The sequence below is a fragment of the Rhizobium sp. RHZ01 genome (genome assembly GCF_014851595.1).
GTDB lineage: Bacteria > Pseudomonadota > Alphaproteobacteria > Rhizobiales > Rhizobiaceae > Rhizobium > Rhizobium altiplani.
On the sequence record NZ_JACUZZ010000004.1, the window covers coordinates 114,074 to 292,132 of the forward strand.

169 protein-coding genes and 2 riboswitches (1 of these 171 running past the window's edge) are annotated in these 178,059 nt (G+C 60.4%); of the genes, 85 read left to right on the top strand and 84 right to left on the bottom strand.

Going from position 1 to position 178,059, the window contains the following annotated elements; translation table 11 throughout:
• A protein-coding gene (locus IB248_RS06685; protein WP_169680198.1) for an aspartate aminotransferase family protein crosses the window boundary here: on the top strand, positions 1-343 show its final stretch. 1,067 nt of this gene lie to the left of the window's left edge; 343 of the gene's 1,410 nt are visible here — the last part of the coding sequence; the start codon falls outside the window, past its left edge; it ends in the stop codon at positions 341-343.
• Positions 344-424: 81 nt separating this feature from the next.
• Here IB248_RS06685 and IB248_RS06690 read toward each other — a convergent pair whose 3' ends face one another.
• On the bottom strand, positions 425-844 hold the full coding sequence (locus IB248_RS06690; protein ID WP_112647841.1) for a DoxX family protein: 420 nt from the start codon (positions 842-844) through the stop codon (positions 425-427).
• A gap of 117 nt (positions 845-961) precedes the next feature.
• Positions 962-1,969: a diguanylate cyclase gene (locus IB248_RS06695; RefSeq protein WP_246779219.1), complete on the bottom strand. Its 1,008-nt coding sequence runs from the start codon at positions 1,967-1,969 to the stop codon at positions 962-964.
• 325 nt (positions 1,970-2,294) lie between these two features.
• Here IB248_RS06695 and IB248_RS06700 point away from each other — a divergent pair, with 325 nt between their 5' ends.
• The 3 genes from IB248_RS06700 (at position 2,295) to IB248_RS06710 (ending at position 5,693) form a co-directional block, all read left to right on the top strand.
• Complete coding sequence (locus IB248_RS06700) at positions 2,295-3,611, top strand: extensin family protein (protein ID WP_192240573.1); 1,317 nt, start codon at positions 2,295-2,297, stop codon at positions 3,609-3,611.
• A gap of 397 nt (positions 3,612-4,008) precedes the next feature.
• Positions 4,009-4,935, top strand: coding sequence for an ABC transporter ATP-binding protein (locus tag IB248_RS06705; protein WP_192240574.1), 927 nt, complete (start codon positions 4,009-4,011; stop codon positions 4,933-4,935).
• Positions 4,932-5,693 carry an ABC transporter permease gene (locus IB248_RS06710; protein ID WP_018854778.1) on the top strand — a complete coding sequence of 254 codons (762 nt, stop codon included), beginning with the start codon at positions 4,932-4,934 and terminating at the stop codon, positions 5,691-5,693. The genes IB248_RS06705 and IB248_RS06710 overlap by 4 nt, the downstream gene beginning before the upstream one ends.
• A gap of 10 nt (positions 5,694-5,703) precedes the next feature.
• On the opposite strand, the gene IB248_RS06715 is transcribed toward IB248_RS06710, so the two are convergent.
• From IB248_RS06715 to IB248_RS06725, 3 genes are read right to left on the bottom strand one after another with little or no spacing between them, the layout of a single operon-like run.
• Positions 5,704-6,405 carry a TIGR02281 family clan AA aspartic protease gene (locus IB248_RS06715; RefSeq protein WP_018854779.1) on the bottom strand — a complete coding sequence of 234 codons (702 nt, stop codon included), beginning with the start codon at positions 6,403-6,405 and terminating at the stop codon, positions 5,704-5,706.
• Positions 6,402-6,617: a DUF1289 domain-containing protein gene (locus IB248_RS06720; protein ID WP_192240575.1), complete on the bottom strand. Its 216-nt coding sequence runs from the start codon at positions 6,615-6,617 to the stop codon at positions 6,402-6,404. Before IB248_RS06720 ends, IB248_RS06715 begins: the two co-directional genes overlap by 4 nt.
• Positions 6,618-6,635: 18 nt before the next feature.
• Positions 6,636-7,418, bottom strand: a complete 783-nt coding sequence (locus IB248_RS06725; protein WP_018854781.1) for an adenosylcobinamide-GDP ribazoletransferase — start codon at positions 7,416-7,418, stop codon at positions 6,636-6,638.
• A gap of 138 nt (positions 7,419-7,556) precedes the next feature.
• Here IB248_RS06725 and cobT point away from each other — a divergent pair, with 138 nt between their 5' ends.
• Positions 7,557-8,573, top strand: coding sequence for a nicotinate-nucleotide--dimethylbenzimidazole phosphoribosyltransferase (gene cobT, locus IB248_RS06730; protein WP_018854782.1), 1,017 nt, complete (start codon positions 7,557-7,559; stop codon positions 8,571-8,573).
• Between the two features lie 117 nt (positions 8,574-8,690).
• A complete protein-coding gene (locus IB248_RS06735; protein ID WP_018854783.1) occupies positions 8,691-9,071 on the top strand; it encodes a diacylglycerol kinase in 381 nt (126 codons plus the stop codon).
• A gap of 24 nt (positions 9,072-9,095) precedes the next feature.
• On the opposite strand, the gene IB248_RS06740 is transcribed toward IB248_RS06735, so the two are convergent.
• Positions 9,096-10,631 (bottom strand): HAMP domain-containing sensor histidine kinase, encoded by a 1,536-nt coding sequence (locus IB248_RS06740; RefSeq protein WP_192240576.1) that lies wholly within the window; start codon positions 10,629-10,631, stop codon positions 9,096-9,098.
• Between the two features lie 106 nt (positions 10,632-10,737).
• On the opposite strand from IB248_RS06740, the gene IB248_RS06745 reads away from it, so the two are divergent.
• The 3 genes from IB248_RS06745 (at position 10,738) to IB248_RS06755 (ending at position 12,475) form a co-directional block, all read left to right on the top strand.
• Positions 10,738-11,274, top strand: a complete 537-nt coding sequence (locus IB248_RS06745; protein WP_192240577.1) for a thermonuclease family protein — start codon at positions 10,738-10,740, stop codon at positions 11,272-11,274.
• Positions 11,268-11,918, top strand: coding sequence for a uracil-DNA glycosylase family protein (locus tag IB248_RS06750; protein WP_192240578.1), 651 nt, complete (start codon positions 11,268-11,270; stop codon positions 11,916-11,918). The genes IB248_RS06745 and IB248_RS06750 overlap by 7 nt, the downstream gene beginning before the upstream one ends.
• Positions 11,919-11,986: 68 nt before the next feature.
• Positions 11,987-12,475, top strand: coding sequence for an Lrp/AsnC family transcriptional regulator (locus IB248_RS06755; RefSeq protein ID WP_007533095.1), 489 nt, complete (start codon positions 11,987-11,989; stop codon positions 12,473-12,475).
• A gap of 20 nt (positions 12,476-12,495) precedes the next feature.
• On the opposite strand, the gene IB248_RS06760 is transcribed toward IB248_RS06755, so the two are convergent.
• Positions 12,496-13,491 carry an ABC transporter permease gene (locus tag IB248_RS06760; protein ID WP_018854787.1) on the bottom strand — a complete coding sequence of 332 codons (996 nt, stop codon included), beginning with the start codon at positions 13,489-13,491 and terminating at the stop codon, positions 12,496-12,498.
• A 36-nt stretch (positions 13,492-13,527) separates the two neighbouring features.
• Positions 13,528-14,271: an ATP-binding cassette domain-containing protein gene (locus IB248_RS06765; RefSeq protein ID WP_062371073.1), complete on the bottom strand. Its 744-nt coding sequence runs from the start codon at positions 14,269-14,271 to the stop codon at positions 13,528-13,530.
• A 213-nt stretch (positions 14,272-14,484) separates the two neighbouring features.
• Between IB248_RS06765 and IB248_RS06770 the strand changes: the two genes are divergently transcribed.
• Positions 14,485-15,465 (top strand): NAD(P)-dependent oxidoreductase, encoded by a 981-nt coding sequence (locus IB248_RS06770; RefSeq protein ID WP_192240579.1) that lies wholly within the window; start codon positions 14,485-14,487, stop codon positions 15,463-15,465.
• Positions 15,466-15,513: 48 nt separating this feature from the next.
• The gene (locus IB248_RS06775) at positions 15,514-16,503 is read left to right on the top strand and encodes a sugar-binding protein (protein WP_018854790.1); all 990 of its coding nucleotides are present in this window, start codon (positions 15,514-15,516) and stop codon (positions 16,501-16,503) included.
• A gap of 56 nt (positions 16,504-16,559) precedes the next feature.
• Here IB248_RS06775 and IB248_RS06780 read toward each other — a convergent pair whose 3' ends face one another.
• Positions 16,560-17,261 (bottom strand): DNA alkylation repair protein, encoded by a 702-nt coding sequence (locus IB248_RS06780; protein WP_192240580.1) that lies wholly within the window; start codon positions 17,259-17,261, stop codon positions 16,560-16,562.
• Entirely contained in the window at positions 17,261-18,175 is a 915-nt protein-coding gene (locus tag IB248_RS06785) for an NAD(P)-dependent oxidoreductase (RefSeq protein ID WP_348648569.1), read from the bottom strand. The genes IB248_RS06780 and IB248_RS06785 overlap by 1 nt, the downstream gene beginning before the upstream one ends.
• Before the next feature lie 317 nt (positions 18,176-18,492).
• On the opposite strand from IB248_RS06785, the gene ssuD reads away from it, so the two are divergent.
• Positions 18,493-19,668 carry an FMNH2-dependent alkanesulfonate monooxygenase gene (gene ssuD / locus IB248_RS06790; protein ID WP_192240582.1) on the top strand — a complete coding sequence of 392 codons (1,176 nt, stop codon included), beginning with the start codon at positions 18,493-18,495 and terminating at the stop codon, positions 19,666-19,668.
• 371 nt (positions 19,669-20,039) lie between these two features.
• On the opposite strand, the gene IB248_RS06795 is transcribed toward ssuD, so the two are convergent.
• The 4 genes from IB248_RS06795 to IB248_RS06810 form a co-directional block, all read right to left on the bottom strand.
• On the bottom strand, positions 20,040-20,516 hold the full coding sequence (locus IB248_RS06795; protein ID WP_192240583.1) for an SRPBCC family protein: 477 nt from the start codon (positions 20,514-20,516) through the stop codon (positions 20,040-20,042).
• Between the two features lie 8 nt (positions 20,517-20,524).
• Positions 20,525-20,857, bottom strand: coding sequence for a metalloregulator ArsR/SmtB family transcription factor (locus tag IB248_RS06800; RefSeq protein WP_192240584.1), 333 nt, complete (start codon positions 20,855-20,857; stop codon positions 20,525-20,527).
• Positions 20,854-21,537, bottom strand: a complete 684-nt coding sequence (locus tag IB248_RS06805) for a glutathione S-transferase family protein (protein ID WP_192240585.1) — start codon at positions 21,535-21,537, stop codon at positions 20,854-20,856. The genes IB248_RS06800 and IB248_RS06805 overlap by 4 nt, the downstream gene beginning before the upstream one ends.
• Positions 21,538-21,635: 98 nt before the next feature.
• On the bottom strand, positions 21,636-22,451 hold the full coding sequence (locus IB248_RS06810; RefSeq protein ID WP_192240586.1) for a class I SAM-dependent methyltransferase: 816 nt from the start codon (positions 22,449-22,451) through the stop codon (positions 21,636-21,638).
• Between the two features lie 125 nt (positions 22,452-22,576).
• Here IB248_RS06810 and IB248_RS06815 point away from each other — a divergent pair, with 125 nt between their 5' ends.
• Positions 22,577-23,299, top strand: coding sequence for a DUF2270 domain-containing protein (locus tag IB248_RS06815; protein ID WP_018854798.1), 723 nt, complete (start codon positions 22,577-22,579; stop codon positions 23,297-23,299).
• 18 nt (positions 23,300-23,317) lie between these two features.
• Here the strand turns inward: IB248_RS06815 and IB248_RS06820 are convergent, their stop codons facing one another.
• The 4 genes from IB248_RS06820 to IB248_RS06835 all read right to left on the bottom strand — a co-directional run bounded on the left by IB248_RS06820 (position 23,318) and on the right by IB248_RS06835 (position 26,264).
• Positions 23,318-23,584: a USG protein gene (locus IB248_RS06820; RefSeq protein WP_018854799.1), complete on the bottom strand. Its 267-nt coding sequence runs from the start codon at positions 23,582-23,584 to the stop codon at positions 23,318-23,320.
• Positions 23,585-23,743: 159 nt separating this feature from the next.
• Entirely contained in the window at positions 23,744-24,574 is an 831-nt protein-coding gene (locus IB248_RS06825; protein WP_018854800.1) for an ABC transporter permease, read from the bottom strand.
• Positions 24,571-25,374 carry an ABC transporter permease gene (locus IB248_RS06830; RefSeq protein ID WP_192240587.1) on the bottom strand — a complete coding sequence of 268 codons (804 nt, stop codon included), beginning with the start codon at positions 25,372-25,374 and terminating at the stop codon, positions 24,571-24,573. The genes IB248_RS06825 and IB248_RS06830 overlap by 4 nt, the downstream gene beginning before the upstream one ends.
• A gap of 113 nt (positions 25,375-25,487) precedes the next feature.
• Positions 25,488-26,264, bottom strand: a complete 777-nt coding sequence (locus tag IB248_RS06835; RefSeq protein WP_018854802.1) for an ABC transporter substrate-binding protein — start codon at positions 26,262-26,264, stop codon at positions 25,488-25,490.
• A gap of 324 nt (positions 26,265-26,588) precedes the next feature.
• Here IB248_RS06835 and IB248_RS06840 point away from each other — a divergent pair, with 324 nt between their 5' ends.
• Positions 26,589-28,838 carry an OmpA family protein gene (locus tag IB248_RS06840; protein ID WP_018854803.1) on the top strand — a complete coding sequence of 750 codons (2,250 nt, stop codon included), beginning with the start codon at positions 26,589-26,591 and terminating at the stop codon, positions 28,836-28,838.
• 97 nt (positions 28,839-28,935) lie between these two features.
• Here the strand turns inward: IB248_RS06840 and mobB are convergent, their stop codons facing one another.
• Genes mobB through IB248_RS06855 form a run of 3 tightly spaced genes read right to left on the bottom strand, consistent with a single transcriptional unit; the run spans position 28,936 to position 30,999 of the window.
• Positions 28,936-29,451 (bottom strand): molybdopterin-guanine dinucleotide biosynthesis protein B, encoded by a 516-nt coding sequence (gene mobB / locus IB248_RS06845; RefSeq protein ID WP_018854804.1) that lies wholly within the window; start codon positions 29,449-29,451, stop codon positions 28,936-28,938.
• Complete coding sequence (mobA, locus tag IB248_RS06850; protein ID WP_192240588.1) at positions 29,451-30,083, bottom strand: molybdenum cofactor guanylyltransferase MobA; 633 nt, start codon at positions 30,081-30,083, stop codon at positions 29,451-29,453. The genes mobB and mobA overlap by 1 nt, the downstream gene beginning before the upstream one ends.
• Before the next feature lie 7 nt (positions 30,084-30,090).
• Positions 30,091-30,999: a DMT family transporter gene (locus IB248_RS06855; protein WP_192240589.1), complete on the bottom strand. Its 909-nt coding sequence runs from the start codon at positions 30,997-30,999 to the stop codon at positions 30,091-30,093.
• A 194-nt stretch (positions 31,000-31,193) separates the two neighbouring features.
• Between IB248_RS06855 and IB248_RS06860 the strand changes: the two genes are divergently transcribed.
• Complete coding sequence (locus tag IB248_RS06860) at positions 31,194-31,964, top strand: SDR family oxidoreductase (RefSeq protein WP_192240590.1); 771 nt, start codon at positions 31,194-31,196, stop codon at positions 31,962-31,964.
• 21 nt (positions 31,965-31,985) lie between these two features.
• Here the strand turns inward: IB248_RS06860 and moaA are convergent, their stop codons facing one another.
• On the bottom strand, positions 31,986-33,032 hold the full coding sequence (moaA, locus tag IB248_RS06865; RefSeq protein WP_018854808.1) for a GTP 3',8-cyclase MoaA: 1,047 nt from the start codon (positions 33,030-33,032) through the stop codon (positions 31,986-31,988).
• A gap of 134 nt (positions 33,033-33,166) precedes the next feature.
• On the opposite strand from moaA, the gene IB248_RS06870 reads away from it, so the two are divergent.
• Both IB248_RS06870 and IB248_RS06875 read left to right on the top strand, forming a co-directional pair.
• The gene (locus IB248_RS06870) at positions 33,167-33,541 is read left to right on the top strand and encodes a DUF971 domain-containing protein (RefSeq protein WP_018854809.1); all 375 of its coding nucleotides are present in this window, start codon (positions 33,167-33,169) and stop codon (positions 33,539-33,541) included.
• Between the two features lie 27 nt (positions 33,542-33,568).
• A complete protein-coding gene (locus IB248_RS06875; protein ID WP_018854810.1) occupies positions 33,569-34,756 on the top strand; it encodes a low temperature requirement protein A in 1,188 nt (395 codons plus the stop codon).
• 2 nt (positions 34,757-34,758) lie between these two features.
• On the opposite strand, the gene IB248_RS06880 is transcribed toward IB248_RS06875, so the two are convergent.
• On the bottom strand, positions 34,759-35,226 hold the full coding sequence (locus tag IB248_RS06880; protein ID WP_018854811.1) for a MarR family transcriptional regulator: 468 nt from the start codon (positions 35,224-35,226) through the stop codon (positions 34,759-34,761).
• A gap of 45 nt (positions 35,227-35,271) precedes the next feature.
• Between IB248_RS06880 and IB248_RS06885 the strand changes: the two genes are divergently transcribed.
• Positions 35,272-36,225 (top strand): alpha/beta fold hydrolase, encoded by a 954-nt coding sequence (locus IB248_RS06885; protein WP_169680232.1) that lies wholly within the window; start codon positions 35,272-35,274, stop codon positions 36,223-36,225.
• Between the two features lie 51 nt (positions 36,226-36,276).
• Positions 36,277-36,888: a pyridoxamine 5'-phosphate oxidase family protein gene (locus IB248_RS06890; protein WP_192240591.1), complete on the top strand. Its 612-nt coding sequence runs from the start codon at positions 36,277-36,279 to the stop codon at positions 36,886-36,888.
• Between the two features lie 133 nt (positions 36,889-37,021).
• Here the strand turns inward: IB248_RS06890 and IB248_RS06895 are convergent, their stop codons facing one another.
• Positions 37,022-38,092 (bottom strand): GGDEF domain-containing protein, encoded by a 1,071-nt coding sequence (locus IB248_RS06895; protein WP_025662762.1) that lies wholly within the window; start codon positions 38,090-38,092, stop codon positions 37,022-37,024.
• 352 nt (positions 38,093-38,444) lie between these two features.
• On the opposite strand from IB248_RS06895, the gene IB248_RS06900 reads away from it, so the two are divergent.
• Positions 38,445-38,660 carry a hypothetical protein gene (locus IB248_RS06900; RefSeq protein ID WP_037089056.1) on the top strand — a complete coding sequence of 72 codons (216 nt, stop codon included), beginning with the start codon at positions 38,445-38,447 and terminating at the stop codon, positions 38,658-38,660.
• 6 nt (positions 38,661-38,666) lie between these two features.
• On the opposite strand, the gene IB248_RS06905 is transcribed toward IB248_RS06900, so the two are convergent.
• Both IB248_RS06905 and fumC read right to left on the bottom strand, forming a co-directional pair.
• The gene (locus IB248_RS06905; RefSeq protein WP_169680236.1) at positions 38,667-40,274 is read right to left on the bottom strand and encodes a fumarate hydratase; all 1,608 of its coding nucleotides are present in this window, start codon (positions 40,272-40,274) and stop codon (positions 38,667-38,669) included.
• 159 nt (positions 40,275-40,433) lie between these two features.
• Entirely contained in the window at positions 40,434-41,825 is a 1,392-nt protein-coding gene (gene fumC / locus IB248_RS06910) for a class II fumarate hydratase (protein ID WP_018854817.1), read from the bottom strand.
• A 399-nt stretch (positions 41,826-42,224) separates the two neighbouring features.
• On the opposite strand from fumC, the gene IB248_RS06915 reads away from it, so the two are divergent.
• A complete protein-coding gene (locus tag IB248_RS06915) occupies positions 42,225-44,099 on the top strand; it encodes a murein L,D-transpeptidase (RefSeq protein WP_192240592.1) in 1,875 nt (624 codons plus the stop codon).
• 178 nt (positions 44,100-44,277) lie between these two features.
• Here IB248_RS06915 and IB248_RS06920 read toward each other — a convergent pair whose 3' ends face one another.
• Both IB248_RS06920 and IB248_RS06925 read right to left on the bottom strand, forming a co-directional pair.
• The gene (locus tag IB248_RS06920) at positions 44,278-45,381 is read right to left on the bottom strand and encodes an ABC transporter substrate-binding protein (protein ID WP_246779223.1); all 1,104 of its coding nucleotides are present in this window, start codon (positions 45,379-45,381) and stop codon (positions 44,278-44,280) included.
• A gap of 375 nt (positions 45,382-45,756) precedes the next feature.
• On the bottom strand, positions 45,757-46,464 hold the full coding sequence (locus tag IB248_RS06925) for an HAD family hydrolase (RefSeq protein ID WP_018854820.1): 708 nt from the start codon (positions 46,462-46,464) through the stop codon (positions 45,757-45,759).
• Between the two features lie 191 nt (positions 46,465-46,655).
• Between IB248_RS06925 and rpiA the strand changes: the two genes are divergently transcribed.
• The 4 genes from rpiA (at position 46,656) to IB248_RS06945 (ending at position 51,152) form a co-directional block, all read left to right on the top strand.
• Positions 46,656-47,354 (top strand): ribose-5-phosphate isomerase RpiA, encoded by a 699-nt coding sequence (gene rpiA / locus IB248_RS06930; RefSeq protein ID WP_018854821.1) that lies wholly within the window; start codon positions 46,656-46,658, stop codon positions 47,352-47,354.
• Between the two features lie 17 nt (positions 47,355-47,371).
• Complete coding sequence (locus IB248_RS06935) at positions 47,372-47,962, top strand: DUF2059 domain-containing protein (RefSeq protein WP_192240594.1); 591 nt, start codon at positions 47,372-47,374, stop codon at positions 47,960-47,962.
• Between the two features lie 110 nt (positions 47,963-48,072).
• Positions 48,073-49,458 carry a glutathione-disulfide reductase gene (gene gor, locus IB248_RS06940; protein ID WP_018854823.1) on the top strand — a complete coding sequence of 462 codons (1,386 nt, stop codon included), beginning with the start codon at positions 48,073-48,075 and terminating at the stop codon, positions 49,456-49,458.
• A gap of 320 nt (positions 49,459-49,778) precedes the next feature.
• Positions 49,779-51,152, top strand: coding sequence for a 3-deoxy-7-phosphoheptulonate synthase class II (locus IB248_RS06945; protein WP_018854824.1), 1,374 nt, complete (start codon positions 49,779-49,781; stop codon positions 51,150-51,152).
• 124 nt (positions 51,153-51,276) lie between these two features.
• Here the strand turns inward: IB248_RS06945 and IB248_RS06950 are convergent, their stop codons facing one another.
• From IB248_RS06950 to IB248_RS06960, 3 genes are all read right to left on the bottom strand, one after another.
• Positions 51,277-52,152, bottom strand: coding sequence for a hypothetical protein (locus IB248_RS06950; protein WP_192240595.1), 876 nt, complete (start codon positions 52,150-52,152; stop codon positions 51,277-51,279).
• 133 nt (positions 52,153-52,285) lie between these two features.
• On the bottom strand, positions 52,286-52,810 hold the full coding sequence (locus IB248_RS06955; RefSeq protein WP_113471032.1) for a DUF1003 domain-containing protein: 525 nt from the start codon (positions 52,808-52,810) through the stop codon (positions 52,286-52,288).
• An 81-nt stretch (positions 52,811-52,891) separates the two neighbouring features.
• Positions 52,892-54,820, bottom strand: a complete 1,929-nt coding sequence (locus IB248_RS06960) for an LTA synthase family protein (protein WP_192240596.1) — start codon at positions 54,818-54,820, stop codon at positions 52,892-52,894.
• 217 nt (positions 54,821-55,037) lie between these two features.
• Between IB248_RS06960 and IB248_RS06965 the strand changes: the two genes are divergently transcribed.
• Both IB248_RS06965 and bluB read left to right on the top strand, forming a co-directional pair.
• Complete coding sequence (locus IB248_RS06965; RefSeq protein WP_192240597.1) at positions 55,038-55,871, top strand: PD40 domain-containing protein; 834 nt, start codon at positions 55,038-55,040, stop codon at positions 55,869-55,871.
• Positions 55,872-55,897: 26 nt separating this feature from the next.
• A riboswitch (cobalamin riboswitch) is annotated at positions 55,898-56,080 on the top strand.
• A gap of 39 nt (positions 56,081-56,119) precedes the next feature.
• Positions 56,120-56,809: a 5,6-dimethylbenzimidazole synthase gene (gene bluB / locus IB248_RS06970; RefSeq protein ID WP_192240598.1), complete on the top strand. Its 690-nt coding sequence runs from the start codon at positions 56,120-56,122 to the stop codon at positions 56,807-56,809.
• Positions 56,810-56,815: 6 nt separating this feature from the next.
• Here the strand turns inward: bluB and IB248_RS06975 are convergent, their stop codons facing one another.
• Both IB248_RS06975 and IB248_RS06980 read right to left on the bottom strand, forming a co-directional pair.
• Positions 56,816-57,901 (bottom strand): DUF2865 domain-containing protein, encoded by a 1,086-nt coding sequence (locus IB248_RS06975; protein ID WP_192240599.1) that lies wholly within the window; start codon positions 57,899-57,901, stop codon positions 56,816-56,818.
• Positions 57,902-58,023: 122 nt separating this feature from the next.
• A complete protein-coding gene (locus IB248_RS06980; RefSeq protein WP_192240600.1) occupies positions 58,024-60,336 on the bottom strand; it encodes an NADP-dependent malic enzyme in 2,313 nt (770 codons plus the stop codon).
• A gap of 227 nt (positions 60,337-60,563) precedes the next feature.
• Between IB248_RS06980 and IB248_RS06985 the strand changes: the two genes are divergently transcribed.
• On the top strand, positions 60,564-61,388 hold the full coding sequence (locus IB248_RS06985; protein ID WP_169680249.1) for a UDP-2,3-diacylglucosamine diphosphatase: 825 nt from the start codon (positions 60,564-60,566) through the stop codon (positions 61,386-61,388).
• 163 nt (positions 61,389-61,551) lie between these two features.
• Positions 61,552-62,772 carry an MFS transporter gene (locus IB248_RS06990; RefSeq protein WP_018854833.1) on the top strand — a complete coding sequence of 407 codons (1,221 nt, stop codon included), beginning with the start codon at positions 61,552-61,554 and terminating at the stop codon, positions 62,770-62,772.
• Here the strand turns inward: IB248_RS06990 and dgcA are convergent.
• Positions 62,724-63,707: an N-acetyl-D-Glu racemase DgcA gene (gene dgcA, locus IB248_RS06995; protein WP_192240601.1), complete on the bottom strand. Its 984-nt coding sequence runs from the start codon at positions 63,705-63,707 to the stop codon at positions 62,724-62,726. The genes IB248_RS06990 and dgcA overlap by 49 nt on opposite strands.
• A gap of 99 nt (positions 63,708-63,806) precedes the next feature.
• Here dgcA and IB248_RS07000 point away from each other — a divergent pair, with 99 nt between their 5' ends.
• From IB248_RS07000 to IB248_RS07015, 4 genes are read left to right on the top strand one after another with little or no spacing between them, the layout of a single operon-like run.
• Positions 63,807-64,976, top strand: coding sequence for an MlaE family lipid ABC transporter permease subunit (locus tag IB248_RS07000; protein ID WP_026371471.1), 1,170 nt, complete (start codon positions 63,807-63,809; stop codon positions 64,974-64,976).
• A gap of 9 nt (positions 64,977-64,985) precedes the next feature.
• Entirely contained in the window at positions 64,986-65,831 is an 846-nt protein-coding gene (locus IB248_RS07005; protein WP_037089011.1) for an ABC transporter ATP-binding protein, read from the top strand.
• Between the two features lie 9 nt (positions 65,832-65,840).
• Positions 65,841-67,211, top strand: a complete 1,371-nt coding sequence (locus tag IB248_RS07010) for an MlaD family protein (protein WP_192240602.1) — start codon at positions 65,841-65,843, stop codon at positions 67,209-67,211.
• A gap of 22 nt (positions 67,212-67,233) precedes the next feature.
• A complete protein-coding gene (locus IB248_RS07015) occupies positions 67,234-67,842 on the top strand; it encodes an ABC-type transport auxiliary lipoprotein family protein (RefSeq protein WP_192240603.1) in 609 nt (202 codons plus the stop codon).
• Positions 67,843-68,025: 183 nt separating this feature from the next.
• Here IB248_RS07015 and IB248_RS07020 read toward each other — a convergent pair whose 3' ends face one another.
• Positions 68,026-74,235 (bottom strand): hypothetical protein, encoded by a 6,210-nt coding sequence (locus tag IB248_RS07020; RefSeq protein ID WP_192240604.1) that lies wholly within the window; start codon positions 74,233-74,235, stop codon positions 68,026-68,028.
• A 464-nt stretch (positions 74,236-74,699) separates the two neighbouring features.
• On the opposite strand from IB248_RS07020, the gene IB248_RS07025 reads away from it, so the two are divergent.
• Both IB248_RS07025 and IB248_RS07030 read left to right on the top strand, forming a co-directional pair.
• A complete protein-coding gene (locus IB248_RS07025; protein WP_018854840.1) occupies positions 74,700-75,068 on the top strand; it encodes an Hpt domain-containing protein in 369 nt (122 codons plus the stop codon).
• Positions 75,069-75,272: 204 nt separating this feature from the next.
• Positions 75,273-75,593, top strand: coding sequence for a 2Fe-2S iron-sulfur cluster-binding protein (locus tag IB248_RS07030; RefSeq protein ID WP_169680255.1), 321 nt, complete (start codon positions 75,273-75,275; stop codon positions 75,591-75,593).
• A 290-nt stretch (positions 75,594-75,883) separates the two neighbouring features.
• Here the strand turns inward: IB248_RS07030 and IB248_RS07035 are convergent, their stop codons facing one another.
• A complete protein-coding gene (locus IB248_RS07035) occupies positions 75,884-76,510 on the bottom strand; it encodes a DUF922 domain-containing protein (protein ID WP_018854843.1) in 627 nt (208 codons plus the stop codon).
• A gap of 98 nt (positions 76,511-76,608) precedes the next feature.
• On the opposite strand from IB248_RS07035, the gene folP reads away from it, so the two are divergent.
• From folP to folK, 3 genes are read left to right on the top strand one after another with little or no spacing between them, the layout of a single operon-like run.
• Positions 76,609-77,475, top strand: a complete 867-nt coding sequence (gene folP, locus IB248_RS07040; RefSeq protein ID WP_025661681.1) for a dihydropteroate synthase — start codon at positions 76,609-76,611, stop codon at positions 77,473-77,475.
• Entirely contained in the window at positions 77,472-77,840 is a 369-nt protein-coding gene (folB, locus tag IB248_RS07045) for a dihydroneopterin aldolase (RefSeq protein ID WP_007792223.1), read from the top strand. The genes folP and folB overlap by 4 nt, the downstream gene beginning before the upstream one ends.
• Entirely contained in the window at positions 77,833-78,351 is a 519-nt protein-coding gene (gene folK / locus IB248_RS07050) for a 2-amino-4-hydroxy-6-hydroxymethyldihydropteridine diphosphokinase (protein WP_018854845.1), read from the top strand. Before folB ends, folK begins: the two co-directional genes overlap by 8 nt.
• Positions 78,352-78,416: 65 nt before the next feature.
• Here the strand turns inward: folK and IB248_RS07055 are convergent, their stop codons facing one another.
• The 4 genes from IB248_RS07055 to IB248_RS07070 all read right to left on the bottom strand — a co-directional run bounded on the left by IB248_RS07055 (position 78,417) and on the right by IB248_RS07070 (position 82,300).
• Positions 78,417-78,968: a hypothetical protein gene (locus tag IB248_RS07055; RefSeq protein ID WP_192240605.1), complete on the bottom strand. Its 552-nt coding sequence runs from the start codon at positions 78,966-78,968 to the stop codon at positions 78,417-78,419.
• A gap of 209 nt (positions 78,969-79,177) precedes the next feature.
• A complete protein-coding gene (locus tag IB248_RS07060; protein WP_018854847.1) occupies positions 79,178-80,254 on the bottom strand; it encodes a TIGR01620 family protein in 1,077 nt (358 codons plus the stop codon).
• Positions 80,251-81,723: a YcjX family protein gene (locus IB248_RS07065; protein WP_018854848.1), complete on the bottom strand. Its 1,473-nt coding sequence runs from the start codon at positions 81,721-81,723 to the stop codon at positions 80,251-80,253. The genes IB248_RS07060 and IB248_RS07065 overlap by 4 nt, the downstream gene beginning before the upstream one ends.
• Positions 81,724-81,802: 79 nt before the next feature.
• Positions 81,803-82,300, bottom strand: coding sequence for a histidine phosphatase family protein (locus IB248_RS07070; RefSeq protein ID WP_018854849.1), 498 nt, complete (start codon positions 82,298-82,300; stop codon positions 81,803-81,805).
• A 272-nt stretch (positions 82,301-82,572) separates the two neighbouring features.
• On the opposite strand from IB248_RS07070, the gene dksA reads away from it, so the two are divergent.
• Positions 82,573-82,992: an RNA polymerase-binding protein DksA gene (dksA, locus tag IB248_RS07075; protein WP_007532954.1), complete on the top strand. Its 420-nt coding sequence runs from the start codon at positions 82,573-82,575 to the stop codon at positions 82,990-82,992.
• A 76-nt stretch (positions 82,993-83,068) separates the two neighbouring features.
• On the opposite strand, the gene IB248_RS07080 is transcribed toward dksA, so the two are convergent.
• Positions 83,069-84,085 (bottom strand): flagellar biosynthetic protein FliO, encoded by a 1,017-nt coding sequence (locus tag IB248_RS07080; protein WP_018854850.1) that lies wholly within the window; start codon positions 84,083-84,085, stop codon positions 83,069-83,071.
• Between the two features lie 288 nt (positions 84,086-84,373).
• Between IB248_RS07080 and IB248_RS07085 the strand changes: the two genes are divergently transcribed.
• Positions 84,374-86,974, top strand: coding sequence for a PAS domain-containing sensor histidine kinase (locus IB248_RS07085; RefSeq protein ID WP_018854851.1), 2,601 nt, complete (start codon positions 84,374-84,376; stop codon positions 86,972-86,974).
• 28 nt (positions 86,975-87,002) lie between these two features.
• On the opposite strand, the gene IB248_RS07090 is transcribed toward IB248_RS07085, so the two are convergent.
• Positions 87,003-87,929 carry a pseudouridine-5'-phosphate glycosidase gene (locus IB248_RS07090; protein WP_025661688.1) on the bottom strand — a complete coding sequence of 309 codons (927 nt, stop codon included), beginning with the start codon at positions 87,927-87,929 and terminating at the stop codon, positions 87,003-87,005.
• 28 nt (positions 87,930-87,957) lie between these two features.
• Positions 87,958-88,902 (bottom strand): carbohydrate kinase family protein, encoded by a 945-nt coding sequence (locus IB248_RS07095; protein WP_192240606.1) that lies wholly within the window; start codon positions 88,900-88,902, stop codon positions 87,958-87,960.
• A 240-nt stretch (positions 88,903-89,142) separates the two neighbouring features.
• On the opposite strand from IB248_RS07095, the gene recA reads away from it, so the two are divergent.
• The 3 genes from recA to IB248_RS07110 all read left to right on the top strand — a co-directional run bounded on the left by recA (position 89,143) and on the right by IB248_RS07110 (position 94,037).
• Positions 89,143-90,231, top strand: a complete 1,089-nt coding sequence (gene recA / locus IB248_RS07100; protein WP_016554154.1) for a recombinase RecA — start codon at positions 89,143-89,145, stop codon at positions 90,229-90,231.
• Positions 90,232-90,385: 154 nt separating this feature from the next.
• Complete coding sequence (gene alaS, locus IB248_RS07105; RefSeq protein WP_169680260.1) at positions 90,386-93,046, top strand: alanine--tRNA ligase; 2,661 nt, start codon at positions 90,386-90,388, stop codon at positions 93,044-93,046.
• Between the two features lie 139 nt (positions 93,047-93,185).
• Positions 93,186-94,037: an AraC family transcriptional regulator gene (locus tag IB248_RS07110; protein WP_169680261.1), complete on the top strand. Its 852-nt coding sequence runs from the start codon at positions 93,186-93,188 to the stop codon at positions 94,035-94,037.
• Between the two features lie 11 nt (positions 94,038-94,048).
• On the opposite strand, the gene IB248_RS07115 is transcribed toward IB248_RS07110, so the two are convergent.
• The 3 genes from IB248_RS07115 to IB248_RS07125 all read right to left on the bottom strand — a co-directional run bounded on the left by IB248_RS07115 (position 94,049) and on the right by IB248_RS07125 (position 96,494).
• Entirely contained in the window at positions 94,049-94,669 is a 621-nt protein-coding gene (locus IB248_RS07115; RefSeq protein ID WP_169680263.1) for a glutathione S-transferase family protein, read from the bottom strand.
• A gap of 88 nt (positions 94,670-94,757) precedes the next feature.
• The gene (locus IB248_RS07120) at positions 94,758-95,204 is read right to left on the bottom strand and encodes a GNAT family N-acetyltransferase (protein ID WP_169680265.1); all 447 of its coding nucleotides are present in this window, start codon (positions 95,202-95,204) and stop codon (positions 94,758-94,760) included.
• Between the two features lie 78 nt (positions 95,205-95,282).
• Positions 95,283-96,494, bottom strand: coding sequence for an NADP-dependent isocitrate dehydrogenase (locus IB248_RS07125; RefSeq protein WP_018854858.1), 1,212 nt, complete (start codon positions 96,492-96,494; stop codon positions 95,283-95,285).
• Positions 96,495-96,681: 187 nt separating this feature from the next.
• Between IB248_RS07125 and IB248_RS07130 the strand changes: the two genes are divergently transcribed.
• From IB248_RS07130 to IB248_RS07185, 12 genes are all read left to right on the top strand, one after another.
• The gene (locus IB248_RS07130) at positions 96,682-97,212 is read left to right on the top strand and encodes a hypothetical protein (RefSeq protein ID WP_169680267.1); all 531 of its coding nucleotides are present in this window, start codon (positions 96,682-96,684) and stop codon (positions 97,210-97,212) included.
• Between the two features lie 130 nt (positions 97,213-97,342).
• Positions 97,343-99,325, top strand: a complete 1,983-nt coding sequence (locus tag IB248_RS07135) for an FUSC family protein (RefSeq protein ID WP_192240607.1) — start codon at positions 97,343-97,345, stop codon at positions 99,323-99,325.
• A 57-nt stretch (positions 99,326-99,382) separates the two neighbouring features.
• Positions 99,383-100,213 carry an RNA methyltransferase gene (locus IB248_RS07140; protein ID WP_018854861.1) on the top strand — a complete coding sequence of 277 codons (831 nt, stop codon included), beginning with the start codon at positions 99,383-99,385 and terminating at the stop codon, positions 100,211-100,213.
• Positions 100,194-100,994, top strand: a complete 801-nt coding sequence (gene murI / locus IB248_RS07145) for a glutamate racemase (RefSeq protein WP_018854862.1) — start codon at positions 100,194-100,196, stop codon at positions 100,992-100,994. The genes IB248_RS07140 and murI overlap by 20 nt, the downstream gene beginning before the upstream one ends.
• A 141-nt stretch (positions 100,995-101,135) precedes the next feature.
• Positions 101,136-102,263 carry an MFS transporter gene (locus tag IB248_RS07150; protein WP_169680268.1) on the top strand — a complete coding sequence of 376 codons (1,128 nt, stop codon included), beginning with the start codon at positions 101,136-101,138 and terminating at the stop codon, positions 102,261-102,263.
• A gap of 92 nt (positions 102,264-102,355) precedes the next feature.
• Positions 102,356-103,870, top strand: coding sequence for an ATP-binding protein (locus IB248_RS07155; protein ID WP_192240608.1), 1,515 nt, complete (start codon positions 102,356-102,358; stop codon positions 103,868-103,870).
• A 164-nt stretch (positions 103,871-104,034) separates the two neighbouring features.
• Positions 104,035-105,492, top strand: a complete 1,458-nt coding sequence (phoA, locus tag IB248_RS07160) for an alkaline phosphatase (RefSeq protein WP_018854865.1) — start codon at positions 104,035-104,037, stop codon at positions 105,490-105,492.
• 244 nt (positions 105,493-105,736) lie between these two features.
• The gene (rpsD, locus tag IB248_RS07165; protein ID WP_025661699.1) at positions 105,737-106,354 is read left to right on the top strand and encodes a 30S ribosomal protein S4; all 618 of its coding nucleotides are present in this window, start codon (positions 105,737-105,739) and stop codon (positions 106,352-106,354) included.
• 69 nt (positions 106,355-106,423) lie between these two features.
• Positions 106,424-107,353: a glutaminase gene (locus IB248_RS07170; RefSeq protein ID WP_192240609.1), complete on the top strand. Its 930-nt coding sequence runs from the start codon at positions 106,424-106,426 to the stop codon at positions 107,351-107,353.
• Positions 107,354-107,412: 59 nt separating this feature from the next.
• Positions 107,413-108,297, top strand: coding sequence for a tRNA 2-thiocytidine(32) synthetase TtcA (gene ttcA, locus IB248_RS07175; protein WP_169680270.1), 885 nt, complete (start codon positions 107,413-107,415; stop codon positions 108,295-108,297).
• 29 nt (positions 108,298-108,326) lie between these two features.
• On the top strand, positions 108,327-109,151 hold the full coding sequence (locus IB248_RS07180) for an inositol monophosphatase family protein (RefSeq protein WP_192240610.1): 825 nt from the start codon (positions 108,327-108,329) through the stop codon (positions 109,149-109,151).
• Positions 109,152-109,306: 155 nt separating this feature from the next.
• Positions 109,307-109,903 (top strand): LysE family translocator, encoded by a 597-nt coding sequence (locus IB248_RS07185; protein ID WP_192240611.1) that lies wholly within the window; start codon positions 109,307-109,309, stop codon positions 109,901-109,903.
• Positions 109,904-109,975: 72 nt separating this feature from the next.
• Here the strand turns inward: IB248_RS07185 and IB248_RS07190 are convergent, their stop codons facing one another.
• The 3 genes from IB248_RS07190 to grxD all read right to left on the bottom strand — a co-directional run bounded on the left by IB248_RS07190 (position 109,976) and on the right by grxD (position 112,976).
• Positions 109,976-111,256, bottom strand: a complete 1,281-nt coding sequence (locus IB248_RS07190) for a multidrug effflux MFS transporter (RefSeq protein WP_026371477.1) — start codon at positions 111,254-111,256, stop codon at positions 109,976-109,978.
• A 35-nt stretch (positions 111,257-111,291) separates the two neighbouring features.
• Positions 111,292-112,497: a multidrug effflux MFS transporter gene (locus IB248_RS07195; protein WP_018854872.1), complete on the bottom strand. Its 1,206-nt coding sequence runs from the start codon at positions 112,495-112,497 to the stop codon at positions 111,292-111,294.
• Between the two features lie 143 nt (positions 112,498-112,640).
• Positions 112,641-112,976, bottom strand: coding sequence for a Grx4 family monothiol glutaredoxin (grxD, locus tag IB248_RS07200; RefSeq protein WP_192240612.1), 336 nt, complete (start codon positions 112,974-112,976; stop codon positions 112,641-112,643).
• A gap of 281 nt (positions 112,977-113,257) precedes the next feature.
• Between grxD and IB248_RS07205 the strand changes: the two genes are divergently transcribed.
• On the top strand, positions 113,258-114,409 hold the full coding sequence (locus IB248_RS07205; RefSeq protein ID WP_169680271.1) for a hypothetical protein: 1,152 nt from the start codon (positions 113,258-113,260) through the stop codon (positions 114,407-114,409).
• A gap of 20 nt (positions 114,410-114,429) precedes the next feature.
• On the opposite strand, the gene IB248_RS07210 is transcribed toward IB248_RS07205, so the two are convergent.
• From IB248_RS07210 to IB248_RS07220, 3 genes are all read right to left on the bottom strand, one after another.
• Entirely contained in the window at positions 114,430-114,663 is a 234-nt protein-coding gene (locus IB248_RS07210; protein WP_025661197.1) for a BolA family transcriptional regulator, read from the bottom strand.
• A gap of 19 nt (positions 114,664-114,682) precedes the next feature.
• Entirely contained in the window at positions 114,683-116,917 is a 2,235-nt protein-coding gene (gene purL, locus IB248_RS07215; protein ID WP_169680272.1) for a phosphoribosylformylglycinamidine synthase subunit PurL, read from the bottom strand.
• A 255-nt stretch (positions 116,918-117,172) separates the two neighbouring features.
• The gene (locus IB248_RS07220; protein ID WP_169680273.1) at positions 117,173-118,591 is read right to left on the bottom strand and encodes a PLP-dependent aminotransferase family protein; all 1,419 of its coding nucleotides are present in this window, start codon (positions 118,589-118,591) and stop codon (positions 117,173-117,175) included.
• A gap of 78 nt (positions 118,592-118,669) precedes the next feature.
• Here IB248_RS07220 and IB248_RS07225 point away from each other — a divergent pair, with 78 nt between their 5' ends.
• On the top strand, positions 118,670-118,930 hold the full coding sequence (locus IB248_RS07225) for a DUF1127 domain-containing protein (protein WP_169680274.1): 261 nt from the start codon (positions 118,670-118,672) through the stop codon (positions 118,928-118,930).
• On the opposite strand, the gene IB248_RS07230 is transcribed toward IB248_RS07225, so the two are convergent.
• The 7 genes from IB248_RS07230 to IB248_RS07260 all read right to left on the bottom strand — a co-directional run bounded on the left by IB248_RS07230 (position 118,931) and on the right by IB248_RS07260 (position 124,839).
• Positions 118,931-119,329, bottom strand: a complete 399-nt coding sequence (locus IB248_RS07230; RefSeq protein ID WP_169680275.1) for a hypothetical protein — start codon at positions 119,327-119,329, stop codon at positions 118,931-118,933.
• 47 nt (positions 119,330-119,376) lie between these two features.
• Positions 119,377-120,048: a phosphoribosylformylglycinamidine synthase subunit PurQ gene (gene purQ / locus IB248_RS07235; RefSeq protein ID WP_018854879.1), complete on the bottom strand. Its 672-nt coding sequence runs from the start codon at positions 120,046-120,048 to the stop codon at positions 119,377-119,379.
• An 8-nt stretch (positions 120,049-120,056) separates the two neighbouring features.
• Positions 120,057-120,302 carry a hypothetical protein gene (locus IB248_RS07240; protein WP_025661192.1) on the bottom strand — a complete coding sequence of 82 codons (246 nt, stop codon included), beginning with the start codon at positions 120,300-120,302 and terminating at the stop codon, positions 120,057-120,059.
• 22 nt (positions 120,303-120,324) lie between these two features.
• Complete coding sequence (purS, locus tag IB248_RS07245; protein ID WP_018854881.1) at positions 120,325-120,567, bottom strand: phosphoribosylformylglycinamidine synthase subunit PurS; 243 nt, start codon at positions 120,565-120,567, stop codon at positions 120,325-120,327.
• A gap of 33 nt (positions 120,568-120,600) precedes the next feature.
• Complete coding sequence (purC, locus tag IB248_RS07250) at positions 120,601-121,365, bottom strand: phosphoribosylaminoimidazolesuccinocarboxamide synthase (protein ID WP_007532892.1); 765 nt, start codon at positions 121,363-121,365, stop codon at positions 120,601-120,603.
• A 231-nt stretch (positions 121,366-121,596) separates the two neighbouring features.
• Positions 121,597-123,810 (bottom strand): EAL domain-containing protein, encoded by a 2,214-nt coding sequence (locus tag IB248_RS07255; RefSeq protein WP_245267899.1) that lies wholly within the window; start codon positions 123,808-123,810, stop codon positions 121,597-121,599.
• 474 nt (positions 123,811-124,284) lie between these two features.
• Positions 124,285-124,839: an alpha/beta hydrolase gene (locus IB248_RS07260; protein WP_018854883.1), complete on the bottom strand. Its 555-nt coding sequence runs from the start codon at positions 124,837-124,839 to the stop codon at positions 124,285-124,287.
• A 158-nt stretch (positions 124,840-124,997) separates the two neighbouring features.
• Here IB248_RS07260 and IB248_RS07265 point away from each other — a divergent pair, with 158 nt between their 5' ends.
• Positions 124,998-125,801 carry a DUF2189 domain-containing protein gene (locus tag IB248_RS07265; RefSeq protein WP_018854884.1) on the top strand — a complete coding sequence of 268 codons (804 nt, stop codon included), beginning with the start codon at positions 124,998-125,000 and terminating at the stop codon, positions 125,799-125,801.
• 71 nt (positions 125,802-125,872) lie between these two features.
• Complete coding sequence (locus IB248_RS07270) at positions 125,873-126,352, top strand: low affinity iron permease family protein (protein WP_025661189.1); 480 nt, start codon at positions 125,873-125,875, stop codon at positions 126,350-126,352.
• Positions 126,353-126,358: 6 nt separating this feature from the next.
• Here the strand turns inward: IB248_RS07270 and purB are convergent, their stop codons facing one another.
• The 4 genes from purB to IB248_RS07290 form a co-directional block, all read right to left on the bottom strand.
• Positions 126,359-127,666 carry an adenylosuccinate lyase gene (purB, locus tag IB248_RS07275; protein ID WP_192240613.1) on the bottom strand — a complete coding sequence of 436 codons (1,308 nt, stop codon included), beginning with the start codon at positions 127,664-127,666 and terminating at the stop codon, positions 126,359-126,361.
• Between the two features lie 62 nt (positions 127,667-127,728).
• Positions 127,729-128,220, bottom strand: a complete 492-nt coding sequence (locus tag IB248_RS07280; protein WP_018854887.1) for a hypothetical protein — start codon at positions 128,218-128,220, stop codon at positions 127,729-127,731.
• Positions 128,221-128,236: 16 nt separating this feature from the next.
• Positions 128,237-128,917: a ribulose-phosphate 3-epimerase gene (rpe, locus tag IB248_RS07285; protein WP_018854888.1), complete on the bottom strand. Its 681-nt coding sequence runs from the start codon at positions 128,915-128,917 to the stop codon at positions 128,237-128,239.
• A 42-nt stretch (positions 128,918-128,959) separates the two neighbouring features.
• Positions 128,960-130,042 (bottom strand): branched-chain amino acid ABC transporter substrate-binding protein, encoded by a 1,083-nt coding sequence (locus IB248_RS07290; protein ID WP_112648587.1) that lies wholly within the window; start codon positions 130,040-130,042, stop codon positions 128,960-128,962.
• 171 nt (positions 130,043-130,213) lie between these two features.
• Between IB248_RS07290 and IB248_RS07295 the strand changes: the two genes are divergently transcribed.
• The 7 genes from IB248_RS07295 to IB248_RS07325 are packed head-to-tail and all read left to right on the top strand — an operon-like array spanning position 130,214 to position 135,907.
• Positions 130,214-130,708 (top strand): flavin reductase, encoded by a 495-nt coding sequence (locus tag IB248_RS07295; RefSeq protein WP_192240614.1) that lies wholly within the window; start codon positions 130,214-130,216, stop codon positions 130,706-130,708.
• Between the two features lie 21 nt (positions 130,709-130,729).
• Positions 130,730-131,659, top strand: coding sequence for a MoxR family ATPase (locus tag IB248_RS07300; protein WP_018854891.1), 930 nt, complete (start codon positions 130,730-130,732; stop codon positions 131,657-131,659).
• Positions 131,660-131,662: 3 nt separating this feature from the next.
• Complete coding sequence (locus IB248_RS07305; RefSeq protein ID WP_169680278.1) at positions 131,663-132,925, top strand: VWA domain-containing protein; 1,263 nt, start codon at positions 131,663-131,665, stop codon at positions 132,923-132,925.
• On the top strand, positions 132,922-133,251 hold the full coding sequence (locus IB248_RS07310; protein ID WP_192240615.1) for an XdhC family protein: 330 nt from the start codon (positions 132,922-132,924) through the stop codon (positions 133,249-133,251). The genes IB248_RS07305 and IB248_RS07310 overlap by 4 nt, the downstream gene beginning before the upstream one ends.
• Positions 133,251-133,955 (top strand): XdhC family protein, encoded by a 705-nt coding sequence (locus IB248_RS07315; RefSeq protein ID WP_018854894.1) that lies wholly within the window; start codon positions 133,251-133,253, stop codon positions 133,953-133,955. Before IB248_RS07310 ends, IB248_RS07315 begins: the two co-directional genes overlap by 1 nt.
• Positions 133,952-135,586: a molybdopterin-binding/glycosyltransferase family 2 protein gene (locus IB248_RS07320; protein WP_192240616.1), complete on the top strand. Its 1,635-nt coding sequence runs from the start codon at positions 133,952-133,954 to the stop codon at positions 135,584-135,586. The genes IB248_RS07315 and IB248_RS07320 overlap by 4 nt, the downstream gene beginning before the upstream one ends.
• A 3-nt stretch (positions 135,587-135,589) precedes the next feature.
• Entirely contained in the window at positions 135,590-135,907 is a 318-nt protein-coding gene (locus tag IB248_RS07325) for a TfoX/Sxy family protein (RefSeq protein ID WP_018854896.1), read from the top strand.
• Between the two features lie 3 nt (positions 135,908-135,910).
• Here the strand turns inward: IB248_RS07325 and IB248_RS07330 are convergent, their stop codons facing one another.
• From IB248_RS07330 to IB248_RS07350, 5 genes are all read right to left on the bottom strand, one after another.
• Positions 135,911-136,333, bottom strand: a complete 423-nt coding sequence (locus IB248_RS07330) for an NUDIX domain-containing protein (RefSeq protein ID WP_018854897.1) — start codon at positions 136,331-136,333, stop codon at positions 135,911-135,913.
• 5 nt (positions 136,334-136,338) lie between these two features.
• A complete protein-coding gene (locus tag IB248_RS07335; protein WP_018854898.1) occupies positions 136,339-137,826 on the bottom strand; it encodes a DEAD/DEAH box helicase in 1,488 nt (495 codons plus the stop codon).
• A gap of 157 nt (positions 137,827-137,983) precedes the next feature.
• Complete coding sequence (locus IB248_RS07340; RefSeq protein WP_018854899.1) at positions 137,984-139,282, bottom strand: M23 family metallopeptidase; 1,299 nt, start codon at positions 139,280-139,282, stop codon at positions 137,984-137,986.
• A gap of 97 nt (positions 139,283-139,379) precedes the next feature.
• Complete coding sequence (locus tag IB248_RS07345) at positions 139,380-140,207, bottom strand: ferritin-like domain-containing protein (protein ID WP_192240617.1); 828 nt, start codon at positions 140,205-140,207, stop codon at positions 139,380-139,382.
• Complete coding sequence (locus tag IB248_RS07350) at positions 140,204-140,677, bottom strand: peroxiredoxin (protein ID WP_018854901.1); 474 nt, start codon at positions 140,675-140,677, stop codon at positions 140,204-140,206. Before IB248_RS07350 ends, IB248_RS07345 begins: the two co-directional genes overlap by 4 nt.
• Before the next feature lie 119 nt (positions 140,678-140,796).
• Here IB248_RS07350 and IB248_RS07355 point away from each other — a divergent pair, with 119 nt between their 5' ends.
• Positions 140,797-144,183 (top strand): AsmA-like C-terminal region-containing protein, encoded by a 3,387-nt coding sequence (locus IB248_RS07355; protein ID WP_192240618.1) that lies wholly within the window; start codon positions 140,797-140,799, stop codon positions 144,181-144,183.
• Positions 144,184-144,235: 52 nt separating this feature from the next.
• Here the strand turns inward: IB248_RS07355 and tyrS are convergent, their stop codons facing one another.
• Positions 144,236-145,492: a tyrosine--tRNA ligase gene (gene tyrS, locus IB248_RS07360; protein ID WP_192240619.1), complete on the bottom strand. Its 1,257-nt coding sequence runs from the start codon at positions 145,490-145,492 to the stop codon at positions 144,236-144,238.
• 116 nt (positions 145,493-145,608) lie between these two features.
• On the opposite strand from tyrS, the gene IB248_RS07365 reads away from it, so the two are divergent.
• Complete coding sequence (locus tag IB248_RS07365; protein ID WP_192240620.1) at positions 145,609-146,727, top strand: anhydro-N-acetylmuramic acid kinase; 1,119 nt, start codon at positions 145,609-145,611, stop codon at positions 146,725-146,727.
• On the top strand, positions 146,727-147,251 hold the full coding sequence (locus tag IB248_RS07370) for a GNAT family N-acetyltransferase (RefSeq protein WP_029792343.1): 525 nt from the start codon (positions 146,727-146,729) through the stop codon (positions 147,249-147,251). Before IB248_RS07365 ends, IB248_RS07370 begins: the two co-directional genes overlap by 1 nt.
• On the opposite strand, the gene IB248_RS07375 is transcribed toward IB248_RS07370, so the two are convergent.
• Positions 147,248-147,925: an alpha/beta hydrolase gene (locus tag IB248_RS07375; protein WP_007789602.1), complete on the bottom strand. Its 678-nt coding sequence runs from the start codon at positions 147,923-147,925 to the stop codon at positions 147,248-147,250. The genes IB248_RS07370 and IB248_RS07375 overlap by 4 nt on opposite strands.
• A gap of 205 nt (positions 147,926-148,130) precedes the next feature.
• Here IB248_RS07375 and IB248_RS07380 point away from each other — a divergent pair, with 205 nt between their 5' ends.
• From IB248_RS07380 to IB248_RS07420, 9 genes are all read left to right on the top strand, one after another.
• On the top strand, positions 148,131-149,297 hold the full coding sequence (locus tag IB248_RS07380) for a cysteine desulfurase family protein (RefSeq protein ID WP_029792342.1): 1,167 nt from the start codon (positions 148,131-148,133) through the stop codon (positions 149,295-149,297).
• Positions 149,298-149,440: 143 nt separating this feature from the next.
• Entirely contained in the window at positions 149,441-150,910 is a 1,470-nt protein-coding gene (gene sufB / locus IB248_RS07385; protein ID WP_029792341.1) for a Fe-S cluster assembly protein SufB, read from the top strand.
• A gap of 72 nt (positions 150,911-150,982) precedes the next feature.
• A complete protein-coding gene (gene sufC / locus IB248_RS07390; RefSeq protein WP_018854909.1) occupies positions 150,983-151,738 on the top strand; it encodes a Fe-S cluster assembly ATPase SufC in 756 nt (251 codons plus the stop codon).
• Positions 151,739-151,761: 23 nt separating this feature from the next.
• Positions 151,762-153,036: a Fe-S cluster assembly protein SufD gene (sufD, locus tag IB248_RS07395; protein ID WP_029792339.1), complete on the top strand. Its 1,275-nt coding sequence runs from the start codon at positions 151,762-151,764 to the stop codon at positions 153,034-153,036.
• A 12-nt stretch (positions 153,037-153,048) separates the two neighbouring features.
• Positions 153,049-154,290, top strand: a complete 1,242-nt coding sequence (locus IB248_RS07400; protein WP_018854911.1) for a cysteine desulfurase — start codon at positions 153,049-153,051, stop codon at positions 154,288-154,290.
• An 11-nt stretch (positions 154,291-154,301) separates the two neighbouring features.
• A complete protein-coding gene (locus tag IB248_RS07405) occupies positions 154,302-154,682 on the top strand; it encodes an SUF system Fe-S cluster assembly protein (protein ID WP_018854912.1) in 381 nt (126 codons plus the stop codon).
• A 77-nt stretch (positions 154,683-154,759) separates the two neighbouring features.
• On the top strand, positions 154,760-155,152 hold the full coding sequence (gene sufA / locus IB248_RS07410) for a Fe-S cluster assembly scaffold SufA (protein ID WP_018854913.1): 393 nt from the start codon (positions 154,760-154,762) through the stop codon (positions 155,150-155,152).
• A 138-nt stretch (positions 155,153-155,290) separates the two neighbouring features.
• Entirely contained in the window at positions 155,291-155,908 is a 618-nt protein-coding gene (locus IB248_RS07415; protein WP_192240621.1) for a LysE family transporter, read from the top strand.
• A gap of 74 nt (positions 155,909-155,982) precedes the next feature.
• Positions 155,983-156,942 (top strand): UDP-glucuronic acid decarboxylase family protein, encoded by a 960-nt coding sequence (locus IB248_RS07420; RefSeq protein ID WP_192240622.1) that lies wholly within the window; start codon positions 155,983-155,985, stop codon positions 156,940-156,942.
• 5 nt (positions 156,943-156,947) lie between these two features.
• Here IB248_RS07420 and IB248_RS07425 read toward each other — a convergent pair whose 3' ends face one another.
• The 6 genes from IB248_RS07425 to IB248_RS07450 all read right to left on the bottom strand — a co-directional run bounded on the left by IB248_RS07425 (position 156,948) and on the right by IB248_RS07450 (position 163,481).
• Positions 156,948-157,961 carry a glycosyl transferase family 90 gene (locus IB248_RS07425; protein ID WP_246779220.1) on the bottom strand — a complete coding sequence of 338 codons (1,014 nt, stop codon included), beginning with the start codon at positions 157,959-157,961 and terminating at the stop codon, positions 156,948-156,950.
• Positions 157,962-158,123: 162 nt separating this feature from the next.
• The gene (locus IB248_RS07430; RefSeq protein WP_018854917.1) at positions 158,124-158,396 is read right to left on the bottom strand and encodes a DUF982 domain-containing protein; all 273 of its coding nucleotides are present in this window, start codon (positions 158,394-158,396) and stop codon (positions 158,124-158,126) included.
• A gap of 70 nt (positions 158,397-158,466) precedes the next feature.
• Positions 158,467-161,331 carry an aminomethyl-transferring glycine dehydrogenase gene (gene gcvP / locus IB248_RS07435; protein WP_018854918.1) on the bottom strand — a complete coding sequence of 955 codons (2,865 nt, stop codon included), beginning with the start codon at positions 161,329-161,331 and terminating at the stop codon, positions 158,467-158,469.
• Entirely contained in the window at positions 161,331-161,693 is a 363-nt protein-coding gene (gcvH, locus tag IB248_RS07440) for a glycine cleavage system protein GcvH (RefSeq protein WP_018854919.1), read from the bottom strand. The genes gcvP and gcvH overlap by 1 nt, the downstream gene beginning before the upstream one ends.
• A gap of 23 nt (positions 161,694-161,716) precedes the next feature.
• Positions 161,717-162,853, bottom strand: coding sequence for a glycine cleavage system aminomethyltransferase GcvT (gene gcvT, locus IB248_RS07445; protein ID WP_026371482.1), 1,137 nt, complete (start codon positions 162,851-162,853; stop codon positions 161,717-161,719).
• Between the two features lie 153 nt (positions 162,854-163,006).
• A riboswitch (glycine riboswitch) is annotated at positions 163,007-163,098 on the bottom strand.
• A 113-nt stretch (positions 163,099-163,211) separates the two neighbouring features.
• A complete protein-coding gene (locus IB248_RS07450) occupies positions 163,212-163,481 on the bottom strand; it encodes a hypothetical protein (RefSeq protein ID WP_018854921.1) in 270 nt (89 codons plus the stop codon).
• A 118-nt stretch (positions 163,482-163,599) separates the two neighbouring features.
• Here IB248_RS07450 and crcB point away from each other — a divergent pair, with 118 nt between their 5' ends.
• The 7 genes from crcB to IB248_RS07485 all read left to right on the top strand — a co-directional run bounded on the left by crcB (position 163,600) and on the right by IB248_RS07485 (position 169,110).
• On the top strand, positions 163,600-163,977 hold the full coding sequence (crcB, locus tag IB248_RS07455) for a fluoride efflux transporter CrcB (RefSeq protein WP_018854922.1): 378 nt from the start codon (positions 163,600-163,602) through the stop codon (positions 163,975-163,977).
• A gap of 89 nt (positions 163,978-164,066) precedes the next feature.
• On the top strand, positions 164,067-165,062 hold the full coding sequence (locus tag IB248_RS07460) for an RluA family pseudouridine synthase (RefSeq protein WP_018854923.1): 996 nt from the start codon (positions 164,067-164,069) through the stop codon (positions 165,060-165,062).
• Positions 165,059-165,712 carry an HAD-IA family hydrolase gene (locus IB248_RS07465; RefSeq protein WP_018854924.1) on the top strand — a complete coding sequence of 218 codons (654 nt, stop codon included), beginning with the start codon at positions 165,059-165,061 and terminating at the stop codon, positions 165,710-165,712. Before IB248_RS07460 ends, IB248_RS07465 begins: the two co-directional genes overlap by 4 nt.
• A gap of 8 nt (positions 165,713-165,720) precedes the next feature.
• Positions 165,721-166,506: an ATP12 family chaperone protein gene (locus tag IB248_RS07470; protein ID WP_029792333.1), complete on the top strand. Its 786-nt coding sequence runs from the start codon at positions 165,721-165,723 to the stop codon at positions 166,504-166,506.
• Positions 166,507-166,576: 70 nt separating this feature from the next.
• Positions 166,577-167,032 (top strand): hypothetical protein, encoded by a 456-nt coding sequence (locus tag IB248_RS07475; RefSeq protein ID WP_029792331.1) that lies wholly within the window; start codon positions 166,577-166,579, stop codon positions 167,030-167,032.
• 32 nt (positions 167,033-167,064) lie between these two features.
• Positions 167,065-168,597: an acyl-CoA carboxylase subunit beta gene (locus tag IB248_RS07480; protein WP_018854927.1), complete on the top strand. Its 1,533-nt coding sequence runs from the start codon at positions 167,065-167,067 to the stop codon at positions 168,595-168,597.
• A 126-nt stretch (positions 168,598-168,723) separates the two neighbouring features.
• Positions 168,724-169,110 (top strand): DoxX family protein, encoded by a 387-nt coding sequence (locus IB248_RS07485; protein ID WP_018854928.1) that lies wholly within the window; start codon positions 168,724-168,726, stop codon positions 169,108-169,110.
• A 66-nt stretch (positions 169,111-169,176) separates the two neighbouring features.
• Here the strand turns inward: IB248_RS07485 and fghA are convergent, their stop codons facing one another.
• The 8 genes from fghA to IB248_RS07525 form a co-directional block, all read right to left on the bottom strand.
• Positions 169,177-170,010: an S-formylglutathione hydrolase gene (gene fghA, locus IB248_RS07490; RefSeq protein WP_018854929.1), complete on the bottom strand. Its 834-nt coding sequence runs from the start codon at positions 170,008-170,010 to the stop codon at positions 169,177-169,179.
• The gene (locus tag IB248_RS07495; protein ID WP_029792328.1) at positions 170,007-170,474 is read right to left on the bottom strand and encodes a YaiI/YqxD family protein; all 468 of its coding nucleotides are present in this window, start codon (positions 170,472-170,474) and stop codon (positions 170,007-170,009) included. Before IB248_RS07495 ends, fghA begins: the two co-directional genes overlap by 4 nt.
• A 104-nt stretch (positions 170,475-170,578) precedes the next feature.
• Positions 170,579-171,157: an S-(hydroxymethyl)glutathione synthase gene (gene gfa / locus IB248_RS07500; RefSeq protein ID WP_029792327.1), complete on the bottom strand. Its 579-nt coding sequence runs from the start codon at positions 171,155-171,157 to the stop codon at positions 170,579-170,581.
• Positions 171,158-171,261: 104 nt separating this feature from the next.
• Complete coding sequence (locus IB248_RS07505; protein WP_018854932.1) at positions 171,262-172,389, bottom strand: S-(hydroxymethyl)glutathione dehydrogenase/class III alcohol dehydrogenase; 1,128 nt, start codon at positions 172,387-172,389, stop codon at positions 171,262-171,264.
• Positions 172,390-172,521: 132 nt separating this feature from the next.
• Positions 172,522-173,790 (bottom strand): hypothetical protein, encoded by a 1,269-nt coding sequence (locus IB248_RS07510; protein WP_029792325.1) that lies wholly within the window; start codon positions 173,788-173,790, stop codon positions 172,522-172,524.
• 98 nt (positions 173,791-173,888) lie between these two features.
• A complete protein-coding gene (locus tag IB248_RS07515) occupies positions 173,889-175,898 on the bottom strand; it encodes an acetyl/propionyl/methylcrotonyl-CoA carboxylase subunit alpha (protein WP_192240623.1) in 2,010 nt (669 codons plus the stop codon).
• An 85-nt stretch (positions 175,899-175,983) separates the two neighbouring features.
• Positions 175,984-176,691 carry a hypothetical protein gene (locus tag IB248_RS07520; protein ID WP_018854935.1) on the bottom strand — a complete coding sequence of 236 codons (708 nt, stop codon included), beginning with the start codon at positions 176,689-176,691 and terminating at the stop codon, positions 175,984-175,986.
• 99 nt (positions 176,692-176,790) lie between these two features.
• Positions 176,791-177,669, bottom strand: a complete 879-nt coding sequence (locus tag IB248_RS07525; RefSeq protein ID WP_049809231.1) for a DMT family transporter — start codon at positions 177,667-177,669, stop codon at positions 176,791-176,793.
• Positions 177,670-178,059 lie beyond the last annotated feature (390 nt).

Genomic DNA, 178,059 nt, shown 5'->3' on the forward strand with positions numbered 1-178,059 from the left:
GGGCATCGAGGCCTTGGTTGATGGCGCCAGTGACGTCGCGGCATCCATAGCGCAGGCGCTTGCCAAAGAGCCGGGAATTGCGATCGCCAACGATGTGCTGCTCAACCAAGTGATAGTGCGCTTCGGAGCGGACTGGCCGGCCGAGCAGGCCGACGAGCTGACCAAGCGAACGATCGGTGCCTTGCAGCGGGAAGGCGCCCTGTTTGCCGGTGGCGCGATATGGCGCGGCAGGCAGGTCTTGCGGCTGTCAGTCACGAACTACCAGACGAACACTGCCCAGGCGGTGGAGGCGGTCGAGGCGATCGTGAGAGCCTATCGGGGAGAGCGGTGCGATGCTGCGTGACCGCATGGTGACTTCGCGCAATAATCTTCGCGACGGATCGGCGACGAGGGTAGGTGTTCATATTTTTTAGTTCGACCGGCGCTACTGCCCGCGGCTCCTCAGCCAGTGATCGATCGAGAGAGCGCCGGCTCCCGCCGCGGCGAGCACGAACATCCCACCAGCAATGGCCAGGTCCTTCTCGAAATGAAGGAGTTCGTTCTGGTCGCTGAAGTTCGTGTGGTAGAGCGTGGCGGTTGCGACGCAAAACAGGCCCAGGGCGGCTGCGCCGAAGCGGGTCAAGAGCCCGCCCGCAATAGATAGGCCGGCGCCGATCTGGAGTGCGATCGTTGCCACAAGCAGGGGAACGCTCAAGCCGAATTGCGCGGCCATCTCGACGGCGCCTGAAAAATTCAACGCCAGCGAGACGCCTTCATGCAGGAAGATCCAGGCGAGAAGCAGCCGGCCGATCAATATTGCAATGTCGCGTGCGCCTGGGGCGACCGGGGATCTGCTGTCTGCCATATGTCACTCCTGACGCACGTTGCCGATGACCGCAGTCAGCCTGTAGTATAGTCCAGACGCGTGCATCCGTCGCCAGCGTTTCAGAAGGCACGTTGCTCGGTCAATGCGTGGGAGAGGTTAGGCGGCGTCCATCTTTGGATTGTCGATGCAGGCGGGAGCCTGGTGGACCTGGAAGCGGTTCTTGCCGTCGCTCTTCGCCTTGTAGAGCGCGGCGTCGGCGCAAACGAAGATGTCAGAACGCAGCGATGCGTCGTGGAAGGCAACCCCGACGGATGCGCCGACATCCATTTTGGCGCCGTTCCGTTCGATAGAGCGGTTGAGGCGCCGAACGACTGTCCCGGCGAGCGCGGCGACGCTTTCGACACTGTCGTAGCCGCTGACGAGAACCGCGAACTCATCGCCGCCAATCCGTGCCACGAGGTCTGCCCCCGCGCACGCTGCGAGCAACCGTTCTGCCGTTTCCTTGAGGCAATCGTCGCCCGCCTGGTGGCCGAAGGTGTCGTTAATGCCCTTGAAGCCGTCGAGGTCGATCAGAAGCAGGGCAGCGGCATTGCCGCCAACGGAACGCAGAGGCAGGCGCTGCAGCGCGGTCTGAAACTGCGCGCGGTTCGGCAGGCCGGTCAGGATGTCGAATTCCGCCAGATAGCGAATCTGATCGTACATCATCTTTTCAGCCGTGATGTCGAGTTTCATGCCGAAGATCCGGACGGGGACATCGTCTTCACACTCAACGGTCGCGGTGATGCGAATCCAACGCGTATGGCCCTTGGGCGTGAGGATCTCGGCATCGAGCGTAAATCCGGTCCGCTCCTCGATCGCTCGGCCGCGGAGACGAATAAGCTCGGAAAGCGATTCTCTAGAGTAGCATTTCAGGATCTCGGCGCGTTCGAGATTCGCCTCATGTGGCAGGTCGAAGAGATCGTAGACCATCTTGGTCCAGACAAGCTGATTGTCGGGTAGGCTGCATTCCCATACGCCAATCCGTGCGGCCTCGGACGAGCGATCGAATATCTTCCGGCTGTGCGCGAGGGCGACCGCCTGCTGTTCGAGCTGCCGCTCCTTGTCCGCGAGTTGGCGTTCCAGCGCCGCCACGGCAGCCTCGCTGCTACCTCGGGATGACGCCATCGGGTCTGCGATTTTGACGAAAGCAGCGAAGAAACTCATACCCGGTCCGACGTTGGATGGCTCAATCTTACAATCGTTGGAATGACTTAAGATTTCGTTTTTGTACAGCATGCGGCAACGTGTGTTGTCGAGGGCTGCTATGTCCAAATTGTGACAGCTGCGTGTCGGGCCAGCGTCTTGTCCTTGGCCTGGATAGGTGCTGTCCGGGCTCGGTTTCGGGAGTTGGGGGCGGCAGTCGCGATCGGGGTAAGCTTTCGTTCACCGTTCATCGTTAAATTTCGGCTCAAGTTTTAGATCCCTGCCGTTCCTCGGAAGCGATGAGAGTATGGCGTTTGTTCCCATTCTTCGGCAATACGTATTGCCCGTGCTGCTATCGACAGCCCTGGTGACGTGTTCCACCGATGGCCTTATTCCGCCCGGCGAGGTGGACAATGGAACACGGGTGGGATCGATCTCTCCGGCAAGCCGCCGTGCACCTGTGCCGCAAATGCAGACAGCGCCGAGCGAGCAGGCCTATCCGGCCGCAAACGCGCCTGTCAGCGATGCCGCAGGATCGGTGGATTATCTCAACACCCCCAATCTTGCTGGAACAGGTGAGAGCCGCAGTGGCAGTCAGACGCTACGGGCATCCGCGCAGCCCGGGCGACTGCCAATGATCGACAGCGACGAGGCGATGGCGGGCGCGCAGGGCGCTGCCGGCTCACTTCGAAACCAGCCTTCGACCTGGGGCGGAACGCAGCCACTTTCCGTGCCTACCGGTGGCGTCAATATGGATGCTGAACTGGGGGCGGAGCCTGTCGTCGGTCTGGCAGAGGAGCAACAGCAGCAGATCGCCGAGGGCCAGTCCGACCAGCCCGTTGTCGATGGCATCGGCACCGAAAATCCGACCCAGCTTAACAGCGCGCGGATCCCTGCGCCCGCGGCGCAGGCGCAGATGGGTAACGCACCTGTCTGGAATGACGGAAGGCGGGTGGTTGCGCCGGCGCGCGTGCCCGAAGAGAACGAGGTCGCCATGTTGCGACCGAGCAACCCGACCGCGCCGATGATGAGCGAACCGGTCGCGCCCGCTGATCCGAGCGTAATGCCAGCCTCGGAGCTTGCCTGTCGCCGTGAGTTGAAGCGGATGGGTGTCGTCTATACCGAGAAGCCGCCGATCTCAAACGGGCCGGCCTGCCAGGTGCCGTACCCGATCTCATTGCAGGGCCTGTCAGGCAATATCGGCGTCCGGCCGGCGGTGACGCTGAATTGCCAGGTGACGCTCGCCTTCGCCAAATGGGTCAAGAACGAGCTCGCGCCTTCCGCCCGCTTTCGCTACTGGTCCGGTATCAAGACCATCCAGCCCCTCGGCGGATATAGCTGCCGCCGCATGAACAACAGCCGGCAGCGCTACAATCCGATGTCTGAGCACGCTCACGGCAACGCAATCGATGTCGGCAAGTTTGTCCTGAAGAGCGGTCACGCGATCGACGTGCGCAAGAAAGGGTTGTTCTCTTTCCGGGAGGGCAGGCTGCTGCAGGCCGTGCGCAGCGACAGCTGCAAGTACTTCAACACGGTGCTCGGACCGGGCAGCAATCCAGAGCATTGGAACCATTTTCACTTCGATCTGCGCGCACGCCAGAGCGGTAGGGTCTACTGCGATTGAAAAGGAAAGGCCGGCCCGAGAGCCGGCCCCCAATGCGAACGCGGCGCGGGCGACGGCCGCCCAGCCGGATCCTGTCATCTCATGTCATCATAGGTAATACACTCTACTGTATGTCGAGGAAGCAAAGGAGCGTAACGAGATCGCTCGGACGGCGGCTCCGCAAGGGGTGCGGCGGGACGGAGAGCGCTTGCTTGCCTCGCCGTCTTTATGGATCAGAAATATCACCGTCTGATGACATCTTCTGCTTTGGGGTTCGCTGAAGGCGCGAAGGATCTTTTCTTCCCGCGCGCCTTTTCACGCAAGTGAATACTCTGTTCACCTGTGTTGGGATGTCAAAACTACTCAAAGCGGATATATAGCGCCCCAGCAACTCCCGCCGCAGATGTCAGAAGAGTTCATGGCCCCCATCATTTCCATCCGAAATCTCACCAAGACCTACGCCAACGGATTTCAAGCGCTCAAGGGCATTGATCTCGATGTCGAGAGGGGTGAGATTTTAGCCTTGCTCGGGCCGAACGGGGCGGGCAAGACAACGATGATCTCGATCGTCTGCGGTATCACGAATCCGACCGGTGGCACGGTCACGGTCGATGGCCATGACGTGGTGAAGGAGTTCCGGGCGACGCGCTCGATGATTGGCCTTGTTCCCCAGGAACTTACCACGGACCAATTCGAGACCGTGTGGAATACCGTCAGCTTCTCCCGCGGGCTGCACGGCAAGCGGCCCAATCCCGGGCATATCGATAAGGTGCTCCGCGATCTGTCGCTGTGGGACAAGAAAGACAATATGCTGCGGCAGCTGTCCGGTGGCATGAAGCGGCGCGTGCTCATTGCCAAGGCACTGTCGCATGAACCGCAAATCCTCTTCCTCGACGAGCCGACCGCGGGCGTGGATGTGACGCTGCGCAAGGACATGTGGCATGTCGTGGAGAAGCTGCGACGCTCAGGCGTCACGATCATCCTGACGACACACTACATCGAAGAGGCGGAAGAGATTGCCGATCGTGTCGGCGTCATCAACGGCGGGGAGCTGCTTTTGGTGGAAGACAAGACGGCGCTGATGGCCAAGCTTGGCCGCAAGCAGCTCATTCTCGAATTGACCGAGCCATTGCAGGCGTTGCCGGATCGGTTTGCCGGCAACGGCCTCTCGCTCGTCGCAGGCGGCACCCGCCTGATCTACGATTTCGATGCAGAGAAAGAACAGGAAAGCGTTGCCACGTTGCTGACCCGGCTCAGCGAGCACAACATTCACTTCAAGGATCTTTCGACGCAGCAGAGCTCGCTGGAAGACATCTTCGTGGCGCTCGTGGGAGGAGCGAAATGAACGTCGAAGCCATCAAGTCCATCTATTTCTTCGAGATGGCGCGCACGCGCCGGACGCTTTTGCAAAGCGTCGTATCGCCGGTGATCTCGACGTCGCTCTATTTCATCGTTTTCGGCGCGGCGATCGGCTCGCGGATCCAGGAAGTGGAGGGGGTATCCTACGGCGCGTTCATCACGCCCGGCCTGATCATGCTGACGCTGCTTGGCCAATGCATCAGCAACGGGTCGTTCGGCATCTACTTTCCGAAGTTTACCGGCACGATCTACGAGGTCTTGTCGGCCCCGGTGGCCATGAGCGAGATCCTGCTTGGCTATGTCGGTGCGGCGGCGACGAAGGGACTGATGATCGGGGTGATCATCCTACTGACGGCGAATCTATTCGTGGATATCAGGATCCAGCATCCTGTCATGATGGTTCTGTTCTTCCTGCTGACGGCGATCACCTTTAGCCTCTTCGGATTCATGATCGGCATCTGGGCCGCCAACTTCGAACAGTTGAACCTGATCCCCATGCTGGTCGTGCCGCCCCTGACGTTTCTTGGCGGCAGTTTCTATTCGATCAACATGCTGCCGCCGTTCTGGCAGGCGGTCAGCCACTTCAATCCGGTGCTCTACCTCGTCAGTGGTTTCCGCTGGAGCTTCTTCGGCATTGCCGACGTCAATCCGCTGGTCAGCCTCGGGATGATCTCGCTCTTCCTGCTGATTTGCCTCGGTAGCCTGGGCTGGATCTTCAAGACGGGATACAGGCTGCGGAGCTAGACCGCGGCCATTAGTCTCGCATCCGCAGTTCGTCCGTCTGGATCTGGAGGGAGCCGAGGGTGGAGAGGAAGCTCATGCCGAGCAGGCTCTGGTCGAGCTTGCCGTCCTCAGCGACGCTGGCCGGGACGTTGTGACGAACGATCGGGCCGATCGCGACCTCGGCGAGCGTCACGCGGGCTGCGCGGGCGCGGCCGTTGGCAGTCATAACGCTCATCGAATAATCGAGATTCTCCGGGATGATGCCAACGCGCTCCGCATCCTCGCGGGACAGCGCGATCATGCTGGCACCGGTATCGACCAGCATGGAAATGCTTTGGCCGTTGACCGTGACATAGGCTTCGTAGTGGCCGTTCAGGACTTTGTGAAGGATCACCTCCTGACCGCCCTCGCTGGTCGTCACGACAACGGCACGCCCCGGCACGAGGCCGGCCAGCAGGCGGTTACCGACGCCAAGCGCTTCCTGGCGATACAGATACACGGTCGCAAGAGCGAGGATCAGCACGAGCCAGATCATGAGATTGCGCAGTGTCTCGCTCGCGCTCGTGCGCCTCGCCCAGATGCCGGCGGCCAGCATTAGTGCAATCGGAAGCAGATAGACAAAGCGGCCGAAATCATCGGTTCGCATGCCGAAGACGCGGGTCGTGTCGCCGCTGAACAAGAGGACTGCGAGACCGAGGCCAAGGACCGCAAGGACGATCGTCAGACGGTTCATGCACACTGCTCCGCTGTGGCCTGCTGGGTGGGCTTCAATGGGATCGCCAATCCGATTGCGGCAAGCCGCGCTGGCAACAAGGTCATCAGCAGCCGGCGCTCTTCGTCGGAAAAGGACATCCAACCGCCGATCTCTGGAAGCGTGCGACCGCAACCCGTGCACAGGGCGGTTTCCGGATCAATTGAGCAGACGTGGATGCAGGGTGTTTGCATGCAGTCTATATCGAGATTTCAGAAAGCCATGGCAAGGGCGCAGAAGGCGGCGATCTCCGAAATCTGCTGGGTAGCCCCAAGCGTGTCGCCGGTGTGTCCCGTGAGTTTGCGACGGACGATGCGCGTGAAGACCATGGCGGATAAACCGCAGGCGAGAAGGGCGCAGACGAGGGGCAGGAGGCCAAGGCTCGGCCAGAGCAGCAGGGCCGCGAAAAGGCAGGCTGTGGCGAGCGCCATGTGCATCGCACCTTCGCCCGGCTGTCCCGCGGCGGCCGCCACACCATCGGGTTTTGCTGCCGGCAGCCGATGCCAGTGCCAAACGAGCGCGGCGCGGCTGATACAGGCGATCGCCGGAATGGCAAGGGCTGCAGCCATGGGCGGGGCTTCTCGTGCGACAGCGGCGAGTCCCGCCGCGCGAAGCGCAAACGACAGAATCAAGGAGATCGCGCCGTAGGTCCCGATGCGGCTGTCCTTCATGATCGAAAGCGCGTGATCGCGGTCGCGCCCGCCGCCGAGGCCATCGGCGCAGTCGGCGAGGCCATCCTCGTGCAGCGCGCCGGTCAATGCCGCCTGGACGGCAAGCGCGGCGAAGGCCGACATCAGCCGGTCGGCGCGCAGGCCAAGCATGACCAGCAAGACGAGCGCAGGCAGCAGTGCGATGACAATGCCCGCCGCGGGGAAGGCGCGGGAGGCGCGGTCAAGCTTGCCGTTAAAGTCGGCGAAGGCAAAAGACGGCATCGGAATACGGCTGAGGAAGGCAACCGCACGAGCAAGGTCGGCCGCATAGTTTCCGATATTCATTCTGACCCCGACCCCGCGACCATATGCAGCGCTTTAGGTGTTGTTCGCCTCGGCGCCTGCCTTTAAGAGAGTTGCGACGAAAGAAGCTGATTTGCAGCGAAAAGACAAGTTACCGACCAAGACAAGGAAGCCGCATTCATGAGCGTTTCAGGCCTGCCATTCGACGATTTTCGGGCACTTTTGCGCGATCTGCCGGGACCGGATGCCAGGGCACTTGCTGCCGCGCGCGAGCGCGATGCGCAGTTGACGAAGCCGCCCGGTGCGCTCGGACGGCTTGAGGAAATTGCATTCTGGCTCGCCGCATGGACGGGCAGGGCGCCTGCGGTGAATCGGCCGCTGGTGGCGATCTTTGCCGGCAACCATGGCGTCACCAGGCAGGGCATCACGCCGTTTCCGCCTGCCGTCACGCAGCAGATGGTCGAGAATTTTGCGGCCGGCGGCGCGGCGATCAATCAGATCTGCGTCGCCTATGACCTTGGGCTGAAGGTCTTCGATCTGGCGCTCGACTATCCGACCGGCGACATTACCGAAGAGCCAGCATTGTCCGAGCGTGACTGTGCGGCGACCATGGCCTTCGGCATGGAAGCGATCGCAGGCGGTACCGATCTTCTCTGCATCGGTGAGATGGGGATCGGCAACACCACGATCGCAGCGGCGATCAACTACGCCCTTTACGGCGGCACTGCGCGTGATTGGGTTGGTCCGGGCACGGGTTCCGAAGGCGAGATGCTGGAGCGCAAGATCGCAGCCGTCGAGCGGGCCGTTGCGCTCCACAGCGATCATCTGGACGATCCGCTCGAGATCATGCGCCGCCTCGGCGGTCGTGAGATCGCGGCGATGGCGGGAGCGATCCTTGCCGCGCGTGTCGAGAAGATTCCGGTATTGATCGACGGCTATGTCGCAACCGCAGCCGGGGCCATCCTCAAGGCGGCCAATCCTTCGGCGCTCGATCACTGCCTGATCGGCCATGTCTCCGGCGAGCCGGGCCATTTGCGGGCGATCGAAATGCTTGGCAAGACGCCGCTTCTGGCGCTCGGCATGCGGCTCGGCGAGGGGACGGGGGCGGCCCTTGCGGCCGGGATCGTCAAGGCGGCGGCGGCCTGCCATTCCGGCATGGCGACGTTTTCGCAGGCAGGCGTCACCAACAAGCACTGACCTTCAGGTTTGTGACAGGTTGATGACGGAGTCCTTGCCGCGGCGACCGCGAACCGGTATTCGCAATTTCTGACTGGCGGCGACAAGGCCGCCATTGACGGACAACGAGGGCACTTGATGAAACCTGCCGTGACAAAACTCACCGGCATCAGCCACTTCTTTGCAGCCGCCGGCTACTCGCTGGGCGGCTTCAGGCGGTTGATCCGGGAGGCAGCATTCCGGCAGGAACTGCTGTTCTTCGCGTTTTCACTGATCCTCCTGATCGTCGTCGGGGCAACGCTTGCCGAGCTGATGATTGCCGTCGTGCTATTTCTTGCCCTCTTTGCCGTCGAGGCCCTGAACACGGCGATCGAGGAAGTCATCGATAGGATTTCGCCGGAGATTTCCATGGTCGGAAAGCACGCCAAGGATCTCGGCTCCTTCGCCGTCGTCTGCATGATCGTTGCGTGCGGCGTGTTCCTGCTGTTCACGATCGGCAAGCATCTGCTGTTTGGATAGAGGCGCCTGTGGTCGACCAGACGGTCAAGCAAAACTCCGGCGCTTGCGGGAGACCGCCGGCGCATCTTCGACCGCCGGGACAGTCTGGAGCACGCGTTTGGCGGGCAGGATGGCGATGACTTCGGTGCCTTCGCGCAGCTTCGATTTGAGGATGAACTGGCCGTCGTGCTTGGCGAGGATCGCCTGAACGATCGGCAGGCCGAGGCCGGTGCCTTGTTCGGCGCTCTTGATCGCGATCGACCCCTGGCCGAAGGCCGAGAGAACCACGGGGATCTCTTCTTCAGGAATCCCGGGGCCATTGTCCTTGATGGAGATGTATTGGCCCCCGCCGGCGGTCCAGCCGACCTTGACGCGGATTTCGCCGCCTTGCGGGGTGAACTTCACGGCATTGGACAGCAGATTGAGGACGACTTGACGCAGCGACTTCTCATCCGCCCAGACGGCCGGCAATTCGGCCTCGAACTGCGGCGAGATGGTGATGTTCTTGCCGCGTGCGCGTAGCTGCACCATGCCGATGCAATCTTCCGAGATGTTCAGCAGCGAGACGGCTTCTTCGCTGAGCTCGTATTTGCCGGCCTCGATGCGCGAGAGGTCTAGGATCTCGTTGATGAGGTTCAGCAGGTGCTCGCCCGAGCGGTGAATGTCGCTGGTGTATTCCTTGTAGGTGGCGTTGTTCAGCGGCCCCATCACCTCGGCGGACATGACTTCCGAGAAGCCGAGGATCGCATTGAGAGGCGTGCGCAATTCGTGCGACATGGATGCAAGGAAGCGCGACTTTGCGAGGTTTGCTTCTTCCGCACGGCGGCGGGCCTCATCGGACATCGACTTTGCGACTTCCAACTCGGCGATCAGGTCGTCCTTCTCGGCCTGATAGGCGAGGATCCTGAGGTTGGACTGGAACAGCCGGTCGCTGATGTAGTTGAAGAGGATAACCGTCGTGGTGAAGACGGCCGTCAGGCTGATCTCGAGGATTCCACGGGAAAGGCCGGCTTGGGCGATCAGTCCGAGGACGACCGGCGCGAAGGTGATGAGCACCGACGGCGTCAGCATGAAGTTCGACATCGCAGTGATCGAGAGCGCGATCAGCAGCGTGGCCCCCTTGTAGAGCAGGAAACTCGAGGGTTCGCATGCCGTGCAGTCCTGCAGGGCAAACACCGCCCAGCAGCAGCCGACCATGAATTGTCCAAACAGGAGAAGGCGGCGCCATTTGCGGGCCGTCGTCGCGTTGATCTCCTGGCCTCGGGCGCGGCGCGCCAGAAATACGTTGGTCGCATGGGCCGTGAGGGTCAGAAGCGCCCACAGAAAGATTTGGGTGTTTTCGGTGAAGTAGACGCCGAGGGCGGCGATGATCATGACGAAGAGCGGGACGATCGACGCGCCCTGCAGGACCGTATTGATATACATTGCCAGCACGTCGCGATCGAAGTTACCGCTTGCGGCGTGGCTCGACTGGAGGCGCTCTCGCGTCAGCCGCACAGCCTTCGACACTGGCTTGTTGCGGTGGCTGCGTGACTTGTCGACGATGTTCTTGTCGGCCGATGTGCTAACGCCAGTACCCATTGTGCACGTTGAAACTTGATCCGCGGTTGTCTAAACCCTAAAGCGCAATCCTTAAGATGGTGTTAGCCATCTTTGCCAAGGATTTGTTTTTTAAGGAGGCGAAAGCGTGACGCGCGGTTTGCGGGTGATGCGCGACGGCGTGACGGCGCTGGCTCTGCTGGCATTCCTGTGGCTGATTGCAGCCAAGCTGAATGATGACGCGGCAACGGTCTATGCCGGCCAGTTTCATGCGGCTGACGGCGACAGCCTGAACATAGGCGGCGATCGGATGCGGCTATACGGTATCGACGCGCCCGAGCTCAGCCAGACATGCGAGCGTGCGGGCAGCGAATGGGCGTGCGGGCGGGAGGCGAAGCAGGCGTTACAAGCCCTTGTCAGGGCCGCCGATACGCAGTGCAGGGGAACCGACCGGGACCGTTTCGATCGCCTGCTGGTGGTCTGCCATGCTGGCGGGGCGGATCTCAACGCCACGATGGTGCGCAAGGGCATGGCGGTATCCTACGGAGCGTATGGTGACGAGGAGGCGCGGGCGAGGGCGCAGAAGGTCGGGCTCTGGGCGGGCACCTTCGAGATGCCGCGAAGCGTACGCGACCATGCGCCGCGACCAGTTGCACGAGGTGTCCTGGGGTTGCTCGGATGGTGATTGCAAGAGGTGCGCCGGACGACGCGGCGCTCGATAGTCTTCGGCAGGAGATTGGGGCGTGCCGCATCTGTCGTGACACGCCGCTTGGCGGTGCGAACGCTCGTCTGCCGCACGAGCCGCGGCCGGTTGCAGTGATGTCGTCGAAGGCGAGGATCCTGATCGCGGGGCAGGCGCCCGGCCTCAAGGTTCATGAGAGCGGCATTCCCTTCAATGATGGATCCGGCGACCGGTTGCGCGACTGGCTGAGGGTGGATCGGGAGACGTTCTACGACCCCGACTGTTTCGCCATCGTGCCGATGGGCTTCTGTTTTCCCGGCTATGACTCGAAGGGAAGCGACCTGCCGCCGCGGCGTGAATGTGCGCCGCATTGGCGGAGCAGGGTCATATCGGCTATGCCGCAGATCGAGCTTGTCCTTGCAGTCGGCCAATATGCGCAGGCGTGGCACATGGGCGCGGAGCGCAGCGAGAATATGACGGAGACGGTGCGAGCCTGGCGAACGACGCTGTCGAAGGTCCGCATGCCTGGCATCTTGCCGCTGCCTCATCCGAGCTGGCGCAATACCGGATGGATCAAGCGCAACCCGTGGTTCGAGACGGAGTTGTTGCCTGTGCTGCGAGAGCGGGTTGCCTCATTGCTGCGCTGAAACAAAATTCTTTTAAACTGCCGGAATCACGCTATACAAAGAAAATAAATTCGAAAGGGCTTTTCCGTATGGACCGTCTCGACCGCAAAATCCTGCGCCTGTTGCAGGAGGATTCGACTTTGGCTGTTGCCGATCTCGCCAAGAAGGTCGGGCTGTCCACGACACCCTGCTGGCGGCGCATCCAGAAGATGGAAGAGGATGGCGTGATCAAGCGCCGCGTCGCCATCCTTGACCCGGAAAAGGTCAACACAAAGGTCACGGTTTTTGTCTCGATCCGCACCGCAACACACTCGATCGAGTGGCTGCGGCGTTTTTCGGAAGTCGTTGCCGATTTTCCCGAGGTGGTCGAGTTCTATCGCATGAGCGGCGACGTGGACTACCTTCTGCGGGTGGTCGTGCCTGACATTGCCGCCTATGACGCCTTCTACAAGCGGATGATCGCAAAGATCGAGATTCGCGACGTGTCTTCCGCCTTCGCGATGGAGCAGATCAAGTATTCGACGCAGTTGCCGCTCGATTACATGATCCTCGACAACGCGAAGTCGAACGAGGACTGATACGAGAGCCGCGGCAGTTGCTAGTCGCTCTGCCGCAGGTTCCTGAGCCGGTCAAACAGAACCGCGAGAACGATCGCGCCGCCGATGAAGGTGCCCTGCCAGAAGGCGTTGATGCCGAGCAGGCCGAGGCTGTTGCGGATGACCTCGATCAACGCGGCGCCGACAATGGCGCCGAAGGCGGTGCCGACGCCACCTGCAAGATTGGCGCCGCCGATGACGGCTGCGGCGATGACCTGCAGTTCCATCCCTGCACCGATGTTCGTGGTTACGGCACCCAGCCATCCGGTCTGGATGATGCCGGCGACACCGGCTGATAGAGCCGAGATCATATAGACCGCGACTTTGATCTTCCTGACAGGCACGCCCGTCAGCGTGGCTGCATGCTCGTTTCCACCAATCGCGAAGACATAACGGCCGAAGCGCGTCCAGCGCAGCACGAAGCCGGTCAGCAGCGCCAGCACGGCCATGTAAAGGACCGGATTGGCGATGCCGAGCCATGCGCCGCCGCCAAGCGCTAGCAGCTTGTCGTGATCCGGGCCGAACTGGAAGACGACGGTGTTGTTGGAGGCCACCATTGCGAGGCTGCGGGCAATTGACAGCATGCCAAGGGTGACGACGAACGGCGGGAATCCGAGATAGGCAATCAACAGGCCGTTGAAGGCGCCGACCACCAGCGCCGTGCCGATCGAGGCCGCAATGCCGGTCCCGATCCCATAGCCGGCATGCATCGTAACCGCCAACACCATACTGCAGAGGCAAAGAACCGACCCAACGGACAGATCGATGCCTCCGGTGATGATGACCAGCGTCATGCCGAGAGCAATGATGGCGACAAAGGTGACGTTGCGGGTGATGTTGTAGAGATTGGTGGGGGTGGCGAAGGAGCTCGTGGCGAAGGACAGGAAGATGCAGGCGATGATGACGGCGACGAGGACCCAGAAGGTCTGGCTCGCGAACACGGACGAGAACCAGTTGCGCTGCCTTTGCGCTATCGTCTGATCGAGGGTTATTGCCATGGTCGACCTTCACTTACGTTAGGGAGCGGCTGCCAGTCACACCTGTTCGATTGCGCCTGTTATGAGCCCGGTGACTTCCTCTGGCGAACTCGCCGTTATCGGCTTGTCGGCAACCTTGCGCCCGCGCCGCATGACGATCACCCGATCGGCGACCGAGAAAACGTCAGGCATGCGGTGGCTGATGAGAATGACCGCGATGCCGCGATCGCGCAGTTGACGGATGTGAGCAAGAACCTCGGCAACCTGGCGAACCGAGATGGCGGCGGTAGGCTCGTCCATGAGCACGAGCTTCGCTTCCGCCAGCATGGTGCGAGCGATTGCGACGGCCTGGCGCTGACCACCCGACATCTGCTTCACCAGATCTCGCGGCCGCGTCTCCGATTTCAGTTCCTTGAAGATTTCGCCGGCGCGCTTGTACATCGTCTTGTAATCGAGAATGCGCATGGGGCCGTAACCACGGCGCATCTCGCGGCCGAGGAACACGTTCGCTGCGGCCGTCAGATTGTTGCAGAGCGCCAGGTCCTGGTGGACGATCTCGATGCCCCGCTGCCGGGCCTCGACTGGTCGATGCAGAATGAGGTCGTTGCCGTCGAGCCGCATCGTTCCATGGCTCGGACGGAAATTGCCCGCGATCATTTTCACGAGCGTCGATTTGCCGGCGCCGTTATCGCCCATCAATCCGACGACTTCTCCCGCTTCCAGTAAAAACGAAACGTCGTTGACCGCCTGTATGGCGCCGAAATGTTTGGAGATGTTGGCGAGCTCAAGAACTGCCACCAGCCGTCTAGCCTCCCAAAGCGCGACCCTTTCTTGGGGCCGCTGATTCGCTCGCCAGTTTCCTCCCTGCGAGCGCTTACAACATTTACCCAGAACCGTGCGAAACCGTCAATCGGATGCTGCTAATTTACCGTCTTTGTTACAATTACTCGTTTCATACTACAATTCGATTGACGCGCGGAGGTCTCTGTATATTAGCTGTTGACGGAGGAGAGCATGCTGATCCTTGTCACCGGTGCAACGGGCAAGGTCGGGCAGCGCTTCATCGGGGGGCTGCTCGACGATCCGCGATTTTCCAAGGCGCGCATTCGCGCGCTTTGTCATAATCGCTTGTGCCCGGAAAACGAGCGCGTCGAAGCTGTGCGAGGCTCAATCAGCGATCGAGGGGCCGTGTCGAATGCGCTTGCCGGCGTCACGCATGTCGTGCATCTCGCGACATGCAAGGAAACGCCTGAAGATGTCATGGACGTCACCGTCAAGGGACTTTTCTGGCTGCTCGAGGGCTTCAGGACGAGCGCTACTGCGCGCCAATTCATTCTTATCGGCGGCGATGCAGGGATAGGGCACTTTTTCTATCGCCATGAAGCGCCAATCACAGAGGCTACGCCTCACCAGGCCTATCCCGGCTGCTATGCGCTGTCGAAGGTGCTGGAAGAGGTGATGCTGGAGCAGTTCCAGATACAGTATGGCATAAACGGCTGCTGCTTGCGCGCGCCCTGGATCATGGAGAAGGACGACTTCAAGTTCACCTTGTCGTTCGGCGACGATGTTTTCGGCGGGCCGGACTGGAAGACACTCGTGCCGCGGGCTGATGCGGAGCGCTATCAGCGGGAGCGGACGGTGCCGTTGTTGCGCGATGCCGACGGCAGGCCGCTGAAGCGCAATTTCGTTCACGTTGACGATCTGGTTTCGGCGATCCTCGCGTCGCTCGACAATCCGCGCGCGCGAGGTCAGCTGTTCAACATCTGCATGGACCGACCTGTCGACTACGGCGAGGTTGCCGCCCACCTTTCGCGGACGCGCGGCCTCGGTGCGGTCGATATACCGAGCCAGTTCCATTCCAACTGGATGGACAACAGCAAGGCGAAATACCTGCTCGAATGGCGGCCCGTCTACGATCTGGAAATGCTAATCGACTCGGCCTGGGGGTATGTGCGTTTGGAGGAGGATCCTCGCATCGTCTGGTATCCGGGTTGATCATGTGGCGGACGATGGCGTCCGCCATTTTTTCAATGGGAGGAAGCTATGAGGAAGGCATTATTGCTTACAGCCGCGGTGCTGGCGCTGACGGCGGGACAGGCGCTGGCGGCCAAGAAACAGTTGGTCATCGTTGTGAAAGGCCTCGACAACCCGTTCTTCGAGGCAATCAACCAAGGCTGCCAGAAGTGGAACAAGGAAAACGCCAGCTCCGAATACGAGTGCTTCTACACTGGCCCTGCATCGACTTCGGATGAAGCCGGCGAAGCGCAAATCGTTCAGGACGTGTTGGGCAAGGCGGAAACGGTGGCCATCGCCATTTCTCCGTCGAACGCCAAACTGATCGCTCAGACGCTGAAGACGGCAAATCCCAAGGTTCCCGTGATGACGCTCGACGCCGACCTTGCGGCGGAAGATTCAGCACTGCGCAAGACCTATCTCGGCACCGATAACTATCTGATGGGCGCGCGCATCGGCGAGTACATCAAGAAGGCCAAGCCGCAGGGCGGCAAGATCTGCACGATCGAAGGCAACCCGGGTGCCGACAACATTCTGCGTCGTGCGCAGGGGATGCGTGACACCCTGACCGGCCAGAAAGGCCTGACCGCGCTGAAAGGCGAGGGCGGGTGGACCGAAGTTGCCGGTTGCCCGGTCTTCACGAACGACGATGGCGCCAAAGGCGTTCAGGCCATGACCGACATTCTCCAGGCTAACCCGGATCTCGATGCTTTCGGGATTATGGGCGGCTGGCCGCTGTTCGGCGCGCCGCAGCCCTATCGCGACCTGTTCAAGCCGATGGCCGAAAAGATCGGCAAGAACGAGTTCGTGATCGGTGCGGCCGACACGATCGGTGATGAAGTCGCGATCGCCAAGGAAGGTCTCGTCACCGCTCTTGTCGGCCAGCGGCCGTTCGAAATGGGCTACAAGGCACCGTCAGTGATGATGGACCTGATCGCCGGCAAGACGGTCCCGGATCCAGTCTTCACCGGCCTCGATGAGTGCACCAAGGATACGGTCGATACCTGCATCCAGAAATAGTGGGGGGGAAGGACGGCGGGCGGATACCATCATCCGCTCGCTGTCTTTTACAGCGATTATCGCGTTGCCGACTTTCGCTCGACCCTCGCGATGACCTTCTCGCTTTTGAGTTCCCGGACGGTTTCTTTGCCGATCCAGCGCGCGGTCCGGTCGTCGGATGCGGCAAGTCGTTCTGCGACTGTGCATGCGCGAGCATGGCAATGCAGGTTGCGTTTGCCGATGTTTCGCAGCGCCCAGTTCACCGCCTTGCGTACGAAATTGCGCGGGTCGCGAGCGTGCGCGTCTATGAGTGGAAGCCAGGCAAGGATCGTGTCGTCCGGCTCATTCTTCAGATGCACGGCTGCGCTGGCAATCATCGCAAAGGCAGTTCGCCGAACGAACTCGCGATCGTCGGCTGCGAATTCAGGTATGAGCGCCTTGAGACCAGCCTCGACGTAGAGGTCTGCCGCCGTATCGACGATTTCCCACGAGTGAAAGTTATCGGACCATGTTCTGGCGAGGTCTGCCGTGAGCTTCTGCGGTTCGGCCGTATAGAGCGCTAGCAGGCGAGCTTCGCGGATGTTGCCTTGCCACAGCTCCAGCGCACGGCCGTTACTTTGCTTCACCGTTCGGGCGATCTTTCGGAGATCCGAATTGGAGATGCCGAGCGCCGTTTCGGTGACGATGCCGAAACGGGCCATGCCTGATATGTTTTCCTCCGAGCGCAGCGTTTGCAGATGCGCAATCAGCTCCGCGCTGCTGGAGGAGGGACCGATCATTATTCGAGACGGGCCAGGAGCGAGGACGTATCCCAGCGATTGCCGCCCATGGCCTGGACGTCACCATAGAATTGGTCGACCAAGGCCGTCACCGGCAGCTTTGCGCCGTTGCGGCGTGCCTCGTTGAGCACGATCCCGAGATCCTTGCGCATCCAGTCGATGGCAAAGCCGAAGTCGTACTTGCCTGCATTCATCGTTTTGTGCCGGTTCTCCATCTGCCAGGAGCCGGCAGCACCCTTGGAGATAACCTCGACGACCTTCTCGATGTCGAGGCCGGCGCGCTTGCCGAAGTGAATGCCCTCCGCCAGCCCTTGGACGAGGCCGGCGATGCAGATCTGGTTGATCATCTTGGTCAGCTGACCGGCACCCGCCGGTCCCATGAGGCCGACCATCCGGGCGTAGGCATCGATCACCGGCTTTGCCTTGTCAAAGATGGCCTCGTCACCACCGCACATGACGGTCAAGACGCCGTTCTCGGCGCCGGCCTGTCCACCCGATACCGGGGCATCGATAAAGGCGCAGCCCTTGCCTTTTGCGGCGGCATCGAGCTCGCGGGCAACTTCCGCGCTCGCGGTCGTGTTGTCGATCAGGATTGAACCCGGCTTCATCGTCTTGAGAACGCCGTCCTCGCCTATTGTCACCGAACGGAGATCATCGTCGTTGCCGACGCAGGTAAAGACGAAATCCGCATCCTTGGCCGCTTCGGCGGGTGTTGGGGCCGATTTGCCGCCGAGCTTCTCCGCCCAGGCCGCCGCCTTCGATGCAGTCCGGTTATAGACGGTAACGTCATGGCCGCCCTTCACCTTGAGATGGCCAGCCATGGGAAACCCCATTACGCCAAGACCGATGAATGCGACTTTTGCCATGTTCCAATCCTCTCCTGAATGCCGGGCATGAGGATTAGCGGAAAGCACGGCGCGCGGAAAGCCGTCGAAGTGCGGGTTGCATCGTGGCGGAAAAATTTTCTCCGAAAGCGGCAATTGCCGGTTCGGATAATCCGGCGAGCCTCGAAAGAAAATAATTACAAATGTCGATCGATTTGATGGGTTTTGTCAAGATTGCAACGAGACACTGGAGCGCCGAGAGCGGCTGACTTCCGGAAAGGGAAGACGATGATTTTACGACGTCAAACACTGGGGCATTTCGGCATGGCACCGTCCTGAACACCGACGACGGGCGCCTTGCACGCAAAGCAAAGCTAATTCAATTCCGACTAGAAGGCATCATTTCCATGACCGGCAAACACGATCCCATCAATTTCCTCTGGTTCATCCCGACCTCTGGGGATGGTGCCTATCTCGGTTCGAACGAGCAGACGCGCGCGCCGGAAATCGGTTATCTCACCCAGATTGCCCAGGCGGCTGATCGCCTTGGGTACTCCGGCGTGCTGCTGCCGACGGGCGTTGCCTGTGAAGAATCCTTCGTGACAGCGGCAGCGCTTGCCGCCAAGACCGAGAAGCTGCAGTTTCTGGTGGCAATCCGTCCGGGTACGGCATCACCCGCATACTACGCGCGTCTAACGACGACGTTGGACCGTATTTCGAACGGGCGCCTGCTGCTCAACATCGTCGTCGGCGGCAGTCCGGCGGAGCTTGCCGGCGACGGCATTCATTTGGCGCACGACGAGCGCTATGCCCATGCCGATGAGTTCTTCACGGTCTTCGAAGAGCTGCTCGAAAAGGGTGTCGCGAGCTACGACGGGAAATACATCAAGGCGACGAATGCGAAGCTTGGCTTTCCATCGGTGCAGAACCCGCGGCCGCCCCTGTACTTCGGCGGTTCGTCGGATGCCGGTATCGACTTCTCGGTCGGCCGCGTCGACAAGTACCTGACCTGGGGCGAGCCACCGGCTCAGGTTGCCGAAAAGGTTCAAAAGGTGCGGGCTGCCGCGGCGAACAAGGGGCGCGAGGTCAGCTTCGGCATTCGCCTGCATTTCATCGTCCGCGAAACCGATGAGGTAGCATGGGCAGCGGCCGATCGCCTGATCTCGAAACTCGACGACGAGACGATCCGCGAGGCACAGGAGCGCTTCGTCAAGGAATCCGACTCCGTCGGCCAGCAGCGTATGGCGGCCCTGCACGGTGGCCGGCGCGACAAGCTGGAAGTGTCGCCGAACCTTTGGGCCGGTGTCGGGCTGGTGCGCGCCGGGGCAGGGACAGCACTTGTCGGGTCGCCGAAGACCGTGGCCGCCCGCCTGCGGGAATATCAGGACGTCGGTATCGATACAGTCATCGGATCCGGTTATCCGCATCTCGAGGAGGCCTATCGCGTTGCCGAGCTACTGTTCCCGGAACTCGGGATCACGCGCGAAGAGCAGCGGCACGGCTTCCAGAGCGATTTCGGCAAGCATCAGGTCTTCGGTGGCGGCAGCCATGGCGGAAACCTCAAAGTGGTGTCCGGCTCCTGATGTGGCAACCGGCGCCGTCTGCTGTCCGGCGGCGCTCTTTCATCGACGACGCACCTGCCGACCATGCTCGCCGGATAACTGCGTCGACCGGTGGTGCTGGCTTAGGTACAGCCCGGCCTCTTCCGGCTAGTGCACCAACGCGTTGACTGTGACAATCAGGAGAAAGGCAGCGATAACCAGGGACGCTCCCCAGGCAACCGTGCGATTGGCCCGGGCCAGGACGCTTGGCCTGGGGCCGCGCTTGGGATTGAATTTCGGCCGCCGCTTGAGCGTGGATCCGGTTTGTGTGTGCCGTTTATCTGCAGTCATACTGCCTCGCCTGCGGCCGTGAGATGCCGAGGCGCCAACCTAGCATGAAACCGGTTCAAGATTTAGTGCGCTGTGCTGCCGTCGCGCTCGACAAACGCCTGGATGCGATCGACCAGAATTTCCGTTCCCTGCCGTCGCGAGCCACCGTCGGTATAGTCATCGAGGAAGACGACCTGTTCCGTAAAGAGCATGGTTGTTCCTGATGGCGTCGCTTCGAAGGTGATCGTCGCAAGCGATGCCGAAATGCGGGTTTCGCCGAGCTTCATGTCATAGGCATAGATGATGCGGGCCTGCGGCACGATATCGAGATAGCGCGCCTCGTAGGCATGCAGCACGCCGTCGCTGTCAGCGACGCGATTGCGCTCCTGGCCGCCGACGCGGAACTCTAGGCTGTATTCGATGGGGACCCACTCGTCGTGGCATGCAAACCACTGCCGCTTGGCCTCCGTATCGGCCCAGGCGGCAAACACCCGTGAGACCGGCGCCCGCATCTTTCGCTCGATTGCGAATGTCTCGTGCATGGCGGAATGTCTTGTCATGTCGTTCGTCACTCCGGTTGGTCGTCCGAGAGAAATCGTTCAAGTCGGTCAAAGCGGGCGTTCCAACTTGCCTTGTGTTCGGCAAGCCAGCGTTCGACCTGGCCCAATGCGCCTGCTTCCAGGCGATAGGTCCGCACGCGGCCGCTCTTTTCGGAACGGACAAGGCCGCTCCTCTCCAGCACGGCGAGGTGTTTCATAACGGTCGGCAGCGCCATCGACAGAGGTTCCGCAAGCTCGGACACCGAAGCTGGCCCGCGGCCGAGACGGTCGACCATCCCGCGCCGGCTGCGGTCCGAAAGCGCGTGGAACATCTCATCGAGTGCGGCGGGTTCGTCCATCATATAGAGGCTTCGTCCGGCCGGAAGCGTGCGGGTAGCCGTTCCCGGTAGGGATAGAATCTGAAATACGGTCGCGCTTCTTCAAGGACCCGTGCAAAGGACGGGCGCGCCAGAAGCCTGTCATAGTAAGCCCGCAGGCTTGGCTGGCCGGCGAAAGGAACAAGGGTCTCTGCATAGAAGAGGGCGGGCGCCGCGGCGCAATCGGCCATGGTGTAGCTATCCCCTGCGATCCAAGGGTGTTCGCCGAGTTGCTGCTCGATCATGCCGTAGGCCTTGCGCAGCGCCGCCTCGGCACTGGCCACGCGGCTCGGATCGCCGCCGCCGCGCAGACGTTCGGCAACGATCTGTTGCATCGGTTCCTGCACGTGCAGGTCAAAGAAGCGATCCCACAGGCGGACTTCGAGCGCTTTGTCGAGATCGCCTGGGATGAGGGTCGTCGCACCCGGATAGTAGCGATCGAGATACTCGATGATGATCGTCGTTTCAGGGACAGTGCGGTTGCGTGCCTCATCGCGCAGCACCGGCATCTTTCCGAGTGCCCAGACGCTGAGGAACGCGGCTCTCGATGCCTCGTTTCCGAGATCGACATGGACGGGCTCGAAGGGCGTGTCGTTCTCGTAAAGGGCGATCAGGACCTTGTGGCAGAAAGATGCAAGCGGATGACTGTGGAGGAAGAGCGACATGCGGCCGGCCTTTCACGTTGTTTTAAAACTTGCGTGAATGGCTAAGTATCAGGGCGCCGCTTCGCTGGCAACAGGAAAGTTGCGTGGATGGCTAAGTATTAAGACAGCCGCGCAATCACCAGGTGGCCCGGGCTCGGATTGCCTTCCTGCATGCGAACGTTGATCTCTCGCATCTCGACGAGCTCGAATCCCGTCGCTGCGAGGCGTTCGCGAATATAAGCTGCCGAATGCAAAAAGCGCTGATGCGGGCCGACCATGTAGGGTTGGCCATTTGCGGAGGCTTCGGGCAGTTCCTCGGATGAAAAGATGAAGAAACCGCCGGGGTTCAGGTTTTCCGCGACGCCGAAGAACAGCGGTTCGAGCGCGCCGAGATAGGGTAGGACGTCAGTCGCGGTAACGAGATCGAACGGATCCTCGTCATTGTCTTCGAGAAAGTCCTCGACCTCAGCGACGAAGAGCGTCTCGTAGAGCTCCTTCTCGTGGGCGATCTCGACCATGTTTTCGGAAATGTCGATGCCGGTCATGTCCTCGCAGAGGTCGCTGAGCGCGCTGCCGGTGAGGCCAGTGCCACAGCCGAGGTCGAGCATGCGCTTGAAGGGGCCAAGGTTCAGCTCCTGCAGGCGCTGGCGCACCATCATCGGCACGTGGTAGCCGAGCTGTTCGACGAGAACGTCCTCGAAGACTTCGGCGTGCTGATCGAACAGGGTCTCGACATAGGCGTCCGGCGCCTTGGGTGGCGTCTCGCCGCGTCCCATGGAGGCGATCCGGACGGCGGCGCCGCCATGATCCTCGGGGTCGATGGCCAGGACCTCTTCATAGGCCTTTACGGCGGCATCGACATCTCCCGCCTTCTCGAGGGCAAGAGCCCGGTTATAGGCTTCCGCGAGTGCGTCTTCGTCGATCTTCTTGGCCATAGCAATTCACCATCGTTTTAATTCCAGAGCTGCGTCTACGGCGACTGATTGTCTTTTGCAATGGCGACGTTCGAGGCGCAGAATAAGGATCCTCTAATGGATAAGAACAAAATGGAGGAAATACCATGGTGGCCGAAATCAGTAAGGCGAACTTCGAGATTGAGCTGGATAGTCCGCGACCAGCGCTGCCGGCAACGCCAGGCGAGATCACGAATACGCTCAGCCACTATTATCGGGGAGAGCTCGGCCGGATGATAAGCTGGCGCGATCGCATCGACCGAACATCGAATTGGGCGATCACGGTCTCGGCGGCGCTGCTTTCGGTTTCACTGTCGACGCCGACCTCGCACCATGGCGTGCTGCTTTTCGGGATGATGCTGATCACCCTGCTGTTGCTCATCGAAGCGCGCCGATACCGCTTCTTCGATATCTACCGCGCCCGAGTACGGAAGCTGGAGCGGGGCTATTTCGCGCAGATTCTTGCGCCGAACGGCGAATCCAGACCCGATTGGGCCGGCGCGATCGCGAGGAGCTTGCGCAAGCCGCAATTTCTCTTGAGCTACCCCGGCGCGGTCAAGCGGCGACTGCGCCGCAACTATTGCTGGATGTATTTTATCCTGTTGCTCGCATGGTGTCTGAAGATCACCACGCCGAAGCTCCAGGCAGAGGGCAATCCGCTGACGCAGACGCATTCATGGACTTACGTAGTCGAGAACGCGGCACTTGGGCCGATCCCGGGCTGGGCCGTGCTCTGCCTGGTTGGCTTGGGCTATGCCGGTATCCTCTACGGCACACTGCATCGGGAGATGGACGAAGACGAGTTCGTCAAAGGGGAGGCTCATGTCTGACCGGCTTTTGCAGCGTGATCAGTTGATGGTGAACTCGCCTCTCAGCGCCCGCCATTCGGTGGCCGAGATGAGTTTGCGGTGAATGTAGCGGACCGAATGCAGCGGTCCGTCGAGCTTCTCCTGCCAGAACTTCAGGAAGCTGCGCATTTCCGGAAAATCCGGTGCAAGGTCGTAGTCCTGCCAGATGTATGTCTGTAGGATCGTTTGATGATCCGGCATCCGGTAGATGATTTGGGCCGTCGTGAGGCCGTAGCCCTGAAGCTGCCTTTCCATGTCCTTGTGCATCGTCGTCTCGCTTCTGGTTCCATTGATCGCTCATTAGCGATCAATGAAATGGAACCACTACATGCTTAACCGAAGCTTGACGAATTGCTAGTGCCTCAGGAATTTCTTTTGCAATTTCAAATCGTTGGCAGCTCTCATCGGCGAGTGCTGCCACGTTGTTCAGCGCTTCAGGTGGCGGGTGAGGCGGCGCTCGATCCATGCCCAGAGATGGCGCAGGGCTTCGACCATGGTGAGGTAGAAAATCGCTGCCCAAAGGTAGGTCTGGTAATCGAAGGTGCGCGAGAAGGCGTAGCGCGTTTCACCCATCAGGTCGAGAACGGTGATGATGGCGACGACCGCAGAGCCCTTGATCAGCAGGATGATCTCGTTGCCGTAGGGCCGCAAGGCGACAATCAGCGCCTGCGGCAAGAGGATCTTGCGGAAGGCGATGACCTTGTGGATGCCAAGCGAGGCGGCGGCTTCGTGCTGGCCGCGCGGAACGCTCTGGATGGCGCCACGCAGGATTTCAGCCTGGTAGGCGGCCGTGTTGATGGTCATCGCAAACAGACCGCAATACCAGGCATCGCGGAAGAACCACCAGAGGCCGACGGTTTCCAGCTGCGGACGGAAACTGCCCAGGCCGTAGTAAATGAGGAAGAGCTGTGCCAGCAGCGGCGTGCCGCGGAACACATAGACGTAGCAGTAGGCGATGCCGTTGATGAACCTGTTCTTGGACATGCGGGCAAAGGCCAACGGCAGCGACAAGATGGCGCCGAAGAATACCGAGATCACCACCAAGGCAATCGTCGTATACAGACCATGCAGGTAGCGGGGACCGTAGCGGGTGAACTTCTCCGGATCCCAACCGGTCACGACCATCGTGAGCAGTGCGGCAGCCAGGACGATCCAGAGAGCGACGACAACGTATCCGGTAATGCGCGCAGCGGTGACTGGCCTGTGCGCTTGCTTCGGAGCCGGCTGCGCCGGAATGAGCGTCTGGGCGTGGCTCATCGGCTGATCTCCGAACGCTTGGCCCACCGTTCTATGTAGCGAAGGCCGAAGGAGGAAATGATGGCGAGGCCGAGATAGAGAGCGCAGGCGACGGTATAGAACAGGAATGCCTGTTTAGTGACCTTAACGGCGACGCCGGTCTGCCGCAGGATATCGGCAAGGCCAATGATCGAGACGTAGGACGTATCCTTGAGCAGGATCATCCAGAGGTTCACCAGGCCGGGAAGGGCGATGCGCACTAGTTGCGGCAACACGATCAGGCGCAACGTGCGCCCACGATGAAAGCCCAGTGCGTCCCCGGCTTCGTACTGGCCTTTCGGGATGGCGCGGAAAGCCGAGAGCAGCACCTCCGAGCAATAGGCGGAAAATACAATCGACAGCGCGATCACGCCCGCCAAGAAAGCGTTGATTTCGATCCGGCCGTCATAGCCCATGGAGGCGAGGACGGACTGGATCAGGATCTGCATGCCGTAATAGATGATGAACAGCGTCAGCAGTTCCGGCAGGCCACGGAAGATCGTGGTGTAGATGCCGGCCGCAAGGCGGACCGATTTCTCTTCCGATTGCTGGCCGAGTGCGATGAGGAAGCCGATGACAAGTCCGATTGGAAGGGTAACCAGAGCGACCGCAACTGTGACCTTGAGGCCGGCGGCGATCTCATCGCCCCAACCGGTGTCGCCACAGGCCAGGATCGTCGAGGAACCGAACCACGTGAAGAGTCCTGCGGGTCCGCAAAGCGGATCGAAGATATGCCCAATCCAGGCCCAGAATGGACCTAGCGCGGAAAATAATCCGCCCATGCCAGTTTTCCCCTCGCGGTTTCTACCGCTTTGATCTTTCTATCGTTGTCAAACAAAAATGGCGGAAGAGCAAGCCTTCCGCCATCAGCTTTATCAGCGACCTACAGCTTTTCTTATTCGCCGTAAACGTTGAAGTCGAAGTACTTGTCCTGGATCTTCTTGTATTCACCGCTGGTGCGGATCGCGGCGATCGCGGTGTTCAGCTTTTCGCGCAGCGCGTCGTCGCCCTTGCGGACGGCAATGCCTGCACCAACGCCGTTGATTTCCTTGTCGACCGGCAGTGGCGTCAGGATCTTGCAGCATGCGCCGGCATCCGACTTGACCCACTGCGACAGCACGACGATGTCGTCGATGACGGCGTCGACGCGCCCATTCGTGATGTCGAGCTTGTACTCGTCTGCCGTCGGGTAGAGCTTCAGCTCGGTATCCGGCAGGTGCTTTTCAGCGTAGTTCGAGTGAGTGGTGGAGGTCTGCGCGCCGATCGTCTTGCCCTTCAGGCCGGCCACGTCGGTGACGGTCGAATCCTTCGGTACGGCGATTGCCGGCGGGGTGTTGTAGTACTTGTTGGTGAAGTCTACGAGTTTCGAACGCTCCGGCGTGATCGACATGGACGAGATGATCATGTCGAACTTCTTGGCCTGCAGGGCGGGAATGATGCCGTCCCAGTCGCTGCTGACGATGGTGCAGTCGGCCTTCATCTCGGCGCAGAGCGCGCGGGCGATGTCCATGTCGAAGCCGAGGAACTGGCCGCTGGCGTCAACGTATTCGAAGGGCGGGTAGGTCGAGTCTGTTCCGATGACATACTTCTCGCCATCAGCCATGGCGGCGCCTGCGAAAAGAGACATCGCGGCGACGGAAGCGGCGGCAAGAATACGGGTGGAGATACGCATGTTAGTCCTCTCTGTTGGTGCTGCCGCTCGTGTTCTTCTTTTGGACGGCGGCTGAGCAGGGCGGTGCAAGGCACGGCCTTGGCGCGATACTCAAACCTTTTTCGGCGGAATTGCAACTGGAATCGCAGGGGTGTGGCGAACGATCAACTATGTCGAAGATGAACAATGCCGCACTGCCACATTCATACCGGGTTAATGCTGCAGTTCCTAAGACTCGTGGAACAAATGCAGTCCCCGCGCGGTTTTCGCCGCGGATGGGTGCCCCAAAATCGGACGTGGCCACGACCGCGTCCCAAGAAAATGAAGTCAACGAGGAGCCCCTTTATGGGAATGAAATCCAGATTGTTTGCAAGTGCCGCCTTTCCGCTGTTGTCGCTGTCGCTTGTGATGCCTCCAGTGCAATCCTTTGCCGCAGTTGCCAGCGTTGAACAGGTTCAGACAGCACCGCAAGCGGTCGCGGGCAGCTTCGAGGTTGCGCAGGATGCGCCCTCCGATGAAGAGATTCTGAAGAAGCACCACAAGCAGCACGGCGGCGGCGGTGAAGAACAGGCGCCGGCCGCCCAGCAGGAGCAGCCACAGCAATCGCAGGATGCGCCTGCCGAAAAGCCACGCAAGCAGCGTGAGCCGGCAGCAGAGGCACAGCCCGCGCCACAGCAGGAGCCTGTCGTCGAACAGCAGCTGCAGCAGTTGCAGGAGGCAGCCCCCGCCGAAAAGCCGCGCAAGAAGCGGCAGCCGGCCGCCGAGCAGGCAGAGCCTGCGGCTCCGCAGGAGCAGATAGCGCCGGCCCAGGAACAGCAGTTGCAGGAAGCAGCCCCTGTCGAAAAGCCGCGCAAGAAGCGGCAGCCGGCCGCTGAGCAGGTTGAGCCCGCGGCTCCGCAGGAGCAGATAGCCCCGGCGGCCCAGGAACAGCAGCCTGTCGAAAGCCAGGAAAAGCCGCGTCGCAACAAGCGCGACAAGCAGCAACCTCAGCAGGAGGCCGCGCCGCAGCCGCAGACCGAGCAGGTCGCCCCGCAGCAGGAGCAGGCTCAGCCGCAGGGCGAAGCGCCGCAGCCCACGAGGAAGGCAGGCAAGCAGCAGGCGACCGAAAGCTCTGAGCAGCCGGTGAAGCCGCGCAAGAAGCCTGCCGCTGAAGCGCAGGCGCCAGCCGCGGAACAGGCGCCTGCTCCAGTAGAGGCGCCGACGGCCGAGAAGCCGCCCGTTCCCGCGCAGGAGCCGGCGACGGAGGCCCAGCCTGGCGGCACGCAGCCGATCCTGAAGCAGGGCGAACAGGTTCCAGCACCTCAGCAGGGCGAGCAAGCACCGGCTCAGCAGCAGGGTGAACAGGTTCCGGCGCAGCCGACCGATCAGCCGGCAGTGGGCCAAGCCGAGCAGGTTATCCCGGCTCCGGAGAAAATCACGCCCAAGGAACTCGAGCGCCGCAAGGAGATTGCCGCGGACCCGAGCAAGAGCACGGAAACCGTCGTTCTGCCGGTTGAAAACGGTGCCGCCGTTCTCGACAGCGACAAGGACGCCGACCGCTCGGGGGGCATCCAGTCCCGTCGTGACCGCGACAGGCAACGCGGCCAGGAGCAGAATTTCCGGGTTCCAAAAACCGACGCCGAGGCCCAGATCATAACCGAGGGCGCCAAGGCTGCTCCGATCAAGATCGAAGCCGTGACCAGCGAACAGGGTCGGCGTCTCGACAGGCGTCCGCAGTTCGAGCGGCCGGAAGGCGCGCGCTTCGGCGAGCGTGGTGACGACAATCGTGTGATCATCCAGATCAACAACCAGACGATCGTTCGCGGCGATGACGACCGGCGCTTCCTGCGTGACGGCGAGCGGCCGACCTACGAGCAGCTGCCGCGGGACCGTTACCGTGAGACGATCGACCGTGACGGCTATCAGATCGTGACGATCCGCAACCGCTATGGTGACATCATCCAGCGGTCGCGCATCGACAATGGCGGGCGCGAGTCCGTGCTCTACTATTCGCCTGGTCTCTACGAAGATCCGGACCGCGGCTACTTCGAAGATCCGGGCCGCGACCTGCCGCCGATGCGCCTGCGTATTCCGCTCGGTGACTACATCATGGACACGAGCAGCGACGACGATCGCGACTACTACGACTTCCTGCGCGAGCCGCCGGTGGAGCCCGTGGAGCGTGTCTATTCGCTGGATGAGGTGAAGTATTCGGCGCGTATCCGCGACAAGGTTCGCCGTATCGATCTCGATACGATCACCTTTGCGACGGGGAGTGCCGAGATCCCGATGAGCCAGGCGCGCAGCCTGCGCAAGGTCGCCGATGCGATCAACGAGGTGTTGCGGAAGGATCCGTCGGAAACCTTTCTGATCGAAGGCCATACGGACGCGGTCGGCTCCGACCAGAGCAACCTCGTCCTCTCGGACCAGCGCGCGGAATCGGTGGCGAATGTGATGACCGACGTTTACGGCATCCCGCCCGAAAACCTGGCGACGCAGGGCTACGGCGAACGTTACCTCAAGGTCAACACGCAGGGGCCGAACCAGGAGAACCGCCGCGTCACCATCCGTCGCGTGACGGCGCTGGTACGCCCGGTCGCCTCCGCGAGCCGATAATCGAAACTGATCGGAAGCCGTCGGGAGACCGGCGGCTTTCGTTTGCGCGCTCTGCGGTTCTGGCGCGAGCGCACCAGCTTCTAGGTCGTAACGTTTCCTACTTTGCAGGCAGCTCCACTATTCCGGAAATGAAGTCTGCGATTGCCTGGGTGTCATCGAGGTTGAATACCGGCAGAAAGCCTTCGGCGATCGGGTGATCGGCCGCGATGGCAACGATGTGGGGATCCGTCGGGGCGAGGGGTTCCTGGTTGGCGGATTCGAGCCGCCGCGCCTCGATCTTCGGGATCGGTTCGCGCTTGTAGCCCTCGATCAAGACAAGGTCGCAGGGCGCGATGCGGGCAAGAATTTCGTCGAATGTCGGCTCTGGGGCGCCGCGCAATTCGTGCATGATGGCATAACGCGTTCCGGAGACGATGGTCACTTCGTGAGCGCCGGCCTGTCGGTGGCGGTAGCTATCGGCACCGACTTTGTCGATGTCAAAGTCATGATGGGCATGCTTGATGGTGGAAATGCGGTAGCCGCGGCGGGTGAATTCCTCGACGAGGCGGACCGCCAAACCGGTCTTGCCCGAGTTCTTCCAGCCGGCGATGCCAAAGACCTTCGGTTTCTCCATCATGCCATGACCTTGAGCCAGCGCTCCGCCTCGGCGAGATCGTCCGGCGTGTTGACGTTGAAAAACGGATCGAGGAGGCTCGCCCGCGTCGGGCGCAGCGGGAAGGCAACTTCCGTAACGTCATGCCGTAGAAGGAAGTCGCGCGCACGGCGTTTTTCGTCGGTTGCGATCCAGGATTCCAGGTCATCGGCAAGGCTGACGGGCCACAGGCCGAACACCGGATGGCTGCGGCCCTCGGAGGCGGCGATGGCAATCTTGCCAGGTGAATCGATGACGCCAGCGAACCAATCGACGAGGTCGCTCGGAAAGAATGGACTGTCGACAGAAACCGTGACCACGTGTGTGACACCCCCAAGCGATGCACCGTAGGTCATCGCTGCATGGATGCCGGCCATCGGTCCCGCTTTGCCGGGAACTATATCAGGAATGAACAGATGCCGGCAATTTTCCGGGGTTGCGTCGGCGTTGACGGCAAGGGTGCTCACCTGCGGCTCGAGCTGTTCGATGACGCGCTCCAGCAGCGTGCGGCCATCGAGCCGCACGGAGGCTTTGTCGCGGCCCATGCGCGAAGAGCGTCCTCCCGCCAGGACCACACCCGGAATATTGGATCTATCCAGCACAAAATCGTTCATGGTTGCCTCAGACGGGGGTTCTCGGCTCGGACTCCTGGGCGACCGGCGGTACATGGCGCTTGGCCTCACGATAGAACGTGTAGAGGCCGGACGCTATGACGATAGCCGCACCGCCGAGCGTCCAGACATCGGGAAACTCCGCAAAGAAGACGAAGCCCAGCAATGTCGAGAAGATCAGGCTGGTGTAGCGGAACGGTGCGACGAAGGAGATTTCACCGGTGCGCATCGCCATGATGACCGACTGATAGCCGACCAGGACGAGAATGGCGGCGAGCAGCAGGTGCGAAAGCGAAGTCACGCTAACCGGCTCCCATCCTCCCAGCAGCGGCGTCAGCAATGCACCGACGACCGTTACCGAGACGGCCGTCACCACTGTGATCATCAGTGACGGGATCTCGGGGGCGATGCCGCGCGTGGCGAGGTCGCGGCCGGCCGTCGTGAGGACGCTGCCAACGCAGAGGAGAGCTGCGGCCGTGAAACCGTCCGGTCCCGGCCGAATGATGATCAGCACGCCAATCAGGCCGACGAGAATGGCCGACCAGCGACGCCAGCCGACGGGTTCGCGGAAGAATAGCGCCGCACCGAAGGTCACGACCAGCGGCAGCGACTGCAGGATGGCCGATGCGTTCGCGATCGGCATCATTCCGAGCGCCGTAATGTAAGTCACCGCTGCCAATATCTCGCAAATGACGCGGATGATGATCATGGGCTTGAGGATGATGCGCCACGATCGCAAGGCACCCATGTGGCGCGCGATGAAGTAGACGAAGATGCTGGTGAAGAGGCCGCGCAGACACATGATCTGGCCGGCATTCATGTAAGAGATAACTGATTTGGAAAGTGCGTCGCTGCAGGAAAATCCGGCCATGGCCGAACTCATGTAGATGGCGCCCTGGGTGTTGCGGGACCGCGGCATGTCGATATTCCGATTCTCGTACACGTGTTCTTAGAGCGTGCCAGGCGCCATGGGTATCGAACGAAAGACACACCCGAAATAATTCGATTGCGCAGTGCACAATAGGGCGCGCGCCGACACGGGCAGGAAACGGGTGGCTGAGCGCCAGGATGTCTGGGATTGGGATACCGCGAACAACAAGCGGAGGTTCCGACATGAGATATCTGGATGGCAAGGTTGCGATCATAACCGGCGCGAGCTCCGGCATCGGCCGGGCGGCCGCCAACCTCTTTGCAGCCGAAGGCGCGCGGCTGGTCGTCGCGGCGCGACGCGAGGCTCAGCTTGGCATGCTGGTCGAAGAGATCGGAGATGCGGGCGGCGAGGCGGTTGCGGTTGCCGGCGACGTGCGCGACGAGGCTTTGAACTGGCGGCTGGTCGAAGTGGCGGTCGAACGCTTCGGCGGTCTGGATGTTGCCTTCAACAACGCCGGCAGCGCCGGCGAATCGGCGCCGGTGGCTGACCTGTCGCTGGATGGCTGGAACGAAATGCTGGCGGTCAATCTCACCAGCGCATTTCTGGCAGCGAAATATCAGGTGCCAGCAATGATCGCCCGCGGCCGCGGGTCGATCGTCTTCACCTCGACCTTCGTCGGTAACACGGCAGGAATGCCTGGGATGGGTGCCTATGCGGCAAGCAAGGCGGGACTGACCGGCCTGGTGCAGGTTCTTGCCGCCGAGCTCGGTCCGAAAAACATCCGCGTCAACGCGCTGTTGCCCGGGGGCACAGACACCGCGCTGAACCCGGCGAATTTCGAGAATCCCGACATGCAGCTCGTCGCCTTCATCCAAGGCCTGCACGCGCTGAAACGGCTGGCAAGGCCGGAGGAGATCGCCAAGGCCGCACTGTTCCTGGGATCGGATATGGCGAGCTTTGTGACCGGGACGTCAATGCTGGCGGATGGCGGGGTTTCGATCAACCGGACGTAAGCTGCCCTAGCTCCGCGGGTGTCACCCACCCGTGACACTCATGTGGCGGGCAACGGCAGGGCGATTGTGGGTGCGGTCGATAATGAAGTCGTGGCCCTTGGGCTTGCGCGAAATGGCCTCGTCGATCGCCGCATAGAGCAATCCGTCGTCCTCGGTGGCGCGCAAGGCGGCGCGTAGATCCGCGGCGTCGTTCTGGCCAAGGCACATGTAAAGCGTGCCGGTGCAGGTCAGTCGGACGCGGTTGCAGCTCTCGCAGAAATTATGCGTCATCGGAGTGATGAAGCCGAGCCGGCCGCCGGTTTCCTTCACCTGGACATAGCGTGCCGGACCGCCGGTGCGGTAGCCGATGTCGGAGAAGGTGAATCGTTCTTCGAGATCGGCCCTGAGCTTCGACAGCGGCAGGTAGCGGTCCGTCCGGTCTTCCTCGATCTCGCCCATCGGCATGGTTTCGATGACGGTGAGATCCATGCCGCGGCCGTGCGCGAAGCGGATCATCTCCGGCATTTCGGTGTCGTTGAAGTCCTTCAGTGCTACCGCATTCAGTTTGACCTTGAGGCCGGCCTTCTGGGCCGCCTCGATGCCTTCCATCACCTTGTGGAAATCGCCCCAGCGGGTGATCTGGCGGAACTTGTCGGGATCAAGCGTGTCGAGCGAGACGTTGATGCGACGCACGCCGCTATCATAGAGCTCGCCGGCAAAGCGGGAAAGCTGCGAGCCGTTGGTGGTCAGGGTCAGCTCGTCGAGGCCGGAGCCGATCTGTTTGCCGAGTTCCCGCACGAGATACATGATGTTCTTGCGCACCAACGGCTCGCCGCCGGTGAGTCTCAGCTTGCGCACGCCCTTGGCGATAAAGGCGGAACAGAGCCGGTGCAATTCCTCGAGCGTCAACAGCTCCTGTTTCGGCAGGAAGGTCATGTGCTCGGCCATGCAGTAGGTGCAGCGGAAGTCGCAGCGGTCGGTGACGGAGACACGCAGATAGGTCACGGCCCGTTTGAACGGGTCGATCATCGGTTTCGTCTCTGCAACCAGTGGCGATGCGTTGCCTGTCGTTCCGACGTTGCTGTTCACGAATACCTCCGCAATGCTACTAATGTGCGTATATGCCATTGCCGCGTCAAGGGAAACGCCCCTTACGCACGGTAAATTGAGCTTGCCTCGGCAAGCCTCATTGCCTACTCGTGATTTTGAAGGGGAATGGGATCATGACCGATATCTGGCCGACTGAACTCAGAGTTTCAAAAGACCGGCAGCACCTCGTCGTGACGTTCAACGACGAGCAGAGTTTCGATCTTTCCGCCGAGATGCTGCGGGTGCTTTCGCCATCGGCGGAGGTGCAGGGGCACGGGCCCGGGCAGAAAGTCACCGTTCCCGGCAAGCGCAATGTCGCGATCATTTCAATGACGCCGACCGGCAATTATGCGGTGCGCATCGGCTTTGACGACATGCATGATACCGGCATCTATACCTGGACCTATCTGCGCGAGCTCGGCGAGCGCGGCGAGGAGCTGTTCTCGGCCTATGAAGAAGAGCTGCGCGAAAAGGGCATGAGCCGCGACACCTCAGAGAAGCCGCGTTAAGCGACAATTGCCGCAAGGGGGAAATGCATGGCGGGAACGAGCAAGCGAAACTGGCTGCGCGCCAAAGGCAGTCCGAGTGAAAGCAGGGTCAGCTTCCTCGAACTGTTTTTCGATCTCGTCTTCGTCTTCTCGATCTCGCAGCTCTCGCATGCCCTCGCGGCGCACTATACGCCGCTCGGCGCTCTTGAAGCCGGCCTGATGACCTTTGCCGTCTGGTGGGTGTGGATATTCACGACCTGGGTTACAAACTGGCTCGACCCCGACAAGATGGCGGTTCGCGGCATGCTCGTCGTCTTGATGCTGCTTGGCCTGGTTCTTTCCGCGTCTATCCCCGAGGCTTTTGGCGACAAGGGGCTGCTCTTTGCCGGGTCCTACGTGCTCATGCAGGTCGGTCGATCGCTGTTTGCGTGCTATGCGGTCAAGTCGGACGCCTTGAAGTATCGGAATTTCGTGCGCATCAGTAGCTGGCTAATATTTTCCGGCGTCTTCTGGATCGCCGGCGGCCTTCTGGAACACGAGGCGCGACTGATCGCATGGCTCATCGCCCTTGCTATCGAATATGCCGCTCCGGCGAGCGGCTTTACCGTCCCGGGACTTGGCAAATCGACCGCCGCGGACTGGGACGTGTCGGGCGCGCATATGGCCGAGCGTTGCGCGCTTTTCGTCATCATCTGCCTTGGCGAGGCGGTGCTGGTGTCGGGGCGGACTTTCTCGGAAATGCCGTTTTCGCCATTGACGGCGGTCGTCTTCGGGACTGGATTCGCGGGGACGGTGGCGATGTGGTGGCTCTATTTCCGCTTCGGCCACGAGCGGGCGGCGCATCGGATCGAACACGACGAAACGCCGGGAAGCCTGGCACGGCTGGCGTTCACCTATGCCCATATCCCGATCCTGGCGGGCATCATCGTTCACGCCGTCGCCGTCGAGTTCATGTTCTCGCATCCGCATGAGACTGGCAATCTAGGCGTGATGGCCTCCGTACTCGGTGGCTCCGGACTGTTTCTTGCCGGCAATCTCTGGTTCAAAGGGGCGACCAGCGGACGTATGCCGCTGTCGCATCTGGCCGGCCTTGTGCTCTTGATTCTGCTCGCCTTCATTGCGCCGTTCATCGAGGTCTACCTTGCCGGTATCCTCGCGATGCTGGTGCTGATCATCGTGGCCGCGTGGGAATACAAATCCCTTGCGGGGCAAACGGTCGGCCACACCGTTCACTGAGATCAGTCTTCGTCGACAAGGTCTTGCTGCAGGACCCGGATGATCCGTTCCATTGATCCGGCCATCGCCATGCATTGCTCGATCGGCTCGGGCGAAAGCACCCGCTCGATGAGGTCGGTCTGGATGACCATGGCCTTCTCCGTGACATTCCGGCCTTCCGGCGTCAGGAAGAGGCGCAGTACGCGCTTGTCCTTCTCATCGCCGCGCCGTTCGATCAGCCCGCGCTTCTCCATCTGCGGCAAGAGCATGCTCATGTTCGAGCGACCGACCAGCAGCTTGCGGGCGAGTTCCTGCTGCGAGATGCCCTCGAAGCGATAGAGATTGATCAGAATATCGAGGTGCGGGGTCTTGATATCGAGTTCGGATAGCGAGCGACCGAGCGACTGCTGCATGAGTTGGCAGGCGCGGGCAACAGCGATCCAGCTGCGAAAACGCGGATGATCCCAGGGCAGGGATTGATTTTTGTTCATCGTTGTACTTTATTGTTCAGTGTTGAACATTATTGGATTCCCACTATGACAAACTTTGCGCTGAAGGTCACCCGCCTCGGTTTTTCCCTGCTGCAGTCGGTTTCGCCGCGCCTCGCCGGGAAGGCGGCGTTCCGCCTGTTCTGCGTAACACCCTCGACAAGGCCGAAGGGCGAGAAGGCGAAAGCAGCACATGCGGCCGGCGCGGCAAAGCTTGCCGGAGCGGAGCGGTTCACGCTTCGTCTGGCCGGCGGCGGACGGGCGCATGCCTATCGGCTGAACGGTGGCGCCTTGGGACGGCGCCCGCGCTATCTTGTGACCCATGGCTGGGGATCGAGCGGTGCCTACATGGCCGACATCGCGACGACTTTGGCGGCAACCGGCGCGGAAGTGATCGCGGTCGACTTTCCCGGTCATGGCCGCGCGGCGGGGAGGATGCTCCACATGGGCATGGCGGTGAAGGCGATCGCCGCGGCCGAGCGTCGATTCGGTGCGTTCGATGCCGCGATCGGCCACTCCTTTGGCGGCGCCGCGCTGATGGTGGCCGCGGCAGGCATGTTGCCTGGCGAGTCTGCCGTGCTTCCGGAAAAGCTGGTGCTGATCGGCTCGCCAAGCGAAATGCACTGGCTCTTCAAGGATTTCGGCAGGCTGATCGGGCTTAGGCGCCCGGCACAGCAGGCGCTGGAGAACGAGGTGCACCGTGTCACCGGTCGGCGACTGGAGGCGTTCGATGCGAGCGGGGCGGCCGGCGCGATCCAGCGGCCAGTGATGATCGTGCACGCGGAGGACGACAAGGAAGTGAGTGCCAATCACGCTCGGCGTTACGCGGCCGCAGGCAATGCCGTGCGGCTCCACTGGGCAAATGGCTTCGGGCACCGTCGCATCGTGGCGGCGCGGTCGGTTCTCGATGCGATTAGGGGTTTTCTCGCGGAGGACGATTCCGGAAAGGATGCTGAGATCATTCCGCTTTTCGCTCTTCCTGCGCGGCGCGTGTCATTGTAACGTCACGTTAGGCAGCTAAAGGCCGCCACGATAAAAAGCGGCAGGACAGTCATGAAAATCATTGAAACGGTAGAGGAACTCGCAGAGATCTACGCTGGCGGGCTGACGCAGGCATCCGTAGCCAAGGTGACGGACTATCTGACGCCGCTCTATCGCGAGATGATCGAGGCGTCGCCCTTCGTGGCACTCGCGACGGTGGGACCCGAAGGCCTCGACTGTTCGCCGCGCGGTGATATCGGCGGCGTCGTGCGCATCGTCGACGACCGGACGCTGCATCTGCCTGACTGGCGCGGCAATAACCGGGTGGATTCGCTCTCCAACATCGTGCGGGATCCACGCCTGGCGCTGATGTTCCTCATTCCCGGTTCGAACACCACCATGCGTATTAACGGGCGTGGTGTCGTGACGAACGACGAGGCAGTCCTGTCCAGCTTCGTGATGGACGGAAAGCATCCGCGTACGGTGATCGTCATTACGATCGACGAGGTCTATTTCCAATGCGCTCGTGCGCTGATCCGTTCGGAGCTGTGGAATCCGGCAACCTTCATCGATCCGAAGAGCCTGCCAACGCCCGGTTTGATGCTGAAGGCGGCGACAGGGGATTTCGACTACGAAACCTATGACCGCGAATGGCCGGAGCGTGCCGCCAGGACGATGTGGTAGGCTTCCGCGTAGGATTGGCAGGCCCACCTCTTAGGAAGGAGGGCCGCGCAAATCGCGGTCCATTGCGATGGCGACGGGCGATTGCGGCAATCAAGCTCATCGACAGGCAGGCGAAGACGCTGCTTGCCAGGGTCTATCCCTTGTAGATCAGCCAGCTCTTCGTGAAGTCCTTCTGCATACCGTCTTCGAAGAGGACGCTGCAGTTGCGGCCGGAATTCTTTGCGCCGTAAAGGGCAACGTCGGCCCTGTGGTAAAGCTCGCCGGCGTCTTCCGCGTAGGACGCCATACAGACGCCGACCGATACCGTGACCGGCCCGTAGTTTATTCTGGTGCGCGAGTTGGTGAAGGGCGTCGTTTCCAGCGTGCGACGAATGCGCTCGGCCATCCCCATGACTTCGTCGGCCGTGTTGCCTTCTATGATGAGGGCGAACTCCTCGCCGCCGGTGCGGGCGACGAAAACGTCGCGGCGGACGTTGGCGCGGATGACCGAGGCGACCGTGGCGAGAATCTTGTCGCCGACCGGATGACCGTATGTGTCGTTGATCTTCTTGAAATTGTCGATGTCGGCGAGCACCAGCGCAGTGACGGGCCGCATGGCCGGATTGTTGTAGACGGCGGCGAGGCGATCGTCGAATGCACGGCGGTTCGACAGGCGTGTCAATGAGTCCGTGTTGGCGATACGCTTGTATTCGTCAAGCTCCTTGCGGACCTGATCCATTTCCTGCGATCGCTGGACGACGTTCTCGACCGTGCGTTCGCCGTGCGCCATGGTGTCGCCGGTTGCCTGCGTGAGCAGGCTGAGGGCGTTTTCGATAAGCTCCACGCTGGTATGGTTCTTCGAGCTGATCCGCTTGTAGGTTTCGCCAAGCAGCTTGTTGTAGCTCTCCAGCGAGATTTGCTCCTGGCGCAGCACGCGCAGCAGCGTCTCGAGCTCGGCGGCAATGCGACCGTGCGCGTCGTCGAACACACGGGCAGGGCTGTGCGTAAAATACTGCGCCCCGAGCGCGTCCAGTTCCTCCTGCGTCGCCTGACTGCCGAGCGCAGCAAGATCTCGTGTCAGCGCCGGGTTGGAGCCGATATAGGCTTCGTAAAAGAGTTCGTAGTTCCGAGGGATCGGTGCGACGCCCATGGAGCGCATGGCGAACGTGATCTGACCTGCCACGTCGGGAACCTGCGCCCTCGTTGGCGCTGCGGCCGTCGTCATGCGACTACTCCTCAATTGAATGTCAAATGCAGTCTTTAATTTGATAGCTAAGAAATATTGGGAAATGATTAAGAGAGGATATACCAATGATTACATGTGAAATTTATCCGTTATTCTGCGTTATTTGCTTATCGTATTGATTTTTATCTGAGAAGCTGCAGAAGGGTTGCGGCAATTTCGCCTTATGGGCGAGTGGCGCAAAATAAAAAATCCAACCACTCGTTTCAGTTGCTTTTGCATTGTTTCAAATTTGCTGACAGTCGGTGTCGATCGGTCGCTCTGTTGCGGATCGGCGAGAAGGCGCACATTCCCCCCCGAAAGAGCCGCGTGGCTCCAACGGAAGGCAGAGATCATGGAAAGCTCTCGTCACACTTCGCCGATCGTCCTTGTTGCTGCAGTCATTGCAGGCTCCGTCGCGCTGATCCAGCAGGATGGTTTCTTCGACGGTGTATTTCGCAGCGACATTCTCGCCAGCGTGAAGGCGGAGGAGGTCCTCAATGTTGCTGATCTCGCAAATCGCGTCGATACCGCCACAGTCGACCATCGGGCGACCGCGGCAATCCATTGACGTCGATCAGCCGAGGTTGAATTCCTGGAAGAAGTCGTTGCCCTTGTCGTCGGTGACGATGAAGGCCGGGAAGTCTTCGACCTCTATCTTCCACACGGCTTCCATGCCCAGTTCCTGATACTCCAGCACCTCGACCTTCTTGATGCAGTCCTGCGCGAGGCGGGCAGCCGGTCCGCCGATCGAGCCGAGGTAGAAGCCGCCATGTGTCTTACAGGCTTCGCGCACGGCGCGGGAGCGGTTGCCCTTGGCAAGCATCACCATGGAGCCGCCGAAGGATTGGAATTGGTCGACATATGAATCCATGCGACCGGCGGTCGTCGGGCCGAAAGAGCCTGAGGCGTAGCCTGCCGGGGTCTTGGCCGGGCCGGCGTAGTAAACCGGATGGTTCTTCATGTAATCCGGCATGCCTTCGCCTTTTTCCAGTCGCTCGCGGATCTTGGCGTGGGCAAGGTCGCGCGCGACGATGATCGTGCCCGTCAGCGACAGGCGGGTCTTGACCGGGTGCTTGCTGAGTTCGGCCAGGATTGCGCTCATCGGCTGGTTGAGATCGATCCGGACCATCGAGTCCGACAGCTTCGACTCGTCGATCTCAGGCATGTATTTGGAGGGATCGGTCTCCAGCTGCTCGACGAAGATGCCGTCGCGGGTGATCTTGCCCTTCGCCTGGCGGTCGGCGGAGCAGGAAACGCCGAGGCCGATCGGAAGGGATGCGCCGTGGCGGGGCAGGCGGATGACGCGGACGTCGTGGCAGAAATACTTGCCGCCGAACTGCGCGCCGACGCCCATCTGCTGCGTCAGCTTGTGGATTTCCTTCTCCATCTTGAGGTCGCGGAACGCGTGGCCGCTCTCGGAACCTTCGGTCGGCAAATCGTCGAGGTAGCGCGTCGAGGCGAGCTTGACGGTCTTCAGGTTCATTTCGGCGGAGGTGCCGCCGATGACGATCGCCAGATGGTAGGGGGGACAGGCTGCCGTACCCAGCGTAAGGATCTTCTCCTTAAGGAAGTCGATCATCCGGTCATGCGTCAGGAGCGACGGGGTGCCCTGGTAGAGGAAGGTCTTGTTGGCCGAACCGCCGCCCTTGGCGACAAACAGGAAGTCGTAGGAGTCGGTGCCTTCCTCGTAGATGTCGATCTGCGCCGGCAGGTTGTTCTTGGTGTTCTTTTCCTCGAACATCTTGATGGGCGCGAGCTGCGAATAGCGCAGGTTCTTCTTCTCGTACGCGTCCATGACGCCCTTGGCGAGAGCCGAGTAGTCCTCACCTTCGGTCCAGACGCGGCGTCCTTTCTTGCCCATTATGATCGCCGTGCCGGTGTCCTGGCACATCGGCAAGATGCCGCCTGCGGCGATGTTGGCGTTCTTCAGCAGGTCATAAGCAACGAAGCGGTCGTTGTCGGTCGCCTCCGGGTCTTCGAGGATCGAGGCGAGCTGCTTCAGGTGGCCGGGTCGCAGGAGATGGTTGATGTCGGCAAAGGCCGTTTCGGCAAGGAGGCGGATGCCTTCCGGCTCGACGGTCAGGATATCCTGCCCCTTGAAGCTGTCGACAGAGACGTAGTCGCTGCTGATCTTGCGGTATTGGGTGGAGTCTTTGCTGAGGGGGAAAAGATCGTCAGCCATCGAGGGACCTTTCATGCGGACCGAAATCGCAGATGATCTATTCGGGCGTCTTCGCAATTGCAATAATTCTAAAACTTGTCTGTTTTAGTCATGAAAATCTGGAAAACACCGCCGCGGGTACGGCGGTGTCAACTGTTTCAAGCAAGCGAGGAGGCAGGCTTACTTCGGGCCGATCATCGTTTCAGGGCGAACGATTGCGTCGTATTCCTCGACGGTGACGAGGCCACTCGCCAACGCTTCTTCCTTCAGGGTCGTGCCGTTCTTGTGCGCGGTCTTGGCGATCTTGGCGGCGTTGTCATAGCCGATCTTCGGAGCAAGCGCCGTGACCAGCATCAGGGACCGTTCGAGACCGGCCTTGATGTTGTCCTCGCGCGCCTCGATGCCGACGACGCAATTGTCGGTGAAAGAAACGGCGGCGTCGCCGAGCAGTTGCACCGACTGGAGGAAGTTGTAGGCCATCATCGGATTGTAGACGTTGAGCTCGAAGTGGCCCTGGCTATCGGCGAAGGTGAGGGCCGCGTTGTTGCCGAAGATGTGGATGCAGACCTGCGTCAGCGCCTCGCACTGGGTCGGGTTGACCTTGCCGGGCATGATCGAGGAGCCGGGCTCGTTCTCGGGAAGGGCGAGTTCGCCGAGGCCGGCGCGGGGACCGGAGCCCAGCAGGCGGATGTCGTTGGCAATCTTGAAGAGCGCGGCGGCGGCCGCATTGATGGCGCCATGGCTGAACACCATGGAGTCATGGGCGGCGAGTGCTTCGAACTTGTTCGGGGCCGTCACGAAGGGCAGGCCGGTGATTTCGGCGATCTCGTCAGCGACCTTCTCGGCAAATCCAACAGGCGCGTTGAGACCGGTGCCGACCGCGGTGCCGCCCTGGGCCAGTTCGCAAAGGCCAGGAAGCGTCAATTCGATGCGCTTGATGGCGGAGCCGACCTGCGCTGCATAGCCGGAGAATTCCTGGCCAAGCGTCAGCGGCGTCGCATCCTGCGTGTGCGTGCGGCCGATCTTAATGATGTGGCTGAATTCGGTGACCTTCATGTCGAGCGCGGCGTGCAGGTGCTTCAAGCTCGGAAGCAGGTGGCGCACGATCTGCTCCGCACAGGCGATATGCATGGCCGTCGGATAGGTGTCGTTTGACGACTGGCTCATATTGACGTGATCGTTGGGATGCACCGGCTTCTTCGATCCCATGACGCCGCCCAACAATTCGATGGCACGGTTGGAGATCACTTCGTTGGCATTCATGTTTGACTGCGTGCCGGAGCCCGTCTGCCAGACAACGAGGGGGAAGTGGTCGTTGAGCGTGCCGTCGATCACTTCCTGCGCCGCGTCGACAATGGCGTTGCCGACCTCCGGATTGAGCTGACCGAGCGCCATGTTGGCACGCGCCGCCGCCTGCTTGACGATGCCGAGGGCGCGAACGATCGAAAGCGGCTGCTTCTCCCAGCCAATCTTGAAATTGCCGAGCGAGCGCTGCGCCTGAGCACCCCAATATCTGTCGTTCTGTACTTCGATCGGGCCGAACGTATCTGTTTCGGTGCGGGTGGAGGTCATGGTCATGCCTTTCTGTCGCGGTGCCTTCGGAGATGCGTCTTATAGGTCCGAAACGGGACGAAGAAAACTGCTGGAAATGCAAAATATGAATGTATAAATCATGTTATCGGCGGGTGATCAGTGGCCATTTAGACACGGCTAAATTTTTATATTTCAGTGCCTCGTTGGCCACTGTGTCCGAAGGCGAAAATAAAGTAAAAAATTAACTAATAATTTCATTATTTTGTGTGAACTGGGGCTCGGCATAAGCGTTTTCCGCGTTACTTTGGGTTGAGAGGCCCAAGGCTGGCGGCTGCGGCCAGTTTCTGCAATGTGACGCTCGCGCCGGATGAAACGAGTTTTAAGGCGGGTTTTTGCCCGCGATTTGAAGACAGCATGATACTGGGACTGGATAAAAGCATGACATTCCTTCTGAAAGGTGCGGCTTCCGCACTAGCGCTTTCCTGCGGCATGGCTGCGATGGGTTCCACGCCCGCGCAGGCTTACACGTTGATGGATATGATCCGCGGGGATCGCGCTCGCACCCAGAGCACGATAGTCAATCCGAGGCGGTCGGTTCCGTCCTTCCTTCAGTCGGCTCCGGATGCGCCGCTGCCGAAGGTTTCGAGCCCGCGCTACTATACCTATCAGCCAGATGCGATGCGCTTCGTCGATACCGGTAAATTTACCGATCCTGTCGTCACCGGGGCAGTTGCCGATGCGTCGGCTGCGACCGAGGCAACGCCGTCGGTACAGCGCCGCTTCCTTATCGAGGCGAAGGTGCGCGCCCCCGTCGAAGTCGCCAGGGCGCTTGAGGCCTATTACGGCGATGTGAAGAATCCGCTGGTCTGGCTCGCCGGAACGGATGTCAACGATCGTGCCAAGGCGGCGATGGACGTTCTGGCGGATGCCGCTTCGGTCGGTCTCGACCCGGCCGACTATACGGTCCAGGTGCCGGCGGAGGATCCGACCAATCCGGATCCGGCAGTCCGTGACCGCGCCCTGACGCAGTTTGAACTGGAACTGTCCGCAAAGGTGCTCGCCTATGTCCAGGATACAGTTCGTGGTCGCGTCGATCCGAACAAGCTCTCCGGCTATCACGATTTCAAGCGTAAGGACGTGAACCTTGCGCCGGTGCTGAAGCTCGCCCGCATGAGCCCGGATACCCCGGCCTATCTCAGAAGCCGTACGCCGGATGCGCCGCAGTTCGTTGCACTCGAAGGCGAACTGGCGAAGTTGCGCGCAGAGGGAGCCAGCGAAGAGCGCATCGATATCGCGCTGAGCGGCCTGCTTCGTCCGGGCGACAACTCGTCCGAAATCCCGAACATCGTGAAGGCGATCGGCAAGCATGGCTCGGCCGCGCTCAAGGCGGAACATGCGACAACGCTCTCCGCCTATACGGGCAGCACCGAATATTCGCCTGAGATCGTTTCGCTCGTTGAAGGTTTCCAGAAGGAACATGGACTGAAGCCGGACGGCGTTATCGGCCAGGCGACGGTCCGCATCATGGCTGGCGGCGACAGCAACGCATCGAAGGTCGAGAAGCTGATTGTTGCGTTGGAGCAGGCCCGCTGGCTGCCGGCCGACCTCGGCTCGCGCTACGTCTTCATCAACCAGCCGGCCTATATGGTCTACTACCACAACGACAACAAGGAACAGTTGTCGATGCGCGTGGTGATCGGTCAGCCGTCGCACCAGACCTTCTTCTTCCAGGATCAGATCGAGACGGTCGAGTTTAATCCTTTCTGGGGTGTGCCGCAGTCGATCATCATCAACGAGATGCTGCCGCGCCTGCGCTCCGACCCGAGCTATCTGGACCGGATGGGCTATGAGGTAACAGTCGGCGGTCGCGCCGTGGCGTCGTCCAGCGTCGACTGGTACGGCTCGACGACCAACGTTTCCGTGCGCCAGCCGCCGAGCGACGACAATGCGCTTGGCGAACTCAAGATCCTTTTCCCGAATGCTCACGCCATCTACATGCATGACACGCCTTCGAAGAGCTTCTTCAAGCGCGATATGCGCGCCCTCAGCCATGGTTGCGTCCGCCTTGCCGAGCCACGCGCGATGGCAGCGGCCGTGCTGAACACGTCGGTGGACCAGATCGGCAAGGAGATTGCCACGGGCAAGAACCACGCCCTGCAGGTTCCGCAGAAGATCCCGGTCTACGTGGCTTACTTCACGGCCTGGCCGAACAAGGATGGTGTCATCCAGTATTTCGATGACGTATACGGCCGCGACGCCTATGTGCAGAAGGCTTTCGATGCGACGACGAAGGCGCGTGACGCGCAGATTTGATCGCGCCGATGATATGACGGCGGCCGGGGAGCCGCCTTTTCTTTTTGCGATCGGCTTGCCGCCGCTGCGCGCGTTGCGGAAGCAAGCTCCGCGATCAATTCGTCGATCTGTGCAGGCTCCGTGGATCTCGACGGGATGTCGGAATAGTCGAATGGCACGGCGATCAAAACCATATCGGCTACCGCGACATCGTGCGCTGTCCGATGGTGCCTTCACTGAAAACCATTGGGATACCGGAAGGGCTTCCGCACGGGAGACACTGGATTTGCACTCCGACGACGTCTCCCCACCCGTTGGTGATGATCTCCCTTGCCCTATCGAGTTCTTCCTGTGTTGGGAAGAGCGGGTAGACTTCGGTACCAGAATGCTGAACCCGTGCCAGCTTTCCTTCCAAGTCGGCAGGCGCATACCCGCTATTCAGGAAGGCCCGCGTCTCAGTGTATAGGTATTCCATCCACAATCGGGCTGCGTTCGGATGCGGAGTGAACGCGCTGATGGCCTGGGCATAGACGCCACCGACGATGCCCGTCTTCGGCCTCACGATCTCAATCGTGGTTCGTCCTCCTGATCGTTCGCGATCAGTAGCTGCAAGGTAGTCCCAGCGAACGAGGATAGGCGTGCGCCCGTCCTCAAGCGAAGCAAGGCCGCCGACGATAGGAACGAAGTTGCCGCGGCGGCTGAGGTCTGCAAAGAAGCTCAGCCCCTGATCGGCTGCCTCGTCCGCGTTGCCGTGAGCAGCTGACAGGCCCGCAGCGAAAATGCCTTGGATGGCTTGATTTGATGTCAGATTGCCGGCGAGACCCACGGCATTTCTGTATTTCGGCGAGGCGAGGTCCGCCCAATCGGTCGGCATCGTCGTCACGATATCCGCGTTGACCTCGAAGGCAAGCGTGCCGTAGTAGCCGCCGTACCAGTATCCATCAGGATCCTTGGCTGCGTCCGGAATGGCTTCCCACGCCGCCACCTTGTAAGGCCGCAGCAGGCCGTCCCTCTTCGCCGATAAGGCGAAAGGCAGACCGACGTCGATGACATCCGGCGCTTGCGGGTCGGCTGTGTCCCTCGCATTTCTGATGGTATTGATCACCTTGGCCGATCCCGCATCGGGCATAAGTTCGGTGATACCAAGGCCGTATTTCGCCTTGAAACCGTCGATGATGTCCCCGTATCCCCACCAGTCGCGAGGCAGGCCGACAACGGTGAGGTGGCCCTCTGCCTTGGCAGCGGCCACGAGCTCGTCCGTCGGAGCCGCGGACGCAGGAGATGAAGAATTGAGACCGGCCATCCCGGCGAGCGCCGCCGTGCTACCTTGAACGAGAAATTTTCTGCGCTGGAAATCAGGCATATTTCCCTCCGTGACGGTTCTGGAACGCCGTCGCACCGTCCATTCGTCGGTCACCTGAACAGGGACATGCGGGCTATGCGCAACCCACTTGGAACTATCGCGAGCCAATCATGTATCAGTTGCGCATATCACGCATGCGGCATCGGACGATTTGCAACTTGCGCCTCGTATCCTGAATCTGTGCCTCTGCAAAAGAAGAGTCCATAGTCGAGGCTAGGCATGTCGCAAAACCTCCTTGCGTAGGTCAGGGTTTCGCGAGGGTTTTTTCGCGCGATCGGGTTAGGGGCTGGGCCGCGGGCCTCCTTTTCTTTTGCGTCAGCCTGCCGCCGCCGCCGGCGTTGCCGAGGTGAAGTCCTCGATCAATTCGTCGATCAGCGCAGGAGTTAACTCCTTGAAATGCGTAATCACGCTCGTTGGCCCGAGGGTCTCGACGGGGACGTCGGAATAGCCGAACGGCACGGCGATCGAAGGGACGCCGGCATTGCGGGCAACAAGAATGTCGTTGACGCTGTCGCCGATCATGACGGTCCTGCGGACATCGCCGCCGGCGCGCTCGATGGTTCCGAGAAGATGTTGGGCGTCGGGCTTCCTGACGGTGAAGGTGTCGCCGCCGGCAATGGCATCGAAATAATGGGTGAGTTCAAGCTTCTCGATCAGGTTGCGCGCCAGGCCCTCGAGCTTGTTGGTGCAAACGGCAAGCTTGCAGCCGGCACTCTTCAGTTGATCCATTGCCTCGACCAGGCTGGGGTAAGGCGCGGTATGTCCCGGCATGTTGTCGGTGTAGTGCGCAATGAAGCGGTTGAGCAGGGCAGGAAGCTGTTCCTGTGCCAACGGATGTCCTCGAAGACCGCAGGCCCGCTCGATCATGACCTTGGCGCCATGTCCGACGAGATGCGTGAGGTCGTCGTAGCTGACCGGCGCCACACCGATTGCCGCGATCGTATAATTCAGGCTCTCAACAAGATCGGTGTGAGTATCGAGCAGTGTTCCGTCAAGATCGAATACAACAAGGGCAGGGGTCAAGGATTGCGCCTTTCAGAAATGATGTCATCGGCAGTAGGTGATGAGGACCGGAAAAGCAATATTTGCCGGCAAAGGCGACGAGTTGCAAATGCCCACGGCTTTTCAAAAATCATTACGCTCTTTTGGCTTTCGTTTGGCAAGCGAGCCGTGTAAACAGCACATCCAACGCAATAATTCGGAGTCAGCGGCGCATGGATGCCCGCGAAATGAAGATCAAGGCCGCCGAGGCCGCACTCGCTCATGTCGAATATGGCATGCGGCTTGGAATCGGAACCGGGAGTACTGCCGAAGAGTTTGTTCGGCTGCTCGCAGAGAAGGTTTCAACCGGCTTCAAGGTCGAAGGCGTGCCAACCTCCGAACGCACGGCAAGGCTTTGCGTCGAGCTCGGCGTACCGCTGAAGTCACTGGATGAACTGCCGGAACTCGATCTGACGATCGATGGCGCGGATGAGGTCGATTCCGACCTCACGCTCGTCAAGGGTGGCGGCGGTGCACTGCTGCGCGAGAAGATCGTCGCTGCGGCATCTCAGCGCATGATCGTGATTGCCGACGAGAGCAAACTGGTCGAGACACTTGGCGCATTTCCGCTACCGATTGAGGTCAATCCGTTCGGACTCGTATCGACACGCATGGCGATCGAAAAGAAGGCCTCGAAGCTTGGGTTGAGCGGCAGCCTGACGCTGCGCCAATCCGGTGGCGAAGACTTCATGACGGACGGCGGCCACTACATCCTGGATGCATCTTTTGGCCGCATTCCTGATGCAGAGGCGCTTTCAAACGAGCTGAATTCAATACCCGGAGTCGTTGAACACGGGCTCTTTCTAAAAATGGCGGCGCTTGCGATCATTGCAGGTCCAGCAGGCGCACGCACGCTGCGGGCGAACAGGTAACAGGAGCATTGAAACTCATGATTAAATTTGCAGGTCTTGGCCGTTTTGCTGCTGCGGCCGTTATTTTCTCAGGCGTCGCATTCGGCTTTGCCGCACATGCGCAGGAAGCCTCTCCGGAGCAGCTGAAGGCGGCCCGCGCTGCGATCGACGCGATCGGCGCCACCGCGCAGTTCGACAACATCCTGCCCGGACTGGCTGAGCGCCTGAAGGCCGATCTCATCCAGGACTCGCCGAACTACCAGGATGCGATCACCGCTGAGGTCGACAAGCAGGCACTGGCCCTTGCACCGCGTCGCGCCGATCTCGAGAAGGAAGCCGCGCTGACCTATGCCAAGGCATTCTCCGTCGAGGAACTCAACGCGATCGCCGAGTTCTACAACTCGCCGGTTGGCAAGAAGCTGCTCAAGGATGGCCCGATCGCTTCGCGCGAAACCGTCAAGGCCGCCGACATTTGGGCGCAGGGCATCTCGCGCGATCTGCAGAAACAGACGAGCGCTGAACTCGTGAAGGTCATCAAGGCCCCGCCACCGGCTGCCGATCCGGCGAACCCGGCTGCGACGGCCGCGCCGAAGCCAGCTGCACCGGCTGCTGCAAAGCCGAAGCCGTAAGAAGGCGCGAATAACAGATCAAAAGCCCGGCACCGTCCGGGCTTTTGTTTTTGCGGCCGCCGATACTATATCACTTTCACCTCACCAGCCGATTCCATCCGGAGTTTCTCATGACGTCCTACGATTACGATCTCTTTGTCATTGGCGGTGGCTCAGGCGGTGTGCGAAGCGCCCGCGTTGCAGCCTCGCTCGGTAAGAAGGTCGCGATCGCAGAGGAGTACCGCTACGGCGGAACATGCGTGATCCGCGGCTGCGTGCCTAAGAAGCTCTTTGTCTATGCGGCTCAGTTCCATGAACATTTCGAGGATGCCGCTGGCTTCGGCTGGACGGTCGGCGAGAGCTCGTTTGACTGGAAGAAGCTGATTGCCGCGAAGGACAACGAGATCGCGCGACTGGAAGGGCTCTACAAGAAGGGACTGGCCGGCGCCAACGCCGAAATCCTGGAAACACGTGCCGAATTGGTCGACGCGCATACGGTCCGGTTGGTCAATACCGGCAAGACGGTGACCGCGAAGACCATCGTGATCGCGACCGGTGGCCGCCCGAACCCGCACGCGGCTTTGCCTGGGAACGAACTCTGCATTTCCTCCAACGAGGCCTTCCATCTGGAGGAGCTGCCGAAGGCGATTGTGATTGCGGGTGGCGGTTATATCGCGGTGGAGTTTGCCAATATCTTTCACGGCCTCGGCGTCGAGACGACGCTGATCTATCGCGGCGCCGAGATTCTGTCGCGCTTCGATCAGGACCTCCGCCAGGGACTGCACGAGGCGATGACCGCCAAGGGCATCCGCATCCTCTGCCATGATATGCTGCAGAAGGTATCGAAAGAGGACGGTCGTCTTTCCGTCGAGACGCTGAAGAACGGCACGCTGGTTGCCGATGTCGTGATGCTGGCGCTCGGGCGCATTCCGAATACGGAAGGCCTAGGCCTGGAAGCCGCCGGTGTGAAGACTGACGAGCGCGGAGCGGTGGTGGTCGACGACTATTCTCGCACCAACGTCCCGAACATCTATGCGCTCGGCGATGTCACCGACAGGATACAGTTGACGCCGGTGGCGATCCACGAGGCAATGTGCTTCATCGAGACGGAGTACAAGGACAATCCGACCAAGCCCGATCACGAGACGATCGCAACGGCGGTCTTCTCGCAGCCCGAGATCGGTACCGTAGGGCTGACCGAGGAGGAAGCGGGCAAGCGCTACAAGGAGCTCGAGGTCTACCGTGCGCAGTTTCGTCCACTGAAGGCGACGCTGTCGGGGCGTGGCGAGAAGATGATCATGAAGCTGATTGTGGTCGCTGCCAGCCAAAAGGTTGTGGGCGCGCATATCCTCGGCCACGACGCCGGTGAGATGGCCCAGATCCTTGGAATTACGCTGAAGGCGGGCTGCACGAAGGACGATTTCGACCGGACGATGGCCGTGCATCCGACGGCCGCGGAAGAGCTCGTCACAATGTATGCCCCGAGCTATCGCATTCGGGACGGTGTTCATGTCTGACGCCAGCAGCTGGTGATGTGGGGCGTGCGGATCACGTTGAGGAAGAGCGCCTGTATGACGCCTCATTAGAATTGCCGGCGTTTTTCCGGGACAAGCTTAAATTGGATACAAACCGTCTTGGTATAGTGATCGTTGATCGTACGTTTTCTGTTTGAAAATACGTCATCGAATTCCTTTATATCGCGCGTGGTCGCCGATTTAATCCTCAGTGTCGAAGAGCGGAACGCCGCTATGCAAGATGGCACTAAAGGGTTATAAGCCGCCCAACATTTTTAGGACGGAACATCCGGACTGACCGGATGGTGGAGCAGGTGAGTAAGATGGCAGAGAATTGGACACCGAGTAGTTGGCGGCAAAAACCGATCCAGCAGGTTCCGGACTATCCGGACCAGGCCGCATTGGCAGCAACGGAAGCCCAGCTCGCATCCTATCCGCCTCTTGTCTTTGCGGGTGAAGCACGCCGGCTGAAGAAGCATCTCGCCAACGTTGCAGAAGGCAACGGTTTCCTGCTGCAGGGTGGCGATTGCGCCGAGAGTTTTGCCGAGCATGGCGCCGACAACATCCGCGACTTCTTCCGTGCGTTCCTGCAGATGGCCGTCGTCCTGACCTTCGGGGCACAGCTGCCGGTGGTCAAGGTCGGCCGCATCGCCGGGCAGTTCGCCAAGCCGCGCTCTTCTGGCATCGAGACGCAGGATGGCGTGTCGCTTCCGAGCTACCGTGGCGACATCATCAACGGCATCGAGTTCACGGAAGAATCACGTATTCCGAACCCGGAGCGCCAGGCTATGGCCTATCGCCAGTCGGCCGCTACGCTGAACCTGCTGCGCGCCTTCGCAATGGGTGGCTACGCGAACCTCGAGAACGTCCATCAGTGGATGCTTGGCTTCGTCAAGGATAGCCCGCAGGGTGAGCGCTACCGCAAGCTTGCCGGCCGCATCAGCGAAACCATGGACTTCATGAAGGCGATCGGCATCAGCGCGGAAAACAATCCGAGCCTGCGCGAGACGGACTTCTTCACCAGCCACGAAGCGTTGCTGCTTGGCTATGAAGAGGCGCTGACGCGTGTCGACTCGACGTCTGGCGACTGGTACGCTACTTCGGGCCACATGATCTGGATCGGCGACCGCACGCGCCAGGCAGACCATGCCCATGTCGAATACTGCCGCGGCATCAAGAATCCGATCGGCTTGAAGTGCGGTCCGTCTCTGCAGGCGGACGATCTTCTGAACCTGATCGACATTCTCAATCCGGAAAACGAAGCGGGCCGGCTGACGCTGATCTGCCGCTTCGGCCACGACAAGGTTGCCGAGCATCTGCCGCGTCTCATCCGCGCGGTCGAGCGCGAGGGGCGCAAGGTCGTCTGGTCGTGCGATCCGATGCATGGCAACACGATCACGCTGAACAACTACAAGACGCGTCCGTTCGAGCGGATCCTGTCGGAAGTCGAAAGCTTCTTCCAGATCCATCGTGCAGAAGGTTCGCATCCGGGCGGCATCCACATCGAGATGACCGGCAAGGATGTGACGGAATGCACCGGCGGCGCCCGCGCCGTCACGGCCGAGGATCTGCACGATCGCTACCACACGCATTGCGACCCGCGTCTCAATGCTGACCAGGCGCTCGAACTGGCCTTCCTGCTGGCCGAGCGCATGAAGGGCGGGCGCGACGAAAAGCGCATGGCCGTCAACGGTTGATCGAAAATAGAAGTAAAAGCCCGCCTGATGCCGGGCTTTTTTGTTTTATACGATGGTGGCGGGTGGCGCGCTCTGACTAGCGTATCGGACGTCGCTCCGTATGAGTTCGCATCGGCGGAATGCTCTAGCGGATTTGGCCGGCCGCCCAGTGGATAGCGCTGTCCAATTCGGCAAACTTTGCGGATTGCCAGTGGAAATAGTCCTCGATGAATGTCTTGGAAAGCCATAGCGTGCCACGGTTGCGCGGGTTTTCCCAGCCGAGCATGCCGTCCGTTTCTGCTTTCTTGAACATCCGTTTCAAGTTGGTGAGGGAGATGCCGAAGTCGCTCGCGATTTCGCTGATCGTCACGCCTTTCAGCAGAGTGCGATCATGCTCCCGCGCGTCGTCCGGCAGGCGGCTGATCAGATCGTGCAGCACGAGGCCGCCGACATCCGACCAGAGGAAATGCCCGATGCTGCTCCGGGGTTCCTTCCAGACCGAATCCTGGATAAGGGCACGCGCAGCTCGCGGCTGTGCGAGAAGGAAGAGCCGCGGGGTGTCAGCGGTCAGGCTTGCGCGATTGCCGCCGTCGAGTTGGTCGAGGCAGGCCATATGGCCCTGGAACCAGGAGGCCATGGCCTCCTCGCTCGCCTCGGTCGTCTCGAGGCGACGCAGGCGCCGGTCGGGCGTTTCATCGGCAGCATCCCGCAGGAACTTATAGGCAATCAGTTCTGCAAGGAACGACGCAGCCGTATTCTTACTGGCGAGATCGAACTCTTTGGCCACCTGCATCATGCGGCCGGCCGTGAGCCCCGAACGTGGGTTGCCTCGATCTCGTCCGGCATGCATGGCAAACAGCGTTTGCGTCATTAGCCACTTTTGGTGCGAGGCGGCGAGGCGGGCAAGGCGAGGAGCGCGCTTGTGAATGCCGATAAGGTGGAGTGCGATCTGGCGTTCGATCGACAGAAACAGAGGGTGATGAAGGATTTCGTCGCGTGTATGCAGTCGGCCAGTGAGCATCGTATCGTATTGTCGGATCGGATTGGTTCCCGTTGCTCCTCCAACATTTGCGTCGATGTTTCAATGCGGCACTTGGTTAGCGGATCGTTAATCGATTGGTATAGTTAAATTCAAGCGATCCCGGATCCTTCGATCAACTGGGCAGACGCTGGTTCAAACGCTCGATGTCTTCGCGCAATGCTGCAATTTCGGTGAGCACGCGCATGTCAATCTTCTGATGCAGGGATAGAACTTCCAGTTCTGCTTTGAGATTGACCTCATAGTCTTTTGCCGCCTCGAAACGATCGCGCTCCGCCTGGCGGTTTTGCGACATCATGATGATCGGAGCCTGGATCGCCGCCAGCATCGAAAGCACGAGATTGAGGAAAATGAACGGATAGGGATCGAAGGCGCGCGTCAGCAATACAATGGTGTTTACAACGCACCAGCAGACCAGGAAGAGCAGGAAAGCAATAATAAAGCTCCACGAGCCGCCAACACGCGCAATCGTATCTGCCAAGCGCTGGCCGGAGGAAGATTCGGCTTGAAGAGCGGCATTGATATCGGTCGAGATTATCTTCCGCTCGTGCGCCTTCGCGAGAACGCGCCTTTCGATCTCGCCGAGTTCGTCGGCCGGCTTGTCGAAGTGATGGTGGATGAGGTCCGATAGGTTATGCATGGCCGACTCCGAATGCTAGATCGCTCGGGCGCCAGTATTCCGTAATGTTTTCAAATTGCAATGCGGGCTTGTGCCGCTTTTCTATGTGCCTTGCGCATAGAGCCAGGCATGCTGCGGGAAGAACCGCTCGAGCGTCTGAGCCTTGCCGAACATGATGTCATGCTGGAGGTATCGATAGTCCCGGACGAGGGGATCGAGGTTCTTCGGCTTCAGGACCCAATCGGGAGATGCCGTGTTGTCGCGGGCAATGAGCTGATATCGGTCGATGACGCTGTACTTCTTCTGCACGCGGCCGAGGAAGCCCGTGTAGTAGGGATGCTCGAAGCCGGCGAACTTCAGGAGGTGGTACGAAAGCAGTGAGGGGCTGATGGTGCCGACATCCTTCTTGCTGCCCTTCTTGTTCGACCAGATGACGAGCGGGGTCTCGTGTTCCTGCTTCATGACGCTCACTGATGCCTTGCGGGTGGCAACCTGGTCCGGCATGTAGCCGGTCGCCATGTAGACATTGCCGAGCGGGGGCAGGTGGTCGCCCCACAGCACGATGATCGTTTCGCGGTCGCGCTTTTCTGCCCAATCCATCAGCATCTTGAGGCTGTCGTCGGCTTCCTTGACACCCTGCGTATAGGTGCCAAGGGTGGCGCGGTCGGCATCGTTCAGGTTGCCCTTGATGTCGATAGTGTTGTGGGCGTAACGGTTCGGTTCGTAGGGGCCATGTCCCTGCAAGGTGACGCCAAAGAAGAAGAACGGGCGATCCATGCCGTCAGCCTCGTTCATGATCTCCTTCATAAGCGACTCGTCCGAAGCGAAGATGCCTCGCTTTTCCATGGGAGGCAGGGTTTCTTCGGAGCGGAACTGCTCGAAGCCGAAGTCCTTGTAAACCTCGTTGCGATTCCAGAACCAGCCGCTGAACGGATGAAGCGACCGCGCCGCGTAACCTTCGCCACGGAAGAACGTGGCGAGCGAGGGAACATCACGACGGATGTATTGCTGGTAGGGAATGCTGCCGTATGGCAGGAAGGCGTTGGAGAAACCTGTCAGCGCCTCGAATTCGACATTGGCGGTCATGCCGCCAAACTCCGGCGAGAAGACATAGCCGGACTGCTCTGCACGGATCGTCGGCATAGGATCTGGCGACAGGCTCAGCGTCTTCAGGCGGGTCGGATCCCAGAATGACTCGCTCATCAGCATGATCACGTCGGGCTTTTCGCGTGGCCCGCTGAGGTAGCCGTAGTTGCGGCCGGGGATGGCGTCGAGCGCCTCTGTACCGAAGCCGACAGGCGCTGCCACGTCTGCCATCGGAATGTTGAAGATGAAGGCGAGGATGAAGCCGTTGCTGCGGTAGTTTTCCTTCTGGTCCCACATCATCGGAACCACCTGCAGGCGGTCACGGATGAAGGAATATTGGGAATAGTCCATCAAGGACCCGAAAGCCGCGATAACGGGCAGGCCGACGCAAAGCCGGCGGACGCGAGAGGCCCTTGGGAGCTTTGGGAAGTTGCGCCAGGCGAAGCGCCAGAGGAAGACAATCGCGGTAACGGACAAGACGATGCCGACAAGCATCGCAACGGCCGTCCAGGGGCGGTCGCGCACCATCACAGGGAGCAGTTCCATGATCTGCCGCCCGAAAAGGACGTCCGATGGATAAAGCGGGTCCGAAAGGTAGTGCTGCTTCTGGTTGGATACGATGGCGGGGACGATCACAAGCGGAAGAACGATCAGCGCCGAAATGAACCGCCGGCCCAGGACTGCATCGAGCGACAGCATCAGGACAGTCAACATCACAACCGTCGTCATCCCCGGACGCACAGGCGATGTCAGGAATTCGCGGACGTCGGCCAACCCATCGCGGGCAATGATCTCGACAGTGGCGGTGGCAAGGAGCGCAAGCAGGGCACAAAAAGCAACGCTGAGTGCGGTGCGTAGGGCGGGCGACCGAGCGCTTCCCCCGAAATCGGTGGAAAGCGACGCAAAACGCGCTGCCGCTGCAGACCTCATTACCAACGCGATCAACTGGAAAACTCCGACGTCATAAAAGCTTCGTCGAACTGTCACATCTTTGTCATGAATGCTAGATGAACCGTTAGGTTTCCTGCATTTGTGATCGGTGGATAAAACGCCCATCACGCAGGAACTACCTCCAGAGCAGATTCTCGGTCAGGCGCATTTGCTTGTGCTGAGTGGCGAGCCGTCGTAGGTCTGGCGGATTCGATGCTTAGGAGGATTCAGATTGCGCAGTTCCGTTGAGATCTACAGCATCAGGACAGGCGAGGCGCGCGTCGTCTGGCAAACCACGCAACTCGTTGAGGCGCCGAACTTTTCGTCGGATGGGACCTATCTTCTGTTGAACGGCGACGGACTCCTCTACCGTCTCGCACTTGATGGTTCGAGCAAGGTCGGCAAGGTCGATACCGGCTTTGCGACGACCTGCAACAACGACCACGGCATTTCGCCCGATGGCCGCCAGATCGTCATCTCCGACAAAACCGAGTTCGGGAAGTCGACGATTTATGTGCTGCCGGCCGAAGGTGGTACGCCGCGGCTGGTGACGCAAAATCGGCCATCCTATTGGCACGGCTGGTCGCCCGACGGGAAGCAACTCGCCTATTGTGGCATCCGCAACGATTTGTTCGATATCTACACGATCTCCGTTGACGGCGGCGAAGAAAAGCGGCTGACCCACGGCGAGGGACGCAATGACGGGCCGGACTATTCCGCCGACGGTCAATGGATCTACTTCAATTCTAGCCGCACCGGCCTCATGCAAATCTGGCGAATCCATCCCGATGGGACCGGTCTTGAGCAGGTCACCAGTGACAACTATGGGAACTGGTTTGCCCATCCGTCGCCCAACAACGACAAGGTTCTGATCCTTTCTTACGATCCTGATGTGTTCGACCATCCACGCGATCTCGATGTTCGCCTGCGGCTGATGGACATGGACGGCGGAAACCTGACGATGCTCTTCGATCTCTTCGGCGGGCAGGGAACGATCAACGTGCCCAACTGGTCGCCGTCAGGTGATGAGTTCGCCTATGTGCGCTACTTTCCCGTCTCGGATTAAGGGATTGCGTCGGCCAGGGTTTATGGGCATAGACGCGTCCGTCGGGTGCCCGCCGCGGGCGGGAGAATCGGGAATTCGGTGAAAGACCGAAACGTGCCCAACGCTGTAAGGCTGACGGCTGCCGCAAAGAGCCACTGGTCCAGTACCGGGAAGGCGCGGCAGTCGGATGACGCCAAGTCAGAAGACCGGCCCGACACCATAGACTGACCCGCGTGGACGGCGGGCGGTTGTGTTGTTGGGGATTGACGATGCGACCAGACCATTCAGGCTCCCTGTCGGGAGCCGCAGCCTTTTCGACCGAGGAACGCGACGCCGTCTACAGGGCGATTTCGACGCGACGCGACGTGCGTTCCGAGTTTCTCCCGGATGCCATACCGGACGACGTCGTCAAAAGGCTTCTGACGGCCGCGCATCACGCGCCGTCCGTTGGGTTCATGCAGCCCTGGAATTTTATCCTGGTGCGCGATGACAAGGTGAAGGAGGCCGCGTGGCAGGCCTTCAATCGCGCCAACCGCGAGGCCGGCGAGATGTTTGAAGGCGGGCGGCAACAGCTCTATCGCTCGCTGAAGCTTGAGGGCATCCGAACCGCACCGCTCAGCATCTGCGTGACCTGCGATCCGGACCGCTGCGGCGATGTCGTTCTTGGCAGGACGCACAATCGGCGGATGGATTCCTACTCCACGGTCTGTGCCGTGCAGAATCTGTGGCTCGCCGCCCGCGCCGAAGGCGTGGGGGTCGGCTGGGTGAGTATCTTTCACGAGTCCGATATCAAGGACATCCTCGGTGTTCCTGATCGGGTCGAGATCGTTGCCTGGCTCTGCGTCGGCTATGTCGACCGGCTCTATGACCAGCCGGAACTCGCCGTCAAAGGATGGCGCCAGCGATTGCTGCTGGATGAACTGGTGTTTACGGATCGCTGGGACAATCCAGCGGACTGAGGGCGGCTATTGCTGCTGCGGCTGAGGGCCCGGCTTTGCCGGATGCTTGAGGTCGATTGTGCCTTGGTCGCCGGCCAAGAACTGCGGACCGATCTGGCGCACCTTGTTGGTCGCCGGATCATATGGCCTGTCCGGCACCTGAGGCTGCGGTGCAGCCGGGGCGGCGACCTTTCTCGCTGGCTCGGGCTTCTTGGTTTCGATCGTGGTGATCGATCCTTGTTGCGGCGGTTCGCTGATCGATTGGCTTTTTCGCATCCGCTCATAGTAGGCGTTGAGGTCGCAGCTGCAGGATGATTTTTCGCCGGGTTTGCGGTTCTTGTAGGCGAAAGCGTTCGGCATTGCGCTGTAAGGAGCGCCCGTCGCCGCCGATATCATCTGTGAAGTCTCAGTGCTGGAGACGTCATGATAAAAGAGCTCGGTGTCGATGCCGGGACACATCTTCGAGCAGGTGTCGGCATCGCGGGCGAAGTCCTGCGAGGTTGCATTCGAGCTTAACGGAAAAAAGCCACCGTCGCAGGTGCGCACACAGACGGTATTGAGATGAGAGGGCGTCGACATGCCGGGGAGACCGTATCGGCGCTGGCCGGGATCGCCACCCGGCGGTACGAAGGTGTCGTTTCGCAGCGCCTGATCTTCAATGCTTGGAGGCGGTGCATATCCATCGCCGCTGTCGGCGGGCCACTGTTCCTCGTTGCAGCCATTGTCATCGAGCGCCGCAAGAAGCTCGTTTCGCGTGCGGACATCCTCGCTTTGGCCACGCAGCTCGTCGCGCCGCTGCTGCAGATAACGGATGTTGTCGACCATTTTGCTCTCCGCGCGCTCAAGCTCCCCGCAATAGCCGTCATCGTCGCCGATCACGACCATGCTGCCGCTTGTGCAGCCGTTCTGACGGAGATCGCTACGGACTTTGCGAAGCTCAAGGTTCTGTTCGGCGATGGCGCTGGCGAATTTGCGCACCTCGGGTGTGCTGCCGATGATTTGCGGCAGATCCGCAAGGCGGGCACGCAGGTCTCCGCAGATCGCCGGCACCTGGGCATGGGCCGGGCCGATCAACACAAGTGCGGCTGCGAATGACAGAATCCAGCGGTTCAAGGCATCGTCCCATCGGTGAGCAGGTCGTAAGGCGCGGCGTCCCGCCGCGCCTCCATTGCTAGCCCGTTTGTCTTAACAGGCTGCAGTCGGAATCTTAGCGCATTTTCTCGATCGGCCGCAAATCACGCCGGCTGTGAAGCCTCGACGACGGCGAGGGCAGCCATGTTGACGACACCGCGGGAGGTCACCGAGGGCGCCAGGATGTGCGCCGGCAGCGCAGCGCCCAGCAGGATCGGCCCTACATGCAAGCCGTCGATCATCGATTTCACGACGCCGAGGGTGATATTCGCCGAATCCAGGTTCGGGAAGACCAGCAGGTTCGCTTCGTCATGCAGGGTCGTGTCGGGCATGACGCGCTTGCGCAGGGCGTCGGAGATCGCGCTCTCGCCATGCATCTCGCCGTCGACTTCAAGCTCCGGGGCTGCTTCGCGAACGAGCTTGAGAGCAGCACGCATCTTCGTCGCGCTCTCGGATTCACGCGAGCCGAAATTCGAGTGGGAAACGAGGGCCACGCGCGGCGTAATGCCGAAGCGCTTGATTTCCTCGGCGGCGAGAACCGCGGACTCGGCGATTTCTTCCGCAGTCGGATTGAAGGTGACGTAGGTGTCCGTGAAGAACGTGGCTCCGCGCTGCGAGATCAGCAGGCTGAGTGCCGAGAAGTCGCAGACGTCATGCCGCTTGCCGATGATCTGGCGAACGTCGCGCAGATGCTTCTCGTAACGGCCTTCCAGGCCGCAGATCAGAGCGTCGGCTTCGCCGCGCTTCAGCGCCAGCGCGCCGATGACGGTCGTGTTGGTACGAACGATCGTGCGGGCGGCCTCCGGAATGACGCCGCGACGCCCGACCAGCGAGAAGTAGAGATCGACATATTCGCGGAAGCGCGGATCGTCTTCCGGGTTGATGACGTCGAAATCCGAAAGCGGGCGGATGCGCAGGCCGTAGCGCTGGAGGCGCGTTTCGATGACCTGCGGGCGGCCGATCAGGATCGGTTCGGCAATGCCTTCTTCCAGCAGCACCTGCGCGGCGCGCAGCACGCGTTCATCCTCACCTTCCGAGAAGATGACCCTCTTGCGCTCGGCATTCTTCGCCGCAGCAAAGATCGGTTTCATGATGAAGCCGGAACGGAAGACGAAACGGTTGAGCTGGTCGAGATAGGCGTCGAAATCGGTGATCGGACGCAAGGCGACACCGCTTTCGGCGGCAGCCCTCGCGACCGCCGGGGCGATCCGCAGGATCAGGCGCGGGTCGAAGGGCGAAGGGATCAGGTAGTTCGGGCCGAAGACCGGCGTTTCACCCGAATAGGCGCGGGCGGCGACGTCGGACGGCTCCTCGCGCGCAAGTGCCGCGATGGCGCGCACGGCAGCCATCTTCATTTCTTCGTTGATGGTGATCGCACCGCAATCCAAAGCACCCCGGAAGATGTAGGGGAAGCAAAGAACATTGTTCACCTGGTTCGGGAAGTCGGAGCGACCGGTGCAGATCATTGCATCGGGGCGGGCAGCGCGGGCGAGATCGGGCATGATCTCCGGCGTCGGATTGGCGAGCGCCATGATCAGCGGTTTTTCGGCCATCTGCGCCAGCAGTTCCGGCTTCAGCACGCCGGCGGCAGACAAGCCAAGGAATACGTCGGCGCCACCGATGTTTTCCGCAAGCGTGCGCGTGTCGCTCTTTTGGGAGTAGACGCTCTTCCACTCGTCCATCAACTCTGTACGGCCTTCGTAGACCAGGCCTTCGATGTCGTGGACCCAGATATTCTCGCGTTTGGCGCCCAGTGTGACGAGGAGGTTGAGGCAGGCGAGGGCAGCGGCACCCGCGCCCGAAGCGACGATCTTGACCTCGTCGATCTTCTTGTTGGCCAGTTCCAGGCCATTGAGGATCGCCGCAGCGACGATGATGGCCGTGCCATGCTGGTCGTCATGGAAAACCGGGATCTTCATGGTCTCGCGGAGACGGCGCTCGATCTCGAAACATTCCGGCGCCTTGATGTCCTCGAGATTGATGCCGCCGAAGGTCGGCTCGAGCGAGGCGACGGTCGAGACCATCTGATCGACACTCGTTGCATCGACCTCGATATCGAAGACATCGATGTTGGCAAACTTCTTGAAGAGGACGGCCTTACCCTCCATGACCGGCTTTGATGCCAACGGACCGATATTGCCGAGGCCGAGAACGGCCGTACCGTTGGAAATGACCGCTACGAGATTTGCGCGCGAGGTATAGTCGGCGGCCGTCTCGGGATTGTCACGGATGGCGAGACAGGGTGCTGCGACGCCGGGGGAATAGGCCAGCGCCAGGTCGCGCTGGTTGCCGAGCGGCTTGATTGCCTGGATTTCAAGCTTGCCCGGACGCGGATAGCGATGGAAGTAGAGCGCCTGCTCGTCGAGGCTTCCACCTGCCAAATTCTTTTCCGTCTTGGACTTTTCGTGATGATCCATCATCGCCTCCGGCTGCCGCATGCTGTCTTTGAACTGCCTTCAATACATCAAACGGGATGGTCGAACAGTCGGAATTTCCGTTCGAAATGCGAAAACAGCGCAAATCTGCCGTGACGGGAGCGCAGGTCTGTAGAGACCGGGAAAATCGGGCGTGACAACCGGATGTCATCTTCCTGAAACACGACTCTGGTTTTGGAAGGTCAGGTGAACCATGGGACACGAGCAGGATGCTTGTGAGGGACAATATGGATACGCGGCACTTCCGTACGCTTTTCATTTCCGATGTGCATCTCGGCTCCAAGGCCGCGAAGGTGGACTTCCTGTTGGATTTTCTCAAGCATCACGAGGCCGATACCATCGTCCTCGTCGGCGATATCATTGATGGCTGGCGACTGAAGCGCAGCTGGTACTGGCCGCAGGATTGCAACGACGTGGTCCAGAAGCTGCTGCGCAAGGCGCGCAAGGGCACGCGGGTGGTTTATATCCCCGGCAATCACGACGAATTCCTTCGTGACTTTCCAGGCACCCATTTCGGTGGCATCGAGGTTGCCGAGCGCATCATGCACGAAGCGGCCGACGGCAAGAAGTACCTCGTGCTGCATGGCGACGAGTTCGACGTCGTGGTGCGCAACGCCCGCCTGCTCGCCTATCTCGGCGACTGGGCATACGACATGGCGATCATAATCAATATTGGCCTAGCAGCAATCCGTCGCCGGATGGGGATGCCGTACTGGTCGTTTTCCGCATGGGCCAAGCTTCAGGTGAAGCATGCAGTCAACTTCATAGGCGAGTTCCAGCGCGTCGTTGCCGACGAAGCCCGTAAGCACGGTGCGGACGGCGTGATTTGTGGCCACATTCATCACGCTGTCATGGAAGACATGGACGGGATCCGTTACATCAACACTGGAGACTGGGTCGAAAGCTGTACGGCGATCGCCGAGCATCAAGACGGCGCCTTTGAATTGATCGAATGGCGTTCCATGAGCGGTACGCAGGCGGTCCCGATGGCGATCGGGCATCGCGAAAAGGACGTCGCCCCGCAAGCCGCTTAGGCGCAATCTCCCAAGCCAGCAATTCAATGCATCAGTTTAGCCCGTTGTGTCTTTGCGACAGGCCCTATTTATTTTTTTAAACGTTTCAATCGGGCAATTTCTTGCCATAGTCGCCCTTAGGTTGACGTGATAGGCAGCGTTCAGTTTCCTGCAGGTCCACCTAATGATTCCCGCTCAAAACCCTCAGACAGGCGAGGGCGCCCCGCCGCGCTTTCGGCTTCTCAGTGCCCTGTCTTACTGCGCGCCCCTGCTCGTCAATGGCGTTGCGTTGCCCTTCTTTCCGATGTGGCTTGCACAGCACGAATTCAACGACCACGAGATCGGCGTCATCCTCGCGGTGCCGATGGTCGTGCGCGTGCTCGTCGCCCCGATCGTGGCGATGTATGCCGACCGGATGAGGGAGCGAGCGGATGTGCTGCTGTTTTCCGGAGTCCTGTCGCTGCTGACAGCCATCGCGCTCTACTGGACGAACACATTCTGGCCGGTGCTGATCGTCTACACGATCCAGGGAGCGACCTTTGCCTGTTATGTCCCGGTTGTCGAATCGATCGTGATCTCCGGAGTGCGGCGCTGGGGTCTGGATTACGGCTCCATGCGGGTATGGGGGTCGGTAGCGTTCATCGTCTCCACTCTGATCGGCGGGCAGCTGATCGGGCATTGGGGTGGCGAGATGGTGTTGCCGGTCATGACCTTTGGCTTTGTTATGACTGTTGTGATGGCTATCTATTGTCCCCGGATCGGCCCGACGCGCAGGCGCGGGATACCTGTCGATATCTCGGCTGCAACGGGGAGTTCTCTGCGCCAGCCCCATTTGTTGGCGTTGCTGATCGGGGTCGCAATCCAGCAGTCGAGCCACGCGGTGCTGCAGGCCTTCGCATCCCTCTACTGGCGAGAACTCGGCTTTTCCGGCACCGAGATCGCCGTTTTGTGGAGTGCTGGCGTTGCGGCCGAAGTGACCGTCTTCTTTCTTTCCCGCCGGCTGAACCGCCGGTTCAGCGCCTGGACGCTAATCCGGTTCGGGGCGGCGGTCAGCGTGTGTCGCTGGATTCTGTTCCCGATGCATTGGGGGTTCTGGGGCTTCTTCCTGCTTCAGTGCATGCATTCCTGCACCTATGCGTTCGTGCATACGGGCGTGCAGACACGTATCGTCGCCTCGGTGCAGGAGACGCAGGAATCGTCGGCGCAGGGCGCGTATTTCTTCTACAACGGCATGTTCATGGGGCTGATGACCATCGCCTCCGGTTACATCTACGCTTGGCTCGGCCTCGCAAGCTACTACGTGATGGCACTCGTCGCCCTGACCGGTCTCGGGCTGGTTATCGCGGCTTACTATCTTCAGCCCCAGAGCGTCGTTTCCGGCGGGAAAACGAGAGAGGCCGTATAACGCAGTCCCGGTTCGCGGTCGCGAGCAAGCAGCAGCGGTCCATCGAGGTCGACGAACTCGGCGTCCTGGGCCAGCAGCACGGCTGGCGCCATTGCCAGCGACGTGCCGACCATGCAGCCGACCATGATCTTGAAATCAAGGCGTTGCGCCTCTTTCTTCATCACAAGCGCCTCCGTGAGGCCACCCGTTTTGTCGAGCTTGATATTGATCGCGTCGTAGCGGTCGCGAAGGCTGGCGAGGTCCCCGGTATGGTGGACGCTTTCATCCGCGCAAACGAGGACGGGACGACGGATCTCCGCCAGAAATTCATCCTTGCCGGCCGGCAGCGGCTGTTCGACCAAGGCGACGCCCATCTCGGCAGCGATGCGCAGATGATGCTCAAGCGTTTCGTCAGGCCAGCCCTCATTGGCATCGAGGATGATCGCCGCATTGGGCGCTGCCTCGCGAACCGCGCGGATACGGCTTTCGTCATCGCCGGTGCCGACCTTGACCTTCAGGAGGGCCCGATCGGCGTTTGCGCGCGCCTGTGCAGCCATGACGTCAGGTTCGCCGAGCGAGATCGTGAAGGCGGTCGTCAGCGGCTGCGGCTGCGCCAGGCCAAGCGCCATGATCACGGTTTCGCCCGAACTCTTGGCTTCCAGATCCCAGAGGGCGCAGTCAACGACATTGCGCGCGGCGCCGGGAGGCATAGCTCGCTGAAGTTCCTTTCGCGTCAGGCCGGCTTCAATCAACGGCTTTGCCGCTTCGATCTGTGCTGCCACGCTTTCCATGGTCTCGCCATAACGGCGATAGGGAACGCATTCGCCTCGGCCGGCAAACCCGTTTTCCCGGATTATGCAGAGGATCACGTCTGCCGACGTTTTGGCGCCCCGCGAGATCGAGAATGTGCCCGCTATGGGGAAGGAATCCGTCTGAATTTGAAGTGACCGTGGCATATTTGCAATCCTGCGCGCATGGAAATTTGGTGCGGCTTGGGTATATTGATCCGAAGCGGCGAACCGTTAGTTCGCGAGTCGGCAATGTCGCCGTAAGCCTTGAAAGACACAAGCGTTTTGAAGTCCGAAACCCGTAACGCCGCCTCACTGCATGTGGACGACCAGAGCCATGGCGCGGGTCAGTTCGTTCATATCGAAGGGAACTGGCGAAGCGCCAACCTGCATCTCGTTTTGCGTGACTTCGACAAGCTTACCGCCGGCCGAAGCGGCGAGGTGACACTCGACCTATCAGGCGTGACCGATATCGACACTGCGGGCGTCTGGCTGCTCTGCCGGCTGAAGAAGCAGGTGGAAGGCGCCGGTGGGACCGTGCGCTTCGAAGGCAGTAACACCCATATCGACGAGATGATCGCGGAGTTTTCCGAGGAACCGCCGCAGCCCGAGCAGGAGCCGCAGCCAAGCGCAAGCTGGCCGGAGCGGATCTTCGCACCGATCGGCAAGATCACCTCCGAGCTCTGGAACAACCTCGCGGCCGCGATGTATATCCTCGGCTCCGCTGTCCGCGGCGCGCAAATGAAATTCGGGCGAGGCAGCGGCGTATCGCCGGCGTCGATCGTCAACCAGATCGACCACATGGGCGTGCGCGCGGTGCCGATCATATTGCTGATGTCGTTTCTGATTGGTGCGATCATCGCGCAGCAGGGCGCCTTTCAGCTCCGCTATTTTGGCGCCGAAGTCTTCGTCGTCGATCTCGTCGGTATCCTGCAGCTTCGCGAAATCGGTGTGCTTCTCACCGCCATCATGATTGCCGGCCGCTCGGGCAGCGCCATCACGGCTGAAATCGGCTCGATGAAGATGCGCGAGGAAGTGGACGCATTGAAGGTCATGGGGCTCAATCCCGTGGGCGTGCTGATTTTCCCGCGCCTAGTTGCCCTTACGGTGGCGCTGCCGCTGTTGACGGTCATCGCGAACTTTGCCTCGCTCGCCGGCGCAGCCGTGGTCGCCTGGGCCTATTCCGGCATCACCTTCGCCAACTTCGTCTCCCGCCTGCATGAGGCGATCACGCTGTCGACGGTGCTGTCCGGGATGATCAAGGCGCCGTTCATGGCGCTGGTTATCGGTATCGTTGCGGCGGTCGAGGGCTTAAAGGTAGGCGGCAGCGCCGAGTCGCTTGGCCAGCACGTGACCGCGGCGGTAGTGAAGGCGATCTTTGTCGTTATCCTCATGGACGGGCTTTTTGCCATGTTCTATGCGGCCATCAATTTCTAAGGATTGTACGTGGACGGGCAGCATACAGAGACCGGAAACAACGAGGGGCGAGATGTCGTGCTATCAGCGCGCGGCGTGACCGTCGCTTTCGGGTCGAAGGTTGTTCTCGACCATCTGGATCTGGATATCTATCGCGGCGAAATTCTCGGTTTTGTCGGAGCGTCGGGAACGGGCAAGTCGGTCTTGATGCGGACGGTGCTTCGGTTGCTGCCGCGGCGCTCTGGAACGATCAAGATTCTCGGTCAGGACTTCGATGAGTTGGACGAGCCGCAGCGCAACGCGCTCGACATGCGGCTCGGTGTGCTGTTCCAGCAGGGGGCGCTGTTTTCGTCGCTGACCGTCCGGGAGAACATCCAGGTTCCAATGCGCGAGTATCTGGACCTGCCCCAGTCGCTGATGGACGAACTCGCGCAGCTCAAGATCCGCCTCGTCGGGCTTGCGGCTGATGCCGCCGACAAATACCCGTCGGAGCTTTCGGGCGGCATGATCAAGCGTGCTGCGCTGGCACGCGCGCTTGCGCTCGATCCGGAATTGGTCTTCCTTGACGAGCCAACGTCGGGCCTCGACCCGATCGGTGCCGCGGAGTTCGACGAGCTCATCGCAAGGCTCAGGGACACCCTCGGCCTGACCGTCTACATGGTCACGCACGACCTCGACAGTCTCTTCTCGGTCTGTGACCGGATTGCGGTGCTTGGCAAGAAGCGGGTATTGGTCGAGGGAACGATCGACGACATGCTGGCCTGCGACGATCCTTGGGTTCAGGCTTATTTCAAGGGCAAGCGGGCGCGTTCGGTCGTGCCGCAGCGTGGCCACGCAGGCAAGGACAGCCTGGCGCAAGATAGCCGCGGGAAGTGAGCGGATACGATGGAAACAAAAGCGAACTACACGATTGTCGGCTTTTTCACGGTGCTCGTTATCGCGGCGGCGTTCGGTTTCGTTTACTGGATGGCGGAATATGGGCGCGGTGGGCCGATGGCCGAACTGATCGTCCGGATTCCCGGCTCCGCGAACGGCTTGAGCGTCGGCTCGCCGGTGCGGTTCAACGGCATTCAGGTCGGTTCGGTCAAGTCGCTGTCCATCGATGCCGACGATCCCAGTTTCTCACTGGCGTTCACCGAGGTGCGGGTCGACGCGCCTATCTATCCCTCGACGAAAGCCATCCTTGAAATCCAGGGTCTGACGGGTGCTGCCTATATCGAACTTTCGGGCGGGAGGATCGGCGAAAAGAACATCCTTCAACAGTCCCTCGAGACCGGAAAGCGAGCGGTCATCGTCGCGGATCAGTCGAGTGTCACGAACCTTCTGGCGACGGCAGACAAGATTCTTGACAGAGCGAACGATGCTGTCGGGCAGATTCAGGGCTTTGTGACGGATGCACGCGGGCCGCTGACGAAGACATTGCAGAATGCCGAGACCTTCTCCGATGCACTGGCCAAGAACTCAGGCAACATCGACTCGTTCCTGCAGAGTGTCGGCCAACTCTCCGAGACCGTGCGTAAGGTCTCGGGTCGTGTCGACTCGACGCTGGAAGCGGTCGAGGCCCTCGTGAAGGCCGTCGACGCGAAGAAGATCGACACCATTCTCAGCAATGCCGAGAAAGTCAGCCGCGACGTCGCGGATGCTTCGGGAAACTTCAAGGGAGCGATCCAGAAGTTCCAGGAAACGGCGACTACGTACAACGACCTCGGCAAGAAGGCGCAGGCGACGCTCGATCGAGTAGATACGTTGGTCGCGCAGATCGACCCGGTGAAGGTCAAGGGATCCGTCGACGATATCTCGCAGGCGACAAAGGACGCACGCACCGCAGTCGCTTCGATCAAGGACGTCGCGAACACTGTTTCGGCCCGGCAGAAGGACATCGACCAGACGATCCAGAATGTTTCGCAGATGGCGAACAAGCTGAACGCGGCCTCCACACGTGTCGACGGCATTCTGATCAAGCTGGACGCGCTGCTCGGTACGGACAATACGCAGTCGCTGTTTGCGCAGGCGCGTGACACGCTCACCTCATTCAAGAAGGTCGCCGACAATCTGAATTCGCGCATCGGTCCTATTGCGGACAACTTGCAGAAATTTTCCAGCGGTGGGCTGCGCGATGTGCAGTCGCTCATCAACGACACGCGCTCCACCGTGCAAAACCTCAACGATGCGATCGGCAATTTTGACCGCAATCCGCAGCGGCTGATCTTCGGTGGGGATACCGTAAAGCAATATGACGGCCGGACGCGGCGTTAATAGGGATATTAGGGGAGCGCATATGGCCGTATCGGATCTGTTGCAGCGTCGTTCGTGGCTATCGACGACCGCGATTACGCTGCCGCTATTGGCGGGTCTGGCAGGCTGTGGGACGGCTGCCAGGAACGACACCTACGACCTCTCCGCGTCGGTGACTGGCAGTGGGCCGGCGGCCAGGGGCCGGCAGATCCTGGTGCAGCAGCCAACTGCGTTGCGGGCGATCGACAGCGAACAGATCGTCATTCGGGTGGCGCCGTCGCAGATACAGTACCTTTCCAAGGCGCAATGGGGCGACAAGCTGCCGCGCATGGTCCAGGCAAAGCTCGTCGAAGCCTACGAGAACTCAGGCAAGCTCGGCGGCGTCGGCGTGCCCGGGCAGGGACTGGCGATCGACTATCAGCTCGTGACCGATATCCGCGCTTTCGAGATCGACACGACCGGTGGCAGCCACGCGGTCGTCGAGATTTCGGCCAAGATCGTGAACGACCGGAATGGCACCGTGAGAACCCAGAAAGTGTTCAGACAAGCGGTGCCGGCCAATGGGTCCAACGACGGTCTTGTGACGGGTCTCGATCGCGCGTTCGCGAGCGTGACGGCTGAGATCGTGAACTGGACCCTCCAGTCGATCTGATAGAGGGCGCCGGCAATGCACCACAAGGTGCCTGCTGGCGCGTGCCGGCCTAGCGCGATGGCGTAACACGATCCACCGTCCACGACCCGACCCGACCTTTCGCAGAGAGCGACGTCAGACAATCGCCCGAGATGAAAATGGCCGCCTCTTGGGCGGCCATTTCATTTGTTCCTTGAGTGTGGCTTAGCCCAGTCGCCCTGCGGCGTGAGCAAGCATCGTATAGACCTTGCCGGTATCCGAAGTCAGATAGGACTGCGTGATCGTCTTGTCGCGATCGCCGCGGGAAACATCAGAAAGGAGCTTCTCGAAATCGGCGATATAACGATCGACGGCGGTGCGGAACTCCGGCTCGCGATCATACTTGCGCTTGATCTCGTCGAAGGTCTGCTGGCCCTTCAGCGTGTAGAGGCGGCGCGTAAAGACGTCCCGTTCGCCACGCTGGTAACGACGCCACAGATCGACCGAAGCGTCATGATCGATTGCACGCGCGATATCTACCGAAAGCGAGTTCAGCGACTCGACGACGTGGCGCGGATTGCGGCTATCGGCCGTGCGGGCAGGTGCCGCCGCGGCAGCCTCGGCGCGTGGGGCTGGTTGCCGTGCTGGAGCTTCCTCGGCGGTCTCATCGCGCGATGCACCACGCAGGAGGTCGCTGATCCAGCCGCCGCTTGCCGGGGGAGCGGCAACGGGGGTGCGCTGCGGCGTTGCGGCTGCATGCGTCAGGGAGCCACGCAGACCGAGGTTCTCGATCGGCGAGGGTGTTGCTGCCGGAGCCGGGGCGGGGGCTGCGGGAGGGGTGGGCTGGGGCGCCTGCTGGGTAACGGCCGGCTGAGCCGGGCGTGGCGCAGGCTGAGGCTGAGGCTGAGGAATGGCCCGCGGCGCAGGCTCGGAGATCTCCAGTTGCTGCGTCGAGCGGCCAACGATGTGCGAGATGTCCTGCAAAGCCTTGATCTGCTCGGCAACGGCGCGGCGCATGGCAGCAGCGCTTTCCTTGGCCTCTTCCGGAAGATCGAATGCACCGCGTTTCAATTCGCTGCGGGTCATGTCGAGTTCCTTGCGGATATCGCCGGCCGAGCGGCGGATCTCCTCGGTGGCGCCGGAGAAGCGGGATACTGCCTCCTCGACTGCCTCGCGAAGCGACTCGCGCATGGTCTGGGCAGCGCCGTCGGATGCACGACCTGCCTCGCCCAGCATACGCTCGACTTCCGACAGGGAGGCCGTCAGGCCGCCACGCAAGCGGCTGGAAAGCTCGCTGGAGCGACGTTCGGCGTTGCCGAAGGCGCCGTCGATTGTGGCATTGGCGTCTTCGCCGGCCTTGACGATCGCAGCGCGCATCGTTGAGGCGGCTTCCTCAGCCCGCTTTTCGCTTTCGGAAAGAACGCGGCCGATGTCGGAGAACGAGGATTGCACGCTTTCGCGCAGCGTTCCGCTGACCTGGTTGGAGCGCTGTTCGGCGCGGTCGAATGCGGATTCGACCATGCCGCCCAGGGCACGCATCGTCCGTTCGATTTCCTCGGAGCGCTGGACGAGTCCCACGGAAAGGTTCTGGAGGGCGCTTTCGCGATCCTCGAGCGTTGACACGAGGTTGGATTGAGCGGCTGCCAGCAGGCCGGATGCCTGGCTGAGCACCTTGGAGTGTTCGTCGAACCGGCCGATGATACCGCCGACCTGGGCAAGCGTCTGGCCCGAAATGTCCGAGAGGCGGTCGACCTTGCCTTCGAGCAGGCGCGTCGAGGCAGACACCATTTCGGCGGCCTTCTGGGCAGACTCGGTGAAGCGCGACGTCGTATCGCCGAGGCGGCCATCCACTGCCGCGAGATTTTCGGCGGCACGGCTCATCACCTGGCCCATAGCTGAGCTGTTGTCCGACAGGCGTTCGATCAGCTTGTTGACGTTGGCAAGCAGGCTGTTTTCCATCGCGTCGACGGCCGAGGATGCGCTTTCGGTCCGTGCCGTGATTGCGTTGACGAGCGCCTCATTCTCACTGCGCAGGCGCTCGGTGCTGCGTTCCGTCGCTGTCGTAATGCGCGCGGCGGCGTCCTTGCCTGCTTCGGCATAGCGGTCGATCAGCGGCCGCGCCGTCTCCTCGAGAATGCGCGACAGCTCCGTGGAACGACCGGACAGCATCGAATTGAGCTCGCGGGTGCGATCGTCGAGCGTCGAGCGGATGGCGTCGCCACGCGCCTCGAGCGCCTTTTCGACATTGGTCAGAGTCGAGTCGATTTCGCGCGTGCGATCCTCGAGGTTCGAACGGATTGCATTGCCACGTGCTTCCAGAGCACGTTCGACGTCTGCCATGGTTGAGGTAATTTCCTGACTTGCGTCGGAAATCGTCGTGCGGATACCGGCACCATGGTTTTCGAAAGTCGCTTGGGCGTCGCCGAGGGCGCGGGAAATAGCGCCAACCTGGCCACTGACGAGGGTCTCGGCCTCGGCGACCTTCTTGATAATGGCATTGCCGGCTTCCGAGAAAGTCTGGGCAACGGCGGCTGCCTGGCCGGCCAAACGGTTCTGGGCGTCGGAGACGCGGCCGACGATCTGCTCGGAACGCTCTTCGATCGTGCGGGCGAACTCGTTGCTCTTGGCGTCGAGGCCTTCGGCAAACTGCTGGCCGGTGCGGCCTAGGTTTTCGGCGGCGCGGGCTGCTTCGTCGTCGATGCCCTTCGTCGTCTCGGCGACGGCGCTGCGCAGCGAAGCGGCGAGCCCGGCAGCCTTACCTTCGATCGTGCGATTGACGGCGTCGAGGCCGACTGTGAGGGCCCGGTCCATCGTGGACAGGCGCTCCTCGATGCGGACGCTGCCGCGTTCCATCGCCTCGTCGATGCTGACCGTACGGGAGTCGATCTCCGAGGTGAGGTTGGCGGTGCGGCCATCGATCGTTTCGGTAAACTTCGTAGCGCTGTCGTTGATCGCCGCAGCGATACGGTTCGTTGCGTCTTCGCCGAGCGTTCCGAGGCGGGAAATGCCGTCGGACAAAGTGCTGGAGAGGCGACCGCCAGCGGCGTCGACCTGCTCGGCCACGCCGCCGACGCCGTCACGGATGCGGTTTTCGAGGGCGGCAAGGCCGGCCTCGACGCGCGAGCCGGTTTCCGCAAAGCGGCCCGTCATGCCCTCGATCGACTGGTCGAGCTGTGAAGAGAAGGTCTCTGCCGAACGTGAGATCTCGCCAGCAGCCTCCTGGAAACGGCCGGCGATGTGACCGGTGCTGTCGCGCAGGCGGTCTTCCAGGGCCCGGCCACTGTTGTCGATCGCCTGGCGAAGCGAGACTTCATGGTCTTCCAGGGACATTTCCAGCATGCCGACGCTGGTGGCAATCGAGGCGCTGATCGTCGTCGCCTGATCGGAGAGCGTATCGCTGATACGGCTGTGGGCGTCGGTGAGGGCGAGGTTGATAGCCTGCTCGCGATCGGCCAGGGTCGAACGGATGCGTTCATGGGCCGAGTCCAAGCCGCTTTCGATGCGCGTAGCGGCATTGCCGGTCAGGGCTTCGAAACGATCATGCGCAGCCGCAAGACCGCCTTCGATGCGGGCGGCAGCGTCGCCGTGCAGTGTTTCCAATTTCTGATGCGCATTGCTGAGGTTGTATTCGATGCGGGCCGCGGCGCTGCCAGCCAGCTGCTCGATCCGATCGCTGCCGCTCGACAGCGTGCCGGCAAGCGTCGATGCGTGTTCGTTCAGGGAACGCTCGAGGCGCTCCTGGCTTTCCGTGTAGGCGCTGCGGATGGCGTCCGACTTGTCGACGAGGGCGCCGGCAACCCGGGACTCGGCGCCGGCCACGGTGTCGAGCAAGGCGTTGGTGCGGGCTTCCAGTGCATCGTCAAAACGGCTCTGGCTTTCTCCGAAGGAGATCGCGAGCGCCATGGCCTTCTCGTCCAGCGTATCCGAGAGGCGGTCCTGGACCGTAGCAATCGAATTCGCGATGGTATCGACGCGCCGGGCAAGCGCCTCGTCGATGCGGCTATGACCTTCGTTCAACGATACCGTAAGCGCCATGACACGGTCATCAAGCGCCTCGGTGATCCGGTCGTGTCCGCCGGCAAGCGAGTTGCTGATCGTTTCGGCGTGATGGCCGAGCGTGTCTTCAATGCGCGACTGGCCTTCGTTGAGGGAGATGGCGAGGGCCATTGCCTTGTCATCAAGAGTATCGGCGAGCTTCTCATGGCCGCTGGCGATCGAAGCGGCAATCGCTTCCGCACGCTTGGCGATCGCATCCTCGAAGCGGTTCTGGCTCTCATCCAGCGAGATGGCCAGCGTCATGGCCTTGTCGTCGAGTGCGTCCGCAAGGCGCTCATGGCTGCCCGAGACGGCGCTGATGATTGCGTCCGAGCGGCTTGCCAGGGTGCTCTCAAAGCGGTCGTGGCTGTCGGCAAGGGCGGCAGTCAGCGCGCCTCCGCGATCGGTCATCACGCCGTCGATCCGCTCATGCGCGGAATCGAGCGCGTGCGTGATATCGGCAGCGCGCTTGGAGATCATCGTGTTCAGATCGTCGGCGCGGCCGAAGGCCGAAGTAATTTGCTCGGTGCCCGCGGAGACGGCCGAGCTGAGATCGGAGGTCGTGGACAGCAATGTTTCGCGGAACTCTGTCGCGCGTGCGGAGAGATTATTGTGGAGTTCCGAGGTGCCCGACGCAAGCGCCAGGGAGATTTCGGACGTGGCGTGGCTCAACGCCGAGGTCATGCCTGTCGTGTGGGTATGGATAGCCTCGGTGACCTCGGAGACCTTGCCTGCCAGCGAGCTTTCCATAACTTCCTGGCTGGTCGCGAGGGCAGTGGCCAGTGCGAACGATTGATCGGTCAGCGACGCGCCAAGGCGTTCGATGCTCGAGCTCAAAATGCCGTTCAGCGACTCCGAACCGCCGGTCATGGTGTCGTTGATGCGGTTGAGGCTCTCCATGAGCTTCGTGTCGAGCGAGCCGGCACGCTTGTCGAAGGCATTGGCGAATTCCGCGACGCGGTCATCGAACGAGGTCGAGAGCTGCGCGACAGTCGCTTGCAGCCGTTCGTCAAAGAAGCCGGAACGAAGGTCGAGATCCATGATGGTGTCGTCGACGCTCGACTGCAGGCTCTGGCGGAAGGTCGAACCCTTCTCGTCGAGCGCGCTGTTGAGCTTGGAGAGAACGTCATCAAGCGTGGTGCTGATCGTGCGCTCGCCACCAGTCAGGCTCTCGTTGATCTCGCGGGTGCGGGCGATCAGGATTTCGTTCAACTGGCGGGCACGGTCGTTCAGCGCGGCGTTCAGCTTCTCTGCGTTGCTGTCCATCGTGGACGCACGCGTCTCGAACTGCCGAAGGACAAGCTCTCCATGCTCGCTCAGGCTCGACGCCAGGGTATCCAGCCGCGTGTCGAATTCGTTGGTGAGCGCGAATCCGGAGGAGGTGAGCGTTTGCAGCAGTGAATCCGTCTTTGCCGCAAGCAGCGTGCCGAGCGACTGGATGGCCGATTCCGACTTTTCGGTGATCGCCGCGGCGCGCGTGTCGATCATCGAGGCGAATGCTTCGCCCGAGGTCGCAAGGCGTATCGCGATCTCTTCCGTGGCAAGAGAGAGGTCTTCCTTGAGCTGATCATGCACGCCCGAGATCGACGTGCGGATACGCTCAGCGTGGTTGACGATCGCTTCGCGCTCCGACCCGAGTTCATGGACGAGGCCGCGCACGCGCAATTCATTGTCGGCGTAGCTGCGCTCGAGGGCGTTGACCTCGGAGTGGACGAGGGTTTCAAGCTCCGAAGCGCGTGCGATGGTGCGTTCGATGCCTTCGTTCATCGCCGAGACTTCGCGGCGAACGGCCTGGCCGACCGTCATGATGCGTTCGGAAGCGACGGTCTCGGGCTCGGAGAGGCGAAGCGCAACTTCGGCCATGGAGCGTGCTGCGTTGCGCATGTCCTGGGCGCGCGCCATCATGACGGCAAAGGCATAGAACAGCAACACCGGCACGATGATGCCGATGAGGCCGGCAACAATGCCCGGAAGAGCCAAAAGATCGGCGATCGAGCGGATCTGCCAGATCTGCGGCGAATAGAGCAGGGCCATGAGGCCGAGACCGCCGACGATCCAAAGCAGCGACACAATGGTTGCGTTGCGAACAGCCGATCGGCTGGAGCCGGTCTCCAGGGACTTGAGAAGCGTAGCCGGCGATATGCGGTTGGCGTCGTTGGCGGCGAAGGACGGGGCGCGAGACGGCTGCTCGGGCTGGCGAGGCGTATTGGCGGGGCGCGCGCGCTCCTTGGAGCCTTGTTGATTGCGGGCACTCGGTGTTTCGGACAATTTGGCCTCCGGGGCGTCGGTCTTGCCGTTGCGAGACAGCGTATCGTCTTCTCCGAAGTCGATCTGGAGCGCCTCGTCCAATGCCTTGAACGCCTTGTCCTCGATCGACTCGCTGTACTTGTTGTTCGCCATTTACGTTACGCCTCGTTACATCCCAGCCGGTTCAACAACGCCTCGGGCTTCCCGCCGAGCCCGCACAAAACCTTAGCCTCTGAGCCCGCCCGTCCACATTGCCGAGGACGGATAAGCATATCATTTCAGAGTGGATAGCTGCTTTTTCATACAGACGGTATCAAAACATTACCATTATCCACTTGGCGAGCAAAGGCAGGTACCGGAAAGCTCGCCCAGTAGTATCGTAGTGACACATCCGGGACTGCTAGACAATTAACGCAACCGCTCAAATTCCCGGATAATAAGGTCTTGTTAACATCATTTAATAAAAGCGGGCCCTTGAAACCAAGGCGTTAGAGACGTTTAGCTGGCGTTAACCATACCTCAAGAAATCCGCCCTGAATGTGCCGGAATTTAACGCGATGGCCACTCGGTGCCCGCACTTTTGTGGAAAGTCGGCATGGACGACGGAGGATTGGCACATGGCAGCAGTCAGTATTGCGTTTGCGGCGCCCGACATTTGCAAGGGACCTCGGCCTTCGCAGGAGCGTCCGGTAGATCTGGTGCATCTGGCAAACCAGACAATGGGCGACAAGAGCCTGGAAATCGAAGTTCTGCAAATGTTTGCGCGTCAGGCGCGGGCCTGCCTGCAGGAAATATCGTCCGGTGACGCCAAGATCGTTGAAACCGCGGCCCATCGCCTCAAGGGCGCGGCCGGAGCGGTCGGGGCGTTTCGCGTCCATGCGGCTGCCGAGGCGCTTGAGGGCAATTGCGGCGACGCGGCCAGCATGGCGGCGGTCGGTATTGCCGTGATCGAAGCGGAGAATTTTATCCTCAAGCTTTGCCGCTGAGTTCTATAAATCTGACGAAATAGAAGCCCGCTGATCCATTTCGGTGCAGCGGGTCTTTTTGTGACCGCCGGCATGGCGCATTTTGACAAGCGCGTCGCTTCTCAATCTGTGATGAAGGACACCGAGCGGTCGATGTTGACTGCCTCGGCGATTTGTTGGAAGAAAAAATCCAAACCCTCCCATTGACGACCACCGGAAATCATCATGCCCAAACTGACCATTGTCGCCTTCGACGGCACGCGCTTCGATCTTGATGTCGATCAGGGATCGACCGTTATGGAAAATGCCGTGCGCAATTCGGTACCAGGTATCGAGGCCGAATGCGGCGGCGCATGTGCCTGCGCGACCTGTCACGTCTACGTCGACGACGAATGGACGGAACGCGTCGGCTCGCCTGAGGCGATGGAAGAGGACATGCTCGATTTCGCCTTTGACGTGCGTCCGACGTCGCGCCTCTCCTGTCAGATCAGAATGAAGGCGGCTCTGGACGGGCTCATCGTTCACGTGCCCGAGCGGCAGGCCTGATTCCACCACAGTCCAAAAAAAGCCTCGCTTGCCGTTAGACGAGCGAGGCGAGGTAGGCGCATTACCTGCGGACGAGGGAGGATCATCCGCGGCTTCGCAACGCGCCAGGAGAACCCAGGAGCGAAAGTTCGGGCTTACGGACCTGAACTTTCGAATGTTTGAATATTACCGCGTTATGGTTGATTTAGCTAGACCGAGAAATAACCACTAAATCACTGGGGCGATTGCGGTTTCGCACAAGTTTTGTTACGCGGCTAACCTTTTGTGATCGCGTTAAGCTTGAGAATCAGCTACCTTGCGCCGCCGGATATTTTAATCCGATCGTTCAGAAGTCTCATCATTCGACTTTGAAAATTGACGGCTTCGATTCGGTCGAATCGGGCCTGCAACCTGTCGTGCTCATCGATGCCGCGGGTCGAGACGTCGGTGACGAGCTCCTGCATACGCTCGCAGCTGCGCTGCGGTGGAAGCGCGAGGATCTGCTTTTCCATGACACGCGCCTGGTTTCGCGCGATCTCTGCATGGCGCTCCTCGTGCCGCTTGATGTCGCTCGCAAGTGCATCCCAGATGATCGACAACTGCTTGCTGGCACCCTTGCGGTCGGTCCAGCGGGGCAGGATTATCTGCGTATGGACGGTGACCTTGGCGCTGGAGACGCGGCAGCGCCCTCCGGCCTGAACATAGGTCGCATCGCCGCCGAAGCGGATCTTGGTCGCACCCGGGTGGCGGGCGGACGAGCCACTGGCCGTCGGCCCGTTGATGCTCAGTTGCTGGTCGAGTTGGTCCGCGGTTTTGCCCTTGATGGGAAAATAGGAATAGCTTCGCGTCGCGATTACGGTGGCGGCAGCGGGGCTGCACGCCGCTACGGCCATGGAAAAGCCGAGGAGGAGGGGCATATAACGCGGTACGGAATGCATTCTGCAGATACTCATGTTGAAGTTTGCCGGAGCTTGGGGCATAGCCACGGCCAGTGCAAGATCATGGGCGCCTTTTTCGATCGATAGGATGAATGCCGTTGGCACAGCTTGAGAGCAGTTTCTGGCGCGTCGGGCATGGCCGCGAGATCGAACTGGGCGCGCGCGCCGTCCTTATGGCGATCGTCAACGTGACACCGGATTCTTTCTCGGACGGCGGGCGATACGAGACGGTCGATGCGGCCGTGACGTATGCGCTCCAGGCGGTAAGCGATGGCGCTGAGATCATCGACATTGGCGGTGAATCGACGCGCCCCGGCGCAGACGTCGTCACTCCGCTGGAAGAGCAGGCCCGGGTGCTGCCGGTGATCGAGGCGTTGCGCGGCAAGACCGATGCCTTGATCTCGATCGACACCTATCGCGCTGAGACCGCCCGGCTTGCCGTCGCTGCAGGCGCGCATGTAATCAACGACGTATTCGGGTTGCAGAAGGAGCCGGAGGTGGGAAGGATCGCAGCCGATACCAGTGCGGGACTGTGCCTGATGCATACCGGCCGCGATCGGGAGAAGCTTCCGGATGTGATCGGAGACCAGTTCTACTTCCTGGAGCGCTCGCTCGCGCTCGCTTCGGCGGCCGGCGTGCCCAAGGATCGCATCGTACTGGATCCGGGCTTCGGCTTTGCCAAGGATATACAGGAGAATGTGGAACTGATGGCGCGTTTCGGAGAACTGCGCCGCTTGGGGTTGCCGCTGCTTGCCGGCACGTCGCGCAAGCGTTTCGTCGGCGCGATCACAGGTCGGGAAGCCGCCGATCGGGATGTGGGAACGGCTGCGACAAGCGTATTGTTGCGTTTGGCGGGGGCTAGCATTTTTCGTGTACACGATGTCGCAATCAACAAGGACGCTTTGGCCATCGCCGATGCTATGCTCGCGGCGCGCTATAGCTTTGAGCAGGGACAATTGGCATGAGCACCACCTACACCATCACGCTTCAGAACTGTGCCTTCTTTGCCCGCCATGGCGTTCACGACGAAGAGGAGTTCCTCGGCCAGCGCTTCTTTGTGGATGCCGAGCTCGACGTCGTCGCCGGCGACGCCCTGGAGAGCGATTCCATCAATGACACGGTCAATTATGGCATTGCCTTCACCGTGATCGAGGAGATCGTGACGGGCAAGCGTCGCTATCTGATCGAGGCGCTTGCGCTTGATATCGCCAAAGGGCTGTGTTCGAAGTTTCCGCAAATCAAGCGTGCAAAGATTACGGTGCGCAAGCCGAACGCGCCGGTGCCGGGCGTTCTGGATTTCGTTCAGGTGAGCGTCGAACACTTTGCCTGAGTCCATTTTCAAGACGGCAACACTCGGCCTTGGCGGCAATCTCGGCGAGCCTGTGCACGCGATGGCCGTGGCATTGAGGGCGCTTGACCAGCGCTCCGATTGTCGTGTGGTAGCCGTGTCGCGGCTCTATCGGACGCCGCCATGGGGAAAGACCGACCAGTCCTATTTCTTCAACGCTTGTGCTGAAATCCAGACAACGCTTGGCCCCGAGGCGCTTCTCGACGTCTGCCTCGATATCGAACGGGCGATGAAGCGCGAGCGTATCGAGCGGTGGGGGCCGCGAACGCTCGATATTGATGTCCTGACCTACGCTGATGTGGTGCAATCGGCACCGCGACTTGAGCTACCGCACCCGCGCATGAAGGACCGTGGCTTCGTGCTGATGCCGCTTGCCGATTTTGCGCCTGACATGCTTGTCGAAGGAACAACCGTTCTCGAGTGGCTGGCGAAGGCCGATGTGCAGGGGATCGAAGTGGCCGATCAAAGCAGCGCTTGGTGGCATATCGCCTGAAATGCAAAAGCGGCGGAAAATCCGCAGGAAAATCCGCCGCTTTTGGAATGTCTGGGGTTGGAACGCTATTCGACAGAGCCGACCGTGATTTCGTCGACCTGGCGCGTCAGCGTCAGGCCGATGACGGGGATCATCTGGCTTTCGACCTTGACCGAAACGGTGACGTTCATGGTCTTGTCGTCACGGACACGGGCGATCATGGCGCCGTTGAGCTTGGAACGATTGAGGCCGACGACGACGGTATCCTGTGTGACAGCACCTGACACGACGTCGAGCCCCTTGCCTTCGGCGCCGTCAAGAAACTTCCCTTTGTAGGAACTCCCCGACTGGGTGATGAGCGCGGTCATCGGCTGCTTGAAGACGCCGACCCTGCAGCTTCCGTCGAGCTTGATGCCAGCACCTCCGGCGCTCACTGGTTCGCCCACCAGATTGCAGGTGAATTTCGTGCCTTTGTACTTTCCGGCAACGATCTCGCCGGGACCGCGCCAAGTGCCGGCGACAGACTCGAAAAAGGCTTTGTCACGTGTCGCCGCAGTCGCCGACGAAGCCATGTCGGCGGCCGGTGACAACGCCGCCGCAGCCAGGCCGAAAAGAAGAAGAAACTTGCGCGAATACATGGATTTTCCCTAGCGACACCATCGCTTAACTAGGTTCAAGTTTTGCCGAAGAATGGTTAATGCTTGGTTTCTTTTAGGCCGAAAAGCAATGAGCAGCAAGTAATTCCGCGGCTCGCAGAGGACGGCGCGGAATGTTAGTGCGTTGAATTCTTGACGAGTATTTTGGTGCAGCGCTTCTGCCACGGCAGGCGCGACGAAAGTTTCAATTCTCAGGAATTCTTGTCGCGCGCTGTCATGGACGGTGTCAGGTCCCCGATGAAATCGCCGATTCCCGGACGTTTCAGCGCGTGAAAAGAAAGGGGACGGCAAAGATCCATCGCCGCGATCCCGATGCGGGCCGTCATCAGGCCGTTGATGACGCCTTCGCCGAGGCGCGCCGACAGCTTCGACGCCAATCCATGGCCAAGTACCTGCTGCACGAGGCTATCGCCGACCGCGATCGAGCCGGTCACGGCGAGGTGCGCTAGAACATCACGCATCAGCCGGATCATGCCCAGCGTTCCCGGCCGGCCGCCATAAAGATCCGCCATGGCTCGGACAAGCCGGGCCGCCTCGTAGAGCACGTACAGGAGATCGACGATCGCGCGCGGGCTGACGGCGGTGACGATGGAGACGCGTTTCGAAGCGTTGACGATCAGGGCCCGCGCCTGCCGGTCGAGCGGTATCAGAAGCTCGCGTTCCGCGAGGGCGATGAGATGCGGTGCGTCGATGATGTCGCCTTCGGCCGCCTTCAACGTGGCCCGGCCCTTCGCCGTCTCCGGCTTTCCGGAGAGCAACGATTCCAGCCGCTTGACCAGCGCACGTGCCTTCGCCGGCTTCGTCTCCACCATGGCGGCCTCAGCTTCCGCCTTGATTTCCTGCACGGCCGCCAACCGCATCATGCCCGCCGTTTCACGAACGACGATGGCAATCACCGCCAGAATGCCGATTGCGAGCGCTCCAAGGGCCGCATAGCCGAGCCAATCCGCGCGGCTGAAAAGATTGCGGATGAGGCTGTCGGTCCAAAGCCCGAAGGCGAGGGAGAAGAGAACGCCGAAAGCGGCGGCAGCGATTTTCGCGAATGAGGTGCCACGCTTGCGCGGCAGCGCGACAGCAATTGGAGGGACATCCTTTTCGGGGTTGAGGAATGGATCGTCCTCGTCGGCGGTCAGCACGACATCGTCCGTGAAGCTACCGGGCTTTCGCGGGCTGTGTTTGGTCGTGACAGGCGTGGAGGGCGTGTCCTCCTCGTAGGAGAAGGCGGCCGGCGCGCGCTGTGCGGGGTGTTCGGAGGGCGGCTTGATCATGCGAGGCGATCTCCGAACAGAAACTGCATGGCACGGTCGAGGCGAATATGCGGGACCGAAAGCTTTATGCCGCCACCGGTCTCTTCGAGGTGCGGCGGCCGAAAACGGACAACGCTGACATCGGGCAGCACGATATTTTCTCCGGATTCGATACGCTCGAACAGGTTCTCCGGGTCTGCCGGCAGGTCGCCCGGAAAGATTGCCGTCTTCTTGTGGCCGTCAAAGCTCTCTCCACCGATAGTCTCGCCTGCCATCGGTGTTCCGACGATGACCGGGAGGTCATGGCCGTCGCGTTTCACCGTCGCTTCGCGCGTGGCGCGGACCGAAGCCAGTGCCATGACGTCGATTCCCGCGCCCGTGACACCAATGCGTTGGACGGCACGGTCGACCAGGCGGCGGGTGAGGGCGTCGAGCCGGTCATGGCTTTCATGGTGCAGGTGGTCAGCTTTGGTTGCGGCGACAAGGACGCGATCGATACGGCGGCCAAGCAGCGACGTCAGCCATGAGTTCGTGCCCGAGCGGAAGCAGGCCAGAACGTCCGTCAGGGCGCGTTCGAGGTCCTGCACGGCCTCCGGACCACGGTTGATGGCTTGCAGCGCATCGACGAGGACAATCTGCCTGTCGAGACGGGCGAAGTGTTCGCGAAAGAAGGGCTTCACGACGACGGATTTGTAGGCCTCATAGCGTCGTTCCATCATCGCCCAAAGCGATCCCTTTTGCGGCTTGGCTTCCGGCGTGAGTGCAAGCGGCGCGAAGGTCAGGGCAGGAGAGCCGTCGAGATCGCCGGGTAGCAGGAAGCGGCCAGGCGGCAGCGTGGAAAGCGAGCGTTCATCGGCTTTGCAGGCTTTCAGATAATCGGCAAAAGCGGTGGCGAGGTCGCGAGCCCGCATTTCGTCTGCCGGGGCGTTGCTATCTGTGGCGCGTGTAAGGGCAAGCCAGGCGCGTGAGAGTTCCGCACGAATGCCCGTTCCGGCCAAGGCGATCGTCTCTTCGCAAAACGTCCGATAGTCCTTTCCAAGCAACGGAAGGTCAAGAAGCCACTCGCCCGGATAATCGACAATGTCGATCGACAGGCGGCCGGGCGAGAAGAGCCGGTTCCAGCCGCTGGCGCTCTGGTATTCGAGCGTAATGCGCAGTTCAGAGATTGCTCGCGTCGAATCGGGCCAAACGCGGTCCTTCACGAGTGAGCGGATGTGATCTTCGTACTGGAAGCGCGGCACGGCATCATCCGGCTGCTGCTCAAGACGCACCGCCGAGACACGACCTGACTGCACTGGCTCGAAGAGAGGCAGCCGCCCGCCGTGCAGCAGATTGTGAAGCAGCGAGGAAATGAAGACCGTCTTGCCGGAACGCGACAAGCCAGTGACGCCAAGGCGCACCGTGGGATTGATGAGGCCCGATGCCCGGTCCGCGAAATTGTCCAGGGCGATGCGCGCGTCATCGGAGAGGGAGGTCAGGCTGGGCGGCAAGGCGGAGTTCCGGTTTCTAATCGTGACAAGCCATATAGGAAGGGCAGATCGACGCGAAAAGACGTTCCGCGAAAAGACCTTAGTCGATCACGAAATCAACGAGCTGCCAGCCTGTCAACTCGCTGTCATAGTCCAAAACCGCAAGTCCGGCAGTCGGAAAGCCTGTCGGCAATGCCTGATGGAGCGCCTCGTGACCGATCAGCGCTTCAAGCGTCTGCTCCATGGTCGGATTGTGGCCGACAAGCATGACAGAGCCGAGCGCCTCCTGGGCGTCGATGATCTCGAGGTAGATATCAGGCGATGCATTGTAGAGTTCATCGACGAATCGAAGCTCGAGCGTGGAGCCCATGGCCCGATGCACCGCGTCGGCAGTATCGCGGCAACGCGCTGCCGTCGAGCTCAGAAGCAGATCCGGCCGGTACCCCTTGTCCGCCGCTTTGTCGGCGATGAGCTCGGCGTCTGCATAGCCTTTCGCGTTCAGGGGACGGTCGAAATCACGCTGCCCGGGTGTTGCCCAAGCGGCTTCGGCATGCCGCAGCAGATAGATCCGGGAGGGTGGAGGCGTGATTGCAGCCATAGGAAAATCCACGTCGAAGGGACTTTTTCAGTAGCGGGTCGGCGGCACGCACGTCAACCGCAGCGCCAGGTGTTGCGGCCAAATCCGGGTAGGAAAGTGCGGAGTTACCGGGAGGCGAATAGGCGTTCGGGGGAATAGTGGTGAGAAAATAGTCTGTTAGCTCAAAAATATGACAGATTTAAAAAACTGTTTACCTAGCGTATTTGGCTTGAATCACCAGTAGTGCTCGCGATATACACCCGCCACATGAGATCTGCTTCAGGAGAATCGCGTTGAGTGAGAAGATCGATCTTAGCAACTACGTACCCTCGGAAGAGGAAGAGTTCATGAACGGCAATCAGCGGGCTTACTTCAGAGCCAAGCTGGTCGCCTGGAAGAATGACATCCTCAGAGAGGCGCGCGAAACCCTCGACCACTTGGCCGAGGAAAGCGCAAACCACCCGGATCTTGCTGACAGGGCATCGTCCGAAACCGACCGGGCCATCGAACTGCGCGCCCGCGATCGCCAGAGAAAGCTGATTTCCAAGATCGACGCAGCACTGCAACGTATCGAAGACGGCACCTACGGCTATTGCGAGGAGACCGGAGAGCCGATCGGGCTCAAGCGGCTTGATGCTCGACCGATTGCGACGCTGTCTATCGAGGCTCAAGAGCGGCACGAGCGGCGGGAAAAAGTCTACCGGGACGAATAAGTCCCTACATACCGACAACAAAAAGGGCACCGCGACGCAAACCGTGGTGCCCTTTTTGTTTTGTTCGGTTGATCCGCTACTTGTCGCGGTTAACGCTCATCTCGCCGAAAATGCGTGCGACTTCGTTTTGAAGAGCGGCATCCGCGCCGGTGAGCGGCGCCATTTCAGGATCGCGGCGAGGCTGGTTGCCTGACGCCGGACCGGGTTTTGCGGCGGGCGCCTGTGGCGTCGGCACAATACGCTCGGCGGCAAGCGTGCTCGTCATTTCCTCTTCGAGAATGCGCTGGAAGTCGCTCGGCTGCGCGGCAGGCGCCAGCGTGCCGACCTCGACGAACGCCGATGACGGCTGTGCGGGCGCGGGAGTGCTCCGGACGGAAGGCTGCGTCACCTGCGGCTCGATGCGCTGCTGCGGCAAAACGCGTTGACGGGCGGAATCGAGGATGTCTGCCGCGGCCGAGGCTTCGATCGGGGCTGGTGCCGGTCGCGGTTCAGGACGCGGGTCGAAAGACGGCGCTGGGCGTGGGGCACGCTCACGTTCGGCGATGACGGGCGCAGGCGAGGCGGGAGTCGCAACCATGACCGGTTCTGGCCTGGCTTCGATCGGCGCACGTTCGGGCACGTAGGGTTCGGATGGCGTATGACCGCGGACCGGGGGCACATACTGGGATTCGGTCGGTACGATGTGAACGGGCGCCGGCGGCTCTGGCGCTGCCTCGAGCTGTGGTGGCGCGATAGGGGCGGGAGCCGGCGCCACCAGGGCTGGGGCTGGTTGAGCAGTTGCCTCGACCGGTGCGGACTTGTCGGTGGCCTCACCAATCCTGCTCTCGATGACGATATCGGTCGGCCCGCCGATCATGATCAGATGCTCGACGTCATCCCGACGGACGAGGACGAGGCGGCGGCGCGCATCGACGGCGGCTGCATCGAGGACCTGCAGCCGTGGTTGGCGGTTGCGGCCCCCCCGAAGGAAGGGCGAAGGTGCGCGGTTACGCATGAACCAGAGCACGACGATCAGCAGTAATAGAGCTATGCCAACGCCGCCGGCGGCGAGAAGGAAGCGGCTCCCATAGGCTCCCATGAGATCATCGAACATCTTGGCTTACTCCCTTCGCGGTTTTGAACCACATGGCGACTTTTACCACTTCGTAGACAAGTCGTGATGGCCTTGTCCAGTCATGCCAACCCGAAGTGGAATTCGAACATGCTTTCTTAACAACGCATTTTAATGGCGAAATTGGCGCTCTTCGTTGTGAATTCAATCAGTCTTCACAGAGAGCAGTGTTTTTGCGGAGACCGCAAATTGGTAAGAAGGAAAAGGCGCCTGATTCCTGCTTTGTCTCCTTGTTACGAGTGAAGCCCGGCAGGCCATGCGAGGGAATAGATGACGAGACCGCGTCAGGCCGACGATTATAGCGAACCGCTCTTGGACCGCGGGGGCCGCACGGGAACGGCTTTGCGGATCATCCTGCTGGCCCTTGTGCTGATCGGCGCAGCCGCGGCGTTCGTCGTTTTCAAGAGTTCTCTCGACAACGAAATGGTGCTCGGCGTTCTCGGCGTGCTTGCCATGGTCGGGATCTTCTTCCTCGTGTCGTCGGTGATCGGCTTTATCGAAGTCATGCCGCAGCGGCAGTCCGACAGCCTGGCGCGGGCATTTTTGAACAGTCACCCCGACGGCTCTCTCATCACCGACGACAAAGGCCGTATCGTTTATGCGAACGCGGCCTATGGCGAGTTGACGGGCGCTCGCAAGTCGACGGAAGTTCAGACGCTCGAAGCGCTGCTGTCGCGTCATCGGGAATCGAACGAGGCGCTCTATCGCCTTTCCAACGGGCTTCGCGAAGGCCGGGAGGGGAGCGAAGAATTCCGCCTGCTGCGGTCCCTGGGCCCCTCGACAAACGGTTCCGGAGCGCATTGGTACCGCCTGAAAGCACGGACCCTGCAGAGCGAGGAGATCGGACGCAAGCCGCTCCACATTTGGCAGATCAGCGACATTACCTCCGAGCGCGACGATCAGGAGCGGTTCTTCAAGGAACTGCAGAATGCGATCGACTATCTCGACCACGCACCAGCCGGGTTCTTTTCGGCCGGCCGCAAGGGAGAGATCTTCTACCTCAACGCAACGCTGGCGGAATGGCTTGGCATCGATCTTACCAAGTTCGTTCCGGGTTCGGTCACGATCGGCGATTTTGTCGCGGGCGAGGGGCTTGCGCTTATTCAGTCGGTGCAGGCCGATCCGGGCCTGAAAAAGACGGTGACGCTCGATCTCGACTTGAAGAAGATGAACGGCCAGAGCCTGCCGGCGCAGATCGTCCACAGCGTGACGTCGATGCGCGATGGCGCTCCTGGAGAGAGCCGGTCGATCGTACTGACGCGGCAGAAGAGCGGCGAGAACGATCAGTCCGCCTCGGCCGCCGCGATGCGATTCACCCGCTTTTTCAACAACACGCCGATGGCGATTGCCTCGGTGGATGGGGCAGGCAGGATCCTGCGAACCAATGCCCCATTCCTGAAGCTGTTTTCGGGTATCGTTTCCCGAGATGATGTCGAGAACGGCGCGCTGCTCGAAGTCATTGTGCAGGACAGCGACAAATCCAAACTGCAGCAGGCGCTCGCGGCGGCGAAGGACCGCCAGGGCGATATCCCGCCGATCGACTCGCGCACGCCAACCGATGAAGCACGCCATTTCCGCTTCTACGTCAACGCGGTGATCGACCAGAGCGACGAGACGCCGGAAGAGGCGGCGATCGTCTATGCCGTCGAGGTGACTGAGCAGAAGGCGCTCGAAGCGCAGATGGCGCAGACGCAGAAGATGAATGCGGTCGGCACACTCGCGGGCGGGATCGCGCACGACTTCAACAACGTCCTGACCGCGATCCTGCTGTCCTCCGATCATCTGCTGCTGCAGGCCCGGCCGGCGGACCCTGGCTTTGCGGATCTGATGGAAATCAAGCGCAACGCCAATCGCGCGGCCGTGCTCGTGCGGCAACTGCTGGCGTTCTCGCGCAAGCAGACGATGCGGCCGACGGTGCTCAATCTCACCGATGTGGTTGGCGACCTCAGGATGCTGGTCGATCGCCTGCTGTCCGGTACCAACGTAAAGCTCGACGTCGAGTATGGCCGTGATCTCTGGCCTGTGAAGACCGACCTGTCGCAGTTCGAGCAGGTGCTGATAAACCTCTGCGTCAACGCGCGAGATGCGATGCCGCAGGGCGGGAAGCTGACGCTTCGCACGAAGAACGTGACGGCGGCAGAGGTGGCGGCTTTCAACTATTCCTACATGCCGCATGAGGACATGGTCCTCATCGAGGTCTCGGACAACGGGACCGGCATTGCGCCTGAGATCATGGACAAGATTTTCGAGCCCTTCTTCACGACGAAGGAAGTGGGCAAGGGAACGGGCCTTGGCCTCGCGATGGTTTACGGCATCGTCAAGCAATCGGGCGGCTACATTCAGCCGGAGTCGGAAGTTGGCAAAGGCACGACGTTCCGCGTCTTCCTGCCGCGCCACATTGTCGAGCCAGCGGTTGCCGCGGAAGGCGATGCCGTCACGCCTACTATCGGCACACCTGCGGAACAGGCGCCCGCCGCGGTGGAGCAGCCCGAGGATCTGACAGGCTCGGCTGTGATCCTGCTGGTCGAGGATGAGGAAGCGGTGCGTCGCGGCGGCAAGCGCATGCTTGAGACGCGCGGCTATACGGTTTACGAGGCCGGGTCCGGCATCGAGGCGCTCGATATCATGGACGAGCTCGAGGGTAAGGTCGACATCGTCGTTTCGGATGTCGTGATGCCGGAGATGGATGGTCCATCGCTGCTGCGCGAACTGCGCAAGAACTATCCGAACCTGAAATTCATCTTCGTTTCAGGCTATGCCGAAGACGCGTTTGCCCGCAACCTGCCGCCGGATTCCAAGTTCGGCTTCCTGCCGAAGCCGTTCTCCCTCAAGCAGCTTGCCGTCGTCGTCAAGGAGACGCTGGACAGTTAAGGGGCGCCGCAGCGCCCCTTTTTCGAACTCAGCCAGCCAGCGCGACGGCAATTTCTGCCGCGAGTCGAGCATTGTTTTCCACCAACGCAATGTTGGTCTTTAGGCTCTGGCCGTCGGTCAGGTCGAAGATCGTGCTGAGCAGGTAAGGGGTTACTTCCTTGCCGCTGATTTCGTCGCGCTCGGCGCTGTCGAGGGCGCGCTCGATATAGATTTCCATTTCCTCGCGGGGGATCTCGTCTGCCTCCGGCACCGGATTGGCAATGAGCATGCCGCCGTCAATGCCGAGCTGCTCGCGTACAGTCTGGAAGTTGGCGATGGCAGCCGGGCTGTTCAGCGTCAGCGGACTGCGCAATCCGGACGAGCGTGACCAGAAGGCCGGGAATTCCTCGCTCTCGTAGGTGACGACAGGCACGCCCGCGGTCTCCAGGACTTCAAGGGTCTTCGGTATATCGAGGATCGCCTTGGCGCCGGCGCAAACGACGATGACGCTGGTGCGGCCGAGTTCCTCGAGGTCAGCGGAGATATCGAAGCTTTCTTCCGCGCCGCGGTGGACGCCACCGATGCCACCCGTTGCAAAGACCTTGATACCGGCACGCTCGGCGGCGATCATCGTTGCTGCGACGGTCGTTGCGCCGTGACGGCGCTCGGCGATCGCAAAGGCGAGATCGGCGCGCGAAACCTTGAGGACGTCCTTGGCCTGCGCCAGTTGCTCCAACTGGTCGGATTCGAGGCCGATATGCAGCGTACCGTGAATGACCGCGATGGTGGCTGGGACCGCGCCCTGCTCACGAATGAGCGCCTCGACGCTGCGGGCCATCTCGATGTTGCCAGGGTAGGGCATGCCATGGGTGATGATGGTCGATTCAAGCGCCACGATCGGCGCGCCGCGCTGCTTGGCGCTTGCGACTTCCTTGGAGTAGGCGATCGGCAGGAGGGGGGAGATCGGTTTCGTCATTGTCGCTTCCATTTCATCGGTATTGCCTTCAATGCAGAATTCTCGCCGGCGGAACAAGGGAAAGTGTCTCCCTCACGAGATCTGGGGAGAGGTTTTCATTGACGGCATGCGGCGATTGTACGGTAAGTGCCGCGGCCGCGGCGCCCTCCCTGATGGCATCGGCTAAGGAAATTCCACGCATCAATCCGGAGATAACGCCGGCTGCAAGCGAGTCACCCGCACCGGTGACATCCGCGACATCTTCGAGGTTTGCCGGCTGCTGGGCAACAACATGGCGATCCGCGAAGGCGATCAGCTCGCGTTGGCCGCGGGTGACGACGCCACCGCGTAAACCGATGTCACCCAGCAGTGACGGCCAGTGCGCGGGATCGTTTGGGCGCTCGCCGGTCAATGCGGCAGCCTCGGCCTCGTTGAGGAAAAGATAGTCGATCCCTTCGATGCATGGTTTGAGCTTGAGGGCCTTCGCGGGCGAGATGGCGATCGCGCCCACCGGCTTGCCGAGAGCTTTTGCGCGCTCGACGATCGATGCCAGCGTCTCTGCCGGCAGGTTGGCATCAATGAGAATGAAATCGGTGGCGGCAAAGGCGTCACGTACGGCACGGATCGAAAGGCGCCGCGGTACGAACATCCGATAGAGATCCATGTCGGCAAGCGCAATCACGAGGTTTCCGTCGCTCTCGATGATTGCGGTGTAACTCGGCGTCTTCCGATCCAGGAAAATGAAGGGGCGATCATGAACCCCAGCGAAGTCGGCCGCCTCGCCGACCATCTCGCCGATCGGATCGCCGCCACGCGGTGAAATCATCGTCACATCGAAGCCCAACCTGGCAAGGTTGCGCGCCGCATTGAAGCCGCCGCCGCCCGGCTCCTCAAACCATGAGCCTGGATTGCTGGCGCCTGGCACGGTGTCGCCTGAGATGCGTCCGCGCCTGTCGATGTGGGCTCCGCCGAGGACAAGAATCTTCCGCTTCATTTCATCGTCCCGCATGGTCGAAAGATACGAATCGTCCTGCCGCCGCTGGTCGGCTGGCGACCAGAGCGCTATATCTAAGCCGTTGCTTTCCATCACGAAAACAAATGTAGAACACTGGCAAATTTACCTTTTTGTTTCAATTATTTGCACGCAACTTGCGCAATGAGAACAAATGCGGTACAAAATCGCCATCGCTGGCGACATTGCTTGAGCGGCTTCAATAACCTAAAGGTGGATCGAATGTCACAGAATACATTGCGGCTTGTAGAGGACAAATCGGTGGACAAAAGCAAGGCACTTGAAGCGGCACTCTCACAGATCGAGCGGTCGTTCGGCAAGGGCTCAATCATGAAGCTCGGCTCGAATGAGAATGTCGTCGAGATCGAGACGGTTTCGACGGGTTCTCTCGGGTTGGATATAGCGCTCGGCATCGGCGGCCTTCCAAAGGGCCGTATCATTGAGATTTACGGACCAGAAAGCTCGGGTAAGACGACGCTGGCGCTGCAGACGATAGCGGAATCGCAGAAGAAGGGTGGCATCTGTGCCTTCGTCGATGCGGAACACGCGCTTGACCCGGTTTACGCCCGCAAGCTCGGTGTCGATCTGCAGAACCTCCTGATCTCGCAGCCGGATACTGGCGAGCAGGCGCTCGAGATCACCGATACGCTGGTGCGTTCCGGCGCTGTCGACGTTCTTGTCGTCGACTCGGTTGCCGCGCTGACGCCGCGTGCCGAAATCGAAGGCGAAATGGGCGACAATCTGCCGGGCCTTCAGGCGCGCCTGATGAGCCAGGCGCTGCGCAAGCTGACGGCTTCGATTTCGAAGTCCAACACCATGGTCATCTTCATCAACCAGATCCGCATGAAGATTGGTGTCATGTTCGGTTCGCCGGAAACGACGACCGGCGGCAACGCGCTGAAATTCTATGCGTCCGTTCGCCTCGACATCCGTCGTATCGGTGCAGTCAAGGAGCGGGAAGAGGTCATCGGCAACCAGACGCGCGTCAAGGTCGTCAAGAACAAGATGGCGCCTCCCTTCAAGCAGGTCGAATTCGACATCATGTATGGTGAAGGCGTTTCGAAGACCGGCGAACTGGTCGACCTTGGTGTCAAGGCGGGTATCGTCGAGAAATCAGGGGCCTGGTTCTCCTATAATAGCCAGCGTCTTGGCCAGGGCCGCGAAAATGCGAAGCTGTTCCTGCGTGACAATCCGGATCTCCTGCGCGAGATCGAGACGGCGCTTCGTCAGAATGCTGGCCTGATTGCGGACCGCTTCCTGCAGAATGGCGGCCCTGATGCAAATGACGGCGACGAGGCTGCAGACGGCTGATTTGCCTGGCGGTTTCCCAGAGTTCAAAACCGGTCGCATTCCTAATGAGATTGCGGCCGGTTTTGTTTGTCTGCTGGACAGTGGTTAAGGCGAGCGATAAAAGCCACTGGATTTAAGTTTTGACCTGCCTTCCGGCAGCATTGAAGGGCATAGCATGAGCGGTGTGAATGATATCCGGTCGACCTTCCTCGACTACTTCAAGAAGAACGGCCACGAAATCGTTCCGTCGAGCCCGTTGGTGCCGCGCAACGATCCGACGCTGATGTTCACCAATGCCGGCATGGTGCAGTTCAAGAACGTTTTCACCGGTCTGGAGCAGCGTCCATACAAGACGGCCTCGACCGCGCAGAAGTGCGTCCGCGCCGGCGGCAAGCATAACGACCTTGATAACGTTGGCTACACCGCACGCCACCACACCTTCTTCGAGATGCTCGGCAACTTCTCATTCGGCGATTACTTCAAGGAGCGGGCGATCGAACTTGCCTGGAACCTGATCACCAAGGAATTTGCGCTCGACGCCAAGCGGCTGCTGGTCACCGTCTATCACACGGATGATGAGGCCTTTAACCTCTGGAAGAAGATCGCAGGCCTGCCGGACGAGAAGATCATCCGTATTCCCACCAGCGACAATTTCTGGGCGATGGGTGATACCGGCCCGTGCGGCCCATGCTCGGAAATCTTCTACGACCACGGCGCTCATATCTGGGGCGGCCCTCCCGGTTCGCCGGAGGAAGATGGTGACCGCTTCATCGAGATCTGGAACCTCGTCTTCATGCAGTACGAGCAGGTCACGAAGGAAGAGCGCATCGACCTTCCGCGTCCGTCGATCGATACCGGTATGGGACTGGAGCGCGTCGCGGCAGTTCTGCAGGGCAAGCACGATAACTACGACATTGACCTGTTCCGTGCCCTGATCGAGGCTTCCGAGGAGGTCACGGGTGTAAGGGCCGAGGGCGAGCGCCGTGCGAGCCACCGTGTCATCGCCGACCACCTGCGCTCCTCTGCGTTCCTGATTGCCGATGGCGTGTTGCCGTCCAACGAAGGCCGCGGCTACGTGCTTCGCCGCATCATGCGCCGCGCAATGCGCCACGCCGAGCTCCTGGGTGCCAAGGAACCGATGATCTGGAAGCTGTTGCCGACACTCGTTCAGGAGATGGGTCGCGCCTATCCGGAGCTGGTGCGTGCGGAATCGCTGATCTCCGAGACGCTGAAGCTGGAGGAAACTCGCTTCCGCAAGACGCTGGAGCGTGGTCTTTCACTGCTTTCCGATGCAACGACGACGCTCGGCAAGGGCGACATGCTCGACGGCGAAACCGCGTTCAAGCTTTACGACACCTATGGCTTCCCACTCGATCTGACACAGGATGCGCTGCGCGCCCGCGAAATCGGCGTCGACATATCAGGCTTTACGGACGCCATGGAACGCCAGAAGGCCGAGGCGCGTTCGCACTGGGCCGGCTCCGGCGACAAGGCTACCGAGACGATCTGGTTTGAACTCAAGGAAAAGCACGGCGCGTCCGAGTTCCTCGGCTACGACACTGAGACCGCAGAAGGCGTTGTTCAGGCCATCGTGAAGGACGGTGCCGCGGTCGATGCTGCGTCGGCCGGCGACAAGGTTCAGATCGTCGTCAACCAAACGCCGTTCTACGGCGAGTCCGGCGGCCAGATGGGCGATACCGGTGTCATCACCTCCGATACCGCGAAGGTTGAAATCACCGACACCCAGAAGAAGGGCGAGGGCCTCTTCGTCCACATCGGCACTGTTGTCGAGGGCACAGTGAAGGCCGGCGAGCCGGTTGCGTTGACGGTCGACCATGCGCGCCGTTCGCGTCTGCGCGCGAACCACTCCGCCACCCACTTGCTGCACGAGGCGCTGCGCGAAGTGTTGGGCACGCATGTGGCTCAGAAGGGCTCGCTGGTTGCGCCCGAGCGCCTGCGCTTCGACGTTTCTCATCCAAAGCCGATGACGGCCGACGAGCTGAAGGTCGTCGAGGACATGGCGAACGAGATCGTGTTGCAGAATTCGCCCGTCACGACCCGCCTGATGAGCGTCGATGACGCGATCGCGGAAGGCGCAATGGCGCTGTTCGGCGAGAAATACGGTGACGAAGTTCGCGTTGTGGCCATGGGCCAGGGCGTGCGTGGCGCAAAGGCCGGCAAGGCCTATTCGATCGAACTTTGCGGCGGCACGCATATCGGCGCGACGGGGCAGATCGGGCTGATCCGCATTCTTGGCGAAAGCGCGGTAGGCGCCGGCGTGCGTCGTATCGAGGCGGTCACCGGCGAATCTGCGCGCGAATACCTGGCGGAGCAGGACGAGCGCGTCAAATCGCTCGCAACGTCGCTGAAGGTGCAGCCGGCGGATGTTCTTGCTCGCGTTGAGGCGCTGGTGGACGAACGCCGGAAGCTCGAGCGCGAGCTGGCCGATGCCAAACGCAAGCTTGCGATGGGCGGAGGGCAGGGCGGCCCTGCCGATGCGGTTCGTGATGTTGCCGGCGTCAAGTTCCTCGGCAAGGCAATTTCCGGCGTCGATCCCAAGGAGCTCAAGGGCTTGGCCGATGATGGCAAGGCAAGCCTCGGTTCCGGCGTCGTCGCGTTGATCGGCGTCGCCGAAGACGGCAAGGCGAGCGCAGTGGTTGCCGTGACCCCGGACCTGACGAGCCGGTTCAGCGCCGTCGATCTCGTGCGCGTTGCGTCGGCGGCTCTTGGGGGCAAAGGTGGCGGCGGTCGTCCCGATATGGCTCAGGCCGGTGGTCCGGATGGGACGAAGGCTGATGAAGCCATTGAGGCCGTTGCGGTCGCACTGGCAAGCTGAGCGAATTGAAGTTTGTAAAGGTCTTAGAGAGGCGGGGCTGGTCCCCGCCTTTTTCTTTGCGGATTCGCCAAAGTCCGCAGGATTTGTCAAACCGGGCTATGGTTTTCTGCAGCCGATCGATTTGCAGGAGGTTTTGACAATGAACGGCGAAACGGCATGGGCGCTCTACGAGAACCGTCTCAGACGGGTATCAGCCTATATCCATGATCATCTCGACGAAGAACTCGACATGGATAAACTTGCCGGGATCGCCTGCATGTCGAGCTACCACTGGCATCGGATCTATCGCGCGATTTTCGGCGAGACGCTCGCGGCGACAGTCAAGCGATTAAGGCTGCATCGTGCAGCCGGTGACATGGTTCGCACGGATCTTTCTGTCGGGGAGATAGCAAAGCGATCAGGCTATCCCAACCTCCAGTCTTTTAACCGTATCTTCAAATCGGTCTATGGCATGCCGCCAGGTCAGTACAGGAAAGAGGGAAGCCATAAAGCCTTTGAACCCTCACCTAACGGAAAGACTGCAGCGATGTTCGACGTTACCCTACGGAAGATTGAGCCAATTCAATTGCTCGGAGTGCCGCACACCGGCTCGTTCATGCAGATCGGCAAGGCGTTCGAGACCTTGTTCGGCACGCTCTATGCGCGCGGGCTTGCCAAGCCGACGATGCGGATGATCGGTGTTTATCTGGATGATCCCGATATCGTGCCGTCCGAGAAGCTGCGCTCGATCGCATGTGTGACTACGGACGGCGAGGTTGTCGCGACGGCGCCGTTCGAAGCGCGGATGCTCGACGGAGGCGAGTATGCCGTACTGCGTCACAAGGGGCCTTATGCAGACATGCACAAGGCTTACCAGTGGCTTTATGCGGAATGGTTGCCCGCCTCGGGTCGGCAGCTTCGCGACAGTGTGATGTTTGAGGAATACCTCAACAACCCACGTGAGGTGCCGCCGACCGAGCTCTTGACCGATATCTACATGCCGCTTGCCTGAGCGACCTGTTTCTACTGGGCAGCCTTCATGGCTTCGTCATCGATCGCGGTGGCACGCTTGTAGGCCGGGCGATCGGAGATGCGGCCGAGATAGTTGAGGAACGCTGGGCGCTTTTCAAGCGTACCTGTGCTCATGCCCCAGCCAATATGGGAGCCGACGTAAACATCGGCTCCCGTGAAACGATTGCCGGCAACGTAAGGTGTGGCACTGACGGCGCCTTCAAGCGCGTTCATCACGTCGGCGAAACTGCCATATCCCGCCATCCGGGCTTTGTCTGGTGGCGTTTCGAAGCCCAATGCCTTGTTGGTCGCCGCTGCCTCCAGCGGTCCGGCGGTAAAGAACATCCAGCGGTAGTAGCTGCCGCGTTCATCTGATGTTGGAGCGAGCCCGGCTTCGGGGAAGGTCTCAGCGAGGTAGGCGCAGATCGCTGCGCACTCAGTCACGATCGTTTTTCCGCGCCTGATGGCCGGGACCTTTCCCATCGGGTTGACGGCGAGATATTCAGGCGCCTTCATCGTTCCGCCGAAGGTCATGATCTCTGTTTTGTACGGTACGCCTGTCTCTTCCAGCATCCAGCGGGCGATGCGGCCGCGCGACATGGGGTTCGTATAAAATACCAGTTCGTCTGCCATGAACTCCTCCTCGTTTGCTGAATGCAGCGTATCAAGTCCGCCATCAGGGACATAGGACAGAGAGGTCCGGCGCAAAGGCCCTAACTATCTACAGCGGCTTGCGATATTGGATGAAACCGGATCGTTCGGCGATCCTGTCGTAGAGTCTTCGGGCGGTGGCGTTTGTTTCATGCGTCATCCAGTAGAGCCGGCCAGCCCCATTCGCGCGGGCAAGATCCGCCACGGCATCGATGAGAGCCGCACCTGTGCCGAGACCGCGCTGCGTGTCGTCGACATAGAGGTCTTGAAGATAGCAGGTCCATTTCGGCAGCCAGGTCGAACGGTGGAAAATCGCATGAACGATACCGACAAGGCGGCCGCTGTCGTCGAAGGCGCCAAGCGCGTGCATGTCTTCGCCTGGATCCTGAAATCGGCTCCAGGTCAGGTTCGTCGTCTCGGGCGGGATAACAACCTCGTAGAAGCGCTGGTAGCCGGCCCACAGAGGCTCCCAGGCGGCCCGGTCGGATGGTTGCAGCGGACGGATTGTTATGGTCATCCTCTTGTTCCCTTTGCTTGTCCTTGAAACGAAAACGGCGGGGAAATCCCCGCCGTCCATTCGGATATTGGTCTTGGCTTACGCCATCGCCTTCTGCAGGTTCTGATCGATCTTGTCGAGGAAGGCAGTCGTGGAGAGCCACGGCTGATCCGGACCGATGAGCAGCGCCAGGTCCTTGGTCATGAAGCCGGCTTCGACGGTGTCGACGCAAACCTTTTCGAGCGTCGCTGCGAACTTTGCGAGTTCCGCATTGTCGTCGAGCTTGGCACGATGGGCGAGGCCGCGGGTCCAGGCGAAGATCGAGGCGATTGAGTTCGTCGAGGTTTCCTGGCCCTTCTGGTGCTGGCGGTAGTGGCGGGTAACCGTTCCGTGTGCGGCTTCGGCTTCGACCGTCTTGCCATCCGGCGTAAGCAGAACGGAGGTCATCAGGCCGAGCGAACCGAAGCCCTGGGCAACCGTGTCCGACTGGACGTCGCCGTCGTAGTTCTTGCATGCCCAGACATAGCCGCCGGACCACTTCAGCGCCGAAGCGACCATGTCGTCGATCAGGCGGTGCTCGTAGGTGATGCCGATTTCCTTGAACTGGTCCTTGAACTCGGTCTCGTAGACTTCCTCGAAGATGTCCTTGAAGCGGCCGTCATAGGCCTTGAGGATGGTGTTCTTGGTCGACAGGTAGACCGGCCACTTGCGCATCAGGCCGTACATCATCGAAGCGCGGGCGAATTCGCGGATCGACTCGTCGAGGTTGTACATGGCCATGGCAACGCCGGCGCCGGGGGCGTCGAAGACTTCCTTTTCGATGACCTGCCCGTCTTCTCCGACGAACTTGATGGTCAGCTTGCCCTTGCCCGGGAATTTGAAGTCGGTCGCGCGGTATTGGTCACCGAAGGCATGACGGCCAACGACGATCGGCTGCGTCCAGCCGGGAACCAGGCGCGGAACGTTCTTGCAGATGATCGGCTCGCGGAAGATGACGCCGCCGAGGATGTTGCGGATCGTGCCGTTCGGGCTCTTCCACATCTGCTTGAGGTTGAATTCCTTGACGCGTGCCTCATCCGGCGTGATTGTCGCGCACTTGATGCCGACGCCGTGCTTCTTGATGGCGTTGGCGGCGTCGATCGTCACCTGGTCATTTGTGGCGTCGCGGTTTTCAACGGAAAGATCGAAGTAATCGATCTCGAGGTCGAGATACGGATGGATCAGCTTATCCTTGATGAGCTGCCAAATGATGCGAGTCATTTCATCGCCGTCGAGATCGGCGACGGGATTGGCGACCTTGATCTTCTTCATGTATCTGCCTCGTTAAGCTTGGAAGGGACCGACGTCCCGGGTGGGTGATATAAAAATCCCGAGCGCTATAGCATTGTGGACCGGGAGTGCAAAGCCGGAAGCAGGATGCGGCGGCGTTTTTGCGGCCATTGCCAAGCGGAGGAAAATGGCTAGTCTCCGGCGCAAAACCATTGCCCGGATATTCGCCATGAAGAAGATTCCCCTCGTCCTCGCGATCCTGCTCGGTTCGACCCCGCCGATGCTTGCCGCCGACGTTACCGCGCCTGTGAAGGAGATCATGGATGCGACGATCAAGAACTGGTCGGGCGCAGATAGCGACTGGATCGACATCTTTGATCCGGGCAAGCTATCGCGGCTTTACAGCAAGGATTTCGTGACGAAATACCAGGCAGCGATCCAGAACCCGGCTGCTGACGAAGATGGTGTCTCGCCCTTCGACTACGATGTGATCGTGAATGGTGAGGATGCGTGTCCACTCGAAGATTTGACCTATGAGCCGAAGCCGACCGCCGGTGGCGCGACGGAGGTCGTCGTCACCTTCAAGAAGGCGACCTGCATGGACGACGGATCGGACAAGCAGGCGGTGACGACCGTTCGATTCGAGATGCTTGAAGAAGCCGGCAAGCCTGTTATCGACGACATCGTCACCGAGGGCGATCCCGGGCAACCGGCGAACTCGCTCAAGAATACGATGGTGCAGATCGCCAAAGGTCAGTGAAGCGCGGACTGCATTTTTCCAACGAAGCCTGTGTGCTACGTTTTCGTTGTTGAAGGGCGGTCGCTTCGGGTGATGGGGCCGTCCTCGGTGTGTCGAGAAATTCCCTCGGCCATTGGCTGTCGGGGGCTGAATGAGAGGCCAGGGCTGCTTGCTTTCCGGTTTTGATTTCCGCGACTGGCTTCTCGCCAACGACCCGGCGCTCTCGCGCTTGCGAATGGCGTCGCGGGTGACGCTGACAATGGCGCTCTCGTTCGGGGTGCTATTGGCAATCGACAGGCTGCTGCTTCCGCTTCCGACCGCTGCATATGGGTTGGGGCTTGTCCTGTCGATCGAGGGTGGCGTCGCGGTAAAGGACAAGGGGAGCGCACCGCAACTCGTGACACGCTTGCTCGGCTGTGCCGCAAGTGTCTGTGTCGTCGGCCTTGCCGCGGCCCTGGAAACAAATCGCATCGTTTCGGATGTGGCCTTTCTCATCATCATCTTTCTTGCTGCTGCCGGGCGAGTGTTCGGGCCACGCGGACACGCAATCGGCATGTTCGCCTTCACCTCCTATTTCATGGGTGCCTATTTCCGCCCCCCGCTTGGTGAGCTTCCGCTGATTGCAATGGGGCCCATCGTCCCGGCATTGATCGGACATGTCGTGCGCTCTCTTGTCCTCCCCGATGATTGGCGCCCGGATCTCTTGCGCTCACTCGAAAGTGTGCGCGGCCGCATCAACCAGATCCTGTTCAAGATCGCGACGCTCGCCTCCGTTGGGCGAATGACGGCGAGGGATGCGCACAAATTAGAGCAGTTGGAAATCCGCCTGAAGGAAGTCGTTCTGATGGCCGAGGGGTTCATTCCGCGGCCGCCGTCCGGCGTGTTTGATGGTACCGAGCCTGCGGCAATCCTGGCGATCCGACTGTTCGACGTCCACCTTGCCGCGGAGAGTGCGATTGTGCTGAGCTCGCAGAGCTTGCCGCCGTTCGCTCTCGTTCATGCCGTCATCGAGGGCGATCCCGTTCTGGTGGAGGCGAAGAAATCGGATGATCTGCAGGCCAAGACGGCTCGGTCCTTGATCCGGCTGGGAGAGGCGCGAGTGCTCCTCTCGGAAACGATCGAGAAGGGCTATTCGACAGGATTTGCCGAAGTCTGGGCCGTAACCGAAGCGACTGCTGCTCCCGCGAAGATCGACTTCTCGCTGGCCAATCCCCTGATCCGCGCGGCCCTGCAGATTACGCTGGCATCGGCAATCGCAATGACCCTCGGGCTGATGCTGTCACGCGAACGTTGGTTCTGGGCGGTGCTTGCATCCTTCCTGGTGTTCACCAACACGAATTCGCGTGGTGATACGGCGATGAAGGCCCTGCAACGCTCGCTTGGGACGCTGTTCGGGATTGCGATGGGCTTGTTTCTCGCAACAGCCCTGACGGGGCATATGGCGGTTGCCCTAGTAATCACCACGATTGCCATCTTTCTGGCCTTCTATTTTCTTCAGACATCCTACGCGATAATGACCTTCTTCGTATCGATTGCGCTTTGCCTAGTCTATGGCATGACGGGATCGCTGACAGTCGACCTGCTGTTGCTGCGCGTCGAAGAAACAATGCTTGGGGCTGCAGCGGGCACGTTCATTGCCTTCGTCGTTTTTCCTGCGCGAACGCGCAGCGCGCTCAATACGGCGCTGGCGACGTGGTTTTCGGCATTGGAAGAGCTGCTTTCTGCCGCAGCGGCGGGCGAAGCAACGAACGCGCTGATCGCTCTTTCGCAGAAGCTCGATGCGGCTTACCGGGACATAGCTGCAGCTGCCCGCCCACTCGGTTCGACCTGGTCGGTTGTCACCAGGCCAGGACACATACGGCAGACGCTCGCGATCTTTCTTGCGGCGACCTATTGGGCGCGAATCCTGGCGAAGGATTTCGACAGGAGCGCGTGTGACAACGATGGCATGAAACTGATCGATGCTGAACGTGAGCGTGCGACGCTTCTCGCAAAGCGCCAGTCTGACTGCTTCTTCGTCGACCAAAAGGCCAGCAGTGCACCGGAACGGCATTTGCCGCTGTCGCATGCGGGTGCGCGCCTTGGGGTCGAGATGATCGGCTCGACGCTCGATCGCCTCTACCCGAATGGTTGACCCTTGCCGTTTCGGCCCGGCTTGGCTATTCCGCCCGTAGCAAAAGGATCCAGCGTCATGGCAGGCACGAACAGCGAGCGGCAACTTCTCACGGAAGGTCCGGTAATCATTCTCGTCGAACCCCAAATGGGGGAGAACATTGGGATGGTCGCGCGGGCCATGGCGAATTTCGGCCTCTCGGTACTGAGGCTCGTCAATCCGCGTGACGGTTGGCCGAACGAGAAGGCACAGGCCGCCGCCTCGAAGGCCGACCACGTCATCGAGGGCACCAAGGTCTACGACACACTCGAGCAAGCTATCGCCGACCTGAACTTCGTTTACGCAACGACAGCGCGTGAGCGCGATGGCTTCAAGCCCGTACGGTCGCCCGTCGTGGCGGCGCAAACGCTGCGCGCCAAATTCCAGGCAGGCGAGGGCAGCGGCATCCTGTTCGGCCGCGAGCGCTGGGGACTCACGAACGAGGAGGTTGCGCTGGCCGACGAGATCGTCACCTTCCCGGTCAATCCTGCCTTTGCGTCGCTCAACATCGCCCAGGCGGTATTGCTGATGTCCTACGAGTGGATGAAGTCGGGCATGGAGGATGTCGGATCCGTTCCCTTCCAGGCGATGTCGCAGACGCAATCCACGAAGGAACAATTGTTCGGTCTCTACGACCAGTTGGAAGAAGCGCTGGATGCACGCAATTATTTCCATCCGCCCGCGAAAAAGCCGAAAATGGTAGACAACCTCAGGGCAGTCCTTTCCCGTCGCGCGTTCACGGAGCAGGAAATCAGCGTGTTGCGCGGCGTAATCTCCTCCCTCGACCGCTTCTCGCGGAAATATCCGCGCGGGAGGCGGCCGCCCGTCGACGTCAAGGAACAGTCGGAAGATGACAGCAGCGCTGAATGAGCTGAAACCGGTTCTGGTCTTCGATTCCGGTATCGGAGGGCTGACCGTATTGCGGGAAGCGCGCGTGCTGATGCCGGAGCGCGGCTTCATCTACATTGCTGACGATGCCGGCTTTCCCTATGGCGGCTGGGAAGAGCAAGCACTGAAGGAACGGATCATTGGTCTTTTCGCCAAGCTGCTTGACGAGCATGATCCCGAAGTCTGCATCATCGCCTGCAACACGGCCTTTACGCTTGTTGGCACCGATCTGCGTGCGGCGTTTCCGCAGATGACCTTCGTCGGCACGGTACCGGCGATCAAGCCGGCCGCCGAGCGGACACGCTCGGGGCTTGTCTCCGTGTTGGCAACGCCGGGTACGGTCAAGCGGGCCTATACGCGCGACCTGATCCAGTCCTTCGCGCAGCAGTGCCATGTGCGTCTGGTCGGGTCCGAAAATCTGGCCCGAATGGCCGAGGCCTATATCCGCGGTGATGTGGTGTCGGATGAGGCTGTTCTTTCCGAGATAGATCAATGCTTCGTGGAGAAAGACGGATCGAAGACCGATATCGTCGTGCTCGCCTGCACGCACTATCCCTTCATGGCGAACGTCTTCCGTCGACTTGCGCCCTGGCCGGTAGATTGGCTCGATCCCGCTGAGGCAATTGCCCGGCGTGCCCGCAGCCTCGTGCCGCATGTCGCCGATGCCGTGCATCCCGATAATTTCGACTTTGCGGTCTTCACCTCAGGCAATCCCGATTTTGCGACGAGGCGGCTGATGCAGGGTTTTGGTCTCAAGGCTTGATGGGCTGCTTGCAGGGCTGACCGGCTGGTCAGGCGGCTCCCGCGCAATCGCGTCGAACGTTGATGCGATAGGGGCTTTCGCAAGATCTGATGACTGCGCAAACTGAGGGTTGTGATTCGCATCGATCCCGCCAGGCTCCGCATGTCCTTCCAAAAACTTGTTATGGCTATCTTCTTCCTGCAACCGATTGCATTTGGCAGCTGGTTGCCGCGCATTCCCGAAATCCAGGCTCGTCTGGGGCTCGGTCCTGCTGATCTTGCGCTGGCGCTGCTCGGCATGCCGGTCGGCATCCTCACGACGCTGCCTATCGCCGGACGAGTGGTGTCGCGCATCGGCGGCAAAACCACAGTCATCGCAGGATTTGTAGTTTTCTCGGTGATTGTCTGCCTTCCTGCCTTCTCCCGCACGCCGGTTGAATTGTTCATCGCGCTTGCCCTCCTTGGCGTTGCCATGTCGACGTTGGAGCTTGGGCTTAATGTCGAAGCCGATCGTGCTGAGAAGGATACCGGCTCTGTTATCATGAACCGCTGCCATGGCTTCTGGAGCCTAGGCATCATGGCCGGCAGCCTGCTTGGTTCGGGAATGGTGGCGATTGCCGCGCCGGCCGAAGGGGCGATCATGGCGGCTGCCTTCGTCGTTTTGCCGTTTGCCATTGTAGCAAGCCTCCGCCTGCCCCCCGATCGCGAAGCTGGCGCGGCGCCGCCGCATATGCCGATCAAGCTGCCAAGCAGCGCGCTGCTCGGCATCTGCGCCTTCGTCTTCGGGATTACGATGACCGAAGGAGCGATTGCCGACTGGTCTGCCGTCTATCTCAAGGACGTTTTCCAGACCGACGGCATGATGACCGGTATTGGATATACGATTTTCGCCATGATGGTGGCGGCGGGCCGTTTCAGCGGCGACCATCTGAAACAGCGGCTCGGGGCGATTTCACTGGCCCGGGGCTGCGGCGCGGCTTCGCTGGTGGGCATGCTCATGGTCGTCTTTGCCTGGCATAGCCTGGTGACGCTGGCGGGCTTTGCACTGGTTGGGATCGGTGTGTCGGTCGGCTTTCCGCTGGCTGTTACCGCGGCGGCAAGCCTCAGGGATCGACCGGCGGCCGCCAATGTCGCGATCCTATCCTTCATGGCACTGACCGGCTTTCTGATTGGACCGCCTCTGATCGGTTTTATCGCGGAGGTATCAGGGCTACGGGTCGGATTGGCGGTCTTGCTGGTACCTCTCGCGGTCAGCCTGGCCTTTACGCGAATGTTGAAGGCAAGTTTCTGACGTTTTTCTTCTGTGGGTTTGCGCGGGCGTGTTGCCAAAGACACGGCCAAACCTGCTAGGACGCCGTGTTTGATTGAAAGAGGAATGTAACATTGCAGGTTGGTATCGATATGGGATCGGCGTCGGGAGGCAATCCGGCCACGCTCGATATCGAAGAGCTTCTGGCTACCCGTCTTCTGGTGCAGGGCAATTCCGGCTCCGGCAAGTCGCATCTGCTCCGCCGTCTGCTGGAGCAATCAGCGCAGTGGGTGCAGCAGGTCATCATTGATCCCGAAGGTGATTTCGTCACACTGTCGGACAAGTTCGGCCACGTCGTCGTCGACGGCGAGCGCACCGAGGCCGAATTGGCCGGTATTGCCAATCGTATCCGCCAGCATCGCGTCTCCTGCGTTCTGAGCCTCGAGGGTCTCGATATCGAGCAGCAGATGCGCGCCGCAGCCGCTTTCCTCAACGGCATGTTCGATGCCGACCGCGAATACTGGTATCCGGTTCTCGTCGTGGTCGACGAGGCGCAGATGTTTGCGCCTTCGGTCGGCGGCGACGTCTCGGAAGATGCCCGCAAGATGTCGCTTGGCGCCATGACGAACCTGATGTGCCGCGGCCGCAAGCGCGGTCTTGCCGGCGTGATCGCGACGCAGCGCCTAGCAAAGCTTGCCAAGAACGTGGCCGCGGAAGCCTCGAACTTTCTGATGGGGCGCACCTTCCTCGACATCGACATGGCGCGTGCTGCCGATCTGCTCGGGATGGATCGCAGGCAGGCGGAAATGTTCCGCGACCTGAAGCGTGGCAATTTCGTTGCGCTTGGGCCGGCCTTGTCCCGCCGCCCGCTGCCGATCCAGATCGGTAATGTCGAGACCTCGGCGCGTTCGTCGAGCCCCAAGCTCATGCCGCTGCCGGACGCACCGCAGGACGTCGCAGACCTGATCTTCACCCCGGATCCGGAAGAATTTCAGCGGCCGATCGTTCGGCGCGCCGCGCCCGCACCACGGCCGACCACCGATATTCTCGCGGAGTTGTCGCGATCGGCTCCTGCTGCCTCGGCTCCGGTTTCGGAGACGCGTGCGCCTCAGCCCGAGCTGTCGGTCGAGGAACGGGAGGAGCGGCTGACGGCGGTGCTCAACGAAATACTGGACGATCCGAGCTCCGGATTCCGAACGGATTCCGTGCTTTACCAGGAGTTCCTGGTGCGACTTCGCATGCGCCGGGTTCCAGGCGCTCCGATGTCTTTGTCGGAGTTCCGACGCCGCGTGGCGATTTCGCGTTCCGGCGTAGGTGCGGCGACCGCAGAAACCGAGGCCTGGGGAATGGCGTTGTCGCTCTCTTCTGGCGTCACCGACGATCTTCAGGGTGTTTTCCTGATGTTGGCAAAAGCGGCAATTTGTGGCGAACCATGCCCCTCGGATGCGCGGATTGCGCGCGCTTACGGCACCCACTCGGCCCGGCGTGCGAGACGTCTACTTGGCTATTTCGAGGAGCAGGGGACTGTGGTCGTGCACACGGACTTCGCCGGCAAGCGCATCGTCGCTTTCCCCGACATGAGTTGCCAGACGGCTCCCGGCGATGCCAATGCGCCTGATGTGGATGAGGTGCGCTCCGCAGCGGAATGACGGCCGAATTGACGGCAAATAGCGCGCGGACAATGTGCCCGGTTTATACTCGATCCCTAATGTCACACGAAGCAGTTGCTTTTGTCACAAGAGCTTCATTCGGGTGGTGGATAAGGCGCGCGACCCGTGCGGTCGATGCGGATTATCAAAAGGAGATCTCGGTCATGAGAAACAACGTTCGTCACCAGCTGCTGCGCCTTGTCGTCGGCGGCCTGCTTGCAACCGTTGCCGTTCAGCCTGGCTATGCAGATGATGCGGCGAACAAGCTTCTGGAACGTGCGGCAAGCGCCGATCTCAGCGCTCCCGGTGGCGCACGCCGCCTTTCCGGCGACATCACCGAGGCTTATCGCGCCGCGCTCATCGATACCCGCCCGAAGAACGTCATCCTCCTGATCGGCGACGGCATGGGCGACTCCGAGATCACCATCGCACGCAACTATGCGGTCGGCGCGGGCCAGTATTTCAAGGGCATCGATGCGCTTCCGGTCACCGGGCAATACACGCATTATTCGCTCGAAAAGAAGACGGGCAAGCCGACCTATGTGACCGACTCTGCTGCCTCGGGCACCGCTTGGGCGACGGGCGTGAAGTCCTATAACGGCGCGATCGGCGTCGACATTCATGAGAAGAGCCACGAAACGCTGATCGAAAAGGCAAAGGCTGCCGGTCTTGGCACAGGCAATGTCTCGACAGCCGAACTGCAGGATGCAACGCCAGCCGTGCAGATCGCGCACGTGACCCAGCGTAAGTGCTACAGCCCGGCATCCACCACAGAGAAGTGCCCGACGAACGCGCTTGAAAACGGCGGCAAAGGTTCGATCAGCGAGCAGTTGCTGGATACGCGCCCCGACGTGACACTCGGCGGGGGCGCAAAGAGCTTCGGCGAGACCGCCAAGGCCGGCGAATGGAAGGACAAGACGCTTCGCCAGCAGGCGGAGGAACGAGGCTACAAGATCGTCTCGAACCTTGACGAGCTCCAGGCCGTTAAGCAGGCGAACGACAGTGCGCCGGTACTCGGCCTGTTTGCCGAGGGCAATATGCCGGTTCGCTGGGAAGGCCCGAAGGCCAGCCATTACGGCAATGTCGAGAAGGAGCCGGTCGTCTGCAAGCCCAACGAGAAGCGCACGTCGGCAACCCCGACGTTGGCACAGATGACGGCCAAGGCGATCGAACTGCTCAGGACGAACGAGAAGGGCTTCTTCCTGCAGATCGAGGGAGCGTCGATCGACAAGCAGGATCATGCCGCCAACCCGTGCGGCCAGATCGGCGAAACGGTTGATCTCGATGAAGCCGTTCAGGAAGCGTTGAAGTTTGCGCAAGAAGCCGGCGACACGCTCGTCATCATCACCGCCGATCATGCGCACGCGAGCCAGATCATCGATGCCGACGCCAAGGCTCCGGGCTTGACGGAAGCGTTGATGACGAAGGACGGCGCCGTGATGGCCGTGAGCTACGGCAACTCCGACGATGCGGATGACCAGGGCCATACCGGCTCGCAGCTTCGCATTGCTGCTTACGGGCCGCGCGCTGCCAATGTCACTGGCCTGACGGACCAGACGGATCTGTTCTATACGATCAGCGACGCGCTCGGCCTGAAGACCGAGACGGCCAGCGCGAAGTAGGCCGCGTCGGCGAATGCCACGGGCGAAAACGTGGAATTGTGATTGACATTCCAGCGACTTCGCCCTAAAGACCGCCCCAGCACCGGGCAGAGATGTCCGGTGTTTCATTTGACATGTCCCGTGGATTTGTCCTGTTCGCGTAATGGGATGATCCTGTCGGATCCTCGAAAGAAGATCAAAGGAGGGCGTGTTTCCTTCACGCGGTTTGGCAACAGACCGTTCTAACTTTCTGAAAGGAAATACGATGAGCAAGCGCGAATCGTCCAAGTACAAGATTGACCGCCGTATGGGCGAAAACATCTGGGGCCGTCCTAAGTCCCCGGTGAACCGCCGCGAATACGGCCCGGGCCAGCACGGTCAGCGCCGCAAGGGCAAGCTCTCTGACTTCGGTGTGCAGCTGCGCGCCAAGCAGAAGCTGAAGGGTTACTACGGTGACCTGCGCGAGAAGCAGTTCCGCGCGATCTTCGCTGAAGCCGACCGCCGCAAGGGCGATACCTCGGAAAACCTGATCGGTCTTCTGGAGTCTCGTCTTGACGCGATCGTTTATCGCGCCAAGTTCGTTCCGACCGTTTTCGCTGCTCGCCAGTTCGTCAACCACGGCCACGTGACCGTGAACGGCGTCCGCGTAAACATCGGTTCTTACCGTTGCAAGGCTGGCGACGTCATCGAAGTTCGTCAGAAGTCGAAGCAGCTCGTTTCCGTTCTGGAATCTGTGGGCTTGGCTGAACGCGACGTTCCGGACTACATCGAAGCTGACCATAACAAGATGGTTGCTACCTTCGCTCGTGTTCCGGCGCTCGGCGACGTACCGTATCCGGTCGTCATGGAGCCGCATCTGGTGGTCGAATTCTATTCGCGTTAATCGCGAGGCGTTTTCGCATACGGAAAAGCCGCCTCCTGGGGCGGCTTTTTTGTTATCTGGGGAGATACGATGACGGACTTGCAGGCAGTTCTCGATAGCATCCACAAGGAGCTGACCCCCCGTATCGGCGAGGGCAAGGTTGCGGACTACATTCCGGAACTCGCCAAGGTCGACCCAAACCAGTTCGGCCTAGCGGTCGTCACCGTGGATGGCAAGGTCTACAGCGTCGGCAATGCCGATGTCTCGTTCTCCATCCAGAGCATCTCGAAGGTTTTCATGCTGACGCTTGCACTCGGCAAGGTCGGCGAGGGACTGTGGAAGCGGGTCGGCCGCGAGCCTTCGGGCTCGGCGTTCAACTCGATCGTCCAGCTCGAGCACGAGCAGGGCATTCCACGCAATCCCTTCATCAACGCGGGGGCAATTGCCGTGACCGATGTTGTCATGGCCGGCCATGCGCCACGCGAGGCTATTGGTGAGTTGCTGCGCTTCGTCCGCTATCTTGCCGATGACGAGTCGGTCACCATCGATGATCGCGTTGCAAGGTCCGAGACACAGACGGGCTACCGCAATTTCGCGCTCGCAAACTTCATGCGGGCCTATCGCAACCTCGATCACCCAGTCGAACACGTGCTTGGCGTCTATTTTCACCAGTGCGCCCTGTCGATGACCTGCGAGCAGCTGGCGAAGGCCGGGCTGTTTCTGGCCGCACGCGGCAGCAATCCGATGACTGGCCACTCCGTTGTGTCGCCGAAGCGGGCGCGACGTATCAACGCGCTGATGCTGACATGCGGCCACTATGACGGTTCCGGCGACTTTGCCTATCACGTCGGTCTCCCCGGCAAGAGTGGTGTCGGCGGTGGTATTTTTGCAGTGGCGCCCGGCATTGCCTCGATTGCGGTGTGGTCGCCGGGGCTCAACGAGGTCGGCAACTCGCAGCTCGGTGCTGTCGCGCTCGAAATGCTGGCGGCCCGCACTGGCTGGTCTGTTTTCGGCGATTGATGCTGGGTTGTCGTGACGCTTTCTGCTAAGGCGGAGGCAGAGTCTGATTGGACGAGAAAATGAACATCGCAGCCAACATTGCCGATGAGCTGGAAACGCCGAACGCGGATGGGGCGATCGCGCACGCGCTCTTTGCCGAAGCTCCTGACTCGGTGTCGTTCAACAAGCTGCGCAAGCGGCTGTTGCGGAACGTCAGACAGGCATTCGACGATTTTGCAATGCTGAAGGGGCAGACGCGTTGGCTGATCGGTCTCTCCGGCGGCAAGGACTCTTATGGATTGCTCGCCCTTCTTCTCGACCTGCAGTGGCGCGGTCTTCTGCCGGTGGAACTGATCGCCTGCAATCTCGACCAGGGCCAGCCGAACTTCCCAAAGCATATCCTGCCTGAATATCTCACCAAGGTCGGCGTCAAGCACCGCATCGAGTATCGCGACACGTACTCCATCGTGAAGGAGAAGGTTCCTGAAGGAGCGACCTATTGCTCGCTCTGTTCGCGCCTACGTCGCGGCAATCTTTATCGGATTGCCAAGGAGGAGGGCTGTGACGCATTGGTGCTCGGCCACCACCGCGAGGATATTCTCGAAACCTTCTTTATGAACTTTTTCCATGGCGGGCGGCTCGCTTCGATGCCGGCCAAATTGCTCAATGACGAGGGCAACCTCGTGGTGCTGCGCCCGCTCGCCTATTGCGCGGAAGACGACATGGCGAAGTTCGCGGCTGCCATGCAGTTCCCGATTATTCCATGCGATCTTTGCGGCTCCCAGGACGGGCTGCAGCGCAATGCGATGAAGGACATGCTCGCCGATATCGAGCGGCGTATGCCGGGCCGCAAGGATACGATGCTGAGAGCGCTTGCGCATGTGAACCCGTCGCATCTGCTCGATCCCAAGCTTTTCGATTTCGCTGGCCTGATGGCCGGAGAGACCGCGCCGAAGAGTGAATAGTCGGCGCCCACGGCAAAGAAGGAAAGTCCATGAGTTCCACGATAGATGTAACGACGCTTGCCGATCTCCTGAGGCGGGCGGCGAAGGCAGAGATATTGCCGCGCTTCCGTCGACTTGGAAGCGATGACGTGCGCGCCAAGAGCGAAGCGACCGATCTGGTGACGGAGGCGGACCTGCAGGCGGAGCGGATGATTAAGGCTGAAGCCGCTGCACTCTGGCGGGATGCCGTGTTCATCGGAGAGGAGTCGGTCGCGGCGGATCCTGATCTGCTCGGCAAGCTCGAGGGAGCGGACCTTGCCATCGTGGTCGATCCCGTCGATGGGACCTTCAATTTCGCATCCGGCATTCCGGCCTTCGGCGTGATGGCGTCCGTCGTGTCCAAGGGCGAAACGGTTGCCGGCATCATCTACGACCCGATGGGCGATGACTGGGTAATGGCGGAGAAGGGCGGTGGCGCGTGGCTTCGGCGTCCTGGCGGGGAGGCGGAGCGGCTCGCCGTTGCAGCGCCCGTCGCGCTGGAGGAGATGGTCGGCATGGCATCGACGGGCTTCCTGCCGAAGCCGAAGCGCAGCGAGATCCTTGCCAATCTGGCCAAGGTTCGGTTCCTTGCCAACTATCGCTGTGCTGCCCATGAGTACCGCGCCTTTGCGGGCGGTCACGTCCACTATCTGATGTATAATAAGCTCATGCCCTGGGACCATCTCGCGGGCACGCTGATCAGCATCGAGGCTGGCGCGCATGCGGCCCGTTTTGACGGTTCGCCTTACCTTCCGCATCACACCAGTGGTGGCTTGCTGATTGCGCCCGACAAGGACAGCTGGGACATTCTGCGGAGCGAAGTTTTCACGATCTGATATCGGAGCCGCGACCTCCTGCGGGTTGCGGTAGCGTTTCCTGGGGGGCCCAGATTTCGCGCTCCCAGGAAAACGCCATGCGCACAGACGTACAATACGAGCAGGCACGCCAGTCGTAAATGTTCTCCCGTTTTCGAAATGACGAGGAGAGTATGATGGATAGAGGGCAGACACTGGCGTTTTTGCTGTTTGCGTTTATCGCGGCGGTTACACCGGGACCCAGTAACACTCTGGTCCTGTCCACAGGTGCTGCTGTCGGCACTTTGAGAGGCATCGGCTGTCCGCTCGGTGCATCGCTTGGCATGGGCGCAATGATTGTTCTAAGCGCCTTCGGTGTCGGAGAAATTGTCGCCGCGGCGCCGGCGATCGTAATAGCGATGAAGTTGGCAGGATCTCTGTTTCTGTTGTGGCTTGCCTGGAAGATCGCCAATGCCGGTACTGTTGAAGCGGATGGCCAGAGGCGCGTGGTTGGATTTCGGCAGGCTTTTCTATTCCAGTGGCTAAACCCGAAAGGTTGGCTGGTTGCGCTGAGCGCAGGCAGCACCTTCCTTGTGTCTTCACAGCACGCTGAAGCACGTGGCGCCTTGTGGATGGGGGCGCTGTTCGCAGCCGCCGCGTTTCCCGCCGGGTTCGTATGGCTTGTCCTCGGCGCTCTCGTGGCACAGTTTCTACGCACCCCACGTTCGGCGCGGTTCTTCAATATCGCGATGGCGTTGGCTCTGGCTCTTTCGGTCGCCCTTGTGTGGCGCTAGCTCCCGAAAGAGTTTCGCCCGCAACGGTGTGTTGCGGGCGACAAGGAACGTTATGCGTTGCAAGGCCGTCTACTAGAAATGCCCGGCGCCTTGATCGATGTGCGGGCTGTCACCCGGATGTGTGAACAGCTTGCCGCCTTCGGCCCACAGCGTTGCCGCGATGCTGATCGCCCCGAACACCGCGAAGCCGCCGAAGAGCGGCTGCACAGTCCCGTTGAATAGCTGTCCGACCGTGCCGCCGAGGATCGCGCCGAAGGTCGTCGATACGAAGCCGGTGATGGCTGTCGCGGTGCCGGCGAGGTTGCCCATGGGTTCCAGGCTGATTGCCGTAAAATTGGTGGCAATAACCGCAAACATCATCAGCAGGATCGTGAACAGGGTATAGGCAAAGGCGAAATCGGGCCGGCCACCGAGAGCTTTGACGAAACCGATTGCAGACACGATCGTGAACAGGATCATCGCAACGTGCGAGATGCGGCGCATCCCGAATTTGCGCACAAAAAACCCGTTGGCGAAGTTCGCGACAGCGATGCCGCCGGCCGTTGCCGCAAAGGCGATCGGTAACCAATCGCCAAGGCCGTAGACCTCGCCGAACACCTGCTGGACCGAAATAACGTAGGCGCTGATGACGCCCGTGAACATCGTCAGCCCGATCATGTAGCCACAGGTGATCTTGTTCGTCAGGACGGTCTTGAAACCGTCGACGACGGAGCCGACCGATAACGGGATGCGCTCTTCTTTCGGCAGAGATTCTTTCAGACGCGCGAGTGCCCAGATGAACAAGACCCCTCCGACAAGGCCGAGCAGGATAAAAATCCAGTGCCAGTTGGCGTAGGTGATGATCAACTGACCGACCGAAGGCGCCACGATCGGCACGATCATGAAGACGATCATCACGTAGGACATGACCCGCGCCATCTCACGGCCGCCGAAGCAGTCGCGAACAATCGCCATGGTCGTGATGCGGACGGCTGCGCCGCCGAGGCCCTGGACAAAGCGCATGATCAGCAGCATTTCGAAGCTGGCGGTAGCGGCAGCGGCGAACATAGCGAGGACATAAACGGCGAGGCCGCCAAGCAGGATGTTTCGACGGCCGAAGGTATCAGACAGGCTACCGAAAATGATCTGCGACACGCCGAATCCGAGGAAGAAGACGCCGATCACGAGCTGCGTATCGTTGGCGTTCGTGACACCGAGCGAATGGCCGATCGCGGGCAGGGATGGCAGCATGCTGTCGATCGCCATCGCGACACTGGCGGTCATGATGGCGATGGTAATGACAAATTCGACGAAGCCCATGCCTATGCGGCGGGAGCCCTGATTCTCAACATGGGGTTTATGTGGTGGCGTCATAATCGAAATCCTGAAATAGGGGCGGAGAGAGCCGATCAGACCGCAGGATTGTGCGGCTGGAAGAGACGTCCCTTCTCTGCGATCAAAACGAAGACCAGACCGATGATCGAGACGGTGAAATAGCCTGCGACCATTGGCAATGCTGTGCCGTTGAATGCCTGGCCGATGCCGGCGCCGATCAGCGCGCCGCCGACTGTGCTCATGAAGCCGAGGACGGACGAAGCCGTTCCCGCGACGTGGCCGAGCGGCTCCATGGCAAGCGAGTTGAAGTTGGAGCCGATCCAGCCGAACTGGAACATGGCCACACCGAAGAAGCAGATGAAAAACGCAAAGGGCATCGGTTGCGGCCCAAGAACGAGGGCTGCGAGCCAGATGGTGTTGACGGTGATAAAGCCGACCAACGCGCCATGCGACAACCGCCGCATCCCGAACCTGCCAACAAGCCGCGCGTTGAGGAATGACGAAAGCGACATGAAGACAGCGACGCCGGCAAAGGCGAAGGGGAAGTAGACCCCAAGCTCGTAGATGCCGACGTATATCTGCTGCGCGGAATTGATGAAGCCGAACAGCGAACCGAAGATGAAGGTGGTGGCAATCGTGTAGCAGAGGGCGATGCGGTTCGTGAGAACCAGCTTGAAGCCACCGATCACCGAGCGTGCGGTGAACGGGCGGACATTCGCGGGACGCAAGGTTTCGGGAAGGCGGATATAGGCCCAAACCGAGATCAAAGCGGCCAGGACGGCGATGAACACGAAGATCAGATGCCAGCTGCCGAAGAACATGATGATCTGGCCGCTGCCCGGCGCGATGACGGGAACGATCATGAAGACCATCATGATCAGGGACATGACCTCTGCCATCTGCCGGCCGCCGTAGATATCACGGACGATGGAGATGGTGATGACGCGCGTCGCTGCGGAACCAATGCCCTGAATGAAGCGAAGTGCGAGAAGGCCCGCAAAGGACGGTACCAGTGCGATCCCCAGCGCAGAACAGATATAGATGACAAGGCCGATCAACAGCGGCAGACGGCGGCCGAATCGGTCGGAGAGAGGGCCGTAGAAGAGCTGAGCCGAGCCGAAGCCCAGCAGATAGGCGGAAACGACGAACTGACGGTGATTTTCGCTTTCGACGCCAAGGCTTGCGCCGATCTGCTGCAGTGCCGGCAGCATGATGTCGATCGCGAGCGAATTGACCGCCATCAAGAAGGCGGCGAGCGCAATGAATTCCCCTTTGCCCATGGGCAATTGGCCCGCGTGCACGGTTTGTGATGAATCTGTCACAATGAAATTCCCATAAACGGGCCAAGGCGCTGTTCAGCACAGCGCCTCGGACTCAAAATGCAAGATTTGGAAACCGGGCGGACGCCCGGTGACCGAACAGGTCAGGCAGCGCCGCGAACGGTCACGCCATGTTCCTGCAGGTGCTGCTGCAACTCGCCGGCCTGGAACATTTCCCGGACGATGTCGCAACCGCCGAGGAACTCGCCCTTCACGTAGAGCTGCGGGATCGTCGGCCAGTTGGAGTAATCCTTGATGCCCTGGCGGATCTCGGAGTCAGCGAGCACGTTGATGCCCTTGTAGTCGACGCCGATGTAATCGAGAATCTGCACGACCTGGCCGGAGAATCCACACTGCGGAAACTGCGGCGTGCCCTTCATGAAGAGGACGACGTCGTTGCTCTTGATTTCGTTGTCGATGAATTCGTTGATACCGCTCATAGGGACTAATCCTTTCCACAGGCGAGTTAAAGGCCCGCCGTTTCAATCGTTAAGCTTAGATAGCATGTGATCCGCGGAATTCCAGCAGGCCGAGCCAAAAAAAGAGCGCCCTATCGGTTTGCGGACGGCGCATTGTTGCGCTTGCGTTACGCCTGGTTCAGGAGCGGCTTAATCTCGCGCGCGCATTGCCGGTTATGGCAAGGAATTCACCCGGATTTTGCCACAATTCTCGCCGATTGCGGCGCAGCAATTTCCTGCCGTGCGCGGCCAGAAAGAAAATAATGACATTGATTTCGAAACGGGTCGTTCTCCATTTTCCGGGGTTCGAGCCACTTGATGGGCGTGCTCACAGGGCGCGCTATGAACGATCCGCAAAACAAAGTGCAGCGACCTGGAATTTCTCCGTGCTGACAGGCGAGCCGGACGACGGACCGGCGTCGACGGCGTTCAAGGTGAAGGCGGGTGTTGACGGATGGGAAACCAACAGCCACATCCATATCTTCGACCACAATGCTTTGGTGGAGCAGCTTCGATCACGCAGCATACCTGCGCAAATTCTGGCGGGCTTTCGTAGTGCTCTGCAGGTCATCCTCCATGGCGGGATGGCCGGCTACTTCAGGCACGCTTGGCGATTCGGGCTGTTCTTCGTCTTTCCGTTCCTGATGATGATACTCGGCTTTTCGCTTAGCGCCACGATCGCCGTGATACCACTCGAAATGGAGTTGCCCGCTTTTCATCTCCTGTGGAGCACGGCGTTGGCATTGTGTTTCTTCGTCTTCGTGTTTCTGCCTTTCGCGGAGCGCTTCTACACGCTGCATCTCTTCGCTGACTGGCGGATGGCGGTCGCTCTTGCCCGGACGAGCGATGCGGCATTCGACCAGTGGCTAGATCGCTGTGCCACGGCCGCGCAGACCGCCCTGTCGGAACCTGCGCAGGAGTATGTGATCTCATCTCACAGTATGGGATCCAGCGTCGCCGCCCACGTCGTTGGCCTCCTGCTCGAACGGGATCCTGATGTTTTTGCCGGCAAGAAGGTGATCTTTGCAACGCTCGGCTCGGCAATCCTGCAATGCGCATTGTTGCGCCCCGCGCACGTGTTGCGGTCACGGGTCGGCCTGATCGCGCGATGCGACAGCGTCAACTGGCTTGATGTCCACTGTCTGACCGACGCCATTCATTTCTACAAGGTGCCGGTCGTAGCGGTTTGTGGTCATGGAAATGCACGGCCTGCGAAGATGATCTTCATTCGCGTGAAGCAAATGCTGACTATCGAGCACTATAAGAAGATCAAGAAGGATTTCCTGCGCGTGCATCGGCAGTATGTCCTGGGGCCAGACCTGCGGGCGCCCTTCGACTTCACGCTGCTAACCGCCGGCCCACGCTCGGACATGGTCTTTGCTGCAGACGGTTATAACGAAATGCCCGGCTTCTAACCGGGCATTTGCGTTCGATATCACTCAGGTGCCGATGTCTGCAGCGCCAGGGCATGCAGTATGCCACCCATGTTGCCCTTCAGGGCCTCGTAGACCATCTGATGCTGCTGCACGCGGCTCTTGCCGCGAAAAGCTTCCGCTACCACCTCAGCCGCATAATGATCGCCGTCGCCGGCAAGATCGCGGATGGTCACCTTGGCGCCGGGGATGCCGGCCCTGATCATGTCTTCGATATCACCGGGTTTCATAGGCATGATCGTTACTCCTTGCGCATTATTCCGTGGCAGCCAGTGTGCCATGGCCTTCCATGTAATCAGGGAACCATGATTCATGGGCGTCGCGCAATTGCTGAATCGGCAGCGACAGCAGATCGTCAATCACGAGGCTTTCACCTTCGACAGTGCCGAGGCGGCGGAAAGGTACACCCGCACCTTCGGCGTTGGCGCAGACGAAATTGGCAACATCCGCTGGCACCGTCAGCACGTAGCGGGCCTGATCTTCGCCGAATAGGAGCGCGTGCGGTGCACCTTTGCTTTCACGAAGATCGATCTTGAGGCCCTTGCCTGACGCCATCGCCATTTCGGCGAGAGCCAGAACGAGGCCGCCGGAAGAGATATCGTGGCAGCTCGTTGCCTGGCCGTTTCGGATGACCGAGCGGACGAAGTTGCCGTTACGGCGCTCCGCGAGGAGATCGACCTCGGGAGCGGGGCCTTCAGTGCTGCCGACGACATCGCGCAGATAGGCCGACGAACCGAGATGGCTGCCGTCCGTACCGATCATGATTACCTTATCGCCATTCGAGGCGCTGCCGATGCGCGCCATCTTCTTCCAGTCGGGCAGAAGGCCGACGCCAGCGATCGTCGGTGTCGGCAGGATCGCAACGCCGTTGGTTTCATTGTAGAGCGAGACGTTCCCCGACACGATGGGGAAGTCGAGGACGCGGCAGGCTTCGCCGATGCCTTTCACGGCCTGAACGAACTGGCCCATGATTTCCGGCTTTTCAGGGTTGCCGAAGTTCAGGTTGTCGGTCGCCGCCAGCGGCTCTGCGCCGGTAGCCGTGATGTTGCGCCAGCATTCTGCGACTGCCTGCTTGCCGCCCTCGAACGGATCGGCCTCGACATAGCGCGGCGTCACATCGGACGAGAATGCAAGAGCCTTGGTCGGATGGTTCTCGACGCGAACGACGCCTGCATCACCTCCCGGAAGCTGGAGTGAGTTGCCCTGGATCAGGGTGTCGTACTGTTCGTAAACCCAACGGCGGCTCGATTGATTGGGAGAGCCAACGAGCTGCAATAGCGCCTGGCCGTAGTCTGCCGGTGCGGCAACGAGGTTCGCGGGCAGCGGCGCACGCTTGTCCGATTCTCGCCACGGACGATCATATTCCGGCGCCTGGTCGCCGAGATCCTTGATCGGCAGGTTGGCGACTTCTTCGCCCTGATGGACAACGCGGAAGCGCAGGTCGTCGGTGGTCTTGCCGACGATCGCAAAATCCAGGCCCCACTTGGTGAAGATCGCCTTCGCCACGGCTTCCTTTTCCGGCTCCAGAACCATGAGCATGCGCTCCTGGCTTTCGGACAGCATCATTTCGTAGGCGGTCATCTGCTCTTCGCGCACCGGCACGGTATCGAGATCGAGCAGAATGCCGAGATCGCCCTTTGCACCCATTTCGACGGCCGAGCAGGTGAGGCCGGCAGCACCCATGTCTTGGATGGCGATGACGGCGCCGGTCTGCATCAGCTCGAGGCAGGCTTCCAGCAGGCACTTTTCGGTGAAGGGATCGCCGACCTGGACGGTCGGACGCTTTTCCTCGATGGACTCATCGAATTCGGCCGAGGCCATGGTCGCACCGCCGACGCCGTCGCGGCCGGTCTTTGCGCCGAGATAGACGACCGGCAAGCCGACGCCCTTGGCTTCCGAGAGGAAGATGGCATTCGACTTGGCCAGGCCAGCCGCGAAGGCGTTGACCAGGATATTGCCGTTATAACGCGCGTCGAACTCGACTTCGCCGCCGACCGTCGGAACGCCGAAGGAGTTTCCATAACCGCCGACGCCCGAGACGACACCGGAGACTAGGTGACGGGTCTTCGGATGGTCCGGCTCGCCGAAACGCAGCGCATTCATTGCTGCGATCGGGCGTGCACCCATGGTGAAGACGTCGCGCAGAATGCCCCCGACGCCTGTGGCCGCGCCCTGATATGGCTCGATGTAGGACGGGTGGTTGTGGCTCTCCATCTTGAAGACTACGCAGTCGCCGTCATCGATATCGACAACACCGGCATTTTCACCTGGGCCCTGAATGACGCGCGGACCTTTGGTCGGCAGCGTACGCAGCCACTTCTTGGAGGATTTGTAAGAGCAGTGCTCGTTCCACATGGCCGAAAAGATGCCGAGCTCGGTGAAAGTCGGTTCGCGTCCGATCAGGCTCAAGATCCGCTGATACTCGTCTGGCTTCAGGCCGTGGGCGGCAATCAGTTCGGGGGTGATCGGGCGGGTATTGGAAATGGTCATGAGCTCTCGGAAGTCCCTGCCGTTGCGCGATTGCGGTGTCTTTAGCCTAAGTGAATGAAACGCGCGATAGGAAAATGCCCGCTGTTAACAGACAGCAGGCACCAAAAGGCGACTATCGTGCCAGCTCAAAACTTGTAGCCGACCTGGATGCCGGCGCGCGTAATCCGAATTACGCACCATCGATCATCGGCGGGTAAAGCATTTTTGCCGACCGACGATGCTTTGTCGCTGGTCTGCGGCCGATCTGCCGTCGCTTCAAATCTCACCATCATAGCCGGCGCCGCCGCTTTCTAGTAGGCGTCTCAAAGTCATCAATCCTGCAACCAGATCGTCACGGTTTCTGGGGGACGAGAAGCCTATCCTCACGCGGTGATAAACTTTCTCGGCGCGAGCGGCCTTGAACTCGTCCTCGTCATCGATCAGCACGCCATCTCTATAGGCGGCGTTCTTGAAGGTTCCCGAGAGCCAGGGATCGGGCAGCTTCAGCCAGAGGAAGGGAACATGCGGATGGGACACAAAATCGTATCCCTGTAGTTGTTGCCGTGCGAGGCGCTCGCGGATGGCCAGTTCGGCCGTGCTTGCCTTGCGGATTTCGTGTGCTTGGCCGCTCTGAACGAGACGGGCGCAAGCCTCGGCCAGAATGAAAGGCAGCCCGCCCGTAATCATCTTGTGCGTTACCTTGATCCGCTGCGCAAAATGCGGCGGGCAGGCGACCCAGCCGCCGCGCACTCCGGCAGCCACGGACTTTGAAAGGCCACTGATCAGGAAGGTGCGATCGGGCGCGAGCGACGCCAGCAGGGGATTTTCGTCTCCAGTCATGCCACCGTAGAGATCGTCCTCTATCAGCCAGACGCCATGCCTGCGTGCAATCTCCGCGATCCGTACCCGCCGCTCGCAAGGCATCGTAGCCAGGGTGGGATTGTGCGCGGTCGGCATGAGGAACGCGAGCTTGGGATGCTGCTGAAGACACAAGCGCTCGAAGTCATCGGGGATTACGCCGTTCTCGTCGGAGTCGACGGTGATCGTACGGCGACCAAGAATGCGGGCGCTGCGGCTGACCTGCGTATAGCTCAAATCTTCAAATACGATCTTGTCACCGGGCGACGACACGGCCGAAATCACCGAGACCGCCGCCGCGTGTGCGCCGAGGGTAGGGACGATGTTTTCGGTGTCGGGCGTCCAATCGTTCCTGGCGAGCCAGCGCCGCCCTGCCTCGTACCAATTTTGCGGGAAAACACGGGAATAGGACGAAATCTCGGAAAGCTGCTCCTCGCCGATTGCGGCGAGCACGCTGCCGATGATCTTGCCCTGGCCGAGGTCCGGAGCCGCGGTGGTGTCAAAGCGTATCTTGCCGGCCGGCGCATCAATCGGACGCGTGCCGCCGAGCGCGATGGTCAGTGGGTCCGGCTGATTGCCGGGTGCCGTCTCGGCGCGATCCAGGACATATGTGCCGCGGCCGACTTCTCCCGCGACGAGGCCGCGTTCGTGCACCAGCGCATAGGCCCGGCCGATTGTCCCGATTGTCACGCCTATGTCGTAGGCAAGGTTTCGCTGCGGCGGCAACTTGCTGCCAGCGGGCAATGTACCTGCGGCAATGGCTGATTCAATGCTGTCCGCAATCCGGAGGTAAACCGGGCCGAAACCGCGCGAAACGTCTGGGAGCCAATTTGTCATGATGACAATTCTCTATATTGTCACCCTTCGTCCGTCAAGATTATCTGAATTACAGACACAATCCACGTGGAGAATGAAATGTCCGCCGTTCCAGAGAACGAGCTCCGGATTGCACCGCTCCCTTCCAAGGTGCAATCGATACAATGCCGCATTCAGCAAGACTCTCGCCGTGTGCCGCGCACCTTGCTGGTGTCCGCATTGCAACGACTAACATCGTGGCATCAGAAGCGAGAGAGCCGCAGGGTGTTGCGTGATCTGACGGACGCCGAACTGCTGGACATTGGCGTCACGCGCGCCGAGGCGAACAAGGAGGCCAGCAAGTCGTTCTTTTGGGACTGATCAGCCGCAAGCCTTGCCGCCGGAGGCCCAGCGGGTGACATCCTTGACGATCCGCGGTCCGGTGGCGCCTTGCATCATCGGACCGAAGGCATCGAGCTTGGAGGGGTTGCCCTCTGCCTGAACAACGAGCAATGGGCGGCTTTCGGGGCTTCCCTTGTGCACGACGAGAATGCGCGGACGACCGGAGAAGGAATTCAACTCCGGCGCCAACCTGTATGCGGCAAAGGCCGCGTCGCCCGACTTGAACCAGCAGGCGTTCGCACCGAGAGCAACGCGCTCCATGGTGGACAGCGCGCTGCGGTCAGGACCCTTCGCGGGCGTGTTCGATTGGCAGGACGCGACCAGCGCCGCCGTTGCGGCAATCGCGAGAACACGTGTCATCGAAAGGCGAGGACGCATCAACTTGCTCCAATGGACTGGATGAATGGCCTCTTACGTGCCGAAGGTTAAGCTGCGATTACCTCGAGGGCGGATGCGAACAGACCACGGCCGTCGGAACCGCCATGCGCTGCTTCGATGAGGTTTTCGGGATGCGGCATCATGCCGAGGACGTTGCCCTTATCGTTCATGACCGCGGCAATATCGTTGATCGAGCCGTTCGGGTTGGTGCCTTCCGCATAGCGGAATACGACCTGGCCGCTGCCTTCGATCTTTGCCAGGGTCTCGGCGTCGGCGAAGTAGTTGCCGTCGTGATGGGCGACTGGGCTGCGAATGATCTGACCCTTGGAATAGGCGCGGGTGAAATCGGTGTCGGCGTTGACGACTTCGAGCTTGATCTCGCGGCAGACGAATTTGAGCGAGGCATTGCGCATCAGCGCGCCAGGAAGCAGACCTGCCTCGAGCAGGATCTGGAACCCGTTACAAACGCCGAGAACCTTGACGCCCTTGTTTGCCTTTTCGATGATCGCCTGCATGACCGGCATGCGCGCTGCGATAGCGCCGCACCGGAGGTAGTCGCCATAGGAAAAGCCGCCGGGGATGACGATCAGGTCGACGTCCGGAATATCCGTCTCCGTTTGCCAGATGGTCACCGGCGCGTGACCGGAGATTTTCGTCAGTGCTGCGATCATGTCTCGATCGCGATTGAGACCCGGAAGTTGAACGACGGCTGATTTCATGAGTGCGGCTAAAACCTTGTTTGTGCTTCTGCAAGTTCTCTGAGTACGAGACGCTTTTCAATACGCTCCAGCCGGCCTTCGTGCCGACCGAGAACACCGTAAATACTGTGTATTTCCTGCTCCATCGTGGTCATCGTGTCGCGCATGCAATGCATTTCGCTTCGGATCTCGTCAAGCGACGCGTCCAGCGTATCGATGTGCTCGTTCATCTTCGTCAACAACTCAAGCATGAGCTCTTGCGTCAATTCAGCCATCGAGTGCGCTCCACGACCAAGATTAGTCGACGGAAATATTATAGTTCTCGATCACCGTATTTGCGAGGAGTTTCTCACACATTGCCTTGAGGTCGCTCGCCGCTTTCTCCTTGTCAGCGCCTTCGAGTTCGACGTCGAAAACCTTGCCCTGACGGACATGGCCGACACCATCGAAGCCGAGAGCACCGAGGGCGCCCTCGATTGCCTTGCCCTGCGGATCGAGAACGCCGTTCTTCAGCGTGACGGTTACACGAGCCTTGATCACTTTATCTTCCCTGTCTTGCTTGGCCTGAAAGTCTTACTTCACGAGCACCGGTCCGGTGCCGCGCACAGGCTCGTTCTCGTTGATGATGCCGAGGCGGCGCGCAACTTCCGAATAGGCTTCGAGAAGTCCACCCATGTCCCGGCGGAAGCGGTCCTTGTCCATCTTTTCACGGGTATCGATATCCCAGAGACGGCAGGAGTCCGGCGAAATCTCATCGGCCAGTATGATGCGCATCATGTCGCCTTCGTACAGGCGACCGCATTCGATCTTGAAGTCGACAAGCTGGATGCCGACGCCGAGGAAAAGACCGGTCATGAAGTCGTTGACGCGAATGGCAAGCGCCATGATATCATCGAGTTCGGCGGGGTTCGCCCAGCCAAATGCCGTGATGTGCTCCTCGGAAACCATCGGATCGTCGAGCGCGTCGGACTTATAATAGAACTCGATGATCGAGCGTGGCAGCACGACGCCTTCCTCGATGCCAAGGCGCTTGGACAGCGAGCCGGCGGCAACGTTGCGTACAACGATCTCAAGCGGGATCATTTCGACTTCGCGGATCAACTGCTCGCGCATGTTGAGGCGACGAATAAAATGCGTCGGAATGCCGATCTTGTTCAGATGGCTGAAAATGTATTCCGAAATGCGGTTGTTCAGAACGCCCTTGCCATCGATGACTTCGTGCTTTTTCTTGTTGAAGGCGGTGGCATCGTCTTTGAAGAACTGGATCAGCGTGCCCGGTTCCGGGCCCTCATACAGAATCTTGGCCTTGCCCTCGTAAATACGGCGGCGACGGTTCATTGCAATTGTTCTCTATCGTTGGCGCTCTTGGGATAGCGCGAGTGGATCGATCTCGTGGCGTCCCCTTAAAGGAAAAGCGAGGGTTTCACAATCCGCCTGTCACTCCTTCCCCGGAATCCGGGATTGCCGGAGTGCCGCTAAGAGAATCGAAGACTTTCTGCGAAGCAGTTTACAGGTTTTTTGCGATCAACGGAATGTGAGCCGTCCGTCTCGGCGGAGTCATGCAGGCCTTTATCTTTGGCCGGAGCTGTTGATCGACTTGCGCAGGTCCTGTTGCAGGCCGCGGGCTGGGCCTTCCACGCCCCGCCAGGACGCAGCGCGTGCAAAGGGCGCTATCTGCAGTGCGGGCATCGGGCGGGCCAGCGCGTAGCCCTGGAGCATGTCGCAACCGAGGTCGCAGAGGATTCGGACGTGGTCCATCGTCTCCACCCCCTCAGCCGTGACGAGAATGTTCAGCGAACGACCGATGTCGATGATCGAACGGACGAGCTTCCGCTGCTCTGCCGAGTGGGGCAGCATGCGGATCAGCTCGCGGTCGATTTTCAAGGTCTTCGGGCTCAGCTTCAAAAGGCTAACAATCGACGCGTGGCCCGTGCCGAAGTCATCGATCTCGATATCGATGCCGAGGCGGCGTAGCTGCCGGAGATTGGCGGTCACGGCATCATCGCAATCGTCCAGCGAGATCGATTCAAGCAGTTCGAAGGAGATCGTGCGAGGCTCGATCTTCAGTCCGCGAAGCTTCTTCGCAAGGTTCGGATCGGCGAGGCGACGAGACGAGACGTTGACTGCGATCTTCGGGATGCGAAGCCCTTCATCCTCCCATCGCTGGCGATCCGCCAGTGCCTGCTCGAGGATAAGACCGTCGATCGTCGAGACAACATCCAGATCTTCGGCAATCGCGAGGAAGCGATCGGGGGCCAGCAAACCGTGTTCGCGGTGCTGCCAGCGCGCCAGCGTCTCGACGCCGGCAACCTCGAGCGTTCGCGCCTGGAACTGCAACTGGTAGAACGGGATAAACTCGCCGCGTTCCAGGCCCAGCAGGATTTCGTCGGCCAGTCGCTTGCTGGCGATGATGCGGCGGCGCTCATCGGTCGAGAAGAATTCGTGGCGATTGCGTCCACCACTCTTTGCACGGTAGAGCGCGATATCGGCATTTAGCAGAAGTTGCTTGGCATCCAGCGCCGGACCGTCCCCCGTGGCGATTCCTATACTTGCGCCGAAACGGCAATCATGGCCCTCGTAGCGAATAGGCTTGCAGAGCTCGCGGATGATGCGTTCGGCCAGATTAGAGATCTTCCTTGGTGTGACGTCGAGGGTACACAGGACCACGAACTCGTCGCCACCAATACGAGCGACGAAATCAGTGGAACGGACGTTCCTTTTCAGCACCTGCGCAACGTGCTTCAGCATCGCGTCGCCGGCACGGTGGCCGAGCGTATCGTTGATCTGCTTGAAGCGATCGAGATCGATATGGAGGATCGCGAGCGTCAGGCCGGTCCGGCGACATTCGGCGGAACGCTCGTCCAGCATGCGATCCAGGTATCGGCGATTGGGTAAGTTGGTGAGGTAATCATGCAGCGCCAGGTGCTCGATGTTTTCCTTGGCGCTTTCGAGCTCCCTATTGCGGGCTTCGGCGAGATCCTTGGCGCGCTGCAACTCGTTATTGAGCCGGACTTCGGCAGTGACATCCCAATTCGCACCGATCAGCTTGCGGCGTCCGTCGCTGTCGAGAAAAAATGCCGCCTTTGCGCGGATGACGCGCTCGATGCCGTCCTGCCGGATGATGCGGAATTCGTGCTCAAAATCGGTGTTGTCAGCGATGCTCTCGCTGATGGTCGCTAGCACACGTTCCCTGTCATTGGGATGCAGCGAAGCCTCCCAGGCATCGCCCGTGGTGGCTGGCGACGTCCCAGTAATGCCGTAGATCGCCAGAAGACGGTCGTCCCAATCGACAGTGCCATTCTCGATGTCGGCCTCGAAGACGCCGATATTGGAGATATCAAGCGCGAGATCGAGGCGTCGCGACACGTGCGCCAGCCGCTCCTCCGCCTCCTTGCGCTCGGTGATGTCGGTATCGGTGCCGACGAGGCGGGCAGGGGCGCCATTTTCGTCCCATTCGACACAAGCACCACGGCATTCGATCCAGATCCAGTGGCCGTCCCTGTGGCGCTCGCGATACACGAAAATCTGATAGTCCGGATCGCCTGCATTCTGACGATCGATCGCCCTTACGACGAATTCCCGATCATCGGGGTGGATGAGTTCAATCCAAGTGTCATAATCCCCGTCGGCATCCTCATCGGGCGCCATGCCACGAATGGTCTTCCAGGTATCGGAATAGTAACGCTTGCCAAGACGAAGATCGTGGTCCCAGACGCCGAGGCCTGACCCGACAAGAGCGTAGTTCCAGCGACTCTCGCGCTCCGAGAGTTCGGCGCTATTTATTGGGGGCGCGTGGTCGTCGAGCCCGGTCGCATGAAGCTTGGTCTTCGGTTTGCCCCGGTTGCCGGGTGTCGATCGTTTCAATCTGCGTACTCGCTCTCCTGGCGCGTGTATATTTTGGATGCATTGAATTAAACAGCCCTTAATGCCATAAAAATAATATCTACGTAAAAACAATTACTTGGTTGTGCGTTCCGCCCTGCGTAGCCTGAGGGGCGCAGACAAGGTTCGACAATGCCCATTCACTTGTGCAGTGGTGCCCTATATCGCCCCAATTGGCGGAGGGAATGCGATGTCTCCAGAATGGCCGATGTTCATACTGCAATGCATCGTTCTTGTGGGCCTGGCGGGCGTTCTCTTCATTCGCGGAGAGGGTGACTAGCCGATTGCTCAGCTAAAACCGCCCGAGCGTTCCCGTGCTGGGCGCGGCGATGCAATGCCCGACTGTGAATTGCGGTTCTGCCAAAGCGTCCGGTATTACGGCTTCAAACGGCCAAGGAATTGGGCAAACACCATTGTTCCTTCCGGCCAAGGCCCGTGGCCGGACTCGGTGTTGATATGGCCGGCCTCACCAGCGTCAATGAGGAGGGATCCCCAGCTTGCAGCGATGTCATCGGCGTGCTCGTAGCTGCCGAAGGGATCGTTGCGGCTGGCGATCGTGATTGTCGGGAAGGGAAGTGGATCCCGCGGGTACGGGCCGAATGTCATCAGGTGCTTCGGCCGTATTGCCGGATTGGCGACATCGGGCGGTGCAACGAAGAATGCCCCGGCTATCTTGTTGCGAAAATGGGGAATTGCATGGATCGCCGATGGAATGCCAAGGGAATGCGCAACCAGCACCACCGGTCGCGTGGCAGCGTTCACCTCCTCGGCGATCCGCTGAACCCAATCGTCGCGGACCGGCTTCGACCATTCTGCCTGTTCGACACGACGAGCCGTGCTGAGCTTGGCCTCCCAGCGGCTTTGCCAATGATCGGGGCCGGAATTCGTATAACCGGGAATGATGAGGATTTCGGCGTCTGAAGCTTTCATGATGGCGCGGATGTGAGAAAGCTCGACGGCGATGTCAAGGGAGGGTGGGACAAGGCTTCTGAAATTTGTTATGTTTTTGGCAGTGCCGGTTGCGTCTCGTATCGGCGTTGTCGCCGATCCTTTCGCTGCCGGCTATCTTGGCTGAGGAGGAGAAAGCCATGACGGCATTCCATGTTATGTCGGGTGCAAGCGATGTCTACACACGCCCGGTCGTCAACAAGATCAGCGTTTCGGATGTCTTTGATGCGCTACGGCGCGGCCTCGACGATTTTCGTGAAAAACCATCCCACTATGTATTTTTGTGCCTGATGTATCCGATTGCCGGCATTTTTCTCGCTGTCGCGACGTCAAGTGCTAACCTCCTGCCGATGATTTTTCCGCTGGTATCGGGCTTTGCACTGATCGGCCCTATCGCCGCGATCGGGCTCTATGAGATCAGCCGCAGGCGCGAAGCTGGCATGGATACCTCGTGGAGGCACGCGCTCGAGGTAACAGGATCGCCAGCGTTTCCATCGATCATTGCTGGCGGATTGTTGCTGTTTGGCTTCTTCGTCGTCTGGCTTGTCGCTGCGCAGACGCTCTATGCCAACGTGTTCGGCGACGTTTTCCCGCGATCGATCTCGCTCTTCCTCTCAGAGATCTTCGGCACGGCTGCAGGGCTGCAGTTGATCATTTGGGGACACGTGCTTGGTCTGGGCTTTGCTATTATCGTGTTGGCCACGACCGTCGTCACCTTCCCGTTGTTGCTGGATCGGGATGTCGGTCTCGTCTGCGCGATGGAGACATCGGTCAGAGCGACCGTCGCCAACCCGATCCCCGTCTTCTGCTGGGGGCTGATCATCGCCGTTTCTCTCATCGTCGGCACCATCCCGCTCTTTGTCGGGTTGGCGTTGGTGATGCCGATCCTCGGGCATGCCAGTTGGCACCTGTATAGGAAGCTCGTGGCACCGCCAGTGGTCTGACAGTCAGGGCGCCGGGAACTGCAACACCTCCCTGGGAGTTTCGCTGAGGCGAATACCGAGGGAGGTTATACATGGCAACGCCGCAGCATCTGTTTACCCGCTTTGCCAGCAGGACTTCTGAATGGGCAGGCAGGCCCGCCACGTTCGTGCTGGCGGTCGTACTCGTCGCGGTATGGGCAGGGACAGGCCCGGTCTTCGATTTCTCCGAGACTTGGCAACTGGTCATCAACACCGGAACGACCATCATTACCTTCCTGATGGTGTTCGTGCTTCAGAACGCGCAGACGCGGGATGCTCGGGCGGTGCAGGCCAAACTCAACGAAATCATACTCACCAGCCACGCGGAAAACCGCTTCATCGGCATCGAGCATCTTGACGACGAGGACCTCCAACATCTCGATCGCCTCGTTGCCAAGGCGGCGAAAGGCGTTCGCAATCAACGGTCGTCAAAAGCGTCCAACGGTCAAAATGGTGGAGGCGAGGCGAGCGCGTCGGCAAGGCTCAAGAAGACGAAGCGTAAAACGGCGCCCGTGAAGGCGCCGTCTCGGTAATCCAGCTTAGGCAGCGCCGAAGACGCGCCGGAAGATCGTATCAACGTGCTTGGTATGATAGCCAAGGTCGAATTTCTCGCGGATTTCCTCTTCGGAGAGCGCGGCACGGACCTCGGAGTCGGCAAGCAGCTCCTCCAGGAAATCCTTGCCCTGTTCCCACACCTTCATGGCGTTTCGCTGGACGAGCCGGTAGGCATCCTCGCGGGAAACGCCTGCCTGTGTCAGCGCCAGAAGCACGCGCTGCGAATGCACGAGGCCACGGAACTTGTCGAGGTTCTTCATCATGTTGTCGGGATAGACCACGAGTTTCTCGATGACGCCGGCCAAACGGTTGAGGGCAAAGTCGAGCGTGATCGTCGTGTCGGGCCCGATGCCGCGCTCGACGCTCGAATGGCTGATATCGCGCTCATGCCACAGGGCGACGTTCTCCATGGCGGGAACGACCGACATGCGCACCAGGCGCGCCAGACCGGTCAGGTTTTCAGTCAGGACCGGGTTACGCTTGTGCGGCATGGCCGAAGAGCCCTTCTGGCCGGGCGAGAAGTATTCCTCAGCTTCCAGGACTTCCGTGCGCTGCATATGGCGAATCTCGATCGCGACGTTTTCGATCGAAGAGGCAATGACGCCGAGGATGGCGAAGAACATCGCATGCCGGTCGCGCGGAATGACCTGCGTCGAAACCGGCTCCGGCACCAGGCCGAGCTTGGCGCAGACATGTTCCTCGACGCGCGGGTCGATATTGGCGAAAGTGCCGACAGCGCCGGAGACCGCACCGGTGGCGATTTCGGCACGCGCGGCCAGCAGGCGGGCGCGGTTGCGGCTCATCTCGGCGTAGAAGCGCGCGAGCGTCAGGCCCATCGTGGTCGGCTCGGCATGAATGCCGTGGCTGCGACCGATGCGGACGGTGTCCTTGTGTTCGAAGGCGCGTGCCTTGAGAGCGGCGAGCAGACGATCCATGTCGGCGAGCAGGATGTCGGCTGCGCGGACGAGTTGGATGTTGAATGTGGTGTCGAGAACGTCAGAAGACGTCATGCCCTGGTGGACGAAACGCGCATCGGAACCGACGATCTCTGAAAGGTGCGTCAGGAAGGCAATGACATCGTGCTTGGTGACGGCCTCGATTTCATCGATCCGCGCAACGTCGAACGTGGCGGCGCCGCCTCGTTCCCAGATCGTCTTCGCAGCCGATTTCGGGATGACACCCAGTTCGGCGAGCGCATCGCAGGCGTGAGCCTCGATCTCGAACCAGATGCAGAATTTGGTTTCGGGCGACCAGATGGCGACCATCTCTGGCCGGGAATAGCGCGGGATCATGGCTTCCTGCTTTCGTTCATAAGGAAATGCTGGCGCCCCTGTATCAAAGACAGGCGGCAATCTCAACGCATGCGTTTAGCAAGCGCAACACTAGTGCCGAAAAGGCAGAGAAGGCCGAGCGGAAGAAACAGGCGAATTCCAAGGACGGCGAACTGATAGACTGCACTGGCACCGGTGAAGACGAATTGAAACACCCACGTCAGGGATCCAAAAGAAGCGTGCCACGCCGAGTAGAAGACCCGGTAGTCCATGGCGAATAGAAAGGCGGTCATCAGGATCGTCCCGGCAGCAAGTGTCAGGAAGAAGGCTGCAAAACGCGTCTCCGGCGAGCGTCGGTGCGCAAGGAAGCGACCCAATGGCAACATGAATGGCCAAGCCAGCAATCCGCCTGTGAAATAGAGTAGCGCGAGGTCGCGGAGATGTGCCGTCTCCATTCCGTTTCTGAAACAGAGCGCGGCCATCGCGGACGCGAGCATCTGCGTGCCCCAGAGCACTGCGCCTGCGAATAGATCGGGGAGAGGCGGGCGCGCCGCCTTGAGCCGCTCGGAGATCAAGGACGGCCTGCTTTCATCACGACTTGGACTGACCTTCGGCGGCACTGCGCAAGGCGCTGATGGCCGCCTTGTAGGCCTCGACCGAGCCGCCCTTGAAGATCGCCGAACCTGCGACGAGAACATTGGCGCCAGCTTTGCCGACGATCGGCGCCGTTTCGACTGTTACTCCACCATCGACTTCGAGATCGATCGGCCTGTCACCGATGAGTGACCGCGCGGCGGCAATCTTGTCCGCCATCGCGGGAATGAATTTCTGTCCGCCAAATCCGGGGTTTACCGACATGATAAGGATGAGGTCGACCTCGTCGAGGACATTTTCTAGCGCCGAAAGCGGCGTGGCCGGATTGAGGGTGACGCCGACCTTTTTGCCCAGGCTGCGCACAGTTTGAAGCGACCGGTGGAGATGCGGCCCGGCTTCGGCATGGACGGTAATGCGGTCGCAGCCCGCCTTGGCGAAGGCCTCCAGGTAAGGATCGGCAGGTGCAATCATCAGATGGCAATCAAAAACGGCGTCCGTATAGGAACGCAGCGATTTGATCACATCAGGGCCGAAGGAAATGTTTGGGACGAAGTGACCGTCCATGACGTCGAGGTGAATCCAATCGGCTCCAGCCGCGGTCACGTCACGGACTTCCTGGCCCAGTTTGGCAAAATCGGCGGCAAGGATGGATGGCGCGATGCGAATGGGCGTAGTCATTGACGTCTCTCCGTAAAACTCGTGCAGCGGCGGCGGCAAAGCCTATTCGATCGGAGCGCTTGGCAGCACGAACGAACCGGCGTGCCATAGCAGCAGGCGGTAGGGGTTATCGGCCAATTCATGGCCGGCGTTGAAAGCAATCTTTCCGATAATCGTCTCGAAGGAGGTGCCGCCGATATGCTGCGCGATCGGCCTATCATCAGCGCCGGCATCCTGGACAGCCTTCGTCGCGATTTCCACAGCTGCATAAGCAGGCAGTACATAGCCCTCCGGCTCGACGCCGCCGGCGCGTAACGCATCGACAACCGACTTCGCTTCCGGCCGCGCCGCATAGTCCGGCAGGGCAACGGCGTAAACGCCATCGGCAAGCGCGAGCGGTTGGTTGGCAGCCCGCATGGCGTCGCCACCGAGGATATCGAGTTGAATCTTTTCCGCCGCTGCATCACGTGCGATCACTGCAACGTCGCTGCGATCCCCGCCGACAAATACCTTTGTCGCCCCGGCCTTCTTCAGGCGGCGTACAAGAGCAACCTGCTGCTCCTGGCCCGGTCGATAGGTGTCGGTGAATACCGGCTTGAGGCCTTTTTCCTCGAGCGCGTTTCGGATCGCTTCCGTAAGCTCCCGGCCATGGATAGTGCCGTCTTCGACCAGTGCGATCGGCGAGGCCGCCCACTCCCGTACGATCACCTCGATAATCTTCTCCGCTTCCGCGCCATCGGCCGGCGCCATTCGATAGAGCGGCCAGGCATTTTTTAGCGCGTCTTCCATGAGGATGCGTGAGCGCACCGAGATGGTAATCGCCGGGATATTGGCATCCTTCAGCTTTGGCAGTGCGCCCTCGAGCGTCTCGCTGCAGAGAAAGCCTACGGCTACCTGGACCTTGGCATTGATCAACGCGTCAGCGATCGCCGCGCCGCTGTTTTCCTCGCAAGTCTCCGCGACCGTGACGATCGTGTTGCCATCCTGCTGGATCCTGGCAGTGGCACCGGCAATGATCTGGGCTCCGATTGGCGCGAGGTTGCCAGTCTGTGGCGCAACAACGCCAATCGTGAGGCCGGCGGCATGGCATTCTCCGGCCGCAAGGAGCAGCATCGGCAGAAGTGCTAGGCCACGCAAAGTATTCATAAAAGCCGCAGGTCCGTGTCGTTTGTCCTGCTCTTTTATCCGTCCGGCATCGATCGTCAAAGAAAAACGCACGGTTGGGAAGCTTTTCGCCTGGCTTTTGTAGAAAAGGTAACCGATCACCTTCATATTATAGAAAACAGCAAAACCGGTGACGCCGGATGGAGAATGCCTTTGTTGAACAAGCAACCGATCGACCCGCGCCTCTACCGGGATGCGATGAGCCGCTTTGGCGGCCATGTGCAGCTCGTAACGACGGCGATCGGCGAGGAGCGCAGAGGCGTGACGATCACTGCCGCTTGCTCGGTATCCGATAGCCCTGCGACCGTACTGGTATGCCTGAACAACAGCAATCCGAAGAACGACATCTTCTTTCGGAGCGGCATCTTTGCATTGAATACCTTGGCCGCGCATCATCAAGCGCTTGCGGATGCTTTTTCGGGGCGTGCGCTGCTCACCAACGACGAACGCTTCGCGATGGGTGTGTTCGACAAGCTGGTAACGGGCGCGCCCATCCTTCGCGACGCGCTTGCCTCCTTCGATTGCCGCGTGAGCGAAATCAAGGAAATGTCGACGCACCACATCATTTTCGGCGAGGTCGTGGCAGTCCGGTACAACGAGGCGAAGCCTGCGCTTGTCTATATGAACCGGGATTACCACACGCTATAACTCCTGAAAAAGGGAGGAGACATGCCGGATCAAACTCATCCGCCGCTGCCATCGTCGATCGATGAGACGATCGCGATGCTGGGCGATCAGGATTATCTCGCGGGGCGGGCGCTTGGAACAGTGCTTTTCCTGGCCCTGAAGATGAAGCGTCCTCTCTTTCTGGAAGGCGAGGCGGGTGTCGGCAAGACCGAGATCGCAAAGGTGCTCTCGAAAGCTCTCGGCCGGCCGCTGATCCGCCTGCAATGTTACGAAGGACTGGATATCGCTTCGGCTGTCTACGAATGGAACTATCCGGCACAGATGCTCGAAATCCGCCTGGCCGAAGCGTCCGGGCTGACCGACAGGAACAGGATAGAGTCGGACATCTTCTCCGAACGATACCTCATCCGCCGGCCGGTGTTGCAGGCTCTGTCGAGCGCAGATGGGCGGGCGCCCGTCTTCCTCATCGACGAGCTCGACCGCACCGATGAAGCGTTCGAGGCCTTTCTGTTGGAGGTTCTCTCTGATTTTCAGGTGACGATCCCCGAGCTTGGCACTATCCGTGCAGCCGAGCCACCGATCGTCATTATAACCACGAACCGGACGCGTGAGGTTCACGACGCGCTGAAGCGGCGTTGCCTATACCATTGGGTCGATTATCCCGATGCCGCGCAGGAGCTGGAGATTATTCGCCGCAAGGTGCCGGGCTGTAATGCGGCTCTGTCCGCGCAGATCGTCGCCTATGTACAGAAGCTTCGGGCACTGGATCTTTTCAAGAACCCGGGCGTAGCCGAGACGATTGATTGGGCGACAGCGCTGACCGAACTCGATCGCCTGGCGCTCGATCCGGAAACGATTTCCGATACGATCGGAACACTGCTGAAATACCAGGACGACATCGCGCGTATCCAGGGTAGCGACGGTGCGAAAGTCCTGGAGGATATCAGGGGCGAGCTGCAGGCGGCAGGATAACGGATGGAAGCTACAAGCCGACAGGATGGGATTGTCTTTCCGCCTCTTCCGGTCGGTGACGGTCGTTTTGCCGATAATATCGTCTTCTTTGCCAGGGTACTGCGGAAGGCCGGCATGAAGATCGGGCCGGCCGCGATCGTTGATGCGATCGAGGCGGTCGAGACGATCGGTATCGGGTCGCGTGAGGAATTTCACGCCGCGCTCTCATCCGTCTTCGTCAAACGGCACGAAGACAAGCCGGTCTTCGACGAGGCGTTTCGCCTTTTTTGGCGCTCGCGGGACCTTGTCGAGAAGATGATCGCAATGCTGTCGCCAAGGGCGTCGGAAACCCTCCAGAAGGAGAAGGCAAAGCCCGGCGAAAGCCGCGCCGCGGACGCCTTGCTCGGCGACCGAAGGGACAACAAGCCGCCGCGCGACGAGCCTGATATCGAGATCGATGCGCGCTTTACGATGTCGGGCAACGAAGTCTTCCGGCGGATGGACTTCGCCCAAATGTCTGCGTTGGAGATTGCCGCGGCCAAGAAGGCACTTGCGAAACTGCAGCTGCCTCTGGACAAGGTGCGGACCCGGCGCTTCCGCCCATCGCATGCTCACGCCCATGTGGATGCGCGCGCGACGATGCGGGCTGCATTGCGCAGCGGGGCCGGCCTCATTCTTCCGCGATACCGCGAGATCCGCGAGGTTCAGCCACCCTTGGTCGTTCTCGCCGATATCTCCGGCTCGATGAGCCAGTACACGCGCATCTTTCTGCACTTTCTCCATGTGCTAACGGAGAAGCGCCGGAGGGTTCATACCTTCCTGTTCGGAACGCGCCTCACGAATGTCACTCGCCAGATGCGGCACAAGGATCCCGACGAAGCAATGGATGAATGCGCGGCAGCGGTAAGGGATTGGTCCGGTGGGACGCGGATCGGTGAGACGCTGAGGGAGTTCAATCGCCTGTGGGCTCGCCGTGTGCTGGGGCAGGGCGCGGTCGTGCTGTTGATCACCGACGGGCTGGAGCGCGAGGGAACGGATCTGCTCGCGGCAGAAATGGACAGGTTGCATCGCTCGTGTCGGCGACTGATCTGGCTCAATCCGCTGCTGCGCTTCGACGGCTTCGAGCCGCGCGCGCGTGGCGTGCGCGCAATGCTGCCGCATGTTGACGAATTCCGACCGGTTCACAATCTATCATCCTTGAGCGACCTTGCGGAAGCACTCGGCGCAACGCGATCGACGGAATGTGACCCGCGCCGGTACCTCGAAAGATTGAAAGGCATCGCATGACAGGTACATCGTTTGACCTTGATCCGTTAATGACGGCGGAAGCCTGGAGAAAAAGCGGGCGAGACGTGGCGATTGCCACGGTCATCGAGACGTGGGGATCGGCGCCACGACCGGCCGGAAGCCATCTCGTGATCGACCGAGACGGCAATTTCGAAGGCTCCGTATCGGGGGGCTGCGTCGAGGGCGCCGTTATCGCCGAGGCGCTTGATGTGATCGCCGACGGTAAGGGGAGGATGCTCGAGTTTGGTGTTGCGGATGAAACGGCGTGGCGCGTCGGCCTTTCTTGCGGCGGCCGGATTCGTGTCTATGTCGAAAGGCTCAATTGATGGATGCGGCAAATCTTGCGCGGCTGAATGACGCGCGCCGGGCGCGCCGCGCCGCCATGCTGCTGACTGATCTCGAAAAGGGAGGAGATACCGTTGTCCTTGAGGGGGAGCCAGTGGAACCCTCCTTGCGAGCGGATATCGAGGCTGCCTTTCGCTCAGGGAAATCGACGGCAATCGAGGTCGATGGGCATCGCTACTTTCTTAACGTGCATCTGCCGCCGGCCCATATCGTGATTATCGGCGCCGTTCACATCAGTCAGGTCCTGGCGCAGATGGCATCGCTTGCCGGCTTCGATGTGCGGATCATCGATCCGCGCACGGCTTTCGCCACGCCGGAACGGTTCCTCGGGACCGATCTGACGGCGGATTGGCCGGTGGATGTCCTCAAGGATCGTCCGCTGGACGCCTATACGGCGCTCGTCGCCGTGACGCATGACCCGAAGATCGACGACTATCCCATTACCGAGGCGTTGCGGACCGGCTGTTTCTATGTCGGAGCGCTCGGCAGCCGGAAGACGCATGCGACTCGGCTAGAACGGTTGCGCGCAGACGGTGCGGACGAGGCCGCGCTTGCCAAAATCAGCGCGCCGATCGGGCTTAATATCGGTGCGTCGAGCCCAGCCGAAATCGCGGTCGCCATTCTCGCGGAGATCGTCCAAACGCTGCGGACGCGGACCTTGTCTCCGGTTGGTGACAGCAAATGAAGTTCGGATCATTCTCCATCGATGCAGCCGAGGGCGTGGTCCTCGCCCATGCCGTGAAGCTTGCCGGCGGCAGCCTGTCCAAAGGACACAGGATCGGTGCCGGCGACATCGAAAGGCTGCGCGGTGAGGCTATAGGGCAGGTCATTGCTGCACTAATGGAGGAGGGCGACGTCGGGGAGGACGAGGCGGCGAGACGACTTGCGCAGGCAATCGCGCCCGACCATTTGCGCCTCTCTGAGGCTTCCACGGGACGCGTGAACGTCTATTCGACTGTTGACGGCCTGTTCGTCGCAAGCCGCAGCGCCGTCGACCGGCTGAACAGCATCGACCCTGCTATCACGCTTGCCTGTCTCAACGATCATGTGCCCGTTCGCAATGGCGACATGGTTGCGACATTCAAGATCATCCCGCTCGCCGTGTCCGGCGCCAAACTCGACCTTGCATGCGAGGTGCTGCGGTCGACATCCGCCTTCGAGGTGAAGCCCTTTGCCGGCCGCTCGGTCTCGTTGATCGCGACGGAACTGCCGTCGCTGAAGCCATCGGTCATGGACAAGACGGCACGCGTGCTTTCCCGGCGGCTCGTCGCATCAGGCAGTCATCTCGTGAGGGAGACGCGGGTTGCTCATCACGTCGAACCGGTAGCGCAGGCGCTTCTCGACGCATTGCGGCTACCCGACAGCGCCCCGAAGTTGGTCATCCTTTTCGGCGCGTCCGCCGTGATCGACGCGGAGGATGTGATTCCCGAAGCCATAAGAAGGGCCGGCGGCGAAGTCGTGCAGGTCGGCATGCCTGTCGATCCAGGGAACCTGCTTGTCCTCGGTCGGATCGGTGATATTCCCGTCATCGGCGCACCGGGATGTGCACGCAGCCCGAAGGAGAATGGCTTCGATTGGGTACTCGACCGCATTCTGGCTGGCGAACAGCCGAGCGCAGTCGACATCAGCGGCATGGGTGTGGGAGGTCTTCTGATGGAAATCCAGGCGCGGCCCAGCCTACGCGAAGCCGAGGCGCGCACTAGCCCCGCCGGCAAGCTTGTTACAGTCATTCTTGCCGCGGGCCAGGCCAGACGGATGGGAGAGGGCGGCCCGCACAAGCTGCTGGCGGAGTTTGGCGGTGTGCCGCTTATCCGGCGATCGGTGATGACCGCGATCGACAGCCGCTCGGCGTCGGTGATCGTCGTGACGGGACATCGTAAAAGCGAGATTGAATCAGCACTGTCCGGACTTGACGTGACAATTGCTCACAATCCGGATTACGCGTCGGGCATGGCTTCGTCGCTCGCAACGGGATTCTCGGTCGAGCACGCCCGTGACGCGGATGGAATTCTCGTTATGCTTGCCGATATGCCGGGTGTGTCCAGTGATGATCTCGATAAGCTAATGGCAGCTTTCCGGCAATCTGGCGGCCAGTCGATCATCCGCGCGGTGTCGCGCGGCAAGCGTGGCAATCCCGTGATATTGCCTAAATCTCTATTTGATGCAGTGCTGCGGCTGGAGGGTGATGTCGGGGCGCGGCACATCATCGAAACATCGGGCGTGCCTGTCGTGGACATCGATATTGGCGATGCGGCGCATCTGGATGTGGATACGCCGGAAGCGGTCATTGGCGCAGGAGGGGTTTTAAAGGGCTAAGGGATGGACACGGCGGCAATTGAAGAAATGTTTCAGGGGCTTGGACCCGTCACCATCAGGCGCATGTTCGGCGGCAAGGGCATCTACCATATGGGGCGGATTGTTGCTGTCGAAGTGCGCGGCGAGATGCTGTTGAAGGCCGACGAGCAAAGCGCATCGGAATTCGAGGCGGCGGGAGCGTCGCAATGGGCCTATGAAGGCAAGAAGGGAAGCCCGGTGAAGATGCCGTATTGGTCCATCCCCGACGATGCCTATGACGACCCCGATGTCATGGCGCGATGGGTTCGGCTTGCCTACGAAGCGGCTGTCCGAGCGGAATGAACCTTAGAGGAGTTCGCCCGACTTGAGCTTTTCGATTGCGGCCGCCGCAAATGCGGAAAGCGGCTGCGGGAGATCGGCGCGGCTGAACCAACCGAAGTCCGACAGCTTGTCCGGCTCCGTGAGCTGCGGTTCTCCATCGAACTCGGACGCTACATAGAGCAGGGAAATCCAGTGCTGGGCATCCGCGTCGCTGATCAGTTCCGTGGCGCCGAGAAGGTTGACGCGGCCGATCGATAGGCCGGTTTCTTCTTCCGCCTCGCGTCGAGCCGCCTGCTCGGACGGCTCCATATGATCGACCTTGCCGCCCACAATGCTCCAGTGGCCGGCTTCAGGAGCGCGCATGCGCCTGTAAAGCAGGATCTTGCGGTCGCGCAAAACCACCAGGCCAACGCCAAGGCCCGGGAAATCGATGCCCGGCGTGCCCATATTCGTCAGATCTTGGCGTTGGCCGTGATCAGCATGAAGGCGGGAATTTCATCACCGAAGCCAACCGGCGTCGGACCGTCGTCGTGGTCGCGATAGCGGCGGCGGTCGCGATTGTCGTCGTTTGCCGGGTAAGGACGAGCGGCGCGCGAGCTCTGCTGCGGCTTGTTTTGTTCTGCTTTGCGCTCTTGCTTCACGCTTTCGACCTTTGCTGGTGCTGCTGTTTCCATCGTCTCGACGTCATTATCTGCGACGGCGATTTCAGATTTATGACCTCGACGGCTCTTGCCGCGGCCGGTGTCCTTGTCCCGGCCCTTGCGACGCGAGCGATCGTCGTCGCGGCTGGGTTCGGGCGGAGGCAAGGCGGAGAGGTCGCCGTTCAACCACTCGACCTTCTCGCCGATCAACTTTTCGATCGCGTCGGCATGTTTCTGGTCGTGGCGGGTGACGATGGTGAATGCAGCGCCGGAACGGCCTGCGCGGCCGGTACGGCCGATACGATGCACATAATCCTCGGAATGGATCGGAACATCGAAGTTGAAGACGTGGCTGACGTCGGGAATATCGAGACCGCGAGCGGCGACATCGGAAGCCACGAGAAGCTGGAGATTACCGTCCTTGAAGTTCTGCAGCATGGCCATGCGCGAACGCTGATCCATGTCGCCGTGCAGAGCGCCGGCGGAAAAGCCGTGGCGGTCGAGCGAACGGAAGAGATCGGACACGTCCTTCTTGCGGTTGCAGAAGATGATTGCGTTCTTCAGATCGGTTTGAGCCTTGATAAGATCGCGCAGAACAGCACGCTTCTCATAATCCTTGCCATGCGAGGCAACGAAGCGCTGCGTTACCGTCTTTGCGGTGGATGCCGGCTTGGCAACTTCGATCCGCTCCGGATTCTGCAGGAAGCGATCCGCAAGCTTCTGGATCTCGGGCGGCATGGTTGCCGAGAAGAAAAGTGTCTGACGGGTGAACGGGATAAGCTTTGCGATGCGCTCGATATCCGGGATGAAGCCCATGTCGAGCATGCGGTCGGCTTCGTCGATGACGAAGATTTCGACAGCACTCATCAGGAGCTTGCCGCGTTCGAAATGGTCGAGCAGGCGGCCCGGCGTGCAGATCAGAACATCCGCGCCACGCTCGAGCTTGCGATCCTGATCTTCAAACGAAACGCCGCCGATCAGCAACGCGACATTCAAGCGGTGATTCTTGCCGTACTTTTCGAAGTTCTCCGCAACCTGGGCGGCTAGTTCGCGGGTCGGCTCGAGGATCAGAGTCCGGGGCATGCGGGCGCGGGCACGGCCCTTTTCCAGCAGCGACAGCATCGGCAGAACGAAAGACGCAGTCTTGCCCGTTCCCGTCTGCGCAATCCCGCAAATATCGCGGCGCTCAAGCGCAAAGGGGATGGCACCAGCCTGAATTGGGGTTGGCGTCGTGTAACCCGCGTCGGTCACGGCGGAAAGCACTTTTTGGCTCAAGCCAAGATCAGCAAATGTCGTCAAAGGGAAAACTGTTTCCGTTCCGGTTCGGCCGTACTCTGGTTGAGTCGGCGTGATTGCGTGGCGCAATGCAGCGCGACATAAGCCGAAACTCTCCTTAAGTCAAGGAATACAGGCCTTGCAGCCAGTGCAGAGGTAAAGACGTGGTTAGCGCGCGTAGTTACTGTATGTAACTCGCAAGCTTCAAGCCCGCATTCATGAAGTAAATGGGATCAATGGCACGACCATCCTGACGGACTTCATAGTGTAAATGCGTACCGGTGGACCGGCCGGTGCTGCCGGCAAGGCCAATCACGTCCGTGCGGTCGACTTTGTCGCCAATTTTCACGAGAATTTCCGACATGTGGCCGTAACGCGTGGAAATGCCCTTGCCGTGATCCACCTCGACCATGTTGCCGTAGCCGCCAGTCCAGCCGGCCGCTATGACCTTGCCGGGTGCCGTCGGGTGAACCTTTTCGCCAGGCGCAAAACGGAAATCGATGCCGGAGTGGAGTGCGAGGCGGCCGAGGAACGGATCACGCCGGTTCCCAAACGAGCTGGTGATCTCCTTGCCGGCGGCCGGATTCTGGAATGGCAGCGATTCGGCCATGCTCCGTACAGTCTCCAGGCGGGTGAGGGCATCGTCCAACTGCGCAAGCGACGTATCGAAATCATCGTTGCTCTCAGGCTCTACGTAAGGGCCGCCGACTGCGGTGTCATCCTGCTTCAAGCGCTCGGCCGGGACCGAAATCCTGAACCGCGTCAAGACCTTCGATATGGCATTGGCGGCGCCGCCGGCATCGCTCGTCAGTTGCGCGATGCGGGTGCGTTGCTTCTGCTCAATATCCTTCAGAGACAGCGTTACCTTGGAAAAAACCCGGTCAGCTCGGTCGCCGACGGTTTCCTTTGCCGGCACATCAGCCAGCGTCGCGTTATCAGGCGTCGCCTCAGCAGGTTCTACAGCGCCGGCAAGCTGATTCTCGATAGCCTGAACTGCGCCGGAGAGCGAGGCATGCTTCTCGTTTGCGTCGGGCGCGTAGGACTGGAGTGGTGTGGCCGCCTTGTTTCCGAGCCCGGAACTTTCGGCCCGGTCAAGAAGGGAGCCCAACTTGCCGTGGCGTGAGGTGAGCGCCAGTTGTTGCTCCATCAATTTGTCGACCTTGTCTTCGACGACCTGCTGATCGAGCAACTGGCGGGAGGTAACGCGATCGACCTGAGCTCGCAGAGCGGCGATCCGGTCCTCATAGTCGTGCTGCATGCGCGCCTGTCTGGCCATTGCCGCGCCGATCAGGTCGTCACGCAGCACGAGATAGGATGTGGCCAACAGATAGCCGATCGCAAAGACCCCGACAAAACATAAGACAAGCGCCGCCATCCACGGCTTGACGGTGAGGTGACGGACCCGGTCACCGCTCGCCAGGATCAGGATATGCTCTTGTTTTCGCTGACCGAATACGCGGCTATGCTGTGCATGCGTCACGGAGAATCTCCCAATCGAAGGCCGATGCCTCAATTGCCGCAATTACGCACGATTATGGTTAATATTTACTTAGGTCAGTATGGCTGTCGTGATCGGATCAGGCGTTGCTTGTCGATGTCAGCGATCGGTAGAAGGATGGCGTCAGTCCTGCTTCGGCCCGGGCGATGTCGTTGAAGGGAGGCTTCAACGGTCCGCGGAAATTGGCGCGTACCAACTCGTGGAATGTCCGTGCCGGATCCCGCTTTTCTCTGGCGCAAAGGAAGCGGAACCATTTGGCGCCTATCGCAACGTGACCTTTCTCGTCGTTGTAGATGACATCGAGCACGGCAGCGCTCTCCAAATCCCCGGTTTCGCGCATCTTGGCCTGCAGCGACGGTGTGACGTCCAACCCGCGAGCCTCGAGAATAAGCGGGACAACAGCGAGGCGCGCCGTCAGGTCATTCCTCGTCGCGTGCGCGGCCTGCCAAAGGCCGTCATGGGCGGGGAGGTCACCGTAGTCGGCGTCGAGGTCATTCAGGCGGGCGCGCACCATGCGGAAATGTTTCGCTTCTTCGAAGGCAACCTGCATCCACCCGTCGAAGAAGGAGTTCGGGACGGGTTCGGTCGCGAATCGCGCAACGATATCAAGCGCCAGATCGACGGCGTTGAGTTCGATGTGGGCGATGGCATGCAGCAGCGCGATGCGCCCCTTGACGGTATGCAAGGACCGCCTCTCCACCTGCGTCGGCGGTATCAAGTCCGGCTTTTCCGGACGGCCCGGCCTCTCAGGCAGCGGCGCGTCAAGTGGCGAACGCAGGGACAGTGTGCGAGCAAACCAACGCGTCGCAGTTTCCTGGGCGAGCGTCGTCTTCTTATCGAGATCAGTTGCTCGGATAGCGTCGATCGCTCCGCCGCGCAGGGACGTGATGCTGGAGCGAGAGGTCATCGCGACAGGTTCTGCACGGCGGCAAGAACGATTTCTGCGTGGCCGGGCACCTTCACCTTCTGCCAGATCGTTCCGATGGTCCCATCCTCACGAATGAGGAAGGTTGTGCGCTCCACGCCCATGAAATTGCGTCCATACATGCTCTTTTGTTTCCACACGCCGTAGGCCGCCAGCGTCGTCTTCTCTTCATCGGACGCCAGGACAACCGAAAGACTATGCTTCTTGATGAAGCGATCATGGCATTTTGCGGAATCGGGAGACATGCCGATGACGGCAGCACCGGCCTTTTCGAACTGGTCTGCAAGCGCCGTGAAAGCCAACGATTCGGCCGTGCATCCTGTCGTGTCGTCCTTGGGATAGAAGAACAACACCAGCGGCTTACCACGGAAATCGGCAAGCGCGACGCGGCCTCCGCCATCGCGCGGGAGATTGAAGTCAGGCGCCGTCGTGCCGATGCTGACATCCGTCATGGAGAGACCTTTCTTTTGCCGAGTTTATGGATAACAGGTGATTTGCCAGATATATATTGGACGGGCAGTCGTCCAGCCAGTCTGGTCCAAACCGCAAATTAGGGAGTTAGGCGAGACGCATGTCGGCGATCCGCGGCGAGAAAATTACATTCCGCAAGAAAGACATCGTCGCACTGCATGAGCTCCCTTCGGCGCAGGCCGAAGATCCCATGATCGTCAGTTGCCCGCCGTCGCGTTCGCGCATGCGCAAGACCGCCGGCGCCACGGGTGGCTGCATCGCCATTATTTTCTTCGTGCTCGCTGCAATTGTCTTCACGGTAGAAAGCGGCATATTCGACGGGCCGCTGACGCGGCAGGCGCAGGCTGCACTCAATTCGGCCATCGGGCCTCGCTATAGGGCGGAGGTCGGCTCCACTGCTATCCGCTTTACCTCGAACCTGCGCCTTGCGCTCGAAGCTCGCAACGTCAACATGATTGACGAGAAGAGCGGACAGCACCTGTCGACCACACATGCGATGCGCATGGCGCTCGACCCGCTACAACTCTTTCGCGGTCGGATTGCGATTGCGCAGATCGAGGCGGAAGATATCGCACTCGACACAGCGCTGCTGCCGTCTGGAAAGCCGCTCAAGCTCGATGACGTTCGCATCGACGAGATTCCGACGGCGATGGAAGCTGCGTTCGCTCAACTCGACATGATCGACAGTTTTGTCGAGCGGGGTGGGACGCGCTCAGTGGAACTCTCGGGCATAGATATCAAGCTGGCCGATACGGCGAATGGTCCACTCTCGATCGTCGTCGACAGCCTAGACTTCACAAGGACACGCCAAGGCGCGCTGGCGCTGGATGGTGAGGTCGCGATCAACGGCAAGGCAGCGACGCTCAGCGTCATCACCGAAAGAACCGGCGAACGTACCTCGAAGTTGACGGGACAACTGGCGGGCGTCGACCTGGGACCGTTCACACTCAAGCGGAATGTCCAGGGTCAAATCCGGCAGGGCATCGACGGCTCTGGTGATGTGACGATCTCGGCAGTTCGCACCGGCGATCAAGCCGAGCCGGCGCTCGGCGCGTCAGTCGACCTGGAGCCTGGGCAATTCTATATGGATGGCGACCAGCAGGAGTTGAGCGGAGGGCGCATCAACCTCGCCTACGACTTTGACAAGCAGAAGCTTGAGATCGCGAAATCGCGTGTTCAGTTCGGCGCGACATCCGTACCGCTTACCGGCGCTCTTATCGATCTGGACAAGATCGATGCCGCTGCAGGAAAGGGCTTCGGGATAGATCTGCTGGTCAGTGGCGGCACCGCGGCCCCCACCGCGTCAGGCGAGCAACCGCTCGCCTTCGATATCCAGGCGACCGGTCGCTACCTCGTTACCGACCGCGAACTCGAATTCCCGAACATGCGGGTTTCGAGCCCTGCTGGCGGTCTTTTTGGCTCGCTGCATGTTCGTCTGGGCGACGTGTCGCCGGAGATCAGCTTTGCCGGGCAGTCACAGCAGTTGCAGACAACGGCCGTCAAGCAATTGTGGCCATTCTGGATGGCGTCGAAGGGCCGCGAATGGGTTCAGCGCAACCTCTTCGGGGGCACCGTCACCGACGCATCAATCTCCGTCTTCATTCCGTTCGGACGCCTGGACGAGGCGGTCGGCAAAGGTCTGAAACTCGACAAGAACCAGATCCGGATTGCTTTCGACATCGCAGATACCCGAATGAACGTGGCCGGCGACATCCCGCCAATCCGCGATATGAATGCCCACTTTGATCTGAGCGGTCCGCGGGCGACAATCTCGATCAAGAGCGGGACGGCATTCTTTCCGTCCGGACGATCGGTGAGCGTCGGCGAGGGCACGTTTGTCCTGCCATCGACCTACGACAAGCCGCTCATGGCCGAACTCAATCTTCCCATTTCCGGCGCGGCTGACGCGGTCGGCGAATTGCTCACCTATAAGCCGATCCAGGTGTTACAGCGCGCGGGCTTCGTGCCCGAGGACCTGAAGGGCAAGGTGTCGGCGAAAGTGCAGGCTCGCATCGGGCTGATCTCGTCGCAGAGTCCTCCTCCTGCTGAATGGAAAGCGGTCCTGCAGCTACAGGATCTCGATGTCGCCAAACCGTTTTCGGGCCGCAAGATCACTGGTCTCGACGGCGTGTTGAACGCGGATCCAAAGCAGGTCAGCCTCGACGGAAAAGGGCTGATCGATGGCATTCCCGCCGGGATCAAGCTTGTCGAGCCGACGGACAAGTCGTCCAATGTCCAGCCGCAGCAGACCATTACTGCCACCTTGAACAATGATCAGCGGGAAAAGGTGCTGCCCGGTCTCAACGACATCGTCGATGGTAGCGTCGACGTGGAACTCAATCGCATCGATCAGGACCGACAGGCGGTCACTGTCGACCTTGGAAGGGCGCGGCTGTCTCTCCCATGGATCGGCTGGTCCAAGGGCGGCGGGATCGGCGCGACGGCCACATTCGAGGCCTCCGGCCCTGCAGACAACACCGAGTTGAAGAACTTCGTCCTCAAGGGGGATGGATTCGGGGCAAATGGCTCGCTTGTTATCGGCAAGGGCAATCTCGTGAAGGCGGATTTCGACAGTGTCAAACTGTCGTCGCTGGACGACTTCTCCGTTTCGGTGAAGCGCGGCAAGGGAGGGTTTGATGTCTCCGTGTCAGGCGAGAGTGCAGATGCACGTCCGATCATCGCGAGATTGAAGTCCAGCAGCGGCGGTGACTCCGACCACAGCGGCAGCATATCCGTTCGAGCCAAGCTCGGCCGCGTCGTCGGTTTCAATGACGAGAAGTTGCGCAATGCCGAGATGACCTATGTGTCGTCAGGCGGGAGGCTGCAGACACTGAATTTTACCGGCGTCACCGACAGCGGCGAGGCGTTCGTAGCCCAGACGAAGGGAAATGGCGTTATCAATGTCACGAGCGGCGATGCCGGCTCTGTTTCCCGCTTCGCCGACCTCTATCAGCACATGATGGGCGGCTTGCTCAATATGCAGATCCGCCTAGGGGCGGGCGACAATTGGGATGGCTCCATCGACATCAGGCGCTTCTCGCTTATCAACGAACAGCGCTTGCACTCGATCGTTTCGACGCCGGTCGGCGAGGAGCAACGAAGCCTGAATTCAGCGGTAAAACGGAACATCGATACATCGGCGCAGCGTTTCCAGCGCGGCTTTGCGCGCATTGTTTCTCAGAACGGCGTCGTCAGTATCGAGAACGGCGTGGTGCGTGGTGACCAGGTCGGCGCGGTGTTTCAGGGAACGGTTCGTAACCAGCGCGGCAGGATGGACATGACGGGTACTTTCATGCCTGCATATGGCCTCAACCGGCTGTTTGCCGAATTGCCGTTGATCGGCATCATCCTTGGGAACGGCACGGATCGCGGCCTGATCGGCATTACCTTCAAGCTCACAGGAAAGTTGGAATCGCCGGATCTGATCGTCAATCCGTTGTCGATCATCGCGCCGGGCGTTTTCCGCAACATCTTCGAATTCCAGTAGGCACAAAAAAGCCGGCGCGAGGCCGGCTTTCTGTCTGAGACGTTGACCACGCTTAGGCAGCGCGGCGGACCAGGATGTGCTTCTTCTTGCCGAGCGATAGCTTGATCACGCCATCAGCGGTGATCTCTTCGCTGCCGATGATCTTGCGCTCGTCGCTGACGGCCTGGTCGTTGATGCGCACCGCACCGCCCTGAACGTGGCGGCGGGCCTCGCCGTTCGAGGCTGCAAGGCCGGCGCGGACGATCAGCGACAGAAGGCCGATGCCACCGTCGAGTTCGGCAGCCGGGACGTCGACAGACGGAAGGTTCTCGGCAAGGCCGCCTTCCTCGAAGGTCTTGCGGGCGGTTTCGGCAGCCTGCTCGGCGGCAACACGACCATGCAGGATCGCGGTGACCTCAGTCGCCAGGATCTTCTTGACCTCGTTGATCTCGGAACCGGCAAGCGCTGAGAGGCGTGCGATTTCGTCCATCGGCAGCGTGGTGTAGAGCTTCAGGAAGCGCGAGACGTCAGCGTCCTCTGTGTTGCGCCAGTACTGCCAGAAGTCATAGGCCGACAGCATGTCCGCGTTGAGCCAGACAGCGCCGGTCGCAGACTTGCCCATCTTGGCGCCGGAAGCGGTCGTCAGCAGCGGCGAGGTGAGGGCGTAGAGCTGCGGCGTCCCCATGCGGTGACCGAGGTCGATGCCGTTGACGATGTTGCCCCACTGATCCGACCCCCCCATCTGCAGACGGCAGTCGTAGCGCTTGGCCAATTCGACGAAGTCGTAGGCCTGCAGGATCATGTAGTTGAATTCGAGGAACGACAGCGACTGTTCGCGGTCAAGGCGCGTCTTGACGCTGTCGAAAGCCAGCATGCGATTGACCGAGAAGTGCCGGCCGACATCGCGTAGGAATTCGAGGTAGTTGAGCGATCTCAGCCACTCTGCGTTGTTGATCATCAACGCATCCTTCGGGCCTTCGCCGTAGGAGAGGTAGTTCGAGAAGACGCGCTTAATCGAAGCGATGTTGCTCTCGATGGTATCGACGGTCATCAGCTGCCGCGCTTCCTCCTTAAAGGAGGGATCACCGACCATGCCGGTGCCGCCGCCCATCAGCGAAATGGCGCGATGGCCGGTCGCCTGCATCCAGTGCAGCATCATGATCTGGATCAGCGAGCCGGCATGCAGGCTGGGAGCGGTGGGGTCAAAGCCGATATAGGCCGTTACCGTTTCCTTGGCGAAGAGTTCGTCGAGGCCCGTTTCATCGGAAATCTGATGAATGAAGCCGCGCTCTTTCAGCGTACGGAGGAAATCGGATTTGAACTCGGACATGACCTTTTGCTCTCGGGTGCGGATTTTCGGATTGGCTATTGTTGAAGTGACGCGGCGCGTTTAGCACTGTTTTGCCGAACAGTCACCATTTGGCGAGAATCTTCCAGCGAGGGGTCATGGAGAAGATCAGGACCGCGATCGGCTTGATGAGCGGAACATCAATGGACGGCATCGATGTGGCGCTGCTGCGGACCGACGGCCGAGCCTTCGTCGAGCGCGGGCCGTTCCTCGGTGTTCCGTATGAGCCAGCCTTCCGCGACCGATTGAAGCTGGCGCTGGAGCAGGCGAAGTCTATTGCGAAACGTGAGCAGCGGCCGGGCGATCTGGCGTCTGTCGAGCGTGAACTGACGTTACATCATGTAATTGCCGTGAGGGAATTTCTGGCTACGAATGCGCTCGATGCCTCGTCGATCGACGTCATCGGCTTTCACGGCCAGACAGTGTTACATCGCCCGGACGAAGCGCTGACGGTCCAGATCGGGGATGGGGCGCTTTTGGCACGGGAAACCGGCATTCCCGTTGTCTACGATCTTCGTGCCAACGACATGATGCATGGCGGCCAGGGCGCGCCATTGGTTCCGGTCTATCATGCGGCGCTCGCCGCCAACGTCCCTCATGCCACGTTGCCGGTCTGCTTCGTCAATATCGGCGGGATCTCAAACCTGACTTATATTGGCGCGGATGGCGTCATAGTCGGTTTTGACAGTGGCCCGGGCAATACGCTGATCGACCAGTGGGTCGAAACCCATGCGGGCGTGCCGTTCGATCAGGGCGGCATGATAGCCTCCGAGGGACGGATCGTGGGGGAACTGGCCGATCGCTATTTGAATAGCCCGTTCTTCACCGCAGAGAAGCGGCGCTCGCTCGACCGCAACGACTTTCCGCCGCCGTCGGGTGCAGATGCGGAGCTTGTAGACGGCGCCCGCACACTTGCCTATGTCGCGGCCGCCTCGATCATCAAGTCCGCCGGTCACTTGCCGGTCACGCCGGCCCTCTACGTCATCTGCGGTGGTGGTCGGCTCAATCGCGTGCTGATGCAAGATTTGAAAGATATCGCCCATCGCAACGGCGCCGAGGTGATAACGGCGGAGCAGGCGGGGTTCAATGGCGATTCCATGGAGGCTGAAGCCTGGGGCTATCTCGCGGTAAGGTCGTTGGACCGCTTACCATTGACATTTCCCGGCACGACCGGCGTGCGTGCGCCCGTCAGCGGCGGTGTCGTGGTGAAGCCGTGATGCAACAGGCGATTCTGGAGACGCCGCGCCTAGTCGCGGTCATGTGGGAACCTGACGACGCGGGCCTGATCCATGAGCTTCACTCCACGATTGAGACGACACGGTATCTTTCGGGCGCTGCGCCGTGGTCGCGTGAGAAAGCCGAGGAACGGCTGCGCAATTGGTTCGGCGAGCAGGAGCGGGATGGAGCCACCAAGTACAAGATCCTCAGTCGTGACGACGGCCGCTTCATTGGCAGCGCGGGCTTTTCCCTGCTTGGCGGTGAGCGGCAGGATTTCGAACTCGGCTATTCGCTTCGGTTCCAGGAATGGGGCAAGGGTTATGCGACGGAGATTGCCGGCGAGTTGGCGGAATGGTTCTTCGAACGGAACTTCGCGCAGCAGTTCATCGCATTCACGCATCCGGACAATGCCGCATCTCAGCATGTCCTAACGAAAATCGGCATGCGAAGCCGCATGCCGATGATCATTGACGGATTGGCCTGTCCGACGTTCGAACTGACCGCCGGGATGCGGACCGCTTAGCGGATCCGCTTGGCAGCCGGTTCCGGCACGAGTTCGCCGTTCAGGCGGCGATCGAGGTAATCCTCGCATTCGCTCATCAGCGTCTCGACCTGGCCGTTGAAGAAGTGGTTGGCGCCAGGCACCGTGCGGTGCGTGATCAGGATACCCTTCTGCGTCTTCAGCTTCTCAACGAGGCCGTTTACGTCCTTCTCGGGCGCAACCTTATCGGCTTCGCCGTTGATGATGAGGCCGGAAGACGGGCAGGGCGCGAGGAACGAGAAATCATACGTGTTCGGTTGCGGCGCGATCGACATGAAACCTTCGATTTCCGGGCGGCGCATTAGAAGCTGCATGCCGATCCAGGAGCCGAAGGAATAACCGGCAACCCAGCAGGTCTTCGAATCAGGATGCAAGCTCTGTACCCAGTCGAGCGCGGACGCGGCGTCCGAAAGCTCGCCAGCGCCGTGGTCGAATTCACCCTGGCTGCGACCGATTCCCCGGAAATTGAAACGCAACGTCGTGAACCCGCGCTTCTGGAACATGTAGAAGAGCTGGTAGACGATCTGGTTGTTCATCGTGCCGCCGAACTGGGGGTGCGGGTGCAGAATGAGGGCAATCGGTGCGCTTTTTTCCTTGGAGGGCTGGTAGCGGCCTTCAAGACGGCCGGCAGGGCCGTTGAAAATGACTTCGGGCATCGGTACTCCGGCTTTTATTTTTCGCGTTCGGCCCTGCGTAAGACTTGACGAATGTTGTCAGCTTTTCTAAAACGCAGTTTAGAACAATTCGAAACTTGCATGACGATCCACGCATTGTGGGATGTGTCATAAGGCAAGCCCGGCCGAAATTTCAAGGAAAATGAGCCGAGCCGCCTCTCAAGGATTTAGCGCAGGACAAAAGATCATGGCGCCGCCACGCCTTTATCTCGATTGGAACGCGACTTCGCCGCTGCATCCGAATGCGCGCGACGCGGTCCTGCGCGCGTTGGACCTGTTCGGCAATCCAAACTCGGTCCACGGCGAAGGCCGAGCCGTTCGTGCTGCGATCGAGCATGCACGACGCCAGGTGGCGGCACTTGCAGGGGCTGATCCGGCCCATGTAATCTTTACGAGCGGCGCGACAGAGGCAGCCAATATGGTGCTGACGCCCGAGTTCAGGATGGGGCGCACGCCGCTTAAAGTCAGCCAGCTTTTCTATTCTGCCGTCGAGCATCCTGCGATGCGGGAAGGCGGTCGCTTCCCGAAGGAACAGACGGCGGAAATTCCGGTGACGGAGGCCGGCGTCGTCGATCTCGATGCGCTTGGTGCTTCGCTTGCCGCTCATGACAAGTCGGCCGGGCTGCCGATGGTCGCGGTCATGCTCGTTAACAACGAGACCGGCATCGTCCAACCGATTGCCGAGGTTGCGAAGCTGGTGCAGGCGCATGGCTGCCTTCTTGTTGTCGATGCCGTACAGGCAGCCGGTCGCTTGAAGCTGGATATCAACGCGCTCGGCGCCGATTTCCTAATCGTCTCATCGCACAAGATCGGCGGCCCGAAAGGCGCCGGTGCGCTTGTCACGCGCGGTGAAGTGCTGATGCCGCGACCGCTGATCCATGGCGGCGGCCAGGAGAAGGGTCACCGCTCGGGGACTGAGAACTCGCTTGCGGTGATCGGGTTTGGTGCTGCCGCCGAAGCTGCTGCGATGGAATTTGAGGCACGCAACGAAGCGATCTCCGTGCTCCGTGACCGACTGGAAACCGGAATGCGAGGCGCGGCACCTGATGTCGTCATCTACGGCTCCGAGGGCCAGCGCGTTTCGAACACGACTTTCTTCACCCTTCCGGGGCTGAAAGCCGAAACGGGCCAGATCGCCTTCGATCTCGAAGGTGTGGCGCTTTCTGCCGGGTCTGCCTGCTCGTCCGGCAAGGTCGGCGAGAGCCATGTCCTGGTTGCCATGGGGCGAGACCCCAAGCTCGGCGCTTTGCGCATTTCGTTGGGCTTTGCCACCACCGAAGAGGAGATCGACAAGGCGATTTCGGTCTTCGCGAAAATAGCCGCTCGGCGCAAGCCGGCCGGGGAGGCGGCTTGACCGCTTCATAAATTTGCGGAAACGCAATTTTCCGCTTGCCATTCGGGCTGAAAAGTCCCTTTTGGCCACCTACATACGGGGCAAACGATACTGCCCGAACGACAAGCTGCCGGACCTTTTCTCCGGCGAGATTGGAGAATGACATGCCCGCCGTCCAGGAAACGGTTGATCGCGTTCGTCAGATTGACGTCGATCAGTACAAATACGGTTTCGAGACCATTATCGAAATGGACAAGGCGCCCAAGGGCTTGTCCGAAGACATCATCCGTTTCATCTCCGCCAAGAAGCAGGAGCCGGAGTGGATGCTCGAATGGCGTCTGGAAGCCTACAAGCGCTGGCTGACCTTGGAGGAGCCCACCTGGGCTCGCGTCGATTATCCGAAGATCGATTTCAACGACATCTATTACTACGCCGCGCCGAAAAGCACGCCCGGCCCGAAGTCGCTTGACGAAGTCGATCCTGAAATCCTCAAGGTCTACGAAAAGCTTGGCATTCCGCTCAAGGAACAGGAAATCCTGGCTGGCGTCGAGAAGCCGAAGATCGCCGTCGATGCCGTCTTCGACTCTGTCTCCGTTGTCACGACCTTCAAGGAAGAGCTTAAGAAGGTCGGTGTGATCTTCATGTCGATCTCGGAAGCCATTCGCGAGCATCCGGAACTGGTGCAGAAGTACCTCGGCTCCGTCGTTCCGACCTCCGACAATTACTACGCGACCCTGAACTCGGCCGTCTTCACCGATGGTTCGTTCGTGTTCGTTCCGAAGGGCGTTCGCTGCCCGATGGAGCTGTCCACCTACTTCCGCATCAACGAAAAGAATACGGGCCAGTTCGAACGCACGCTGATCATCGCCGAGGAAGGCGCATACGTCTCCTACCTCGAAGGCTGCACCGCGCCGCAGCGCGACGAAAACCAGCTGCATGCCGCTGTCGTTGAGCTCGTTGCGCTCGATGATGCCGAGATCAAGTACTCGACGGTCCAGAACTGGTATCCGGGCGATGCGCAGGGCAAGGGCGGCATCTACAACTTCGTCACCAAGCGCGGCGATTGCCGTGGCGACCGCTCGAAGATTTCGTGGACGCAGGTCGAGACCGGTTCGGCTATCACCTGGAAGTACCCATCCTGCATCCTGCGCGGCGATGACTCCAGAGGCGAGTTCTACTCGATCGCCGTCTCCAACGGCCACCAGCAGGTCGATAGCGGCACGAAGATGATCCATCTCGGCAAGAACACGTCGAGCCGTATCATCTCCAAGGGTATCGCCGCGGGCGTGTCGCAGAACACCTATCGCGGCCAGGTCTCGGCGCACCGCAAGGCATCCAACGCCCGCAACTTCACGCAGTGCGACTCGCTGCTGATTGGCGACAAGTGCGGCGCCCACACGGTTCCCTATATCGAGGCGAAGAACTCCACGGCGCAGTTCGAGCACGAGGCGACCACCTCGAAGATCTCGGAAGACCAGCTCTTCTATTGCCTGCAGCGCGGCATTCCGGAGGAAGCGGCGATCGCCCTGATCGTCAACGGCTTCGTCAAGGAAGTCCTGCAGGAACTGCCGATGGAATTTGCTGTCGAAGCGCAGAAGCTCATCAGCATCTCGCTTGAAGGCAGCGTCGGCTGACGCGACACGACATGAATGCGCGAGGGCGCGTGGATCGCGCCTTTCTCCGATTGCTTTTTATGGGAAAATACCATGCTTGAAATTAAGAACCTGCACGCCCGCATCGCCGAAGACGGCACCGAGATCATCCGCGGCTTGAACCTCACCGTGAAGGCCGGCGAAGTGGCCGCCATCATGGGCCCGAACGGCTCCGGCAAGTCGACGCTCTCCTACATCCTGTCCGGCCGCGAAGACTACGAAGTCACCGAAGGCGACATCCTCTACAACGGCGAGAGCATTCTGGAGCTCGACGCTGCCGAGCGTGCCGCCAAGGGCATCTTCCTGGCCTTCCAGTACCCGGTCGAAATTCCGGGCGTTGCCACCATGCAGTTTCTCAAGGTTGCGATGAACGAGCAGCGCAAGGCGCGCGGCGAAGAAGAGCTGAAGACGCCTGACTTCATGCGCCTCGTCAAGGACGCAGCCGGCAAGCTGCAGATCAACACTGAAATGCTGAAGCGCCCGCTGAACGTCGGTTTCTCCGGCGGTGAGAAGAAGCGCGCCGAAATCCTGCAGATGGCCCTCCTGCAGCCACAGCTTTGCGTTCTCGACGAAACCGACTCCGGTCTCGACATCGACGCGCTGAAAATCGTTGCCGACGGCGTCAACGCGCTGCGTTCGCCGGATCGCGCTGTCGTCGTCATCACGCACTACCAGCGCCTGCTCGACTACATCGTCCCGGATACCGTTCACGTTCTCTACAAGGGGCAGGTGATCAAGTCGGGCGACAAGACGCTGGCGCACGAGCTGGAAGCCAATGGCTACGCCGACATCATCGGTGCGGCAGCCTGATTGAGGCGGAAAGGACGAGTCTCATGAACATGCAGACGACGAGCCGCCAGACCGCCGCGGAAGCGGCGCTCATCGAGGCTTTCAACAACCAGATCGGCGAACTGCCGGGCGACGGTTCGGTCATCGCCATCCGGGACAGGCTGCTTGACGACCTGAAGAAGGCCGGTTTGCCGACGCGCCGCATCGAGGCCTGGCACTATACCGACCTCAAGACCCTGCTGCGCGCCATTCCGGATCAGGCTGGCGACGCCGGCTCCGAAGCTCGCGACCCGCTGGTCGAAGAGTCCTCCGTTTTGTCGGTTATTCAGGGTGTTCCTGATCTTAAGGCTTCGGTCGATGGTCTGGACATATCAGGCTATGCGGCTCAGCTCTCCAACGGCACGGCTGCCACCAGCCTCGGCGCGCTCGGCAATGACGACGCGATCGGCCGGATCAACGGCAGCTTCGTTCGCGATGGCTACGTCATTGACGTTGCCTCGGAAACGACGTTTGACCAACCGCTTGAGATCCAGTTTGTTCACGCTGGCGGCCAGACGCATACGCGCCTGCCGGTCACCTTCGGCGCGAACGTAAAGGCGACGGTCATCGAACGTCACCTTGCAGTGACGTCGGATGCGGCTTTCGTGTCCCACATCAGTGACATCACGGTTGGCGAGGGTACCGAGCTCACCTGGATCATCATCCAGCAACAGGGCGCTGATGATACGCACCTCGGCCAGATCCGTGTCGATCTCGGCGCCGATGCCAAGCTGAAGCTGTTCGTCATCAATGCCGGCGGCAAGCTGGTTCGCCAGGAACTGCACATCAAGGTGACTGGTGAGGGCGCCGATCTGACGCTTCGCGGGATCAACCTGCTGGGCGCTGAAACGCATACGGACGTTACCATGGTTCTCGGCCATAACGTCCCGCATACAGGTTCCACGGAAGTGATCCGTAACGTCGTCTTCGACCGCGCCAAGGGTGTATTCCAGGGTATGATCCGCGTTGCGCCCGATGCGCAGAAGACCGACGCGAAGATGGCGTGCAACACTCTATTGATATCTGACGACGCCGAGTTCTCGGTGAAGCCGGAGCTCGAGATCTTCGCTGACGACGTTCAGTGCGGTCACGGTGCAACCGTTGCCGACATCGACGACAACCATCTCTACTACATGATGGCGCGCGGCATTCCGGAGAACAAGGCGCGCGCCATGCTCGTCAATGCCTTCGTTGCCGAAATCGTCGAGGAACTGGAAGACGAAGCTCTGGTCGAGGCGCTGGAAGGCGTCATCTCGGCCTGGCTCGAAAAGCACGCCTGATCGGATAGCGTCATGGACAAGATAGTTCCGGCAACCGCATACGACGTCGAAGCCATTCGCAAGGATTTCCCGATCCTTGCGAAGGAAGTCTATGGCAAGCCGCTGGTCTATCTCGACAACGGCGCCTCCGCCCAGAAGCCGCAGGCCGTCATCGACGCGATTTCCCACGCCTATTCGAACGAGTATGCGAACGTTCATCGTGGTCTGCATTTCCTCTCGAATGCGGCCACGGACGCCTATGAGGGCGCTCGCGAGAAGGTCCGGCGCTTCTTGAACGCGCCTGATATCAACGACATCGTGTTCACGAAGTCTTCAACGGAAGCGATCAACACCGTCGCCTATGGCTGGGGCATGCCCAAGCTCGGCGAGGGCGACGAGATCGTCATCTCGATCATGGAGCATCACTCCAACATCGTACCGTGGCATTTCATCCGTGAGCGGCAGGGTGCCAAGCTGGTCTGGGTACCCGTCGACGACGAGGGTGCTTTCCACGTCGAGGATTTCGAAAAGAGCCTGACGGAGCGGACCAAGCTCGTCGCGATCACGCATATGTCGAATGCGCTCGGCACGGTGGTTCCGGTCAAGGAAATCTGCCGGATCGCGCATGAGCGCGGCATTCCTGTACTGGTCGATGGTTCGCAGGGCGCCGTCCATATGCCTGTCGACGTGCAGGATATCGATTGCGACTGGTACGTGATGACCGGCCACAAGCTTTACGGGCCGTCGGGCATCGGCGTGCTGTATGGCAAGAAGGAGCGGCTTCGCGAGATGCGGCCCTTCCAGGGCGGCGGCGAGATGATCTTCGAGGTGACAGAGGATGCCGTGACCTACAACGATCCGCCACATCGCTTCGAAGCTGGCACGCCGCCGATCGTCCAGGCGATCGGGCTCGGCTATGCGCTCGACTACATGGAAAAGGTTGGCCGCGAGGCGATCGCGCGCCATGAGGCTGATCTCGCGGCCTACGCCGCGGAGCGGCTGCAGGCGGTCAATTCGTTGCGGGTGTTCGGCACGGCGCCGGGCAAAGGTGGTATCTTCTCCTTCGAGCTTGCCGGTCTGCATGCACATGACGTGTCGATGGTAATCGACCGTCAGGGTGTTGCCGTCCGCGCGGGCACGCATTGCGCCATGCCGCTCTTGAAACGCTTCGGCGTCACCTCCACATGCCGCGCGTCCTTCGGGATGTACAATACACGGGCCGAGGTCGATGCCTTGGCAGATGCGCTTGATTATGCGCGCAAGTTCTTTGCCTAAGGAGTGTCCATATGAGCTTGGACGAAAGCGAACAGAAGATCGACGTGCGCGAAGGCATCGTGCATTCCAGCATTCCGGCCGACGAACTGGCGCGGCTGAGCGACGACGTAATTTCGGCGCTCAAGACGGTCTATGACCCTGAAATTCCGGCTGACATTTTCGAGCTCGGGCTGGTCTACAAGATCGACATCGAAGACGATCGCATGGTGAAGATCATGATGACGCTGACTGCGCCGGGCTGCCCCGTTGCCGGTGAGATGCCGGGTTGGGTGGAGAACGCGGTCGGCGCGGTTGAGGGCGTATCCGGCGTCGAGGTCGAGATGACCTTCGATCCGCCGTGGACGCCGGACAGAATGTCGGAAGAGGCGCAGGTCGCCGTCGGCTGGTATTGATCGGTTAAGCTACTGGCACTACATTTGAATCATGAAACGCCGGACCTTGAATCCGTGCGCGGAAGGAGAAAAGGCCCATGGGCTTTGCAATCATGAGCATGACGGAGACCGCTGCGAACCGCGTGAAGGCGATCGTCGAGAACTCCGGATCAGAGGCCAAAGGCATTCGCGTCGGGATCAAGAAGGGCGGCTGTGCAGGGATGGAGTATACCATCGACCTCGTGACCGATCCGAACGCCAAGGACGATTTGATCGAGCGGGATGGCGCCAAGGTCTGGGTCGAACCATCAGCAGTGCTGTATCTCCTCGGCACCGAAATGGGCTTCGAGAGCACGACGTTGCGCTCCGGTTTTACCTTTACCAATCCAAACCAGACGTCTGCGTGCGGCTGCGGCGAATCCGTGGAACTGAAGCCTGCAGACCTTGCGGCGCTTGCTGCCCAGGGCAATGCTGTCGTGCCTGCGCACTGATTGTCACAATCATTCGAATTCTCGATGAGGCCGCCGGTTCGGCGGCCTTTTTGATTTTACCTCTTCGCAATAGCGCCTTAAGGGCTCTCTTTCGAAAGTCCGCGGGATTGTCTCCTGTGGAGGGGAAGCGACTGACCAATGCTATTGCTGTTTGCGAAGGGCGCCCTGCTGGGCGTCATCATCACGGCCCCGCTGGGGCCGATTGGAATGCTGTGTATCAATCGTACATTGGAGCGCGGCTTTACTGCTGGCTTCTCCTGTGGCCTCGGAACGGCGCTCGGTGATGCCAGTTATGCCCTGGTCGCAGTAACCGGAATCGCGGTCTTCGAGCAGGCCATGTCGGTAGCAACGCTGCCTCTGGCGATTGGCGGAGGCTTATTGCTCCTGGTGCTGGGCTATCGAGGGCTGACGCACGATCCGGTCAGGGCTGCAAATGTCAGGGCGGCGGGCCTCCTGGGCACAACAGCTGCAACGTTTTTTCTGACAATCTCCAACCCGGCCACCATTCTCTCCTTTGGCGCGCTGTTCGCCGGTTTCGGGTTGACGGAGGAAACGCGGCGTTTCAGCTCGGCCGTGATCGTGGGCGGCGTCTTCAGCGGATCGCTTGCTTGGTGGTTTCTTCTGAGCGGTACGGTCAGTGTCGCCAGGGGCAAATTGCCAATGAATTTCACAGCAAAGGTCGTGCGCGGAACAAGCTATCTGCTGATACTCTTCGGCCTCGCAGCGCTCGCCTCAGCAGCCTACTCGCTCCTCTAGTTTCAGGCCGGCTCCCTTGAAGGCAGGCAGAATCCGCGATAGGCCTGCGACGTCACAAACAAGCGCAAGCCACTATGAATAAACGCATTCTTGTTACCGGCGGCGCCGGCTTCGTCGGCACACATCTTTGCAGAAGGCTGCTCGACGGAGGGCATCGGGTTGTCTGCATGGATAATTTCTCGACGGGCTCCATGCACAATGTCGCGGAATTGCTCAATAACCCCGCCTTCAGCTTGCTTACTCAGGACGTGAACGAGGCCGTGAACCTCGAGGTTGACGAGATCTATAACCTCGCATGCCCAGCCTCACCGGTCCATTATCAGGCCGACCCGATCGCCACGTTGAAGACGAGTGTCGTCGGCGCGCTCAACATGCTCGAGCTGGCTCGAGACAGGAATATTCCGGTATTGCAGGCATCGACATCGGAGGTTTATGGCGATCCTCATGTCCATCCGCAATCGGAAAACTACTGGGCCAACGTCAATCCGATTGGCCCGCGTGCTTGCTACGACGAGGGGAAGCGGAGCGCCGAGACATTGTTTTTCGACTATCGCCGCCAGTTCGAACTACCGATCAAGGTCGTGCGCATCTTCAACACCTACGGGCCGCACATGCATCCCGCCGATGGAAGGGTTGTCGCAAATTTCATCAAGCAGGCGCTATCGGGCGACGACATCACCGTCTATGGCGACGGAACACAGACGCGGTCGTTTTGCTACGTGGACGACCTGGTCGCGGGTCTGATGGCCATGATGAGCAGTCGTCCGGATGTTACGGGTCCGATCAATCTTGGCAATCCGGAAGAGTTTACGATCCGACAGTTGGCGGACCTCATCCTCGAATTGACCAACTCCAATTCACGCATCGTCCATCGCCCTCTACCCGTAGATGATCCGCGTCAGAGGTTGCCGGATATCGAAAAGGCGAGGCGGCTTTTGGACTGGACGCCGAGCGTTCCGCTCCGCGACGGCCTGACGCGCACCATTGCCTACTTCAAGACCGTTCGTGAGGCACCGGTGCTGGCAGCCGTTTAAGCCAGTTAGTCCCGATCCCAGTGTTCTTCGATGAGGTTGGCAGCGCGCCGCGCCTGGGTTGCGAAAGTAAGCTTACGTGCCAGCGCCTGACCACGTTCCGCAATGGCCTTGGCTTCGATTTGGTGGCTGCGCACCCAATCGATCTTCTCGCGAAAGTCCGACATGTCGGCAGCGACCGGTACATAGTGTTCGAACGGCTTGAGTTCGTCATAATACCACTGGCGAAAGCCGAATTGTGACTCGACCTTCAGCACGCAGCATCCGTAGAGCATGCGCACCAGGAGGTTCGACCAGGTGTTGGTATAGCCATCGATATCAATCGCGAACTTGCGCCCAAGCCAACTTTGGGCCGCAATCGGCTGCCCCAGAAGCTTTTGCCGGTCCGCCAGCGTGCCGTAGTCGTCCGCAGTCGGATGGAGATCGACGAACTTGACGTCCAGTCCCGCCATGTCCCTGAGTTGCAAGACCATCCGGATCCTCTGAAGGACGGCGGGATTGTTGATGTCTTCCGGCGAAAAGCTCGCCCAGCCGCAGCCGTTCATGCCGCCGCGCCAGACGATGTCGTTCGAGCGCTCCTCCCAGCGCGGCGCTGTCTGGCCGCGCTCCAACTCGGCGGCAAAGCCGTCGTTCTGGAAGAAGTGCGGATCTGGCAGCCCCACATGCTGAGGCAACCGCACGGACGCCGCAAATCGTGCGTTGGAGACCGCCTCTCCATCCGAGGCGTTCACGGTGATGTACCTCACCTCTGGCGGGCACAGGCTCAGCCAATAGGCATAGCTGCAGACCTTGTACCGCATGTATCCGGAAAACCACCGTGTCGCGGCGCTCTCGATTACGAGGATGAAGTGTTGCCCATGCCGCTCGATCCGAACATCTCGAGGCGGATTCCCGGCATCGGTGTAACCAATGCGTACCTTTGGCGGCTTGGCGCCGACCCGTTTGAACTCGCGCCTGAAATAGGGTGCAACCCGTCGCGTGCTGTAGAGGCGAAGCGGGTTGAGGGTGGAAGAATACGTCATCATATTCCTGAGCTTACGCGACAATCGTCAAACGATCGCTGACGCGATCACGCGGCAATCAATATGGTGGATTGGGGCCAAAGAACAGATCGCGTGTGTGCGCATGCAGCGCGCAAGCCGGTACCGAACGAAGGCTTGGTCCAAGGGAGGTTGGACCGCTTGTCAGCTCTTGATGTCGATGCCCGCTTCGATGGCAGCTTCTATGAAGGCACGTCGTGCATCCTCGTTCGTGCGCTTGCCCTTGACGACGTCGGCGCAGATCAACAAGGCGCGGTCGAGCGCCGGACCGTCTTCGGTCGGCCAATCCTCGATCATCGTCCAGGAGGCCGCCTGCGTCGTTGCGATCGTCACGTAGTTGCCCGGCTCTTCAAGGGCAAGCAGGACCGGCTTTGGCCAGGGAGCCTGCGTCAGAGAATCGCTGTCGTCTTTTGGCATTCCGCGCGGACCTTCATTTCCAGTGTAAGTGCGGAACGGCCCTCCCTGAAAAGGGAAGGCCGTTCGGATGTTACTCAGCAGCTTCCGCGTAGCTCTCAACCGGCGGGCAGGTACAAATCAGGTTGCGGTCGCCGAAGACGTTGTCGACGCGGTTGACCGGTGACCAGTACTTGTCGACGCGGAAGGCGCCGGGTGGGAAGCAGGCCTGTTCGCGCGAATAAGGACGATCCCATTCGCCGACGAGATCCTCGACTGTGTGCGGGGCGTTCTTCAGCGGGTTATTGACCTTGTCCGAGCGACCTTCCTCGATGTCGCGGGCCTCCTGGCGGATCGCCAGCATCGCCTCGCAAAAGCGGTCGAGTTCGGCTTTGGTTTCCGACTCCGTCGGCTCGATCATGAGCGTGCCGGCGACCGGCCAGCTCATGGTCGGGGCGTGGAAGCCGCAGTCGATCAGGCGCTTTGCGACGTCGTCGACCGTCACGCCGGCGCTATCGACCAGCGGGCGCGTGTCAATGATGCACTCATGCGCCACGCGCCCGGCCTCGGACTTGTAGAGCACGTCGTAGGCGCCCTTCAGCCGTGCGGCGATGTAGTTGGCGTTGAGGATCGCCACCTTCGTCGCCTGCGTCAGGCCTTCGCCGCCCATCATCAGGCAGTAGCTCCAGGAGATCGGCAGGATCGATGCCGAGCCGAAAGCCGCAGCCGATACCGCGCCCTTACGACCGTCGGTTTCCGGATGACCCGGAAGGTAGGGTGCCAGATGCGCCTTGACGCCGATCGGACCCATGCCCGGGCCGCCGCCGCCATGCGGGATACAGAACGTCTTGTGCAAGTTGAGGTGGCTGACGTCGGAACCGATGTCACCAGGACGGGACAAGCCGACCATGGCGTTCATGTTGGCACCGTCGAGATAAACCTGGCCACCATGCTTGTGCACGAGGTCGCAGATTTCCTTGACGGTTTCTTCGAAGACGCCGTGTGTCGACGGGTAGGTGATCATGCAGCAGGAGAGGTTCACCGAATACTGCTCCGCCTTGGCGCGGAAATCATCCATGTCGATGTCGCCGTTCTCACGAACCTTGACGACCACGACCTTCATGCCGACCATCTGTGCCGAGGCAGGATTGGTTCCGTGCGCCGACGTCGGGATGAGGCAAACGTCGCGATGGCCGTTGCCGTTGGCGATATGGTAGTTGCGGATCGTCAGCAGGCCAGCATATTCGCCCTGCGCGCCGGAGTTCGGCTGCATGGAGAAGGCATCATAGCCGGTTACGGCGCAGAGCTTTTCCGTCAGATCGTCGATCATCTCGCGATAACCGAGCGCCTGATCGGCTGGAACATACGGATGAATATCCGAGAACTCAGGCCAGGTGATCGGCAGCATTTCCGCTGTAGCGTTCAGCTTCATCGTGCATGAGCCGAGCGGGATCATCGCGCGATCGAGCGCCAGATCGCGGTCCGACAGCCGGCGGATGTAACGGGTCATCTCGCTTTCGGCGCGGTTCATGTGGAAGATCGGATGCGTCAGGTACTCGCTGGTGCGGGCGAGGCCCTTCGGCAGGCGATAGCTCGGCTCGAAGTCGCCGACAGCAAAATTGCCGCCGAAGGCGCGCCAGACGGCTTCCAGCGTTGCCGGGCGCGTACGCTCGTCAAGGCTCATGCCGATCTTCGTCGCGCCGACCTTGCGCAGGTTCACACCTTCGGCGACGGCTGCCCGCATGATGAGGCCCTGCATATGGCCGACATCGACAGTAATGGTGTCGAAGAAAGTTTCGGGCTCGATGGTGTAGCCGAGCTTTTCCAGGCCCTTGGCCATCAGCACGGCCTTCTGATGAACCTGCTGTGCGATCGCCTTGATGCCCTTCGGGCCATGGAAGACGGCGTACATCGAGGCCATGACGGCAAGCAGCACCTGCGCTGTGCAGATGTTCGACGTCGCCTTTTCGCGACGAATATGCTGTTCGCGGGTCTGCAGCGACAGGCGATAGGCGCGGTTACCGCGAGCATCGACGGAAACACCGACGAGACGGCCGGGCATGGAGCGCTTGTGTGCGTCCTTGACCGACATGTAGGCCGCATGCGGGCCGCCATATCCAACAGGAACGCCGAAGCGCTGAGAATTGCCGATGGCGATGTCGGCGCCCATTTCCCCGGGCGACTTCAGAAGCGTCAGAGCGAGGATGTCGGCTGCGACGATCGCGATGGCACCGGTCTGATGCAGGCGCGAAATCAGGCCGGTGAAATCATGAACATGGCCATGCGTGCTCGGATACTGAAAGATGGCGCCGAAGACGTCGACCGGGTCCAGATCGGTGAACGGATTGCCGACGATGACGCTCCAGCCGAGCGGTTCGGCGCGGGTCTTGATCAGCTCGATCGTCTGCGGATGGCAGGCGGCATCGACGAAGAAGGCCTTCACCTTCGACTTGGAGACGCGCTCCGCCATTGCCATGCCCTCGGCAGCAGCAGTCGCTTCATCGAGCAGCGATGCGTTGGCGACATCGAGACCGGTGAGGTCGCAGATCATGGTCTGGTAATTGAGCAGCGCCTCGAGGCGGCCCTGACTGATTTCCGGCTGGTAGGGCGTATAGGCCGTGTACCAGGCGGGGTTTTCCAGGATGGTGCGCTGGATAACCGGCGGCGTGATCGTGCCGTAATAGCCTTGGCCAATCAGCGAGACGAGCACCTTGTTCTTGTTGGCCGTCTCGCGCAGCTTGTCGAGCGCCTCGCGTTCCGTCATCGGCGCGCCCCAGACAAGCGGCGCCTTCTGACGGATGGAGGGCGGCACGGTGGCGTCGATCAGCCCGTCGAGGCTGCTGTAGCCGATGACACCAAGCATGTCAGCCATTTCAGCCGGCGAGGGGCCAATATGGCGACGGTTGGCGAAGTCATACGGCTGGTAGTCTGTAAACTGGAATTCGGTCGGCGTCGTCATTACGCGGTGAGCTCCTTGTAGGCCGCTTCATCGAGCAGGCCATCGGCATCGGTGGCGTTTGCCAGCTTCAGCTTGAAGAACCAGCCGGCGCCCTGGGGATCGGAATTGACCAGCGACGGATCGGCGACGATCGCAGGATTGACTTCGGTGATCTCACCATCGAGCGGACAATAGACGTCGGAAGCAGCCTTGACGGACTCGACGGTGGCCGCGTTGTCGTTCTTGGAGAAGGTGGCGCCAACTTCAGGCAGTTCGACGAAAACGAGGTCGCCAAGCTGATCGACGGCATAATTGGTAATACCGACCGTTGCGACAGCGCCTTCGATTTTCAGCCACTCGTGTTCTTCGGTAAATTTCAGCATGATTGTAATCTCCGGAAAATGTTTCAGCGTTTGTAGGTCGGTGTGATGAAGGGAAGGGCGCTGACCGTGACAGGCAGGTATTTGCCGCGCACTTCGGCGTAAACTTGCGTTCCAACGGCTGCGTGGGGAAGCTGCACATAACCCATCGCAACGGGACCCTCGACCGAGGGGCCGAAGCCACCCGAGGTCACTTCGCCGATTTCCGTCTTGCCTTCGGAATCCGCAAAGAGCTTGGCGTGGCCGCGAACCGGGGCCTTGCCCTCGGGCTTCAGGCCGACACGCCGGCGGGTCGCGCCGCTTTCCAACTCGCGCAGAATGCGATCAGCGCCGGGGAAACCGCCGGCGCGAGTGCCGCCGGACTTGCGGGCCTTCTGCATTCCCCATTCAAGCGCGGCTTCCACGGGCGTGGTGGTCGTGTCGATGTCGTTGCCATACAGGCAGAGGCCGGCCTCAAGGCGCAGGCTGTCACGAGCGCCAAGCCCGATCGGCGCGACGTCCGGATGTTCAAGCAACCGCTTGGCGACATCCTCCGCCTTGTCTTTGGGAATGGAGATTTCGAAGCCGTCCTCGCCGCTGTAGCCGGAGCGGGAGACCAGACAGGAAACGTCGTGCAGCCGGCAGTGGCGCACGTCCATGAATTTCATCGCGGCGACATCTGCCCACAGTTCCGCGAGCACCTCGACGGAGCGCGGTCCCTGGAGGGCGATGAGCGCGCGATCAAGGAGCGTGATGTCGCAGCTATCGCCGATATGCTTCTGGAGATGGGCAAGGTCGTCATCCTTGCAGGCCGCATTGACGACGACGAACAAGTGATCGTCGAGATGGGTGATCATAAGGTCGTCGAGAATTCCGCCGTTCTCATCGGTGAAGAAACCGTAGCGTTGGCGACCTTCCGCGAGGCCGAGGATATCGACCGGAACGAGGCTTTCCAGCGCCAGCGCGGCGTCCTCATACTTTCCGGACTTTGCCTTGATGACGACCTGGCCCATATGGGACACGTCGAAAACACCGGCGGACGTGCGGGTCTGGATGTGCTCCTTCATCACACCGGCCGGATATTGCACCGGCATGTCATAGCCTGCAAACGGCACCATACGGGCGCCAAGTGACAGATGCAGCTGATGCAGCGGGGTTTTCTTGAGGGCAGCAGTATCGTCCAACGACGCCTCCGGGGTTTGCGCCTGGAATTCCATGCGCGGGCTCAAATCTTCAGACGCAGTTGCGCCTTGTACTTCGAGCCCCCTCTGTCCCTGTGCCTGAGATTGTTATCCCTTCGGCGAGCGTTTCGAGAACGCTTCTCTCCAGAGTTCCGTCTGCCCTTGCTGGTCCTTTGGCCTGAGAGTTTCCGGGGCGGTTGCTCCTTCGGCACCGGTCGTAGACGACCAGCTTCTCCCAACAAGGTCGAGGGCAATTATCTGGCCAGGGCTGTAGTTGGCAAGGGGGAATGTCGCCGCCGAACAAATTTTTGTCGCGCGCTTCTAATGATAGGTCGCTGCGGGTGAGAAAATCCGGCAACGCTCAGCTCTCGCTGTAGAATTCCAGGGCCTGTTTCAACCCGGCCTGCGGCTGCCTTTGCCCCATCGTCATGAGATCTAGCGCGACTTCCGTCGATTGAATGATATTGGCGGGCTCTTCGACGTCCTGGCCGCTGGCTGCCTTGGTTTGACGATCGGCGGCGCGGCGAGACTCTTTGGCAGAGGTACTTGCGGACACACGCTGTGGAATCCGAAGCGTTTCAAACGCTGCGGCGGCGGTGCTTGCGGATATGCTGCCAACCAAGACTGTCATGGTGACACGATAAGGCGCGGGGGTTCTTAACTGGCTAAATCAACCGCTAGCATTTTATGCATCTTGATCTTCCCCGCAGATGATTGGAATGTCCCGCGCGTCAAAACAGAGTAGATCCATGATTCAGGCCTTCCTTGTCGCCGTCGGCGGTGCGATCGGTTCCGTGCTTAGATACTATGTCGGCCAGTTGGCACTCAGGATTGCAGGGCCGGCATTTCCGTGGGGGACACTGACCGTCAACGTTGTTGGCTGCTTCATCATCGGCGTATTCGCGGAGATGATCGTCCGGCGCTTCGATGCCTCGCCGGAATTGCGCCTGCTACTGATCACCGGCTTCCTCGGCGGTCTTACAACCTTCTCCTCGTTCTCGCTCGATGCAATTTCGCTCTGCGAGCGTGGCGCAACTGTCGCCAGCGCGGTCTATATCGCTGCCAGCGTCGGCCTCTCCTTGGCCGCGGTGATCGGCGGACTGGCACTCATGCGCGCGATCTTGTGAGATTACGGTTTCCGTTTTCGGCAAAAATGCTCTAAAGCCAGCCGCAAAGGCCGCGCCGTGCGCGGAAACCATTTTCCGAAAGATGACGTATGGCGGGTATTGAACACAAAAAGGTGGAGCCGGATGAGGCGGGCATGCGGCTCGACCGCTGGTTCAAGGTGCACTTCCCGGGCCTCGGTTTCGGCCCGCTCCAGAAGCTGCTTCGCTCCGGACAGGTTCGCGTCGACGGTGGGCGGGTTAAAAGCGACACGCGTGTGCAGCCCGGACAGATGGTGCGCGTGCCACCGCTTGATGTCGATGCCAAGGCGAAAACCGGACCGATCGCTGGCCGCGATCTCAAGCACTCCGGCGATTTCGAACTGTTGTCGCGGATGGTGCTGCACGAAGACGACAAGGTCATCGTCCTTAACAAGCCCGCGGGCCTTGCGGTGCAGGGCGGCTCAGGCGTGACACGCCATATCGACAAGATGCTCGAAGCCTGGACCAGTCCGAAAGGCGAGAAGCCGCGCCTGGTGCATCGCTTGGACAGGGACACATCGGGTGTCCTGGTCATCGCACGCACCCGCGGCGCCGCCCAAAAGCTGACAGCCGCCTTTCGGGAACGCGACACGAAGAAGACCTACTGGTCGCTCGTGAAGGGGGTACCGCGCAAGCGCGAGGACAAGATCTCGACTTGGCTTGTGAAGGAAGCAACGCCGGATGGCGACCGCATGCGGATTGCCAAGCATGGTGAGGAGGGCGCCGACCACGCCGTTTCCTACTACCGCGTGGTCGAGACGGCGGCGCAGAGGCTCGCCTGGCTTGAAATGGAGCCCTATACCGGCCGTACGCATCAGCTTCGCGTCCATGCGCTCCATATCGGTCACCCGATCATTGGGGATCCCAAATATTTCGACGATGATCCGAACTGGGATTTTCCCGGCGGCGTTCAAAAGCGACTGCACCTGCACGCACGCCACATCGACATCCCGCATCCGTCCGGAGGGCGCCTTCGCATCACCGCGCCGCTGCCTCCGCATATGGTCCAGACCTGGAACCTGCTGGGATTTGATGAGAACTCTGCCGACGGAGCCGATGACGAATGAGACTGGCGCTCTTCGATTGTGACGGCACGCTGGTCGACAGCGCAGCACTGATCCATGAGGTGATGGCGCGGACCTTCGTGCACTTCGGATACGATAGGCCGGATGTCTCGTTGACGAAGTCGATCATCGGACTGACGCTGGATATCGCCATTGCGCGGATGCAGGGAAAGCCGCACGTGGACGACGAAGCGATCGCGATGACGGCACACTACAAGACGATCTATGCCGGTGTTCGTGACGAACCTGGAATGGACGTGCCGCTGTTCAATGGCATCAGGCCGTTGATCGATGAATTGGCGCAGAACGATGACATCCTGATCGGAGCGGTAACGGGCAAGTCGCGTCGCGGTCTTGTCCACATTCTCGAAACACACGGTTTCGCACCCCATTTTATCGTTTCGCGCACGGCTGACGACTGCCCATCGAAGCCCCATCCAGCTATGGTAATGGAGTGCTGCAGCGAGATCGGCATGAATCCCGCCGATGCGATTGTTATCGGCGATGCCATCTACGATATGCAGATGGCGAAGGCCGCGGGCGCGAAAGCGGTTGGCGTGTCGTGGGGCTATGCGAGCGTGGACGATCTGGTGTCTGCAGGGGCCGACGGCATTGTTCGTCACCCGAGTGACGTTTTGAAGCATTTTTCCTGAGGTGAAGCATGCGTGATCTGTTGAACGACCTGGCGGAAGGATTGAGCCATCCGGACCCTATTCGCCGTGCCCAGATCCAGATGAAGAAGCCGTTGCCGAAGCGCTTCTACAAGGCTGTCACGATCGCGGAAGTCGACGAAGGCCATTCCATCGAGCTGGACGGCAAGGCCATTCGTACGCCAGCGCGCAAACTGCTTGTTGTCGCGACGAAGCCACTTGCGGAGCTTTTGGTACACGAATGGGAGGCGCAGGTTGAGGTGATCGACCCCTCGACCATGCCTGTGACTCGGCTCGTCAACACCGCCATCGACGGAGTTGCAGCCGACACGCAAGCCGTCTTCGACGATATCGTGCGCTTCTCCTCGAGCGATCTGCTTTGCTATCGTGCCGAAGCGCCGCAAGCCCTCGTCGAGCGCCAGAGAGATCTTTGGGACCCGGTGCTCGATTGGGCCGGCAACTCGCTCGGTGCGCGCTTCATCCTGATCGAAGGCGTCATGCACCATGACCAGCCGCCGGAAGCAATTTCTGCGTATTCCGCAGCATTGAGGCGGCACGACGATGCGACGACCCTGGCGGCCTTGCACACCATCACGACACTGACCGGCTCCGCGCTGCTGGCGCTTGCCTTCGCCGATGGCACTCTGCCGGCGGACAAGGTTTGGTCGCTCGCGCATCTCGATGAGGATTGGACGATCGAGCATTGGGGCAGTGACGAAGAAGCCGAAGAGCGGCGCGCGAAGCGCTTTGAGGACTTCAATGCCGCTGCGGACGTTTTTTTGGCCTTGAAGGGCTGAAACATATTGCGTTGAGCCGGGTTATCGCGAAAATCTGCGAGTCTATTGGGGGCGGATGCGGATTTTCTTAATGAGCTGGGTCAAGTCGTGCTTTTTACCGGTGGCGCTGGTTTGCATCGCGCTTGCCTCGTGCTCGATTTTCGCAAAGGAGCAACCCGCCCCGGTCTATGACGTGCGAAGCGCTGTCGTTGTCAGCGCGCAGAAGATCCCGCCAGCAATCCTTGCCGGTGTCGGCGATCGAGTAAATGCCGCGATAAACGCTACGGTGCGAACAGACGTCTATCCGCGCGTTGTGCTGACAATCCGGATCCTTTTTGTCGAAAAGGGCCAGGGCTTCGACAAGAGCCGGAATGTCGCAAAGGTCAGCGTCGATGCCGCCTCCGTCGACGATGGTTCGGTCATCGCCGTCAGTGCGTTTGAAGTGACAAGCTTCTCCAGTAGTCCAGCGGCAGCCGACGAGATCCTCGCCGAGGATATCGCCGCTCGCATTCGTTCCGCTTTCTCACTGAGCGCCGGACGCGCTTGAACCAGCCGCGTGATCCGCGGCGAGGAGTATCCATGAAGGAAATTCTTGAAGAACTCGAACGCCGGCGCGGCATTGCACGGCTCGGTGGAGGCAAGGGGCGTATCGACGCGCAGCATCAGCGCGGCAAGCTGACGGCACGTGAGCGGATCGATCTTTTCCTGGACGAGGACTCCTTTGAGGAGTTCGACATGTTTGTCGAGCATCGATCCAACGATTTTGGCATGGACAAGACGCGGATCGCCGGTGACGGCGTGGTCACCGGTTGGGGAACGGTGAACGGGCGAACGGTATTCGTCTTCGCGAAGGACTTCACGGTGTTCGGCGGTTCGCTCTCGGAAGCGCATGCCGAGAAGATCATGAAGGTTCAGGATATGGCGCTCAAGAACAGAGCGCCGATCATCGGCATCTATGATGCCGGCGGCGCGCGTATCCAGGAAGGCGTGGCGGCGCTGGGCGGGTATGCGGAGGTCTTCCAACGCAATGTGCTCGCCTCCGGCGTCATTCCGCAAATCTCGGTCATCATGGGTCCATGTGCCGGCGGTGACGTTTACTCGCCCGCCATGACCGATTTCATCTTCATGGTCCGTGATACCTCCTACATGTTCGTGACCGGCCCCGACGTGGTGAAGACGGTGACGAATGAGACCGTCACCGCGGAAGAGCTCGGTGGCGCCTCGGTGCATACGACCAAATCCTCGATTGCCGACGGCGCCTACGACAATGACGTCGAGGCGTTGCTGCAGGTTCGGCGACTCATCGACCTGCTACCGCAGTCGAACACATCACCGGTGCCCGAAATCGAATGTTACCAGTCGGTGACAGATGCCGATGCATCGCTCGACACACTGGTGCCAGCGAACGCGAACAAGCCCTACGACATCAAGGAATTGATCCTAAAGACGGTGGATGAGGGTGATTTCTTCGAGATCCAGGCGAGCTTCGCCAAAAATATCGTCTGCGGCTTCGGTCGGATCGAAGGCTCGACCGTCGGTTTCGTGGCAAACCAGCCGATGGTGCTCGCCGGCGTGCTCGACAGCGATGCGTCGCGAAAAGCAGCGCGGTTCGTCCGCTTCTGCGACTGCTTCAACATTCCGATCGTAACCTTTGTGGACGTGCCCGGCTTCCTGCCTGGAACCGCCCAGGAATATGGCGGGCTGATCAAGCATGGTGCGAAACTGCTGTTCGCCTATGCGGAGGCGACGGTGCCGAAGCTCACCGTCATCACGCGCAAGGCGTTCGGCGGGGCCTATGACGTCATGGCATCGAAGCATTTGAGGGGGGACTTGAACTATGCTTGGCCGACGGCTCAGATCGCCGTGATGGGCGCGAAGGGGGCCGTCGAAATCATCTTCCGCAAGGATATCGCCGATCCCGAAAAGATCAGCGCGCATACGAAGATGTACGAAGATCGGTTCCTTTCTCCGTTCGTCGCTGCCGAGCGCGGTTACGTGGACGAGGTCATCATGCCGCATTCCACACGCCGACGGCTGGCGCGGGGCCTAAAGATGCTTCGCAATAAAGACCTGAGCAATCCTTGGAAGAAGCACGACAATATTCCGCTTTAAGGAGAATAAAGTGGGGAAAGCCAAGGAAAATCAACAGGAAGTGATCGCCCGTCAACGATCCGTGTCTTCTTTCCTCCTGGCGAAGCAGCTAACCCTCCGCTGTCTTTATTCAAAAGGAGAGTCTACATGGAACGACTGAGCGCCTACCAGTCCTACGCGCTTGCCGCTCTGCGCATCATCACTGCGCTGCTGTTTATCGAGCATGGAACGATGAAGCTTTTCGCGTTCCCGGCCGCGCAGATGGACGGCCCGCTGCCGCCCTTGCTGCTGGTCGCCGCTCTGCTCGAAGTGGTCGGTGGCCTGCTGGTGCTGATCGGGCTGTTTACGCGGCCGGTCGCCTTCATCCTTTCGGGCCAGATGGCTGTTGCCTACTTCATGGCGCACGGATCGAAAGCGTTCTGGCCGGCTCTGAACGGTGGCGAGGCGGCAATTCTGTTCAGCTTCATCTTCCTGTTCATCTTCTTCGCTGGCCCCGGTGCTCTGTCGGTCGAGGGGCGCAAGGCCTCCGCCTGATGCAATAAAATGCCGTGGCCGGCTTTACCGGCCGCGGCTGCGGCTCGCTACCCGTTTTTTGCCGCCTCAGGCAAGACGCTCCGCGTGCCACTTCAGATGATCGTCCATGAAGGTCGAAATGAAGTAGTAGGAGTGATCGTAGCGCTCGTGCAGGCGCAGCGTAAGCTTGATGTCAGTATCCTTCACAGCCTCTTCGAACAGCCATGGACGCAGCCCGCTCTCCAGGAAGCCATCGGCCTTGCCTTGGTCAATCAGGAACTCGGGAAAACGTGCGCCGTCGCTTACCAAGGCGCAGGCATCATATTTCCGCCAGGTGGCACGGTCGGAGCCCAGATATTTCTCAAACGCTGGGGCCGACCAATCCGCGGTCGAAGGCTCCACGATGGGCGCAAAAGCCGAGCAGCTCTTGAACCGATCTGGGTTCCGGAGCGCGATGGTCATGGCACCGTGACCGCCCATCGAGTGACCGAAGATGCCCTGGCGGCTCATGTCCATGCGGAAGTGTTGGCTAACATAGGCCGGAAGTTCTTCGGTGATGTAGGTGTACGTCTGATAGTTTTCCGACCAAGGCCTTTCCGTCGCATCGAGATAGAAACCGGCGCCTTGGCCCATCTGCCAATTGGTAAGCTCATCCGGGACGTCATTGCCGCGCGGGCTCGTGTCCGGGCAGACGACGATCAGGCCGAGCTCTGCAGCCATGCGCCGATATTCGCCCTTTTCCATAACGTTTGCATGCGTGCAGGTTAGGCCTGAGAGATACCAGACAACCGGGCAGGGCTCCTTGATGGCCTTTGGTGGGACGAAAACTGCAAAAGTCATGTCGCACTTGCAGGCGTCGGATTCGTGCGTGAAAACACCCTGCATGCCGCCAAAGGCAGTCGTCTGTGAAATTATGTTCATTCTTTATCGTCCGTTTTTGGGGTAAGAGCCTTGGCCCGGCGGCACAGGCGATCGAAAGTTTCGAGGAAGCGGGAGCGATCCTTCGGGCCGAAGGCCGCATTGTAACCCTTGCTTTCGCCGGTCTCTCTCAGGTGAGCGCCGAGATCGCGCATAGCGCTCGCCATGCCGATATTGGTATCGTCGAAGACCCGACCCGTCGGACCGCTGACGAGCGCGCCAGTTGCCACGCAACGGACCGCGAGCGGGACATCGGCAGTGACGACCACGTCACCGACACTGGCATGCTCGGCAATCCAGTTGTCGGCGGCATCGAACGAGGCCGAGACGATGACATTGTGCACCATCGGATCGCGGGAAGGACGCAGACCGGAGTTCGCCACGAAGGTCACTTCCATGCCGTGGCGCTCGGCGACCTTGAGGATTTCCGGCTTCACCGGGCAGGCGTCTGCATCGACATAAATCATGAATTTCAATCTGCTTTGATGGAAACGCTAGGAGGCCCCGACGGGCGCGTAGCGGCGGTTCGTTCGGGGTCTCATAATCCGACGGCTGCCATTCGTTCAAGACGTCAGGCTTCCTTCAGTGTGCCTGCCTTTTTCGCCAACCAGGTTGCGATGACATCCATCAGCGTTGGGTTCAGGCAATCATAGGGCGTGAGGCCTAGCTCGTTCAGGCGACCGCGGACACCTGCCATCGCCGAAGGCGGCGTGCCGGATTCGATGATCGACGACACGAAGGCCGCGAATGTCGGCTCCGGCCAGCCACTCTCCTGAAAGCGTTCCGGATGAATGAAATCGAGCCCTTTGAAGGCATGTTCGCGCTCCACCGGTCCGTACATATGAACGCCGCAGGCCTTGCAGGCATGGCGCTGGATCAGCGCATCCGGATCGACGACCTGCAGCTTGTCGCCATTTTCCAGCACCGTGACGTTTTCATGCGGGGTCACGGCGACCACTGAAAAAGCCGCTCCCTTCGGCTTCCAGCATTTCGTGCAGCCGCAGGCGTGATTGTGCGCGATAGTACCCTTGATAGCGACCTTCACAGGACGGTCGACGCAGGCGCAGACCAGCGTGCCGCCGTTGAAATTTGCCTGGCCCTTTTTCACACCGCCGTCGAGGGCGGGGTGCAGCGATACTTGACTTGGCATGTTCAGCTCCTCCTCCTTAGCTGCCCACGGCTCCCAAATCAGGATCAATTTGCGAAAAAGCCGCAGGCCATTTTAAAGTCGCACCGCATTCCGTCGTCCTCGCCTCAATACAGTACCACGCTTCGGATGCTTTCGCCGGAATGCATGAGTTCGAAGCCCTTGTTGATGTCTTCGAGCGGCATGGTGTGGGTGATCATCGGATCGATCTCGATCTTGCCCTGCATGTACCAATCGACGATCTTCGGCACATCGGTGCGGCCACGTGCGCCGCCAAAGGCCGTGCCCATCCAGGAGCGACCGGTAACCAGCTGGAACGGCCGGGTAGAGATCTCCTGGCCGGCACCCGCAACACCGATGACCACGGACTTGCCCCAGCCGCGATGCGAGGATTCCAGCGCCTGACGCATGACCTTGGTGTTGCCGGTGCAGTCGAAGGTATAGTCTGCGCCACCGATCTGGTCGGCGCCGCGCTTCGTCATGTTGACGAGGTAAGGCACGATGTCGTCGCCGACCTCCTTCGGGTTGACGAAATGCGTCATGCCGAAGCGCTCGCCCCAGGCCTTCTTGTCGTTGTTGAGATCAACGCCGATGATCATGTCGGCGCCGGCGAGGCGCAGGCCCTGGATGACGTTAAGGCCGATGCCGCCGAGACCGAAGACGATCGCGGTCGCGCCCATCTCCACCTTGGCGGTGTTGATGACGGCGCCGATGCCCGTGGTTACGCCGCAGCCGATATAGCAGATCTTGTCGAAGGGTGCGTCGGGATTGACTTTGGCGACGGCGATCTCCGGCAGCACCGTGTAGTTGGCGAAGGTTGAGCAGCCCATATAGTGGTGGATCTTGTCCTTGCCGATCGAGAAGCGCGAAGTGCCATCCGGCATCAGCCCCTGGCCCTGTGTCGAGCGGATGGCGGTGCACAGATTGGTCTTGCGCGACAGGCAGGACGGGCATTCGCGGCATTCCGGCGTGTAGAGCGGAATGACATGGTCACCCTTCTTCACCGAGGTCACACCTGGACCGACATCGACGACGATGCCGGCGCCCTCATGGCCGAGGATCGCCGGAAACAGACCTTCCGGATCGGCGCCCGAGAGGGTGAAATCATCCGTGTGGCAGATGCCGGTCGCTTTCACCTCGACCAGCACTTCGCCGGCTCGCGGTCCCTCCAACTGAACGGTCATCACTTCAAGCGGTTTTCCAGCCTGTACGGCAACGGCGGCGCGAACGTCCATGTCAGATGCTCCTACTGATTTGATTGGGCGGAGCTTTGCACGCACGACGCGGCCCGCTCAAGGGAAAACTGTCCGTGGGCGTGAGTTTCCGCCTCGAATAGGCTGATTGCGCCAATCCCTATACGGCCTGCGTCAAAAGAGCTTTTCAGTTGCGAAAATAATGGCATAGCCATGCACCGCGATGGCCGCGTAGAGGCCGAAGGCAACCAGCATGCGCTCGCCGTCCTTCATCTCTTCGAGCATCTGGCGCGGCTTCACGGAAGCGCCGCTGACGAGGCTAACAAGCGTGAAAACGAGCAGGCCCGCGGTTAGCACGTTCGCCGGCAAACCGATCTCGAATCCGATGCCGAGAATGCACAGGGTGACAACAAAACTGGCCGCAATCTGCGACCTTCGCGTGCGGAAAATTTGCCGGAGCACCTGGCCGCCGTCGAAACGGTGCATCGGCAGCAGGTTCAGCAGGTTGAAAGCGCCGAGGATCAACAGGAAGATGAGCAGAGGTCCACGTGACGCCAAGGGCAGCAGACCGGCATCGGCGAGCTGCGTGGCGACCGCGAGGATCGGGACAAGGAAAGCCGACATTCCTGCACCCATAAGGGCGCAGGTCGCCACCTCGAATAGCGACCGGTAGGGCCTCCCGCCGACCGCGATGCCACCCAGCAATGGCACGAAGATCATCCTGACGGACGCGTGACCGAACATGCGGTAGGCCGCCATATGCCCGAGTTCATGGAAGACAATGACAAGGGTCAGGAATGTCGAGAGCATCAGGCCACCTGCATCGAACCCAAGGAAGGGCCAGAGCAGCAGTGTCGACAACACCGCAAGACCGCCTTGGACCAGAGGTCGCTCAAAGTAGCCCTGTGGCAGCGACTCGCCTGTTTTCAACCATCCATCGAGCGCCTTCATTTCCCGGCGCAGGACGAAATAGCGGAACAAGAGGAACGCCAAGCCACGGTAGCGGTCGGTCTGTTCGATTTCCAGCAGCGCACCATCGGGTGTCGGTCGAATCATACGGCGCTCCCGGTAGTGGTCCCAGAATGTGGGATCCAGCGTGCTGTCATCGATGATGTGAGCCTGGAAGCCGTGGGCATTGCTCGCCATCCATGGCAACGGTTCCAATGCAAGTAGCCGTCGGGACGGCGCGCCGTTCTTGTCGAGATGCCAGTAGGTCTGTTCCACCACGCCGCGCCGATCGGCAAGGGCGTGACTGCTGATGACCGAGTGGTGCCAGGATGCGTCCGGACCGGCGGGGTTCATCGCGTTCCAGAGTCTATCGGGGGAGCATCCGTAGGTCCGGCTGAGGCAAATGGTTCTGCGTCCCAGCGGGATTCGCATCAGAAGCCAGAGAAAACCGAGATTTATGACCAGCAAGAGGGTCGCCGATTGCAGCGCCGTCATTTGCTACCTCCACCGGGCATCCCGCCGGTGGGGCCACGATAGGCGGCCAGCCGTTAACAAAACCTAACCAGCGAGGCAGCAAGAGGCGTTAGCGTCCGTCAGGCAAACTCGAGAATGACGGCATCAACGGCAAGGCTCTCTCCGGGCTTGGCGTTGATCTTGCTGACGACCAAATCGCGCTCGGCGCGCAGCACGTTTTCCATTTTCATGGCTTCGACCACGGCAAGCGTTTCGCCCGCTTTGACTTCCTGGCCCTCGACCACGGCAATCGAAACGACGAGACCAGGCATCGGGCAGAGCAGCAGCTTCGACGTATCCGGCGGAAGCTTCACTGGCATCAGCTTATCGAGTGCGGCATGTCGGGGCGTCAATACCTTGGCTTTCAGCGATATTCCCTGCCAGTCCAGCCGGAGGCCATTGAGAACCGGGCGGATCTGCGCAATCACGCTTTGGCCCGCGACCTTGCCGCGCCAAACGGAATCGCCAGGTCTCCAGTCGGTGACGACATTGGAAATCTTGCCGCCAATCTGGATGTCCATGTCGAACGGGATCGTCACGAGCCCATCGACCAGACGTGCATCGACGTAACTGTCACCCAGCCTGACGGTCCAGTCCTCACGGGTCGCGCCGGAGGGGCCGCGCAAGCGATCGGCGAAGCGCTCCCGACGGTTGGCTTCAACGAGAGACGCAGAAAGAGCGACGGCCGCGAGGGTGGCTTGCTGATGTGCGTCCGGTACCATCGGCGCAAATCCATCAGGGTATTCCTCCGCGATGAAACCGGTCGACAGACGCCCTTCGCGCCAGCGGGGGTGCTTCATCAGCGCGGCCAGGAAGGGGACGTTGTGTTCAATTCCGTCGACGACGAAACCGTCGAGTGCCTCGCCCATCGCCTCGATCGCTTCAAGACGTGTCGGGGCCCAGGTGCAGAGCTTCGCGATCATCGGATCGTAGTACATCGAAATCTCGGCACCTTCGAAAACGCCCGTGTCGTTGCGCACGATGGTGTTACCGGACTTGCCTTCGGCGGGTGGCCGATATCGCGTTAGGCGCCCGATCGATGGAAGAAAGTTTCGGTAGGGATCCTCGGCATATAACCGGCTCTCGATCGCCCAGCCGTTCAGCTTTATGTCGCTCTGTGTAAAGGGGAGCTTTTCACCGGCTGCAACGCGGATCATCTCTTCGACCAGGTCGATACCCGTCACCAGTTCGGTAACCGGATGCTCGACCTGCAGGCGCGTGTTCATTTCCAGAAAATAGAAATTACGGTCACGATCGACGATGAATTCCACCGTGCCGGCGCTTTGGTAGTCCACGGCGCGGGCGAGCGCGACCGACTGCTCGCCCATGGCCGCGCGAGTTTCCGCATCAAGGAAGGGCGAGGGAGCCTCTTCGACGACTTTCTGGTTGCGGCGCTGGATGGAGCATTCGCGTTCGCCGAGATAGACGACGTTGCCGTGCCCGTCCGCGAGCACCTGGATCTCGATGTGGCGGGGCTCGACAACATATTTTTCGATGAATACGCGATCGTCGCCGAAGGAACTCTTCGCCTCGGAACGCGCTCGGTCGAAGCCGTCGCGGACTTCCGCTTCGCTCCAGGCAATGCGCATGCCCTTGCCGCCGCCGCCGGCAGAGGCCTTGATCATGACGGGGTAACCGATCTCGGCTGCGATCTTTTCCGCGTGAGACGCATCCTCTATGACGCCGAGATAGCCGGGGACGGTGGAGACCTTGGCGGCGTTGGCGAACTTCTTCGACTCGATCTTGTCGCCCATCGCCATGATGGCTTTCGGCTTCGGACCGATGAAGACAATGCCTTCCTTCTCCAGAGCTTCACAAAACGACGCTCGCTCGGAGAGGAAGCCATAGCCGGGATGAACCGCTTCGGCGCCCGTCTGTTTGCAGGCAGCGATAATCTTGTTCGCCACGAGGTAGCTTTCGGCCGCCGCAGCGGGACCGATATGAACGGCCTCATCAGCCATCTCCACGTGGAGTGCATCCCGATCCGCATCCGAGTAGACGGCCACCGTCGCAATTCCCATGCGGCGCGCAGTCTTGATGACGCGGCAAGCGATCTCGCCGCGGTTCGCGATCAGGATTTTCTTGAACATGGAGACTCCACCCAAAACATGCGTTCCGAAGTTTTACGCATAAAACCCCGGAACGCACAATCAGCCGAAAGAATATCGGCGTGTCTCAGGCCACGGCGGTTTCGTTGCCGAAACTGTCATCGACGATCCTCAGCCATCGGCTGCGGCGTGGGGCTTCGGCATAATCCACGAGTTGGAGCGCCGAGAGAATGTCGGCCCAACGCGGGTGATTTCCCGCCGGCAGCGTTTCCTCCGCGATCCGCATCATAACGCCCCAAGTGAGGGGCGGCGCACTGATAACGCCGGCATCGCTTATGCCGCGGAGAACCCGCATCATGTAATCGATATCCTGTCGCGTGATGCCCTTTCGATCCACTGCGCGCGATAGCCGGTATCCGCCGACGTTTTCCGCCAGCGCAAGACGTAACTGATCGAGTGCAAAGGCGCGCAACTCATCCGGCACGTTTACCGCGATCTCCATCACGTGCAGAACCAGTTCGAGCTCGAGCTCCGAATTGACCACGCCGTCGGTCGCGACCATGCGTATGAGCCAGGCCACATTGATCTCATCGAGAGACCCCTGAGGGTAGCTATAGTTGACGATGAAGCCAGCGAGTTGCTCCACAAAGAAGGAGTTCCACTCCGGGCATTTTGCGGGGCAGGAATTGTTCAGCGCCAACATGGCGACAACGTTGTCGGCGGTCCGGATGCCTTCCGGGAAGGTATGTTTGCGCAGCAGACCGATGTCTTCGGTGGTCAGCTGATGCTTCCCGGCAATCACACATGCCGGAAAAGCGAGACGGAATTCGCTCATCTTTTGTCTCCAGGACCTCATCATGAGGCCGAAGGGCCCTTCTACTGCGAGCGAATTGATGATCCCTCAAGAAGCAGTGTTAATGGCGCGCTCAAATAGTCACGACGTTTTTAACGATCGCGCCTGCACACGCTCCCGCCAGATGATGAAGAGACCGGACGCGACGATGATCAGGATGCCGATCCACTTCGAAACGTTGGGAAAATCGCCGAATAGCGCGTAGCCGAGTACTGTTGCTGAAATGATCTCGAAATACTGGAATGGTGCGAGCAGCGACAGCGGTGCGAGCCGGAAGGCTCGGACGATGACCATATGGGCATAGCCCGAAATCGTCCCGAGGATCAGCAGCAGAACCAGTCCCAATGCCGAGGAGGGCAGGGAGGGATGGAAATCGCCGACGCCAAGTCCATTGCCCGCGATCAACGCGACAGCCATGAACGCGGTGCCGCCGATACCAGCCATCGTCTGCATGGTCAGCGGGGAGTCAGCAATGCCGATCGCCCGGTTCATGAAGAGATAAAGCGAGTACAGGAAGGCGCAGAAAACGGGTAAGAGCGCCTTCAGGCCGAAGATCTCATAGCTCGGCTGAATGACGATCATTGCGCCACCGAACCCGACGACAATCGCCATCCACCGACGCCAGCCAACCTTGTCTCCGAGGAAGATCGCCGACAGCGCCGTGAGCATGAGGGGCTCGACAAAATAGATCGCGAATACGTCCGCGAGCGGCATATATTTCACGGCAACGAAGAAGAGCAGACTCGCCGCCCCATGGAGGGCACCGCGCAACAGATTCATCCACGGGCGCTTGGCGTGAAGCGCCTTGCGGCCGAATACCGCGAAAAGGAACGGCAGCGTGCACACGAGCTGGAAGAAGAAGCGGTAGAATGTCACCTGGCCGGGCGACATCGCCTCGACGGTCGCCATGTATTTGGCGATCGCATCCATCGTCGGCAGCACGAGCATCGCGCCTGCCATCAGGGCCATTCCCTGGAGGGGATTCTGGTATTCGGGAGGATTGCGCATCAGTGAGATTCTATATTCGGTCCAAGCGGCTATATAGAAAGTCATGGTGCGGGTGAAGGGACGGAAGGCGCTCTGCGACCCAATGAGCACTCAGCAAGACGCAAACGATGCGCCGTGGCATCGCCGTGAGGGTAAACCTTGGTGTAGTAGCCGCGCTCGCATCGTCGGCCTATGTTCGACTGTCGCGCTGAGCCGCCGCGTGACATGTGCGCCTCTAGCAGGCTGTTGAAAAAGGCATTGGCGCAAGGCTCCTGTCGTGATTCACTCGCTTTATTGCGATTTGGAGCTGATGGATGCGCGGCGGCGATGTGAGGACAGGCGAACTCTTCAGTTATGTGGATC

What these genes read in the sequence shown, in the direction of transcription:
- IB248_RS06690 (WP_112647841.1), bottom strand. Translation starts at nt 844, where the DNA reads ATGGCAGACAGCAGATCCCCGGTCGCCCCAGGCGCACGCGACATTGCA.
- IB248_RS06695 (WP_246779219.1), bottom strand. Translation starts at nt 1,969, where the DNA reads ATGGCGTCATCCCGAGGTAGCAGCGAGGCTGCCGTGGCGGCGCTGGAA.
- IB248_RS06700 (WP_192240573.1), top strand. Translation starts at nt 2,295, where the DNA reads ATGGCGTTTGTTCCCATTCTTCGGCAATACGTATTGCCCGTGCTGCTA.
- IB248_RS06705 (WP_192240574.1), top strand. Translation starts at nt 4,009, where the DNA reads ATGGCCCCCATCATTTCCATCCGAAATCTCACCAAGACCTACGCCAAC.
- IB248_RS06710 (WP_018854778.1), top strand. Translation starts at nt 4,932, where the DNA reads ATGAACGTCGAAGCCATCAAGTCCATCTATTTCTTCGAGATGGCGCGC.
- IB248_RS06715 (WP_018854779.1), bottom strand. Translation starts at nt 6,405, where the DNA reads ATGAACCGTCTGACGATCGTCCTTGCGGTCCTTGGCCTCGGTCTCGCA.
- IB248_RS06720 (WP_192240575.1), bottom strand. Translation starts at nt 6,617, where the DNA reads ATGCAAACACCCTGCATCCACGTCTGCTCAATTGATCCGGAAACCGCC.
- IB248_RS06725 (WP_018854781.1), bottom strand. Translation starts at nt 7,418, where the DNA reads ATGAATATCGGAAACTATGCGGCCGACCTTGCTCGTGCGGTTGCCTTC.
- cobT (WP_018854782.1), top strand. Translation starts at nt 7,557, where the DNA reads ATGAGCGTTTCAGGCCTGCCATTCGACGATTTTCGGGCACTTTTGCGC.
- IB248_RS06735 (WP_018854783.1), top strand. Translation starts at nt 8,691, where the DNA reads ATGAAACCTGCCGTGACAAAACTCACCGGCATCAGCCACTTCTTTGCA.
- IB248_RS06740 (WP_192240576.1), bottom strand. Translation starts at nt 10,631, where the DNA reads ATGGGTACTGGCGTTAGCACATCGGCCGACAAGAACATCGTCGACAAG.
- IB248_RS06750 (WP_192240578.1), top strand. Translation starts at nt 11,268, where the DNA reads ATGGTGATTGCAAGAGGTGCGCCGGACGACGCGGCGCTCGATAGTCTT.
- IB248_RS06755 (WP_007533095.1), top strand. Translation starts at nt 11,987, where the DNA reads ATGGACCGTCTCGACCGCAAAATCCTGCGCCTGTTGCAGGAGGATTCG.
- IB248_RS06760 (WP_018854787.1), bottom strand. Translation starts at nt 13,491, where the DNA reads ATGGCAATAACCCTCGATCAGACGATAGCGCAAAGGCAGCGCAACTGG.
- IB248_RS06770 (WP_192240579.1), top strand. Translation starts at nt 14,485, where the DNA reads ATGCTGATCCTTGTCACCGGTGCAACGGGCAAGGTCGGGCAGCGCTTC.
- IB248_RS06775 (WP_018854790.1), top strand. Translation starts at nt 15,514, where the DNA reads ATGAGGAAGGCATTATTGCTTACAGCCGCGGTGCTGGCGCTGACGGCG.
- IB248_RS06780 (WP_192240580.1), bottom strand. Translation starts at nt 17,261, where the DNA reads ATGATCGGTCCCTCCTCCAGCAGCGCGGAGCTGATTGCGCATCTGCAA.
- ssuD (WP_192240582.1), top strand. Translation starts at nt 18,493, where the DNA reads ATGACCGGCAAACACGATCCCATCAATTTCCTCTGGTTCATCCCGACC.
- IB248_RS06795 (WP_192240583.1), bottom strand. Translation starts at nt 20,516, where the DNA reads ATGACAAGACATTCCGCCATGCACGAGACATTCGCAATCGAGCGAAAG.
- IB248_RS06800 (WP_192240584.1), bottom strand. Translation starts at nt 20,857, where the DNA reads ATGATGGACGAACCCGCCGCACTCGATGAGATGTTCCACGCGCTTTCG.
- IB248_RS06805 (WP_192240585.1), bottom strand. Translation starts at nt 21,537, where the DNA reads ATGTCGCTCTTCCTCCACAGTCATCCGCTTGCATCTTTCTGCCACAAG.
- IB248_RS06810 (WP_192240586.1), bottom strand. Translation starts at nt 22,451, where the DNA reads ATGGCCAAGAAGATCGACGAAGACGCACTCGCGGAAGCCTATAACCGG.
- IB248_RS06815 (WP_018854798.1), top strand. Translation starts at nt 22,577, where the DNA reads ATGGTGGCCGAAATCAGTAAGGCGAACTTCGAGATTGAGCTGGATAGT.
- IB248_RS06820 (WP_018854799.1), bottom strand. Translation starts at nt 23,584, where the DNA reads ATGCACAAGGACATGGAAAGGCAGCTTCAGGGCTACGGCCTCACGACG.
- IB248_RS06825 (WP_018854800.1), bottom strand. Translation starts at nt 24,574, where the DNA reads ATGAGCCACGCCCAGACGCTCATTCCGGCGCAGCCGGCTCCGAAGCAA.
- IB248_RS06830 (WP_192240587.1), bottom strand. Translation starts at nt 25,374, where the DNA reads ATGGGCGGATTATTTTCCGCGCTAGGTCCATTCTGGGCCTGGATTGGG.
- IB248_RS06835 (WP_018854802.1), bottom strand. Translation starts at nt 26,264, where the DNA reads ATGCGTATCTCCACCCGTATTCTTGCCGCCGCTTCCGTCGCCGCGATG.
- IB248_RS06840 (WP_018854803.1), top strand. Translation starts at nt 26,589, where the DNA reads ATGGGAATGAAATCCAGATTGTTTGCAAGTGCCGCCTTTCCGCTGTTG.
- mobB (WP_018854804.1), bottom strand. Translation starts at nt 29,451, where the DNA reads ATGGAGAAACCGAAGGTCTTTGGCATCGCCGGCTGGAAGAACTCGGGC.
- mobA (WP_192240588.1), bottom strand. Translation starts at nt 30,083, where the DNA reads ATGAACGATTTTGTGCTGGATAGATCCAATATTCCGGGTGTGGTCCTG.
- IB248_RS06855 (WP_192240589.1), bottom strand. Translation starts at nt 30,999, where the DNA reads ATGCCGCGGTCCCGCAACACCCAGGGCGCCATCTACATGAGTTCGGCC.
- IB248_RS06860 (WP_192240590.1), top strand. Translation starts at nt 31,194, where the DNA reads ATGAGATATCTGGATGGCAAGGTTGCGATCATAACCGGCGCGAGCTCC.
- IB248_RS06870 (WP_018854809.1), top strand. Translation starts at nt 33,167, where the DNA reads ATGACCGATATCTGGCCGACTGAACTCAGAGTTTCAAAAGACCGGCAG.
- IB248_RS06875 (WP_018854810.1), top strand. Translation starts at nt 33,569, where the DNA reads ATGGCGGGAACGAGCAAGCGAAACTGGCTGCGCGCCAAAGGCAGTCCG.
- IB248_RS06880 (WP_018854811.1), bottom strand. Translation starts at nt 35,226, where the DNA reads ATGAACAAAAATCAATCCCTGCCCTGGGATCATCCGCGTTTTCGCAGC.
- IB248_RS06885 (WP_169680232.1), top strand. Translation starts at nt 35,272, where the DNA reads ATGACAAACTTTGCGCTGAAGGTCACCCGCCTCGGTTTTTCCCTGCTG.
- IB248_RS06890 (WP_192240591.1), top strand. Translation starts at nt 36,277, where the DNA reads ATGAAAATCATTGAAACGGTAGAGGAACTCGCAGAGATCTACGCTGGC.
- IB248_RS06895 (WP_025662762.1), bottom strand. Translation starts at nt 38,092, where the DNA reads ATGACGACGGCCGCAGCGCCAACGAGGGCGCAGGTTCCCGACGTGGCA.
- IB248_RS06900 (WP_037089056.1), top strand. Translation starts at nt 38,445, where the DNA reads ATGGAAAGCTCTCGTCACACTTCGCCGATCGTCCTTGTTGCTGCAGTC.
- IB248_RS06905 (WP_169680236.1), bottom strand. Translation starts at nt 40,274, where the DNA reads ATGGCTGACGATCTTTTCCCCCTCAGCAAAGACTCCACCCAATACCGC.
- fumC (WP_018854817.1), bottom strand. Translation starts at nt 41,825, where the DNA reads ATGACCTCCACCCGCACCGAAACAGATACGTTCGGCCCGATCGAAGTA.
- IB248_RS06915 (WP_192240592.1), top strand. Translation starts at nt 42,225, where the DNA reads ATGACATTCCTTCTGAAAGGTGCGGCTTCCGCACTAGCGCTTTCCTGC.
- IB248_RS06920 (WP_246779223.1), bottom strand. Translation starts at nt 45,381, where the DNA reads ATGGCCGGTCTCAATTCTTCATCTCCTGCGTCCGCGGCTCCGACGGAC.
- rpiA (WP_018854821.1), top strand. Translation starts at nt 46,656, where the DNA reads ATGGATGCCCGCGAAATGAAGATCAAGGCCGCCGAGGCCGCACTCGCT.
- IB248_RS06935 (WP_192240594.1), top strand. Translation starts at nt 47,372, where the DNA reads ATGATTAAATTTGCAGGTCTTGGCCGTTTTGCTGCTGCGGCCGTTATT.
- gor (WP_018854823.1), top strand. Translation starts at nt 48,073, where the DNA reads ATGACGTCCTACGATTACGATCTCTTTGTCATTGGCGGTGGCTCAGGC.
- IB248_RS06945 (WP_018854824.1), top strand. Translation starts at nt 49,779, where the DNA reads ATGGCAGAGAATTGGACACCGAGTAGTTGGCGGCAAAAACCGATCCAG.
- IB248_RS06950 (WP_192240595.1), bottom strand. Translation starts at nt 52,152, where the DNA reads ATGCTCACTGGCCGACTGCATACACGCGACGAAATCCTTCATCACCCT.
- IB248_RS06955 (WP_113471032.1), bottom strand. Translation starts at nt 52,810, where the DNA reads ATGCATAACCTATCGGACCTCATCCACCATCACTTCGACAAGCCGGCC.
- bluB (WP_192240598.1), top strand. Translation starts at nt 56,120, where the DNA reads ATGCGACCAGACCATTCAGGCTCCCTGTCGGGAGCCGCAGCCTTTTCG.
- IB248_RS06980 (WP_192240600.1), bottom strand. Translation starts at nt 60,336, where the DNA reads ATGGATCATCACGAAAAGTCCAAGACGGAAAAGAATTTGGCAGGTGGA.
- IB248_RS06985 (WP_169680249.1), top strand. Translation starts at nt 60,564, where the DNA reads ATGCTTGTGAGGGACAATATGGATACGCGGCACTTCCGTACGCTTTTC.
- IB248_RS06990 (WP_018854833.1), top strand. Translation starts at nt 61,552, where the DNA reads ATGATTCCCGCTCAAAACCCTCAGACAGGCGAGGGCGCCCCGCCGCGC.
- dgcA (WP_192240601.1), bottom strand. Translation starts at nt 63,707, where the DNA reads ATGCCACGGTCACTTCAAATTCAGACGGATTCCTTCCCCATAGCGGGC.
- IB248_RS07010 (WP_192240602.1), top strand. Translation starts at nt 65,841, where the DNA reads ATGGAAACAAAAGCGAACTACACGATTGTCGGCTTTTTCACGGTGCTC.
- IB248_RS07015 (WP_192240603.1), top strand. Translation starts at nt 67,234, where the DNA reads ATGGCCGTATCGGATCTGTTGCAGCGTCGTTCGTGGCTATCGACGACC.
- IB248_RS07020 (WP_192240604.1), bottom strand. Translation starts at nt 74,235, where the DNA reads ATGGCGAACAACAAGTACAGCGAGTCGATCGAGGACAAGGCGTTCAAG.
- IB248_RS07025 (WP_018854840.1), top strand. Translation starts at nt 74,700, where the DNA reads ATGGCAGCAGTCAGTATTGCGTTTGCGGCGCCCGACATTTGCAAGGGA.
- IB248_RS07030 (WP_169680255.1), top strand. Translation starts at nt 75,273, where the DNA reads ATGCCCAAACTGACCATTGTCGCCTTCGACGGCACGCGCTTCGATCTT.
- IB248_RS07035 (WP_018854843.1), bottom strand. Translation starts at nt 76,510, where the DNA reads ATGCATTCCGTACCGCGTTATATGCCCCTCCTCCTCGGCTTTTCCATG.
- folB (WP_007792223.1), top strand. Translation starts at nt 77,472, where the DNA reads ATGAGCACCACCTACACCATCACGCTTCAGAACTGTGCCTTCTTTGCC.
- IB248_RS07055 (WP_192240605.1), bottom strand. Translation starts at nt 78,968, where the DNA reads ATGTATTCGCGCAAGTTTCTTCTTCTTTTCGGCCTGGCTGCGGCGGCG.
- IB248_RS07060 (WP_018854847.1), bottom strand. Translation starts at nt 80,254, where the DNA reads ATGATCAAGCCGCCCTCCGAACACCCCGCACAGCGCGCGCCGGCCGCC.
- IB248_RS07070 (WP_018854849.1), bottom strand. Translation starts at nt 82,300, where the DNA reads ATGGCTGCAATCACGCCTCCACCCTCCCGGATCTATCTGCTGCGGCAT.
- IB248_RS07080 (WP_018854850.1), bottom strand. Translation starts at nt 84,085, where the DNA reads ATGTTCGATGATCTCATGGGAGCCTATGGGAGCCGCTTCCTTCTCGCC.
- IB248_RS07085 (WP_018854851.1), top strand. Translation starts at nt 84,374, where the DNA reads ATGACGAGACCGCGTCAGGCCGACGATTATAGCGAACCGCTCTTGGAC.
- IB248_RS07090 (WP_025661688.1), bottom strand. Translation starts at nt 87,929, where the DNA reads ATGACGAAACCGATCTCCCCCCTCCTGCCGATCGCCTACTCCAAGGAA.
- IB248_RS07095 (WP_192240606.1), bottom strand. Translation starts at nt 88,902, where the DNA reads ATGAAGCGGAAGATTCTTGTCCTCGGCGGAGCCCACATCGACAGGCGC.
- recA (WP_016554154.1), top strand. Translation starts at nt 89,143, where the DNA reads ATGTCACAGAATACATTGCGGCTTGTAGAGGACAAATCGGTGGACAAA.
- alaS (WP_169680260.1), top strand. Translation starts at nt 90,386, where the DNA reads ATGAGCGGTGTGAATGATATCCGGTCGACCTTCCTCGACTACTTCAAG.
- IB248_RS07110 (WP_169680261.1), top strand. Translation starts at nt 93,186, where the DNA reads ATGAACGGCGAAACGGCATGGGCGCTCTACGAGAACCGTCTCAGACGG.
- IB248_RS07115 (WP_169680263.1), bottom strand. Translation starts at nt 94,669, where the DNA reads ATGGCAGACGAACTGGTATTTTATACGAACCCCATGTCGCGCGGCCGC.
- IB248_RS07120 (WP_169680265.1), bottom strand. Translation starts at nt 95,204, where the DNA reads ATGACCATAACAATCCGTCCGCTGCAACCATCCGACCGGGCCGCCTGG.
- IB248_RS07125 (WP_018854858.1), bottom strand. Translation starts at nt 96,494, where the DNA reads ATGAAGAAGATCAAGGTCGCCAATCCCGTCGCCGATCTCGACGGCGAT.
- IB248_RS07130 (WP_169680267.1), top strand. Translation starts at nt 96,682, where the DNA reads ATGAAGAAGATTCCCCTCGTCCTCGCGATCCTGCTCGGTTCGACCCCG.
- IB248_RS07135 (WP_192240607.1), top strand. Translation starts at nt 97,343, where the DNA reads ATGAGAGGCCAGGGCTGCTTGCTTTCCGGTTTTGATTTCCGCGACTGG.
- IB248_RS07140 (WP_018854861.1), top strand. Translation starts at nt 99,383, where the DNA reads ATGGCAGGCACGAACAGCGAGCGGCAACTTCTCACGGAAGGTCCGGTA.
- murI (WP_018854862.1), top strand. Translation starts at nt 100,194, where the DNA reads ATGACAGCAGCGCTGAATGAGCTGAAACCGGTTCTGGTCTTCGATTCC.
- IB248_RS07150 (WP_169680268.1), top strand. Translation starts at nt 101,136, where the DNA reads ATGTCCTTCCAAAAACTTGTTATGGCTATCTTCTTCCTGCAACCGATT.
- phoA (WP_018854865.1), top strand. Translation starts at nt 104,035, where the DNA reads ATGAGAAACAACGTTCGTCACCAGCTGCTGCGCCTTGTCGTCGGCGGC.
- rpsD (WP_025661699.1), top strand. Translation starts at nt 105,737, where the DNA reads ATGAGCAAGCGCGAATCGTCCAAGTACAAGATTGACCGCCGTATGGGC.
- IB248_RS07170 (WP_192240609.1), top strand. Translation starts at nt 106,424, where the DNA reads ATGACGGACTTGCAGGCAGTTCTCGATAGCATCCACAAGGAGCTGACC.
- ttcA (WP_169680270.1), top strand. Translation starts at nt 107,413, where the DNA reads ATGAACATCGCAGCCAACATTGCCGATGAGCTGGAAACGCCGAACGCG.
- IB248_RS07180 (WP_192240610.1), top strand. Translation starts at nt 108,327, where the DNA reads ATGAGTTCCACGATAGATGTAACGACGCTTGCCGATCTCCTGAGGCGG.
- IB248_RS07185 (WP_192240611.1), top strand. Translation starts at nt 109,307, where the DNA reads ATGGATAGAGGGCAGACACTGGCGTTTTTGCTGTTTGCGTTTATCGCG.
- IB248_RS07190 (WP_026371477.1), bottom strand. Translation starts at nt 111,256, where the DNA reads ATGACGCCACCACATAAACCCCATGTTGAGAATCAGGGCTCCCGCCGC.
- IB248_RS07195 (WP_018854872.1), bottom strand. Translation starts at nt 112,497, where the DNA reads ATGGGCAAAGGGGAATTCATTGCGCTCGCCGCCTTCTTGATGGCGGTC.
- grxD (WP_192240612.1), bottom strand. Translation starts at nt 112,976, where the DNA reads ATGAGCGGTATCAACGAATTCATCGACAACGAAATCAAGAGCAACGAC.
- IB248_RS07205 (WP_169680271.1), top strand. Translation starts at nt 113,258, where the DNA reads ATGACATTGATTTCGAAACGGGTCGTTCTCCATTTTCCGGGGTTCGAG.
- IB248_RS07210 (WP_025661197.1), bottom strand. Translation starts at nt 114,663, where the DNA reads ATGCCTATGAAACCCGGTGATATCGAAGACATGATCAGGGCCGGCATC.
- purL (WP_169680272.1), bottom strand. Translation starts at nt 116,917, where the DNA reads ATGACCATTTCCAATACCCGCCCGATCACCCCCGAACTGATTGCCGCC.
- IB248_RS07220 (WP_169680273.1), bottom strand. Translation starts at nt 118,591, where the DNA reads ATGACAAATTGGCTCCCAGACGTTTCGCGCGGTTTCGGCCCGGTTTAC.
- IB248_RS07225 (WP_169680274.1), top strand. Translation starts at nt 118,670, where the DNA reads ATGTCCGCCGTTCCAGAGAACGAGCTCCGGATTGCACCGCTCCCTTCC.
- IB248_RS07230 (WP_169680275.1), bottom strand. Translation starts at nt 119,329, where the DNA reads ATGCGTCCTCGCCTTTCGATGACACGTGTTCTCGCGATTGCCGCAACG.
- purQ (WP_018854879.1), bottom strand. Translation starts at nt 120,048, where the DNA reads ATGAAATCAGCCGTCGTTCAACTTCCGGGTCTCAATCGCGATCGAGAC.
- IB248_RS07240 (WP_025661192.1), bottom strand. Translation starts at nt 120,302, where the DNA reads ATGGCTGAATTGACGCAAGAGCTCATGCTTGAGTTGTTGACGAAGATG.
- purC (WP_007532892.1), bottom strand. Translation starts at nt 121,365, where the DNA reads ATGAACCGTCGCCGCCGTATTTACGAGGGCAAGGCCAAGATTCTGTAT.
- IB248_RS07260 (WP_018854883.1), bottom strand. Translation starts at nt 124,839, where the DNA reads ATGAAAGCTTCAGACGCCGAAATCCTCATCATTCCCGGTTATACGAAT.
- IB248_RS07265 (WP_018854884.1), top strand. Translation starts at nt 124,998, where the DNA reads ATGACGGCATTCCATGTTATGTCGGGTGCAAGCGATGTCTACACACGC.
- IB248_RS07270 (WP_025661189.1), top strand. Translation starts at nt 125,873, where the DNA reads ATGGCAACGCCGCAGCATCTGTTTACCCGCTTTGCCAGCAGGACTTCT.
- purB (WP_192240613.1), bottom strand. Translation starts at nt 127,666, where the DNA reads ATGATCCCGCGCTATTCCCGGCCAGAGATGGTCGCCATCTGGTCGCCC.
- rpe (WP_018854888.1), bottom strand. Translation starts at nt 128,917, where the DNA reads ATGACTACGCCCATTCGCATCGCGCCATCCATCCTTGCCGCCGATTTT.
- IB248_RS07290 (WP_112648587.1), bottom strand. Translation starts at nt 130,042, where the DNA reads ATGAATACTTTGCGTGGCCTAGCACTTCTGCCGATGCTGCTCCTTGCG.
- IB248_RS07300 (WP_018854891.1), top strand. Translation starts at nt 130,730, where the DNA reads ATGCCGGATCAAACTCATCCGCCGCTGCCATCGTCGATCGATGAGACG.
- IB248_RS07305 (WP_169680278.1), top strand. Translation starts at nt 131,663, where the DNA reads ATGGAAGCTACAAGCCGACAGGATGGGATTGTCTTTCCGCCTCTTCCG.
- IB248_RS07310 (WP_192240615.1), top strand. Translation starts at nt 132,922, where the DNA reads ATGACAGGTACATCGTTTGACCTTGATCCGTTAATGACGGCGGAAGCC.
- IB248_RS07315 (WP_018854894.1), top strand. Translation starts at nt 133,251, where the DNA reads ATGGATGCGGCAAATCTTGCGCGGCTGAATGACGCGCGCCGGGCGCGC.
- IB248_RS07320 (WP_192240616.1), top strand. Translation starts at nt 133,952, where the DNA reads ATGAAGTTCGGATCATTCTCCATCGATGCAGCCGAGGGCGTGGTCCTC.
- IB248_RS07325 (WP_018854896.1), top strand. Translation starts at nt 135,590, where the DNA reads ATGGACACGGCGGCAATTGAAGAAATGTTTCAGGGGCTTGGACCCGTC.
- IB248_RS07330 (WP_018854897.1), bottom strand. Translation starts at nt 136,333, where the DNA reads ATGGGCACGCCGGGCATCGATTTCCCGGGCCTTGGCGTTGGCCTGGTG.
- IB248_RS07345 (WP_192240617.1), bottom strand. Translation starts at nt 140,207, where the DNA reads ATGACCTCTCGCTCCAGCATCACGTCCCTGCGCGGCGGAGCGATCGAC.
- IB248_RS07350 (WP_018854901.1), bottom strand. Translation starts at nt 140,677, where the DNA reads ATGACGGATGTCAGCATCGGCACGACGGCGCCTGACTTCAATCTCCCG.
- IB248_RS07355 (WP_192240618.1), top strand. Translation starts at nt 140,797, where the DNA reads ATGTCGGCGATCCGCGGCGAGAAAATTACATTCCGCAAGAAAGACATC.
- tyrS (WP_192240619.1), bottom strand. Translation starts at nt 145,492, where the DNA reads ATGTCCGAGTTCAAATCCGATTTCCTCCGTACGCTGAAAGAGCGCGGC.
- IB248_RS07365 (WP_192240620.1), top strand. Translation starts at nt 145,609, where the DNA reads ATGGAGAAGATCAGGACCGCGATCGGCTTGATGAGCGGAACATCAATG.
- IB248_RS07370 (WP_029792343.1), top strand. Translation starts at nt 146,727, where the DNA reads ATGCAACAGGCGATTCTGGAGACGCCGCGCCTAGTCGCGGTCATGTGG.
- IB248_RS07375 (WP_007789602.1), bottom strand. Translation starts at nt 147,925, where the DNA reads ATGCCCGAAGTCATTTTCAACGGCCCTGCCGGCCGTCTTGAAGGCCGC.
- IB248_RS07380 (WP_029792342.1), top strand. Translation starts at nt 148,131, where the DNA reads ATGGCGCCGCCACGCCTTTATCTCGATTGGAACGCGACTTCGCCGCTG.
- sufB (WP_029792341.1), top strand. Translation starts at nt 149,441, where the DNA reads ATGCCCGCCGTCCAGGAAACGGTTGATCGCGTTCGTCAGATTGACGTC.
- sufC (WP_018854909.1), top strand. Translation starts at nt 150,983, where the DNA reads ATGCTTGAAATTAAGAACCTGCACGCCCGCATCGCCGAAGACGGCACC.
- sufD (WP_029792339.1), top strand. Translation starts at nt 151,762, where the DNA reads ATGAACATGCAGACGACGAGCCGCCAGACCGCCGCGGAAGCGGCGCTC.
- IB248_RS07400 (WP_018854911.1), top strand. Translation starts at nt 153,049, where the DNA reads ATGGACAAGATAGTTCCGGCAACCGCATACGACGTCGAAGCCATTCGC.
- IB248_RS07405 (WP_018854912.1), top strand. Translation starts at nt 154,302, where the DNA reads ATGAGCTTGGACGAAAGCGAACAGAAGATCGACGTGCGCGAAGGCATC.
- sufA (WP_018854913.1), top strand. Translation starts at nt 154,760, where the DNA reads ATGGGCTTTGCAATCATGAGCATGACGGAGACCGCTGCGAACCGCGTG.
- IB248_RS07415 (WP_192240621.1), top strand. Translation starts at nt 155,291, where the DNA reads ATGCTATTGCTGTTTGCGAAGGGCGCCCTGCTGGGCGTCATCATCACG.
- IB248_RS07420 (WP_192240622.1), top strand. Translation starts at nt 155,983, where the DNA reads ATGAATAAACGCATTCTTGTTACCGGCGGCGCCGGCTTCGTCGGCACA.
- IB248_RS07425 (WP_246779220.1), bottom strand. Translation starts at nt 157,961, where the DNA reads ATGACGTATTCTTCCACCCTCAACCCGCTTCGCCTCTACAGCACGCGA.
- IB248_RS07430 (WP_018854917.1), bottom strand. Translation starts at nt 158,396, where the DNA reads ATGCCAAAAGACGACAGCGATTCTCTGACGCAGGCTCCCTGGCCAAAG.
- gcvP (WP_018854918.1), bottom strand. Translation starts at nt 161,331, where the DNA reads ATGACGACGCCGACCGAATTCCAGTTTACAGACTACCAGCCGTATGAC.
- gcvH (WP_018854919.1), bottom strand. Translation starts at nt 161,693, where the DNA reads ATGCTGAAATTTACCGAAGAACACGAGTGGCTGAAAATCGAAGGCGCT.
- IB248_RS07450 (WP_018854921.1), bottom strand. Translation starts at nt 163,481, where the DNA reads ATGACAGTCTTGGTTGGCAGCATATCCGCAAGCACCGCCGCCGCAGCG.
- crcB (WP_018854922.1), top strand. Translation starts at nt 163,600, where the DNA reads ATGATTCAGGCCTTCCTTGTCGCCGTCGGCGGTGCGATCGGTTCCGTG.
- IB248_RS07460 (WP_018854923.1), top strand. Translation starts at nt 164,067, where the DNA reads ATGGCGGGTATTGAACACAAAAAGGTGGAGCCGGATGAGGCGGGCATG.
- IB248_RS07465 (WP_018854924.1), top strand. Translation starts at nt 165,059, where the DNA reads ATGAGACTGGCGCTCTTCGATTGTGACGGCACGCTGGTCGACAGCGCA.
- IB248_RS07470 (WP_029792333.1), top strand. Translation starts at nt 165,721, where the DNA reads ATGCGTGATCTGTTGAACGACCTGGCGGAAGGATTGAGCCATCCGGAC.
- IB248_RS07475 (WP_029792331.1), top strand. Translation starts at nt 166,577, where the DNA reads ATGAGCTGGGTCAAGTCGTGCTTTTTACCGGTGGCGCTGGTTTGCATC.
- IB248_RS07480 (WP_018854927.1), top strand. Translation starts at nt 167,065, where the DNA reads ATGAAGGAAATTCTTGAAGAACTCGAACGCCGGCGCGGCATTGCACGG.
- IB248_RS07485 (WP_018854928.1), top strand. Translation starts at nt 168,724, where the DNA reads ATGGAACGACTGAGCGCCTACCAGTCCTACGCGCTTGCCGCTCTGCGC.
- fghA (WP_018854929.1), bottom strand. Translation starts at nt 170,010, where the DNA reads ATGAACATAATTTCACAGACGACTGCCTTTGGCGGCATGCAGGGTGTT.
- IB248_RS07495 (WP_029792328.1), bottom strand. Translation starts at nt 170,474, where the DNA reads ATGATTTATGTCGATGCAGACGCCTGCCCGGTGAAGCCGGAAATCCTC.
- gfa (WP_029792327.1), bottom strand. Translation starts at nt 171,157, where the DNA reads ATGCCAAGTCAAGTATCGCTGCACCCCGCCCTCGACGGCGGTGTGAAA.
- IB248_RS07505 (WP_018854932.1), bottom strand. Translation starts at nt 172,389, where the DNA reads ATGGACGTTCGCGCCGCCGTTGCCGTACAGGCTGGAAAACCGCTTGAA.
- IB248_RS07510 (WP_029792325.1), bottom strand. Translation starts at nt 173,790, where the DNA reads ATGACGGCGCTGCAATCGGCGACCCTCTTGCTGGTCATAAATCTCGGT.
- IB248_RS07515 (WP_192240623.1), bottom strand. Translation starts at nt 175,898, where the DNA reads ATGTTCAAGAAAATCCTGATCGCGAACCGCGGCGAGATCGCTTGCCGC.
- IB248_RS07520 (WP_018854935.1), bottom strand. Translation starts at nt 176,691, where the DNA reads ATGAGCGAATTCCGTCTCGCTTTTCCGGCATGTGTGATTGCCGGGAAG.
- IB248_RS07525 (WP_049809231.1), bottom strand. Translation starts at nt 177,669, where the DNA reads ATGGCAGGCGCGATGCTCGTGCTGCCGACGATGGATGCGATCGCCAAA.